The sequence below is a fragment of the Exiguobacterium sp. ERU653 genome, from assembly GCF_018617775.1.
Classification (GTDB): domain Bacteria; phylum Bacillota; class Bacilli; order Exiguobacteriales; family Exiguobacteriaceae; genus Exiguobacterium; species Exiguobacterium marinum.
In genome coordinates, this window is sequence record NZ_JACSKV010000001.1 from 1,495,596 (window position 1) to 1,726,281 (window position 230,686).

Consider the following 230,686-nt stretch of genomic DNA (forward strand, 5'->3'; position numbering starts at 1 on the left):
CCGTCTTCCAGTTGTCTGGTGTGAACGTGATGAGCTGACATTCTGGCTTATATGATGCCATCGTGAACTCATCGAAGATGGCCGCGACCTTCAGTTCGTGAAGTTCACGCGGGACCGGTGCGAAGAAGCGTGCCTCGCGCACGTCCATCCACGTCGGGTTTTCCGTACCGTCGCTGACGAGTTCCTCGGCCACACGGATGCGGTCGACACGCGCCTCTCCGACACCGTCGACACGGAGGGCGAAACGAAGGAAACGGATGCCCCGGTCGAAATAGAAGACTTTCTCGCTTCCGATTTGAACTTGTTGCATAATCTGACGCTCTGTCGCCGAGTAGGCGATGATGTAGAGGACGACGTTCGCATCTTCATCGGCGACACCGTCGAGCGTGACACGATAGCGACTGTTTGCCTTCACTTCATACGGGAACTCTGTCGGGAGCAACTTGAAGCTGTTGTTCATCTCGGCGTACGAGATGTAGCGGCGCTGATCGTCCTCACCTTTCAAGTTGACGACGAGCTGGTCATCACGGCTCTTCAATTTGATGAGGTCCGGTGCCGGGATCGTCCACATGTCCGGCTTGAGCGACAAGATGTCCTCACGACGGACACTCTTCTCGCGAATCATCCCGATGTTCAAGTTCTCGAGCGTCCCCGCCCCGTTCACGCGAACGAAATAACGGATGGAACGGTGTGACGGTGCGATGCGGACGATACCGCTCAGTCCGAGTGGCACTTCGATCAAACGGTCCTGCCCGGACACTGTATACGTCGCAATGAATAGCGACGCGTCCGCTGTCCCCGTGCGGTCCCCTTTTAAGTAGAACCGATACAAGTCGTCATCCATGTCACCTGTCTCAAAATCGATGCCACGTTCCGTATCGACGTGTGGCAATGCGACCTCGTCGACACCGTAATGTGTGTATTGGTTCCCTTCGGCGCGTACGACGAGCGTGTCAGCGTCGAAGTGAGCAATCTCACTTTGTGGTTTGAGGGAGCGGAGTGACGTCGACGTAAGCGGATAACGGAAATCAAAGGCGTCGACCGAAATGTTCGCGGCCGTCCCTTCCACCGTCCAGAGCGATAGGGTCCCGAGCGTGAGCTCGACGAGGCTGAACGCCCCTTTCCCTTCCACATTCAAGTGCGCCCGGACGATCTGTTCACCCATTCCGAGTGTCACATCGACTTGGTCGCCGTCCTGTACGGTCACAAAACGCTTTCTGCCACCTTTTCGAACGATTTCCAACTGTAGCGTCGGCATCAATCCTTCACGTGATTTGACGCGCATTAGGGCCGTGAACGTCTTTTGACCTGATTCGACCAAATCGTTCGCCGAGATGATGTCTGAACTTGCATTCGGTCGGAACGTCAAGATGACCGGTTCGTCACCGGTAAAGACAAGGTCCGTCCCTTCGACATGTACGTAAGGTGAACGTGTATACCAGTTCGGTACGACTTCTCGTAGTTGATGCGATTTGTTCGGTCGCTTCAACACTTTACGACCGAGTCGCTTCGACCGTTGTACCCCAAGGTAAGCGGCGCGACGTGCTTTTTTCTGCCAATCCATCCTCATATCCTCCAAATCATCGATTCTCTCGAATTCGATTCTTTATTTGCGAATGCGTCGTGCGACAGCCTGCGCTTTCAAAATCGCTTTACCAGCTTTTGATTGCACAAGGCGACGATACTTCTTGTTCAACACATCATATTTACGTTTCACGTCTGTTAGCGCTTGTTCTTTCTTCTCAAACGTCTTCACAGTCCATTCAAACGTATAGAGAAGGTCGCCATACTTTTGAACGAGGCGACGATGTTTTTGTCGTAACAACCGTTCATCATGTTTCAAATGACGAATCTCTTCTTCTTGAAGTTTGATTCGCTGCTTCAACAATCCGATTTCTTTTTCAAGTTCATTGCTCATGGTCTCACCTCACAAGTATGCGTCAAAATAGAGACGCTTCAATTCTTCTTTTTGTCCTGATTCATATAAGTCGACGAACTGTTTCACGATCGGCGTCTCTAGTTCCATCGGACGATACTGTTCGATGATTTCATAAAGCATCCCGGCGTTGTCGAAAAACTCTTCCGGCTTGCTGCGACGTAAGAAGACCAGATACCACATCGAGAAGAAACGCTCGAATCGAGTCGAACGGTATTGGTCGAGTACGCCTTCGCGAGCGAACGCTTTCGCCCGTGCCGTCTCCCGGATGACACACTTCATAAAGTATTTCTTCGTGATCGTATTGACCGTCGAACCGGCGACGGCCGCGTAATAGTCATGAATCGTCAAGTCGAGCAGGGCGACCCGTCCCGCGCTTAAGAACATCTCTTGGAAGAAGAGCGAGTCTTGGCCGACGGCGCCGATGACCTGTTTCAAATCGTGCTTCTCGATGAAGTCTTTTTTGATGACCATCGTCTGGATACTCTGCACCTTGAAGTTGTGCTCGAGCAAGTACGCTCTCGGGTCTTCGATGACACGAACGCCATCTTTTTCGAGGTCCTCTAGTTCGATCATCGCTTCCCGGTTCGCAAGCTTCAACATGCTGCCGACAGAGAGGTCGAGCGCATCATCCTCTTTCATGACACGGAACAGTGCCGCATAGCCGTCGTTGACCGCTTCATTGTCCGGGTCAAGGAAGGCGATGTATGGCGTCGTCGCGAGCTCCACCCCTTTGTTTCGTGGACGTGAGGCGCTGCCGCTGCCGCCATCGTTGAACGAGTACGTGTAAACGTTCGGATATTTCCGGACGAGGCGCTCGATATAGCCGATCGTCTCTCGGTCCGTCGACCCGTCGTCGACGAGCCAGATCTCCATGTCTTCAAACATCGAGCTGCGACGAAGGCTTGAGAAACATTTGTTGTATAGATAGCGACCGTTATTGTAAATCGGTACGATCATTGACAGTTGATAGTCGCCCGCTTCGTTCGGGACGAGCACATCGTCTGCCGCGAGCAATTCGAAACGATCGATGGCATAACCTTGTCCTTCGATACGGCGGCCTTCTTGAATCGTCTCAAGCGACACATCACCTGCTACGAACATCGTCAAGCCCACGTCAGCATAGTCTTCCACGAACTCATGGATTGTGTCCTGCCCTTTCGTCACGAACGAGACGTCCGTGTATTTGAAGGCGTTGACCATGTCTTCTACATAGTAGTCGAGATAGTGATGACGGTCGTCAAACACTGTCACAAAGTCGGCTGTACGCAAATCGACTTCTTGTAGATCCGCCTCGGCGACGAAGCGCTTGTGCGGATACGATTGACGTTCGAACTGTTCGCGCGTCGCCGTCACATCACCGCGACCGATGACGAGGACGTCGCGACGGATTTCGTGGTGGATGCCGAGAATGAACATCATCTCGCTGAAGCGGTCATACATCGTATGGTTCGAGAAAATCGTACGGACACCGGACAGCTGATGCTCTAGACGCTCTTCGTCCGTCTTGAACATTTCTAAGATTCCTTGCGCGTCCAAGGCACTCGTCGCGATGAACACGTTCGGGAAGTCGTTGTTGACGGCGACGTTGTAATTCGTCACGACGAGTTGTCCGCGAGCCTGCGCGTTATAGATGGCTTGTGCACTCATCGTCGGACTATGCTTCACTTCGTTGACGTGAAGAACCCAGTTCGACGCCTCTTTCAGCTTCTCCATATCCTCAGGGTCCCCATGGACGAGGACATCTTGAAGCGATTTCGGTGCGAGTGACGCTTTCGATTCATTCGCCTCACGTATCACATAGAGCTCTTTATTCGCATCGCGGACGCCTTGCGCGAGCGTCTCCAAATCTTTGGCGAAACGATATACAGGGAAATGATTCGTCACGACGACGCGGTCCGTCTTGCCACGCGTCATCCCGATCGGGTTGAAATGCAGCGGATCGACGCCAGGACGAATGACAAAGACCCGTTCATGTCCGACTTCTTCTATATAATCTGTCACCCGCTCCTCGTTCGCCGTGAAGATATAGTCACATTGTGCGGCAAGTGAAGAGAAGCGGTCGAAATGATTCGTATCGAGCGTCGTCTCGAAGACGACACGGATGTCCTTTTGCTTCGCCTTGCGAATGAGGTTGCCGAGCCAGTGACGGGAGTGCGAGCGTGGTGTCCCCATGTGATGGAATGCGGTCGTCTCGTCTTCAGCGAGCGCCGCCGAGATGAGCAGGAAGTCAATGTCTTCTGCTTCAAGCAACTCTAAAAAGCCTGTCACGTTCTCAAAGTAATGGGTGTGACAAAGACGTTCGAGCTCACGGGCCCGCTTGACCGGTCCGACGAACGCGACATGCACGTTCGCCTTCTCATAAAAACTGCTCCCGTTCGACTGGATGCGTGTCACATCCAGTTCAGGGAGGCGCTTCCGGGCGGCTTCTAATTCTTCCTGCAATGCGGATTGTTGTTCCTCGAACAGTTTGTCATCTAGACGCGGGCGTTGCGCCTGTCTCGACAAAGAAGGAAGTTCATCTAAGGTAATCAAGTCATCCCCGTCTAACGCCTCTTTTCGGTTGACTCGTTCTTTTTCTTCTTTTAACCACGCGATATGCGCTTGCACGTCGCGTAGCGTCGCTTTTACATCCATACGTCCGCTCCACCTTTTTTAAGTAATCAGTATTTCTTCATCTTATCGTATCTTAACAGAGTTACATGTCGGTCGCAATTTGATGACAACTGTACAAATCGGCGTCCTACATCAAAAAAGACGGACCCACAAGTGGATCCGTCCCCAAAACAGTTATTCACTTACTCTGCTGCGTTGACGTCAACGATTCGTCCTTCAACAGCCGGTGTGACTTCTTCACCGAGGCTGATCAAGTGATCGCGGAAGTTCTCCCAGTCGATGAGACCGAGGTCGTTGACACGGCCGTCTTTGAATGCCGTTTCAAACTCAACATAGTTGTCTCCACCTTGCGCTGTGAAGAAGTTTGTCGCCACTTTGTAGCTCGTCGCATCTTCGACATCGACGAAATCTGTGCCGTTGTTGTACTGCAAGCTAACGATGCGCTCGCCAGCCGGTTTTGAGCTGTCGAACAATACTTTGAATCCAGACACGTGAAGGAATCCACCGTTCTCGATTGGATAAATGCCAACACTGCGCTCAAACGCCGCTTTCAACTCGCTACCTTTCAAGTCCATGATGGCAAGCGTGTTTCCGAATGGAAGTGTCGTCAACACTTCACCTGTCGTGACAGGACCCGCATCGATTGCCGCACGAATTCCACCACCGTTTTGAACGGCACCAATCACGTCTGCATCATACTCTTTCGCTTTTGTGAACATGCCGTCTGTGATCAAGTTACCAAGTGCCGTTTCGTTTTTGCGTACACTTGGAGCAGTCACAGTACCTTCATCACGCGGGTTTTCGAGTGGTGCTGTGAGTGACACACCGATCGGGTCTTCACTGATTGCATCCACGACTTCTTTGAATGGTGCGAGAAGTGAGACCGCATATGGATCTGGTTGAAGGTCACGAACGTCAATCAAGCTTCCTGCATGCTTGATGACTTTTCCGTCTTTATCGAACTCGATGTCCACTGTACCAAGGAACTGGCTATATTGATCCGCTTGGACGATGACTGTCGGCTCAGCCTTACCTTCTGTGATGAGGACCGGCTCTTTCAAACGAGTATGCGTGTGACCACCGACGATGACGTCGATGCCGTCCACGTTTTCAGCAAGCAACAAGTCGTTGTCAAACGCTGGGTTATCATTATACCCAAGGTGTGATACGGCGATGATTTGGTCGACACCCATCTCTTCGAATGCGTCGACCGCTTTTTGCGCTTCAGCGATGTAACTTTGGAACTCGATCGGTCCCGGACTTGCGATTGACGCCGTTTCTTCCGTCGTCAAACCGAAGAATCCGACCTTCTCCCCGTCGACGACTTTGATGACACCTTCATATAAGCGACCATTGTACGCTTTGTGTGTCGTTTCGTCGCGGTAGAGGTTCTTCATGTACTGGTCTTTTGAATAGTCCACGTTCGAGCTGACGAACGGGAAGTTCGCATAGCGGACGAAGTCAGCAAGTTCTTTATGTCCGTCTTCCGTACCGAGGTCGAATTCATGGTTACCTGGTACCATCAAGTCGTATTTCATGTAGTTCATGAGCTTGAGGTCGGCTTGACCTTTGAACTCGTTGAAGTAGAGCGATCCTGAGAAGACGTCCCCTGCGTCGATCAAGAGGCTATCCGGCTTCTCGGCACGAACTTGCTTGATCGCCGTCGCACGGTTCGGTGCGTATTTGAGCGCCGCGTGCGTATCGTTCGTGTGCATGATCGAGAGCTTGTATCCTTCTACTGTATACGGGACTTCGAGTGTGATTGTTTTTCCACGGTTTTTGTATGTAGCCGTCGCGACGAATTCGCCGACTTCATCTGTGCTGATGCCGCTCCAACGAACCGGTTTTTCGTAAGTACCGCTCGCGAATCGTACGTCTTGTTTCAAGATACCGAGCGCTGGTTTCCCTTGTTTGAACACGAGCGGCTCAGACGGTGGGAGAATTTCAATCGGATGGTCGAGGACGCGAACACGCTTCTCGATATACATCCCTTTACCGAGGACAATCCCACGTGCGGTTTGGAACGTTCCAAGTTTTTCAAGGTCGACACTTGATTTGTACCAGTGAACTCGTGCCCCTTTGTATGTAGCGTCGAGTGCCGCATCTAAATCCCCTTTGTATACGTACGCCGATTTCGCTTTCGCGACCGGTACTTTCGGTGCAGCTTCTGTGACAGCAGCCGGTGTGAGTGACGCCGTCGATACAGCTGCTACGGCAAGCGCTGTATACAATTTACGTGATGATTTCTTTGCCATGTTCAGTTCCCCTTTCGGATTTGCGAACAGGACACAGGAAGGAAAGCGCTTACATCGTTCGACTTATGTGTAATCCCATTGCCCCAAAGTCGTCCGTTTTTCCCCCATATGTACAATTCGCTCTAGTTCTAACGTAACGGAAAAGCGTCCAATAAACAATCACAAATTGAAGATTTTAAAGGTTTTTACAATTTCCACAAAAAACGATTCCCTCTTTATGACAAAGTAGCTCGAGATGCCGAAATCATTTGGTATATAATGACTTTTAGATTAAAGGAGGTACACATATGTATAAAAAAATTCTAGGTTTTACTATTTTATTGGTCGTCCTATTCGGAATGCAATCCGTCGAGGCAGCATCACCGACGTATAAGACGGTCCAATCCACTCAACTAAAGGCATCGACGCAAAAAGGTGCCAAGACCTTGATGACGGTGAAGGCGAATACGAAAGTCGATCTCCTCAGCAAGACGAACTCGTGGGCCCACGTCCAAATCGGTAAAACGAAGGGGTATCTCTCCATGCGGTCCGTCATGCCGCTCGAGACACCGATTGCTTCATACGATATGAACGAAGTCATGAGTTATAAGGGCACGGACATTGTCAGCATCTCCGGAGTCAGCTACAAGATTGACCCAGCGCTCAAGCCATTCTTTCAGAAAAACGGTACTGCGCTAAGAAGTATGATCGTTGTTCCAAAAACGTCAGGACGCACCCTCACCGGATGGAAACAGCTCAGTTTCTTCCCGTTCGGTCAACGTGCCAGCTCGCTCGTTATCGACAAAGCGGCAGCGAGTCGAATCGACAGTTTTCATATCCCATCTACGAACTTCACGTTGACGACGGCAGGACCGCTCCGTCAAGTCGTCGCGAACGCATATGCGCATTATCCACCGCTTGATGATGATAAACAAACGCTCACCTTGAACGGTCAGATCGAGCAACTCCATACGGCAGGTGAAGTCCAAATCGCCGGAAAAGGAACGATTGAACGGTGGGACATCTCAAAAGATACGGAATATTCATATGAGATCCCCGTTCGATATTCAGGAGAGGTCGGCTTCTTGAACATCCGTAACACAGATGTCGTCGTACGCGGGACGAGCACGCTCAACGTCCGTACCGTCGCGGCACCGACGAAGACGCATGTCCTCGGAGGAAAGAACGGCGTCATCGGTTCAATCAAGCCATCGAAGACGATTCGCGGGAAGAAGATGGGGAAAGCCGAACTCGCCATCGACAAGATGTTCTCGAACGTGAACGAAGCATCGGTCACGACTACACTCGACACGCTAAACATCTCCTACACGAAAGCGCGTGTCGGCGACTATGTGACGGCACTTCGCCAAAATGAGGCGGCTGGACCGAACAAACGCCTCGTCAACTCGGCGACCGACCTGAAAGACATCGTCCGTCTCGTCGATGCGGTCATGATGACGAAACAGACGACACCGGCCTACGTTCATACGTCAGATCGTCAACTGACGGTCCAAACGTTCCATGACCATGTCGACAACGCATCGTATTCCAGTCAATATGCACGTGCCGTCACCGCCATGGTCACGGATGGCACATTACAGACAATCCGTTTCAAACGTCCACTCATCGAGAAGAAAGAGTGGTATGTCAGCCAAGAGAAAGGCCAGGCATTTATTTACGATTTCCCTGTCGGATTGACTCGGATCGTCACCATCGACGGCAACACGACGCGTAGCCTCGTGATGGAGACGAAAGCAGTCGCGCGCCCGAACGACTCGCAATCTCGGATCGAACTCGTCTCCATCAATGACAAGCCACTCGCTGCCTATCAACAAGAGCCGCCTGCCTATGAGGCGAAAGTGGTCGAATCTGGGTCTCGGACATATGTCGCCGTCCGTTCGGGTGACAAGGAGTGGTTACGTAACATCCACTTCTTCAACGTCGACGTGAATGCGAACCATCGTACGGGCGGACCGGTCTCGACGGACAAGATCAACCTCGGTGGCTGGAAGTCGTCTGAAACCGTCATCTTCCCACTATACGATACGAAGCGATTGAACAACCTCACGATCCAATCATTCGGCTACAAAGACGCCGTTTACAAATAAAGCCTACAAAAAATGACATCCTCGTCTCGAGGATGTCATTGTCCGTTCGGCTGACTGATAATCGTCAACCAGACGTTCGAGTATACGCCCGCTACGAGCGCGTAATCGTTCGGGTCTGCCAAGTTGAGCAGACGCCCGTTCTGATAGAAGTATAGGTTCGTGATGACGCCACCGCCAGACGAGCCGATCGTGATCCCACGGGCCGTGAGCGTCTCATCCGGGTCAGTGATAATCGAGACGACCGAGTCAAAGCGGTCGCGTTTGACCGTCAAATAACCGCGGTTTTGATCGATGTACACCTCTTTAAATCCACGTGGGTAATGGGAAGCATTCCCATGGATGTAAGGCCCTTTTTTCGGGTCAAGGCGTAGCGCCATCCCGCTGAACGTCAACTGTTCGCCGGTCGTCGACGGGAGAATGAAGTCATTCGCTTCCGCATCGTCCGCCGCGCGCGTCCAAAACATCCCCGCCAAAAGCAACATCGCGACAAGCGTTACCTGAAGCCCACTCATCATTCTTTTTTTGATCCGTCTTTCCTTGCGACTCATTTGGTCCTCCTCCATGCGCCCTGCTTAGAATTAGTTCAAAAGGTGATGTGACTTTATCCCTAAATGCATCCAAACATTATCGCATATGTAAATGATATACATGTCTCTTATACAATTATTGTAATATCATTGGTAAAAATCATCAAGGAAAAACTCAAATTCGTCTTATTTTTTTATAATCGAGTCAATACGGGATCCGGATGACGTGCTTTGTCCCGCTCTCAAGCCAATATGAGACGATGTACCTATCCCCTGTTTCTTCCACTTGCGTCTGGACGATGCGTGAATTCGTCCGGTCGAGGCGGATGAGCGTCAAGAAGCGGACGTCCGTCCCACATTCGATGGATACGACCTGTGGACGGCTCACCCATTCGAAATCGCGAGCCGACACGTGACTTTCTTCGATGGTCATGTACGATTCGTCCCCCGTCATGAGTTGGACGATCTGCATCGCACGATTCGACGTGTCCATGAACCGGACGTTCTGGGACTCCGTTGATCCTTCGACGAGGTCGAGACCCGGTGCCACATGGAAGCGCTGAACGAACAGGTCCGGTTCTGGTGACGTGATGCGGTCGAAGACGATGAGCGTCCGCGCCTGATCGTAGACGACCTTCCGAGTGTGGAGGGCACCTTTTCCGATGAGACGGCTCACCCCTGTCGCCACCACTTGCTTCCCGATCGGTTCGACGGATACGATACCGCTCTCCCCGATCCGCTCGACCGACAAGTCGAGCTCGTCCCCGAGACGATGCACCGTGTTGTGTGACGTGACGCGCATCGCCTCCGACCGTTCCTCGCAGTCCGCGTACCCATATCGCCCCATCTCGACGATGAAGTCGCGACCGAGCCCATACAGCTCGAGACTCAGATCGTCCGCATGCTTGTGGGCTGCGCCGTGATAGCCCGCCGTCATCAAGAGATGTGTCGCATCACTGAAGGGACGCTTTAAATGGGTCCAATATTCACGCATGACGGCATAGTTCGAGCCGAGGTTCACCATCCGTTCAGACGGACAAACCCCTTCCTGTCCCCCGCTCAACGCATAGTCGAGTGACGGATACGAGTCGACACGCGGAATCAGATGCCGTCCCCGAATCTGTCCGCCCGTATCCCCGACCATCGGCAGCGTCCGGTTCGGTTTGATCAGATGGACGAGGCGTTCCGGCATCGCGTCGATGACGTCAAACTGGTCGGACAACGGGAAGCCGTTCACGTTCGCCCAGTCGACGAAGCGGCTCAACATATGATAGACGTATACGTGATAGCCCGGCGAATGTTCGAGGTGGGTCCCGTCTGCGGCGAGACTCGTGTCAATCTGGGCATCGAGACGCGCGCGGGCGACCCGTTCCCATTCCGGGCTCCGGTCGAACTCCGGGAAACAGGAGGCGATGGCAAAGAGCGCCATATCCTGGAACATCCCGTGATTATGACGCGGCCGATAAAACGTCGGCGTCGCCAACAGGACGGCATGGTCGTACAACATCTTCAACAGCTTCTCTGTCATCGATGGGTCGCGCTCGATCCGTGCACAGCGGTACGCCTCAAAGAACCCGAGCAGATGGAACACGCGGATCGCCGTGCCGTGCTCATGGTATGCCTCACGCTTCCGGTTGACCGCAAAAACTGGATGGCGCGCGTGCCAGCTATCGACGATGCGGGCGGCGTGTTCCACATAAGCCGTCTCTCCCGTCACCTCGAAGGCACGAGTCAGCTGATGGACGGTCGTCAAATAATGGAGCTGGAGACGGAAGGAGTTGTTGTCCACCCGCGGTACCATCTGATCCCAATCGAACGCATCGACGTCCGCGACACGTAACGCATCGGGTGCTGCCGGGATGTACCAACGTCCTTGTAAGACACCGTCCGCAAAACGAACGGCCTGATCGTCCGTCAGCCGTTCATATCGATACGAGGCGATCGGACGTTTGTCCTGTATGTACTGATGCACGAGCAGGCGGTCCATCCGGTCGGACAGTCTCGCCTTCGTGAGCGGGCGCCTCATGGCGAGCATCGCATCGGACGACATGACGAGCGACTGTTTCCCGTTCAAACGCACGACATGATACTCCCCATACGGACGGATAAGTCGTCCGGTCCCGGTCGTCTCGAGTCGCATATCCGGGACGACCCGTCTTCCTTTCCATTGATACAGCATCGTCCCCGCCGAGATGACGACGTCCCATACGTGGCTTCCCCGTGCCGCGAGCGAGCCGCCAAATTGGGCGACGAGTCTTGCGATTGAATGTTCCATTCGTTCCCTCACTTGTCATTTGTTATACTTGAAAATTCTACCTTAGCAAATGGTGGGATTCAAGAGTTACCCAGTCGTTCACACAAAAAAGCCCAGCTTTCGCTGGGCCATGCTCATTTCGGTACGTTGATCGTATTCGTCGTGCCGTTCGAGAGCGTATACGTGACGACGTATTGCTCCGGTTGCTCGGCTAACGAGGCGTCGACGATTGACGTGCTCGTCCGGTCAATCCGGATGAGCGTGAGGTAACGGACGTCATCCCCATACTCGATCGAGACGACTTGTTCACGCGGCTTCCATTCGAAGTTGCGGACGGACAAGTGACTCGGCTGAATCGACATGTACGACTCTTCGTCCGTCTCGAGCTGCATCAACTGGATCGTCCGGCGCTTGTCGTCCCGGAACGTCACGTTCTGAGCGTCCGTCGAGCCGGCGTAAGGCTTCAAGCCGTCACCGAGATGGAATCGCTGCACGAACATATCCGGGGCCTGAGAAGTGATCTTGTCGTAGACGACGAGCGTCTTCGCCTTGTCATAGACGAGCGTTCGGCGATGCGTCGCGCCTTTCCCGACGAGGGCACTCTCCCCGATGGCGATACTCGTATCGCCCTTGTCTTCGACCGATACGATCCGGCTCTTGCCGACCATACTCGCACTCAAGTCAAGACCATCCCCGTAGCGGTGCACGGTGTTGTGCGCCTCGACCTTGAGCACTTCCCGTCGTCGTGGGTCCGTCGAGTAGCCAAAGCGTCCCGTCTCGACGATGAAGTCACGGGCGAGCCCGTAAAGGTCGATGCTCAAGTCATCGGCGTGCTTGTGGGCGGTACTATGGTACCCCGCCGTCATCATCACTTGGGTCGCTCCCGAGAACGACTCCGGTGGACGTGACCAATATTCACGCATGAAGCTGTACTGGTCGCCGAGTTGTTTCGTCAACAGTTGCGGCACCGTCCCCTCTGCCCCACCACTGACGGCGTAGGAGAGTTCCGGATAGTTCTCGGTATTCGGAATGATGTTCATCGCTTTTAAATAGCCGGTCGTGTCGCCGAAAATCGGGAGCGTCCGGTTCGGCTTCAACATATAGGTGAGCTGGTCCGGCATCTTCTCGATATAACCAGACCGTGACGGCAAGACGAAGGCGTTGGCGTCAGCCCATTCGATAAACCGTGACAACGTATGATACACGTATACATGATAGTACGGCGAATGTTCGAGATGGACCCCGTCCGGCGAGATGCTGAAGGCGAGTTGAGCCTGTAGACGCGAGCTCGCGACGGACTGCCACGTCTTGCTCTTGTCGAACTCTGGGAACGTCTGCGCGATCGCCGTGAGCGCCATGTCTTGGAAGATTCCGTGGTTATGCTCTTTTTTATAAAAGTCAGCGGATGCCAAAATTTCGCCGTGCTCATACAGCGTCTTCAAGATGAGCTCGGTGAACGCCGGGTCTTTGTTGAGCGACGTCTGTTTGTACACGTCCCAGAAGTTCAATAGATGGAAGACGCGAAGCGCTGTCCCCTGGTCGTTGTATCCCCATTTGAGTCGCTTGTAGTTATAGGCCGGGTGTGCTTTCGTCCAGCTTTTGACGAGACGCTCGCCATATTGGAGATAGGCGAGGTCGCCTGAGTCGTTATACGCCTGCGTCAATTGGTTCAACACCGTCATATAGTGGATTTGGAACGGGAACGAGTTGTTGTCGACAGCCGGCACGTCCTTATGCCAGTTGAACGTGTCGATGTTTGGCACCGACAATTGTTTCGGCTCCGCCGGGATGTACCAGTTGCCGGCGAGCGCTCGGTCCGCATACATTTTCGCTTCTTCGGTCGTCAAACGATCATACTCGTACGGGATGCGGGCATCGGTCTCTTTCATATATGTATGAACGAGCGGACGGTTCGTCATCGTTTGGATACGTGACTTCGTCAACGAGCGGGCCGGGACGACCTCGGCTTGACTCTTCTTCACGTAAATGCGCTTGCCGCCAGACATGGCCAGATAATACCAGCCGGACGGTCGGACGATGCGATATTCTTTCGTCGCGTTCGTCGTCTGGAGCGGGACCAACTTCTTGTCTTTCATTTGATGGAGCGTCGTCGACGGGGCGACACGGGCGTTAAAGTCCGAGTTTGCCGTCGCTTCGGCCGTGACCGGGGCGAACAGGAGCATCCCGCTCAGCACGCCGATCGACAATCGTGTATACAAAGGTTTCATGATATTCCTCACAGTTTCTGTTTGATTTTATCCTGTAAATTATATCCATTAAATAAAGTTTAAACAACTAAAATTTGGACTTTATATCCTTTTGTTCAAATAATTTCATAACTTCTAGTATATGCCGTTCGGAATAGCATGTTAGCAAGAAGAAAAGTCTACTAAAAAAGAATCCAAGCTACGTCGTAAACGGACGTGCGTTGGATTCTGCTGAATGATTATCGTTCATCAAGGTATTGATCGAGCAAATTCATATCACGAGGACGAATCGATTTGAAAAACTTTCGAATCTCACTTCTTCTCACGACTTCATATCGTCTCAAATGAATACAAAAATCCATGAGTGTGTGCTGATGAATCAGCGTTTCCTCTCCATCCTGATTGACGATATATAGTTCGGCGTCTTTGATGACTTCTCGAATGTCCGCGTCATCGCTACAGATCAAGCCAGCGCTGATCAATCGTGCGGCCGCAAGACTATGGATTTCTCCCAAATCGCTCGTATGCTTGAGCGGTCTGCCTTCCCTGACTTTCTTTTCGTCCAGTTGTTGAAACGCATGGCGAACTTCCGTCAGATAAACGAGATAGAGGTCATAGAGTTCATCCGTCGCAATCGATGTTTCCGATTCAGGATCGAACAACATCCACTCACCGTCATGTATAAACGCATCGACCCTTTGTCTGACAGAAGATATTTTCAGTTCATTCAATACCTCTACATGAATCAGAACTTGTCCATACAAACTGTTGATCCAATCAAAGACGTCGGCTTGTTGAAAGCTTGCCGCGTGAATGATGATGTTCGCATCGATGAACACCGGCTCCTTAATCATCGGCAGCGTCCTCTTGTAGACGACTGACTTCATCTTCCTGTAACGCCCGAGCCAAATCAGGACGATAAACAGAGAGTTTATTGGCGGCACTCAAACGTGTCAACCGTTCTTCTTCTACCGCTTTGACGACCACTTGTTCATAGGCTGAAAATGATTCGAAACGTTGGGCTTGATCCAATGGACTCGGGGCAATCCCAAGATGCTTCCGTTCTTCGCGCCAGTCGGATTCCTGTTCACTCAGATCAGAGAATCGGTAATGGAGTTCCCGGAGTCGTCTTACGACTGCGACGTAAGGGACTTGAGCCATATCGGCCAAATAGATGATAGCGGTCTTCGTATCATGATTGTCTTTCAGCTTCTCCCAAATTTCTTTTGTCATACTTTTTGGTAGCATGATTGCAGCGGCAAAACGGTCGGCCGCTCGTTCGTGATCGAATCCATCGATTTGCCACTTGCTCGCTTCAGACAAGTGCCATAACTCGTGGGCTGCGGTAAAGTAACGCATGCGTAATGGTTGGTAAGAGTTCAATGCGATGAACGCTTCTCCAGACATGTGTTTGATGGCGACACCATAATAGGTATCGTCCTCGACATATTGAAAAATGAGGTTCGCGCGTTTGGCTAACACCTGCTCGATGTAAGCGCCAATGAAAACGTGACTGTCAATGACTTGCTCTAAAAAATCTGCCGCGAATGCTTCTGCCGTGTCTTCCGCAATCCGTGCCGATGGCTTCATGGTCGTTCACTCTTGAGACCAACATAATCTTCTATCGCAAATTTCAAACGCTCGAGTTCCATTTTCGACCGTCGATTTGACAGTGTGCCTCGCAATTCGACCGTCATGCGTTCTTCCTTCATCGAAGCATCCGATGTCAATTCATTGACCGTCAAACCCAGTGCATTCGCAAGATCAACGATTCGTTTTGATTGAATGACGCGACTCTCATTCAACATATGACCAATCAACGCCTTGCTGACCCCGATTTCTTGAGCTAACCATTGTTGCGATTTTCCGTTATCCCTTAGCCATGATTGTATGTTGTTCACAATGATTTTATTTGCGTTCACGATGACACCCTCCTTTTATTTTATGGTAACCCATTTCAATCAAGACTACAAATTTGCAAATTAATTTTGTAGCCTTATTTACCATTGATTTCCCCTCTCTTTATTACGTTGTATAGGAATACATCCTTCAAACAATGAGGGACATCCTCCTATAATGGTTGTTATGCGGTTTTCGCACCTCGCCAACCGTGTCGTTTCGTCAAATCAAATCGGATATAGTCTCAAAATGCTGTATCCCATTTGCGCCAAGCCTTATGAATCAAAAGCAGGGATTCTCTATAACAACCATTATGCTGTATCCACCTAGGAAACTTGAGACGCGCGCGGGAAAGCAGCCCATCATGCCAGACGCAAACGAACAAATCAAAGAGTGGGAACCGATGATCTTTTACGTCATCCGCCAACTCCATCTCCATCCGAACGAAGTCGACGATGCCGCCCAGACGGCACGAATCGCCCTATGGCGAGCCATCCAAGACGGCAAGACGCTAGGGAAAACCTACTGTTTCATCCGTATCCGTGGGGCAATCTTAAACGAGCGAGCCAAGCAGGCGAAGACGCTCCAGCACGAGGTGACGAGTGAACGGCTCCCCGAGCAAATCGACAAGAGCGAGGTGCCGCTGTCCCTTTGGCTAGACGACAAGCGTTCCACTTTACCAAATCGTCATTTCACCTTACTCTGCCATATGCTTCACGGAACTGAAGCCTCGCTCGGATACTCCCCGAGCCGCCTCCGTGCCTACAAGGCCGAACTCCAGCGGATGCTCCGTGAGGACAACGAGTAAGAGGAGAATGAAGATGACCCTACACATGAAAGACGCCGTCGATCAACACGTCCACTACTTACGCATGACCGGAAAATCGGACAACACGGTCAGCCAGGCCATGTATAAGTTCGCCCGGTTCGAGAGAATCATGGGACAGAACCGAACTCTCGACGACTTCAAGACGAGGCAGGACGTCATGCCGTATATCGACGCCCTCCGCTCCGAAGGATGTCAACCGGTGACGATCAACAATTACTTGAGCGCACTCCGCGGTTTGTATGACTGGGCCATCACCGAGCAGCTCGTCACGCACAATCCGTTCCATCAACTTCGCGTGAAAGTGACGGAACGGACACCCTCGGACGTCCCTACACCAAGCAACTTACACCGAGTCATCGATGCGATCGACGTCCCACTGTACCGAACCTTTCTGACGCTCCAGCTGCATACGGGGATGCGCATCAACGAAGTGAGACAGTTGACACTCGACGCCATCGATTTGAATGCGCGTCTCCTGTACATCCACGAATCGAAGACGGGGAAACCACGCAAAGTCCCGCTGAACGATGCGGCTCATGCGATGATGACGACGTACCTCGAGGAAGAGCGCCGATGCATCGATTCACCATATGTCTTCCCGAGTACCCGTGGCGATCTCATCTGCAAGACGACGATCAACCGTCACTTGAAACGCGCCGCCGAGGACGTGCTCGGTACATCCGTCACGTCGCATACGCTCCGGCACGCCTTCACGTCACATCTCTATGACAAGGGCGTCAAGGAGACGACCTTGTCCGAGTTGCTCGGCCATAGCGAGCCGAAGACGACCCGGCGCTATATCCGCGTGCGCGAGGACCATCTGCGGGATGCGGTGGAAAGACTGACGTTGGAGTGAATACAGGAACATAAAAAATCCGGTCCACGAGGGACCGGATTTTTGATCATCTTTTCATCACAAATACCTTCAATAGATATCCGATGATTCCAATCAATGCGGCAATCGCAAGATACACGATTGGCACGAGAAGTTGCGGGGCTGTCAAAGATACAACGTAAATAAACATCGCAGTAATAAAGAAAAGTAGTAGGAACAAGCTGACATGTTTCAATGTATTTCCCCCTTCACAATCTGTACGCTTTAGACTGTCCTCACCGAGTCACTTTATCACCTCGATCTAATCGCCGTCTCGGTAGTCTATTTTTTTGACAGGTCAAATACATTCCCTATTTGAATTTTAAGATATAGAAAATTAAGGAAATAAATTCACCTCATGGTATACTTTGAAAAAGAAGTAAATCCAATTTTTGAGGTGTATCTATGAAACGAATCTTACTCGTCCTCGTCTTGATCGGCGCGTGGGGATTTGTCACCCCGATCGACTCCGTTCAGGCTGCGACGAACCCGTTCCACATCCGCTCCGTCCCGAACGCCATCGTCTATGAGATGAAAAGCGGGAAGCTGACGAAAGTGGCGACCTATTCGACGACGAAACGCTATGCGGCGATCAGTACGTCCGGCTGGTACTATGTCGCCCTGAGCGGTGGAAAGAAGGTCTACATAAAGAAGAGTCAGGCGAAGCTCTTACTCGCTGACGCCATCACCCGTTCAAACTTAACGTCGAGCGGGACAGCACGACTGTCGCATGAATACATGCGACAGATGGCACCGCACGCCCCGTACGAATACGAGCGTCTCACCGAAGCGAGGGCGATCGACTATGCGAACCGGGCCCTTCGTGGGGATTGGTACGTCCCGTCCACACCGCATCGTCTGTCGGTCCCAAACATCGACACGTTCGACTGGCATCGGGACATCCCGAGCTCTTCAAGCAACTCGTATCCGTTCCAAATCCACTATTTGACGGTGTTGAACCAATTGACACAAGCCTACAATGCGACAAACGACACCGCGTATTTGAAATACGGGATGCGTGTCGTGAAAAGTTGGACGAAAGCCCACCCGGTCGCCAACTACAAACAGTACCGTTGGCCGTATAATGACCACGGCACATCGGTCCGGACGTTCCATTTGTTGAACTTCTGGGACGTGTACAAGTCGTCGTCCCTTTACAAAGACACGGCATTCACGGGTCTCATGCTGCGGACGCTCCATGAGCACGGCACGTTGCTCGCGACATCGAGTTTTTATAAGTATGAACATAACCACGGCGTGTTCCAGGACATGGCGCTCACGGCGATCGCGCAGACGTTCCCGCAGTTCGACCAAAGCGCGAGATGGAAAACCGTCGCTGACAGCCGGCTCGACAAACAGATCCGCCACAGCATCACGTCGGACGCCGTCCATCTCGAGCATTCACCGGGCTATCAGGCGTACATGTATCACGTGCTCGACCGCTTCGTCATCTGGGCGGACGACAACCGCTTCACGCTCCCGTCCAGCATGAACCGCGTCGAATATATGCCGAAACAGCTGACGTATATGGTCAAGCCAAACGGGACGCTCCCAATCTTCGGGGACACGTCCGGGGCACGACGCACGACGTCGATCATCCCGCATATCGAGGACTTCCCACAGCTCGCCTACGCGGTCTCGGGAGGGAAGGAAGGGTCACGCCCACCGCTCAAAGCGAAGAAAATCAGCACGCAGTATAGCTTCATGCGCGAGTATTGGTCTGCCCCACCGCGTGCCTTCAATCAGGCGACGCAAGTGATGATGACGGCGGGCTATCACAGCAATGCCCATAAACACGCCGACGACTTGAGCATCGACCTGTACGGGCTCGGTCGCGACTTCATCATCGAGACGGGACGCTACGGCTATACGAACCGTCCGGAACGTCAGCGCGTCTTCGGAGTCGATGCCCATAATACGGTCCATCGTGACGCTTCGAACCTCGACTTGAACACTTCGATGCGCGAGAAGAGCAAGATTGTCACCGTCAAAAACCTCGGTCCGTCACTCCTCGCGATGGGTGAAAGCAAACTCATCGGCAAAGGGGCGACGCATCGCCGGACGCTCGTCTATGATAAGGCGCAGACGCTCGTCGTCTATGACCGGATCAGCTCCCCGACACAAGAGAAATTCGTGCAGCGATTCCACCTTGCGGAAGGTCTGAAACTGCTCCAGAGTTCGATGGCGACCCAGAACGTTGTCTATGGCGACTCGAACGGCCGGACGATCCAACTCATGCAGCTCAACCTGAAAAATTCATCGATGCGCAACAGCACGAGTTTCGTCGCCGTCGAGGATTATGAATGGAAGCCGCGTCCGCAAGTCATCTCGTATAACACCGGGAAAGACGTGCGCTACCTCACACTCATCCGACTCGACCAGTCGAAGACGACGATCCGGTCGGCGAGTGTGAAAGTATCCGGTTCGAACTATATCGTGACGTATACCCTCTCGAATAAAGAGACGAGACAGATCAGTGTGCCGATCTAAACAAACAGGTCCTTTACGCCATGTTCGCGTAAAGGACCTGTTTTTTACTTATGCCGTCTTCCGTCTTGTCGTCCACAGGAATCCGATCCCGATGACGAGAAGCACCAAGCCGATCAACCAACCGTTCGACGATTCGCCACCTAAGAATGGGAGTCGCTCCGTCAATGTCGGTTTCTTGCTGTCGCCTGCACCGAGTGTCGATTCAGAGTCGGCGTCATCGTAACCGCCTCCTCCGGCACCGCCAGGGATTTCTGTCTCTTCAAATTCGAAATACTCTGCCGTGTTTTCTACAGTGATCTGTTGTTCGTTCGCACCACCACGCTCGAATCGGATCGTCCGTGGCGTCTCGTCCAACTCATAGCCGAACGGCGCCTCGGTTTCCGTGAGCGTGTACGTGCCGAGTCTCAAGTCGGTCACGCGCGCTTCACCCGACGCATCCGTCGTGAGAGTGATCACCTTACCGGTTGAATCGGTCAACGTGAACGTAGCCCCTTCGAGCGGTTCACCCGTCTCACTGTCGACCTTCTTGACGAGGAGCGTCTTGATGCGGTCGTTTTCTACCTTGACCGTCTTCTCGACATCTCCGCGCTCGAACGTGAACGCATACGGTGACTCATCTAAGAAGTACCCCTTCGGTGCCTTCGTCTCGACGAACTGATAGTCGCCTGGAACGAGCCCCTCGACGACAATCTCTCCGTCTTCATTCGTGACGAGGTCCGCTTTCACGACTTCGCTATCACCGTTCAACAGCTTGAACGTCGCACCGGCCAACACATTACCGGTCTCGCTGTCCGTCTTGACGAGTCGCACCGATTTGTACGGGTCGTTCGTCACATTGACCGCGAGGACTTCATTCGTTCCGCGTGTGAGCGTGAACTCGTGTTTTGTCGTATCTAAGATATAACCTTCTGGAGCCTTCGTCTCGACGAACGCGTAGTCGCCCGGTTCGAGGTCACGGACGAAGATCTCTCCAGACGCATCTGTGACAAGTCCTGCACGGACAACGTCACCCGACGCATCGATCAAGTCAAATGTCGCGCTCGGAAGTACGTTTCCTGTCGTGACATCCGTCTTCGTGAGTCGGACTGACTTTTTCTGTTCGTTCGTGACAGTGAGTGTCGTCGGTGCTGCTTGACGAGATGCCACGCTGAACGTGTGCTCTTTTGGATCGAGCAAGTACCCGTCCGGCGCTTTCGTCTCGACGAACGCATAGCTGCCCGGTGTGAGCCCGCCGACATAAATCTCACCTGTCGCGTCCGTCACGAGTCCGGCGCGGATCGTCGTCCCGAACGAATTGACGAGATTGAACGTCGCCCCCGCCAGACGGTCGCCCGTCTCCGAGTCGACTTTCGTCATCCGGACCGATTTGTATGAATCGTTCGTCGCAATCACTTCTGTGATATCGTTCGTCCCGCGTACGAGCGTGAACGGACGTGCCGTCATGTCGAGCATGTATCCAGGCGGTGCGACCGTCTCTTGGAAGTAGTACTCGCCCGGGTTCAATCGGTCGACCAAAGTCTCCCCGTTCGCATCCGTCTTCAAGCCCGCCTCGACTAGGACACCGTCCTGTCGATAGAGCGAGAACGTCGCATTGGCGAGGCGTGAACCGTTGATCACGTCCGTCTTGATGAGACGGACCGACTTTTGCTGTTCGTTTGTGATGGTGATCTGTTCATCGACGTCTTGCCCGTACTCGACCGTGAACGCATGAGGCGTCTTGTCTAAGATGTAGCCGGTCGGTGCGGTCTTCTCGACGAACGTGTACGTACCGATGTCTAGGCGGTCGACGACGACCGTCCCGTCTGCTCCCGTCGTCACGTTGTCACGGACGACTTCGTTCTTACTGTTGTATAACGTGAAGACTGCGCCTTGAAGAGTGGCGTTCGTGTCTTTGTCGACTTTCGTCAACTTCACACGCTTCATCGTCTCATTTTTGACGTTGTCTTTTTGAACGACGTCACTCTCGAGCGTCACCGTGAACGTATACGCCTTTTCAGGTAACACGTATCCGTCCGGCGCTTCCGTCTCGACGAGCTGGTACGTGCCGAGGTCGAGGTCCTCAATCAAGAGCACACCGAACGCATCGGCCGCGAGTCCCGTGCGGAGCGTGTTTCCGTTCGTGTCTTTCAAGTCAAAGACGGCACCTGGGAGCGCCAAGCCCGTCTTCCAGTCGACTTTCGTCACTTCGATTGACTTGAACGGTTGGTTCTTCACACTGACCGGTGTCGCCGTCAGCTGATCCTTCGTGATCGAGAAGTCATGTTTCGTCGCATCGAACAAGTGACCCGTCGGCGCCTTCGTCTCGACGAAGTAATACATGCCCGGCTCGAGACCTTTCACGGTGATCTTGCCGTCCTTGTTTGTCACGAGCCCTTCGCTGACGAGCGTATCGGCGGCATTATATAAACTGAACTCCGCTCCTTCGAGTACCTTGCCGGAAGTCGACGTCTTCATCAATTCGACGTCTTGGCGGATCGTGTCGTTTTTGACGGTCGTCGCTTCTTTCACTTTCGCGATGGTGATATTTCGGGATGCCGTCGCGATCAAGTAACCGTCCGGCGCTTTCGTCTCGACTAGACGATAGTCCCCATAAAGGAGGCGACCGAACGTCAAGGTCCCATCGGTTCCTGTCGTGCCGCGACGGACGGTACGTCCGCTACCGGTGTCGATTAAGTCGAACGAGGCCCCGCTCAAGTTCTTCTCGCTCAACTCGTCCGTCTTCGTAATCGTCAATTCGCCGAGTTCTCCGCTCGCCGTCCCCATTCCGGACGTACGGGCGACTCGGACCTTCGATTGTTTCGTCGTCGTGTTCTCGGATACCTCGTCTGCCGTCACATAGACGTCGTTCGTGATATCCGTCCCGACCGCAGCCAGGATATACGAGTCATATTCTAAGATGTATGGGCGATCGATCGGATTGTTGAACGTAAGTTCGAACTCCCCCATCTCTTGGATCGCTCGGACCGTGTACGCATCCGTCGACAACTTCCCTGCCTTCGTCACCGTACCGTTCGGGGCGACCGTCGTCTCATAGACGCTTAGCGAATCGAGCAGGACGTCCTGATTATTCGATGGGACGTCACGAATGACGACATTTTGTAACGACGATTGTCCGAAGTTGATATCGATCGTCCAGGCGATGAGCTTTCCTTGCTGGACGCCTCGCTTCTCGTTATATTCGCCACCGTGGCGGACCGTCACCGTCGCCGGCAAGTTGCCGAGCTCGGTCGCTCCGTCTGTGACCACGGCCGTGTTTTTATAGGACGGCGCGATTTTTGTGTCGTCGATGTTCGTGTCATACACGATGACGTACGCGTCGCTCGTCGGGTCGTTGAACGTCAACACGAAGCCCGTTTCACTCCACACGACGTTGTACGTGGACGATGGGATCGGGGTCGCATCGACCGAGTAGGCGTTCGCCCCACTTCCGCGCGTCATCTTGGCGACGGTGAAGGAATCCTTGTCCGGTACTTGCGTCCCTTCCCACGTGTCGGTGACGGTCAGGTTCGTCGTCGCATACTCATGGTAGTTGATTCCAATTTTCCAAGTGATGTCTTTCGTGACGGCGTTATACGTGCCGCCTTTGAATCCGTTGTTGCGCGTGTTCGATGCCGGCTCGACGGAATCCGTCGTCGTCACCGTGCGTCCGTTCGATGATTCATCGACCCAGTCGACGGTCGCCTCGTTGACGAAGCTCGTATTGCTCGCGTCCAGACGCTCGCGGTAATCGAACGTCGTTTCATACGTGATGTCATGTGTATCGGTCAATTGTATGTTGAAACGGATGGTGAAGCCGTTCGCGTCAGGGATGACCGTGTAGTCCGTCCCTTTCGTCAACCCGCTGATTGTCAGCGAGTCCTCGATGAACGTCAAGCCCTCGTTCGGGAACGTGTCGGTGATGACGGCGTTGTTCATCTCCCGCTTGTCCCGGTTCAACTCGAGCGTCCACTCGATCGTTTCTGCCGCATAGTTTGGTGCCTTGTGCGTCTTTCGTAAGACGACTTGCCCGATCGACTGGGTCGCCGACTTCTTCCATCCGTTCACTTCGATCGTGTTCGTCACACTGCCCGGGGAGACGACGCGATTTTTCGCACGGGTCGTATACTCGAGCTGATACGCCGTCCCGTTCTTCGGCAGGTCGAACGTGAATCCTTCAAGCCCCGTATCTGTGATTTTGCTTGTCGTCACGGGAACGGCTACCCGATTCGCAATGTTCCCATTAGCATCAAGCGTCACCTCATATAACGTGAGATTGATCAATTGATGGGTGTCGGTGAATAAGTCTTTTACCGTGAGCGAGCCCATATTCCGTTGCCGGAAGTTGATGTCTGACTCCCACGTGATTGTCTGGGTGACATCGTCATAATTCGGCGTCCGTTTCTCGAGCTCCGTCCCTCGTCCGGCAGCGACCGTCGCCGAGGCCGTCGCCGTCTTGAACGACGTCCCTTCGAGGTTCGTGACGTTGTTGAACGTCGCCACCTCTTCATCGACGATGTCCGTGATGAACGTGAGGCGATAAGCGTTTTGGATCTTCCCGAAGTCGATGGCGAGACCATCCGTCGTATCGACCGTGAGCCCCGTCACCGGTTCTTCACGGATGACATTCCCGTTCATCGCCATGACGAGCCGGGTCACTTCCATGCTGTCGGCGCGATACGCCAAACCTGCAGGGATCACGTCCGTCCAGCGGGCATCCTCGATCTGTTTCAGCCCTTTGTTCAACTCGACCGTCCATTCGATGGAGCTCGGGTTGTACGGTCGGTCGGCGACACCGGCTTTCGTGATGTCTTTCCCTGGACTTTTCAATCCGACCGGTAACGTTTGCGAGAGCTGGTTTTCGATTGGGGTGATCGTGACCGTCCGCTCTTCTGAGATTTCGGTCGTCTCTTTCACTTGCGTCAGAGCTTGAATCGTCCCTTCGATGTTTGAGTATTTGTAGACGTTGTCGTTAAATCTCATCGTCGCTGTCCCGTCAAGGGCGAGCGAGTATGTTCCCATCGACTGACCGTTAAAGTTGAGCGGTGCGTTCGTGACCGCGTCATACACTTTCAACTCACTCGGCATCTGGAACGTGAACGTCGACCCGTCCGTATAACTGTGCCCGTTCGGGATCGACCAGTTGTAGTTGATCTCGACGATCGAATCGGTCGTGACCGTACTCACCTCAACGTTTTCCGTTGTCGTCGTCCGAATCGTATACGTATCTAGAATATTGTCGGTGATCGTCATGACCGGAGTGTCCGGTGGCTGCGGGTCCGTGATGACCGGGTCCCCTTCCGCGTACGCCATTCGTGAGACAGCGAACGGCTGCATGACGAGCAATATGGTCAAGACCATGGATAACCATCGTTTCATGTGCGTTTCCTCCTGCGTCTTTGTTTGCAGACATCACAAACGTGGAACAAGGAGATTCGCCTCAAAGAACATACCAAAAAAAGGCCGCCTTCTCGGAAGGGACCTTGGTCGTCATTCAGTCATAGAGTGTGGCACGATAGTCAGAGGTGATACGATACGTCGTCGTCCGTCGCTCGGTCACGTCACGCGTCACATCGATGACACGCCACTTCCCACTTACGAACACTTCGTTCCACGCATGATAGCCGTCGACGCCTTTCGCCGTCCCCATCACGAGACGGGTCGGGATGCCTTGGGCACGAAGGAGTGCTGCGTTTAGTGACGCGAAGTCATAGCAGATCCCCCGTTTCGTCCGAATGGTCTCGGCGTTATTCGGCAGATAAGTCGATGAGAGCTTCATGAGCTTGTTGTCGTCATAGTCAACGAGTCGGTTGACGTGACGACTCGTCATGAGCGCTTGCGTCGAAGTGGAGTAAGATGAACGTGACAACGACGAGGCGAGACGCGACGTCGCAGAATCAATGGAAACATTTTGGGTGGAATGAAGATACGGTGCCGTCGAATGGACGAGACGGACCGTTTTCTGAAGGCGATAGACGCGTTTATAGCGTTTGCCGTCCGATGACTGGTAAAGCGTGAATGAATAGTCCCCATTCCCATAGTTGACGTTGAAATGATTCTTCCCTCTATAGACATCGTAAGTACGGACCTGCTTGCCTTGTCGCACCTCGAACTTGAACGATCCTTTGTCCTTATTTGAGATGTACACGTCGACTTTCCCCGTTCGTGTATCGACACGCGCGCTCGCCGCATCCGCGACGGCAGGTCGCACCACAATCAGTGCGAACAACAATACCAACATCCCTGCGAAGAATTTCTTCACGAGACGAACCTCCTTTGGAAACTGGCTGCCATTTTACAGGCCCTATAGCTTTGCGTCACTCGCTTTCGCGTAGTTTTGCCATTATCAGTGAAGTCTTACGCCTCAACCTTAGCACATCAGATATGAAAACGATTTCTGTTTTTTCGATTTTATGGTAACGGATGTGCTAGATCGGTCATAAAAATTAATACTTCTAATAGTAATACCCTTTTATCACCAATTAACAGCTTTTAATAGTTATTGAAAATTATTATTGTAATGCTGACGAATTTTTTTAAGAGTTTAAAAAAATCTATCAAGTAATCAGAAGAATATACACAGGACAAAAAAACCATCACCCTTCTAAGAAAGGTGATGGTTAAGAGAACATCAGATTGACTGCATATCTCAGATTAAGGAGTTGTTACAACAAGACCTTTAACTGTGATTGTTTTACCATCAAGGAGGTAAGTTACAACAAATGTATCTGTTGCAGCAGCATTTTGAATATCTACTGTTTTAGATCCATTGAGATTAACCGCTAAGTCAGTCTTCGGATCTGTATTATCGACCAAGTTAGTCACTGTAAGAACAGGTGAGACAGTCTCGATTGCAACACCATACTGGTCAGTCACTTTAAGGATACCTTTCAACGCAGCTGAATCATCCGCCGTAGAGAGAGCAGTTGACTCAAACTTAGCTACACCATCAACGACAGCATCTTTTACGAATTCAACCTTGTCAGCTTTTGGAGCAACTTTTGAAATCGTTACATCTTTCATAAGTGTAACTGGTGATTTCTCTCCATCTACTACTACAGTGATTTTTGAAGTGATTTCATTCTTATCACCGAAAGCAGGATCGTTATCAGCAAGAACTGAGTTTAATTTCCCGTTAGTGATGTCAAGAACTGCATCATCTTCAATCACAGTGTAGTAAGAAGCTGGGAGAAGGACTTTAGATCCATCAGCTTTCACACCATAGACTTTGAAGTCTTGCGTGTGCGATGTAGCAAGACCATCTGCATAGAGTGTGCCAACTTCAGCAATCTCGAACGATGCATAAGCTGACTTATCAACAGTTGTGAATGACACTTTAAGCGGGCTTGTTGAAACTTGTTGTCCATCTTTCATCAAACTGAAAGTAAGGGTTTCAGTTCCTTTAGCAGTCCCCGAAACTGTGAATTTAGAAGTGTTTGTAGTCAAGTTATCATCTGAAACAGCGACTGCACCTTCGTTTTCAGTCTCAGCTACAACAACTTGCAAGTCGTTAGCACCTGCTCCAAGTTTATCCTTCAAGTCATACGTACGACCATATTGATCTTTAACGATGAAGTTAGAATAATCAAGAGTTGCTTCCCCACCAACAGCTACAGTGGTGTTTACATCTTTCAATGACTCGATTGTTGCAGCATATGCCGCAGCTTTTACGTCAAAGTTAAGTTGCGAAACTTTACCTGTTGCTGAAACTGTCGCAACTTGGACATCAAATCCTTTTGCACCAGCAGTGTATTCAAGAACAGCAACACCGTCTTTACCTTTAACGAGTTCAAGTTTCGAAGATGAGAAACTTACTTTGCCGTTAAGGTCATCAAATTTAGTTAATGCGTTTCCAAACTGGTCTACTGCAGTAAATGGAATTTGAACTTTTTCACCTGCTGCAACCATCTCAGCAGGAGCAGACATGTTAAACGATGCAAGAGCAGGAGCTGCTGCAACATTCACTTCATACTGTGCAACTTTACCAGTTGCCTTAGAGATAGATGTAACGATAACCGTTCCACCTTTAGCGTAGTTAGCTCCTGCAGTGAACGTAAGACCCAGCTTATCTTTATCAGCGCCAAGACCAGAAACTACGTTGTTGATTGCAAGTACAGATGGATTAGATGAAGTGAAGATAAATCCATCATTGATTTCTGTTGCAGTAAGTGCTTTACCGTACTGATCCATGCCGTTCACAAGAAGAGCAAATTCTGATGCTGGAGTCACACCAGAGAATGGCTTACCATCTTTGTGATAAACAGATCCGAATGATAATGAGTCAGCAACTGCAACATCAGCAATAGTAATCACTTTTGAAATGACTGTGTTCGTTGAAGCATTAATTCCTGTAACAGCAATCATGTCACCTTTTTTGATTTCAGTTGCCGAAAGCGTCAATACACCTTTGTTATCGTCAGATGCAGTAACACCGTTAGAAGCAGTCCAAGAGATATCTGTAGCAAGTGCTGAAGATGTTACGTCTTCACCGTATTGGTTCATAACTTTGTAAGCTACTTTAGCTTCAGTCTTAGCTCCGTTTGTTGGTGCTGTAGTTGACCCAAGTTCGATAGATGCAACTTTTTCGTTCATTACTGAAGCAGTTTTCGTAAGAGCTTCGTCTGTAAGACCAGAAACTTTTACAGTGTAGTCGCCTTCAAAGAGTTTGCTAGCTAATTCAAGCTTCGCAGACTTTTTATCTTCAGAAGGAACAACTGTCGCGTTTACAACAACTGATCCACGCTTGATTTCAAACTTAGCTTTAGAGAAGTCGATTTCTTTGTTGAAGTCAACTGTAAGAGCGTTAGCTGCAGTAGCTTTGAACTCTTTAATCTCAGCAGCAGTATTAACTACTTTGTATTTAACTGTTTTCGTAACAACGCCGTAAGCGCGGTTAGCATAAGTGAGTGTTCCTTCGAACTCCCCAACTTTATCTGTGTTGAATCCAGCTACTGAGACTGGTTTCGCATATTCGTTACCGTCTGCAAAGAGAACTGGTTGAACGCGGATCCCTGAAACAGGTACGCCTTGCTCGAATACGAATTCAGATTCTGGTTTGATTTCTTGTGCGTGGTTCAAGACGCGGACGCGCTTCTCAACACGGATGCCTTGGCCTTTTACAAAACCTTTAGCAGTTTGGAATACACCGAGTTTGTTCAAGTCTACTGAAGATTTGTACCAGTAGATTTCGCTGCCCTTGTATTCTTTGTCGAGTGTCGCGTCGAGGTCCCCTACGCGTACATAATCTGATGAAAGACGCACTGTCTTTGTTGCTGCGTCTGCTGTAATTGCAGGCGCTACTGCTGATGCTGCTACTGCGAACGCTGCCGCTGCAGTAACGAATTGTTTCTTCTTAGCCATCTGATGTAAATCCTCCCTTAGGTAGATAGGTTTTTCTACCGTCCTTGCCCAACCGATCTCGTTCGGAGTCATGTATCCATAACAATGAATAAAGTGCTAATGTTTATGTAACTGACTCTTCTGTAGACCAGGCGTTCTCCCCCGGTAGAAGTCTTTGCAAGAATCATCTTGAACAATTTACCAAGACTGTTCTTGGAAAACCTTACATCCATAATATACATAACACTTCCAAGCGACACAAGCGTTTTTTTTCGCAAAATTGGTAACGTTTTTGAATTTTGGAGATTTTAGTTTAATTCATTTTCGTATTTACCTTTTTTGGAAATGTCGAAACGAGTCGTTTTTTGTTGATTTCATGCGATTTAAGTTGAAATACACGTTGAAAACCATTTTTATACCATTAATTACCTTAAGTATTTAATTTACATTATTGATTTTTAAAGTCCCTTCTAATCCATACATATTTCCAAATTAAAAATCATTGACCTCTTTCACAAAACCAAAGTTATCCAAAATAGCACCTTTCATTCCAATTCCTCTTTTATAGGCATCTTGCTCAAAATTCGTCTGCTCGTGAGGACTTTGTGCCTAGCATCGATTTTTGTTCTAGTACGATTCGTTTATCAGTAATCAGGCAATGGGAGACTCAATAGTTTGTTTCTTCATGAACGACAAAAGACGGGTATCCCGATCACTCGGCATACCCGTCTCTCTTCTATCGTATAGTCTTATCGTACAGTCACCTTCGTCATCTTGCCCGGGCGATCTTTCAAGTCCTCGATATGGACGTTGATCGTCTCACTCTTTTTGAGCGCACGTGTCTTCACAGAGAACGTGCCGTTCGAAAGGATCGTTCCGCGTCCCAACAGCTGATACTTGCTGTTGCGGACGACGACACGCATCCCGGCTTCGCCGCGACCTGTGACCGACTTCGCGAAAGAACGGAGCGTGTTCACTTTCGGTTGCCCCGGACGTACGCCGGCTTTGACGACGACACGTTCGCTCGTCTCATACTTCCCGTTCGTATAGACGACGCGAAGGAGCGTCCCTGCTTTTTGCGATTGAATCGAGAAGGCGGCAACGGTCTGTTTCGACGTGCCTCGTCCGATCAACTTCTCTCCTTTATACACACGGACCGTTGTCCCCGACGCGACTTTCGCCTTGAACGTCGACGAGTTGTCCTGTGCCATTGCACCCGATGCATTCAATTTGAGCATCGACTCGGCGCGATAGACGTTCGCCTTCCCGAATCCGCTCACCGGATTGTAATACGCCGGGAGCGTCATGCCCAATTCTTCTAACACATACTCGAACCCGTCACTCATGCGTGGGTCGTACGGTGCGTCCCCACCCGAGAAGGCGATCGGGTCCGCCGTCCGCTGCAAGAGCGTTCGTACCTCTTCGACCGAAAGATCTGGGTGATACGACTTGAGGAGCGCGACGGCTGCAGCGACGTGTGGCGTCGCCATGCTCGTCCCGTCCATATAGACGACGTTCCCGTCCGGTACGAGACTCGCCACTTTCGAGCCCGGTGCGACGACGTCGACGTTGACGCCGTAGTTCGAGTAATCCGAGACGATCCCGAAGGCGTTCGTCGCGCCGACCGAGATCGTATATTTCGATGATGCCGGATACGATACGCGTGACTGCGCATCGTTCCCTGTCGCCGCCACGATGACGACGCCACGGTCATACGCATACTTCAACATGTAACCGAGCGTACGGCTCTCGTTGCCGCCGAGGCTCATGTTGATGACTTTCGCCCCTGCGTCGACCGCATACTTGATTCCGAGTGCGATTTGGTCCGTGTCCCCAGAACCGCCCGCATCGAGCACTTTCACCGGCAGAATCGAGACGTTCGGGACGATTCCGCGCATCGAGACGCCGTTGTCACGTGTCGCGCCGATGACGCCGGCGACGTGTGTCCCGTGACCGTGGTCATCGATCGCGTCGCCTTCCCCGTTCGGGTCGACGAAGTTCTTCGCGTTTGCGACATCGACCTTGCCTTTTAGGTCAAGGAGACGATGGTCGACCCCAGTGTCGAGGACGGCCACTTTGATCGACCGTTTCGGCAAGTTCAACGCCTCATACTTATCGAGGCCGATCCCTGCATTCGCGAACGGCTCGAGGATCGACTTCTGGTTGATCGCCCACTGGTAGTCGAGGCTGACGTCGGTCGCGAACGACTCATACGTCTGGACCGGCTCGATATACTCGACGTTACGGTCCGACTCGAGCGTCGACTTCGCCTGTGCCTGCATCTTCATCGACGCTTCTTCCACATCGACGAGCGCGAAGTAGTCAGACGGTTTCCCGATGGCGATACGCTCGGCCGAGACGTCGCTCATCGCGTTCATCTTGCCAATTGATGTGTTTGGTGACGATTTGTATTTGACAATGTAACGCGGTGCGTCACTGCCGTCCGTTTGAATCGTCATTCCGATCTTACCAAAGAGGTCCGTCACCGGGGTCCCGGCGAGCGAGTCCATCTCGAGCGCTGTCGCGATCTCGCCGATTTCGCCTTGCAACGCGGTCGGTACGCTTGCGTCGACCAAGGCGTGGAGACGGTTGATCGCCGAGGCGTCCTGGGTTTTGAGCGTATACGCCTTCTTGTCAACGAGTGCCGTCAACAACGGACGGAGCGTCTTCAAGTCGGTGAGGGCAGCTTTGCGCTTCTCGCCGTCAAACGTGATCGCCTTGACGATATACGGTGAGGCACGGTAGTAAAGGGCCGACAAGTCGCGACCTTCCTGTGACGTGCCGAGTACTTCACTTTGGACGCGACGGATGAGCTTGAGCATCGAGTCACGTTCCGGTGCCGGTTGGACGATCGATTCGACGGCACACATGTCGCCGCCGACCTGCTCGTATTTGACCGGGAGCTTGACCGGGTTGACGACGAGCTTGATGTCTGACGCGAACATCGAGAGGTCTGGTGCCGGTGGCTCTTCCCCTTCCGGTACCTCTTCTGTCGGCATGTCCATCATCTCTTCGCCGAGTTCCATCGGCATATACTCGACCTTGATGTAGTATGGACCTTCCCATGCGAACGGGAAATCGATCTTGGCCGTCTGTTCTTTCTCTTCCTTCGTCGCGCTCGCGCGGTAACGGTCGAACGTCTCATCCTTCGCCGCCATGTCGGCGCTCGGGTAGACGCTGATGTTCGCGAGCTTCGAAGATTCGAACGTGACTTCCATATGTGTCATCGCGGACGTCTCTCGTTCCATCTTGAACCAATACGTGTTTACCGGCTCCGTATCGGTCGTGAACTCGACCGCTTCCCCCGGAGTGAGTAATGTGGCATTGGTCATCCCGTTTCCACTGTCAGCGAGTGCTGGCGGCAAGAACGAAAGGACGAGGACGAGAACCGTCACCATCGCCACGAACTGCTTGAATCGTGCTTTCATGTTTTCCCCTCTTTCATATGTGTTGAGGCATGTACCCCACATCGTTCTACGATAATTATCGGTTCATGTTTCAAAAGCGTAACAAAAATGTTTCGACAATGTTTCAATCTATTCGTCGAATCGTCTTTCTTCCTATAAGGAGAGAGATCTTCGCATACAAAAGACCGGTGTCTCCACCGGTCCCTCAATTAGTATCCTGCGTATTGAAGCGATTGGATGAAGGCGCGTTTTTCAGCACCTGCTAACTTAAACTCTACATCGTATTCGCTACCTTCGATTGTGACGACGATCCGGTTTTCCGGACGGACGTACTTGTCGACGAAGTTGATGAGTTTCGTGCTCGGGTCGAAGAGGAACGACTCTTCAATCGAACCGTCATCATACATTTCGTACGTCACATCATCTTCTGAGATGTTTTGTGAGTATGTCGCGCGCCCAACGCGGAGTGTCATCTTCTCAAACCCTGCGACTTCCCCATCTTCCGCAAAGTAGTTGAGCAGGAAGTTCAGGTTTGATTTAGATGGATGACCGAGAAAGGCCGGTGCGAACGTCTCGGCGTAGCGCGTGTCACCACTTGAACGAAATGCTTCTTTATGAAGCGTCAACTTCATACCTTCAATATAGACACGGTGGAAGTTGTGATAGAGTGCATGTTGCACCGTGATCGCTTTTGGTTTACTGACGTTGCCTGCACCGTCGCGGATGACGAGTGACATCTTCTGTCCCATCTTTTGAGCAGGGATCGGGACGATGAACCCACCGTGTGACATGACCGGTGCCGTGTACGTTTTGCTGCCGATTGTGACGATGGCAGTCGAATATGGTTCAGCTTTCCCGTAAACGCCACGCATCGATGCCGTCACCGATTTCGTCAACGTTGCCGGTTTCGGTGCGTACCGGTCTTTGTAGACGCTACGTTTTGACATGTCGCTCGTCGCACCTTTCGTCGTGACCGTCTTCGCCGAGAGCCACGAGTAAGCAGGTTGAGCTACAATCCCACGACGATAGAGACCGTTCGCATCGAACTTCCCTTTATACGTCTTGTCGCCGATCGTGAGCTCGACGTATTGTCCCGGCTCCCCGAGGACACGCACTTCGCGCGATGTCTCCGTCAACGGTTTGATGACCGGTGCGTCAGGACGTGCTTCCGGGTCTTCTGCGACGATCGCACGCGTCGTCTCACTGATGTTGCCGCTCGCGTCGACGAGACGGACATCGATCACTTTTCCGATCGACTGTGGAGACATCTTGAAGACGGCCTCGCCACCTTCTAAGATCGTACGGACGTACGTCTTACTGTTGATCATGATCTCCGCTTTCGCTGCGACCTCACCCGTGATTGTGAGTGAGTTCGACGTGTGGAGTGGTGCTGATAACACAGGGGCGTCAGGTGCTGTGACGTCTTCAGTCGTCTCCGCGTTGACGGCTGTTGAAGGAACGATTCCTCCGAATGCGAGCGTGGTCGCTAAGAAAAGAGCTGCATATTTTGGTTGTTTCATAATGAATTTGGGTCCTCCTCAGGAATAATGACAATCGTTTACAAAAATATTATAATCTGTCCTTTTTCAAAAGGGTACATAATTTTTCTAAAATAGGCATATATTTTTCAAATTCACATTTCCTTCATTTTATAAAAAAGACACCCATTAATGTGGAGTGTCTAAACGCTTATTATCCTTCGTTGATCATCGTCGCTTGTCCGCCTTGCCATAACCAGACGCCATCTTCTTTCGTATAAAGATGAAGCATCCAGAAGCGACCTTCGTAGGCGTTCGTGCCGAGGATGAACTTCTCCTCGAGCAAGAGTTGGACGACGGCGAGGTCGCCGCGTACCGTCTCGTCGAACGTCACCGTCTCCTGTGCGATCCATTGAATCGCCGTCGGGTCGACGTACTGGTCCAAGAACGTCTCTTTATCGAACTGACGCCCGCTCGAATCGACATATCGGAACGAGTCGTGCATGAGCGCCCGCATCGCGTCGAGATCGCCGGCCACTTGATGGGCCGACCGGTCGTCAGAAAGTTGTTTCATGTTGAGTGTCTCCATAGTTGTCCCTTCCTTTCCCCGTCCATCATAGCACAGATAACGAACAGCGAACGAGTGGAATGCAGAACATCGAATGACTCAATCATTTCCCTCTTATCGAAATATGCAACCTATTTCACATCGACTACATATATACTAAAAACTGTAAATTTCATGAATCGAGGTGGAAATGTTGAAACGAATCTTCAGTTTGCTCTTACTCTTTACATTCTCTTGGACACTCCCCGCTCAAGCGGTCGGGTCAGATGCCATGCTTCGTGCCGGCACGACCCTCTATGCCGACCCGGAGGAATCGATCGTCCTGCTCGTGACGGATGAGCCGCAACGAGTCGAGATCCATAACGTGACCGAGACGCATACGTCAGTCACGGTCGACGCGCAAAACGGATTCGTCCGAAATGACGCCTTGGTGCACGCCGTCACACGTTACATCCAAACAGAAACTGATGCGCTCGATGCTGCCGGCAATCCGGTCGCGACACTCGCCATCGGGACAGCGGTCGACGTCTTCGACATCGAAGGTGATCGTCTTCTCACGACGGACGGGACGTATGTCGCCCGTGACGCACTCGGCGAGACGCCACCAGAGACGGTGACCCGTTACGCCAAAGTGGGTGCGGTCGTCTTGTCTGCGCCAGACGGGGACAAAATCGCCGAGCTCGAACCCGGGCAGACGCTCGACGGTTTTGTCGTCGGTTCGATGATTCGCATCGAGACGGCGGACGGCTACGGCTATGTCGCCTTTGATACGACGAGCACACGTCCGATCAAGACGGGCACCCAGTTCGTCTTGACGACATCTCCTTACACCGATGCGACCGGAAAGACGATTGACTCCCTCGTCCGCGGTGACAAGACGAGCGTATACGGCACCGTCGGAGACATGGCCCGCCTCTTCAAGGACGGGGCTTACGTCTATATGAAGCGCGACATGCTCGCGGACAAGATGCCACGCTACACGAAGACGGGTAGCCGCTATGCGCTCAGCGCGATCAACATCTATCAAGATACGGACAAGAAACAAGTCGTCGGGTCGCTGAAACGAAGTCAGCTCGTCAGCGTCTACGGGACGGACGATGACTTCACACGCATCTTTACGCGCGGTCAGTTCCTGTTCGTCGAGACGAAATCGCTCGGCACGACGAAACCGGCACCGCTGAAGACGGGACAACGGTATATCACGAAAGATACGTCGATTTATGCCCGAACGGTCCTGTCGTCGAAGACGTCCCTCAGCCTGAAGCGCGGACAACTCGTCAGCATTTACGGGACGAAGGGCAACTATACCCGCATCTTCACGAAAGGCAACTACTACTTCATCCCGACGAGCGTGACGAGTACAAAAAAACCGCCTCGCTTCGAGTCGACGGGGAAGCGATACAGTCGCTATGATGAGGTCGAAGTATACGCCTCGACGTCTGTCGTGAAACAAGTCGGTTCCTTGAAACGTGGGCAAGTCGTCGAAACGTTCGGGACGAGTGGGTATTACACACGCATCCGTCTGAACGGGACGTATCGTTACGTCGCGACCGGCTACCTTGCCGTCTCGAAACCGACCGCGAAACCAAAGGCGGGCACGGTCTTCTATACGCAATTCAACGGGACGCCGTACTTCTCGGCTGACGTCGCGTATGGTCGTCCGGCCGGCACATTGCCGCGTGGGACGAAACTCGTCGGACTTCGCTCGATCGATGCCGATTTCTGGCACGTCCGTCTTCCGTCCGGGAAACGCGTCTACGTGTTGAACCCGTATATCGCCGAGACGAAACCGAAGGCGATCCAGCCGGCGAGCGTCTATACGGCCGCCCACTACGGGACGACGAAAAAGACACCGTTCTATGCCAACCCGAACGACACGCGTCCGATCGGGTATCTCGATGCCGGACGTCGCATCTACCCACGTGGGAAGAGTGGCGACTCGTATCTCATCCAGTACGACTGGCGCCCCGTCTACGTCAAGACAAAAGACGTCCGCATCAAACAGGATGCCTTGTTGAAGAAACGCGACACCTCGCAAAAAGAGCGTCTGATCAACGCAGCCGTGAAACATCTCGGGACACCATACACATGGGGCTCGCAGTCACCGCTGAACGGTGGGTTCGACTGTTCCGGTCTCATCCATTATGCGACGAACCAGGCCGGTAAAGTCGGCGGTCGCACGAACGTGTCGGGCTATTGGTATAGCGGACACTTCAAGAACAAACGGACGGGCGTCACGAATGGTCGTCGCGGGGATATCATCTTCTTCGCCGGCACGTACAAATCCGGTCCGTCCCATATCGGCATCATGCTCGATGACGAGTTCTTCATCCATGCCGGGGGCGAGATGCTTCAAATCAACTCGGTGCACGACCCGATGTGGCGTCCGTACTTCCTCGGGTACAAATCGTTATAAGGAGGAATCTCCATGTTTGAGTTTATTGATCCGCTTGTTTGGCAGCTCGTCATTGTCCCGATTTCGACGATCGGGATCGGTGTCCTAACTGCTTGGAGAACGAAACGGTTCTGGATTGGTCCGGTTGTGACCTTCCTATTGAATGGAATCATCGAAAAAATGATGGCGATGGTGTATTACAACGAGAGCTTCTTGAGTATAGAGTCGTTCAGTTCATTCACAATCATCAACGCATTCTTCTCGCTCTTCGTCTCGTTCGTGCTCGTCGGCCCACGCAAAACATCGAAATCTGCCTGATGTGTCGTGATTCATCATTAAAGGAGGACACTCCATGTTTCACTATATCGACCCGTTCCTATGGCAACTCGTGATCGTCCCAACGTTGACAATCGGACTAGGGGTCGCCATCGCACTGCGCCTGAAGCGCTTGTCTATCGCTCCCTTGATCACGCTGATTGCCTACTGGGGCATGGAGTGGTTCATGTATCGGGGCACCCTCTTCTTCTTTACAAAGTGGTGGTTCCTTCCCCTCCTGGCGTTGGGGATCACGTTCACGTTCATCGGCAAACGTCAGGTGGAGCACCCTTCGGTCAAATGATGCTTGACAATGCATCTTTATCCCGTTAAAGTAACGATAACATTCATACGAACTCGCGATGAGAAAGAAGAGTAGCGCGAAGGGACGTCTTCAGAAAGCCGGTGGTCGATGCGAACCGGTGTCGTACCTTGCGCGAATGGGCTTTTGAGCGTTCAGACCGACATGTAGGCTCTGACGGGTCCTCCCGTTATCGGGGACAGCGAATGATGGTTCGCGATGAGTGGGAAGACAAGGCGTCTTTCAACGAAGGTGGCAACACGGGGAATCTCCTCGTCCTTCATGTCCGATCGGGCATGCGGGGCGGGGAGATTTTTTGTTTGAGCGATTGGAGGTGGGCTGGTGAGGTACCACGGATATACGCACCGCGGTCATCGTATACGAACAAGACGTGCCCCTCTCGTTCGTGGATGAACTGAACGAACGGATACGTCGTATATTGACCGTTCAAACGAGGTTTCGATTTTCTATAAAAATCTCGATAACAAATCGCCTCGAGGAGTGGTCGCACACGGATTGCGGACTTGTCCGCTATCGGCACGGTGAACATCCATAACGGTTCGTCATCGAACATGCACGATGTGGCGGTCGTCTTGAAGCGCACCGATTTGTCTCGGATATAACAGAACAGACGGGTCGGTTTGACGGGTTGTCCATATACATGCCAAACGATCCGGATGGGGTCGCCCTCTTCGAACAACGCATCAAACAATTGCTGGGCATGACGAACGACAGCCTCAAAATACTCAAAATTCAGTTCATCAGATTTGATATCAACGTAAGGTGACAGCGTGTCCTCGAGTTCGATATGCTCGGTCAACGCTTCACCTGAAAATTGGTCCGGTCGTAAGACTGACATATATGCATCCCCTTTCTACTCACAATTATAAGGAGGTTCTTTCAATGCAACAACTTATGATCAATGGCGACGAACTCACACCGGTGGCAATCTTCCACCGACTGCAAGGTGAACGAAAGGTATTACTCGAAAGTCGCGCGGAAGGCAAGCACGGTCGCTACTCCATCATCGCGGCGAACCCGGTCGAGACGATCCGGGTCGATGGGAACGACGTGACGGATGCAACGGGGACGGTCTATGCGGACGACCCGCTCCATGCCCTGTCAAAACGCATTACTCGTGACGACTTCACTGCCCCATACCCGTTCATCGGCGGTGCCGTCGGCTATATCGGCTACGACTTGCTTCGCGTATATGAACCAATCCCGAACACGCCGATCGTGACGCGTGATTTGCCAGACGCCCTCTTCCAGCGCTATGAGACGGTCGTCTTATACGACCACCTCGAAGAACAGGTCATCTTGCTTGATACGAGTGAGACGGATGCTACGATGCGACTTGAGTCCATCCGTGTACAGCTCGAGACACCGGAGACGCACGCCCTCGAACCGGTCGTCCGGACGAGCGAGCAGATTTTGACACCGAAGGATGAATTCATCGACCGTGTGCTCCAGGCGAAAGAGGCAATCCTCGCAGGCGAGGTGTTCCAACTCGTCTTGTCGCAACGAATCGACGCGACGTTCACCGGGGACCCGTTCCACTTTTATCGGACGCTACGGAAACAAAATCCGAGTCCGTACTTGTTCTATATCGACCTCGGGGAAGCAATCGTCCTCGGGGCCTCCCCGGAGAGTCTCGTCCGCGTCGAGAACGGCAAAGTGACGACGAATCCGATTGCCGGGACACGCCCTCGTGGGAAGACCGTCGAGGAAGACATGCGTCACGCGGAGTCACTCCTTCAAGATGAGAAGGAACTCGCCGAGCACCGGATGCTCCTCGACCTCGGACGGAACGATATCGGGCGGGTCGCCAAAGTCGGCACGGTCACTATCCCGAAACACATCGAGCTCGAACGATTCAAAAACGTGATGCATCTCGTCTCGGAAGTCGAAGGGGATTTACGTGACGATGTGACCCCGATCGATGCGCTCCGTGCCTGTCTTCCGGCCGGTACTGTCTCCGGGGCTCCAAAGATTCGGGCGATGCAGTTGATTGACGAGCTCGAGACGGTGAAACGAGAAGTTTACGCCGGGGCGGTCGGCTATCTCGACGTCCGCGGCGGATTCGACTTCGCCCTCGCCATCCGGACGATGGTCGTCCAAGGTGACACGGCCCATGTTCAAGCCGGTGCCGGCATCGTCTATGACTCAGACCCGGTATCGGAATATGAAGAAACGTTGCACAAAGCCAAATCCCTATTGGAGGTGTTCGCATGATTCTCCTCATCGACAATTACGATTCGTTCACGTATAACGTCTATCAGGACGTCGCCCGCTTCAGTGACGTCTGTGTCATTCGGAACGACGAACATACTATAGAAGAAATCCGTCGCATGAACCCGAGTGGCATCATCCTTTCTCCCGGTCCCGGCGGTCCACAAGATGCCGGTGTCTCACTCGCGGTCGTTCGACAATTGTCCGGCTACATCCCGATTCTCGGGGTCTGTCTCGGCCATCAGGTCATCGCCAAGGCGTTCGGGGGGAATGTCGGACGGGCGAACGAGGTGATGCATGGTAAAGTCTCACGGATCAATACGGTTCCTGGTGTCCTCTTCGAAGGATTGTCGATGGACGTCATGCGCTATCACTCGCTCGTCGTACAAGAGACCGAACTGACAGTCACGGCCGAGACGACAGACGGTGTCATCATGGCACTCGAACACCCGAACCATCCGACGTACGGTGTCCAGTTCCACCCCGAGTCGATCGGTACACCGGACGGACGTAGCATCTTCGAGCGCTTCGTCCAACTGTGCACGAAAAAACCGGGGCACGTGTCCCCGGTTTGAGTGTCAGCCTAAAAAGTCTTCCCGCTGAAAATCATGCTTGTCGATCTTGATATTGTCACATGCCACCCCGTTCGTCCGGAGTACGTGGATCGTCTCGCGCAACAGTTCGTCACTGCCGACGATGTAGAACAAGGCGTCCTTGTCGGATGCCATCATCTCCACGCGTTCGTAGTAGTCTTTCCGACTCGGAACGAACTCTGATGTGAAGCATTCGTTCGATTCGAAGATGTCACCGAATAGATACGCCTTCGACGAATCGACGTTCAACGAATGAAGATGCGGGACGCCTTCCCCGTTCGCCAAATAGTCGAGGACGACCGGACGGAATGTCGCGAGTCCGACCCCAGCCGATAACAAGTAGACATTCTTCCCGCTCCGTTCGAGCGGGACGTTCGAATGTGTCTTGAACAAGGCGACCTTGTCTCCCGGTACCATGTCGCGAAGGATCGATTTAAACGTCGAGCATTCGGATTTGATGCGGGTCGTAATCCCGATTGCCCCTTCGTTTGGCAACGTCGAGATCGACATATGGCGTACGAGGCTCCGGTCCGGCTTGTCCCCGGCGTTGAACCCTTCGAGCGCGAGATGCGTGTGCGCCCCTTCCTGCCACGTAAATTCAGGTGGCAAGGCGAGATGGAACGTGTATGTATCCGGTGCCTCCGCCACTACTTTGGTGATCGGTGTCCAGTCAATTTTCATGTGAATCCTCCCTTTCGTTAATACACCGCAATTGGCCCATACGGACCTTCGATGATTTCCAGTTTCGTCTCAAAAATATCGGATAGAATCTTCGCGTCCATGATTTCATCGACCGTTCCAAACGCAGCAATCTGTCCGTCTTTCATCGCACAGATGCGATCCGAATATTTCGCCGCAAAGTTGATATCGTGGAGCACCGTGACGATTGTCCGTCCGAACTCATCGGCGACGTGGCGTAAATACTCCATCATCTTTACCGAACGGGCGATGTCCAAGTTGTTGAGCGGCTCATCGAGGAGGACGTATTCCGTCTCCTGACAGAGCACCATCGCCACATACGCACGCTGCCTTTGTCCCCCTGAGAGCTCGTCGAGATAGCGGTTCTCGAGCGCGGTCAAGTCGAGGAAGTCGATATATTTCGAGATGATCGCCTCGTCCTCTTTTGTGAGGCGTCCTTTCGAGTACGGGAAACGCCCGAACCCGGCGAGTTGCCGGACCGTGAGCCTTGTCACGAAGTGGTTCTCTTGACGCAGGATGGTGATGATTTTCGCCAAGTCTTTCGACTTCGTGCTCGACACGTCCATGCCGGCGACTTGGATCTGTCCCTCGTCTAAGTTGAGCAACCGTCCGATCATCATGAGCGTCGTCGACTTGCCCGCCCCGTTCGGTCCAATCAATGAGGTGAACCCGGCTTTCGGGATGTCGAGCGTGAGCGGTCCGATGTGGACGTCGTCTGTATACGATTTTTTGACTTGTTCGATTTGAATCATAGCGACCTCTTCCTTAGAATGACGGCCAAGAAGATGAGTCCGCCGAACAGTTCGATGATGACGGAGACGACACTTGGCGTCTGGAATATGTGATACATAAAGAAATACGCGCTCGTCAGGACGAAGAACCCTAGGGCGAACGCCATCGGAAAGACGTATTTATGATCATACGTCGAGGCGACCTGATAGCTGAGCGTCGCGACTAAAAATCCGAAGAACGTGAGCGGTCCGATGAGCGCTGTCGAGACCGACATGAGGAGTGAGATGAGGACGAGCGTGTAGATGACGCTCCTCCGATGGTTCACCCCGAACGTCGTCGCGACGTCCTTGCCGAGTGCGACGATATTCAATCGATTCGAGAACAGGAACAAGAGTGTCCCGGCGATGACGACAATTGGAATGACGATGGGGAAGTACGCCACGTCGGCATTCGTCACCGAACCGAACAGCCGCGCTTGCAGGATATCGAACTCGGACGGAGCGAGCATGCGGCGCATGAACGACGACACCGAGTTCAGTCCCGTCCCGATGATGATCCCGACGAGCAGCATGAGCTGCAAGTTGGCGTATTTGCCTGACAAGAGCCATCCGTAGAGGAGAAGACTCATCGTCACCATGAGACCGACTTGGATCAAGAAGGCGCCCGTTCCCGAAAATCCAATCAATGCCCCTGCCCCGAAGAAGAACACCATGCTCGTCTGGATTGTCGAGTAGAGCGCGTCGAACCCGAGCAGCGACGGGGTGATGATACGGTTGTTCGTCACGGAGTGGAACGCGACCGTCGCGAGACTTTGACAGAGGGCCGCAATCAGCATCGTGACGATGGCGACGATCCGCCGTTCCACGACCGGCACGAATGACGGGGAGTCCATCGGGACCGGATTGTTATAAAGGAGAAGTCCGAGCGCACACAACAGTCCGCCGAGAATGAAGGCACTTAAGAAGAGCCAATAGCGCCTGCTCGCCCGTTTCGATTGAAACGCCAAGGCGTGACGTTCTTCTGTCAATTCCCCAATTGATACGTCGACACCGTCTCGTTCCATGACCGTACTCATCGAACCCCTCCCTTCTTCCGTTGTCGCATTAAGATCATGATGAAGACGACTGCCCCGACCGTCCCGAGAATGAGGGAGACCGGGAGCTCGAACGGCATGATGATCGTCCGTGAGATCAAGTCACTGACGAGAATCGCACCCATCCCGACAAGACAGACCCATGGCAGGTTGCTTCGCAAATCATCCCCGCGGAACATCGAGACGAGGTTCGGAACGATGAGTCCAAGGAACGGCAAATTCCCGATGACCGTCGCCACGACACCGACCGATAAGGCGATCAGCCCCGTCGCCATCATCATGAGCTGGTTATAGTTCACGCCGAGACTCGTCGCGATGTCTTCCCCGAGGCCCGCGAGCGTCAAGCGATTCGCCAGTAAAAAGATGAGCACCGTCACGACGATGATGACCCATAGATACTCGTAGCGCCCGATTTGCACCGAGGCGAACGAACCGACGAACCAACCCTCGATTGCCTGGCTTGCCCGGAAGAAAAGACCGAGGAACGTCGAGATGGCGGAGATGACCGCCCCTAACATGAGCCCGATGATTGGCACGATGAGCGATGATCGGAGTTTGACCGAACGTAAGAACCAGAAGAAGACCATCGTCCCGATGAATGCGAAGACGATTGCCCCGGTCATCCGCATCATGAGGCTCGGTGCCGGTACGAGTAAGTAAACAGTGAGCAGTCCGAGACCCGCCCATTCGAGCGTCCCCGTCGTCGTCGGCTCGACGAGACGGTTTTGCGTGATGAGCTGCATGACGAGCCCCGCCATCGCCATCGCCGCACCCGTCAGCATGAGGGCGACCGTCCGTGGGACTCGGGTGATCCAAAACATATCGAAGCCGTCTGTCCGTGACAGATCGTACACCCCGGTAAAGAGCGACAGCACCGCCAAACCGAGGACGATGATCACGGTGAATACGAACGACTTCGTCCACAATCTAGAAAAGGAGGGCTGAGACATCGTCTCAACCCTGGCTGTCAATGGTTTTTGCATGACGGAACCTTACTTCGCGAGCGCTTCCGTGACACTGTTGAAGAATTCCGCGTACGTTTGAATCGATTCGTTCAAGTACGTGTCTTTCGGGGCATAGACGATTTGCTCTTTCGTCACAGCCGTCGTCTTTTGAAGCGCCGGTGCGTTGTCGATCACGTCTTCGGCTGGTACTGCGCCTTCCGCGTCACCGAGTGGTGCGTCACGGTCGAGGACGAACAACCAGTCCGGATTGCTTTCCGCGATGGCTTCGACGGATACTTCGTCACCTTCGTGGTCACCTGTCGTCTTCTCGACTTCAAGGGCTGGGACCCATCCGAAGATGTCGTACATCGGTCCGAACACGCGTCCCGTTACCGGTGCTGAGAACCCGATGTCTCCGCCCGATACGATGACTGACATGATTGTATCTTTTCCGTTGTATGCCGCTTTCGCGTCTTCAATCGACTTGTCGAGGTCAGCGACGATCGTTTCGGCTTCTGTGTTTTTGTCAAAGATTTTTCCGAGTGTGAGCGTCGTGTCTGTCAATCCTTTGACTAAAATCTCACCCGGTGTGCCTGAATCTTCTGGGATTTCGATGTTCAAATCGATGACCGCCGCTTCCGGTACCAACTTTTTGATGTCCTCGTAGTAATCCGCGAAGCGTTGACCGACGATGACGACGTCTGGGTCAACTCCCGCAATCGCCTCTAAGTTCGGCTCGAAGTGCATGCCGACATCACTGATGTCTTTGTCTGATGCATATGGTGACTCCGCTGGAAGGAGTCCGATTGGTGCCGCCACCAAGTCGATGTCCCATGCTGCCAATGTTTCGAACGTCCGGTTATCGAGGGCGACGACCTTCTCCGGATTGACCGGTACCTCGATCGTGCCATGTGCATCCGTAATCTCGACCGTCTCTGTCTTTGTTGCGCTGCCGACGTTCTCTTCTTTCTTCGTCTCACTCGTTCCGCCACATGCGGCGAGTACGAAGACGAGCAACGTCAACATGAGTGAAATCTTGAATTTCCCCACTTCATCCATCTCCTCTGTATGTAAAGTTCAATGATTCTCATATCTAGAACGAGTCGCGTTGGTTATGTATGTCTAGTATCGCGCTCTCGTTGTCAGTGATAATGATTATCATTGTCGTTTTCATCAAGTAGCATAACAAACAAAATTAGGATACGCAATGCCAATTTGACAAGATTCGGATAGGAAAATTTTTCTTTCCATAGATGCACGCACAAAAAAAGAAAGCGGAGAGGTCCACTTTCAAAGTTACTCATTGTCATTACGATTTCGTTTTCGATCGAGAATGATGTATGTGACGAATAAGACGAACGTATACGTCGCTGAGAAAATCACGATCCTCAATAATCCGTCCGGTATGATTTTCGTGATGAAGAACAGCGAGAACACGACCGAGAAAAATAAATACGGTCCTCGATCGTTAGTCGGTGTGTCTCGCCAGTAAATAATCAAGATGAGAAGCGCAAGCGGACCGCAAAGGGCATACAAGATGAAAAACGGCACGCGGCGCATCAAAAATGGAGTTGGTTTAGGCAGTTCCATTCCACTCATACCTCCGAGATCCCGTTCGCCAACAGCAACAGGAAAATCCAAATCGACAATGGAATCATCAATCCGATTGTCGCAAGCAGCGTGTAGATTTTAATGATTCGATCCTTCGTGAAGAATCCCCAAATCAACGTGGCGAACAAGGCGATGTCAATCGCGAGATATACCCAGATGACCGTCATCAAATCGAGGTTCGGAAACACTCGGCCGTTCAGCGTGAAGAAAGTGATGATTGTCAAAATAAATAGTTCGAGCGTCGCATATAACGGTGCGTATCGCTTGTTCATACGCGCATCTCCCGCTTCCGTCTGACCATCTCATTTGCAATGAAGAGATGTATCAAATGTGAACCCATGTCACGCCCCCCTTTTCCCTGATTATTCCATCAACGTTCTATCTCGACAACCCCTTTCAAATTTTGATAAACTAACTTTACTGAACGGTCAGTAAAGTAAAGAGAGGTGTGATCGGATGAGTAAAAAACAATTGTTGCTACAGACTGCCGCCCAGATGATTCGAGAAGACGGAATCAGTCAGTTGTCGCTCGAACGATTGGCGACGAAAGCAGGAATCACGAAAGCCGGGGTCCTCTATCATTTCGACAATAAGGCCAACTTATTGCGTCAGATGAACGAATTCGCCATCGAGACGTTCGAGAAACGAATCACCGCCCATCTATCGGACGGTCCATATTCATTTACCCGTGCCTATGCCCTCGCGACGTTGGAGGATGTTGATCACGGGGACACGGACCTCGTCGCCGTCTTTATCTCCTCACAAGAAGATGCGACGAGCGAGTCGATCTGGAGTGACGTGTCGACCGGTTGGAACGAGCGATTCGCTGCAGATGGACCGGACCAGGATGCGATTTTAAAACTTCGTCTCCTCTGTGACGGCTTTTGGTTCGCTGTCTTGTATGGGTATAGCGAATCGTTCAAGGACCGTGCGGCGACACTCATTCGGGAGGCATGTGACGAGTTGGTTCAAGGAGGTTCGTAATATGGGATTCATCTATTTGATCGGGGCCATCGCCTCAGAACTGTTCGGGTCGAGCATGTTGAAAGTGAACGCCACCTCGACGAGCCGACTTCCGATTCTCGGGGTCGCCTTCGGTTATGGGACGGCATTTTATTTGTTGTCACTTGCCCTCTTCACCATTCCGCTCAGCTTCGCATATGCATTTTGGAGCGGGGTCGGGACGGCACTCACGGCGGTGATCGGATTCGTCGTCTTCCGGGAACAAATCAGTCGTCAAAAAATTGCGGGGATCGGGCTCGTCATCATCGGGCTCGTCTTCATGAAAGTGTGAGGTGAATCGAAATGAAAGCCTATCTTTTACTGTTCTTTTCTATCGGATTTGAGGTACTCGGGACGTCGATGTTGAAGCTGTCGGATGGATTCACGAACCTCGTACCGAGTGCCATCCTCTTGGTCAGTTTCGCCGCCTCGTTCACCCTCATGGGCAACGTGTTGAAGACGATTCCCCTCAGTATCGCTTATAGCATCTGGGCCGGGCTCGGCACGGTGGCGACGGGGCTCATCGGGGTGTTCGTGTACGGGGAAGTTCTCTCCACACTAAACGCCATCGGTCTCTTGTTGATCGTCCTCGGCGTCATCGTGATGAATCAACAAAGAGAGGAAGTCGTGACATGAACGAGTTGGTAGATTATCTTCAAACACTAGAAGAAGCGTTACTCACGACGGAAGTCAGGCAGTCGACGGAGCGATTGCGTGAACTGTTGACCGAAGACTTCTTTGAAATCGGTAGCTCGGGACGGATCCTGTATCAAGATTGGAATCAGACGACACTCCAGCTCGACCCGATTGAGGCGGTGTTATCCGAATTCACGCTGCATCCGTTGACGGAAGGTCACGTTTTGGTGACGTACCATCTCGTTCAACCGATATTGAAGCGCGAAACACGCCGCAGCTCGATTTGGGTATTCGTGGACGGGCGTTGGAAGATGCGATTTCATCAAGGTACGGTCGTCCCGAAAGAGGCAACTTGATTGCCGAACGTCCTCATCTTCCGCTACTCTGAAGTGGAATCCAAGCGTGACGAAAGGGGCAGTTTCTTTATGAAAATTTTACTCGTTGGGGCAAGCGGCACGGTCGGTCAGACCGTCGCAAAAGAGTTGGAGAAAACACATACGATCATCCGGGCTGGGCGTAACGGGGCAGACGTGCAAGTCGACCTCACTTCTGAAGACAGCATCCGCCAGATGTATGAGACGGTCGGACGGGTCGACGCGGTCATCAGTACGGCGGGCAGCACGCATTTCGGTCCGCTTTCCGAGATGACGCCGGCAGATAATCAGAAGAGTATCGACAGCAAGATCAAAGGACAGGTCAACCTCGTCCTTCTCGGGCTCGATTATGTGAACGATGGCGGCAGCTTTACATTGACGAGCGGAATCTTGATGGACGACCCGATCAAGGAGGGCGCATCAGCGGCACTCGCGAACGGCGCCATCAAAGGATTCGTGACCGGTGCGGCGATTGAGATGCCACGGGGCATCCGTATCAACAACGTCAGCCCGAACGTCCTCGTCGAAGCGCTCGATGCGTACGGCCCGTATTTCCGAGGCTACGCGGCGGTACCGGGTGAACGGGTCGCCCTCGCCTATGTGAAAAGCGTCGAAGGCGCGCAGACCGGACAGACGTACGAAGTCTACTAACAACGAAGCATCTCTTCAAGAGGTGCTTTTTTCGTACCTTACACTTTATTTTATCTCCCTCGTCCGGAAGATTCCGCTATACTCGGGGCATCTTATACCCGGGAAAGGTTGAAGTTTCATGAAAGACAAAACGTTTCGCGCCCTTTATCACATTCCCTCTTCTTTCGTCGAACATCCGCTCCAAAAGCGCGCCTTACAGGCGATCGGTCGTCCTCAGGAATCGATGATCGAGGTCATCTTCCGCGTCGGTGGGTTCGGCACGTATGATGTGAGTACAATCACCTTTTTTGAGAGGGGCACCGTCCTTCGACACATTGATCGGTCCGATACGTCAATCACCGAGCCCTTTGAATTCGAATACTACGAGGGCGAGGAAGCGAAACAGATGCGTGTCGCGTTTCATCTGCTTGGAACGAATTGGTGGCCAACCGTTTTCGAAGAACTCGAAGGGATTCGCACGCTAGACGGTACACAGTGGAATCTCAGCGTATACACGAACGGGACACTCATTCACGAGCATCATGGCAGCAACGCCTATCCGTCCGAATGGGAGCAAGTGACTCGCCTGTTCGGTATTTCTTGAAGAACGACAAAGGGAGCATCCGCAATGGATGCTCCCTTTCGTCAGAGCGGTTGAATCATCTCGACCCGATTGCCGAACGGGTCTCTGAACTCGAATCGGTCGTATCCTGGAATCGGGATGCCTTCGGAGTAAGAAATCTCGTTCTCTCGAAGCGCTTCCTTCCAATGACCTAAATCCGTCATCGCGTATGCGATATGCGCTTTCGTCTTCTGTCGTTCCACGTCGTCCTCTGCCCCGACATGGACGGAACGGTCGCCGACCTGAAGCCAAAATCCGCCACGTCCTTTCAGTGACTCCGGCTTCTCGATTTCACGTAGACCGAGAAACTCACAATAGAACGCCTTCGCCTCTCGCTCCGCTCCAATTGGAATCGTGAGCTGGACATGATGAATCCCTGTGATCATGCTCATTTCCCCTTCCGATAGGTCAGTCCGATATACTGCATCTTCTCGTTGAACAAACGCGGGTACGCCAGATAGCCGACGAGCGTCGCCGAGATCGAGGCGGTCGTCAAAATCAAGAAGAGGATCAAGAGTTGATACAAAACCGCTTCCATCGGGTCGGCTCCCCCAATGATGAGACCGCTCATCATCCCCGGTAGCTGGACGAGCCCCATCGTCTTTTGAGCCTCGACGGTCGGGATCATGCTCGTGCGAATCGCATTCTTCAAGCTATTGTCGATGGCCACTTTTGGTGTGCCGCCGAGTGAAAGAATGAGTTCAATGACGTCGTCACTCCGCTCGACCTCGTCTTTGAACTTGTTCAAGAACAGGAGTGATAACACCATGCTGTTCCCGATGACCATCCCGCTGATCGGAATGACCTTTTCCGGCTCGAATGGGATGATACCGAGCCCGAGCAGGAGTCCCATCGTCAGCGCTTCGATCGTCACGAGCGTCAAGACGATGATCCACATGATGCCCGGAATCCCGTCCCCTTTCCGTCGGATGTTTTGTGTCGCGGCGACAATCATGAGTAAAATCATCAACAGCATGAAGATGGGACTGTCACTCTCAAAGACAAACGTCAAGATATAGCCGATAATCAACAGTTGAATAATGGAGCGGACGGTCGCAATGATAATATCTCGCTCAAGTCCAAGTCGTAGGACGAGCGTCAAGGCAAGCGGGATGACGACGAAAATGAGCGCCGTCGCGAGTTCAATGTATGACATCAATCTTCCCCCCTGACGAATTGTTGGATGACGGGATCGTCCGACTCATCGATGAACGATGCGTCCCCGTAAGCAAGTAGTTCCCCGTCCTTCAAGAACCACATATCGTCACTTACCCGACGCGCTTGATCGAGGTCATGGGTGATCCAGATGACGGTAACGCCATACGATTGTTGCAGTTTTCGGATGAGTCGCTCAATCTCTTTCACCGTCCGGTAATCAAGGCTCGCCGTGATCTCATCGAGCAAGAGCACGTCCGGTTTATTGACGAGCGTCCGGGCGATGGCGACCCGACTTCGTTCCCCACCCGACAGTGATTTGACGGGTTGGTCGAGGAACGCCTCACTCAAGTCGACGCGATGGAGCAACTCGGCAGCCCGATCACGGTCGAGTGTCTCGTCGAAGATGGCTTTCGGGAGATTCAAGTTGTCGTACACCGTCCCTTGAATCATCGGCGCACTTTGGAACGCCATCCCGATTTTCTTTCGAAGTTCGAGGATGTCCATCTCCGCGATGTCTTCCCCTTTAAATAAAATCGTGCCCGTGTCTGGTGACAGCAATCCGTTGATATGCTTCAGACACGTCGTCTTGCCGGCGCCGCTCGGTCCGACGAAGGTCGTGATTCGTCCTTCCCGGAACGTCCCGGACACATGGTGCAGGATGTCTTGATGACTCACATCTTTGAATTCAATGATTGACATGCTTCTCTCGCCTCCTGGTTCTAGTGTACAGAAAAGAGCGGATGAGGTGGTCAAGAATGCAGTTTGTAATCGGTTATAATCAGATTAAGGGGGTGTCTGTGATGGAAACAATAAATATCCATCTCAATGAAGAAGATGCGAGCGTCATTAAGGAATATGTAGAAGCGAAACAGCTGCACCTGTCTACCTTCATTCGCGATGTGATGATTGAACATATTCAAAAAGAAAGAGACTTAAATCGATATCACGAAACGATGTATCATCATCAAAAGGAATCGAAAGCAATCTCATTTGAAGAGATGATGAAAGAATTGGACGGGGAATAAATGTTATACAAATAAAATCTACGCTATACCACCTTTGTTATTGTCGGAGGATCAACGAATAGCACTTCAATCACATCATTTGATGTAAGAAAAACATAGTGCTCCACTTCACCCATGCCCTCATATTGTTCCAAAGACTCTTGGGCAAACCATTCCAGATAACTAGAATTTTTCATTTTGAATAACGTCCAATTCCCGTACTCAAGATGTGCATAATCCCTATCTAAATGCTCTAAAATCCCCATTCGTGAGCCTTCATCCGTATTTCTATAAGAGAGTAAAAGACCAAAAAATAAACACACCAACAAATGTAGTTACGGTCATATTTCTTCACCTTTCGAATTGTGTCATCTGATTCAACATTCGAGTTACATTTTGAAATCCCTTGTCCGTATAACGTGTTAAATTCGTACTCATTTCCTTGATAAACATAGTCATCTCAGAACAAAATGAACATGTTTATCGTGTTTAAACATGTTCATTTATGCTTAAACATAGTCATTTTCACTCAAAATGACCATGATTCTTTTTATTACAGGTTAAACTAAAAAAAACGCTCGACCGTTTCCATACGAAACAGTCGGGCGCTTTTGTTACTTATAATCCCGTTCGATGACGAAGCTCGTCTTGTCTCCGCGGAAGTAGGAGCGTGAATATTCAATTGCTCGTCCCGACTCATCTTCTGTCACCGTCTCGATATGGAAGCAAGGGGACCCGAGTGGACAGTCGAGGAGCGTACTCACCTTCTCGTCAGCTAAGGCAATCTCCAGTGCTTCCGTCGTCTTCGCGACATGCACGTCGTGGACCTCGGCGAGTGTGCGGAAGAGCGAATGCTCGGCCTGTTCCTTCGTGATCCCCGGTGCGATCTGCCACGGGATGAACGAGACCTCATACTGGGTCGGTTCGCCGTCCGCATGACGGATTCGCTCAATCTTTTGAATCGGGGCGTTGTCTTCCGCTTCAAACACAGAAGCGATTTGACCTGATGCCGAGATGACCGAGATGTCGATCAAGGCGACTTGCCCACGTTTCCCTTGAACGGCGAGCTGTGCCGCATAGTTGTTCGGCGTATACGACAACGTCTGTTGTACTTTCTTCCCGGCGACGAACGTCCCGCGACCTTGTTGACGGACCAGATACCCTTCCGTCGTCAACTGGTTGAGGGCACCCCGTACCGTCGTTCGGCTCACATCGAACTCCTCGCAAAGCGCGTACTCGGTCGGAAATTTTTCCCCTTCTTTATAGTGCCCACTCTTGATGCGGGACAACAGTTCATCCTTGATTGCGGTTTGGAGCGTCGATTGCGACATATCTCCATCTCCTTTACGTTAGGTTGGTTCCTTTATTGTGATACAGCAATCATACAAATGCAAATACAAAAACTAATTTGTATCATTTGTACTTTTTATATTGCAGTAAGTTGTATCATTTGTTATATTTGTTACGACAAAAAGAAATCGCTTTCAAAAGGAGGAGTTGGCACCATGGCAGTCAAGGTCGTCATCATCGGCGGTGGATCCAGTTACACCCCGGAAATCATCGAAGGATTGATCGATCGACAAGCAACGTTCCCCGTTCGGGAAATCGTGCTCGTCGATATCGAAGAAGGGAGGGAGAAACTAGAGATCGTCGGTCGTCTCGCAGAGCGGATGATCGAGAAGTCAAACGCTGAAATCACACTCAGTTGGACGCTCGACCGAAGAGCCGCACTCGTCGGCGCAGATTTTGTATCCACACAGATTCGGGTCGGTGGACTGAAGGCACGCGCGCTCGATGAACGCATCCCGCTAAAGCATGGCTTCATCGGGCAAGAGACGAACGGCGCAGGTGGATTATTCAAAGCATTCCGTACCATCCCTGTCTTGATCGACTTGGCAAACGAAGTCGCCGAGATTTGTCCGGATGCCTGGCTCGTCAACTTCACCAATCCGGCGGGCATCGTCACCGAGGCCGTACTCAAGCACTCATCTCATAAGAAGGTCATCGGTGTCTGCAACATCCCGTTCAACATGCGAAACTCGGTCGCCGAGATTCTCGAGACACCTGTCGAACGAGTCGCGATTGAATTTATCGGATTGAACCACTTCGTCTTCGGCCGTCACGTATGGGTCGACGGGGTGGACCGGACGAATGACGTCCTCGCCTCGCTCAACGCAGGCAACGACTACTCGCCGGCGAACATCGTCGGGCTCGGTTGGAGCGAATCGTTCCTATCGTCACTCGGCATGTTACCGAACCCGTATCATCAGTACTACTTCCAGACGAAAGATGTGTTGAAAAAAGACCTCGAAGCGTACGAACAAAACGGCACCCGTGCCGAAGTCGTGCAACAAGTCGAGGCGCAGTTGTTCGAGAAATACAAAGACGTCGATCTCGCCGTCAAACCGGAAGAGCTTGAAAAACGTGGAGGCGCCTACTATTCAGACGCTGCCTGCAACTTGATGGACTCGATTCACAACGACCGCGGTGACATCCAGACGGTCAACACGCTCAATAACGGCACAATTCGGGATTTACCAGACGATGCGGTCATCGAAGTGAACGCCGTCATCACGAAGTCCGGTCCTCGCCCAATCTCCATCGGCGCGTTGCCGCTCCCGATCCGTGGACTCATCACGAACTTAAAAACGTTTGAACAGCTCGCCATCCAAGCGGCTGTATCCGGCACGTACGAGGACGCCTATCTTGCCTGCCTCATGAACCCGCTCATCCAGGACGAGAAACGGATCGACCCGCTTCTTAAGGAGCTGTTCACAGCGCACGAGGCGTACCTACCCCAATTCAAGAAGGAGGTCTATTCATGAACAAGTTTATTGAAATCGCGGGACGTATCGGGTCCCAAAGGCACTTAGTCGCCATCCGTGACGGATTCGTTTCCGTCATGCCACTCATCATCGTCGGGTCGCTCGCGGTCCTCATCAACAACTTCCCAGCCGTCAACATCGGTGGTTTCTCACTCGACTTCGTCGGGTCGATGAACAGTATGTTCGGCGAAGGCAATTGGCAAGGTCTCGGCGGTAGCATTTGGAATGCATCCTTCGCGATACTCGGGCTCCTGATCGCCTTCTCGATCGGGTATAACTTGGCCCGTTCATACGGGATTGACGGGCTCGCAGCGGGTATTTTGTCGCTCGCCTCATACATCATGCTCGTACCGGTCACGGCTGACTGGGGTCTCAACTTCGCATGGCTCGGCGCCCAAGGGCTCTTCGTTGCCATCATCGTATCGATTGTCGTTACAGAAATGTTCCGCTACCTCATCAATACAAAACTGACGATCAAGATGCCAGAAGGTGTACCAGGTGGGGTCACTCGTTCATTCCAAGCGCTCATCCCATCGATGATCATCTTGACCGTCGTCGCAGGATTCCAGCTCTTCATGACGCTCGTCGTCGAACTCAGTGTATTTGAAGTCATCTTTAAAGCAATCCAACAACCGCTCCAAGGATTCGGCGACTCACTCCCGGCTGCCTTGCTCATCGCCTTCTTGAACCACATCCTTTGGTTCTTCGGGCTTCACGGGACGAACATCATCGGCTCGGTCATCGAACCGGTCTATCTCCCGCTCATCGAGCAAAACTTGGCTGCCTTCCAAGCCGGAACATCGGCATTTGATGTACCGTACACGGTCACAAAACCGTTCTTGGATGCGTTCGTCTTCATGGGTGGATCGGGTACGACGTTCGCACTCTTACTCGCCATCTTCATCGTCGTCCGCAAACAACGGAATCACCCGTATCACCAAGTCGCCAAACTGTCGACACCAGCCAGTCTCTTTAACATCAACGAACCGGTCATCTTCGGTCTTCCGATCGTATTGAACCCGATCATGCTCGTACCGTTCATCCTAGTACCGGTCACGCTCACGATTATCTCGTACGTCGCGCTCTCAACAGGTATGGTTCCGAAGACGGTCGCCATCGTCCCTTGGACAACGCCACCAATCATCAGTGGATATTTGGTCACGGGTGGTAGCGTCCGCGGTATCTTGCTTCAAATCGTCAACTTGTCGATTGCGACAGCAATGTATATTCCATTCGTCATGGCAGGAGCGAAAGCAATGACCGCCGAAATCAATAAAAATAAAGCTACAACTGAGGAAGGAGAAAAGATTTCGTGAAAACCGAAACCATCCAAGAACTCTCGTTTATGATTATCTTGCATGCTGGGAATGCCCGTTCATCTGCTTTCGAGGCCATCGCCGCTGCGAAACGCGGTGAGGCGGACGAGGCGACGGCAAAGTTGAAAGAAGCCGATGCGGCCTTCTTAGACGCTCATAAACTTCAAACTGAACTGTTACAAGAAGAGGCACGGGGGACGACGAGCGACATGAGCGTCCTCCTCGTCCACGCGCAAGACCATCTTATGACGGCGATGACTGTGAAAGAGCTCGCCGTCGAAATGATTGATATGATCACCCGTTTGAATCGATTGGAGGAAACGACATGAACATCTTACTCGTCTGCTCGGCAGGAATGTCGACATCAATCTTAGTGGAAAAAATGCGGAAAGAAGCTGCTACACGCGGACTCGATGCATCGATTGACGCGATTCCAGAGTCTCGTTTGAAAGAACAGACGAACGTCGACGTCATCTTGATCGGACCACAAGTCCGCTACCTCGAAGGGAAAATCAAATCGTCCGTCGACGTCCCGGTGGCGGTCATCGACAACATGGCGTATGGAATGATGAAAGGGGACCTGGTCCTCGACCAGGCACTCGGTCTCGTCAATGCCTAAAACGTTCGTTCTCGTCAACGCCGATGATTTTGGATTGACGACGGGTGTGAACGCCGGCACGCTCGACAGTCATGTGAATGGAATCGTCAATTCGGCGACGATGATCATGAACGGGTATGCCGTCGAAGAAGCGGTCAGACTCGCGAACCAACATCCGTCGCTCCGCGTCGGGGTCCATCTCGTCTTGTCCTGGGGCAAGCCGCTCGCCGAGACGAGTACCCCTCTCACGAAAGAAGACGGCACGTTCCGCTACACGAGCCGCTTCTTGACTGAAGACTCGCCTGACCCGGAACTCGTCTATTTGGAGTGGAAAGCCCAAATCGAGGCGTTCCTTGCGACCGGACTCCCGCTCGACCATCTCGACAGCCACCATCACATTCACGGCTGGCCGGTCCTCCATGACGTCATCATTCGCCTCGCCGAAGAATACGACACGACGTTTCGGGCCTTAACGAATCTCGGGACGCGCCGGGACTTGTGGGTGACCGAACGGTTCAGTGATCAGTTCTACGCGGACGGCGTCTCCCATGCGACGCTCGACGCCATCGAACCAGGTGAATCCATCGAAGTGATGGTCCATCCGGCCGACCTCGATGATCGTCTTTCAAGCGTCACGTCTTACCTCGAGCCACGCCTCTTCGAAAAACAGGTGTTGGTCGACTATGAACGCCCCGACTGGTGGGCATGACAAAAGCGAGTTCCCATGTGGGGGACTCGCTTTTTCATAGGTAAAATGCCTGTTGAATCTGTGTCGCCGTCTCTTCTGGACTTAAGTTCGTGTTATCGATACGGAGATAATGCTCGACGTCTAATTCCCCTGGACGTGAGTTCAACCGATACATCGTCGCCGTCTGTTTCAGTTCCGCTTCGGACCAGGCAATATCGCGCTTCGACGGTTTATGCGTGAGGCGGTTCTCCGTCGTATTGCGCGCGAGGCGTTCCTCTATCTCGGCCTCGAGCTCGACGTAGTAAATGTCCGCCCCGTGTGACTCGAACAAGTCCGTCACCTTCTTCACGTAATCCCAGTCCTCCTGCATATCGAACGCCCAGACGAACGTGAAAATCATGCCGGGTAAATCACTCTTGGCGACCGCCTCGAACAGTTCTTGGCGAAAGTGTTGGACGAGTCGCTTCCCTTCCGGCGTCCCGTAATTGAAGAACGGCCCGACGAGGTCGATCGTCATATGGTTATGGAATAATTTCAGTCCGGTTTTATCAGCGAGCGCCTGCCCGACCGTCATCTTGCCGACGGCTTGCGGACCGAATAAGATGATAAATTTCATTGGATTTCCCCCTATACCTTTTGATGATTCTATCATGAACGTTCGATCGTGGAACCCTCCAAAATTTTTGTTTACCTCTTTCCAAATGAAGGAATAAGCATAGCATCGAACTTTTTAGAAAGAAGGTGCCCCTGTGACTTGTCCCCACTGCGGAAAGAAGACACGATCGAAAACGGTCTGTCCGACGTGTGGCCGTCGCTCACGTCGCACGATTTGGTTATTTGCCACCCCATTCGCTATCGCACTCATTGCTTTTGTCACCTACATCGGACACGCCTATTTCACAGATATGTTACGTTCGACTGACTCGCTCGCAGACCAAGTCGACTTACGAATCGGCGAAGATACCGTTTCCGCTGATGAAGCGACACCCGTCGACTTCGATACGTTGCGAGAGAGCCTTTTCACCGTCAGTTACGGGACGGGATTTTTGGTGAGCTCACGCGATGTCGTCACGGCCGCCTCGAACGTGGCCGGTTTGACGAACATCATCATGTATCATGACGGAGTGGCCGTCTCCGGCACCGTCGTCGGTCGCACGAATCTGATTGCCGTCGTTCGCATCGAAGAGACAGAACATACACCATTCTTATTCACGCAAGCCATCGCCGCGGAGGACGAGACGCTGACGACGCTGACGATGAAAGAACGAATCAACGGCACAGTCACTTTTGCTGAGAACGGCTATATTCGGAACTTTGATTTGCCACGTCATGGGTATGGTAGTCCGCTCCTTTCGGCATCCGGGCGAATCGTTGCCATCCATTTACGTGGAATCGCATTGCCGACCGCATTATTTGAACGGGACGTTCGAACATTCATTGAAAAAGATGCGCCGGCTCCACCACCGGTCGAACTTGCACCGGTTGAGCCCGTCACGCCTGACTTGACCGACGAACCTGTCTATATTCCACAAACGCCAAGCGTTCCAGAGACTTCACCCGAATCACCGCCTATCACTGAACCGGAAGTCCCGGTTGAGGAAGAAGTCGAAGAAGAGGTCGTGGAAGAAATGGAACCGACGACATCTGAAGTGACGCCGGAAGAACCTGCGGAACCACCGAGTGAACCAGAGGAACCGACGGATCCACCAGAAACGGAAGATCCGATCGAAGACGATCCTCCTGTAACGGAACCAGAGGAACCGACCGAGCCGGAAGAGCCAGCGGAGCCGGAAGAACCGACGACGCTCGAACCAAGTGGTGAGGAAGATTCGATTATCGAAGACACTCCGGAAGATCCGATTGAAGAAGAAAACGACACAAGCACCCCATCTGAATGATGGAGTGCTTGTTATTCGTCGCGTGTGAAACGTCGTTGGAGATTGCCGAGCACCGCACCGAGTCCGAGAAGCAGAATCGACAGTGCCCAAAACGGGAGCGCATCTTGCAACAACCAGACGACGAGAGCACTGAAGCCGATGACGGCTCCGAGCCACAAAAAATTCCGTTGTCCCATGTCGTTCACCTCGTCCCCATCATAACACATCGACCCGACGCGCCGTCGCTTGCGGTGGCAAGGAACGCGTCATTTGCTCATCATGCTCGACTCTTACAGATTGACCGACGAGAAACGGCTTCTCTTCAGAAAAGTGTTCCTCCAGATGAAACACGATCCCATCAAACGGATCTGCCTCTCGAGTCGGAGTGACCCTGATTTTCCCATCCATCACCTCTGCGATATACCCTGTGAACGTCGCCATGTCATCCCCTCCTTCCCGGCTATACTTTTCATTTCCCGTTTTTGCAAAAGATGCTACTCCCTCGTTTCGAGAACAAGTATAATAGAGCGACACCAGTACTTGTGAGGAGGACACCGTATGACACAAACCATCGATATACACACCCCAGAGTTCCAACGCACATTCCTTGAGATGATGCTCCTCGCAGAATTGACTGACGAGTATAACGTTGCAGCAATCGATGCATTAGCGACACGTGGCGAGACCGCCTTTCCGAATGATCCATTCTTTCCTGCTATGCGCGCGTATCCACATATCCGTGATGGTAACATCGCAAAAGCCAAACAATGGCTCGATACAGCAAGCGAACTTGGTGATCATTATATCCTTCACATGCTGAACGGCATCGTCAGTGAAGATACGGGATTCACGTTCGAGGCAGAACAACATTTCATTCGTGGTGTCGAGCTCTATCCGGACGTACCGATCATGCACCGTGCTATCGCGATTCATTACTTTGACCGAAAATTCTACGGAGAAGCCGGGCTGCACGTCATGCATTATGTCCGACTTGCCGGATTAGGTCCTGATACGGTACCCATGCTTCTCGAATTTTTCCAAGTATACGATGATATCCCCCTCGACATGGTCGATGAACTCATGAAAACGGCGAGTGGCTATTTGAACGCCAACCCACATAATCCACACGCCCATTCTTTATATGCCGCCATCTGCAGCCAGCGCTTTGCTGCCCTCTCAGCCGAGCTCGCAGACGAAGACCCGCTCACTGAAGAGATGATTTGGATGCTACTCGAAGTCGAGAACCACGGGATGTGGAGTGCGACCTATGACAAAAGTGAGGGACATATGTTCCGTCATATGTTCGCAGAATACGTCAACAACGTCGTCCTTCCGAATACGTCACAACTCTATGTATGGCGCCTTCGGATTCGGTACTGGACACGTCGTTTGACCCACCGCTTCACAGGTGGTTACTCTGTACCGACGTCATAAAAAACATCACGCCAGCACGGCGTGATGTTTTTGTTTATCCGGCATACGGTTTAATCGGTCCGCGTAGGCTGAACGAATAATCCTCGGGGTCGACAATCCCGACGACTTCGTCCCCTTCAAGCAAGTCATATAAGAACTCTGCCATCTCGCGCGCCGTGTGATACTTCGCGACGTTCTCGCTGTAGTCGAATCCTTCCGTATCGCGTGCCCGGTCGGCGAAACTCGTCTCCGTTGCAGCCGGTGCGAGCACTTTTGCTCGAAGTTTGGCACCATTCTGCTTCAATTCCTGTGCGAGCCCTTCCGTATATGCACTCACATAAAACTTCGTCGCACAATATGTGACCGAGTTCGGGACGATGCGATATCCCCCGACAGACGACACGTTCAACAGTTGCGCCCCTTCGACGTCGTGATAGTCCCGGACATATAGGCTAGACAAGACGGTGAGCGCCTCGATGTTCAAACGAATCATGTTTTCAATCTTACCTAAATCCACATCTTTGATTTGTCCGGCATCCCCAAACCCAGCGTTGTTGACCCACGTCTCGATATCGAGGTCCGCGAGCGATTCATAGAGACCGTAGACGTTCTCGCTGTAAGACAGATCGGTCGATTTGATGATGACGTCGCAATCAGGCGAGATGGATTTGATCTCATCACGCAGCGACTCGAGCTCTTCTTTTCGTCTTGCGACGAGCACGAGCGACTTTCCTTTTTCGGCGAGCAGTTTCGCTGCTTCATACCCGATTCCTGAACTGGCTCCTGTAATGACCGTATACTTCATATGATCCACTCCTTTTTGTCGTTTACCTTGTTGTTCATTCCCTACTTTCTGGATGGCGAATCGTTTCGATGTGAATATAAAAGTCCTGACTCCGAAGAGACAGGACTTTGGTGAAACACCTTATTTTTTAATACAGCACCTTTCGATTTCAGATGCGAGCTGAGAAATTTCGATTGGTGTTTTCGCCGGACGAACACAAAACAGAATGGCTTCTGTCTCATCTAATCTCAGTTTATATCCGTTTCGGGTCAAAAATAACTGTAACGCAGCGTATGCCGTCCGTTTATTCACTATCAAAAAACGGTGGTTTTTTGATTATGATAAGTATGTTAGAACATTTGAGTCATTACCTCCATGTTGCAACCATTTAAGTCGTGAACCGTCCAATCAACGTCTGCAGGTCACTCGTCATATTGCCGAGCGACTCGGCGACCCCGTTCAACTCTTGGATCATGGCGAGTTGGGAATCAGCCGTCTCGCCGACCGTACGCATCGTGTCAGCCATCCCTTCACTGTCTTGTGACATTTGAAGAGAAGATGTTGCGACTTGTCTCGTTGTCTCCGCAATTTCATGCGAAGCGATACGAATGTGTGACGTATTGTCGACCGATGTCTCGAGCTGCCTTACGATCTGTTCGAACGCACGTGTCGCCCGTTCGAGCAACAACGTGTTCGTCTCGACGCGTTTCGCACTGACGACGTGTTGGTCGAGGACGGCATTCGATTGTGCTTGAATCGACTCGATTAACCCGGCGATTTGTGTCGCCGACTGCTTCGACTGCTCGGCAAGTTTACGTACTTCTTCTGCGACGACGGCGAAGCCTTTCCCTTGTTCGCCGGCACGTGCCGCTTCGATGGCCGCATTCAATGCCAATAAGTTCGTCTGGTCCGTGATCGATTGGATGACCTCGGTAATAAGGGCGATCTCATCGGACTGTTGCTTCAGTTCCGAAATCGATTCTCCTGTCAGACGTGTCTCCCGTTCCAGTGCGAGCACTTCGTCTTTCGCCTGGGTCATCGTCGCGCCCCCTTCTTCGGCTAGCTTCAAACTCTGTGATACGTCATCGTCAATCGAGCCGATTGAACCGGCAATCCGACCAATCCCTTCATCTGCAGCAGCTACAGCTTGAGACGTTCCTGTCGCTTCTTTAGCTTGCGCGACCGTGTCTTCCACGACACGATCGATGAGACGTGTCGTCTCCTCTGTCTGCGAGGCCATCTCTTCCGTGCTCGCGTACAGTTCTTCCGACTGCGCTGTGATTTCTTGTGCGTTTTGTGTGACTCGTTCAATGAGTTCGCGCAAGTTGCCTTTCATGCGATTGAAGCCGGTCATCAATTGCCCGACTTCGTCTTGCGTGTAAACCATTAAATCATTTCCTGTCAAATCTCCCTGGGCCACAATGTCCACTTGTTTCGCTAACTGACGAAGCGGTCGCGTCACCATGACGTACAATCCATATCCGGCTAGTGTCGTCATGACAAATATAACGATTGCTATGATTGCCGCATAATACAGCGCTTTGTCACTATACTGTTCAAGTTCGTCCTTTTTCGTCAGCATGTCAGCTGCTGTACTTTCTTGAATCATTTCACCTTGCTCAGTGATGAAAACAGTAACATCCGGCATTTCTTCAAGTCCGAGACGATCCACCTCTCTTTCGTTCCCGGCATCGATCGCCGCTACGAGTTCTTCTGATAGTTCGTCGTAGTTAAGAGCAAACTCAAGAAGTTTTTCAAAGGATTCTTTCTCTTTTTTCGAGTTTGCCAATGTAATCAACTCACGTAATGCCGCTTCTTTTCCGGTCGAGCCCAATCGTTCTTTGTCTAAATGAGACGAATCCTGATTTAACATGTACCCTCTCAACCCGTAAGCTTGACGTGTCATTCCGAGTGATAGTGCGTCAGCCGCTTTCATTCGCATAACATCTTTTGCAATCATTTCTTCGTACCGGCTTGTTGCATTGTGAAGTGACGACAAATTGTATAACATTCCGAAAGCCACTAAAACTAAAACCATTCCAACAGCGCCCAACAACTTTTGGGTTAACGTCAATTTTTTTGCGATTTTTTTCACTACTTTCGAGGAACAAGTCCTCTTTCACCTCTTTTTCTCTCTATGATGATGTGTTGCTCTTTTTTTATCGGACGAGACCGCCTAATTTGTACCAACAATTTGAAATCATCTAACACATTGACCCCTTATTAAAAAATCTGAACTGTAAATGTTTCAAAAAATTCATAAAAAAAGAACCAGACATCTGCCTGGTTCTGAGACTTGCTTATAGCTTGAATTGTGCCACACGATTCGATAGTTCTGTCGCGCGTTTCTCAGTTTCATTCATCTTCGTTTGCACATCATTGAAGCGCTCAACCGATAGTTGAACTTTCTCCGAAATGGACTGCGTCCCGTCCGCACCTTCTGTCACGGTCGTTGCCACTTCCTGTATCACACCGAGAATGTTGTCCGTCATGTGACGAAGTTGAAGGGCATTGCCTTCAAACGTCTTCGCCGTCTCACCGAATACCGTCGCGTCCTGTTCATATTGCGTCGCAGCATCTTCGAGACGATCGTAGTCTGCCATGACTTTCGTGTTCAAGAAGGTCAACATGTCCTCCGAACTCGTATTGAGTCGTTCGACCGAATCGATGACGGTGTTCGATACGTCACGAATCTCGTTGACCGTCTGACGTGAGTTCTCCGCAAGTTTACGAATTTCCGATGCGACGACCGCAAATCCGCGTCCGGCATCTCCTGCCCGTGCCGCTTCAATCGACGCGTTCAGTGCGAGTAAGTTCGTCTGGTCGGCGATTGTAAGAATGGCCGTCGTCAAGACGCGAATCTCTTCGACCGATTGGGCCCCTTTAATAGCTTCCGCGAGCTCGACTTGTTTCTTCTCAATGATGGTCACAGCCTCTGTCTTCGAGACGACGGCTTGTTCCCGCATCTCGTGCGCCCGTGTCTCGACACGGTTCGCCGTATCGGCACTCTCATTCGATAAGTCGACGATGGAGTCAATCGAACTGCCCATCTCTGTCGTCGAAGCACTCATTTCTTGAGAAGAGGCCGCCGTCTCTTCCATGCCTGCCGTCAATTCTTCGACCGTTCCAGACGTCTCTTCCATATAGTGACTGAGTTGTGTCACTTCGGCGGATACGTCTTTAGAAGACGAGAGAACGACTTTCGCCGTCTCATCGACATCGATCATGATTTCACGAAGTGTACCGAGGAACGTGTTGAACGAACGACTGACTTGTGCGATTTCGTCGTTTGACGTGACGGGAATCGTCATCGTCAAATCCCCACCTTGTGTCGCGAGTTCATCAAAGCGTGTCTGCAACGTTTGCATCGGTCGAATGATTGAACGTAACAAACTGAACCCTAAGAATAAGAGAATCGCCACGGCCCCGACCGTCACGGCAATCAACGCCATAAGGGACTGCATGAATTCTCGTTCCATGTTTTGACCGACACGTTGTGACCCTTCTGAGTTGTAGTCGACGAGATTGGCTAATTTTTGTGTGAAGTTATCATATGTCGATTGTGATTGAGCATCATAATATGAACGTGCCATCCCCGTGTTGCCTGTCGAACTGAATGTCAACATGTTGTCGGAGACGCGCTGATACATCTCCCATTGACGCGAGAAGTTATTAAACAGCTCTTTGTCCTCTGCGTTTACAGCACGTCCTTCATACTTCGGTGCAATCGTATTGATTTCATCACGAATCTCTTTCATCTGCGTCATGAGTTCTTCTTTCATCGTCGCATCATCTGAGACGATATGGTCGAGCTCGAGCGTTCTGTAGTTTGCGGCGAGCGTATTAAGTTCGTGAGCGTAATCGAGCCCTTTATTCCAGTTGTTGACGATGTCGTCCGCTTGACGGTTCGCGTCACTCATTGAAAATAGCGCGTAACCGCCGACGCCAATGACCATGACGAGTGAGATGAGGACGAGTCCCCATAACTTTTGACGAATCGTCAAATTCTTTCCAATATTCGGTCCGAAAGATGTCGTGCGTTCACGCTTCTCTCTACGCTTCCATTTGAGTGTCGGTTTCCACGTCCATGTCGGTTTTCGTTTGATCCGGCTGAGTGCCTTAGACCATGTTGATTTCCATGCCATCTATGTATTCCCCTCTCAATCATGCAGTATTTTCTATACTATCGACAATTTTCAGAAAATAATGAAGGGAATTGACCAAACTTAAAAAAGGTGACTCAAAACTGCAAGAGTCACCTTCCACTTGATTATTTCACGCTCAACACTGTTTGCGTGCCTTCAATCATCTTGATTTCGGTCCATTCCATCACATTTTTCGCGAGCGGATCGTTAGCGACCATGAAGTCGGCGAGTGCCTCTACTTTTTGAGCGTCGATCGGTTGCTCTACGTTGTTCAAGCGGAAACGTACGACTTTATGGAATGCATCTAAAAATGAGATTTCAAGTTTTGTGTCAGTCATGGGTTATTCTCCTCCTTGGGGTATGGGTTAAACTAAATCGTATTCACGGACGATGCCGAGGTCCGCGTCCTCTTGAATGACAAGGTCGATTAAAAGACGACCAAACGCGTCAATCGTATCTGCCGTAAGGTCGGCACGAATCGGGCCGAACCGTTGTGCTTTTTTCGTCGGTTTTGCTGTTTCTAAGTCATGATGCGTCGTCAAGACGAACGTTGCTTTCTTCTCTGTTAAGACAGCCATGGGGGGATGGCTCCTTTCAATAGGGGATTAGGTTTCTGATACGTTCGAGGTACCCATTCGCTCGAGCAGCTGGATCATGCGATCGAGCTTCGTCTCAATCCGATGAAGCAAATAGAGCGAGACGACGATAGGGAACCCGAGATTTGAGATGAGTTCAGGCCAACTCATGTGACCACCTGCTCATCATGCCGAGGATCATCGACGGGATGTGTGAGGTTGTTCATAAGTCCTCCGTGTTAATACACTAAAAATTCCTGGGCCACGACATAGTTGACGGATTCGACATCAATTAGTGCCGTAATCAGGTCACCAAACTGTTTTATCCGTGCTTCATCCATTCGACTGCCTAGCGGTCCGTAGCGAACGAGTTGCTTTTTCTCTTTGCCGTCGACTTGTCGCCGGGTGTCCAAATACAACATTTTCGCCGCTTCTCGATATATTGCCATTTGTCTCACCTCCTTCGCCCTTATTAACCGCTTTCATCATGAAAGTGCTCATTCTATTTTTATATAGCATTGAATGACCATAGTCCTAAATCGTCTGAATTTTTATTCATTTTTCAAATTTTGACTGCTTTGCTTGAGTTTTCATACCAATTAGGGTATCTTAATGTTCGGCAGATAACGTTCAAAAATACGTCAAAAGTCCCACGAATCATTTCCCCACTTTGAAAAAACTGTAAGTTAAAATCTTGTAAATGGGGTACGATACGTAGGAGGACATTTTTGAAATGACCAGTCAGTCTTGAAGAAGGAGACGCATACTATGAACAGCTTAGACCTCGCAAGCACCACCACTAGTCCTTCCGCTCAACACGACTTCGACCAATCCGACCTGACGTTTTCAGCGACCGAATGGGATACATACCGACCGGAACAAGGAAAACCAATTTCGTATAAAGAACAACATCTGATCGTTTATCCGCTCAAAGAATTGAGTCGGGCCTTCAGTGTGGCCGGCATCCCGCGTAGCCAACAGCAGTTGATCAAATGGGAGACAGATGGCGTCTTGCCACCTACCCCGTTCACGTTCGGCCGAAAACGATTCTATACGGAAAATCAGATTCGTACCATTGTCGACGTCGCATTGGAGTGCGGATTGCGCCCACGGACACATGTAAAGAAAACAAATTTTTCTGAATTGGCGCATCATGAATTAACGTACATATTAAAGCTCGAACTAAATGCTTATGAGGCGCCTGTCGTATGAGCAGGCAAAAGCCATCCGCCATGATGCTCATGACGAATGGCTTTTTACTTACTTTTCGGTAATCGATTGCGGTACGTCCGCACGGGACACTTCCTCATACGACGTGACCGTGTCCCCGTCCTTGACGTATAAACGTAAGTAGGCCCCTTCCCGAAGCTCTTTCATAGCCGTAAAGGTGACTTCCTTCGACTTCCCCTCTGACGAAAAGGCAGGCTGAGTGTACACGTATCGCTTCATCACCTCACCATTTTCGAGCGTCGTCTCTTCAATGTCTGTCGCCCCTTTAATTTCAACGAAAAGGGTGTCCTTCCCAATTCGATTCCAATCCACCTTCGTCAATCCGACCATCAATACAATCGAAACAATTGCAATTCCAATCCATTTTTTCATAATTTTCTCTCCTTATCGAATCGCCGTCATGAAGCGGCGAACCGTGATGCCATAGTAGATTGCATAAATCGCAGTATAGACGCCCATCCACACGAGGACCGGTATCGTGAAATTCATGCTCAACAAGTTAGAAAACGCGATGAGCGCCACGGTCGCATGCAGAATCCCGAGAGCGAACGGGGCGAGGAAGACAACGATGATCTGTTGGCGCACCGTCCGGCGCACATCCCGATCGGATATCCCGATTTTCTGTAAAATCGCATACTTCGACCGATCATCCTCTGCCTCCGTCATCGTCTTGAAGTAGATGACGCTGCCTGTCGCGACAAGGAAGACGAGTCCAAGGAATGTCCCGACAAAGAGAAGCGCCCCGTTCATCGCCATCGTCTCGGCGTACACGTCCGGTGCACTCGAGAACGATTCGAGACCGAGTTTCGTTAGACGTTCGGACTGGTCACGCTGATCCTTGAACGACTCCGTGAGGGCGACGTGATACGTCTCGCTCGGTTCCGTCATCGTCTTGAACATGTCGTTTGCGACGACGAGGAACGACCCGCCGAACGTCATCACGTTGAGCGGCGAATCTTCAAGGCGCGTTGTCACGTCAACCGTTTGTCCTGACAGTTCTGCCGATTCGAGATCTTCCGAATAACGTTCGTCATAGAACGGGTCGACCCATACGACCTCACCCTGTTTGAACGGGGCCGGCTCTGCTTCTCCGAGACCTTGAAGGAGATGCCGGTATGTCGACTCATCGATGACCCCGAGCTCACGCTCTCCGTACTGCGCTTCCGTCCGAATCGTCTTCTGTTCGACGCTTGATTCGAACGTCGCTCCATCCACCTCGACCGCATCCCCTTTCCAGGCGTACGTGTATGGTGTATACGACGACACATTTTCTTCCGCATAATAGTAGACACTGAAGATGGCCCCGCCTGCCGTGATCGCTGTCGCACTGATGATGCTGATCAACGTGAGCGTTTTTGCGTTCCCGCGGATGCGATATAGAAGCTGTGACGTCGTCAACAAGTTGAGCCGTTTCCATGACCAGCGCTCCTTCCCTTTCAACCACGTCAATCCGAAGATCAAGACACTATGGAAGAGAAGCGCCGATCCGATGACACTCAATCCGATGATGAGAAGCGGCATCGCGAGTCCGAGCATTTTCCAAAGGGATGACGTCATCAAATCCTGAAGCGCGAGCCAATACGCCACTCCAATCGCGAGCACACCTGTGAGAGCGACCCACCCTTTCGCCGTCGGGACGCCTTCCCCACTCTTGTCCGCATGGAACAAGTCAATCAACTTGAAACGATAGATGACCCGATAACCTTGGAACGAAGTGAAGAGGAAGATGGCAAGAAAGACGAGGAACGTCTCGATAAATGCCGACGCCGAGAAGGCGAAGCCGATATTCAAGTCACTGTCCATCAATCGCATCAATAGTTGTAAGAGCACATTCGACCCGAACAGCCCGAGAATGATGCCGACGACCAAGGACACCGCTCCGATGACGATGTTCTCAAACAAGAGCAACAGCCCGATTTGTTTCTTTCGGACACCGAGAAGTGAGTAGAGTCCCACTTCCCGTTTCCGTCCCCTTAGGAAAAATGCGTTCGAATAGGCGATAAAGAGGGCGACGAACAGCATCAGGATGAACGTCGATGTGCTCATCAATCCGCTGATCTTTTGTGATGTCTCCGCAAGCGCACTGATCTCATGACTGTGCTTCAGTGTCGCGAACGTGAAGTAGATGACGATGGAAAAGATGGTCGTCCCAACGTAGAGTGCGTATCGCGACAGATTACGCGCGACGTTTTTCTTCGCGAGCTCAAATAGCGTCATCGACCGCACCGCCTTTCGCGAGCTCCTCGAGGATTGATTGGTAGAATGCGTCCCGCGAGGCGTTGCCGCGAATGAGTTCTTTTTTCAACCGACCGTCTTGAATATAGAGGACACGGCGACAGAAACTTGCCGCGAAGGCGTCATGCGTCACCATCATGATTGTCGTCTCCGCCTCGTTCAAACGGGCGAGGGTGTCTAATAAATCGGTCGCCGACTTCGAGTCGAGCGCGCCGGTCGGTTCATCGGCAAAAATCAGTTTCGGGTCTGAAATGAGCGCCCGACAGACGGCCGTACGCTGTTTCTGTCCGCCTGAGATTTGGTACGGGTACTGCTCGAGGATCGCTTCGAGTCCGAACCGTTTCGCCAACCGTTCAACTTTTTCACGTGTCTCCTGGACCGGCGTCTTTGAAACGGCGAGCGGGAGCAACATGTTTTCCCGTACCGTCAACGAGTCAAGCAGGTTGTAGTCCTGAAAAATGAAGCCGAGATGATCACGCCGAAAATCGGCGAGTGCCTCCTCGTTCATCGATGCGATGTCGTCTCCTTCAACTAAAATCTCGCCTGACGTCGGCGTATCGATTGTCGCGAGGACGTTGAGTAACGTTGACTTCCCCGCTCCGGACGGTCCCATGATTCCGACGAATTCACCGTGTTCGATTGTGAACGAAACGTCATCGAGCGCCCGAAACGTCGCATCCCCTTTCCCATATGTTTTTTGAATCGCTTTTACCTGTAATAATGTTTCCATGTTCAACACCTCTTTCTGATTTTTACATTACGCTCCCTGTCTTAACTTGAACTCACGCGTACCTTACAAAATCCTTAAGTGCTATTCTTATAGAGAGGTGATGAAGATGAAGCAACCAAGAATTCTGATCGTAGATGATGAACAAGACTTATGTATGTTGATTCAACGCGCGCTCGAGAAGGAAGGATTTCACGAAATCCGGACCGCCCATACGTTGAAGGACGGGTTTGACGCCTTCGAGACGTTCCGTCCACACTTGGCGATTTTAGACGTCATGCTGCCGGACGGGGAAGGCTATCAGCTCTGCCAACAGATGCGGGCGCACTCTACTATCCCGATCCTCTTCCTATCTGCCAAATCGGAAGAAGTCGATAAACTGCTCGGACTCGCCATCGGTGGGGATGATTACATCACGAAGCCGTTCAGTCCAAAAGAAGTGGCCTTCCGCGTGAAAGCACAGCTGCGACGGGTGTCGATGATGGAAGCACCGATGGAAGAGACGACCGTCGGACCCTTTCAAATGAATGAAGACGAGACGGAAGTGTATGTGAACGGGGTGAGATTAGAGTTGACGGCCAAAGAAGTCGGTCTCCTCGCCTGCTTTTTACGCAACCCGAACCGAATCCTGAGCAAGGAGACGCTTTTTACCCAAGTATGGGGCGAGTCGTTCTTCGGGTCGGACAATACCGTCATGGTCCACATCCGGCGTCTCCGTGAAAAAGTCGAACCGAATCCATCCGAGCCGACATATATCAAGACGGTCAAGGGACTTGGCTATCGGTTGACGGTGTAAGGAGCAGTCATGATGAAATGGAAACTGACCGGTCGTTATTTACTGTCGATTCTATTGATTGTCACACTCGTCGTCTTTTTGAACATTGCCATCTTGTTCGGTCTCCTCATCAATGATCGGACAGGACTTGACGATGTCGAAAGCAACTCAGGGGAAACATTCACTCGAAACTTCAGTACGTATCTTTCAATTGAGGACGGCGAACCTGTCGTGTCAGAATCAGGGCGGGATGCGCTCGAACAGTACGGCGCGTTTGTTCGTTTTTTAGATGAAGCCGGACGTGTCGTCAGTGACGTCGATACTCCGAGCGGACTGCCTGACGCCTATTCTCCGATTGAGTTGATTCAAATCTATAAATATATGGACGATGAGCTTCGGCTTTACTTTATCGGAGAATATGAATCGTATAGCTATCTCATCGGTGTGCCCGAAGCGAGTGAGCGTCGAGCGTTATTCATGATTGATGAACAAGCGATTCTCTCGTATGTATCAAAGGCATTCCTTTGGATTCTTATCGTCGACCTGCTCGTCGCCGCCTTGATTGGCTTGTTATTCAGCTCACGTTTGACACGTCCCGTCTACCGCTTGACCGAGCGGATTCAACAGCTGAAGCAACGCGACTTTTCGACCGCCGAACCGAAGCAATCTGGGATTTATCGTCCTGTCTTCTATGACTTGAATGCCGTCTCACAGACGCTCAAAACGTACGAACGTCAGCGCGAAGAACTCGATGAACGTCGAAAAGAATGGATGAGCAACGTGTCTCACGATTTGTTGACCCCACTCGCATCCATTCAAGGGTACGCCGAACTGCTCGACGATGATTCGCTAGACGACACCGAGCGCAGACAATACGCGCACGTGATCGAGCGTCAGGCCAAATATATGAAGGAACTGCTCGACGATTTCAATTTGACGATGCGTCTGCAGCACGGCGACTTTCCGCTTACCCTCGAAGAGACAAGACTCGAGCCGTTCGTCCGTGAACTCGTGATCGATGTGTTGAATGATCCTCGCTTCAGTGAACGTCACATCGAATTTGAGTCGACCGAGTCAGGGTCCGTGTCACTCGACCGGCACTTTATGAAACGTGCCCTACTCAACTTCTTGTATAACGCCCTGCTCCACAACGACGATTTGGTCATCGTGACCGTTCGAGTCGAAGGCGATATCATGACGATTACAGACAATGGTAATGGAATCGCCGAATCTGATTTACCTTATATTTTTGAACGCTATTACCGGGGCACGAATACGGACGATGCGCGCGGAAGCGGTCTCGGCATGGCCATCTCGCGGGACATCATCGAAGCCCACGGTGGGAAGGTCGAGGTCGATAGTGAACAAGGACGAGGCACAACGATTCGAATCACATTTACGCCATAACAAAAAGGGACGCTCAGGCGTCCCTTGTCTGTGTCGTATAGCTAGCAATCCATGTTTCAAGTTCTTGAAGCGGCAACGGTCTAGAGAAATAGTACCCTTGCATCTCGTCACAGCCGAGTCCACGTAATGCGTTCCACTGCTCAAGCGTTTCGACGCCTTCACAAACCGTCTTCAAGTTCAATCCGCGTGCTAAGTCGACGATGGATTCAACGATGACGTTCCCGGTCGGGTCGTTCTCTGTCACTTGAATGAACTGTCGATCGATTTTGATCTCATGAATCGGATAGTGCTTTAAGTAGACGAATGCTGAGAACCCGGTCCCGAAGTCATCGATGGAAATGGAAAATCCTTCTTCCCGGAAGGCGATGAAACGGTCGATGACGTGTTGCTGGTTTTCCATCCCAACGCTCTCTGTAATCTCCAGAGTCATATAACTCGTACAGATTCCTTCTTCACGTGCGATTTGGGCAAATTTTTCGACGACCCCTTCAGATAAGAAATGACGCGCCGATAAGTTGAGCGCAAGCTCGTAGCGGTCTCCACGATTATGCCACTGTTTGAGCTGGCGACAGGCCGTTACGAACGCCCATTCTTCTAGGTCGATGATGATCCCCGTCGATTCGGCGAGCGGAATGAAATCGAGTGGCGGTACGAGACCACGCTCCGGATGATTCCAGCGCATCAATCCTTCGAACCCTTTCAATTTTCCAGAATCAGCAATAACTTTTGGTTGATAATATAACTCAAACTGTTCTGATAAGACTCCCAATCGTAGGTTCATCTCTAGCCTTAGGCGATCTGATGCTTTCTGTGCCATCTCCTCTTCAAAAAACGCAATGACTCCCCGCTTCCCATTCGATTGACCCGCAACAACCCGAGTTGTATGAATCATGTCTAATGTGGAGCGACCTTCAATTTCAATCGAGATGAACGCGCTCGTCGTCAACACAACATCTAATTCATTAATTCGATACGGGAGACGTGTCACTTGCTCACATAAGTGTTCCGCAAGCGTATGCACTTTCCTCCGTTCCCCGTAAGGAATCCAAATGACAAATCCAGATTGAGACGTTCGAGCCATTCGAGACTCATCGACCACCTTGCGCAATCGACTCGCCATTTCTTTGACAATCAAATCAGACGCTTCAGAACCGATAGCATCTTCAATCGATCGAAAATCATCGGCTCGAATATAAAGAACAGCACCGAGAAAACCTTTCGTATGAAGACGAAGTGAATCGATTTCATCGACAAACGCGTACTTATTCATCAATCCCGTTAATTCATCCGTATAGGCCAGTTGATGAAGATGTTCATCAATCAACTGACGGTCGAGTCGAAAGTAAAGGATTGCGATAAAGTCCGCAAGCGTGCTCACAATTAATTCTTCAAGATAGTTCCACTTCCGCGGTAAAAATGTTTCGCAACAAATCACACCTTTAGCGCGATTGTTCGCGTAAATCGGAGCATCGAGCATCGAGTGGATACGCTGACCTTCCACAAAATACTCTGTGTATAGTTCCTTCACCCACGGGTGACTTCGAACGTCCTCGAACTTGAGGACCCGTTCTGTCTGAAGCGCCTCAAAATAGTCCGCTGCGAGTTCACGATGAACCGTCAACTTCGGATAATGTGTACCTGATTCGTGAGAATAGGCGACTTGGCACGAAATGGATTGATATGATGTGTCAAAATGCCAAATTGACACTGTATCGACCGCCAGCATATCAGCGACGATCTCACACATATATCGAATCGCCTCCTGTACGGTTTTCTCGGTCACAATCGGCATTCTCACGAGCTCGAACAGTTTCTCTTGATGTTTACGATATGTTCGGTTTGAAAAGTTCTTCTCGATCATCAGTCTGCTACCTCACCAAATTTATTTTGACCTAATGATAGCATGAAACATCACACGTCACGTTTTCCAAAATTCAACAGAAAGTCAATACTTCCTCCTTTTTCGATTCTGTTAAATATCCATTTATACCCATTTATAAATTATTGACCTCCTTTTCAAGAAAGGGACGTGAATTGACCTTTTGCCCCATTGCTTGCTCATTTCGTCTCACCGTACAATAAACTTGTATTGTTTCACTTGTTGAATGGTTTCATTCTCACTCTTTGAAAGGATGTGACGCTATGAATTCAAAGTCTGGTCTCACTTACTCATTCGCGGCTCTCGCAGCGGTAAGTATACTTGCCCACGCGGACGAAGCTGCGGCTGCGACCACGCATACGGTACGTTCTGGTGATACATTATGGTCCATCAGCCGTTCCTACGATGTATCTGTCGCGACGGTTAAATCTTTGAACGGACTATCCTCTAACCATATTCGCGTCGGTCAGACACTACGTCTCACAGGAAATGCGTCTGCATCGACAGGTGGTTCATCGTTGACAGCTGCGAGTACGAATCGTGTCACGACGACGCATGCGTTGAACATGCGACTCGCCGGAGGAACGTGGCACCGCGTCCTCTTGACGATTCCAAAAGGCAAAACGCTCACCCCGATTCAATCAAAAGGATCGTGGACGAAAGTCAGTTACGGCGGACAGACCGGGTGGGTGCATAACGACTATTTACAAAAAGCTTCCACGTCAAGCGGAGCAGACACGCCTTCGACTGTCACACCGAACGCGGCGACGGCCCAAACGAAAGTAAACTTGAATCTTCGCTCGTCGAAGTCAACAAAGACGACCGTGGTACTCACGATTCCTAAGGGCAAGACGGTCACCGTCTTAGCTGTCGAAGGCTCATGGTCGAAAGTAAAGTACGGGACAAAAACTGGATATGTCGCCAATACATATTTAACGACATCTGAATCAGCGACATCTACGTCACCGAGTACAGAACAATCCATCAACCAACAGTTCACCACGACCGCAAACTTGAATGTTCGGCAAGGTGCCGGCATCGGCTACGCCCTCGTCACGTCCATCCCGAACGGCACGGTCGTCCAGGCGACGAAACAGTCAGGTAGCTGGTACTATGTCACGTATAATGGTAAATCCGGATACGTGAGCGCCGGTTATTTAAAGCAAACGACCACGACACCGAGTGACCCTGCCCCCAATGAAGGAGATGCCGGTGCTGGCAATGCCACTGTTGATTACATCGTCAACACTCCCTCTTTGAACGTCCGTTCGAGCTCTTCAACGAGTGCGACGATTATCGGTAGTGTCAAAGCGGGACAGACGTTGCGCGTCGTCGAGTCTTCAAAAGGTTGGCTACAAATCTATTACGGGAATACGGTCGGCTTTGTTGCCTCGGCCTATGTGAAAACGGTCCCGAAAGGCTCGGCAGAAGGTCCGGCTTGGGTCGAAGGTTCCTATGACGCAAACTCGTACTATACGTACTATCCGACTTCGATTCGGTCACAGGCGAGCGAGGCGAGCAGTACGGTCGGTTCGACACTCCGCGGAGAACTGTTGAACATCATTGGAGAGACGGCTACGCACTATCGGCTCTCTTCAGGATTTGTCGCAAAATCAGCCGTCACAGAAATCAAAGGACAAAGCGCTCAGTCTACACGACTTTCGACCATCCAGGTGGCTAAACAGTATGTGGGTACACCATACGTGTGGGCATCTTCTAGCCCGGCCAACGGCGGATTCGATTGTTCAGGTCTCATCTATTATGTATTCAATCAATCCGGTGTCAGCATCCCACGTACGAACGTGGCCAATTACTGGGGCGGTGCTTACTTCGGAGCACAATTACCGAAGTCGTTCGTCCCGCAGCCCGGTGATCTCGTCTTTTTCGAAAACACGTATACCGCAGGACCATCGCATATGGGCATCATGATTAACGCTGATATATTCATCCATGCCGGTTCATACGGATTAGGTTATAACCAAATCAGTAAAGAACCGTATTGGCAATCACGCTTAATCGGTTATAAGCGCCCGTGACTTTAGTCACGTTAATAAACCCGACAAAAGTCGGGTTTTTCTTTCGTTTTGCAGGAATTTCATCCCGTGACCCGAAATCGGAGTATGATGAAGAAAAAAAGGAGGTGCCGGATGGGCCAATCCCGTTTCGCGAAAATTCCATACCGTATCTACACGATGGCGCTTGCGGTCGCTTGTCTCATCGGTGTCCTGTTGTTTGGGCTTGGAACGAGTTTTTATTGGCATGAAAAACAAGAAGCCATCGACCAGACGATCGCGAATTTGAATCAGGCGGCAGACCTGGCTGGTGTCGAAGCGTATGTGACGCTCTTCGAGGCGGCGACCCGTTACGAGGAACAGTCGAATCAGACGTCATCGTTCTTATCCACACCGTACAAAGAACGGGCACTCCAATACAATGAGCGCTTATTGAACGACTTCGAAGCTGGTATAAACGAACGGGAACGAGAGACGCTTCAGACGTTCTCGAACGATTTGAACCGTATTCTCGAAGAAGAGCGATTCGAGGCGGTCCCGAACGATGTCATCAGTTCAATCAATCGCCGTTGGTTCTATCGAGCGCTCGAACAAACGAATCAACCGAATGCAGCTTATGAACTGATTGACGCTATTATGCGGATGCAATCGATGCTCATGCGAAACGGCGCTTCCTTACTCGGTGATTCAATTGACGAGAACCAACTGGCCAGTACCGTTGATTTGATTGTAGGCGAAGCGGCAATCATCCAAACAATCATCGCATCGAACACAACGTTACAAACGAAAGCGGTCATCGACGTGGCAGAAAGTGGTCAATCGTTCGCCAATATGGCAAACCGTGAGGCATCTCTAGAAGCTCGTTATGTCAATTCAACGAACGTCTACGAAGATGCGTATGGGGCTCTTCGCTCGATTCGCTCTACTTCAGAGATCGCGCTACGAGAAGAAAGTAAACATTACCAACTTCTCGCCACTATCTCATTCGTCATGATATTCCTCTTATCACTCGGACTGATTTTCCTGCTTTACTATACGCGCAAGCGTTACAATCACGATTTGGCGCACCTCAAGGCACGAGCGCTTGCTATCGATCCAAGTCTCACGCCGGTTGAAGAGATGTTCCCGAAGACGCATGACTTCCGTGGCATTGAGGACGAGTTACGCGAGATTGCCGCAAGCGTTCATTCGACCTTCCATGAGCTCGAAAATCGCTCACAGGATCTCGTGCGCTATCACGAACGTTGGTCGTCCCTCTTTTCAGAGACCGGGCTCGCCATCGCGCTGATGGATGATTCTTATAATCTGATTGAACGAAATGAGATGTTCCGTCAGTTTTTTGGCGACCGAAATTTATATGAGATCAACCAACTGTTCACCGAGACGGGTCGCCGTTTGTTTGAACAAGCACTTGAAGGCGTGACCAACCAAGGAACGAGCGCCCAATTCATCATTCATTTGAAAGGCGAACATACTCGTTATTTGAACGTGAAATTGACACCGCTAAAACGAGAAGAACAATTGACATATTATTTGATTGTTGAAGATGAGACCGATCGTGTCGAGCGGGAACGAAAAGTCGACCGTCTCGTGCGCTTTGATTTGGCGACCAACCTCTACAACGAGTATGGCTTCATCCGCAGATGGGAGAATCAAGAGATTGACGGTGCATTCGTCTTGATTAGACTGCATGACTACCATCACCTCGTCGATTGGTACGATCCGGCATACGCCGATCTTCTCATGAACGAGTTCGCGCGCACCGTCGAGGCTCGCCTCTCCAAATATGCACAACATCTATTCGGGCGGTATCGGGACGATACGTTCATGCTGTATGTCAGAGGCTTCTCTTTTGAGGATGAACATGAATTATTGGAACTGTTCCCGACGGAATTGACAGTCAATCATAAACGACAAAATGTACACATCCAAATCGGTGCAACCGAGACGAAACCTGCGTATAACGATTGTTTGTTTGAGGCGATGAAGGCGTTACAACACGCCAAAGAAACCCGCATCCCATCGGTTTGGTATGACTCAGACATCCTAGCCCAGATGCAACTCGCCGCACTGATTGAGCAGGCGCTTCCAGAGGCGATCCGAAAAGGTGAATTGACGGTCGCCTATCAGCCACAAGTCGAGCTGAAAACAGACCGTGTCGTCGGGGCGGAAGTACTCGCCCGCTGGACACATCCTGACGTCGGAGTCGTTCCACCGAACGAATTCATTCGTGTCGCAGAGCGATCCGATCAAATCTTATGGCTATCGCATAACATTCTCGACCAGACGATCGCACAGCTCGTCGCGTGGCAAGACACACCTTTCGAAGACATCTCACTGTCGTTCAACTTGTCGGCTCATTCGGTCGACCCGTCGATTGTAGCGAAACTTCGGGACTCCATCGAGCTACATCCTTGGCTACCGGACCGATTGAAGATTGAATTGACGGAGTCGTCAGATATTATGTCGTATGAGAGTGAACTCGAACGGTTAGAAGATATCGCCGACCTCGGATATTGCCTCTCGATTGACGACTTCGGGACCGGATATGCCTCATTCGAAGCGATTTGGCATTTGCCGATTCAAGAAGTCAAAATCGACCGGATGTATGTGAGTGGGAAGGCGAAAGAAAGTACATCCTTCTTACGTGCCGTGTCGCGTTTTGCGAACGAGCAACAGCTGACCGCCCTCGCTGAAGGCATCGAGACCGATGACGACCTGTCACGAATGATTCATGAAGGAGTCGAGCTCGGGCAGGGCTACTACTTCTCACCAGCTCTTGATGCGGCTTCATTTGAAACTTGGGTCAACACGAAGGGACACTCGCATTGAGTGTCCCTTTTTTCAGCGTGATTGAATCTCTTCATATAATGCTCGCGTCGCTTCTGCCGACGACTGATTGAGATAGATTGGTTCTGCCGACCAATCGAGTCGAATGACCGGTTCGACATCGCGATCGATAAACAGGAGGACATCTTCTCCTGCTTCCGTGCGAAAATGTCCAGTCAGACGTGTTCCCGTGTCTGCTCCGTTCGTCCGACGCGCGATGTCCGGTAAGATTGTCCATGTCACGTCTTCCACTTCATCGAGCGGGATTTCACGACCATAACTGCCTTCAATGACAATCACCGAGTCTGTTACAGTCACCTCAGTCGGTTGACTGAACCAAAATAGGAGCGCGGGCACACCGACGAGTAATACGACAGAGACGATGATGATTGGGATGAGGCGCTTTTTCCCACCCGGTCTCAAACGACCAGATTCATCAAAGATGTTCCCGTCATACCGCTGCATCCGCCAAAGCATGGCGACGATGAAGACGAATAGGACGAGAAAGAACGGTTCGAGTGGTGCGCTCCATCCAGACAAGTCGATGAGTGCAATCAACAGAAACATCGCGCCAATGCCGTAACACATCCAAGCAATCAGTCGCGCCACCCGCTTGATGTCGACACGTTCTTGCCTCTCTTTAGACATCGTATTATACCCTGAGATCAAATGATACCAGCCGAACCTGTCTACCGCGAAGCCTAATACGACGACGATTCCTGCTGCTAGAATGAGAATCCACATATACCTCGCCTCCTCTCCTTTCTTTACGATACAAGACTTCTGAAGGATTCAAATTACACGAAAACAGGACCGCCTATATGAGCAGTCCTAAACAATGTTAGTTTGAAGTTGGTGTGTTCGATGGACGTTGCATCCGTCCGATTCCTTCGTACGAAACAGCACTCGGGTCGCGCGCAAACTTCCACGCGTTTCGCGCATCAATCAAGCGACGCTGGCGCATACTCGAAAAGGACTCCGGTCTCAAATTCACGAGTTCATCCCATTCCGTGACGAGAACAGCACAGTCCGCACCATGCAACGCCTCTTCAATCGATGCCGCCTGCGGATACTCCCACGTCGCAATCGGATCATACCCGATGACTTCAACGTCTCGGGCGACCATATGGTGCGCGAGTAAAATCGACGGGGCATCCCGCATATCGTCCGTTCCCGGCTTGAATGCCAAACCAAGAATCGCAATCCGCATGTTCGGTTGAAGATTTAGTTTAGACAGCACATATTCGATTTGCGTCTCATTCACTTTTGCCGCCGCTCGGATGACACGTAAGTCAATCTCATTCTCTTTCGCGACATGAAGCAGTGCGTTCATATCTTTCGGGAAGCACGATCCGCCATATCCAATTCCTGCGTTTAAGAACGAGCGTCCGATACGCGGATCGAGTCCCATTCCATCCGCAATTGTTATAATATCAGCACCTGCTTTATCGGCTAAGCGCGACAAATCATTCATGAAGCTGATTTTCGTGGCCAAAAATGCATTCGATGCGTATTTGATGAGTTCTGCGTTGATGGGTATCGTACAGATGAGCGGAACGCCGAGACGACCGTATATGCCGGCCAGCTCCTCTGACACTTCAATGTCCTCACAGCCGATAACGACCCGATGTGGCTTCATGACATCCGCAAGTGCACGTCCCTCTTGTAAAAATTCAGGTACGATTGCAAACGTATGAGAGGGATACATGATGTTCAATAAATCTGTCGTACCGGGGGGGACTGAACTACGAATGATAATTTTATGCTTCGTTCTCAGTTCCGAAAGGACTGCTTCGATATAGGATAAGTCACAGCTACCATCTGACTTGCTCGGTGTCCCGACCGCAAGAATCAAATAGTCGACCTGCTCCGTATCCGCAACACGATCTGTTAACGTGATTTGATCGGCGTGCTCTTGTAGCACCTCTGCCATGCCTGGTTCATGGAATGGTGGGTGTCCACTCATGAGGAGACGTAACTTCTCTTCGTCAGCCTCGACACCGATGACGTGATGACCGGCTTTTGCCAATCCGCAAAGTGTGGCCAATCCAACGTATCCTAAACCAATAATTCCAAATTTCACATCTGTTCCTCCTTCAATCATCTTTTCTAAGCGTACCGAAACACACCTAAGAAGTGAAGCTTCTAACACTCTCTCGATGTTCTTTGCTATAATGAGTCAAAATGATGGGTGAAAGGACAAATTGCATGGGCTTAATCGCTTTCTTCTTAGTGACCTTGTTCGTTTATTTCTGGTTTCCGGTCCGGGGGGGACTGAAAACTTTTTTACTTGTATTAATCATGGTGAGCGGATGGCTCTCGATTTTTGAACTTGTTGCCATTCTAGAAGCTCGACCGTGGATCTTTGCACCAATCCTAATCGTCATTGCTTCAGTGATTTGGAAAGTACAACGCGACCGGAAGCAACAAATGAAGAAAAGTGTTTGACACTCAGTCAGGCGCTTTTTCTTTTTGTATTATTCGAGAAATTCTGTAAAACTCCTGTATCCATGCAAAAACAAAAACGCTCTCAGCGGGTGAGGGCGTCTTCTTTGTGATTTTGTTCGCTACCCATAAATGCTTCCATCGTCGCCGATGTTTCCGAAGAGATTCCATCTCTTTTGAGTACTTTATAGACGGTTTGAAAGATAATCTTCCAGTCACCTATAAACGTGATGTTGTCGACATACTGCACATCCATCTCGAATCGTTCTTCCCACGATAAACGATTGCGTCCGTTCACTTGTGCAAGACCAGTCAATCCCGGTCTCACCTCATGGCGACGCATTTGTCTATCGTTATAACGTGGTAAATACTCAACGAGCAGAGGCCGCGGTCCAACGATGGATAAATCACCTTTCACAATGTTCATCAAACTAGGCAATTCATCGATGCTGAGCGAACGCAACTTTTGCCCGAATGATGTCAAACGCTTGTCATCAGAAAGAAGTTCTCCCGCCTCGTCCCTTTCGTCTGTCATTGTCCGGAATTTAATCATCTCAAAAATCACACCGTCTTTTCCGGGACGCTTTTGCTTGAATAAAATCGGTCCACCTAGTTTGAGGCGAATCAGAAGAGCAGTCCCCCCTATGAGAGGACTAAGTAACACTAAAGCAACTATTGCTAACAAAAGATCTTGAGGGCGCTTAAAAAAACGACGATACATGTTCATTTGAGTTCTCCCTTCTTTATACGCTTAAACGGAAGAATCGATTGAATCAAATCTTTTTCAAACTGATTCACCGTAAAGAACCAAGTAAACACCGCATATAGAGCAACAAGTCCCACTGCTTTATATAAAAATTCAATCATATTTGAGGATGGATGTAGGTGTTGAATCACCATCCCGATAACTAATGTCAACAAAAGTCCAGGCAGTAGCTGTAAATGACATTCTTTAAAAAATCGCAAAACATCTATCTTTAATATTTTTACGTAGATGATATTCATAAATACAGCATTTCCACTTAAGTAACCAATCATGAGAGCGAGTGCTGCTCCACTCGCGCCGTAGGTCCCACTCAAAAATATTGCGAGCACTAAACCGATGACTGCCGAGATTACCATCCCGTAAGCTCGATACCGAATTTGATTTGTCGTTACAAGGTGGATGTTTGCAATTTCTTGAGGAAGCGTAATCACACCCATCGCAATGAGTAACGACGCAACAATATATGATTCGCGAAATGCATCACCTACCCAAAAGTGAATAAATTCCGATCCAATCGCAATGAATGTTACTGTAATGAATCCCACAACATAGAGTTGAATCCTACCAACCCGAATCATCAGGTTTTCGATATCTTTAACATCACCTGAATGGGTGAGCCTTGATACTTTTGGCAAAAAAAGTGAATTGACTGCTGTCGCTATAAGCAATACATAACCTTGAACAACCATCCCGATCGAAAAGATTGCAACGGCAACCCCACTTGCTACAATCACAAGTACTGTCGGCATGATATTCATTAGAAAGTTATGTGTTGCAGCAACAGTCGTTTGCCAAGAGGAAAAAACAAAAATTTCACGGTACATCCCTTTCCCGCTGGCCATGAAGTCTATTTTAGTATCTGTATATTTAAAGATGTATAGTACTTTGAAAATATTATTTAATAATATAACAATCGCATTGATTACAACGAGCGCATATACGCCATACCCCATTACAAGAGCTACGATTGTACAGGTTACAATCACTACTTTCTCAAAAAATAGCAATGAATTGAATTGAATGAAACGCTCATTTACGATAAACACTGCATCGAGTGGCTTAGATATTAGAGTAATCAAAATGTAAAAAGCAACAATTGGGTACATAAATTGTAGTTTCTCTAAATCACCAGCACTCAAATTACCGTAAAGATTATCTAGAAACACATATAAAATGGCTAACACGACCGCTAATATAAAGGTCAGCAAAAAAAATAATTTGTAGGCGATGCCTAGAAAGCGGATTTCACCTTGCCGATCCCCATCATTTCGATATTTACTTAAAAATCTGGCAACTACTACTTCAAGACCTAGATTAAATGCGAAAATGGCAATGATGGAAAACGATAAAATGTATAATCCATAATTAGCTTGACCAATCTTTCCGATCATCCATGGCGTATAGAGAAATCCTGAAATGATATTGAAACCAATTGAAACGTAGGATACCAAGGCACCATATTTAATTTGATTCGAACTGACTTCTTCCGGTTCGAGAGCATATTTGGTCGCCATAGGTATCCCTCCTTTTTAATGATATGCATAATAGTAGTTATTTCGATCCTTTCGATACTCACGGCGATTTAACACAAGACCTAGAATTTTGGTGCCTGTCATTGTCAATTGATCACGCGCTTTTACTACTTCATCCCGATCTGAAGCTTCGCAACTCACAACGAGAACTGTCCCGTCAACCTCAGTCGCAATCACTCGACTATCCGCAACTTGCATCACTGGTGGTGCATCTAAAATAATGATGTCAAACTGGGTCTGCACTTGATCTAACATCTCTTTAAAGGAAGGTGCAGAGAGTAGTTCTGATGGATTCGGTGGAATGACGCCTGCCGTCATCACGTATAAGTTTTCAAGTTGAGTTTGTTGAATGGCAAGATCAATTGTGACACGTTTTGCAAGAACATTTGAAAGGCCATTCTTCGTATCTAGTCGGAAGATTTGGTGCATTGTTGGACGACGCATGTCACAATCAACGACTAGTACACGTTTACCTAATTGAGCATATACAACGGCTAAGTTTCCAGCGGTTGTCGATTTCCCTTCTCCAGTAAAAGTCGAGGTTACAAGTATTGTTTGTAGTCCTGTACCGAGCGACGTATATTCAAGATTTGTACGTAGTGTACGATATTGTTCGGAGATTGGCGATTTCGGATCTGAGATTGTAATTAAATTTCGGTTCATATTTCTATGAAAGCTTTCTTTGTGTTTTCGGAACATATTTCTCTCCCTCCTTTACTTGATTCGATGAGTGCGGATTATGTTTATCTGATTTGAACGATTGACGTTCAAATAGAGGAATCGAAGCAATCACTGGTATTCCAAGTATGGCTTCTGCTTCCGCCTCAGTTCGAATTTGTTTGTTGAAAAGATGTCTAATTAATACGAATGCGCTACTGAAAATGAACCCGAGGAGTATACCAATTGCAGTGTTCCGTGGAATATTTGGCTCTACCGGTTCAATCGGAACAGATGAAGGTGACAAAATTTGTGTATTATCGACTTTCATTAAGCTTGGAATCTCACTTGAAAATACCAAACCTAATTCATTCGCAATACTTGCAGCCATTTCCCCTGATCCTGCGGTAGCACGAACTGTAATGACTTGCGAATTTTCTTCGCTTTCAATAACAATTTGTTCTTCTAACTTTTCAGGGGCATTCGGGATATTTTCACGCACCTCATTTAGAATGATTGGACTTTTCATAATAATTCGATACGTATTAATCAGCCCCTGCGATGATTGGATCTGATTACTGTCTAACGCTTCAGTCCCATTTTGTTTTGGTACCACCAAAATTTGCGTCGAAGCTTCATACGTCGGTGGGATTACATACCGACTTAACGAGTAGGCAATCGCTCCTATTAAAATCATCGTCATTAAAATAAGCCACTTTTTAGATTTCAAAATAAACCAAGTATCCTGGATTGACGAGTTGATATCTCTCACGGTGACTATACCTCCCTTACTTTTTCGACTGTCGACACCATTTATGAATTAGATAGTGAACCTTTCCCTCTCCGAAAATCATTCAATTCAAAATAGGAAGGAGATACTTATCATTCTTTTGAAATCTTCATTGGCGAGAGAATGACGATGACTTTTTCCCTGTTTCAGCACGATACTGACTATAGGTGACAACGAATACAAGTAAAATCAGTAAATATGCAATAGCTCGTAATCGCAATGATGTACCAATGTTGTCGTTGGTGATGGCAATCAGTCCGTTCCATACAAAAGCTTGTGTCAAAATGAAACCTTGAACTTTCGTCACCCACCCTCTTCTCAACCATAGAAACCCTAAAATCAAAATCATCGGAACCGCTTCAATTACAAAGGCGATTAATGTAGACACGCTCCGAATGTGCCATGGCAAAGGTCCAACTAAGTTACCCAAATAACTGTGTGCATAATTTGCCAAGAAACCTAGATAATTCGTTGCATCAAGTTGAATCCCCATTTGACTACTCCCACCTAACTGACCTAGCCCGCTGGATCGATACTGTAAGGCAGAGCGAAGTGTACGTTCAACAATAGGAACTTGGATATCCATAAAGAATGAATAAATGACGCCGAATACAATAAGAAACATAATTAGGAATACAACAGGACGCTTAACGAGTGTAAATACAAACCAAATACTCATCGCCAACACAAAAGAAAGAAGAGCGTAAGTTCGGAATTGACCGAGTAGCCAAATTGTCGGAACAAGGAGCATGAAATAGGTCCAATTCTTTTCAAATAACCAACGTGTAGCTAAGTATGTGGCAGTCACGAACAACATATAAATCCATACATCCCGAAAAATTGACGTAGTGATATTGAAAAACAAACTAATATAGGCGATATAACTGACAAGTGAGAGGAGATAAGCTCTTTTTCGAATTTCTGTGGCATTTTTCTTTAGAGAAATAGATTCCAATTGGACAGTTACTAATTTCAGTGAAAAGTGGATAAGCAATACGACACCAGCAAAGTTAAACATACGAATCGCAAATACACTTTCCGTCCCAATCAGTTGGAGGTATTTCCCAATAATCCAAGGGTATATAGAAGTTCGAATCCACGATAAGTCATAAAAGACATTCATGGCTTGTTCCCAATAAAATAGGCCGTCATCTCCCCCACCAAAAATTTGAAAAGATATACCCTTCCCACTTACATAAATGGCAAGCATATAAAAGACTGTCGTCGCAAGTAAGTAATAAATCAGTACCAAATATCGTACGATACTCACTTCTGATCCAAGTTTCATGACGGCACCCCCTCACTTTAATGTCCAGAAGCCTGAACGGACTCGTAAATTCGTCTCATTTCGATCTTTGACTGCTCAATATCATAGGACTTAGCAGTTTTTATATTATTCGACCCCATCTGTTGTGCCACTTTTAAATCAATACGCATCATTTGAATCGCTCGGGCAAAACCTGCGATGTCATCAGGTGCACATTTATAACCTGTCACACCTTCAACTGAATAATCATTGATTCCATGAACATTTGATGTGATTAGAGGCAGGCCCGCTGCCATCGCTTCTAGGGCCGCCATGCCAAGCCCTTCCCTCCGAGAAGGAAAAACGAAGCAATCGGCAGCTTTCATCACTTCAAATACATCTTCTCGAAATCCTAGTAAATGTACTTGTTCTTTTAGTTCAAGTTCGATAATCATTCGTTCGAGGCGCTGTTTCGAATCGCCGGTTCCGGCAATCCAATATTGAACGTTTCGATCTTTCAACGTCGCGATCGCTCGGATGATCGTTTCATGATTTTTATTTTCATTCAGTTCTCCGACCGACAACAGTACAAAGTCTGAATCTTGATAAACACCTAGATTATTGCGTTTCTCAGATCGATTGATGGAGATTTGCTCAATTCGATTCGTATCGACTCCAATCCCAGGTATCCGGAACGTACGGGACGTTTTGAACGTCAATGCCCGTTCATAATCCTCTTGGTTCACCGTGACCAGTGTATCTGTTAAATGAGCAAGTGTACGCTCCACAGGATAATAAAGTAACCAGTTAAGCGAAGGACTACCTCTGAAAAAGTGAAACCCGTGCGCTGTATACATACAGGGAGTCTCGGTTTGGCGAGCAACCAGTCTGCCAATCACCCCACCGATTGGAGAATGGCAATGGATAAATTCATACGTTTGTTGTGAAAGTACATCTTTCAATTGTTGAAAAGCTTTAACATGCCGGTTTATTTTTTTTATGTCACGCTCAAAATCGATTTGGAACATGGAGACCCCTTCTCTTTGAAGACTCTCCCGAATACGTGTGATTTTTTCTTTAGAGTACATACTCCCCCACTCAAAATTCGTTGCAACATGAACCTCATAACCCATTTCCTGTAGTATTCTGATATTGTCACGATTAAAACTTTCAATCATGGATACAACCGACGCGACCATGAGGACACGTTTCATCATCAACACCCCTTTATACACGTTTCCGTAAATAGTCGACACTCCGTAACATTAGAACGAGTGAAATGGTCTGTTCACGTTTACAAAGTTGGAAGAACGTCCTCCATTTCAAATCGAAGTACTTCATATCAATTTGAGAATATGCTTGGCGAAATTCTTTTTGACGCAACACTTGCTTCAACGTTTCCGCTTGATTCAAAAGTGATTTTTGAGACCAAATCTCATTCAACCCAATCCCAATCATGCTTAGTGCGATTCGATTATAAAGCGCACGATTGTAATCTTCACCGAGATTTCGCTCTTCGATATAACGCATGAGGATGTGAAAGAACTCAATCCGAGAAGCAATCAAATTTGTTTGATACGTACTCGTCATCGATGTTACATTTGTCTTCCGATAATGATAAACAGGATAATCGATATAAATAAATCGTTTACAATTCTCCAACGCACGAATTTGATAGTATAAATCTGCGAATGATCCATATGTGCTATCAAAAGATAAATGTTTAATCAAATCACGATGATATAAGGTAATACAATTTGAATTCAGGGCGTCCACTGTTTCCGGACGAGCTAGTTCCTCACCCATAAGTCCGAATAAACGCCGATGAACGTATCTCTTGGTTTCTTCTTCATCGTAAGACAGGAAGTTTGCGTTAAAAATATGTTTAGGTAAAGAACGTCCCTCGTATTCTCGGACATACGTTCCCATAACTGCATCTGCTCGTTCTCTCTCGGCATGTTCTACCATTAGGCGAATGGCGTCCAGATCGAGCCAATCATCACTATCAACGAACATGATGTATTCTCCATCTGCCAAATTGAGTCCTCGATTCCGAGAAAACGAACACCCTCTATTTGTCTGATCATATAGTTGCACGCGTAAATCCGAGTCATACTGCATTAAAACATCAAAACTGTTATCCGTACTTCCATCATTGATACAGATAATTTCAAGGTTTGGGTAGGTTTGATTGACAAGACTTTCAAGGCATTGTTCGATGTAAGGTGCAGTGTTATAAATAGGAACAACTAGACTGACTAACGGCATGCTCTTTAGCATCCTTCTCACTCCTTCTATGCTGTTTGTCTCAAGGTGTACGGGGCAATCAGAAATGACGTTATATGTCATTGTTCCCATTCAAAAAAATGGATAAATCCGAATTGAAGAGAGTTCGATATAATTTTTTAGTGAATTATCAAAACAAAAACCCGAGATCCAAAGGCTCTCGAGTCAACGTTCATGATTTGTATGAACTTGTTTTAGATTACTCAAAATGTTGCTGAACAATCGATCATTCACTTGATCGGATACATAGGAGTTATGGGGGCTGATAGACACCCAATCAAAATCATACAATGGATGGTCTGATGGTAGTGGTTCTGATGCAAACACATCAAGAGATACACCAAAAAATTTCCCTTCTTTTAGCACTGAAACAAGAGCGGTCTCATCAATAATCGATCCCCGTGCGACATTCATCAGAATAGCATCCTCTTTCATCACCTGGAGTGTTTCCTCATTTATTAAATGATAAGTATCTTCCGTCAGTGGAAGCGCAAGAATAATAACGTCACTTTCACGTAATACATCGCGTAGCTCATTCATCAAAACATATTGATCAACAAATGAAACTACTTTTTCTCGGTGTCCAACTCCAATTAGGCGAACACCAAATGGTCGAAGTCTTGTCGCTATGGCTTCACTCACATGACCTACACCAAGCAAGGTAACCGTCTTCCCTGTCAATTCGAGTAAGCGCCGCTCTTTTTCCCACTTCCGGTTGGATTGTTTTTCACGAAGTGATGCACCATGTTTCATAAAATCAAGAAGTTGCCATATGATCCACTCCGCCATTGGCGCGGCGTATGTATCGCCGGCATTATAAACCTCAATACCACGTTCTTTTAACTCTTCAAGAGGCAATCGATCTAAGCCGGCACTCACTGCTTGAACGATTTTCAGCTGAGGAAACTCCTCGACTTGTCTATAAGCGAAAATATTTTGACAAACGAGCACTTCTACTTTTGTCACATCTTGTAGTGAGATATCGGACTCTTGCTCTAGCATAGTGACTTTGCATCCGATTTGTTCTAGTTGTTCTTTTTGATTTAACGATAGACGCATTCCTGTTACCAATACATTCATAACAAAATTCCTTTCTGTGTTTGAATTTCTGTAGTAATACCTTCAACATCAAAAACGAGACTGCGTCTATTTTTTTCCAACCAGTCTGAGGATACATATTTCAGGTGTTGCTCATATGCCCTTACTTTCCAAACCCCCTCTTTAAAAAGTTGAGTTTGGTATGCGGACATCATTTTAACATTCCCTAAATTACAAAAACTCCGTGATAAAATAATGAGCGAAGAATCAAGACGTTTGTGCTCAGCCAAAATTTTTTCTGCAGGTAATTTGCCCTCCCCTATACGAGCAATTCCACCAAATCCGTAAACAATATCCTGCTCACGTATTTGATTAATGATTTTTTCCACTAATCCGTTCGCAAGTGGTTCGAAAAGAAAAGATTGTCCATAACTTAAATGTAAGTCATTCAACCCAATATGAATAAAATCGATTCCATCTAACTTTAAAACATCAGGCATGCATTCTACAGCTTCTTTCGTCTCACAAAGAAGACAAACTTTGGCACGACCACGAACAAATTCAATCAGTCTCTTTACCTCGTCCGTCGTTTTATAGTAAGGCAACATAACGATATCCGCACCGCGATTAATCACCTCGTCAATTTCTTGACGGGACCCTCGGAAAATCGGGTTCACTCTTACAAGTAGTTTTGAATGTTTCAACACTGCACGTACCTGACTGATGTCTTGAAAGTTATGTCGGGAAATCACTGTATCCAAATGACCTTGCCTTTCCGTTTTCCCCATTATTTCAAGGTCAATAAAAATCCAATCAACTCCATTTTGCTCCGCAACACGTGCTACTTCAGGTTGATTTGTAATGTACATTAACGTCAAAGACATAGTCTCTTCTCCTTCCTGAGCGCGATAAAGGACTTTAACAAAATATCCGTTTCCAAGAACAACGAAACAGAAATAAATAACATCATTTAAAATACCTTCATCTCATCGTTTATCAATCACGATACCATTTCATGTTCGTTTATTCATTGTCATTCTGTTTGAAATCAAAAGAATCGGAAATAATGTCATTACAGACAAATCTATTCGACATTTTTCAACAAAAAAGGAGTGACTTCCGATGGAGTGGATTGTGATTTTTGGTGCAGGCGGTCACGCACAAGTCATTATTGATATCTTAGAATTAATGGGGCTCTATCGAATTGCGGGCATTTACGATGACAGTCCAGAACTCGTAGGGAAATTCATCTATGGTTATCCCGTTCTTGGTCTAATTGGTGCTAATTCTATCATTCGAAAAGGAATCATCGGTGTCGGGGATAACGATCGTCGTGCGTCCATCGCAATCAAGGTAGGAGAACGTATGCCAGATTTTGAGTTTATTTCAGCGATTCATCCGAGCGCGATTGTCGGACGTAACGTGTCCATCGGTCCTGGGGTCGCCGTGATGGCGGGTAGTGTCATTAATCCGAATTCTGTCCTTCAAGAACATTGTGTCGTCAATACGATGGCTTCGGTTGATCACAATTGTCGTCTTGAACCCTTTAGCTCGATTGCACCTGGTGCACATCTTGGCGGTGGTGTAACAATCGGGACTAGATCTTTCATCGGCATGGGGGCCACGGTCATTCATAACATTCACGTCGGACCCGACACAGTCGTCGGCGCCGGAGCGACTGTTGTCTCCAACCTACCAAGTCAAGTAATTGCTTATGGAACACCAGCTAAGGTCACGCGTGGCCGTGAAGTCCGAGAGACATATTTATAAAAACGAAGAAATTCGTACTAAACCCTATGAACTGAACCTTGAATATCGACACTTTTTCTAAGTATCGAGCATTCAGGGTTTTTTTTATGTGTAGTGAATCGATATAATAAACTTATTCATTCAGACCGCACTGTAAAACAATCGAAAAAGACATTCATCATCGATGTCACCACTTTAGTTCTTCTAAGTGACTAGAAAAGAAGTTATTTTTTTCAAGATTAAACAACATAAGGAAGTAGGCAGGAGTTTATTAGGGTATAAATTATTATAAACATTTAAAAACTACACTTTATCAAGGGGGAGTCTATGCGACACCTTATTTCTATCTCACTCTCATGTTTATTTTTATTGTACGGATGTTCAGATAACAAAGAAGAAACTGAGCTTCCTCAAGACTACGAGAGTGAATTTCCAACAGAATCATTCATTCGAAGTCATCTGTTAACAGAAAAAGGTCTCATCCAAACGAATGTGACCAATCGCGAAAATGAATTTTTATCTGAGTCTCTCGGACTCTATTTGCTATTTTTAGTCGAACGGGATCGCGCAGACGAATTTGCCTCACAAGTCGATGTACTCACCGAGCATTTCTTGCATGCATCTAATTTGGTTAGTTGGCGACTTGAAAGGACGAACGATGGGCTTACACGAAGCCCTGCGAATGCCTGGATTGATGATGCTCGAATCGTTCACGCCCTGTATGAAGCGGGAGATGCGTTTGATGAACCTTCTTACATTAAATTGGCTGAACAGATTGGCACTTCACTCACATCAATTGGGGTCAAAGATGGGATCCCCGTTGACTTCGTCGATTTGGCAACAAAGGAACGTGGAGACGTTTTGACTTTAAGCTACTTAGATGAGGACGCCCTACGCCACATGGCCGTGAACGACTTGTACGACAACAGCAAACAAGTATTGAGTAATGCGCCGCTGAGCGATCCGTTCTTCGCAAAATCTTACGTCATCTCAACTCAGACGTATCAGTTCGATGAGGAAATCAATATGATTGATCAATTATATGTCGCCTTGCGCTATGAACAGTTCGGATTATCGACCGCATCGTTTTATTCTTTCTTTAAAGAGACATTCAATGACGGGATTGTCTACGGACGGTACGACCTCAACTCAAAAAAACCAACTGTCAACTATGAGTCTCAAGCAGTCTATGCGTTGGCAATCTTTTATTTACTCGAGCGTGATGAACGGGACTTTGCAGAGCGAGTGATGAATCGACTCACCTCATCGATGGTTTCCGACTCATCATCTGATTACTATGGAGGGTATCTTGATGTAGATACGAAAGAGACTCACGCTTTTGACAATTTACTGCCTTTATTAGCAGAAGGGGGACTAATCGATGGATACCTCATTCCGTAAAACAAGTTTAGTCAGTTTACAAATTGGACTTTTGTTGATCGCTGCCGTTCTATTTCTACTGTACATGCCGGACCTAGGAAATGTAACGATTGAAGGGTCTTTACTAATTGCTTTAGCTTTGTTTATTAGCTTGTTTGCAGGGATGCGTGCAGGATTATTCACGGCCCTGGTAATTTTATTTTTATTCGGAAGCCTGTACTTTTGGAACCTATTTTTCCGACCTACCGACCAAATGTTTTTGTTCTCAGAAGCCACCCTCTTACAGTTTGGTGTCTGGTTGATTGTTTTTGTCATTTTAAGCGGAAGTATTTATGCACGAATCAATCAATTAAACCGATTAAACCTTTCATTACAGGAGAAGGTCAGACGACTCGTATCAATCGATGAGGAGACGGGACTTGACAATAAAGAACGTTTTGAACTTGAACTTCAGTTGGAAATCAATCGTACAAACCGTCACGGAGAATCATTCACCGTCCTGCTCTATCAAATCGACTACTTCACAGAATTTATACGACTCTATGGAAATGAGGAAGCAACACGTTTTTTAACATTTTTTAGTGAACGTCTTCACCAATCGACACGAACGACCGATAAAAAATTTCGATTGTCCACGGAAGAGTTCGCGCTCATTCTACCTTATGCTTCTGAATCGGATATGATTATCATTTTGAATCGCTTCCGACAATTGATTGGGGACTACGAGCTGTCAAACGGCAAAAAGGTATCCTTCACGAACCATATCGCCCACTACACCGTCACAAAAGAAGCAAAGATCGAATCACCTGATGACGTCCTCGGATTATTGAGAAATGAGTTGAAGAGTTATGCGTTATAAAATGATTATTCTCATTCTTGTCTTAGTTGGTATCCCACAAATTTCTTTTGCAAAAGAACCGAGCGTTACAATCGTTTTTAGTTCAGAAACAAATGATATTCCACCAGAAGTCTACAAATTGGATGCTCTGATTTCCCACTTTTCGGAGAAAATCGACATCCTTCGCGACACTGAAGTATCAAAAGAATCGTTTAGTGGGACAACTCACTTATTTTACTTCGGTGCAAATCCTGCGACAATTCCTGAATCAACTCGTGAGCGAATTAACCAGTTAGACTCTCCATTGTATGGAATCGGCTATAACGTGAATCAACTTGATATCTTTAACAAACTAGAAACAACAACGAAACAAGGAGTCTCCAAATTCCATCAAGCGCGTACCGACCATTTTTTAACTTTCGAATCAGCTGACTCAATCCTGACTGTAGATGACCCAGCTTCAATTGTGCACGCAAGTTCGATGCACAATGATAAAAAACAAGCGGTCATCGTTCAAACAGATGACCATTTTTATTCAGGAATTCACAATTTATTGAACCGTTCTTCTTTACTCGTAGCGGATAGCCTATTTGACTTTTTTAAAGTCGAATCATCAAATGAGCATCTTGGGTATCTTCGACTAGAAGATATTAATCCGAGCACAGATCCAAAACTCCTTGAAAAGGTAGGGAACTATCTGTTAGACCGAGACGTACCAATTCTGTTAGCGGTAATTACAGTGTATGCCGAACCAGGGAGTGAGCAACTTGTTCACTATACCGACCGTCCAGAACTGCTTGATGTTATTCAAAGTCTTGAAAAACGTGGTGCTTCCGTCATCTCACATGGCTATACTCATCAATATCGTTCTTCAGAAACAGGAGAAGGATTTGAGTTTTGGGATGTCGAGAACAATCAGCCGGTACTCGTTCCTTCGAATGAAACGCCTCCCCTTCTAAAAAAACGTGAAGCGTTCAGTAACAATCGTGATTATACTGAATACGTAACGACGTTATTAGAGGGAGAAACGGCTTATATGCAGTCAAAATTAACGAACTCGATTCATAAGCTTGTGTCACTCGACCTTAAGCCTTTAGGATTTGAAGCACCACACTACACGATGTCACATTCAGGATATGCCTTAACATCGAATTATTTTTCTAATATATTTGGACAAGTACAATTTAGTAACACAAATTGGGAAGTTATGGGCTCGACTCCTTATATTGCTAAACCGTCGCTTCTACATGGAATGACCTTATACCCAGAAACAATTGGATACGTTCGAACCGACCTTCCAAGACCGGTCGACGAAATGCGTCGCGCGCGTGACGAACTGATGATTGTACGTGATTCGATGATTGGCGGTTTTTATCACCCTTATCTCGGAACAGAACATTTATCGGACCTCGTCAACATGATGGAGTCCACACCCGACTTTCGCTGGCTTGACTTACGTGAGCAAAATGAATGGGTTCGTACAGAAAATGTCTCCATCACAGCTACAAACGGCGATCTTACACTGCAAGACGACCGTTCTCGCGTAATGAGTCAGTTGAGCCTGTATGCCCCGACCTCATTTCTTGAACGAGCGCTCTTAGTCCTTGCCCTCATCACGTTCGTCGCTGTCCTGACATTTTTGTTATATACACTCTACCTGCGTGGACAGCGCAAAAAACGATTATTTAAGGAGCGTGGATAATCATGGCAAATCTCTTATTCCTATTTTCGCTCGTCATGATTTGGACGATGCTTCTATACCATATGTTTTTAATGCAGGGTGGATTTTGGCATTACATGACATTTCGTAATCCAATCCCTGAATGGTCGAAGAACATGAAGAACTTGCCAAAAGTTTCGGTCCTAATTCCCGCCCATAATGAAGCGGTTGTCGTCGCCGCTACGCTTCGGGCAATGTCTCGAATCAACTACCCACACGATAAACTTGAGGTTATTTTGATCAATGACAACTCATCTGACCGCACTGGTGAAATCGCCCAAACGTTCGCAGAAAAATTCTCATTTATCCATGTCGTCCAAACAACACCGGATTACGCAGGAAAAGGAAAGTCCTCTGCTTTAAACTATGGATTGACCCAATCGACCGGTGATGTTCTCGTCATATATGATGCGGATAACACACCCGAAAAGGATGGTGTGTATCACCTCGTGATGGGACTTGTCAACGACCCGGATGCGGGGGCCGTCGTCGGAAAATTCCGAGTGACGAATGCATATGAGACTTTATTGACCCGTTTTATTAACATTGAAACGATTTGCTTCCAATGGATGGCACAGGCAGGTAGGTGGAAATGGTTCAACATCTCCACTATTCCTGGGACAAACTTCGCCATACGCCGTACTATTATCGAAGAACTTGGGGGATGGGACGAAGCGGCACTCGCGGAGGACACTGAATTGACGGTTCGTGTGTACGAACTCGGGTGGCATATCCGCTTTTTCCCGGCCGCAATCACATGGGAACAAGAGCCACAGACGCTAAAAGTATGGTGGAAACAACGAACGCGTTGGGCACGTGGGAATCAATACGTCGTCCTCAAATTTATGCGTCAACTGTTCTCGTTGAAACGAAAGAAAATCGTCTTCGACATCATTTACTTTTTCTTCACCTATTTTTTGTTTTTCTTTGGGGTCATTTTATCAAATGGTTTATTTATCATCAATTTGTTTTTCGACATCGGTCTCGAGGTAGGAAACATCACTTTGGTTTTATGGGTTCTTGCATTCCTTCTCTTTGTGACGGAAGTATTTGTGACACTGAGTATCGAGCGTTCTGAATTTAACATTCCAAACTTCTTCACTGTCATTCTGATGTACTTCACGTACAGCCAGTTATGGATTTTACTCGTCATCTACTCGCTTTACCTCGAGATCAAACGTGTCTTGTTTAATCAAGAAGTGAGATGGTACAAAACAGACCGATTCGAATGAAGGGGAGGATATTATGAAAAAAATTACACTCTACTTATTGACCGTATTCTTGATTTTCTCAACTTTTTCAGTACAAGCTGCAACAGAGCTTCGCTCCTCACTACCCATCGATTCCGCAAGCGATGTGGGAGAACGCTTATTGACGACCGGAGATGATGTATTGCCTGGTGAAACGTCTTCTCGAACGTACACATATACCATGCTCGGAGATGAGAAAGCGGCTTCCTCAAAATACGTATCCGTCGACTGGGCGCACTCTGAACTGTTGATTCCCCCGTCGGCACTCACCATCGATATCGATGGTGAACCGCTTAAGTCAGTCGCATTATCCAAGGAGTCCTCGCAAGGTAACGTACGTGTACCACTTCAAGACGAGCACTTGACGAAAGGGACACATGAAGTCACCGTGCGCTTCACGGGCGTGATTGAAGGGCGCATGTGTGATACCGGAAACACATCGGGAAGTTGGCTGACGGTCCTTCCATCAAGCTTTCTTTCAATCGGAAGCAAAGTCGAACTCACTTTAAATGATTATCCGAACCCCTTTATTCAAACGACCAACCAGAAGTTGACAATCGTACTCCCGGACTCACCGGACACGATGTCTTTAGAAGCGGGACTTCTTCTGTTCCGACAGCTACAAGGGGACGCAGCCAACCCGAATAACGTATCGCTTCAATATGAAGGACAATTGAAAACATTGGATGGACGGTACGTGTTCGTCGGTCAGACGGATTCGTTCACCGGTCCCGTCCAAACGTTAATCGAGGAACTAGAGACCCTCCCTGAAGGTGAGGATGTCTTGTTTGAGCAAGCTCGAATCGTCAGCGACGATACGGCCGTCGATGCGATGTTCGTCCTCGCAGAAGATGCGGCTTCCTTCGAAGGGACGGTGGACCATCTTCTCATCACGACGCAGCGACAACAGCTGAACGGGAGTCAACTCGCCCTATCAAGTGCACCTTCCGTTCAAAAAAGTGGTGACACGATTGATTTACGTACACTCGGAGCCTCTGACTTTATGTTGAGCGGGACCCAAGCCGTCAGTCAAAACTACTTTTATCCGTTGCCAGTCATCGATCGGCAATCCACCGTGGAGATGGAGGTCCGTTTCAAGACATCGGCGTACGTAACGTCTGAGCAGAACAATGACGTGTCTCCGGAGTTGATTGCATGGGTGAACGGCACCCCACACTCCATCCCGCTCTCGCCTTTAGAGGATGATCAAGAATGGCAGCAATATACGATTCAAATCGATGCATCGACACTTCAAAAAGATACGTTTTTAGATGTATCGTTTGAAGCGAACGGTCTTCGTTCTGAAGCGCCATGTAACGAGAGTGATTTAGATCGCTGGATTTTCATCTCGAGTGACAGTCAGCTGACATTGCCAAAAGGAAGTGGAGAAGCAAATAACAAGGTTTTCTCGAATATGGCCAGTCTGTTTTCGACTGATCCTGGTGTTGTGTTCGTGATCCCGGACGAATCGAATGCACAAACTTTGCAAAACATGGTTGGCGTGATGAGTGGTTTACCGGTCACACCTTTAACGCAACAAGTCGAGTTTATTCGGGCCAAAGACGTGACCGAGGAGACGGTCTCTAACCGCTCGATCATCTATATCGGAGATCCGGAGCAAAGTCCCCTCTTCAACGAGCAGAAAGAGAGCTGGCTCGTCACAAAAGACAATCAAGTGGATTTATCGCAGTATGGATTCGTTCCAGAGACGTCTTCTGAATATGCATGGATTCAACCTTCTCCTTGGAACGAGGATAAGGCAATGATTGTTGTGTCAACGAACGATACGATCGATTCAGCCCTCATTCAAACACTTGCTTTTCCGAGTGAGACGTTTAGTGTAGCGGTAAAAAATCAGAATGGCGCAGTTTTTACGAATAGTGCGAGTATCCAAAGTGAGCAAGCAGAAGGAGATGTCACGTCTAACGAGTCTACTTCGATGAACCCGACTTGGTATTTCGTCGGATTCATCGCATTGATTGCCCTTATTGTCGCAATCCTTTTCTATCTACGTCGCAACAAAAAGAAATAACCGATGCGTCTACATGCTCAAAAAGCCAAAAAGTTCACATTAAAAACACATCCGATTGTCGAATCGGATGTGTTTTTTAATGTGAACTCGCTGAAAACCGATACACCGTTCGCGAATGATACAATTCACCCGGTTTCAGTTCGATCGAGGTCGCGATGTGTGGATGGTTCGGAGCGTCCGGGAACGCCTGTGCCTCGAGACAAATCGCGCTATGTTTTTGTCGACCATCAAGCGTCACCGGCGTCGCTTCACTGAGAAAGTTGCCCGTATAGACGACCATGACGGGTTGATTCGTCTCGATTGTCATTGTCCGTCCGCTCACCGGGTCATGCAATCGGATCGGTTCATCCTTCAAGATGAAAGGATGATCGAGTCCATCAGCACGCTCAATCGCCTCATCTCCAGACTCGAGCGCTTCTCGGACCGCTTTCTTATCTCGGAAGTCAAACGGCGTCCCGCTCACGTCTCGCAACTCTCCTGTCGGCAACGATTCTGCATCGAGCACCCCGACCGAATCCGCTGGTAGCGTCAGCATATGGTCATGGATGGTCGATCGTCCGCCGAGATTGAAGTAGTTGTGATGATTCAGGTTGACCCATGTCAGTTCGTCCGTCTCTGCCGTCATTGTGACAATCAGCTCATTATCGTCCGTCAGTTCATAAATCACTTTGAAGAAGACATTCCCGGGATATCCTTCCTCCCCATTCGGGCTCACGTAGGTAAACTGGATACAACGCTCTTCAGCATCCATCTCCCAGTAACGGGCCGTGATGCCTTTGTCTCCTCCATGGATATGATGAGGCGCCTCGCTTGGGGACAAGGCGACACCATCAATCTCTGCGTTTCGGATGCGTCCGGCGATTCGCCCGACGACCGATCCAAGATAAATCGGGTTTTCTAAGTATTGAGAGACGTCCCCGTATTTCAAAATGACCGATTCTAGGTTACCTTCTCGGTCCTGGGCCGTCAGCTCCGTCATCGCACAGCCATAGTCGATGGCGGATAGTGTCATGCCGTTACTATTTTGAATCGTTGCTTGTTTCATCCAATCACCCATCCTATAAAGTCGTTCCCTATCGATTCCCTCATATCGAACGACTTACACTTCCATTACCTCGGTGACAGGCTGTGAATCCCTTCCACAAAACGCTTTGCAATCTGCTGTGGTCGTGTGATGGCGCCACCGACGACGACCGCATATGCCCCAATTTCAAGAACTCTACGTGCATGCTCCGGTGTAATCACATTCCCTTCCGCAATGACAGGAATCGAGACAATCTGCACCATTTCCCTTAAAAATTGAAAGTCACCTTCATACACTTTCTTACCAACCATCAACGCCCGGCATGGACGACATCCCCTTTCTTGATGGCGAGGGCGAGTGCTCCTTTTAATCCGGCGAAATCACCGAGTGTCGGTGGCACGATATATGTCTCCAACTCATTCACATACGGATTTTGGATATAGCCGTTCATCTTCTGTCGAAACGCTTCACGTACTTTCGGGAACAGGTGTGACTGCTTCATGACACCACCGCCGAGAATCATCCGCTCCGGTGCGAGAATGAGGGCGATGTTGACGAGCGCCTGCGCCAAATAATCCGCCTCAATGTCCCACGCCGGGTCGGTCGGATCGAGCAAGTGTGCCTTCTTGCCATGTCTCGCCTCGATGGCGGGACCTGATGCCAAACCTTCGAGGCAGTCTCCGTGATACGGACAGACGCCTTTCGACATGTCTTCGGGATGACGACGGACAATCATATGTCCCATCTCCGGATGCCCCATCCCGTGGACGAGCTCCCCATCAATGACGGCGCCCGCTCCGATTCCGGTCCCGACCGTCATATAGAGACAACTCGAGACGTCCGTCGCCCCGCCAAACGTCATCTCCCCGAACGCTGCCCCGTTCACATCGGTATCGAGTACGATTGGAACTTGAAAGTGTGCCTTCAATACTTCATAGAGCGGATAGTTTGCCCACTTTACTTTTGGTGTCGTCGTAATGTGCCCATACGTTTCACTATCTCGGTTCAAGTCGACCGGACCGAACGTGCCGACGCCGAGTGCCTCGATTGTCTCTCCTTCAAAAAATTCGAACACGCTCGCCATCGTCTCTTTCGGATCTGTCGTCGGGATGGACACGTGGCGTATAATGTCTCCTGTTTCCGTGCCGACGCCGCAGACGATTTTCGTTCCTCCTAATTCAATCGCTCCAAACATATGAAAATCCCCTTCCCATCAAAATAGTCTCGGTTCGTCATCATTTCGGGTTGCAATCGCTTACAATGAACTCCATGCTACCTGTAACGATGCGCGGTTGATTGCTCACCGTTACGACGATGTGGTCGCCCTTCTCGAGCGGAACCCCATCTAACGTACCTGTCCCGTCGAGTACACTGATGAGACGGAAGCGGTCTAGCGGCTTGAGTGTGAACCCATCTGTGACATCCATCCGATAGACGTTGAACTCGTCCGTCTCGATCAATGTCTGAATCGTTCCACCCGTCACTTCTGTCGTCGTCGGATGGACGATTGACGGCGTATCCGGTACCGTCGTTACTTCAATCGCTTGAGCCAAGTGGAGCTCACGGGTATTTCCCGCATCGTCTGTCCGGTCAAAGTCATATACCCGATACGTCGTGTCTGAAGACTGTTGCGTCTCGAGGATGACGATCCCTTCCCCGATCGCATGGATTGTCCCGCTCGGCACGAAAATAAAATCGCCTGTCTTCACCGGTTGACGACGTAACAACGTGTCCCACTCACTGTCCGCAATCGCCTTTGCCAACTCTTCTTTCGTCTCCGCTGTATGACCGAGAATCAACTCTGCTCCAGGTTCGGCCTCTACGACATACCAACATTCCGTCTTTCCGTACGACTCCCCTTCTAAGCGGATCGCTTCCTCATCGTTCGGATGAACCTGGACGGAAAGGTCATCCGCCGCATCAAGCAATTTAACGAGAAGCGGGAAGCTGTCGAGTGTATAATCCCCGAAGAGATGACGTTTCTTCTCCCATAGTTCAGCAAGCGTACGCCCCACGTACTCTCCAGAAGTGATGACACTCATCCCGTTCGGATGGGCCGAGATGCCCCAACACTCGCCGATGTTCCCTTTTGGAATGTCATATTCGAACATCGTTTCGAGCTTCCGTCCACCCCAAAGTCGTTCTTGAAAGACTGGTTTACATGTTAAAATCGTCATCATGAATCCTCCTATTTTGATTTTTTATTTAATTGCATACCAATAGGACGCTCGTCATGAGCGTCCTATACATTATGCGTATACCGTTTCAAGTTGCATGACGACTTCTTCAACAGTTGTCGCTTCCTTTAATTTGTTACGGAACTCATCGTCAATGAGACGTCGGCTCAAGAGAGCAAGAATCCGTAGATGCTCATCCCCTTCTGACGCTTCAGGTACACCAATCATAAATATCAATTTAGCCGGTTCGCCGTCAAGACTATCCCACTCAATCCCTTTCGGTGCTTTTGCGAAGGCAATGACTGGACGATTCACCGCATTCGTCTTTCCATGCGGAATCGCGACTTCAAAACCGATTCCCGTCGAACTGAGTGCTTCCCGCGCTTCAAGTGCCGTGACAAATGCAACACGATCATTCAAGTACCCGGCTTCGTCTAATTTTCGCGTCAATACTTCAAACGCTTCTTCACGTGACGTTGCCGCTAAGTCCAATTCAATCAATGTCTCTTCCATGTAGTTCATGAGTTTCATCTCTATCTCTCCTTACCCGACTTGTTTGAGTGATTCCGACTGTTTGACTTTACGCTGTGCCCGTTCTTTTAAGAAGATCGTCGTGAACGCTGTGATGAGCGATCCGATGATAACGGAGATAAAGAACATGATGACATTGTCAACAGCACCGAGTACCGCGACGACTGGTCCACCATGAGGGACATTGTTCGTCACTCCGACTGTGATAGCGATGGCCGCTCCCACCATCGCACCAATCATATTCGCGGGAATGACACGAAGCGGGTCGCCGGCTGCAAATGGGATGGCCCCTTCCGTGATTCCGACTAGCCCCATCATGAAGGCCGCCTTACCAGCTTCTTGCTCTTCTTTTACGAACAATTTTTTACGGATGAATGTAGCGATTCCCATACCGAGCGGCGGGATACAAATCGCGACCGCAATGGCACCCATGATGCCAGTCTGTCCTTCGGCAATCATTGAGGCTCCGAACAAGAAGGCGACTTTGTTGACCGGACCACCCATATCAAAGGCGATCATCGCTCCAAGCAAGAGACCGAGAACGATTTTACTTGACCCTTCCATACCTTGAAGCATCGTCGTAAGGCCTTCCATCAATCCAGCAATCGGTGCCCCGACGACGAAAATAAAGAGTGCCGCGATAGCGACCATGCTGATGATTGGGATGACAAGAATCGGCATAATTGGCTGCATCATCTGTGGAACTTTCCACGTCTTAATCCACCGAACGAGATAACCGGCTGCAAAACCTGCTAAGATACCGCCTAAGAAACCAGCTCCTGCCTCAGATCCATAAAAACTACCGTTCGCAGCGATGTATCCTCCGACGATACCCGGTGCGAGGGCTGGACGATCTGCAATCGCATAAGCGATATAACCGGCTAGAATTGGAACCATGAACATGAAGGATGCCGCCCCCACGTCTAACACCTTCTGCCAAATCGAACCTTCTGGAATCGCAAGTCCGTTAGCTGTCGGTTCGCCTCCGATAGCGAGAGCAAGAGCAATCAACAGCCCCCCGACGACGACAAATGGAATCATGTGACTGACACCGTTCATGAGAGCTCGATAGACAATGTTTCCATCTTTCTCTTTCTTGACGTCCTTCACTGCTCCCTTTTGAATCGGAGCAGTTTTGATGCGTTCGATCAGTTCTGCCGGTTGTTTGATTGCCTCGGCGACCGGTACCACCACAACACGTTTCCCAGCGAAGCGTTCGAGGTCCACCGTCTTATCGGCGGCGATGATGACCCCGTCTGCCTCCTTGATTTCTTGTTCAGTCAATCCGTTCTCAATCCCGATTGATCCATGTGTTTCGACTTTGACGTCATGACCAAGTTCCGCGCCAGTCTTTGAGAGCTTCTCAGCCGCCATGTACGTATGCGCAATCCCGACTGGACAGGCTGTAATAGCAACAATTTTCATTATCGTATTCCCCTTTCGTGTAAGTATTTGATTTTCACTTGCTACATCTATACTTTACTCGTATATGAAAGGGGTTTCAGATAACGTTTTGCCGTTGTCTACGGCAACAGCAAATTGCGGAATGCCGTATTGTCGTTCGTCTCAATGAGTTTTCGGACGAGACCCGGGTCTTCTGTAAGAGCTGCAATCTCTTCAAACAAATGACTCGAGAACGTTGCGTCTGAGTCTCGAAATTGAAGAAGAAACACGAGCTGAACCTTCTCTTGTCCCCACTCAATCGGTTCTTTTGAAACGAGTACATCGATTCGGTTCATCGTTGCATGCTCAGAATCTCCATGTGGAATGGCAACGCTTTGTCCAATGGAAGTCGGACCAGTTTGTTCCCTAGCATATACAGTTCCTGCATAGGTCGAATCGATTTTGACTTGATCCATCAATAAACTAAGCGCATGTCCACGTGAAAGTACACTATCAATGAAAACAATATGTTCGATGAGCGAGGCGATCGTGGCATATGAGACACCGCCGATTCCAAACGTCTGCCTTAAATGTGCCACGTCTTGTTCCGTCAATACGGCCGAAACGACGTGTACCGGAACAAGGTCTTGCTTTAAGCTAACGGTCGACAAAATCAAATCAGGAGTGTGAATGGAAACTTGATGCTCAACATCGCGTAATGACGAGAAACCGACAATCTCAACCGTATCGTGGAAATGATTCTTGAGTCGTGCCGCAATCAGCTTGCTCGTACCCACACCGTACGTACAGACGAGTAAGATTCGCTTCTTGTCGACGGGGCGTCGTTCTTCAAGCATCGTTTGGAAATGGAGCGTCAAAAAACCGACTTCAGCCTCGGTCACGTATAAGTCTAGCTCTTCCTCTAAAATCGATGCGTGACGTAAAACCGCTGCATACGTCGCTGTAAACCGACGTTTAATTTGGTCCAAAAGCGGGTTGTCGACATGCGCTTTAATCAGTTGTCGATACACCATCGGTCGAATGTGAGCGAGTAGTGATTGGAATAACTCACGTTGCAAGACACCCCCATAAATCGTGCCAATTACAGCGAGGGCGAATCGATTCGTTGTCCGTGCGAGTTCTGTCGTCACCCGATCTTCTGACGGGAGGAATTCTTGGGCACCAGCGAGTGCCAGCATCATGTAAGCACGTTCGGCAAACGGGATGGATAGTCCAAGTGCTCGCTCGAGGTCTTCCACAAGTTCGCATAACAATGGATAATCGTTCATCGCTTCTACCATCTCGTAACCAATTGGTGACAGTTCAACGTAGCTACGTCGTCGCATACGTTTTAGTGTGACGAGAAATCGGGTCTGAAGCAATTCCGCCGCCGAATCGGCGTATCGCTTCCCGACGCGATGTTCCCATTGAAGCAGGAAGGTCTCAATGAGTTGTACATCTTGACTATGAGCCCAATTAAATCGAGCGTGAACAAGTAGTTGTGTCAAAAGCTCACGCTTTACAAGTTCTTCTCCTTCTACATGAAAGGTACGTCGATTGAATGTCAGTCCGTGTTCAGTGAGCAATCGTTCCACTTCATCCATGTCCTGCTTCACAGTGGCTTCACTCACGTAAAACATTTGTTCAGCAGCTTGCATCGAGTTCAATTCATCAAGTAATAGTTGAACGAGTTCATGCTTGATACGAGAGTCACGATCTTCTGCCTCTGGCGTATCGACATGGCGGTTCTCGATTAATCGAACGCCTTTTCCGCGGCTCGTCTCAATCATGACATCCGGCAGTTGTTCGAGGAGCCGTAACTCGGTTCGTACCGTGCGTTCCGAACACTTTAGTGACCAGGCGATATCTTTTGTCGACATCCAGTCCTTATGCTTTAGCAAATCTAACAGTTTACGTTGTCGTTCCGTCATGGTCCATTCCACCTTTGGCAGTTTTCCACCAAAAGCATAGCATAATTTTTTCATAGGTTTTTACGTTTCTTGTACAACAAGGAAAAACTTCGATATCGCTATCGAGGTTCAAGCCCGTCTCAAACGAACAATTTGTTCTGCGCTTCGTTCGATTTCAGCCCGTGCGATATGAGGCAACATCGCTTCTTCGAGTGGACGGCATGTGCTTTGAATCGAAAAGACGCCAGCGAATTGATCCGCAAAGTCGCCGAGCTCCATTCCAACGCTGCCAGCCAATGCGACAACGGGGACATCGAGCTCTTGACCAAGTCTCGCTACACCGACCGGTACTTTGCCTTTGGCGGACTGGTGGTCGATTCGCCCTTCTCCTGTGATGATCAAATCCGCTCCAAGACACGCCTCTCTCAGACCAATCGTCTCTGCTACCCAATCGAACCCTGAAATGATACGTCCGCCAAGCGCGAGCAAGCCTGCCCCAAGACCTCCTGCCGCTCCACTTCCCTGGATGTCAGCGATATCCCCGAGCTTATGTCCAAGTAAGTCAAGTTGACGGTCCAACCGTTGAATCTGTTCGACCATGGCTCCTTTTTGGGCGGCGAAGACGTGTGCCGCTCCTGTCTCTCCGTCGAGTGGGTTCGTGACGTCGGTCGCGATGACCAGTTCTGTCGACTGCAACCTGGAATCGAGTCCCGACAAATCGACGTCATCAAACGTCCATAGAGGGTTCGTATCGTGCGGAATAACGCGCCCATTACTAGTAAAGACAGCTCCGAGCGCTTGGAGCATCCCCGTCCCCCCGTCCGTCGTCCCACTCCCACCGAGGGTGACGACGATTCGCGCGGCCGGCAAAGCGTCTTTGATCTGTTGCCCGAGACCGTAACTGCTCACATATGGGACGAACTCAGGGCCAGGGGTGAATTTAGTGATACCGAGCGTCTCCGCACATTCGATGAGTGCGAAGTCGCCGAACCGAGCGTAGCTCGACTCGAACGGTCGATGCATCAAATCTTCTGCGGTGACATGAACTAGCTCATGGGGCAAAAAACTCATTAGTGCCTCGAGCGTCCCTTCGCCCCCATCAGCGATAGGGAAGACGACCGCTTCCGCGCCGGCCCGAATCGCTCCGTTTGCGGCCGCTTCCCCGACCTCCCGTGAAGAAAGCGAGCCTTTGAATGAATCAATCGCACAGATGACCCGCATGTCACACCTCAATCCAGGCAAAACCATATGGTTGGAGCGTGATCGGGTCTGTCGTGTCCTTGAAGACGTTATTTCCGGACAGGTCCAACTCGACCGTCTCCGGACTGACGTTGGCGACCGCGACAATCGTCGACGTCGCACCGGTCCGCTTCACCGCGAAGACACGCGTGTCCAAATCGAGAACGTCTTGATCAGCATAAGGACTGAACGCATCGTATTGACCACGAAGAGAGATCATATGCTTCAGACCACTGAACACGTTGCGACGGCGTGCATCGCTCTCGAGCTCCTCATGGAGCGTGTCCGCGTCGAGTTTCTCACGGTTGATGCGACGATTGATACCGCTCGATTCGACTGCTGCCTCATCGTTTCGCGAGCCGAACAGCGAATGATAATAAATCGCGGGCACACCGACGACGGAGAGAAGGATGCTATGAGCGGACAACATTTTTTGAGTATGGAGCGGTGTGTCTTCCTCGCCAGCATTCGCAAGCGCATCCATGTAGTTGATGTTCAACTCATATACCGTCTGGCTGCCGTCCGGGTTCGATTTATAGGACACACGTCCATGGTTGTGGACGACCTTGTCGACGAGGAGTTGGCGGTCTGTCTCGTCTAAAATTCCTTCGGTCGGGCGCATACCGATGCCATCGTGTGACGCGAGGAAGTTGAAGTATGTCGCCGTCTCCGATACCGGTTTGATTTGTCGCGCCCAGTCAGAGAGCTTCGTCGCATCGTTTGTCGTATAGCTGTAGAGCACGAGTGGCGGAAGTGAGAATTGGTACACTTGGTTCGCTTCGTCGTTCCCGCTCCCAAAGTAACTGATATTCTCTTGGTGTGGCACGTTCGTCTCCGTGATAATCTGTGCGCCCGGTTTGAAGTGGTCGATGAGTTCACGCCACACTTGAATCAAGACATGCGTCTCCGGCAAATGGATACACGTCGTCCCTGATTCTTTCCACAGGAAACCGATGGCATCGAGGCGGATTGAGGACGCCCCTTTCGCCAAGTAATCGAGGAGCACGTCCGTCAACTCAAGAAACGCCGGGATGTGTGCCACGTTCACATCGACTTGATCTTCACTGAACGTCGTCCACGCTGTTTTCTCGCCGTACGTATGAATCAACGGTGACGTACGGGGTCGCACGACACGGCTCGCATCGAACGACGGGTCTTCCGGGATAAAGAATTCTGCGTAGCGTTCGTCACCGGCGACATAGCCTTTGAACCAGTCACTCGATTTCGACAAGTGGTTGGCGACGAAGTCATACATGAGCCGGAAGTCATGAGAGAATGAGACAATGTCTTGCCACGTCCCGTAGTCCGGGTTGATGGCACGGTAATCCGTGACCGAGAAACCATCATCGGACGTGTAAGGGAACATCGGCAACAGATGCACGTCCGTAATGACACCTTTTGCTTCTCGGTTCAAGAAGCGATGGAGCGTCTGCAGCGGAACCTCACCTTTCCGTTGAATCGCGTCCCCATACGTGATCAAGTAGACGTTCTTCTCCGTGAGCGGCGACGTCTTGTCAAACGAGACCTGTTCAAAGCGGTCGACGAGCGCGCACATCCCTTCCACCGCCTCATCGGCCCGTTCTTTATACACAAAGCGTAAATGTTGTTCGATCACAGTCCAGTTCATGAGGTTTCCTCCTTGATGTGTAGCGTGGTATATCCGTGTGCCTTGATGACGTCTTGCGCGTCCACTTCAATCTCCGCGAGCGAGACATGTTGGATTATCCCTGCCGTCTCGATGTGGAGCGGGACGTCCTCGCTTGACGGGTTGAACAGTCGAACGATCCGTCCGCCGTCCGCACCTTGTTTGATGGCCGATACGAAGTGACTTGTCGTCAAGAGCGAGTAAGTCGTCGGGACATGATCGACCGGCTGCGGAATCTCGAAGCGCTCCAACCGTTCCTCGAACGTGTTGAGCGATTGTTTATGGTAGCTGGCACGATTCGCTTTATACGTTTCGGTCCGTTCTGTCCAGTCAACCGTGTCGAAGCAGTCCGCGACGCCGACTGCGTAGTCGAAACTCATATGTCCAAGCATTTGCGCGTCAGGCGTCTCGACGACTTTATTGTTGATTCCCGAAGCGCGACCAGGGCGCCAAGCGAGATTGTCTTTCCCAAGCAAGCCGACAGAGCGGAACAACGTGAGCGCGAGACCGTCATCGAGATGTTCATACTCTTTTAGCCCTTGGGTGATGACGCCGAGTGCGGCGACGCCTTCCGCGACCACGTAATTCTCGAGTGGATAAATCGAGACGGGCTTCTCGGCATACTTCTCTTCTTTCCAGACGGTGGCACGCGGGTTTTGCTTTCGCTCAAACGCCGTGTATGCTTGGTCGGCGAATGTGCGTTCAAGCGCCCATGGAAACAAGACACGGACACGATGGTCTTTGACGTCGTTATCAATCTCGTGGTTCACACGAACGAACGCTTCGCCTTGACGCACCTCAAGTTTCGTCACGATCGTCTGTTGCTTCAACTTGTCCGTTCCCCTTGCCTCTAAATCGATTGGGAGCGACCATGTGTGCTTAACGGTCATCGTTGATACGAGATCGCTCTCGGAGACGTCGATTAGTTCAGCCTGTGCTGTCGTGATCGGTGTCTCACCGACGAGCGGTGAGTAATCATACGAGTCGCCCGTGTCCGCCGTATCTTCGAACGTGAACAGTTCGACATCATGTGTTCCGGCCTTCATCGTGACACGTCCTTCTGCGAACGTGACGGCCAGTTGGTCATTTTCGATCCGTGCCACGTCCGTCGCTCCAAGTGTCGCCTTCGTCTCGTTCACGATTCGGTATGCCGCGTACCCTAGGCTCGGCAATGTGACTTCAGCCGCGAGCACCGTCCGGTAATAGCCTGGCACTTCAACTTCTTTCTCGCCATCTGCCGTGACGACGATTTTCTTGCCACCGCTCACATAACTTTGCTCGCGGATGACGGTGTTGACCGTGTCGCCGTCAAACGTCACGAGCCCGACATCCGATTCGTTCGTAAAGACGACGACGTCTTCAATCAGCGTGCGCTGTTTTGGGACATAGTTGAAGAACAAGACGAGCTCTCCTGTTGGCACGTCGACGGCACGGGCGATCTGTTTCTTCAGCAAATTGATCAGCCCATCGACGATTCGCTCACATTTTTCAATCCTTTTCTTGATGTCATCATTCGTCGCGTCCGAATTGCAACCCCCAATCGAATCATGGGAATGGACGTCGAACAGTTCTTTCCACACTTGATCAATCCACGCCTTCGGATATCGGAATCCGAGAGATTCAGCGATGACACCGAGCGGCTCAAGCTGGTCAATCAGTTTCGTCTCGACCGCATAGTTCCCTTGCTTCAAGTCGACGCGCTGCGAACGGATTGTGTGGTGCATCCGTGACTTTTGTGAGGCAATCAGCTCGCCTTCAATCGTGTTTGGAATCTCTCTCGCAAACGCCGCTTCCATGAACGTCTCGTAGTCAGACAGTTGATACGTCCGCTCTCGGTCCATTTCGTTCAAACGACGAACGGCCTCAGGGAAATGCTCACGCACGAGCACCTGGTCTCCACCCGACGGGAGCAACAGTTCATCCGTCGATCTATTCATTGACTCAAGTGTCTTGAGAATTGGATCGAGTCGTTCTGTCTTATATGCGTCCGTCGCCTCTAAGAACTTACCAGGCCCATAGCCGAAAAAGATGTAGTTCGTCTTGACCCGGGCACCGTCAGGAGATTGCCAATGGAAGTTTAAATCACCCTTGATCTCATCGTGATAAATCCCGCGCTGTAAGACACTATAATCAATTCCGAAGTCTTTAAAAAATGAAGGCAGATACGCATTTTGTCCAAAAATGTCAGGGAGGTACCCGACGTTCATTGAGTGACCCATCGCTTTGGCAATCCGTGTCCCATACAACAAATTTCGGATGATTGACTCGCGATTGACGAGAAGCGTATCGGTCTGTGTATACCACGGGCCGACGAAGAGACGACGCTCGGTGATGAAACGTTTCATGCGGTCTCGCTCTTCCGGACGAATCTTCAAGTACTCCTCGACGATTGAAACTTGTCCATCAAATACGTAGGAAACGTAGGTCGGATCTCCTTCGAGGACGTCCAACAGACGGTCCAAATTTTCGACTAGTAAAACATTCGAATCTTCGATTGTGAAATACCACTCCCGATCCCAATGCGAATGTGGGACGACGTGGACGTTCGGTTTGCCTGTTTTCATAGTATACCCTCCTAGAAATAAGAAAGAGACCAGGTTTCCCCAGTCTCTATTCACTGTTTAAAAGATCTCTTCTCCACGGCGCTCGCGACGTTTAATGAATGCATAGCGAATGAAGATATTGGCGAAAGCGATAAACAATACGCCTGATGCTAGGCCAATGAAGTAAGCCCAGAAGTTCTCAACGAGCGGCCAACCCCAAACTGCTGGGAGTGGGTACCACTGAATCGCACCGAGATAGACGGCCGTACATGCCCCGATGATTGCTCCGATGATGTTGATTGGAATCGTGATGAGCGGGTTACGCAGCATGAACGGGATCGCCCCTTCCGAGATGGCAAGGAAACCGAGCAAGAATGCAGTGTTTCCTGCGACGCGTAAGTTGGCGTCAAATACGCGACGTCCGACAACGAAACGGTCAATGATGGTGGCAAGACCGAGTCCCATCGGTGGGATGACGATGGCTAGGACGCGCGGCGTGAGTGGGAAAATCTCATCCGCTGCCATACCAATCGCAATCGCACCAGCTGCTTTGTTTACTGGACCACCTAGATCAAAAGCAGTCGCTGCCGCGATGATAGCCGAAAGTGTAAGTTCACCAGCACCGGTCATGCTCGTGATAAAGGCCGCCATCGAAGCATTCAACTGACCAAAGATTGGATCGACGACGTATTGGTTCAAAATGAAGACCGCGAGCACGGTAATCCCCGGGATGAGGAACATCGGTTTCATCGCTTGGAAGTTTGGCGATAGTTTAATCTTTTGGTTCAAGAAACGGGCCAAGTAACCGGCAGAGAGACCGAGAACAAGTGCGCCAAGGAATCCACTTGGAATTCCACCTTCAATTCCCCAGAACGTGTAATGAAGCCCGTTGGCAAATAATCCACCAAGAAAACCAGGTACGAGACCAACACGATCAGCAATCGCATAAGCGACAAACATAGCAAAAATCGCGTATAAGAATTTAAAAATCATACCGCCGAATAAATCTAAGAAGTAGAAGAACTGAATCGCACCGCCAGCTGTCCCGTTGTCAGGATTTGCAAGATCCGCGATATCAAGCCCAAGTCCGTACATCCATGTCAGCTTGGCAATCCCAAGCATGAGACCTGCGGCGACGAGGAGTGGAATCATATACGAAATCCCCGTCATAACGGCTTGCGCCATCTCTCCAAAGAACCCTTTGACACCTTTTTTCTTTGGAGCCTCATCGGTGACGTCACTCGCGTCACCGGCTACTTTTTGTGTCGTTGATGTTGCTTCAAGGAGAAGTTCTTTCGCCCGACGGAGCGGATCTGCTACACGAGTCTGTACGTATGGAAGTCCGGCGTATCGCTCTTGGTCTTTCACTTTCGTATCGACTGCGAAGACGACGGCGTCTGCCTCTTGGATGATCTCTTTCATATGACGATCTTCAATGCCGTTCGCCCCTTGCTTCTCGACGAGGACACGAATGCCGAGCTCACGTCCGGCCTGTTCGAGTGCCTCAGCAGCCATGTAAGTATGCGCGATACCAGCCGCGCAAGCCGTGACAGCGAGGACGGTTTTCTTTGCCGCTTCTGGTGAAGACTGGATCGTCTGTTCGAGGTGATCTAAGTTTTGGAGGAACTCCTCGTTTGTCTTCGCCGCATACAACCCTTCGCGATAGGTAGGTTTCATGAGTCGAGTCGATAGTTCGGCGAGCAACGTCAAGTGCGTCGATCCCGCTTCTGCTTCAGGAATAGCAAGCAAAAAAATCAAGTCCACTCTATTCTCAGGGTCAATGGATTCCCAATCCGTGAGTGGTGTCTGAAGTCGAGCAATCGCCACTTTCGCTTCCTTAACGAGTGTGGACTTACCATGCGGGATAGCAAGTCCAGCTTCAAGTCCCGTTGCCGAATGAGCCTCGCGCTCGAGGACGACTTGTTTGAATCCTTCTTTGGAAGAGACGATATTTTGTTCATATAGGGCACCGACGAGTTGGTCGATTGCCTCTTCTTTTGACGCAAACGTTGCGTCGAGAAACAACAGACGGTCATTGGTCATCTGCCGTAGTTCCATGTTAATACCCCCAATACCCATTGTTAGTTGAAGCGCTTTCATCTACACTCTATTTTTATCATGGTAGTGCTTTTCGTTTTGTACGGATTGTGTATAATTGTACAAGGAATAAGGAGGGGTTAGATGGGGAAAATCATTGCTACGTTTCATAATGAAATGGAACAGTTAAGTGAATCAGAGAAGCTTGTCTTATATTATTTGGATAACCACATCGATGATATAGATGCCTTGACACTGGTCAAACTGGCTGAGGCAACGCGTGTTTCTACAACGACAGTCATTCGAATGACACATAAACTCGGACTAGAAGGTTTCTCTGATTTAAAATATAAATTGAAACAAATGAACCAATCAAAAACGATTGCTTATTCATCATTTATACAGGAGTATATCCCATTTTTAACCGAAACATTCGATCAAATCGATCCCATTCGTTTAAAACGAATGGGTAACATTATTAAACAAGCCCCTTCTATTTTTATCGTATCTGTAGGTTTAACAAAAACGGTCGGGGAGTATGCTTCTCAACGACTCATTCAAGCAAACAAGCCTGCCATGCATGCTTACGAATCACATTTAATCGACTTGTTGCCAAATTTACTGAAACCGAACGATGTTGTCATCTTCATTTCGATGAGCGGCGAGACACAAACCCTCATCCAATCCGTAAAAAAGCTCCGTTTCACCGGAGCTCAACTATTCGCCTTCACTAACGCGGCTGATAGTACGGTATCTCAACTTGTCCACTTTAACTTGAGTACGGCTTTCCCAACAGAATCACGATCAGGATATGATATCACGCCTCGTTCTCCATTATTTGTCTTAATTGATGTATTAATCGAAGAATATTTGCGAACTTAACGAAAATGGACCTGACAACGCGACTGCGTCATCAGGTCTTTTAGTACATTCCATCCCAAACCATTACACTGTCCGCGAGTGATATAGCTCACCCGATTTAAGTTGAATCGAAGTCGTGCTATCCGGGGACACCTGCAACTCGAGACAAATCGTACTGTGTTTCTAGCGCCCATCAAGGGTCAGTATCTCTAGTTACCTGTGGCCGACCATGACCGGTTGATTCGTAATCGGGTAGTTTTTTACCACTTCCAACGCCCCCGCCAGTTTTTCTCTGGCAATCGTGGTGGGTTCATCGCAATCTGTTTATTTGCTAAGATTTGCTCCGTGAAATGGAGGTGTTGCTCCCACATCTCTTCTCCTAGTTCATTGACGACTTCTTGTTTCGCTGCTCGCCAATTGAAATCGCGATGTTCTACGTTATGAGCGTCTGACGCGATGATTTGACTCAAGCCGTTACTGATGAACGTAAGCGCCAGTTCCCGCACCTGTCTTCCGAATTGCCCCGTCAAACTGCTTGTCGTTACCTGCGACAATGCGCCAGACGATACGAGATGATGCAATTTTTCAGGATGAAGCGCGAGTTCGCGATTCCGTTCAGGATGCGCGATGACCGGAATGTAACCCGCCGTTTGGAGTTGAAAAAACAACGCTTCCGTGTACGCCGGTATGCTTTGACTCGGTAATTCCACGAGTACATAGCGAGATCCGGCGAGTGAATGTGCTTCCCCAGACTCAAGTGCTTCAACCAACTCCCCAAAAATTCGAATTTCTTGTCCGACGTATAAAGTTAATGAAATGCCTTCTTCGTCTAGTCGTTGCTGCAATTGTGCGACTTCTAGCGCCACATCGTGATGTCGTGTTTCAAAGTACGGATGATACGCATGAGGCGTCACGACAATCGATGTCACACCTTCTTCCACCGCGCGTCTCGCCAGTTGAAGTGACGCTTCGATTGTACGTGGGCCATCATCCACCTCAGGCAACAAATGACAATGTACATCGATCATGAGGGTTCACTCTCCAATGTGAGATTGTTTTAGCCAAACGTATTCATACGGGCGAAGCGTTACATTTGTCATCCGCTCTTCTGTGAAAAGACTCATCCCCTCACAGTCGGTTTGCACCGTCTCTTCACTCATATTCGTCAATAAGAGAAGCGTCTCATCTTTGTGCTGTCGTTTGACCACAAAGATACGACGATCGAGACTCACCACTTCTTGACCTATATAAGGTGAAAATGCCGGGTGGAGTCGTTTGACGTTCAATTGACTCAATATACCCTCATAGACACGAAGGCGGTTCGGATCACGCTTTAGCGCTTGAAGCAACTCGTCTTGCTCGATTGGTTGTGCCGCTCCAAACAGTGTTCGGTAGTCAATCAACGGAATGCCCTGAAGCGAGAACAGCACACTGTGTGCAGCAAGAATCGCATCAGGTGTAGCATCCATTAAATTCTTCTCAAACGGGTCGCGTTCCGCTGAAGATAGGAAATTAAAATACGTTTTATCCGATGATAGCGGATGAACCTGTCTCACCCAGTCTGCCAACCTTGTCACATCCGACTGCGCAAACGCTAAGATTACATGACTAGATAAATCAAAATGACAGACGACATCCGCCTCTTGCTCGTACACGAGAGAAGAATCGACTCGCTCATTGGCGACGACGAGTTGTGCATTCGGCTTATACGCATGCATGACCATTCTCCACAGCTTGAGGACTAGTTTAATTCGTTCTGGTTCGATTCCACGAAACGATTCCACGTGAACCCTGATTTTCGTCGCTCCGTACGCTAAACGTTCAATGAGTGCATCCGTTTCGGTGATCAGGTCAAATTGATGTTCGCTATACGCTTCAGGTACCATCTCGTACATGAGATCAAACTCATCCGTGAAACGCCCCAAATCTTCAAACAGTTGCACGCGCGAGTCGATGGCTGTATCATTTTGTCTCGTTTTGTATGGAAACAGTGAGACGAGATAGAGGTCACTCACTGTCGTTTGGACGTGATCCGCCAACAATTGATGGAGCGCCTCTAAATTGGCTCTTCCGTCCGTGAGGATAAAGCCTGCATCCACTAACAAGATATTTGTTTTTTCAGAAGGGTGCTCATGATCGTGCCAGTGATGATTCGACCACTTCTCAAACAATCGGTTCCAGTCTTGTCGTGCGGTGTCCCCGAGTTCATGGAGCACTTCTTCAATCGCTTCCCATTTCATGATTCATCCCTCCTTGGCATCTCTTTATTTCTCCCACTTTCTGTTCGGTTTGAAACAAAAAAACTGCCTGACCTTAGTCAGACAGCTCACTCCATCAATCGCTTCAATTCTTCCTGTAGGCCACTCAACGAGGTCTCGTCCGGATTCCAATAATAGATTCCATCCCCTTCTAAACCTCCTGTACCTTCTAGTCGTAAGACGCTCGCATTACGAAATGCGTTCATATAGTCTGTCGACAAAGAGACGAATTCATTGAGTTCGATATTCGTCTTCGCTTGATTTCCGACGACATCGAGTAACGCAGTGACCTTGTCGAGAGAGAAGTCCGTCCGCCCCTGTTCGACGATGGCGGCGACGACGTCTCGCTGACGTTCTTGTCGTCCAAAGTCACCATTCGGATCATCATAGCGCATTCGGGTGTAAGCGAGCGCTGCTTCTCCATCTAACTTCACTTCACCGACAGGAAACGTAAATCCGTCTGTCGCAAAGGCGAATTTGTTCATGACCGTGATCCCGCCGAGCGCATCGACCACATCACTGAACGCTTCCATATCTGTTTCGATGACATAATCAATCGGGATATCGAGGAAGTTCTCGACCGTGTTCATGGCCATTTCGGCCCCACCAAATGCATAAGCATGATTGATTTTGTCACGTGTCCCCTTTCCGACAATCTCCGTCTTTGTGTCCCGCGGAATCGACAGCATCGCTCCTTCATCGAGTTCAGGGTTGAGCGTCAGGACGATGATTGAGTCACTCCGTCCTTGTTCGCTCCCCCGACGGTCAATTCCTAACAATAAAATCGAAACCGCTTCTTTTCGTTCGATTGTCTCCACTTGTTTACGTTCTTTGCTAATCTTTAAATTGTCATTCACTTGCGCAACCGTGTCATCGACTTCCTGTACCATCGACCAGACAAATGCTCCACCTGTAATGAGCAACAAGGCCATGACGCCTGCTACAACCCCTAGTACGATTTTCCACTTTGATGGTTTACGTTGTTTCGCCACGTGGCCACACCTTCTTCCGTGAAATAGTACTATTTTATTCCCGGCGGTCGGGTTGTTTTAAAGTATGTTCACAAAAAATGATAGTCATATCCCCTCATTTGTCACGGAAAGTGCGTCCTCTCCGGTTGACGTGTCATATGGTTCGACCAAGCCGCATTGATTTCCGCACCAATCAGCATCGTCGCAGCCGTCAAATAGAGCCAAATTTGCAGCAAGATGACCGCACCAATCGTGCCGTATGTGTCACCGAGGATTGAGAAACGTTCGACATAGATACTGTATCCGGTTGATAACAATTGCCACGAGATGACCGCAAACACGGCTCCCGGAATCGTTTCCATGAACCGCACACGCTGTTGTGGTGCGATTTTATAGAAAAGTGAGAATGCAATAATCAGGATGAGCGTTGAGACCGTATAGCGTGTCATCGTCGACAACCGGTCAAACTCTTCGACTTCAGGATAAAGAGCATAAATAAGTTGAACAAACTCCTGACCAAATAGATGAAAGACAATCAAGATGACGGCACCTATACTGCCTGCTAAAATCACGAGTAACCCAATCAACCGACGGAAAATGTAACCACGCGCCTCCGTTTCTCCATAAGCGAATACGGTCAGTTTGACGAGTCGCGCCGTCCCGTTCGAAGCAGACCAAAACGCGATAATCGCACTGACTGACAACAAGCCTCCGTTTAAATTCCCACTGACATCATAGACGACCGACAACAGCTCACGGACACTCGAACCTGGAATGAGCGTCTCAATCTGTTCGATGAGAAGTGCATCATCAATTTGAAACCATGCCATCACGGCAAAGAGGACAAAGAACGTCGGGAAGATGGCTAAAAACCAGAAGAAGGCCAGTGTCGCGCTATAGTCATTTATGTGATGATCTTTGAAGCGGTGCCTGACGTCCACCGCCAAACGAAACAAATTCTCTCCCATAGCTGCCCGCCTTTCAATAAAGTATTCATCTATATCATTCTACACCTCAATCAACCTGTCCTTTTGAGCAAGCTGTATTTCGGGTATGCCCTATAGAAGAGTAAATTTTAAAAATGGGGTGGAACGAATGGAAATCGGCATGATTGGACTTGGTAAAATGGGACTGAACCTGGCTCTGAATTTAACGGACAATGGACATCACGTCCATGGCTATGACCCGGGAAATGTGTCAACGAGTCAATTTGAAACAAAATCATCGCTAGAAGAAGTCGTTTCGGCGCTTCAGGCACCACGTGTCATCTGGGTGATGGTACCAGCTGGCGAAGTGACCGAGCATGTACTCAACGACTTGTATGACGCCCTCTCACCTGGTGATATCGTCATCGACGGAGGGAACTCGAACTATAAAGAGTCGATGCGGCGCGCCGACCATTTCAAAGAAAAACTCATATATTTCTTTGACGTCGGGACGAGTGGTGGCATGGAAGGAGCCCGTCACGGAGCGTGTACGATGATTGGGGGCGATATGGAGGCGTTCGGAAAAATCGAGCAACTCTTTCAAGACGTCTCGACCGACCAGGGATATCTTTACGCGGGGCCAAGCGGAAGTGGTCACTTCTTGAAGATGGTGCATAACGGGATTGAGTACGGGATGATGCAGGCGATTGCCGAAGGGTTCGAAGTGCTCGAAAAAAGCCCGTTCGACTATGAGTATGAGGATGTCGCACGCGTATGGAATCATGGATCGGTCATCCGTTCTTGGTTGATGGAGCTGACCGAAAGCGCATTTTCGAAAGATGCAAAGCTCGATGATATTCGAGGAGTCATGCATGCGTCAGGAGAAGGGAAATGGACAGTCGAAACGGCACTCGAATATGACGTGCCGACACCGGTCATCGCCCTCTCGCTCATGATGCGACAACGTTCGCTACAAGACGACACGTTCTCAGGTAAAGTCGTCGCCGCGCTCAGGAATGAGTTCGGTGGGCATGCAGTGGAGAAAAAAGAGTAAAAATTAGGCCTCGGCGTGTGCCGAGGCCATACTTCATTCCATCGTATTTCCCTCTGGCGGAATCGGATTCGCTTTCAACATTCTCGCGAAGTGCACGAGATTATACGCCATCGTCTCCCCATGTGACTTCGTGAACTCGTTGTCGCGCCCGGCATCAATATATGAGTCACCTGGTCCTGCTTCCCCGACCCAATACGTGTCGACGTTCGGTGGCACGGTGAAGCCGATATGCGACAAAGCATAAAGAATGCCGGCACACGCATGTTTCGCCCCGTCTTCATTCCCCGTGACGACGACCCCACCGACTTTGTTGTAGTAGATCGCCTGTCCTAACTCGTTCGTCAGCCCGCTACCACCGTATAACCGTTCAATCACTTGTGTCGCAACGCTGCTCTTCTCACCGAGCCAAAGTGGTGTGCCGATGACGACGATGTCTGACTCTTTCACCTTCTCAAAAATCCGTGGCCATTCATCCCTGTTTCCTTCGTCCTCCGTCACCCCAAAAGAAACATTATAGTCGACGATGCGAACGATTTCCGATTCGACCCCGAGTAAATCGAAGTGTGGCAAGATATCACGAATCAACCCTTCCGTATGCGACGTCGTGTCGCCACCTTTTAATGTACAGTTCAAGAATAGAGCTTTCATCTAATCCCTCCCAACATGAAATGGTTTCAATTACGTTTTCCCACTCTTCATACTTCCTAAAGCCAAATTACATAATTTATAACATAGTCTCAATCATATCTAATACTGATTTTAACCGACCGTCCGACTCTTCATAAATCATATGTTCCTGAGCCAATTCCGTCGGAGAACGGACCCCTGCCGCAGCCGTCATATTGTATAGTCCTTCCCGAAGTGAAATGATATAGTTCGTCACCCGAAAGCTCTTCTCTTCGACAACGAGTGCGCGCTGTAGTTTCGAATCGGTCGTCGCGACCCCGACCGGACAACGATTCGTATGACACACCTGCGCCTGGATACAACCGACGTTGAACATAAGCCCTCGGGCGATATTGACGAAGTCTGCTCCGAGCGCGAGGGCAATCGCCACTTTGTCCGCTGTGATCAATTTCCCCGAGGCGAACAGCTTGATTCGGTCACGAAGACCTTGCTCAATGAGGAGATGGTGTACGTAGGGGAGACCTGCCTTCAGCGGCAGACCAACCGTGTCCGCAAGCTCTTGATACGTCGCCCCCGTCCCCCCTTCACTCCCGTCAATCGTGATGAAGTCTGGTGTGATGTTAGATGTCGCCATCTCACGAACGAGTGACTCGATGTCTTTCAAATTCCCGACCACGAGCTTGATGCCGATCGGTTTCCCACCAATGCCACGTAACTTTTCAATAAACGTCAACAAGTCCGCATGAGTGTGAAATTCAGAGAAACGATTTGGGCTGTCAATCGTCTCCCCGACTCGCACATGACGGATGCGGGCGATCTCTTCAGTCACTTTCGACCCATCGATATGTCCCCCGCGTGTCTTTGCTCCTTGTGCAAGTTTTAGTTCGAATGCCTTCACTTGTGGAATTTCACTCTTTTGTTTGAACGCTTCGACCGAGAAGGAACCATCGTCATTCCGAACGCCAAAGAGCGCCGGACCAATCTGACAGATGATGTCGACGTCTCCTTTTAGATGATAGTCCGATAGGCCCCCTTCCCCTGTATTCATCCACGTGCCGCCTGCACGACCGAGTCCAATCGAGAGCGCCGCGATGGCTCGGTCACCGAGCGACCCAAAACTCATGGCTGACTGGCCGACGAGCCCACGGACGTGGAACGGTTCCCGACACGTCTCTTCGCCGATGATCATGGTATCCTCTTCCGTTAACAAATATGGTGAGATGTCCCGTTCGACGAGATGCTCTTTACGGGTGAAGAGATTGTCTTCATCTAGTTCATACACCCACGTCGATACCTTCGTTGAATTGTCAACGCGCAACTCGTTCCGGTTCGTCGGGTAGAGGGCGTTCTGAAGATAAAATCCGCCTGCCTCAAAGTCTCGCTCCGATCCAAACCCGATGATGCGAGATTTATACTTTCCTGCGACGACTGCAGCCTCATACTCGTTCCGAGAGAACGGCTTCGCCTCATTGTCGTTCAAAAACAAATATTGCCGAAGTTCTGGTCCCATCTTCTCAAATATATAACGCAACTTTCCGAGGATCGGGAAATTCCGGAGGACAGAGTGCTCTCGTTGGTGCCGGTCACGACGCCATAAATAGAAGATCAACAATGGAGGCAACATTATGATCAATAACAATATCGCGAGTAGAATGGCCAACATCGATGTAGTGAGTGACATCGTCTCTCCTCCTTTTTTTCAAGACGAAAAACACCCCGTCAAAGGAACAGGGTGTCCTCAGTCGTTCGGGATCGTGACCCCGTCAAATTGTTCATTTCGGCATAGCGTGATCGCCTGCATCGCCAATTTATAATCCTCTTCCGGTAAAGCAATCAATTCGGTCGGAAGGACCCATTCTTTCGAGTTATACAAATGAATAACGAGTTTGGCGAGGACAAACTCCCGTTTATCGAACGTATTGTCATCGATGATCGTCGACGTTCGAATTTTTCCTGCCTCGAGATCCATGTAAGGAAGCAATCGTTCACGAACATGGGCATTTCCCGCGATTACGTACAGCGCGGCGAAATATTCTCGACTCGTACTGCCGGGATCTGTGAGCCGCTGTGCCAACCATTTGAACTCACTGTAGTGGTCGGAAGATAAAAAATCAATATGGTTCATCGATTCACCTTCTCTCTCTAAGCCTCGCTTTGCCCTCAGAGTTTATAATTTCCACCTTTTTGTAGAAGTTAACCCTGTTTCACTCAAATTCGACGTAGCGAAATCGCTTCTCTCATCTGCTGAAGAGAGGTGCGAGCCGCTTCACCGCGCCGCATCATGACGGTTGTGAACAGTGCGTCGACAAGACTGAGTTCAGCGATTCGAGAGGCAAGCGCCTCCGAACGAAACGCCGTCTCTTGAGACACCGTGTAGAGTGATACGTCCGCAAATTTAGAAAGCGGTGACTTCGCATAGTTCGTAATCGCAATCATCGGTACACCCTTCTCTTTTAGGAGCTTTGCGATGTCGAGCGTCTCTTTTGAGGCACCGGAGTGCGAGATGACGACGGCTACGTCTTCTGTCGTCAATTGCGAGGCCGACATGAGTTGCATATGCGATTCAAGTATTGCGCTCACCTGAAGCCCACTCCGGACAAACTTATGATAGGCGTCCAGTGCGACGACGGCCGACCCGCCGCTCCCAAAAAATTCGATGCGACGTGCTGTGAGAAACAGCTCAATCGCTTTTTCGAGTGAAGACGCCTCTAAAATCTGACGAGTCGACTCAATCGTCTTCCCGTTCGTCGAAAAAATTTTTTCGGCAACTTCAAGCGCCGTGTCCATCTCCGTGATATCTTCATGAATATCTTGCAACGGTGCGACGACATCCGAGGCGAGGGCAATCTTTAACGCCTGGTAGCCCTTGAATCCGACCCGCTGACAAAAACGGAACACGGTCGATTCCGCCACGTCGAGGTCTTCTGCCACTTGATTGATTGTATGGTGGATAATTTTTTCGGGTTGTTTCAAGATATAGTCGGCAATGCGTTGTTCTTTCTTACTCAGTGTCGAATAGGCGCCACGGATGTGAGCCGTCCCGTTCATCGTTTCCATCAAGCATCACCCTTTCTCTTCTTCACTTAACGATACCGTTTCGAAAAAAATTCCGCAATGTATGATTCGGCTGAAAGATTGACCCTCCTTATAAAAGGAAGCAGGAAGTAGGTTTCTTGAATATGCTACTCTAATAAAGCACTTATTAGTCGTTCATTCTTTGTACAATTTGAAATTGAAAGGACTGTTTCTGATCGAACATCACCTGAGTAGCTCATATAACTTCCCACTCGTCATTCTTTCCATCGCTGTCGCCATCTTCGCTGCCGGTGTCGCTCTCGATATTAGCAGTCGTTTGAAATATGCGAAGCACGCCTCGCGACTCAGGTGGGTCGTCGCTGGTGCCTTCAGCCTCGGTCTCGGCATTTGGGCCATGCACTTCATCGGTATGCTGGCGTTTCACTTGCACGATGATGTGACGTACCATCTCGGCATCGTCCTATTATCCATCGTGCCGGCCGTCGTCGCTTCCGGACTTGCCTTTTGGATAATCAGCCATCCGGAGACACGACCCATCCAGCTCGTCTTCGGTGCCTTCTTGATTAGCGTCGGCATCGTCTCCATGCATTACATCGGGATGGAAGCGATGCAAATGAACGCCATCCTCACATACGACCCCATCATGTGGATTGCATCTGCCATCGCCGCCTTCATTGCGTCGCTCGTCGGACTATATATTCTCTTTTATATCCCAAACGTCTCGCGATTCCATTGGCGCCGTCTAGCCAGTTCGGTCTTGATTGGGGTTGCCGTTTCTAGCATGCATTATGTCGGGATGGGCGCAGCCCGTTTCACCCCGATGGAAGGTGCGGCCAAACCGGTCAGCGACTATGCCGTCGACAGCACCCTACTCGCCTATGTCATCGCGGCGAGCGTCATGACACTATTCATCTTGATGTACATCTCGCTCCGGACGGCATCACAACTCGAGGCACAGTCGGAAGAACTAGAATTAAAATTCGAATCCATCATCGAATCTGCCTCGGATGCCATCATCGTCGCCGATCACAATCGCACCATCCTTCAGTGGAACCAAGGGGCGACCGACTTGTTCGGTTATACGACAGACGAGATGGTCGGACAATCGATTGTCGCCATCATTCCAGAACGTTTCCGCGAGGCTCATGAACGTGGGATGCGTCGCTATGAAGCGACAGGTGAAAAACGTGTGATCGGTCAAACAGTGGAACTCATCGGATTACGAAAAGATGGTGCCGAAGTACCGATTGAGATGTCTCTCGGGACATGGCAGACGGGAAAGGGCATCTTTTTCAGTAGCATCATCCGTGACATCAGTGAACGGAAACGAATCGAGGCACAAATCAACGACCTCGTCTATTTGGACCCGCTCACCGGTCTCCCGAACCGCCGCCTATTCAGTGATCGGCTCAATGCATTACTCGGTCAAGGCCAATCTGAACAATTCGCCTTGTTCTATATCGACTTGGACAATTTCAAAGTCATCAACGACCGCTTCGGTCATTCGATCGGCGACCATTTCTTGAAACAAGTCACGACCCGCCTCCAATCGACGATCCAAACATCGGACACGCTCGCCCGTCTCGGTGGAGATGAGTTCATCATCTTGTCGCCGCATACGAAAAGTAACTTGGCGGCCCATCGCGCCCAGGAGTTGATTAACGTCCTCCATCCTCCGTTCGAGCTTGAGCACGAGGAAGTGTTCACCGGTGCCTCGATTGGCATCAGCCTCCATCCGTCAGATGGGGACACGGCCGATGAATTGATCAAAAACGCCGACATCGCCATGTATCGGGCAAAAGCAGACGGGAAAAATGGCTATCAGTTCTTCACCAATGAATTGAATGAGTCGGTGTCCCGTCGTTCGAACTTATCGATGGCACTCCGTAAAGGGCTCGGGCGTGGCGAATTCACTGTTCACTATCAACCTCAAATCCAGTTAGAATCGGAGACTGTTATTGGCATGGAAGCACTCGTTCGTTGGCAGCACCCGAAACTTGGGATGATTTCCCCGGGCGAGTTCATTCCAATCGCCGAAGAGACGGGAAGTATCCATCGTCTCGGTGAGTTCGTCTTGAACGAGGCGTGTCGCCAAAACAAGGCGTGGCAAGATGGCGGCATTCCCCCATTCCGGGTCGCCGTCAACATCTCGGCCATCCAGTTTGCCCAGAAAGACTTGCCGGAAGTCGTCAGCCGTGCGCTCGACGCTTCGGGTCTCGAGGCAGAGTATTTAGAACTGGAGTTGACAGAAAGCGTTATCCAAAGTGCAGACCGGGCCATCGATACGATGCATGAGCTCGTCGCTCTCGGCGTCCATCTCTCAATCGACGACTTCGGGACCGGGTATTCGTCCCTCAGCTACTTGAAGCTGTTCCCAATAGATACGCTGAAAATCGACCAACACTTCACGAAGAATATCGAGAGCGATGAGAAAGACGCCGCCCTCGTCAAAACGATCATCCGCATGGCGCACGAGCTTGATTTGAACGTCATCGCAGAAGGTGTCGAAACGGAGAATCAAGTCGCTTTCTTAAAAGCCGAATCATGCAACCAGGCGCAAGGGTATTTCTACAATCGTCCTTTACCTGCGGAAGAAATCGAAGTCTTCTTCCAACAATTCAAAAAAGCATCATCAAGTTGATTCGTTCGACCTCCATAACGGGGGTCGGTTTTTTGTTATAAAAAGAAAAAAATTCCGTAAACCTACTTGTAAATCGAATTTATTTTGATACGATGAATGCAGAGACGGAAAAAAATTCTTTTTTAGGGGTGACATTATGGAAATTGGTTTGATTGGATTAGGAAAGATGGGATATAATTTGGCCCTCAACTTGAGTGACCACGGTCACACGGTCGTTGGGACGGACGTTGGAGACGTCACATCGGATGCGTTCACGATTGTGCCGACACTCGAGGACGTCGTGAGCAAGCTGTCGACGCCACGCATCATCTGGGCGATGGTTCCTGCCGGAGACGTCACAGAAGCAGTGCTCGCCGAACTATATGAGCGACTCGAACCAGGTGACATCGTCATCGATGGCGGCAACTCGAACTACAAACTGTCGGTCGAACGCGCCGAGCAGTTCGCCGAGAAGGAAATCAAGTTCTTCGACTGCGGGACGAGCGGCGGGACGGACGGGGCACGGAACGGTGCCTGTACGATGGTCGGTGGTGACGCGAGCGCATGGCCAACGATTGAGCCGATCTTCAAAGACTTGTCTGTCGAGAACGGTTACCTGTATACAGGTCCAGCCGGAAGCGGTCACTTTTTGAAGATGATCCACAACGGAATCGAGTACGGGATGATGCAGGCGATCGCGGAAGGATTTGACATCCTAGAGAAGAGCCCGTTCGATTACGACTACGAACAAGTCGCACGTGTCTGGAACCACGGCTCGGTCGTCCGTTCTTGGCTCATGGAGCTCACAGAGAATGCTTTCAAGAAAGATGCGAAGCTTGATGAGATTCGTGGGGTCATGCATTCGTCCGGTGAAGGAAAATGGACGGTCGAGACAGCACTCGAACTTCAGGCAGCGGCACCGGTTATCGCCCTTTCGCTCATGATGCGCTACCGTTCACTCGAAGATGACACGTTCTCTGGAAAAGTCGTCGCCGCGCTTCGCAATGAGTTCGGTGGCCACGCGGTCGTCAAGAAGTAAGGAATGTTTGAAAAGGTCACGGGGAGTTGGCCTTTTCCTTTGTCAGAAACTGTAAACGGTTACATATTTGATTCTAGGGGGAATACTCAATGTCTGGCTCAACACTTATTTTGATCGCTTTAGCCGGGATCTTCTTGCTTTTATTTTTAGTCATTCGCACAAAGCTTCACGCATTCGTTTCGTTGTTACTTGTCAGTCTCATCGTCGGGGTCGCGGCCGGCATGCCACTCGGGGACGTCATCGCTTCCATCCAGAGCGGGATGGGCGGAACGCTCGGCTTCGTCGCCGTCGTCGTCGGTCTCGGTGCGATGTTCGGGAAGATGCTCGAGGTGTCAGGTGGAGCGGAACGCCTCGCCCAGACGCTCGTCAGTAAGTTCGGAGAAGATAAAGCGCAATGGGCACTCGGGATTACAGGCTTCATCGTCGCCGTCCCGGTCTTCTTTGATGTCGGATTCATCATTCTCGTCCCAATCGTATACGGTCTCGCCAAAAAGACGGGACGTTCGCTTCTCTACTACGGGATTCCGCTCCTCGCAGGTCTCGCAGTCACGCATAGCTTCATCCCACCGACACCTGGTCCAATCGCCGTCGCCAACTTGATTGGTGCTGACCTCGGATGGGTCATCTTGTTCGGTGTCCTCGCCGGGATTCCATCCATGATTTTAGCAGGTCCTGTTTTTGGGAAGTATATTGCTAAGAAGATTCATGTGACGATTCCGGACTACATGGAGTTTGAAGAAATCGATACATCGAAAGAATTGCCAAGTTTCAAAATGATCTTATCGCTCATCTTGATTCCGCTCGTGTTGATTTTAGCGAACACGCTCTCAGCGGTTCTCTTGGACGAAGGCAACGCCGTCCGTGATTTCTTGACGTTCCTCGGACATCCATTCGTCGCCTTGACGATTGCGACGCTCCTCACGTTCGTCTTCCTCGGGACACGCCGTGGCTATTCACGTGACGAGGTCCAAGAGATCGCAACGAAAGCACTCGAGCCAGCCGGGATCATCATCCTCGTCACAGGGGCCGGTGGTGTGTTCAAACAAGTGCTCATCGACTCAGGTGTCGGTGACGTGCTCGGTGAAATGATGGCCGGTTCACCACTGCCGGCGATCGTCCTCGCCTTCTTGATCGCAACGGTCGTCCGTGTCGCCCAAGGGTCGGCAACGGTCTCGATGGTTACAGCGGCAGGACTCATCACACCGCTACTTGAAATTCAAAACATTACAGGGGCGGCACTCGGTTTGATTGTCATCGCTATCGCCTCAGGAGCGACTGTCCTCTCGCACGTCAACGATTCAGGTTTCTGGCTCGTCAACCGTTACTTCGGTCTCGACGTGAAAGATACGCTCAAGTCATGGACGATTATGGAAACGATTATCGGACTCACCGGCTTTGCCGTTGTGTTCTTGATTAGCCTATTTATCATCTAAGTTAGGAAGTGATTGTGTGTTTACGATTGGGGTCGATATCGGGACGACAAGTACGAAAGCCGTCCTGTTCAACGGTCATCAACAACTGGCGGTACATAACGTGTTGTATCCGCTTCTCACGCCCGATACGGAGACGGCCGAGCAAGACCCGGTCATCATCTATGGGGCCGTGCTCGAAGCCGTCTCGGCGGTTCGCGCCAAAGCGGATGGTCCGATTCGCTTCGCATCATTCAGTTCGGCGATGCACAGCTTGATCGCACTCGACGCATTAGGACGTCCGCTCACAAACAGCATCACATGGGCCGACAGTCGTGCGAACCCGTATACGCAAGAAATCAAACGCGACTTTGACGCGAGCGCTCTCCATATGCGTACCGGCACACCCGTTCATCCGATGGCTCCGCTGTCGAAGTTACGTTGGCTGAAGGCGGAACATCCGGATGTGTTTGAACAGACGGACAAGTTCGTCTCCATCAAAGAGTATGTCTTCTATCGGTTGACGGGACGCTTCGTCGTCGACCACTCCATCGCTTCAGCGACGGGACTATTCAATTTGAAACAACGGGATTGGGATGCGGAAGCACTCGAAGTCGCCGGTGTGACGCCAGATCGTCTGTCAGAACTCGTTCCGACGACAGAAATTTTACACGTGACGCCTGAAGTGACCGAGACACTCGGTTTTGACTTCCCGCTCGTCATCGGGGCAAGCGACGGCGTACTCTCAAATCTCGGTGTCGGTGCCTTCGAACAAGGTGTTGTCGCCGTGACGATCGGGACGAGTGGCGCCATTCGAACGGTCGTCTCGGAGCCTGTCGAAGACCCGAAAGGTCGCATCTTCTGTTATGCACTGACGGACAAGCATTGGGTAATCGGTGGACCCGTCAATAACGGTGGCATCATCCTCCGTTGGCTCCGTGACGAGTTCGCGGCAAGTGAGGTCGAGACGGCGAAACGACTCGGGATTGATGCGTACGACGTGTTGACCCGAATCGCAGAAACGGTCAAACCGGGTGCGGACGGTCTCTTGTTCCATCCGTATTTGATGGGTGAACGGGCACCACTTTGGGATTCGAACGCCCGTGGTTCCTTCTTCGGACTCAGCATTCACCATAAACGCGAACACTTCATCCGTGCTGTGTTAGAAGGTGTCATCTTTAATCTCTATACGGTCATGCTCGCACTCGACGAGTTGACGGGCGCACCGAACCGGATCCATGCGACGGGTGGATTCGCCCAGTCGAGCCTATGGCGCCAGATGATGGCAGACATCTTCGATACGCCGGTCGTCGTGCCGGAAAGTCACGAAAGTTCATGCCTCGGGGCCGTCATGCTCGGGGAGTATGCCTTTGGGGACATTCAGGAGTTTCAAGAGGTTCCGCAAGTGACCCATGAGCATGCACCGAACATGGAAGCGACGAACGTATATCGCGAACTCTTGCCAATCTACATTCGTCTGTCGCGTCATCTATCGGAAGAATATGAAGCCATTTCAGCCTTTCAGCGGAAGCATGTATAAGTTCGAATGAAGACCTGTCAGTCACTCGATTGACGGGTTTTTGTATGCATCAACACTCTATCCCATCTGCATCATCAACGGTACACTGAGAGGAAAGGATGAAACGTTACAGGAGGAACAAACTATGCAACTCACGACAACCCGCTGTCTCATCCGTCCGTTTGAACGACAAGACATCGAATCGTTCATGACGTATCGGAACGACTTGGACTGGATGAAGCATCAGTCATTCAAAGGACTTAGCTACGTAGAATACGAAAACGCCCTACTCGGCGAACAATCACTTCTTCAAGGCGCGCAACTCGCCATCATCGACCAAGTGACCGGTGAACTGATTGGGGATGTGTATATCCAGCAGGAAGGTACAACATATTGGATCGGTTACACGATTTCGCCCACTAACGCTCGAAAAGGCTATGCGTTCGAGGTGATGTCGGAGTTGATTCGTTACTTGGCCGACCGAGGAGCGGAAGCGTTCAAAGCCGGTGTCTTAGAGGAGAACATGGCGTCCATCGCGCTATTGAGAAAATTGAACTTCACTTATCTCACGACAGAGATGGATGAACAGATTTATCAGCTCGGTGTCTCGGATGTGTGATTAGGTCGGTTACATAGGTCACTTATTTTGACTCAAGGAGGTCTTTGTTCGAATAAATGAAAAGACGACTGTGATTCACCTTGTGTCTCCAAATTCTCGTAAAAAACACATCTCATGAAGATACTTCCTCTTCCCATTGGCAATACCAATTGAGACGGAGATATGAATTCCCTGTTTATTCAAAGTAAGTCGATTATTATCATTCTACATATCACCAAAAAATCGAGCCTTGATTGGACTCGACTCAAATTTAGTTTTGATATGTCACCATCACAAATTGACCGGATGCACGCTGATTCGTCAGTTGAAGTTTCGTCTCTTCCGTACCTTCTGGGAAGAGCGGTATCCCCTCTCCTAACACGATCGGCGCAATCGCAATCTCATACCGGTCAATCAAATCATGTTCCATCGCCGCTTTGATGACTTCACCCCCACCGATAAGCCAAATATCTTGATCGACTTCTTGCTTCAACCGATTGATGAGTTCTTCGATTGGCTCGTCCGTGAATATGACATGCTCGGCTTCACGGTCAAGCTGACGTGTCAAAATATAGTTCGGGATATTTGAATACGGATATTTTTCTGAGAGTTGCAGTACTTCCTCATACGTCTTCCGTCCCATGATGACGGCACCAATCGTTTTGAAAAATTCGGCATAGCCGTTGTCCCCGTCCCCATCTACCGCGAACAACCAATCAAGCTGGTCGTTCGACCGAGCAATCTTTCCGTCTAAACTCATCGCAATATATAACACTACATTTGGCATCATGTCTTCCTCCTTGATTCTTGATATAGTCAGCTTAACGAATAAACACGACAAAATATGACGGGAATGGTCACGATGAAAAAAAGACATTTACAACTGATTCGGCTGCTCAATCGTGGACGACGTGTTACCACCGAAGAACTGTCTCAAGAGACAGGCGCCTCCATCCGGACGATTCAACGGGATATGCTGTCACTTGAAGAGCTCGGTTATCCGATTTGGAGCGTGCCCGGGATTCGTGGTGGCTATGAGATGCTACCGAATCGCTTGTTGCCGCCCCTTCACCTCCGTGAACAAGAAGCCGTCGCCCTTTACCTTACGCTCAAATGGATGGAACAAATCCCCGACGTGCCATTCGGTGATATAAGAAATACGCTGTCCGACTGGTACGCGAACGAATTACCACAAGACTTGGAGACAAAGATTCATCGCTTGGAACGAAACATCCTGTGGCTCGGGAACAAACAGATCCCTAAGGCTCCGTTCACAAAAGACATCTATCAGGCGATCGAACAAAGAAACCAGATTGAAGTGACGTATCGAACGACGAAAGGTCAACGCACGTTCACCATCGCACCGATCGGCATGGCACTCCTCGATTTGAAATGGTACGTCTTCGGGCTCTCCGAACGAGGACTCCGTCAATATCGGGTTGATCGCATCGAAGCGGTACAATTGCTGGAAGAAACGTTTGAATCCGAAGACTTGGTGACATTACTACAGGCAAGTGATGAACGGGGCGGTGTGACCGTTGCACTCGAACTGACGCCACTCGGTCGTCGTTTACTTGAAGATGTATTACCCGATATCGAGGAGAAAAATGAGTGGGACATACCCGAGGAAGAACTTCCGTTTTTATCGAGACAGCTATTGAAGGCTGGAGCGGAAGTTGAGGTGAAAGCGCCGAGTGCGTTACGAGAGATGATGAAGGAGCATACAAAACGCCTTGCCGCATTATACGTATAAAGACTGAAATGGCCCAACCTTTGAGGTTGAGCCATTTGTCAATTTGCTTCATCCATTTCTTTGTGGATCCGTAACAATTCATTTTTATATAGGTCAGAACGACCTCCAAAAATCGCTTGAATGTTGTTTTTCACTTTGACGACTCCCGCCGCCCCAAGTGCTTTTAATTCGTCTTCATCGATTTGAGAGACATCTCTCACTTCAACACGTAGTCGTGTGAAGCAAGCGTCGATATCGAGAATGTTCTCTCGGCCCCCAAGTGCCTCCTCAATCGCGAGTGCTGTCGTTTGAATCGCTGACTGACCTGACTTTTTATCATTGTAATCTTTCCGTGTATACAGTTTCGCTTCTTGTCCACCTCGACCAGGTGTCGCCAAGTTCCACTTCTTGATGGCGAATGTAAAGATACTATAGTAAACGATGAAGAACCCAATGCCGACGACGATATTCATCCACCAACGCGGTGTTCCTGGTAAGACGTTCACTAAAATATAGTCAATCAACCCCGATCCTCCAGCCCAACCGATATGTGTATCGAGCGCATACATGAGCGCGAAGGAAATCCCCGTCAACACGCTATGGATAACATACAGGATTGGTGCCACGAATAAGAAAGTGAATTCAATCGGTTCTGTGATCCCTGTTAAAAAGGCTGTACCGGCTGCGGCAATCAACAACCCTCTTACAACGGGACGTTTGTCCGGATCAGCCTGACGATACATCGCGAGCGCCGCCCCGAGTAAACCAAACATAATGATCGGGAACTTACCAGACATGAAGCGACCTGCCGTCACTTCAACACCCTCAGCAATCTGGGCGAGGAAAATATACTGATCACCGTTCACTACCGCATCACCGACCGTCGCCGTTCCACCGAGAGACGTCCACAGGAACGGGGCATACCAAATATGATGTAATCCTGTCGGAATCAATAACCGCTCCAACATTCCATATAACCCTACGTATGCAGGATTAGTCGCATCACTTGCGATGACGTTTGCCATTGAAGTCAATGCCGATTGGATCGGTGGCCAAATCAGCATCATGACAAATCCAAGTAATATGGAGAAGAAGACCATCACAATCCCGACAGAACGATCACCTGCAAAAAAACCTAACACTTCTGGCGGATTGAACGTATGGAACTTTTTATATACCCAAACTGCGAGCAACCCGACCGCAATCCCTCCGAGCACACCGGTTTCAAGCGAAGGAATACCAAGTAACATCCCGTATTCCCCACTCTCAGCAGCCATTTCTGCCGTGATGCCGAGTGAGATCGAGATTGTCGTATTCATAATGACATATCCGACGAGTGCTGCGAGTGCGGCAATCCCTGATCCCCCTGACAAACCAACTGCGACCCCGATGGCAAAAATGATTGGTAAGTTCGCAAAGATGCTTAGACCGATTTGTAACATCCCAGCACTGATTGCTTCTACCGTTCCGTTCTGTAAAAAAGTCCAACTATCTGCTAAAGGGCCTGTGAGTGCTGCACCTAGTCCTAGCAAAATTCCGGCAGCCGGCAACAAAGCGACCGGTACCATGAGCGCTTTCCCGAACTTTTGAAAAACTCCAAACCATTGACTCATTCGATTCACTCCTCATCTTGTAAGCGTTATCAATCTAGACAATGAGAAAGGGGATTTTCTCCCCTCTCTAGTTACCGCATCGCTACTGTCTCACCCGATTTTAATTCCGGCCAGTACGTTCTGTTTTCTTCAATCAAATCATCTAAGATTCGACGAGCCACCGGTGCATCGACGACTGTACGATTGAGTGTCAGCGCCTGAAGTGCCTTCTCATAACTGTTTTCGAAGTATGCGTCGACGACGAGTTGCTCATACGCTAGTTGCCCTTCAATCATGCCTTTATAGAAACGTGGGATTTTCCCGACTGCGAATGGTTTTGGACCACGATTTGTGAGCATCGCCGGTACTTCAACCATCGCATCGTCTGGTAAGTTCGAAATGATCCCGTCATTTTTCACCATGACGATGAAAATATCACCGTTATTGTAAGCTAACGATGCCGCAACTCGAATCATGTAACAACCGTGAATATCGACTTCTAGGTGGACGTTCTCGAGCGAGTCGTCCGCAATGATTTGGTCACACATCGAGAAGACACGTTCTTGACGGCCGTTGATCACTTGTCGTGCCCGTGTGTTCGTGACGTCCTCTTTTTCTGCCATATCAGATGGATACAAGTAATATTGAAGATACGTGTTCGGCAAGTACTCTGGGAAGTCTGTAAGCATCTTCTCGACTTGCTTGAACGTCTTGATCCATGACGGATCATTCGCAATCTCTGAATCTTCTGGAATGAAGCCGTCTTCTAAAATGGCACGTTTGATATCTTCCGTTAATTCATTTCCTTCTTTATCAAAGATGCCTGTAAACCAGCCAAAGTGATTCAGTCCGAAATATTCCGGGACGAGATCCCAAATCTCTTTACCTAGAATTTTCGCATAGCTCACCATAATTGCTGCCGGCATATCACAAATATTTAATATTTTTTGATCGTTCGGGTACGCACGTTTGAGCGCCTCGGCGACAATCGCAGCAGGGTTCGTATAGTTTAAGATCCAGCCATCCGGTGAGCCGGCGCGAATGTCAGAGATGAGTTCAATCATATCTCCGATTGAGCGCATCCCGTATGACATTCCGCCCGGTCCACACGTTTCTTGTCCCACCACGCCATGACGAAGCGGAATCTGTTCATCTTTTTCGCGCATCTCCAAGCCACCTGTCCGAATCTGAACGAAGAAGAAATCCTTATCTTTGAAGGCATATTCTTTGTCCGTCGTGTATTCGAACGACTCGAGTTCTGGATAATGCTCACGCAAGATGACTTCACTCGCTTTCGCGACACGTTCTTGACGTAATTCATCTGTATCGTAAAACGTGATGGAACGAAGTGGGAAGTGTGCTTTTTCCTCAATCAAACTCATGATCATGCCGATTGTGTACGTACTACCTCCACCGACGACGACGAGACGCTGTGGTGTTTTCATGTGTGCGTTCCCCTTTCAATACATATCTAATTGATTACAATACAAATTTAATACATATTATTTAAGTCGTCAACACCTTTTTGAAAACGTTTTATTTTTGTATACTATGAGTAATGAATGTATGAGATCAGGAGGTTATCCACATGAAAGCCAAATCTCCGCTATACCAGCGGATTGCTCAGGAGATGCGCACGTTTATCGAGGCAGGCGATTGGGCGCCCGGTGAAGCGATTCCGACAGAAGCACAACTCGTCGAGGAATTCAAAGCAAGTCGAGTCACCGTTCGACAAGCCGTCAAACTACTTCAAGAAGAAGGTCTACTTTGGAAGCGACAAGGGAGCGGCACGTATGTGCAATCCGAAAAGATTGAACATAATATGTACGAATTAAAAAGCTTCACTGAAGATATGAAACGGGAAGGAAAGGAAGTCACGAGTAAAGTACTCACTTTCACCGTCCAACCTCCGACTGAAAAAATAAGGGAAATACTCGAACTCGATGAAGATGCTCTTGTCTACTACATTCGCCGTCTACGCTTTGCGAACGGAGAGCCGCTCATTGTCGAAGATACGTATCTTCCGCTCCAATTGTTCCCGGATTTAACGTACGAGGTAATGACACGGTCGAAGTACGATTACATTGAAAACGTCAAGAACTTGAAGATTGCCGACAGTGTTCAAGAATTTATCCCGGTCTTACCGGCGAAAGAAATTGCTGAAATGCTTGAGGTGAGCGATCGAACGCCAATACTAAAAGTCGAACTTTATTCATTTCTCATGGACGGTAGTCGATTTGAGTTCACCGAAACCTATTTCAAGAGTGAAGAATATCGCTTTATCATTCGAGCAGGGAGAAGACATGAAACCACAAACACCCAGTGAATCTAACGATTCACTGGGTGTTTTGAAATGCAAACTTATATTCTTCAACATTTAACTTACAGACTTATGCTATTCCAGCTACTTTACGGATTCGAATAGACGCTCAGCATTTTTAGGACTACTCGTCAGGTAAATGGTTTCTAACAAGCTATTTTATGAACCGATTCGATGGAAAGGTCGATTGCGACCAGTTCGTGGAAAAGTGGTCACTTCCCGCAAGGAAGAGGGATCGTCGTATGGGATTGCAGCCCTCGATTTCTCAGAATTTCTTCTTTACGTCATACAGGCCATTCCACGATTGTTTTTTCGCTTTTTTGGATAAGAAAACCCCTCAGATATCTGAGGGGCCCAACATCACATATCCAAATCGGTGAACGCGAGCGGGACAAGCTCCCCAAGCGTCACTTCTTTCACATCGGCTTTTCCGTTTGTGAGGAGTACTTTGAAGTCAGGACCACCAAACTCGACCATGACTTGGCGGCAGATGCTGCATGGTGGCAAGAAGTCTTCCGTGTCCCCAGACACGGCAACCGCTTCGAAGTCACCTTTTTTATATCCTTGAGCGACTGCTGTGAAGATGGCTGTGCGCTCCGCACAGTTTGTTGCTCCGAACGAGACGTTCTCGACGTTGACGCCGTCGATGACCGTACCGTCCTTCATGAGAAGTGCCGCGCCGACGCGGAACTTCGAATATGGTGAATACGCATTGTCCTTCAATTGGCGTGCGCGTTCGACTAATTGTTGTTGGTTCATCTAAGTCATTCCTCTCGAATATCGAATGAACTGATGCCAGTCCCCATGCCTCTCATTTTTAGGCAGGATTTTTAGCATACACCCACCCCGAAGAGAAGTCAACGACTTTTTACAAACGCTTTCATGAATGAACAAAAAAAGAAGGAGCGCTCACCCCTTCTTGACTCTCTATACGTAGTTATACCAATTCAAGTTGCGCGACGGGCGCTTCTTCTGTTTCTGTCTGCACGTGATGACGACCAATCGGAATGACGGACGGTGAACCGGATACCGGGTCACACATGACCGAGCAGCGAAGGTTGAAGACCCGATGAATCAAATCACACGTGATGACGTTCGATGGCTTCCCTTCGGCAATCAACTTCCCTTTATCGAGTGCGAAGATATAGTCCGCATAACGCGCCGACAAGTTGATATCGTGAAGCACCATGACGATCGTCGTCCCGTACTTTCGGTTCAAGTCCGTCAACAAGTCGAGAATTTCGACTTGATATGTGATATCTAGATATGTCGTCGGTTCATCTAAAAAGAGGACGTCCGTCTGTTGGGCAAGTGCCATCGCAATCCAGACGCGTTGACGCTGTCCGCCTGACAACTCATCAATCGGACGGTCCGCGAACTCGGTGATGTTCATCATCTCCATCGCTTCAGCGACAGCCTCGTAATCGGCTTTCGTCCACCCCTTCAAGAATGATTGATGCGGATAACGGCCGCGACCGACGAGATCGGCGACCGTGATGCCTTCCGGTACGACCGGGGACTGTGGCAACATCCCGAGGATACGCGCTAGCTTTTTCGGTGCCATCTTCGAGATCGGTTTGTCATAAAGCGTCACTTGACCGGCACTCGGTTTGATGAGGCGTGCCATCGTCTTCAGTAGCGTCGACTTCCCGCAACCGTTCGCACCGATGATGATGCTGATCTGATTGCTCGGAATTTCAAGGCTGATATCGTTCAAAATCATCTTGTCCTCGTATCCTGAGGTGAGATGTTCCACTTTCATAATGGTTGCCATTTAGAAGTCCCCTTTCTGGTTCATCCGAATCAACAAGTATAAGAGATAAGGCGCGCCGATGATGCCGGTGATGACACCGACCGGATAACGTGCCGTGAAGGCGAATTGTCCGACGAGGTCAGCCGCGAGCACTAAGATAATCCCGACAAGCGCCGCTGGGAGGATTCCCGCATGGTTCATTCCGACGAGACGTTTCGCGATGGGCCCTGCCAAGAAGGCAATAAACGCAATCGGTCCCGTTGTCGATGTTGCAAGGGCGAGCATGAATACTGCCGCCACAATGAGTAGAAGTCTGGTCTGGTTCGTGTTGATTCCAAGCCCTGTCGCCGCCATTTCTCCCAGCTCGAGCATTTCAAGCTGACGGGTAAGTAACAGTACAATCGGTAAACAGATGAGTACCGTGATGATTAAAGGTGGCAACTCCTCAAGTTTCGCCCCATTTAAACTTCCTGTCAACCATCGCATCGCCATCGCGACATCGTTTTGTCGGCTGATGAGCAGTAAATAGTTGATAACGGCTGTGAGCATCGCTTGAATCCCAATCCCTACTAATACGAGACGACCAATGGAGAACGCGGCACCTTTGGATAGGAAATAGATGACGAGCACGGTGACGAGCCCTCCGATAATCGAGGCAATCGAGATGATGGCCTCACTCGACTGAAGGACGACGATACAGAAGACAGCCGCCGCACTCGAACCGGTCGTGATTCCGATGACGTTCGGGTTGGCGAGCGGGTTACGGAGCATCGTTTGGAAAATCGTTCCCGCGGCCCCGAATGCCGCTCCGGCGAAGACGCCGGCGAGCATACGCGGGAGACGAAGTACCTCTACGGCGAACGTCGCTCCTTTTACGTCTTCCCCGAGCAAGACGCGGATGACATCTTGAACGGGATAAATCGTATTGCCCAACATGAGCATCAACCCGCTCAATGCTACCGCTATGATGGTCAAAAGAAGCGTCATGCCAACATAACGACGGCGTCGCTTCATGCGACCTTGTCTGATTTGTTCAATCGCTGGTTGCATCATAGTCCTCGTACTTTCACTTTCATTGTCAATAGAATCAAGATCGGAGCCCCGATGAACGCCGTCACAATACCAACCTCAAGTTCACCCGGGCTTCCGAGCAAACGTCCGATGACGTCTGAGGAGGTCAGAATAATTGCACCGGCTAGAGCAGACATCGGCATGAGATAACGCTGATCCGGACCGAGCACGAGTCGAATCAAGTGCGGGGCGAGAAGTCCGATAAACCCAATCGGTCCAGCGAGTGCCGTCGCAGCCCCACACAGAATCACGCCTGCGAACGAGGCGGTCAACTTCAATGTCCCCGTCCGAACACCAAGACTCTTCGCCATCTCCTCCCCGAGCGCAAGTGCGTTCAAGGAAGGTGCGGTCACTACCGCAATCACGAGACCGATTAGAAGAAACGGTAAAAATGTATAAATCGAATCCAGATTTCCCGCACCGACACTCCCCACTTGCCAAAAGCGGAACTGATCCATGACGTTTGAGCGTGGAATCATAAGAGCCATGACGAGCGACGATAATGCTGCACTTGTCGCCGCTCCCGCCAAGACGAGTTTGAGCGGGGTCGCCCCTCCCCTTCCGAGTGAACCGATGCCGAAAACGAAAATGGCCGTCAATAGCGCCCCGATGAGCGCGAACCAGATGAACGCACTCGCCGTCGCGATGTTGAAGAACGCGATCCCGATGACGACGGCGAGCGCTGCTCCCGTGTTGACCCCGAGAATGCTCGGGTCGGCAATCGGGTTACGCGTCACCGACTGCATGAGTGCGCCCGCCACACCGAGTGCTGCGCCACACATGAAACTAAAGATTGTCCGGACGACCCGCTCCCGGACAATGTCTGCCTCATACGACTGAACAGCCGGACGGAATAAACCGTCCAGCAGTTCATTCCACCCGACTGTTCGTGAGCCGAAGGCAAGGGATGCCACGATGCACAGCACCGTCAGTACAAGCGTTCCGATCAAGAGAAGCGGAAAGTGCTTTGGCGTGTGCATCTGCTTGATTTGTGTTTGCATCATTTTACTTTCGCAAGGGCATCCGATACGCGTGAGACGTACTCATCAATCGTATATTCGATTGAGAGTGGCGTCGGTGTTCCAGCCGCTGCGAGTGGTGTGTTGTCTTCAATCAAGACGACCGAACCACGCTCGATGGCTGGTACTTTACTGTAGAGCGGGTCTGCTTGAAGCGCCTTCAACGTGTCTTCATTTCCGTAAGTGACGAAGATGTCGACGTCATTCAAGATGTCGGCGTTCTCTTTACTGAGTTCAAGATAGAAGCTATCTGCTTTTTCAGCTTCGTCGACAATGTTTTGTGGGTACTCCATCCCGAGCTCTTCAATGAAAGCACCGCGAGGGTCACCCGTCGTATAGATATAGAATTTTGAAAGGTCTTCCGCGCTCATCGAAACGAAAGCGGCTTTTTTACCGGCAATCTCAGAAACGGCTGTCGCCTTGTCTGTAATCAACTGCTCCGTGTCTTTAATCAATTGTTCGCCTTCTTCACCAAGTCCCATCGCGAGTGAGTCATAACGAACCATGTCTTGCCACGATGTGACCCAAGGTGTTTCTTTGTAAGCCACGACCGGTGCGATTTGGCTAAGCGTGTCATAGTCTTCTTGCGTGATGCCTGAGTAGGCCGCCAAAATCACGTCCGGGTTTGAATCCGCAATCGCTTCAAAGTCTAATCCGTCTGTATCTTGATAGATGTTCGGGTTCTCTTCTCCGAGCGCTTTCAACTTCTCAGCCGTCCATGGAAGCATACCGCTGTCGTCCTGGACACCATAGTTCGCAGCTGAGAATCCGACTGGTACGACGTCGAGGGCAAGTGCGACGTCATGGTTTCCCCATGAAATCGTTGCGACCCGTTCCGGTTTCTCTTCGATGACCGTTTCACCGAATGCGTGCTCGATTGTGATGGGGTAACCTTCTGCCGATTCTTCCGTCCCTTCGTTCGTGGAAGCGTTCTCAGCTTCTTCCGAACCACAACCGGCTAAGATGAGTGTAAATGCCGATACAAAGATGAACATATGTAACCATTTCTTGAATGTGTTGTTCACGTGATTTTCTCCTTTTCGAACTTCTCTGTATTTTGTCGATACTGATAATCATTATCAGTTATGAGTATAGACCTGCTCTTAAGTCATGTCAACCGCTATTCGGTAAAGAAATATGAAAAAACCTGCCGTTTTAGGACAGGTTGATTACAACTCCCGATGGCGTCGCATGACATCAGCAATCGGTTCATCTTGTTTTTCAAGCTCTGATACAATCCGTTCATGATCCATATCGTTTCGATTTTGACTTAGTTTGAACGTCGCCTGCATGTCCGTGATCTCAATCCGAAATCCGACGACACCGTGCATTTGTCGCTTTACTGGTTCTGATAATGTATCCCAACGCACTGCATGCTCACGTTCCCCTTCATGCTCGTGTAGTAATCCTGCTAGTTCCTCAACCAACTCGTTTTCATTGAGAATCGTCGCACGCCCATACACGTGTACGGCTTGATAGTTCCATGTCGATACGTCTTCGTGCCCGTACCAGGATGCTGACACATATGCGTCCGAACCTTGGAAGATGACGAGGACCGTCTGTTCTTCAATCGTTCGCCACTGTGGATTCGCTTTTGACACGTGAGTCGTCAGTTGACCGTTCACCTCGTCAAATCGTAAAGGAACGTGCGTCGCAATCGGTTTGTCCCCATCATGCGTGACGATGGTACCGAATGGATGGGCATCGAGAAACGCGTAAATCTCAGCTCGCTCTTTGACCGAATATTGTTTTGGAATATACATAATGTCCCCCTTTCTCCTATTATATTCTGAACAAGACGGGTATATCGACACAGAAGGAGGAATGTTTTTATGAAACCAACGATCAAAGCCATCGTCTTTGACGTATACGGCACATTATTCGACGTCCATTCTGTAAAAGATGCCTGTGAACAAGAGTTCCCTGAAAAAGGAGCAGCTATCAGTCAAGTGTGGCGAACGAAACAACTTGAGTATTTCTTTTGGCGGCACATGATGGGACGATATGAAGATTTCGATACAGTGACCCGGGACGCACTCCGTTACGCGCTCGACGTGCATGACGCAAAAGCGACGGATGAAATCGAACAACATCTGATTGCATCGTATGCGCACCTCACCCCGTATGAGGAGGTCGAGTCGGTCCTAAAAGAGCTGCATGACGTGGAGACCGTCATCCTTTCGAACGGGACGGACGAGATGCTCGAGGTATTGCTTCAAAACGCCGGACTGACCGACTATTTCGATGAAGTCGTCAGCGTCGACGGCATCAAACAACCAAAACCAACGCCAGCCGCCTATATGCATTGGTTCAAGACGTCCGGTCTTCGTCGTGACGAGGTGCTCTTCTTATCGTCGAACGGATGGGACATCGCCGGGGCGAAAAACTTCGGCTTCCACGCGGCCTGGATCAATCGGAATGACTTGCCGTTCGAGGAGCTCGATGTTAACCCGGATGCGATTTATAAAGATTTGAACGGGATTATGGAATGGGTGTAACCCACGTCGATCTAAATATGAGAAAATAAAGAAAATAGGACCGAAATGAGGGAGACACATGGCACACCGTATTTACACGACGAGCTTTGCGAGCGTTTATCCACTCTACGTCGCCAAAGCCGAACGCAAAGGACGGACGAAGGAAGAAGTCGATACCATCATCGAATGGTTGACCGGTTACGATGAGACCGGACTCGAACGTCAGATAGCCAATCAAGTCGATTTTGATACGTTTTTCGCTTCAGCACCTCGTCTGAATGAAGACCGCGCCCTCATCAAAGGTGTCGTCTGTGGGGTCCGTGTCGAGAACGTGGAAGAACCACTCATGCGTGAGATCCGTTATTTGGACAAACTCATCGATGAGTTGGCAAAAGGAAAGAAAATGGAGAAGATTTTACGAGGAGGCGAATCATGATGGACGTGACGACACTCGTCGACGAGGCACGGCTCGATTCATTTATTCATCTGCTCGAGGTCATCGATGATCATTTACCTGGCGGATTTGAAAAAACGACGGACGGACATGGTGTCCATTACGTCGTTCCACTCGATCGATATCCGTCCGGGTATCATGTCACACCGGGGACGCCACTCCCGTTTATCAGTGTAATCGCGCAAAAGCGCCATGTCGGACTGTATCACATGGGCATTTACGCTGACCCTGAATTAATCGCTTGGTTCGAACGGGAGTATGCGAATCGCGTCCCGACAAAGCTCGATATGGGCAAAAGCTGTATTCGCTTCAATAACGTGAAACGGATCCCGTTTGACTTAGTTGGGGAACTCGTCGAGAAGATGACTGTCGAGGAATGGATTCAGCGCTATGAAAGAAACCGAGGCTAACGCTTCGGTTTTTTCGCACATTCGTATTCTTTCATGAGCTGAGTTTACGGTATGCTTAGAAAAAAGGAGGGACGCCTCATGCCACGTTGGCTAAAAATCACTCTGTTTTTACTCGTGTTCGGCACGTTGTTTTATATCACTCATTTCCATTATGAGTTGCGTCCGTCTGACATCCGGGACATCGTCTTGTCATTTGGATTTTGGGGTCCACTCTTCTTTATTTTCCTTTATGCCATCGGGCCGGTCGCCTTTTTACCGACATCTGTGCTGTCACTTGGAGCCGGTCTCGCGTTCGGCGTATGGCCAGGAGTCCTCTATATCATCATCGGTGCGACCGCTGCTGCGACGACCGGTTACGTTATGGGGCGCTTTTTCGGTCGCTCGGTTATCAATGTTGACCGTTATCCGTGGTCAGAGAAACTGTTCACCCAGATGGAGCGCCGGGGGTTTTTATATGTATTTGTCCTACGACTGATCCCGCTCGTCAGTTTTGACTTACTCAGCTACGCCGGCGGAATCTCACGCGTCCGTTTCCGTGCCTTCGTCCCGGCGACCGTGCTCGGCATGATTCCAGGTACGTTCGCTTATAGTTTTCTTGGAGCAAGCCTCGCTTCAGGTAGTGTCACCACGATTTTCATCGCCGCGCTCGTCTTCACCGGGTTGATTGTTGTCACATATATCTTCCGTGAGCCTGTTAAAAAGTGGCTTGGGTTGAATTGAAAACTCATGAAAAGGAGCATCATGCTCTTTTTTTGTGCCGTGAATGTGTAAATAGAATAAACTTCTGTGAACTTCTTCCGATATGTATAGAGCTACAACAAATGAAAACGAGAATGTGAGGAAAGAAACATGAGTTTTACGAAACGAAATCAGTTGATGTTGTTGACGACGTTATTGATTGTAATGACGTCGGTTGTCGTCCATTTGCTTCACCGTTTCACGGAATTTGCTTATACGTATACGATTTTACGAAACGGCGCAGATGACTATGTGTATTCAAGTGTGACGTGGGTGCTCTTCGCACTCCCACTCGTCTTCTTCGGAATGATGCTCGTCAGCCTAAAAAGAGAAGATAAAACGTTCCCGTATTGGATGATGCTCACGCTCACCTTCGCGAGCATCTCGACGGTCGCCGGTGGACAAGGACTCGTTGAATATCACTTCTCGATTTTTGTCGTCTTGGCGATTTTGTCGTTCATGCGTCGAATCGACTTGATTTTATATAGTGCAGGCATCTTCGCAGTTCAACATTTGGCGGGATATTTTTTATTCCCGGCACTCATCTGTGGGACGAGCGATTATCCTTTTAGCCTACTGCTCGTCCACGCCGTGTACTTGATTCTGCTCAGTGCCGTACTCGTCGCCCAGATTCATTTCCGCAACAAAGAGACGGAACGTGTCAAGGCGCACGAGCAGGAGACGCGACAGTTATTGCGACAAGCGATTCAAGACGTCAGTTCCCTCGTTCAGTCCTTAAATAGTCACGCGGAAGAACTCGAATCGGCTGCGAACCAGTCACTCGAATCTGGTGAACAGATTGCCATCACGGTCGACCCGATTGTCGCGCACGCCTCGTCCCAACAAGCTTCCATGGTGCAAGGGGCTGATGAAATTCAATCGATTCGTTCCCTGACAGCACTCATCCAGGAACGGATGGCGCAAACGGCAGCAGCCTCTTCCCGCATCGCCAAAGACGCCCTCTCTGGGAATACGGATATGCGTCTCATGGAAGAAAAAGTACATGAAATCATCACGGAATCCGAGCAACTCGAGCAGATCGTCGCAACGATGACGAATCGTTCCTCTGAAATCCAAGGCATCTTGCAGCAAGTCGGCTCAATCAGTGAACAGACGAATATGCTCGCCTTGAACGCATCCATTGAAGCGGCTCGTGCCGGAGAAGCTGGTCGTGGCTTTGCCGTCGTCGCTTCTGAAGTCGGGAAGCTCGCCGCCCAGTCACGCGAATATGCATCCGAGATGACCCGTGTCCTCGGTGGATTGATGGATGATACGACGGTCGTGTCGAAATCGGCTCACCTTTTCAAACAAGCAACAGAGAACTGTCAAACCGTCACAAATGACGTGACGGCCGTCTTCGGTCGCCTCACTGAAGACGTGTCCGAAATCGATGCACAAATCGCGTCGATTCAAGAAACGAGACAACTCGTGACCACGCAGATGGAGACGCTCGAAACACGCCTCGAATCAACGAAACACGCTTCAAGCGAACTGCAACAACAGATTCATCACGTGGCCGCCGCAACGGAAGAACAGGTCGCCGTCCAAAAAGAGCTCAGTTCGATGTCAGACCGTCTTGCCATCACGGCGAACGTACTTGAAGATGTGACGACACAACTCGAAGATCACGCATCACGCACGTAATACAAATGCCCTCGACCAAGCGGTCGGGGGCATTTGTATTATCGATCGAGTAATTGACGAATTCCTTCTTGAAGCGGTGTGACCGGACGTCCGAGAACCGGTTCAAAGTCGCTCTCGTGAATCTCGAGCGTTCCTTGACGGATGCTTCGTTGAATGCCAGCAAGAAGTGCGACCAGGTCATCGGGCATCCCTGCCCCACGCATCGTCTCTTCGTATGCCTCGAGGCTCAGCTCTTGCATCATCACTTCACGGCCTAACACTTCACTGAGTGCGTCTACAAGATCTTGCTGGGTATGAAGTGGTCCAGACAATTCATAGACAGCACTCTCCTGCTGTTCTTTCAACAGGACATTCGCCGCAGCTTCTGCATAATCTTGTTGCAGTGCCCAACCGACTTTCCCGTCCCGAGCCGCCGTGATCCACGGTGCCCCGTCAACAACTGCTTGCATACTCGACAACTCGTTCTCTAAGTACCAGTTGTTCCGTAAGAACGCGTAAGGTATCCCTGATTCCACGATTGCTTCCTCGGTGACGACGTGTGGAGGTGCCATCAAGTTCTCACTGTCTGTCGCATCGGCGAGACTCGTGTAGGCGATGAATGAAACATCAGCCCGTTTTGCCGCCTCGACCGCGTTCGTATGTTGACGAATTCGCGTGTCGTTATCACCATCTGCCGAGATAATCAACAGACGCTCGACACCTTTGAACGCTTCATCGAGTGTGTCCGGCTGATCGAAGTCACCATGTCGCACATCGACCCCGCGCTCTTTGAGTGAAGCGGCTTTCTCTGGATTCCGTACACTGACAGCTAAATCACTCGTATCAATTGATTTGAGTAGCTCCTCCACAATTTTTGAGCCTAGTTTACCCGTTGCTCCGGTGACTAAATATTTCATGCGGCCATCCCCTTTCTCATGCTTCAGAATATATTCCCGTTCTCTACATGCAATTAACTCGATAACAAAATAACACTTGACTTTAAGTTCATTCGAACTTAAATTAACGATATAAAGGTTCATATGAACTTAAAAGGATGAATTGTTGTTGACCCTACTCATCGGGTTTTTACTCATCGTCATCTTCATGCTCGCGCTTGACCTCGGGGTGTTCCACCGCAAGGCACACGAAGTCTCGCTCCACGAGGCATGGACATGGACGTTTGTCTGGATTGGGATTGCCCTCGTAATCGGGGGATGGTTGTTCTACACGCAAGGCAGTACGGCCGCGACGGAATATGCGAGCGTATACTTCATCGAGAAGGCACTCGCGATTGATAACGTGTTCGTCTTCTCGCTCGTCTTTGCCTACTTCGCCATCCCGCTCAAGTATCAGCACAAAGTGTTGTTCTGGGGGATTCTCGGAGCGATTCTTTTCCGCGCCGTCTTCATCGTCGCTGGGGTATCGTTGTTAGAAAACTTCGGTTGGGTGTACTACGTGTTCGGAGCGTTCCTCGTCTATACGGGTTGGGTGATGTATAAAAATATCGGGAAAGACGAGTCACTTGAAGAAAATAAGACGATTCGTTGGCTCGAACGACGCCTTCCGATCACACAAGACATTTCATCTGGGAAGTTCACGAAACGGATCAACGGGAAGTTGTTCTTCACACCGCTCTTCATCGCGCTCATCTTCATCGAGTTGTCAGATATCGTCTTCGCCGTCGATTCGGTCGCCGCGAGCTTCGTGTATTCGCGTGACCCGTATATCATCTTCTATGCGAATATCATGGCGATTCTTGGACTTCGTAGTCTCTACTTCGTTCTCGCCAACTTGATCGACCGCTTCTATTACTTGAAGCACGGCCTCAGTTTCATGCTCGTCTTTATCGGGGCGAAGATGATTTTAGGTGATGTGTACAAGATGCCGATCTGGATGTCGCTCGGGACAATCGTTCTCGTCATCTTGATTAGCGTTCTCTATAGTTTCTACAAAACGAAACCTAGTTCGGACAAACACGTATAATGAATCAATCGATCCATTTCGTCGGTGTTCTTTCTTTGAAATTCTCGGGTAATCATTGAGGTGCACAACTACAGAAAAGGGGATTCACTATGTTTGATCGGATTGGCCTCATGAGTATCGGTCTCGTCTTCGGGATCATCCTCATGTTACTCTTCAACAACTTATTCGGATTAGTGTTCGGTGTCGTTCTTGGCGCGAGCCTCATCGTTGCCAACCAACTCGGACGAAACAAACGAACAACGATCCACTAACCAAAAAGCACGCGCCCCCATCGATTGAGGAGCGCGTGCTTTTGCGTTAAAACATCGTATATGGATTGATACTGTTGGCAGGAGCTGAACTGCTATATACATAGCTGTTCCGGTGTACTTCGAAATGGAGATGGTTTCCGAACGAGTTGCCGGTATTTCCGATGGCTCCGATCGTCGCGCCTTTCGCGACCGTCTGTCCTTTGACGACATGGAGGCGGTCGAGGTGTGCGTATACCGTAATGTAGGTTTGGCCATTTAACTGATGGGTCATCATGATGTGATTCCCGTACGCCCCGTAGTTTCGGGAGACAATGACTTGTCCAGACGCGGCTGCCATGACCGGTGTTCCTCTTGGAGCAGCCAAGTCGACGCCGTTATGGAACGTATAACCGTACTGCCCGCTCGCAGGACCATACTTTTGTGTCAACGTCCCTTTTGTCGGGATGATCATTTTCGCAGTCGATGTCGTTGAAAGCGTGGAGATACTATACTTCTTCACATATGTACTCGATACGTAACGAGATGTGCCGTTGAAGTTAATTTTCGTCCATCCCCCGCTCACGCCGAGGTATTTGAATGACTGTCCTAACTTCGCGCTGCCGACGATCGCATACGTCGTGCCTGGGCCTGAACGGACGTTTAAGCTGTTGGTCGTGATTTTGACATAATACGTGGTCGCCGCTTCAGCAGGCGTACCGGCTGGAGTGAAGATTACCATGGTGAGTAAGACTGCACAGAAGAGGGAGAGCATCTTTCGTTTCATGTTATGGTAAATCCTTTCAATTATGTATTTAAATTTTTATTTTTTATATTATCTAACTGAAAAAATTTTACCACCAAAACGAACCGACAAATATGTCATTTATATTTCAAATAAAGGAAAACAAATTATAACTTACTTTCTTTATTTTTCCTTTTCAACATACAAAAAATGCACAGCCGTTTTCGACTGTGCATGTCTGTTACTCACGATTTTCCTCGGCGTTCTCCTCTTCATCCTCTAAATCTTCAATCAATCGCTTCATCTCTTCAATTTCACGGCGCTGTGCCTTGATGATTTCTTCAGACAATTCTTTCACGCGTGGGTCTTCAATTTCAGCGCGTTCACTTGTCAAAATGGCAATCGAGTGGTGAGGGATCATCGCTTTCATCCAACTGACATCATCGACGGTCGTCTGGCTCCTAACGAGCCAGAGTGAGGCACTGAAGACGAGAGCACTGACCCCTAGGATGATAAAGTTAACTGTTTTGTTCTTATACATCCCCCACATGAAGAGAAGCATGACGAACGCCATGACCGATCCCATGATGAGTGCCATGTACAACCTCGTCTGACTAAAGAAGATATGATTGAACTGAAACACGTTCAAATACATGAGCCAATACATCAGGAATGTCGAGACCGCAATCATGATTCCAAATTTACCGTACTGTTTCATCTTATTCATCCTTTCTTATTGTGCGTATAAAAACTCTTTTTCCTACTTGTTCTATACTCAAACCCGCCTATTTCTCCGTCTAATCGTACTCTTAACGCTTTTCACTTCTTTTTCACAAACATCGGGTACACTAGTGAAATTGAGTTCATGCAAGGAAGGAGAACGATGATGCAAGAGCGGACATTGCGTGACGTACTAGCAACACTTGATTCTGTTTTATCTTGGTCCTATCTCGATCACCCGGAAGAAATGACAATTCGCGGAATCGGAACGACACCAGAAAAAATAAATAAAATGTTTTTATATATATGCAAGCGCCCAATCAATGAACGTGGCGTCGATTTAGTGAGGGCCGCCATCCGAAATGGTGCAGTAGCCATCGTCACGGATCGACCGATTGACGCGAGAGTACCCGTCATTTACTGTCGAGACGTCGAACGCGCATGTGAACAACTACAGACTCTTTTTGCCACGGAAGGAAATCACGCGAAGCACGCGGAACGATAATAATAGGAGTAAAGAAAGGAGGAGTACAAGATGAAGATTCTCATTGTAGACGATGAAGAAAAGATGAGACATTTGATTCGTCTGTTTCTTGAGGGTGACGGGTACTCTTGCATCGAGGCGAGCGATGCTCGTTCCGCACTCGACAAAATCGAAGAGCGTCCGGATCTCGTCCTTTTAGATATTATGATGCCAAAAGTAGATGGGATCTCACTTTGTCGTCAGTTAAAGACGATGGACCCGGCATTACCTGTCGTCTTATTGACGGCACGTTCAGACAATGAAACGACCATCCAGGGATTAGATGCCGGAGCGGATGATTACGTCACCAAACCGTTCGATGGGAACGTGCTCCTCGCCCGTATTCGCGCCGTCTTACGCCGGACCCGTGTCGTCAACATCCAATACGGACCACTTCGTTACGATGAGGAGAGCGGACGCGTTTTGTATGAAGAACAAGAGATTGTCCTCACACCGAAAGCGACGGCCATCTTGAAACTGTTCCTTCAGCACCCGAATCGACTCTTCAATCGCCTAGATTTATTTGATCTCGTCTGGCCCTACTTTGCAGAATCCGACCCTCGCACAGTTGATGCGCATATTCGTATGATTCGAGAAAAGTTAGGAGATGCAGGATTTCCGATTGATGATTATTTAAAGACGGTATGGGGACGTGGATATCGATGGACCGAGGAGCGTTCCGGATGAAGCGAAGTCGTAACAGTCTACCGTTTCGCATCAGCCTCGTCTTTCTCCTATCAACCCTATTGATTGAAGGTGTGTTGTTTCTTCTCCTCTATCACACGCTTCTCGGCGAACGCGTTGTAGAAGAAATCAATCGCCTCGAATCTCGGGCCGAGAGCCATGCGAGCGTATTAGCAATGAATTTTTCCGAAGAGACGATTGATCATGTAGCGACCATGGAAAGTGAGACCGATACGAAAGTCGCCATCACTGATCCCACGCATCATCTTCTTCAGACTTCACGCTTCTTTCCCCAAGTCCTTGCCGATACAGTCGATTCTAAAAAACAAACTGGCCCCTTCGACGACACGACTGTCCTAGAGGACGACTGGGAAAACGAACCGTATTTGAGCGTTCGTACGCCAATCACAGATGATACCGACAGACGGTATGGATACGTCTATATGTTTTTACCGACCGAAATCATTCATGGAATTAGCCATCGGCTCCAGTGGCGATTCCTATATATCACGGCGATCGCGCTCGTAACGACCGTCTTGACGTTCATCCTCTTGAGTCGATTGATTTCAAAACCAATTCAATCATTGAAACAAGCAACGGAGAACGTATTGACAAACCCAGACGATTTACGGTTACCGACGAATCGTGTCGACGAAATCGGTGAATTAGCGCGTGCCATCGAATCGATGTCAGTGGAACTATCAAGACTACGGCGGGAACGTCGTCAGTTTTTATCCGACCTATCGCATGAAATCAAGACCCCTCTCACTTACTTGAGGGGTTACGCCGAAATCGCTTCGAAAGAAGGCACGCCCGAATCATTACGCAAACAGTCGATTCAAACGATTTTAGATGAGAGCCGGTCGCTCACAGAGCTCGTCGAAAATGCGTTTCAATTGGCACAGCTCGATGAAAACACATTCTTGTTGCACCGAGAAGAAGTGACCGTCACGACGTTTTGTGCGGACTTACGTCGAATGCTCGATACGATGTTCCGGATGACGACGATTCACTTCGATGCTGCACCGAACACGGGACAACAAGACATCGCTCTTACATTGGATCGGCACCGGATGCTCCAAGTCTTCCGCTCCATCGCCCATAATGCGATTGAACATAGTGAGGCCTCTCATGTCTCCCTACGCTCAAACGTCACGGACACTCACCTGATCCTGACCATTACAGACAATGGGAAAGGCATTCCTGAAAAAGATTTACCTCACATTTTTGACCGCCTGTATCGTGTGGAAAAATCACGGTCCCGACAGACCGGTGGCAGTGGACTCGGACTCGCCATCGCTGACCAAATCGTCAACCGTCACGGCGGAGAATTGACAGTCACGTCTGACGCATCGGGCACTTCTTTCACCATCATGCTTCCACTCGACAAAAAGACGCCTATCCTTTAATGGAAAGGCGTCTTTTGATCAGTTGAGCTCACCTTTGTCGAGGCGCATCTCCCATTCCCCGTCTGTAAACTCATATACGCTGTTATCCGATGTGACGAGCAACATGCGCTCCTCTTTGACTGCCAATTTGATTGGCACAGCATCCGCTTGAAGCTCTGGAAGGTTGAACGTCTCTGTCGACTCATCGTCTAAGTTGAAACGAACCCCTTCGAAAGAACCATCTGTCTGTCGTACGTAGGCCAACTGCCCCTCATCCGCTCCGACCGTGACAACTTGTTCTGCTTCAACAAGTGGCTCGAACGAATCTCCAGAGTCATTCGAAACGAGGATGCCGGACGGCCCGTACAAGAAGACGCGCTCCGCATCCGTCGCATCGGCGACGATACCTGCCACTTGCGCTTCCTCTATTCCTTGCACCTGCATCGGTTCAAATGAGCTCCCACCATCGATGGAACGATAAAATCCCGGTTCTAGCTCCGAGGTCGCTTCTTCCAGATAAACGTAGAGTGTACCTGTGGCATAACCGGCGCTCATATAGTGAAAATCTGCCTCACCTTCAAGCGACCGACTCTCGAGTACCACCCCATGATTTTTTCCATGCATGACCCCAAGTGGATTTTTGAAATCTGTCCGACGATCGGGGTGACCGCTCGCATAAAATCCATCCTCGACGACTTCAAACCCCATATAGTCATGGCGATTTGTCGGAAGCGTATACCAACCGTCTTCTCGATATTCCATTAACCCGGCATGAGTTGCGATGACAGGACGTTCGTCGTCTTGCCAAAATCCTGCCCCGTGGATGTGGGAGACCATTTCATCCGCTCCCACGCGTTGCCACATGTCCTGTGTCGCTGTCGTTTCGTTTTCTGATTGGTTTGTATCCGATGGCGCCTCTTCTGCTCCACACGCCGACAAGAGCAGGGGAGTCAGTAATAGTGATAGCATAAACGTTCGTTTCATCTCAATCCCTCCATCATTAGCATCCCATCTAGCATACGTGCTAAAGATGAAAAACTTGTTAAATCTTCAAAAGTCGGGCGTTGATGGCGACAATGATTGTACTTAGACTCATCAAAACGGCACCGATGGCTGGTGATAGGATAATGCCAATTGGTGCCAACACGCCCGCAGCGAGTGGGATGGCGACGATGTTGTAACCAGCGGCCCACCATAGATTTTGAATCATCTTACGATACGTGTTTTGTGAAAGTTCCAAAATCGATAGGACATCTTTCGGATTACTGCGGACGAGGACGATGTCTGCCGTCTCGACGGCAACGTCTGTCCCGCTCCCGATTGCGATTCCGACATCAGCTTGCGCTAAGGCCGGGGCATCATTGATCCCATCTCCGACCATCGCTACTTTGCTGCCATCTTTCTGGACGTCTTTTACCTGGTTCGCCTTGTCGTCTGGCAATACTTCGGCATACACGTCATCGATACCGAGCTGACCCGCGACCCAATGCGCGACCTTCTCGTTGTCCCCCGTCAACATGATGGAGCGGATGCCTTTTTCACGAAGGGCCTCGACGGTCTCCCTCGCCTCTTCCCGTACTAGATCGGCCATCGCAATCATACCGACCCATTCACCGTCCTTCAGGACAAAGACGACGGTTTTGCCTTCTTCCGATAATCGCGTGAACGTTTCTTCATCGATTTGAATGTGTTGATCACGGATATGACGTGGACTGACGACTTGTATGTGCGCACCGTCAACCGTTCCTTCTAAACCGACACCTGTGATGGAGCCAAAATGATCGACAGCGGAGAGCTTCAACTCCCGTTTTTCTATTTCTCTCAATACTCCTTGTGCGAGTGGATGTTGCGACTCACGCTCAACCGATCCTGCAAGTTGTAACACGTCTTCTTCCGTATAAGATGAGCTCGCCTGTACGTCCGTGACGCCGAAATTCCCTTCCGTCAACGTACCGGTCTTATCAAAGATGACGGCATCGAGTCGACGTGCTTCTTCAAATTGGGTCCGATTACGGATGAGAAGACCTTGTTTCGCCGATAGCGCTGTCGAAACTGCGACGACGAGCGGTGTCGCCAGTCCGAGTGCATGCGGACACGAGATGACCATGACCGTCACCATCCGTTCGACCGCCGTCCCTACCGAGTAGCCGAGCATGAACCAGATGGTGAACGTGATGACTCCAGCAGCAATCGCGATGTAGAACAAATATTTCGCCGCACGGTTTGCCAAGTTTTGAGCCCGTGACTTCGATTTTTGGGCTTCGCTCACCAACTCGATGACTTTTGACAAATACGTAGTTTCTCCCGTACCGATCGTTTCAATCGTCAAACTCCCTTCTTGGTTGATGGAACCTGCGATGACGTCCTCACCTTCGGACTTTTCGACCGGGACCGATTCACCTGTCAACATCGACTCATCGATTGTCGTCTGCCCTTTGATAATCTTCCCGTCTACCGGAACCTGTTCCCCTGGCTTGACGAGAATCCGATCTCCTTCTTTAAGCTCAGAGATCGGGACGTCCTCCGTCTCTTCCCCGTTGATGCGATGCGCCTCGTTCGGTAACAGTTGGACGAGTTGCTCCAACGCATTTGACGCCCCCATGACCGAACGCATTTCAATCCAGTGACCGAGTAGCATGATCACAATCAGTGAAGCGAGTTCCCAAAAGAAGTCATGGCCACTTCCGTATCCAAAGACGACAGCGGCACTATAGAAGTAAGCGACACTGATTGCCAAGCCAATCAGCATCATCATACCCGGGCTACGATCCCACAGCTCATCCACACTCCCTTTTAAGAATGGCCATCCACCGTATACATACACAATCGTCGCTAAGACAAACAAGATTGTTTTTTCAAATGGAAAATCAAGTTCAAATCGAAGCCATTCTTGAATCATATCCGACAACAGGAGGATCGGAATCATCAGACCGAGCGAAACAAAAAAGCGCCGTTTAAAGTCTTCAATCATATGTTCATGTCCATGTCCTCCGTGATGAGAATCATGACTATCTTCATGGTGTTCATGATGTTCGTGATGTTCATGCTCCATTATTCATCCTCTCCTTTATACGGATGATATACCCCTGTGCGGTATATTGATAAACGAATTTAGGCTTTCATGTTTCTTTCACAATTAAGTGGTAAAACAAAGTAAGGACTGATAGATAAAGGAGTGTTAAATGATGAAATCAAAAGGAATATGGTTCCTATTAACGGGGATATTGATCGGGATCATTCTAGTTCTACTGTTCGTCTTATTCAATGGAAGATGGAACATGAACAATATGAATCATATGTGGGACAACAATTCAACGTTTGAACAGATGGATGATTATATGATGGGCAACGATGGAATGACAGGAAATGGCGGACCGATGGGACACGGAACGACGCAAGCAATCGAGGCATCTGATGAACCGGAACAATCGCTTCCGATTCCCTCCCCCTTGAAACCAAACCGCGTCACGGACAGTACCGTCTATTATACGGTAGTAGCAGATGAAGGAACGTCACAGTTCTTTCAAAATGGAAAATCGACAGAAACGCTTGGATATAACGGAAACTTACTCGGACCGATGCTCGAGCTCCCAAAAGGAAAGACAGTCGTGATTGATACAATCAACCGATTGGATGAACCGACAACGTTCCACTGGCACGGTCTTGTCATCCCTGCCGAAATGGACGGAGGGCCGCATCAAGCTATAGCAGCGGGCGACCGTGCACAAGTTCGACTCGATATCGACCAAGAGCCGAGTACGCTTTGGTTTCACCCCCATCCGATGGGCGCAACAGCTGAACAAGTTTACAAAGGGCTCGCCGGTCTTCTTTATGTGACCGACGATGCACAGAGTGGTCTCCCGAATGACTATGGTGTCGACGACATCCCGCTTATCGTACAGGATCGGCTCTTCACAAAAGATGGTGAACTTGACTACGATGCTCATATGAACGTCGACGGGACGACGGGCGATACGATTCTTGCGAACGGAGCCATTAATACAACGTTTGATGTCCAAACCGAAACGCTCCGAGTCCGCCTTGTCAATGGTTCGAACGCGCGCGATTTTGACTTTACACTATCGAATGGGGAAAACATGACGCAAATCGCGGCAGACGGCGGGCTGTTGGAACAACCGGTTTCTTTGAAGACCATCTCGTTGACACCAGGTGAACGGGCCGAAGTGTTAATTGATTTTTCAGAAATAGAAGATGATGTCGCCTTAGAGGCTGATGGAGTATCTTTCACTACGTTTCGTGTTGGTGAACTCGACAAAGCGTCCATCGATATACCAACGAGCAAGAAAACACCGACTCCAGTGAATACGAAAACAGACCGTCAGCTCACCTTGTTCGGGATGGGGAACATGGTGTCCATCAACGGCGATACGTATGATCCAGACCGAATCGATATAAAAGTGAAACAAGGGGACACAGAGATATGGGAAATCGAGAACAAACCAGACATGATGGGCGGGATGACGCATCCCTTCCACATTCACGGTGTCCAGTTCCGAATCATCAGTCGAGATGGCAACCCACCAGCCGATTATGAGAAAGGTTGGAAAGACACGGTAGCCGTCGCTCCTGATGAACGGGTAAAAATTGAACTTACCTTCACCGAAACCGGCACGTTCATGTATCATTGCCACATCCTCGAGCATGAAGAGAACGGGATGATGGGACAATTAAATGTGACCGAATGACCCAACACCTCTCCGTTCACTCAACGGAGAGGTGTTTTGCATGTCCGTCCCAATTTCGGTACGTTTCTGTTAGGACTATCGCCTGTATAGGGATTCCCGCTCGAATGTCGTATACTAGTTGTGAACGACTGTACAAATGATTGCGAGGAGGTAGGTTGATGCGCCGATTTCGTAGGGTAGTACAAAAGCGATCCGCTCGTCAAAAACAGGAACGTCACACGTTCTCCATCGCTTCCGTTGTGGAAGAAGTGCAGGATGCGATATGTTATATCGATTTTTCGAAACACCGTCTTTATACGAATCACCTGCTTCGTCACTGGTGCCCTTCGATGATGACACAATCGTTCACTTCCATGGAAACGTTAACTCGTTTCCTCTATACAATTTTTGAAGAGCATGGAGCAGATATGGCGCAAGTTGCGCACATGATTCAAGAATTGCTCGAGTGCGAGACCGAGACATGGCCAAGCATGACGTCACGACGCGTTCGGTTTGATGACCGGACGCTACACCTGATCTTCAACTTCACCCGAACACCAAGAGGCGTCTTCATCATGTGGCGTGACCAAACCGAGACCGTTCGCTTTGAAGAACGAAGAAACGCGTTTATCGCTGAACTGTCCCATGACTTCCGTACTCCTCTGACTGCCATTCATGGCTATACTGAATTGTTGATGAACAATCATGATGGTAATGAAAAAACGTCCAAAATGTTGCGGCATGTCAAAGAAGAGGCAGAGCGGTTAGATCGACTCGTCGATAACTTCCTCGATTATCAAAAAATTGATTATTCGGCAGAACAACTGGCCGTCACAACCTTTCCTCTTCTTCCTTTGCTTAAAGACATCACGGAGAGTTATCAGGCCATGTCACCAAATCATGAAGTGACTTACGCTGCTCCTCCCATCCATATTCAAGCAGACGAAGAAAAACTGAAACAAATGCTCCATAATCTGATTGGAAATGCGATTAAATACTCCCCTGAAGGAGGAACTGTGCACACACAGGTCGAGGATCAGGCAGGTACCGTCACCTTATCCGTCTCTGACACAGGAATCGGAATTCCAGCGGATGCACTCCCATATATCTTTGATGAATACTATCGTGTCGATTCGAAAGCCCATCACACCATTAAAGGAACAGGGCTCGGTCTACGTATTTGTAAGCGAATTGCCGAGGCCCATGGTTGGGGAATCCATGCGGACTCCGTTTATGAAGAAGGTACGACATTCACGATTGAACTGCATGCACGTCACGCATCTTCTTATGTTCGTACGCCACCATACGTGAAAAGGTTCGACTGATACTTTTGATCAGCCGAACCTTTTTCATGCGACTTCTTTCACTGGAATGTCACACTCCATCTGTGCCGCCCGCATCGCGCGTGCCCGCTTATGGAACAAGAAGAGCAGCACGAGCGTCCCGAGTGTCGAGATGACGTACGGCAGGACCCCATCGAGCTTGAAGCCGATCGGCGCCGTCAAGATGTAGAACCAGACCGCATACAACATGAACGTCCCCGGAAGGAGCGCGATGTAATGGTTCTTCCCTTTAATGTACAGGTACATCGCCCCGACGAAGAGCGCGATGACCGCCGTCGTCTGGTTCGCCCAGTTGAAGTACTGCCAGAGCATCTGGAAGTCCATGTTCGTGAGCACGTACGAGATTCCGAAGAGTGGGAGCGCGATCCAGAGGCGTGACGAGAACTTCTTCTGTGCGACCGACAAGTAGTCCGCGATGATCATCCGGGCGCTACGGAACGCCGTGTCGCCTGACGTGATCGGCAAGACGATGACCCCAAGGATCGCGAGCGTCCCGCCGATGCTACCGAGCATGAGTGTCGCCACTTCTTGGACGACGAGTGCCGGCGTCCCCGCGCTGATAAGTCCAAGCAATTCGCCCGGCTCGAAGATGGCCATCGCCGCCCCGGCCCAGACCATCGCGATGACCGCCTCGGCGATCATCATGCCGTAGAAAATGGAGCGGCCGTTGCTTTCTTTCATCGTCGTCCGCGAGATGATCGGCGACTGTGTCGCATGGAAACCGGAGAGCGCCCCGCACGAGATCGTGAAGAACAGGAGCGGCCAGACCGGCAGGCCGTCCGGATGCATGTTCGTCAATGTCATCTCTGGAATCTTGTATCCTTGGGCGAACAAGCTGACCGCGATCCCGATGGCACTGATGACAAGTAATGCCCCGAAGAACGGGTAGATGCGTCCGATGATCTTATCGACCGGGAGAAGCGTCGCCAAGATATAGTAGGCGAACACGCCGAAGATGACGAACATGAGCGTCGTTGCATTCCCGTCGAACAAGTTGTTGATCATGTTACTCGGAGACGTGACGAACACCGTCCCGACGAGTAAGAGAAGTAAAAGTGCGAACCCGTTGACGACATGGCGGAGCGAGCGCCCGAGGAACTTCTCCGCGAGCTGTGGCAAGTGTGCCCCATTATTCCGAAGGGAAATCATCCCGGTCAAATAGTCATGAACCGCCCCGGCAAAGATGGACCCGAACACGATCCAAAGAAAGGCGACCGGTCCATAGAGCGCCCCCATGATCGGTCCGAAGATCGGTCCGACGCCGGCGATGTTCAGTAATTGAATCATCGAATTCCGTTTCTTGCCCATTGGCACGTAGTCGATGCCATCCCGGGAAGCGTAGGCGGGCGTCGTCCGCTCCTCCTTGATGCCGAACGTCTTCTCGACGTAACGACCGTATACGAGATAACCAAGTAATAATATTCCTAAAGCGATGAAAAATGTAATCATGTAGGATGCCTCCATTAAAGAATGAATTGATTTATTGTGAAAAATATCACATAAACAATATAGCAAGAGTTTTTCCCTTTGAATAGACAGATTGTTCATTTTTTCACATGTTTATTTATCTGTTCATTATTTGGACAAACCTCATGGTTGAGCCATTTTCATGAAAGCGTTCTCGGAATTGCATGAAGGATTGCATTTGCGGGAATAAGGATGGCAGGACAAAGAAAGGGTGACAAATCATGAACAACGTGGATACTTATCGATTCCGGTCGCTGTTGTGTTCGCTGTCGTCTTCGGTCTTACACTCGACAACTGGTGGCTCGGGATTGGGATTGGCATCGCCATGTTCTTCGCGTTTCGAGGTACGAAGAAAAAAGCGTGAAGACCATCTCATCCGATGGTCTTCTGATATATACGTGCTTCATGCGGCTGTAAGTGATCGGTTTCATTGACAAGGTTTTGTAGTACGAGAGAGTAGGATTCTGTTGAGACCGGGATAAGATGGTCTTCATCCGAATGATTGAGAATCACTAAAAATCGATCTCGTCCTAAAAAGCGTTCATATGCATGTAGCGACTTATTTTTTGGAATTAAATCGTTAAACTCTCCATAAACAAGCGCTTCATTTGATTTCCTTAATTGAATCAATTTTTGATAATATCGAAACACTGAATCTTCTCGAAGCAAATCAGCTTCTACATTTACATCGACATAGTTCGGATTCACCGTCATCCAAGGGACCGCTTCCGTAAATCCCGCTTCCCGAAAACTGTTCCACTGCATGGGTGTTCGTGAATTATCGCGACTGAGCAAGCGCAAGCTTTCCAACACCACTTTTGGATCTTGTCCTTTGCCAACCTCTTCTACATATCGATTTTTCATCGCAATGTCTTGATAGTCGTCAATCGAATCAAACGTGACACCCGTCATACCGATTTCTTCACCTTGATAGATATAAGGAATGCCAGGTAATGTGTGCGTCAAAGTGGCCAATAGCTTTGCCGAAGCAATACGATGTTCCGCGTCGTTACCATATCGCGTCACTTGACGCGTGTGGTCGTGATTATTTAAGAATTGCGAGTTCCAGCCCTTTCCTTTCAATCCCTCATACCAGTCACGCTGAATTTCTTTGAAACGGAGCATATCCCACGACGGCATCTCATCCGCGATTTGGAAATGAAACAGTGTATTTAGCTCATGACGCGTCTCATCTACATAAAGGACCCCTTCTTCCGGAGTAACGAACGGGATCTCACCGACTGTCATACAATCATAATGTTTTAACACTTCCTCATGCATTTCTTGAAGATACTCATGGATTCCAGGATTATTTGCTAAGTAACTTAAATCATATGGATTCTCGATATCAGACAAATCTTGTCGTTTCGCGAGTAAGTTGATCACATCCATGCGAAAACCGTCGATCCCTTTATCAAGCCAAAAGCGCATCATTTTATAGATTTCATGTCGTAATTCTTCATTTTCCCAGTTGAGATCGGGTTGTTCGACAGCAAACGAATGATAGTAATACTGATTGGTCCTTGCATCATGTTCCCAACATGATGGAGCGAAATAAGAGCGCCAGTTATTCGGTTCTTTACAATCAACAGGATCATGCCAAATATAATAATCTCGTTTCGGTGAATCGATTGATGTCCTTGCTTCAAGGAACCAAGGATGTTGGTCAGATGTATGATTGACGACTAAATCTAAAATGACTTTCAATCCAAGCGTGTGCGCTTCTTCGAGCAAACGCTCAAAGTCTCTCATCGTCCCCGCTTTTTCCATGACACAATAATAGTCCGCAATATCATAACCGTTGTCTTTATCGGGTGAGACATAAAATGGGTTAAGCCAGACAACATCCGCACCGAGTTCTTTAATATACGTTAATTTTTGACGGACACCTTCTAAATCACCGTAACCGTCACCATTTGTATCAAAGAAACTTCGCCAATATACTTGATACACAATCGCCTCTTTCCACCATATCCGTTCCAATTCATCTCCTCCTCATTCAAAAACCCCGAGCGTGACCACTCGAGGCTTTGTTTTAAATCCGCGCTAAGACGTGATCGAGCGTAAGGATACTCGTGTCCGTAAAGACGAGTTCAGCTTCGGTCAACACTTCCGGGTCTCCGATGCCGACAGCGAACATACCAGCTGCATGAATCGCTTCGATGCCAGCGACAGCATCCTCAATCCCTACACAATCTTTCGGTTCGACTTGGAGTGCTGCGGCAGCTTTCAAAAATACTTCAGGGTGCGGCTTCGAATCGGTTACCGTCGCCGCGTCGACGATGTGGTCAAACGCATCGAGTAATCCGAGTTGATGTGTCACCATCTGTGCGTTCTTAGATGCAGACGCCATCCCGACTTTATAGCCAGCTTCTTTCAAATCGCTTAAGAACACCTCAATACCTGGTAAGATGTCCGCACTCGTGATGTTTGAAATAAGAGATACATAGTGTTCATTCTTTTTTGTCGCAAGTCGTCCCTTCTCCTCGACCGAAAAATCATTCTCACGTCCTCCAAGACGTAAAATCCGTTCAAGTGATTCAGTTCGACTCACGCCTTTCAATGTCTCATTGAATTCTCGGTCAAATGGAATCCCCAAATCTTCGCCGAGCGCTTTCCATGCTAAGTAATGATATTCGGCACTATCGGTGATGACACCATCTAAATCAAAGATAAACGCTTTCATCATAACTCTCCTTATTTATCCCCACCAATTCGTAAACCTTGCATGAAGTACTTATTCAGCATGATATACAAAATGATGATCGGAATGATACTGACGACAGAAGCCGCCATAATATAGTTCCATTGAGTCGCGTTCTGGCTTTGGAATGACTGCAAGCCAAGCGTGAGCGTATATTTCTCGGGTGATGTGATATAAAGGAGCGGTTTTAAGAACTCGTTCCAAAATCCTAGGAAGACGAAGACAGCCTGCGTTGCTACCGAGGCGCGGGCCATCGGGAAAACGATACGCCAAAACGTTTGAAATCGATTGAGCCCGTCTACTTGTGCAGCTTCTTCTACTTCACGTGGGAAGTTGATAAAGAACTGTCTCATCAAGAAGATATAGGAGAAATTGATGGCTCCGGGAATGATTAATGCGGAATATGTGTCGAGTATACCAAGCGATCTCATAATCAAGTAGTTCGGGATGAGCAAGATTTGTCCCGGTACCATCATGACCGCCAATATTAATAAAAATAGGTAGTTACGACCAGGAAACCGGAGACGTGCAAGTGAATAACCTGCCATCGTGTTGAAGATGACGTTTACAATCGTACCGAGCGTCGCAATCAAAAAAGAGTTCATGATCCAACGTGGAAAAAGTGGATCTTTCGTAAAGATGTGTTCAAAGTTTGCTAGCGTTGGATTCTCCGGCCAAAGCGTAAGTCCTCCCGCTACAATCTCACTATACGGTTTAAACGAGGCGAGCACTGCCCATAAGAATGGATACAGTGTGACGAGCGCGTACGAAACGAGAATGATGTACATCACGATACGCGGCCATTTTTTATTTTTCATATCCATTCCCCCTTAATAGTTAGACTCTTCTTTGTTCAATTTACGGGCAATCATCGACACGGTGAAGATGATTGCTGTCAAAATGATCGCAAGGGCAGAAGCGTATCCCATCGTCCCAATCGTCTTGAACGCATATTGATAAATGATGAGCGAGAAGGTGAGCGTCGCGTTGTTCGGTCCGCCAGTCCCTCCTGAGATGATATATGCTTGGTCGAACAACTGGAAGCATCCAATGATTCCCATCAATAAAACGTAGTTTGTCACAGGTGTCAGATTCGGAACCGTGATTTTCATCAGCTTTTGCCACGCGTTCGCACCATCAAGCGATGCCGCCTCATAAAGTGAAGACGGAATATCTTGAAGCCCTGCCAAGTAGATGGTCATGAAAAATGGAACAGTCGACCAAATGTTCATGACCATGATGGTCGTCAATGCGAAATCTGTTTCATTGATAAAGTTAATTGGCGTATCTAATAATCCAAAACTGACGAGGACGTTGTTAATCGGACCATTTAAACTGAATAAAAACATGAAAATCATCGTGAGTGCCGAACTTGAAGTAAGTGTCGGCAAAAAGTAAATCGTCCGAAACGTGTTTTGAAAACGAATTCCCGAATTTAAGACGGCAGCCATAAGAAGTGCGATTGCCGTTTGAATCGGCACAACGAACAGGGCGTAACGGAATGTATTTTTTAACGCTGTCCATACCCGGTCATCGTTCCACGCGTTGACGTAGTTGTCCAAGCCGACCCACTGAAAGTCGATCCCACCAAATAAATTCACGCGTGTAAACGACAAGAACAGAGAATACGCAATTGGAAGCAATGTGAATGTCACCAAGATAATTAGCGTCGGCAACATAAATGTCATCCCCTGTACCGCCTCACGACGATCACGTTCACTACCTTTCTTTTTCTTTGGTGGTGGTGCTTGTGATGCCGTATCAGTACGTCGGTTGATTTCGAGCTGTGTGTCCATAGAACCCTTCCTTTCCGAACACAGTAAGGCTCGCGCAGTTACGCGAGCCCAATTGTTTCTTTATTTCAATTGCGTCTCGATATCTTTATTCGCTGTTTCTTCCGCCTTTTTCATCGCTTCTTCGAGTGTCATGTCACCTTTTAAAGCTGCCGGTAACAAGTTGTTATACTCACGAGCAACGATTGACAATGAATCTCCTTTTTGCCAAGGTGTCGCATAAGCCCCAGCCGCAACGAATGGCGCTTTCAATTCATCGTCTTGAAGGTTGAGTTCCTCTGCAATCGATTTGAGTGACGGGAGGACACCTGCCCCTTCAGACCAAATCTTCATACCGTCTTTTGACGTAGCATAGTTGATAAACTCCCATCCGGCTGCTTTTTCTTCCGAATCGCTATTGAGCGAATACGATACTGTGAACATCATCGACCCACTGTTTCCACCAATCGTAGGCACTTCTTTCGTTCCCATTTCGACGTCCGGGAAGTTTTGCTCAATATGGGAGATTGCCCAGTTCCCTTCAATCATGATTGCCGCTTTTTCAGCTCCGAACGAGTCACCGGCCCACCCTTGACCGAGATCGGCCGGACGTTGGACGAGCTTATCTTGGTAAGCATCTACAAGGGGTTGCATGGCAGCGATTTGATCAGATTGCGCCAACACCGCCATCCCGTCCCCATCGACGACTTCCGTGCCGCCTGATTGAAGTACAAACATATGACGCGCGAGTTCGGATGTTGTAATTGCCGGCGTCACACCAGACGGGAGTTTTCCTTTCAACTCTTTCAAGAATCCTGGAAGCTCTCCCATGTCAGATGGGATGTCATCCGCTGTGAACCCTGCGCCTTCAATCATTTTTTTGTTATAGTAAAGACCAAGTGTCGAATAGTCTTTCGGCAGACCGAACAATTGATCGTCTGATTTGAAAGCATTGATGGCCGGTTCATAGAAGTCGACTAAATCTTTCTCTGCTTGCTCGATATACTGATCAAGCGGCTCGAGTACACCCTGTTTAGACAGTTCAGGTGCTAAAAAAGCATCGACATAAAATACGTCTGGCGCCGTTCCACCGACAAGGTCCGTTTGAAGTTGTGTTTGATAATCATTATAGACCTTCTTCTTTGCTTTAATACCTGTCTCTTCGGTGAAGGCCGCTAATAACTCATCAAACGCCTTGACTTCGGCATCTGTCCCTTTCCACGTCCCGACCGTAATTTCTTTCCCTTCGAGATCAGATGGGTTTGATGCGACTTGCGCTTCCTCTTCACCACCGCAAGCTGCAGTAAAAACAAGCCCTGATAGCATGACAATTGATAATGGCTTTGAAACTTTCTTGTTCATCGTGATTTTCCTCCTAGAATAATTGTAATCGAATCAAAGTAACCGCTTTCAACTCACAACTAGATTTTAAACCCGAAACGTTTCGGAAATCAAGAACTTTTTTATATACCTGTTAAAAATCCTTTAAATAAGCGGTTTACAAGTCTTTCGTATACAGGCTAAACTAGATATATAATCAAATTAATCCCAAATTAATCACAACGTTTTCATATAAAGGAGTCTTTCACCATGGCTACATTAAAAGATGTCTCCAAAGCATCTGGTTTTTCGATTACGACCGTATCTCGTGCCTTGAACGGCTATGACGATGTGAACAAGGAGACTCGAGACAAAATTTTAGATGTCGCAAAGGAGCTCGGCTACAGCCCGAACATCCTAGCGCGCAGTCTAGTCAAAAAGCAATCAAACACGATCGGGTTCCTCGTCACCGACTTAAAACGTGAGAGTATTAAAGATAATTTCATGTTCGAGACGTTATGCGGTGTGTCAGACGAGTTATCAAACCTTAACTACGAGTTCGTCCTTTTATCCACTTCTACTTCGAAGCAAAAGAACAAGACATATAGTCAGATGTGTGCGGAACGTCAATTAGATGGTGTTGTCATCCAAGGATTGAAGCGAGACGACCCTTATTTACTCGAGGCGATCGAAAGCACAGTGCCTTGCGTACTGGTCGACATACCAGTCGAAGGGGTGAACACCGGCTACGTAACATCGAACCAGCTCGAAAGCGCCAAACAAGCCGTACGTTATCTAATCCGACTGGGACATCAACACATTGCGTTTATGAACGGCTCCCCCAACGCCTATGTCTCGACCGTTCGATATGACGCCTATCGTCAAGTGTTGCATGAGCATGAAATCGACTTTCGCGACGAGTATGTGCTGAACGGGGACTTCGAGGAACTCGCCTCAAAGAATGTGGCTCTCCCATTTTTACTGAACCACCCCGAAGTCACGGCAATCTTCTGTGCATCTGACGTGATGGCACTCGGTGTTCTTCAAGCGACGCGTGAACTCGGCTTGAACGTGCCTGACGACTTGTCCATCATCGGATTCGATAACATTCTCTTGTCCCAATACGTATCTCCCCCCCTTACGACAGTCGGGCAACAGCCTTACGAAATGGGGCGCAAAGCTGCGTCCATGATTGTAAACATTGTCGAAGAGCAAGATACCCCCCACGAGGTGTTCGTCAACAATCAACTGATTCTTCGAGAATCGGTCACAAAAAATCGGCGCTGATTAGTCATCGCCGATTTTTCGTATTGTCATGAAAGCGAAGATTCCGACAGTTGCCCAATACAATACGGACAGCATCGGCACGTTGATCGGCAACAGTGCGATTACTGTTCGCACGAAAAGCGGTGCTGTAATGCCGTATGCTGTAATCGTCCATGCTTCTTTATAACGAATCGGAACGAAGCGCCGAAACCCGAGCCCCGCAAGCGCCAATAGTGAAAGAAGAAGAAGGTGAAGGACCAAGTCAAACAAGATGGCCCCATAAATATAAATCGGATAGAACCAGTTCAACTCCTCTAACAGAGCATATACATCTCGCTCCGTCACATCCGGCCTTCCCACAAAATCCAGCAAAGATTGATAACTATTCAAATCCGTCTCAACCCCACTTCGTTTGAACGCCCAACCTGTTTCGTTTAGCACCAACGCCTGCCGCGCGTTCGTTTCTCCTTCACCCCCTATCATTACCGTCAAATCCAGCACCGAGACGTCGAACGAAAACGCTTGATTGTAACGAAGACCGTCTTCAGTAATACGAAAAGGCGGTAGCTCTTCTTGACCTACCGCAGATTGGTTTGCCCACTTCACACCGTATACGACTATGTTCGCTAAAAGAACCGCGATTACTACATAAAAAAATGATTTCCAAATAGATTGTGTTCTCCACATTTTCACTTTATCTAATTGAAACCCAAGACTAGCGATCAGTTGCTCCATGTCGACCCTCTTTCCTAAAACGTTTCTGACCCCATTTAATCACGTTTCGGTTACAAATAAAAGAAAATATAATAAAAACACTATTGATTATCCGAAACGTTTCGGATAGAATGGTGTCGAATCAAGAAAGCGCTTTATTATACAGGAGGTTACATCGTGACGAACACTTTGATGAACTACACGACTGGTACTGGAGATTTACAACATTGGCTCGTTTCGGAAGACGGATTTCGTACGGAATGGCTCGGAAAAGGAGAGGCGGTCTTCTCCCTCGGAAATGGATATATGGGGTTACGCTCAGTAACCGAAGAACACTATGCGAATGAAAAGCGCAATTCATTCGTGGCAGGGACTTTTAATAAGTTCGCTGAGAATGAAGTGACCGAACTTCCGAATGCAGCGGACATTCTATGGATGGAGTTCAAGTTAAACGGGATTCGTTTTGATTTGACGCAAGGAACGATCCTCACATATCGTCGTACACTCAATCTAAAGAAAGCTGAACTCGTACGCGAAGTGACTTGGCAAAGCCCTGACGGAAATGTCTATGACCTAACTTTCCGCCGTTTTGTATCGATGGCTCATTTGCATGTGATTGCTCAACGCGTGACGATTACACCGAAACAAGACAGTACGCTCTCACTCACTTCAGGCATTAATGGACAAATGACAAACAGTGGGGTCCAACACTTTTTAGAAGGTACGAAACGCCTGTACGATGGACGTTTCATGCAACAAATCCAGACAACGACAGAATCCGGCATCGATTTTGTGTTTCACAGTGTCCACCGATTCCATCAACGCGAATCGATTGAGCCGATGTCCATCATCAAGATGGATCGTCGCCAAATTTTCTTTGACTACTCGGATGTGAGAATCCCTGCGAATGAAACGTTGACGATTGAGAAGTATTCGACAATCTTTACTTCCCGTGATCACGACATGACAGCAGATACGACAGAGGAACTTGCAAGCTTTGCATTGAATGCGACACGTGAAGTCGAGGCAAAAGGATATGATCGTTTATTCGCTGACCATGTCCAGGCCTTTGACGAACTGGTCTGGTCGCGTACGCCCATCACCATCCGCTCGAAAGACATGTTCGATCAATTAGCCATCCGATTTGCTCAATATCACCTTGCGGTCATGACACCGAAACACGACAATCGGATGAATATCGGAGCGAAAGGTTTGTCCGGCGAAGGATATAAAGGTCATACATTCTGGGATTCGGAAATCTTTATTTTGCCGTATTATACGTACACGAATCCAACGATCGCTCGTAGCTTGCTTGAGTATCGTTATCTTTCGCTACCTGGAGCGCATCGCAAGGCGAATGAAAATGGATACGATGGCGCGATGTTCCCATGGGAATCAGCATGGCTAGACGATGGAGAAGTGACACCCATCTGGGGTGCGGCAGACATCGTGACTGGCGAGGCCACAAAAATTTGGTCCGGCTTTATCGAGCAACACATCACATCAGATATCGCTTTCGCCGCTTGGCAGTATTATCACGTCACAGGAGACCAAGATTTCATGGATCGATACGGATATGAACTTTTGATCGACACGGCCAAGTTTTGGGCGAGCCGACTTGAATGGAATGAGTCTGAAAATCGTTATGAAATTAATCAGGTCGTCGGTCCAGACGAATATAAAGAACATGTCAACAACAATGCGTTCACGAACTATACCGCGCACTGGAATATTCAAAAAGCAATCGAGTACGTCGAGTTATTGCGTCGTGAAAAACCTGAACTGTATGAGCGATTGAATGAAAAACTCGATTTGCAAGCAACCGAAACACGATTCCACCATGTCCTTGACTTGATTTACTTACCACAAGTACGGGAAGACGGTGTTTTACCACAAGATGACACATATCTACAAAAAGAAATCATCGATTTGACCAAATATAAAAATCAAGAGAATGTCGGCTCACTATTTTATGACTATAACCTCGAACAAGTAAATGAGATTCAAGTTTCAAAACAAGCGGATGTGATGATCCTAATGTATTTACTCGAGGATTTGTTCTCAGCGGAAATTAAACGGTCCAACTGGGAGTACTATGAGCCCAAAACGCTTCACGACTCGTCTCTTTCCCTTTCAACTCATAGCGTTCTCGCCTCAGACCTTGGGGATCAAGAACTTGCGTATGACTTGTTCAGACGAGCGTCAGAGATTGACCTTGGACCGAACATGAAAACATCGGATGCTGGTATTCATGCGGCTTCACTCGGTGGAATTTGGCAAGCTGTCATCAACGGTTTCGGTGGCGTCCGAATGACCTCTGGCAACTTACTCATCTCCCCAATGTTACCAAAAGCTTGGGATGAACTACGCTTTCCAATCGCCTGGAAAGGAGAAACACTCGATATTTGGGCAACACATGACCAAGTTACCGTCACACGTCGCTCTCCTTCAACGAAACCACTCGTAATCGAGGTTTATGGGGAGAAACAAACCATTCTCGATACGTTCACAAGTGAAGTGTTATCCGTATGACATATCGTCCGCTCTACCACTTCGCTCCGTCGTTCGGCTGGATGAATGACCCGAACGGACTCTGTCAGTTCAACGGTGTGTATCATTTGTTTTATCAATACCATCCGTTCGGTGTCGAATGGGACGATATGCACTGGGGTCACGCCACATCGACCAATCTCGTTCATTGGGAACATAAACCGATTGCGTTGCGCCCTGGAGATGACTATGACAAGGATGGCGTGTTCTCAGGAAGCGCTTTAGTAAAAGATGGGGTACTACATCTGTATTACACAGGAAACACGTGGTTAGACGAAAAACGCGAAACGTTGCGTCAAGTCCAATGTCTCGCTACTTCCACCGATGGAATTACATTTCAGAAAAGCGCTAGAAATCCTCTCATTTCAGGGATTCCTGCACGTGGAAACGCCCATGTCCGAGATCCAAAAGTGTGGGGTGACGATCGCCAATATTATATGGTTCTCGGGACGCGTGATGAAACGGATGGAAAAGTTATCCTTTATGAATCTGACGACGCATTGCATTGGAGAGAACGAGGAATCATTGCGGGTGAGACCGGTCAACATGGGTGGATGTGGGAATGTCCTGACCTGTTTCATCTCGACGGGCATGAGATTTTGTTACTATCTCCTCAAGGAATGGAAAGAGAAGGAGATCGCTATCAAAACTTACATCAATGTGGTTATTTTATAGGTGATCTTGACGTGACGACACCACGTTTCACCCATGGTTCGTTCACAGAGTTGGATTATGGTCACGATTTTTATGCTGCCCAAACTTTTTTAGACGACAACGGTAGGCGAATCCTTATCGCTTGGAATGCGATGTGGGAACGAGACTGGCCAGAACAACAAGAAGGTTGGACGAACCAAATGACGATCCCTCGTGAGTTGACCGTAAAAAATGGGCGTCTATGGATGAAGCCAGTCGAAGAAATGAAATCGCTTCGGCAATCTTCAATCTCGCTTGAATCTGATTCCTTTACAGGAAAAGCTTTCGAACTAGAATTCGATGTGAAAGGGACATTCCAGTTCAGTGGCTTCGAAGGTACTGTTACACTGTCTGCAACCGACGAGCACATCCAACTCACCCGAGACAACGAACGGCGACGAATTAACGAAAGATGTGAGCGCATGCGTATATTTGTAGATTCATCTTCCATCGAAGTTTTTGTAAATGAAGGTGAATACGTGTTTTCAAGTCGTATTTATCCAGTCGATCACTCATTACGGCATCACCTCAATGGCGAAGTATCCAATATTATTCTTCATTCCTTCGAATGAGAAACACGCAGCAGGTCCACAATCATTTCGGACCTGCTTTTTGATATATGGTGAACACTTTACGATTGACATTATTTTGCAGACTGCTACGGTTAACGTATAGTCTATGAAAAAGGTCGTGAAAGAATGACGCTCACTGTTCTATTGCTCAATGCCTGTGTCGCATTCACCGGGTTTTATGTGATTTCAAAAATTTATCACTCTTCTCTATTTAATTCACAGCGTCTCCGTGGCTTCATCATCGGTTTGATGGCAGGTGCGCTAGGTCTTTTTTTTATGTATAACGCCGTTGAAGCCAATGACACAGTTCGTGTAGATTTACGTCACCTACCACTCGTCTTACTCGCTTTTTACGGAGCCCGGTCTCCATTGTTGATTGCCACACTTGTTATCGCGAGTACGCGTTTCTTGTTTGGAGTGACCGAGCAGGCTGTGATTGCCTTTATCGCGACGTTCATCGTCAGCATCGGCATGCTTTGGATTCACCGACTTTTGTTAGAACGCCTCTTCCTGCAAAGTATCTTCTTAAATATATGGGCGCTCTTTATCATCTCCATCACCATATTCATCAATATGGGATGGGGTCCTGCTTTTGTCTCCCTCGTTTTGACCATTTGGATGGTCGGCATGCTCGTCGGGCTGCTCTCGAGTACGCTCACGATTGATTTAGAGAAGACGACTCGACGCGCGCTCGAGTATAAGCAATCTTCCGAAAGAGACCACTTGACCGGATTGTTCAATCGTCGAGTCTGGGATCGTTATACCGCCACACTTGGAGAAGAAGATCGTACCTACAACGTCCTCGCTCTCGACATCGATCATTTCAAACAAGTGAACGATACATATGGTCACGGTAATGGTGATCTCGTCTTGCAACAGTTTGCTGACATCCTTAAGGTGGAGACACGTGCCCACGATACGGTCGCTCGCATCGGCGGAGAAGAATTCGTCATCTTGATATACGACTTGACCCCAAAAAAAGTGGAAAAAGTGGCTAATCGCATTCGGGAACGAATTGCCACTGAAGTATTTTATTTAAATAACTTTCCTCCGATTCAAATCACTACATCTGTAGGTGTCGCCCATGGTACCGCCCTTTCCATCAAGCGTATGGTCGACCTTGCGGATTCAGCGCTCTATCAAGCGAAGAACGAAGGACGCAATCAAGTCGTCGTCTCGACTTATGAAACATCAGAACCAATCATGACATGAATGAACCCAGCTCCCTCTATTGAAGGAGCTGGGTTTTCGTTTGCTTATTTCACGAACCGTTCGACTTCATCCGTCATGATGGCTGAAACCGGAAACGGAGGTAGGTCCTTCACGTTGTTGATTGTGTAGAGACGTGCCTCAAGTGACGTGCGCCTCATGTCTTCCCATGCAGTTGAACCGATAAATTCAACCTGAGCATGAATCGCCTCGGCCCGAATCGTCTCAGCAAAAGAGACGATGTCCGACTCGCCCGTGAGCGTCAAGACCGCAAGACGTGCGTGGGGCGCCACATCCCGCATTCGGACGAGCGTCTCCCGATTGAATGAGGAGAAGACAACTCGATTAGTCAGCTGAAACTCGTTGACGGCGAGCCAAGCGAGGCGTTCGATGCCCGGATAGTCTAGTCGATCCGTCTTCAGTTCAATGTTCAGCGTGACATCACTCTGTTCAATCAACCCGAGCACTTCTTCGAGCGTCGGAATACGCTCAAACCCGTCAATCTTCAAATAACGTAGTTCCTGTAGTGTCATGTCTTTCACCCATCCGGTCCCGTCTGTCGTCCGGTCGACGGTCTCGTCATGAATGACGACGAGGCGACCGTCCTTTGATAACTGTAAGTCCAGCTCGATTCCGTCCACGTACGGGAGAGCCGCCTCGAACGCCGACAGCGTATTTTCCGGGTAATTGGCGCTATAGCCACGATGTGCGTAAATCAACATGTCACTGCCCCAAGGTGGAAGTCGTCTCGTCAGCCGCACGCTTCAATGCCTCTTCGACCGACACGCCTTGATACAAACTTTCCATCGCGTTGACGACGCTTTGACGTGATTGCGGGAATGTCGAGATGAGCGCACCTTGTGTCGCCGGTGACGCCTTCGTCTCACTGAGTTGGTCGACCGTCACTTTGAGCTGTGGATATTTCGCCCACATCTCTTTCACGACTGGTTCGTTGTACGCTTCAGGATTGATGGCGAAGTATCCTGTATCGACATGCCACTGCGCTTGTGCTTCCGTTGATGACACATGCTTCATGAACTCCCATGCACCTTCTTTCGTGTCGTCAGCAATCCCGTCACCCATCCAGAGTGAAGCCCCTCCAATGACGACACCTTGACGATCTGCTTCATTCGGTACTGGTAAATACGATGCGCCGATTTCAAAGTCTGCGTTGTCCGCAACGGTCCGGATTCCTGCTGACGAATCAAGATACATGGCGACTTTTCCAGATTGGAATGCCGCACGCATATCGTCCCAGTTCTGACCGACGTTTAGGAACGTCTCCTCATCGTACATCTCTTTGATGAGGTTGAACGCATTCTGACCTTCTTCCCCATCGAACACCGCCTTCGTCGGCTCATCGCTTCGTCCGTTATCGTTGTCGACGTACAGCCCACCTTGTGCAGCCACGAGCTGTTCAAAGAACCAACCATAGTTGAGCATCGTGAAGCCGGTCTGACCGTCCGTCGTCAACTTCTTCGCCGCCTCTTTCAACTCGTCATACGTCCGTGGCGCCTTCTCCGGGTCGAACCCTGCTTTTTCAAACGCCTCCTTGTTATAGATGAGGACCGGTGTCGATGAGTTGAACGGCATCGAGTATTGTTTGCCATCGACCTGATAGTAACTCAAGATATTCTCTTCCCACACACTCGTGTCAAAGTCCTCTTTGTCGATGAACTCCTGAACTGGTGTAATCTTGTTCGAGTCGATCATGTATTTCGTCCCGACCTCAAACGTCTGCATGATGGCAGGCGCGTCTTCCGAGCCGGCGACCGCATTGAACTTCGTCAGCGCTTCCTCGTACGTTCCTTGAAAGATTGGCTTCACTTCATAGTCGTCTTGCGAAGCATTGAACGCATCGACCTGACTGTTTAATGCTGTCTCCAAGTCACCGCTCATCGCGTGCCAAAAGACGACCTCTGTCTTTCCTTCTTCCGTCGTCGCCGCGACCGGCGCCGCTTCTTCACTTCCACATGCCCCGAGTAGTAACACCGAACTTGCCAACCCTGCGAATAATCCAAGCTTTTTCATTTGTCATGTCCCCCTATTATTTGATTGCGCCTTGCGTCAACCCTTCTTGCAAGTGCTTTTGTCCTGCGAATAACAATAAAAGTGTCGGAATGATAATCAAGATGACCGCCGCCATGACGACGCCCCAGTCCGAGGCGACCTCGTTCGACTGCATCTGCTTGATTCCGATTTGGACCGTCCTCGCCTGTTCCGTGTTCGTGACGAGAAGCGGCCATAAGTACATATTCCAAGTCGTTAAAAAGCTATACACTGACAATGTGACGAGCGGTGTCTTCGAGACCGGCAAGACGACGTTCCAAAAGAAACGGAAGCGACTGATTCCAGCAATTTGGGACGCCTCGTACATCTCATACGGAATCGTTTTAAACTGTTGCCGAAGTAAGAACGTCCCGAATGCGAGTGCGAAGAACGGCACAGACAGTCCCCAGACGCTATTCAGCCAGCCGAGCGACTGGATTGTCAAAAAGTTTGGCACCATCGTCGCTTCCCACGGCACCATCATCGTCGCCAGGAAGAGCATGAAGATGAGCCCTTTTCCTTTAAAGTCGATGAAAACAAAGGCGAACGCCGCTAGACTCGACAAGACGACCTGTCCGACCATCACGAGGAGCGCGACGATCAAACTGTTGAGCAGGTATGTCATCATCGGGATGCGCTCGAACGCGGCCACATAGTTTTCAAATGAAGGCTCACGTGGAAGCAGATGCCCTTGGAGCACTTCCTTTCCGTCCATCAGACTGATCGAGAATGCGTACCCGATTGGAAACAGCATGACGGCGGCACTCAAGATGAGTAAGATATATACGCCTACATTCCGTAATCTCATTGGTAATGCACCTTCCTTTCGACCAGTTTGAACTGGAGCCATGTCAACAGAAGGACGGCAATAAACAAGAGCACGGCCTGGGAACTGGCACTCCCGACGTTGTAGTTGATGAACGCATCTTTATAGATAGCATAGACGATGACGTTCGTCGCATTCGTCGGTCCGCCTTTCGTCAACAAATCAATCTGCCCGAACGTCTGGAAGGCGTTGATGAGTGAGATGATGCCGACGAAGAAGAGTGTCGGCGACAACATTGGGATCGTGATGGCGCGAAGTTGTGTCCAGTAACTTGTCCCGGCGATGTCCGCACTCTCGTATAGCGTTCGGTCAATGTTTTGCAGACCTCCGAGCAGAATCAAGAACGTGAAGCCGATGTTCATCCAGACGGTCGCGAGCGACACGGAAAGAAGCGCATATTGTGGATCAAGGAGCCACTGGACGCCACTTGCCCCCACCGCCTCGAGGAACCGATTGAAAATGCCAATCGACGGATTGTACATGAACATCCAAATGACCGATGACGCCGCGACGCTCATCCCCATCGTCGCCGAAAAAGCCGTTCGGAAGATGCCGATTCCTTTCAACTTCTCATTGGCGAGGAGTGAGAGACCGAGCGCAACGAGAATCGTGAGCGGGACCGTCAAGAGAACGAATCCAACCGTCGCCTGAATGCTTTGCCAAAATGCCGCACTCGTGAACAGGTTGCTGTAGTGCCCCACTCCGACAAATTCGAGTGGTGTCCCTTGTGTGTCGGTTCGGAAAAAACTTAAATAAATCGTTCGCAGAAGCGGGTAGACAAGGAAGACACCAAACAAGACGATAGACGGAGACAAGTACAACAATCCGCTCGCTGCGTCCGACAGTCGCGTGTGGACTTTCTCTCTCGGTAAGGCGACCGTCATTGGAACACCTCCAACGCCTCAAACAGTTTCGGTTGTCGTGGCTCAATGCGCTGCCCGTTCGTATCAAATAGCGACATCTGTTTCGGGTCCACATAACACGCCACTTTTTCTCCGACGGTGAGCGGCCATTGTCCTGGCCATTTCGCCAACCATTCATTACCACCGACATCGAAGGCGAGAATCGTCTCGGTCCCGAGTACTTCGATGTTTTTCAACTCTGCATAAAACGTCACGTCTTCGTCTGCCGGTTTAATTTGTTCCGGACGTACGCCGAGCGTCGCCTCTGACATTTCTGTCAATGCGTTCGGATGGAACAGACGTCCGTCCGCTGCCATCCACCCTCTCTCTTGTCGGGTGACCTCTACTAAGTTCATCGGGGGCGATCCGATAAACGAGGCGACGAACGTATTCGCCGGTTTGTTATATAAGTCGAGCGGCTTTCCGACTTGTTGCACTTCTCCCTCATTGAGGAGCATGATGCGGTCCGCCATTGTCATCGCCTCGACTTGGTCGTGGGTGACATAAATCATCGTCAGTCCGAGTTTTCGCTGTAACTGGCGAATCTCTGAACGCATCTTCGCCCGTAGTTTCGCGTCCAAGTTCGAAAGCGGCTCATCCATCAGACAAATGGGTGCCTCGGTCACGATGGCACGTGCCAACGCGACCCGTTGCCTCTGACCACCTGAGAGCTCGCGCGGCTTCCGTTTCATATAATCGGTGAGCCCAAGTGTCTCGGCCGCCTGTAGGCACCGCTCTCGCTGCTCGAGTTTCGTCAGTCCTTTCGTGTGTAGACCGAACGTAATATTTTTCTCAACCGTCATATGTGGGTAGAGAGCGTAATTTTGAAACACCATCGACAAGTGACGCTCACTCGGCTTCATCCCGTTTGCCGCCACGCCGTCGATACGAAGTGTGCCGCTCGTGATCGATTCGAGCCCGGCGATCATCCGAAGCATCGTACTCTTCCCGCAGCCGGAAGGACCTACGAGTGCGAAGAACTCCCCCGCTTCAATCGTCACATCAATCCCTCGAATGACTTCCGTCTCTCCGAATGATTTTGCCAATTGTTGTAGTTGTATTGATTTCATGCTAATTCCTCCTTTCGACTTTGTGCGTGCCAAAGTCGTTCATCCCCAGTCGATACGGCGAATGCCCCGTGATCGAGGGCGCGGTGCACGTCAATCGGTTGACGAATCATGCCACCCGTCACAATCGGAAAGGAGACTTCCCGGGAAATCTTCTCGACGACGCTCGGAATCAAACCGGGCATCAGTTCGATCGCATCCGGTTGTTGCGCCTCGGCGAGCTTGAGCCCGCTCGTGACCGCATCCGAGTCGACGAGAAACAGTCGTTGTACCGTCAACAGTCCCGCCCGCTTCGCATGCTGAAGGACCGACGCTTTCGTGGTGACAATCCCGTCGGCGCCGACACGTTTGGCGAGGTAATCGATGCCGTCCCGGTCGAGGCTGATGCCATTGATTCGCTCAGCGTGGAGGAATACTGTTCGATTCTCTCGCTTTAAGTGCGCCACATAGCGGTCGAGTGTACTGAGCGTTCCCATCATGAGAAACGTCGTCGTCACATCCGTCCGTAAAAACGCTTCGATTTGTTTCGGACTCTTGATGGAGGCAATCATCCGTTCTTGTCCGATTCGTGCAATCGCTTCATTCACTTGAATCATCCTTTCTTGAAAAAAAAGGACCAACAGAAACGACACGTCATCGACGTACGGGCTTCTGTTGGTCTCTCAAAGGTTCTACCGGTAACTATTCACTTGGAGTGAGGGGGTCTCACAGCTCCTATCGTAACGAACGATTGTAAAGACACGATAAAGGAATCGCAAAGTTTCATGAAGAGAACGTAAAAAAACCGATTCACGGGGAATCGGTCAATGTCTGTTCGGCTTTCGCTAAGATGTCGGCTTTCACGTCATCATCCCGTCCCTGCCAATTACGGACCATCATCTTCATCCGCTGGTTTTTCGAGAATCGTTCTTCGTGACGATCGATGAACTGCCAATAGAGGGCGTTGAACGGACAGGCGTCGTCTTCTGTCGTATGTTTTGGGTTGTATGGGCAATCCCGACAGTAGTCACTCATCCGGTCGATATATTTTCCGGAAGCGACATACGGTTTTGTGGCGAGCTTTCCACCGTCCGCATGAAGGGCCATCCCGAGTACGTTCGGTAAGACGACCCAGTCATAGGCATCGATATACATCTCGTTGAACCAGTCGCTCGTCTGCTTCGGATTGATTTCAAACAATGTCGCATAGTTTCCGAGCACCATCAGTCGTTGGATATGATGATTGTGGGCATGTGCGACGACCGGTTTCAAACTTTGATGCAGACAGTTCAACTCCGTCTTCGCATCCCAGAAGAAGGACGGTAAGTCGCGTTCATGCTTGAACGTGTTCACGTCTTCATAACCGGGCATGACAGAAAGATAGACGGCGCGCATGTACTCTCGCCAACCGAGGATTTGCCGGACGAATCCTTCAATCGACGATAGCGGTGCATCCGCCTGACATGCCGCATCAACGACTTCTCGCGGTGTCAGTAGACCGATATTGATGGCAGCCGACAATAGACTGTGCGACATCTCCGGTTCATCCGTCATCATCGCATCTTGATACGGACCGAACGTTTCAAGTCGTTCTTCTACGAACCGTTTTAGCGCACGTCTCGCCTCGGTATGTGTGACCGGCCAATGGAACGGGGTCACCTCCCCCGGATGTTCCGAGAACGTCGACTCGACTTTTTCGATAACGTCTTTCGTGATTGAATCTGGACGAAAATGAACGGCCGATGGGAACGATAGTCCTTCTTTCGGCGGTTTTCGGTTATCCGCATCAAACGACCATTTCCCACCACGTGGCTTCCCCTCTTCGAGCAAGACATCGAATCGCTTCCGCATGTGGCGATAAAAACGATCCATTCGCCACGGCTCATTCCCGAGCGTCTCGGTCGCTTCCTCTTTTGATAAGTAGAAGAGCGGAACATCCGTATGTTCGACCAGTTTATGCTTCTTCGCGAATTGTTTCAGTTTTTTCGCCATCGGTTCGTCCGTGACGGCGGTGACATGAATTTCGTCCGGACTGTACTGTTTCACATGATTGTCCCATGCCTCTTGGAACGAATCCGCCTCGTGATAATCCACGGTGTATCCTTTATCGCGCAATTCTTCCGCAAAGTGTCGCATCGCAGAGAAGATGAGGACGAGCTTTTGTTTATGGTACGGACGCCACGTCGCGCGCGACGTCGCCTCGATCATGACGATAACGTCATCTTTTTTTACATCCTTCAGCATCGCAAGCTCGTGCGAGAGTTGGTTGCCGAGTATCCAAAATGAACGCATGTTGTTGACTCCTTTGTCTCATCAATATGCTACAATCGAGCTACTTTCAAAGTGAGGTGACAGTATGCTCCCACAAGTGTTCAAAAACTGGGTGGACAGTCAGTATGAAAATCCACGCGGCCCTGTCGGAAAATATATCGGGGAAAAGATGGTGCGCCAACACCGAATTGAAGTCAAATGGACGATTGAACAGTTACATATTCAATCCGGTACATCGATTTTAGAGCTCGGGTGCGGGGCTGGTGATGCGATGGCAACCATCCTTCAACGACATCCTGACGTACATGTCATGGGTCTCGACCGATCTAAAACAATCATCGATTCAGCAAGACAGCGCAATCAGGCTTCGATTCATACAAAACGGGCCAACTTGATCCAAGGAGATTTGCATCAACTTGAGGTGACGGACGCATCCATCAATCACGTGTTCAGCATTCACACACTATATTTCTGGAGAGATGTCACGACCGTTCTGTCTGAAATCGAACGCGTCTTGAAACCGAATGGCACATTTGTCATCACCTACTGTGACGGGAAAGGTGAGATCGAATGGAACGACATCTCCGAGATGGTTCGGAATCAATTCATCCCCGCGGCGGTGAACCTCGGATTCAAGGATGTATCGGTACAACGTGGACCGGACTCCCGTGACTATCATACGGTCGCCGTAATCGGGCAAAAACCGATGCTCTAATCAGTACCCGTTTTTCATTCGATTCCTTCACGACAATCGGTTTCTTGTTGCTGAATGCAAAAAAAGGCTAAACCAATGACAATCCATCGGTTTAGACTATTGGTGTTATTGATCAAAATGATATGTGTTCTTCCCGCTCGATTTAGATTGGTATAGTGCAACGTCCGCCACTTTCAACAATCGGCTGAGATCCGCCTGTTCGTCGGAATCATATTGAGCGATGCCGATGCTCGCTGACAACGGGAGATGGTCGTCCCATTCTTTCAATACAGACAAGATCTGTTCAGCATACCCGATGACAGTCTCTTTTGATAACGCGTGTGCGATTTTAACTAGAAATTCATCCCCGCCTAAGCGATACACTTTTGAATCAGGAATCGGCTCTATCAAACGTCTCAGGCGAAGCGCCACTTCTTTCAAGACAAGGTCCCCCTCATCATGACCGAATGTATCATTCACACACTTGAACCCATCTCAATCAATCAAGCACAGTGCCCCACCTAGATTCGGATTCGTCTCAAAATAGTTATACAAGTAATGTCTGTTATAAAGATCCGTCAATTCGTCCCGTGAGGCACGACGTTCGAGTTCTAAATAGTAACTGAACATCCGAACCACTGCTAACTCAATCAAGTCAATCGCTAGTTTATCGAAATTCCGATACATTTGAAACTCATATGAGTGCATATGGCACCTCCACGCTAAAAATCATCCACACTCATTATATCGAACAGTTTGGTCTTTCCCTGTACCGATATATAAAAAATACCTCACGACGTCCATCGCGTCGTGAGGTATTGAATAGCGTCCTGATTGATTCATTCTTACAGCGGACTCTTCAAACTGGAAGCGAGTGCCTCATCAAACCGTGCGGTAATTTGATGCGGGCGAGTAATCGCTCCACCTACGACGACAGCATATGTTCCTAAATTCATACAACGCTTCGCCATCTCAGGTGTCAAAATATTCCCTTCTGCGATAACCGGTCGAGACACGTGGTCTAACACATCTTTTAGAAACTTGAAATCATCATGGTAGAGGAGAGATCCGTTTGTCTCTTTTGTATATCCATGTAGCGTTGTCGAAATATAGTCAAAACCAAGACGATCCGCTTCGATACAATCGTTGAGTGTTGCACAATCCGCCATGATTGCCTGTTTCGGATAAATCGAACGAATGGCATGCACCAACTCTTGAAGCGTCACCCCGTTCGGTCGGAGGCGTTGTGTCGCATCGAGGGCGATTACGTCCACGCCGACTTCAATCAACTCTTCGACCTCTTTCATCGTTGCCGTGATAAAAACGTCACTGTCTTCATAGTCACGTTTGACGATGCCGATAATCGGAACAGCGACCTGTTTTTTAATTTCTTGAATATCTTTCGCTGAATTGGCCCGAATTCCTTTGGCGCCACCTTGAACGGCCGCGATGGCCATCCGTCCCATAATGAACTCACTATGGAGCGGTTCATTTTCTAAAGCCTGGCACGAAACAATCAATCCAGTCGGTAATGTTGTCATACTGATTATTCACTTCTTTCTTTTAAACGATCAAGCGCTTTAAGCGTTCGCATGTAGTGCGCTTTTAATGCTTCATTCGTCTCCATCAATGTTTTCGTCACCGCATCTGCCGTAAAGAGAAGCGGGAGTTGGGTATTAATCAAGAATGCCTCTCCTGATGCACCGGCGGTCAACAAACGATAGTCGGCAAGCTCGGCAAGTGGCGAATGCTGATATCCGACGAACGCGACTGTCGTACAGCCCGATTCTTTTGCGAGTTGAACGGCTTGGACGACTTCTCGACTTTCTCCACTGTTTGAGAAAGCAATGACCAAATCTTCTGCAGTGACAATCGACGCGTCCATGACCATGCTATGACTATCAAAAGCCGTAGTTGCCAACAGTCCCATCCGTCTCAACCTGTATTCCATCTCTTGAGCAACCAGTCCAGCGTTGCCCAATCCATACAAATGGATGGAACGGCTCGAAGTAATTTCCTTACAAATAGCGAGCAACTCGTCTTGATCAATCAAATGAGCGGTTTTCTGAATCAATTCAATATATGATCGCTGCATCGGTTCGAGCGAAGTTGTTTGGGGCAAATTCGTTTCCGTCAACGTCTTTTGCATCATGAGCTTCAGTGAACTATAACTTCCCACTCCGATTTTTTTGCAAAACCGCGTGATGGTTCCTGGAGAAGTCGTAATCGCATTTGCTAAATCGGTAATGTTCATTTCGATTGCCTCATTCATGTTTGCCATCAGATAATCCGCAATCTTTTTCTCACTGTCTGTCATTTCTGAATACACGTGCTTCATTTGCTCCCACACGGTTCTTCCCTCCAACACATTTGTTATTCGCCCCGGCCTAACGCCTCTTGGACTTCATTCTTAATAATTGTAACAGAAGGACCGTAGATTACCTGAATCCCATTCCCTTTTTGAACTACCCCATGCGCGCCTGTATCTTTCAACAAGTCTTCACGGACATGTTGATTGTCGTTAACGGTAACGCGGAGGCGTGTCGCGCAGCAATCGACCGTCTCAATATTATCATCGCCACCTAGTGCCGCAATGATGGCTGTTGTACGACCTGATGCTGCGATGTCTGCCGTCTTCGCTACCTCATCCGAGCGTCCTGGTGTCATGAAGTTGAACTTCGTGATTAGGAAGCGGAACGTAACGTAGTAGAGCAAGAACCAGAAGGCACCGATGACCGGTACGAGCATCCAGTTCGTCTTGTCATTCCCTTGTAAAACCCCGAATAAAATAAAGTCGATGAATCCTCCGGAAAACGTTTGACCAATTGTAATCTCAAAGATGTGGGCCATCATAAAGGCAAGTCCATCAAAGATGGCATGGACCAAATAGAGGACTGGTGCCACGAATAAGAACGCGAATTCGAGGGGTTCCGTGATTCCCGTCAAGAACGATGTGAGTGCGGCAGAAAACAAGAGACCGAATACGACTTTCTTTTGCTCTGGTTTGGCACAGTGATACATCGCAAGCGCTGCACCGAGAAGACCAAACATCATCGTGATGAATCGTCCAGACATGAAACGCGCTGTCCCCTCATAGAACTGTGTCGTATTTGGATCAGCCAATTGTGCGAAGAAAATCTTTTGTGTTCCTTCAATCAATGTACCGTCGATGACCATTGAGCCCCCGAGTCCAGTAGTCCAAAACGGAATGTAGAAAATATGGTGCAACCCGAATGGCCCAAGCATCCTTAGGACGAACCCATAGATGAACGTTCCAATATAACCTGTTTTCTCAACGATACCACCTAGTGAGAAAATCCCATTCTGTACCGTCGGCCAAATGAAATAGAGTCCAATCCCAACACCAATCGCCACGAATGATGTAATAATCGGAACAAAGCGTGATCCGCTGAAAAAGCCAAGAAACTGTGGAAGTACTTGCTTGTTATAGCGGTTATGCAAGAGTGCCGTGACAATCCCAATCAATATCCCGCCAAACACACCGGTTTCGAGTGTTTGGATTCCAAGTGCCATTCCTTGACCGGCACTTGCTAAGTTCGTTTCCATCAACTCTCCTGTAATCTGAAGCATAGCGTTGATGGTCGCATTCATAATCAAATAACCAAGCATTGCCGCCAAACCGGCCGTTCCTTTATCAGACTTCGCAAGTCCAACAGCGACACCGATAGCAAATAATACAGCCAAGTTCGCAAATACAATCGAACCTGCGGCTGCCATAATCGTGAACAGATGTTGCAACCAGTCGATGTCAAGAAACGGATATGCTTGTACCGTATTTGGGTTAGACAATGCGCCCCCAATCCCTAACAATAGTCCTGCTGCCGGTAAGACAGCAATCGGCAACATGAACGATTTCCCGAATTGTTGCGCTCGTTCAAAGAGACGTGACATGAATAATTCCTCCTTAAAATCATTTTCACCTGAATCATAATATGAAAAATATTTTAATGCAAGCGTTTACGGTAAAAAAGATTTTTAAAAAGAGTGACCACTTTGGGCCACTCAAGATTATCCCCGACTCTTCCGCGTCAACGTCAATCCACCAAATCCACTAATCACGGCGATGTAAAATCCTAAATCGTAAAACCAGCCCGTGTTATTCACTTCATAAACACGGTACGTATCATTGAATAGCCCTAAGATAAGTGAGATCGGTGCAATCCATCCATGCCAAATGCCCCAGAAAAAACCTGCCGGGTCTGTCGTGTACGTTCCATCACCCGGTACACAGCCTCCAAGCAATGTGACGAGCGTCAACATAATGAGTATGATACCAAATCGTTTCATCGTTTATCCCTCCTGTTATGTGTATTCCCGTTTCTCGAAAAAAAGCACTGACAAACATCAGCGCCAAAGTTGAACCGTGTTCGCAAACTCAATATCGGTCGAGAGTTCACCGTCCAGCGCATGAATATCGAAGTCTTCCCCGTCGAGCCACTTTTGGAAGTCGAAGATGACCGGGTCGCGGTCCCCGCCGAGCGCAAACCATGTTTCGAGTGTTTCCGGGAAATAGGCAGCCGTGTGAATCGTCCCGGCCCAACTTTTATAAAGTTCAGAGAAGACTCCTTTATCGGAGTCGTTCATGAGACGAAATGCGCTTTCCGCATCTTGAATCAAGTGCTGCACCACTTTAATTTCCATCATGCGACGCGTGGAATCGTCCAGGTGGTAGCGATTCTCGTGTTGCAGTAACTCGAAATGATTCGTACATATATTGGATTCCCGCACTTGAATATCCCGCGGTGTCGCCTCGATTACGCGTGTCTTCGACGACTTGTCATGGACGACGTACGTGAAGGAACCACGATGCGGAATCTCTTTTAATAAGTCGACCGCTTCCTCCACGGTCGCGCACGTCTCAAGAATGATGCGACCGATCATCTGGCAGACAAATCCGTCACCCGGTCGACGACGATTGATAAAGTTGTACCCCATGGCGAGTCCTTTTTCATTCATCCCGTCCATGCGGCCCGTGACACGAGAGACCGGTCCGATGACTGCATATCCATCATCCGGTTGAAAGACATTGTAACGCCCGTCGTACGTCATCGGATGATAGTCGTAATTTCTCACAAGGAAATTGTCCCCTGTCAGAATCGAACATCCGCTGATTGGATTATTGACGCGGAAATGCCCGAAATGAAGCAGTGTATCATTGAGTGATAATTTTAGCTCATCTTGGAGGCCAATCAACTCTTCCCAAATCTTTGGAGCGAACTCCTCAAAAGCAGCCTTCGCCTCAGTCGCATCAATCTCAAATCGTGGGACGCGTAGTTTCCATTGGTCCGTTCGATTCTCGAGCAGTTGACTGCGCTTAATATATTTTCCTTGAAATCGTCCGAAGTCATAATGACTCCCCCGAAATTGTGTCAGTTCACTAGAGAATTGTTGCATAAAAAAACCTCCCTTACGCCCATTATAGCGGACACGCGAGAGGTCTGTCTGAAGTGAGACTGTTTTACAACTTGAACTGCTGACTCATCTGTTGCATCGACTCTGCCGTACTTGACAAGTCTTTGACGAGACGGTTCATTGTCTCACTCGTCGCTGACATCTGTTCAGTTGATGCAGCCACTTCTTCATTCCCAGCCGTGCTCTCTTCCGAAATTGAAGCGATTTCGGACAACCCGTGTTGAATCTGGTCTTGATTTGTCTTCACTCGGTCTAGTTGACCACGCATCGATCCAGTCAACTGTTGCATATGACGGACACTCTGTTCGATTTCAGTGAACGCACGTTTCGTCGATTCAAGTGTCGCTTTCCCTTCCTCTGCCGCCGTCATACTTTCTGTAAAGGTTTGACCGAGCGCAATCGAGTTTTGTTTGACGCTTCCGACGATTTCCGAAATTTCACTGACGGACTCCGCGACACTATCTGAGAGTTTCCGAATCTCCGAGGCGACGACGGCAAACCCTTTCCCGTGCTCACCGGCCCGAGCCGCTTCGATTGCCGCATTGAGTGCGAGCAAGTTCGTCTGTTGAGAGATTTGACGGATCATCGTGACCAGTTCCGTCACCTCGTCTGCTTGTTGTTCAAAGTCGCGGACTTGTCCTTGCGATGTTTTCACTTGCGCATGAATGTGAGTCATTTGGTCGACGGCATTCTCCATGTAACGTAGACCATCCATCGTCACCCGACTGACGACTTCCGCCTGTTCGCTCACTTGTTCTCCGTCCGATGTCGTTTGCTCGACAAGCGTTGAAAATTCATTCATATGTCCGTATAAACGCATCGTCAAGACACTTTGATTCTCGACACCGCTCGCAATCTCTTCCATCGTGTAGGCAATTTGACGAGAGGCCTCGTTCACTTCTTCAGAGATACTCGAGACGTTCCCGCTCTCGTCACGTACCGTCTGTGCCGACGTTTGAATACCGGAAATCAAATCTTTCAACATATGGGTCATTTTGTCCATCGATGCCGTGAGACACTTAATTTCATCGTCCGATTTCAGATGAATTTTCTCGACCTCATTCGTTGCTGTCGCCAAATCGCCTTCCGCAATTGAGGTCGCCACGCGCTCTAGCGATTGGAGCGGTCGCAACTTCCATCCAAGATAACGCCAAATAACGACGGCTGACACCACAAGTAAGATGATGAGGCCGATGAGGATTGGGAGTAAACTCTCTTTCAATACTTCTCCCGTAATCGCTGCGACTTCGGTTGCAGCTTTATCGATGCCGAGTACACCAACGACCTCGCTACCGCGTTTGATTGGGACGAGTACCGTGACATACTCCCCGTACTCCGGATCATCGATGATATCGGTCGTGACGGTCTTTCCTTGAAATGCTGCCTCTACTCTTTCATACGTCAGCGCTGTGGTCGACGTCCCGATGTCCGCTGCATCTGCCGAATTCAAGCCATCCACGATGATTTGAACGTCTTCATCCTCAGTGGCAATCGTATACACATACATAGCTCCGATTTGTTGGCGATATGTATCTAGATATTCACGAAACTGTTCATATTGTTCATTTTTTGACGGATTCCCCAAAAAGGATGTATATGCATCTGCATCGAACTCCTCATTAATTCGTTCTCCGTCCTCAATCATCGTCGCATGAAGCGTGCTGAGTACGGAATGTTTCGTACTAAAATACTGAACGACCCCGAACGTGACGATGAGCAACGTGACGAAGACTAACATCGCTGCTAAAATGCGTGTCTGTAAGGATTGTGATTTCTGTTTCATCTCGATCTCCTCCATTCTGTCCTTACTCTTTGTATCGGATAGAACGCATCAATCTCCACAAAAAAACAGACGATTTTCGACAAAATCGTCTGTTTCTATTCAATATTTGTCGAATTGACAATTTCGAGCGGAATCGTGACTTCTGATTCGCCTTCCTCTACGAGATGGAAGAGCGGAAGTGTTTCCGATACGAAAAGTTCAGGGTCTACGTCTGTCTGATATTCATACGTTCGAATGTCTTCTTCCCGTTCTGCAATCAATTCACCAAACGGAATCGCAATCCGTTCTCCATCGACCTCATAACTCATGACAGTCGTCGGGTCGAGGCGACGATTTTCAAGCATCCGAATCGTAAAGAGCATCGTTGTACTATTCGTACGTTCGAGCGAAACGGCAATCGCATCGGATTGTCCGGCACGCTTCTCAATCATCGTCTCATCCACATTTTGTTCATAGACGACATTTTCTTCTTTCGACTCTTCCGTCTGTAGTTGCTGACAGCCCACAATCGTCATTAAGCCAACTAGTAACACAATTACTAAAGCACGCATCCCATTTCTCCTTACTTCAAGGCGAAAGTGAGTTCTGCTTCACAAGCAACTTCTCCATCTACCGTAGCCACGGCACGTCCTTTACCGATTGGGCCACGTATTTTCATGATTTCCACCTCAAGACGCAGCTGATCGCCCGGAACGACTTGACGTTTGAAACGACAGTTGTCAATCCCTGCAAAAAAGGCGAGCTTGCCTCGATTTGATTCGTCTTTCAACATCGCGAAAGCACCGACCTGTGCGAGTGCCTCAACAATCAAGACGCCTGGCATGACGTTATAGTCTGGGAAATGCCCGTTAAAGAACTCTTCGTTCGCCGTGACATTTTTTAATCCGACAGCACGCTTCTTTTCCTCGACTTCTAAAATTCGATCAATTAACAGAAACGGGTATCTGTGTGGAATTACTTCTTTGATTTGCTCAACTGTATACATCCATCCACCGCCTTTAAGAGGTTAGCCAAAAGTCGGTGATATGGCGCCATGTTTCGATGTCAAATACATCTTTCCAATCGCCTCCGCCAATGACGCTATATCCAATGATCGCTCCGAGTGCGAGCATCGCGATTGCCAGCACTAAAACAACGAGTACACGCAGTAAAATCGGGAATCGACGATGATTCGACAATCGTGATCGCTTTTTCTGCTCTGTCTCTTGTTCCGGTGAACCTTTTTGTTCTTCCGAACTCGTTTGTTCATCGTTCGCCACGTCCAACCATCCTTTCAGCTAAAATGATTATATCATATTAGTACCTGGTATTAAAATGCATAAATTGCTACCTTTTTAGTGTACCCTATGCACAAATGTCGAACAAGCATCCTTCCCTGACAGAAGGTGAACGATTATTTCCTTTTCTTAAAAATATGCTACGCTTATGCTATTCAATATTAGGAGGACTGTCTATGTGGAAAGAATTTAAAAAATTTGCGATGCGAGGAAATGTCATCGATTTGGCGATCGCTGTCGTATTAGGTGCAGCATTCACAGCCATCGTGAACTCGCTCGTCAACGATATTTTTATGCCGCTTCTCGGAATCATTATTGGAGGAATTGATTTTTCTAGTTTAAAAGTAAGCGTACTTGGCGTCGACGTCCTATACGGGAACTTCATTCAACAAATTGTATCTTTCGTCTTGATTGCCATCGCACTCTTCTTGATCGTAAAAGTCATCAACCGTCTGCAACGTGAGAAGGAAGTCGAAGAGGCCGCTGCCCCGATTCCTACGAAAGAAGAACAATTGTTGACAGAAATTCGTGATCTTTTGAAAGAACGTTCCCAGTGAACACGAAAGCGCCTTGACTATTGTCGAGGCGCTTTTTCAATGACGTGACGTACACGTCGAACTGCATTTGTTAGCAGCGGGGCCGCTTCCCATATCGCTTCTTCTAACGTCATAACCCGTGACACGATCGGAAAAATCGCAACGATGCCGGATTCCACATGAGAGGTATAATCGGATTGTCCTGTGAAGACGAGTGTCGGTACCCCATACGTATGTGCGAGACGGGCCAATCCGTAAGGTGCCTTTCCTTCAAGACTTTGCGCATCAAACTTTCCTTCTCCTGTGATGAGCCAATCTGCCTCTTTCAACAGTTCTTCCATCTTAGACCACTTGACTATTTCTTCGATGCCATTCATGTATGTTGCACCGAGCTGTAAGAACGCAAACCCGATGCCTCCAGCTGCCCCTCCTCCCTGCCATATTCTCATATCCTGTTCAAAACAATTCGCATAGCTTTCAAGGATTTCGTCATATCGGATTACTTCATCTGCTGCCAATCCTTTCTGAGGACCGAACACATGCGCTGCCCCGTTCTCTCCAATCAGCGGATTACGCACATCGGAGGCGATTCGCCACTCGACGTTGCGTACTCTCGGATCGACCCCTGACCAATCTATCGATGCTACCTCATGAATCTGATGCGGGATAGTAGATAACACTGACCCGAACGTATCAAAAAAGCGAACACCCAGCGCCTCAAGCAATCCTTTCCCACCATCAATCGTTCCGCTCCCGCCAAGCCCAACGGTGATCACGCTTGCTCCACAGTCTAGTGCTTGAACAATCTGATGTCCAACTCCAATTGAACTGTAGCGCCACGGGTCGACATGCGAGAGGAGTGTCAAACCTGTCGTTTCTGCCACTTCGATGACCGCATGTTTCGTCGACGGTTCGAAACCAAATCGAGCGGTACGTTCTACTCCATCCAGACATGTGACGACCTCTTCCACGACCGTCGCATCTTCGTGCGTCTTGAACCAGGCATCAAGAAACCCCTCACCTCCGTCCGAAATCGGAATAGCGATCACTTCATGCCCATCGAGTGCATGCATGACGGCTTGATTGGCTTCCATACTTGAAAGTGAGCCTTTGAATGAGTCCATCGCAACCACGATTCGCATCTGTTGATCCTCCTGTTCTTTCAGTTATATAAAAACCGCTCCTCGGTATGAGAAGCGGTATGCGTTATGGACGCAATGCTGTGACAAGTCCCATCATTTGATCACTCATCGACATGGCCCGTGAGTTCATTTGGTACGCACGTTGTGTAATGGTCATGTCGGTCATCTCTTTCGTCAAATCAACGTTCGATGACTCGAGTGTCCCTTCAATCAATAGATTTCCGAGCGGACGATCGACTTCGGTCTCCAAATCCGCTGCGAACACGTTATCCCCAAGCGGTCTTAATTCCGATGTATTGCGGACTTCCACGATGTCGAGACGTCCAAATTCTTGTTCCACTCCGTTCATGCTTGCGACGACTACGCCATCTTGGCGAATACGCTGATTCGTCGCATCGTTCGGCATCGTAATCGGATTGCCGTCATCTCCAAGAAGCGGGTTTCCGTTCACATCGACAAGTGTCGTCTCGTCACCAACTGACAGTTGCATATTCCCACTGCGTGTCACACCGACGCCATTCGGTGTGTCCACAACGAAAAATTGACGGCTCGCCTTCAAGAAGACGTCCAAACCGCGATCTGTCGTACGTACTTGTCCGATATTGAATTGTTGTGTGATGTCGGCGACATGTCCACCAACGCCAATTCGAATCCCATTCGGCGTATCACGGCCAATTTCAAATTCCGGACGCGGTTGGTTATTGTATGCCTGTGACAACAAGGAAGCAAACTGTCCCTGCTGCCGCTTGAAGCCGACCGTATCGACGTTCGCAATGTTATGACCTGTCACATCCAATTGACGTTGTAGTTGGGACAGGGAGTTAACCGAATTATAAATAGACTGCATGGTGCTCCTCCTTAACGAATACGAGCGATTTCGATTGCCCGCTCGGCACTTTTATCATACGCTTGGACGACTTTTTGATTGGCTTCAAACTGACGATACGTCATCATAAGATCTGCCATCGTCTGATCGAGATTGACGTTCGCTTCTTCAATAAATCCTTGCAATACCTCTACTTGTGCAGGAGCAGGCGCATCACCCGTCACACGCCAGTCATTTCCGACTTGCTCCAGTGTTGTCAAATCATCGATTTGATAAGCACCAAGTGTCCCCACATTTTGTCCAAGAGAGGTGATGACCCCATCTTTTCCTACTTGAAACTCACTCGATGGCAGTTGGATCCGTTCTCCTTCATCAGAAAGGATATATCCGCCGTCCGCAGAACGAAGGAAGAGCGCCTCATCAATCGAGAAACGTCCATTTGTCGTATATAACGTCTCGCCGCCCTGTTCGACTGCAAACATCGGGGCTCCCGTAAAATCAGTAGGTGCTTTTAAATAAAGGTCTGTCGGGCTACCGGATTCTGTGATACTCCCAGCTGAGAAACGGGGCATCGTTTCTTGAAGATAGACACCCATCGAAAGAGTCCCTACCTCTCCTTTCACACGCGACTTCCCGTTATCTGGGTTACTGACTTGCGCGAGTAACATCTCCGGAAACGATCGGACCACGCCGTCAGATGCTTTGAAGCCTGGTGTTCTCACATTACCAAGGTTGTTGCTCAAAATCTCTTGTTGGCGTTGCAGGGCATTCATCGCACCCGCTGCTGTATATAATCCGCGTAGCATAATCGTCTTCCTTTCTTCCTATAACATGATTCACTCTTTATATCGTACCAAACGAGCGTGACATTCACCGTTTTTTCAAAAAAAGTTCATCCCCAAAATTAGGATGAACTTTCTTCGTTGACATGCTCGACCATCGGTAACTCGACAATCATCGTCGTTCCTTCGCCAAGTTGAGATTGAACAGAGATGGTACCACCGTGCAGTTGAACGATTTCTTTACAAATGGATAGACCTAATCCGGTTCCACCAATCCGTTTACTTTCTTCCGAGGCCGAACGATAAAATTTATCAAAGATTCGCGCTGCATCTTTTTCCGAAAGACCTAATCCTTCGTCCTTGATTCCGACTCGAATCACATCACCTTCACACATGACATCAATCGTCACATTCCCACCGTTCGGTGAATATTTGATGGCATTGTTCAGAATGTTCGAGAAGACTTGACGCAGTTGGGCCGGATCTCCTGCGACGAATAACGATTCGTCACAATCAAAATGGAAGAAATGATGTTCCGTCGACCCTGCGTGAATTTCGAGTAAATCTGATAATAAATCATAGAGACTCTCTACTTTAAAGTCTGGTACGCTCATACCCGCCTCCATTTTTTGAACATCTAACAAGTCACTCACGAGCCGCTCGAGTCGCTTCGTCTCACTCGCAATCATGTCTAAATAGCGTTCTCGTTTCGCGTTTTCCAATTGACGACTTTTGAGTAGTTCTGAAAACCCGAGAATCGAGGTAAGAGGCGTCCGCAGTTCATGAGATACTGTCGCCACAAGCTCAGTCTTCAAGCGATTGATTTCTGTTTCCTGGGTAATATCTCGTGACACGAAGATGACACCCACGCGTTCATTTTGCAGATCAATCGGTTCGGCGTACATGCGAATCGTTTTCTGACCTTCCTGCATCGTATACGTGAACGCTTCATCGAACATGCCCTCTTCTTTAGCCCGCTTCGTGAAACGATTCAGTCCCTCTTGATCATCAATTTGATTCATGAACATCGGGTAATACATCGCAATCGGGTATAGACTGCCCCGTTCTGTTGTCGGAATCGGATGGTCATATAAATCAAAGAGCGCACTGTTCCCAAAGCGTTCATTCGTTTTGAGTTCCGTGTAGACGATGGAATCGCGCATCGTGTGCAAAATTCGAGCGGTCTTCTCTCGTTCGAGATCCACTTGATCTTGTTGGCTCCGAAGGGAGGTCGCCATTTCATTAAATGCCTTCGATAACTGTCCGACTTCGTTTTTCAACGGTTTGATTGGAATAAGGGTCGCATTCGGATTATTCGAGAGTCGTTCACTGTTGACCATCAGCGTTTGCAATTGATTTGTCAGTCTTAAAATATACGGTTGTAAGCCGACGAATAACAAGAAGAGTGCCCCGAGTAAAATCAAGAGCCACATCCATTGTGCTTTCACTAACTGTTTCGACAGCGAGTCTCGTAATTCACTTTCTTGAAAATCAAGATTTTGTCGATAATCGGTAAAGACCGATTCCATATCGACGATGCTCGCACTCATATCGGCCGCACTACTTGAGTTCAGCTTAAATCTTGTTTGCGTGGACGTTTCATTTTTCGGCATGAATTGTCCTACGGTGCGCATCTGCAGGAACGATTCATCAATTTCTCCTGCCTGCTTCGCAACCACATATTGCTCTAGTGCCGGCATGACGCGCGTCGTATAGATAGAAAAGAGGAGGCGCGCATCTTCAGCAAACTGTACTTCTTCTTCATTTTTTGCTTGTGTCTCGAACCAGATTGTTTGCTCATTGATATTCCTCTGAGCTGTTCGTACTTCTTCTAATAGAGCACTTTCTCCAAGAAGCACGTGACCTCTTAACTCGTATTGCATCGATTGCCACGTTTCAAATAGGTCTGTCGCCTGTGCACGTTGCTCACTGATTCTTTCTAATTTTACGGTCGTCTCTTGAATCGATTGCTGTGTATAAAAATAGGTTCCAATCGACGTGAGCGTCACTAAGGCAATCAATATATAGAAATTTGTCATAACTTGTCGACTAATGCGTTGTTCAATCCAACGTTTCATGGAATGCCTTCTTCCTTCACTCTTAGAATGCCTCACCTCGTGCGGTGAATGACTTTTTCTGTTCAATTAAAAAAAGTTCGGGTACGATGATGAGACGGAGAGTCACTTCAAAAATCCATTCACCTAACAGGAAGAATAACGGAAGGACCTCACAAGAAACTCACAAAGATTGAAGGGAATGTGCACATGACGCGTAATCGAATGACGTTTATCTTCATCCTTGTGATGTTGATTGGCGTCAGTCTCACTTTATTGACTCGACATCAGTCGATTAATCCAACCGTCACCGTTAATAAGGGCGAAGCTTCTCTTCTCTCTTCTACTGTTGACGAAGAAATCTTGAGACTAGACGGCTCATGGCGTTATGAGTCAGGAATTGTCAGCCAAGTTGATCGTCGATCCTATCGAACCATTCCTTTTACAACCCCTTATCGTGAATCTACCTATGAACTCGATATCGCGTTGCCAACCGGTACGTATGCCTTGCTCATTCCAAAGTCCCTATCATCCTCTAAGCTTTTGATTGATGGGAAAATGGTTGAAACGATACAAATTGGAAACAATCGTCTCGTCGAGCAGCCGTCTCTCCTCCTGATCGATGATGAGACAAAACAATTCCGACTGACGATTCAACATGAACGACAGGCAGGTAATTCCGCACCCATCGAAGAAAGTATATTGGTCGGACCGTTACATTCCATCATGACTACTCAAAATGCTTATGCCGGCTACGAATTTTTCATGTTGCTCATTTCACTTTTGATTGCCATGTTCTATGCCATCGTCTATCTCTTTCACCGAAATGAACGGTTGTATGGTTTCGGGACAGCCTTCTTTTTGTTGACGAGTTTTTCAATCATGTCCCGAAACGGCATGTGGATCTCGGGCAGTGATAAGTTGACGTTAAGTTTAGCCTTACTGAGCATCATCATGCTAATTGAGTTTTCGCGATGTTTGGAACGGGTGTCATTTGACCGGTTTTTGGCCATTTCGAGATATCCACTGTATGGATTGACTGTACTAGCCATCTTCCTGCCCTCTTCCGTTTACGAGGTGTATGAATACTTTGTATGGATGATCGTTTTATTTATCACGTTCTTCTGGGTCGGATTGAATATTGGATGGCTTCTTGAAAAATACAAGTCAGGTAACCCGCTCGAATTATTAACCTTCACGCTCGCCCAACTCGTCGGGTATATCGGAATCACGACATCGACGTTCATCGTTTCGCCCGATCAGCAGTTGTATGCCAATACATTTACTATCATTTATTTCCTGTTGATGTTTTTATTGCTACCGATTCATATGTCCACGGATAAGAATAAGAAACAACAAGTTGAAGCGTTGGCCTCGCAACACGAAATGTCATTCTTCAACGCTCAAATCAAACCACACTTCCTCTACAATACGTTTGGAAACGTGATCGCTCTCTGTTATACGTCTCCACCCGATGCAGCTCGTCTACTCAGTCATTTGAGCACTTACGTCCGCTTTATTTTTGAAAATGGTCGTACCGAAAATGAGATTTCTATTCGCCAAGAAGTCGATATGATCGACTCTTATCTCGCCATTGAACAGACACGGTTTCGTGATTCGTTCGAGATCGAGAAAGAAATTGATGAATCTCTTTTGGACTGTTCGATCCCGCCCTTGTTGATTCAACCACTTGTTGAAAACGCCGTTCGACATGGACTCTATCGACACCCTGGACAAAAACGACTCACACTTTCCATCCAAGAACGAAACGGAATGATTGAGATTTATGTTCAAGATACAGGGAGTGGTTTTGATCCAGATTTATCAAAAGAAACATCTGGTATCGGAATATGTAATATTAAAAATCGGATTGAACATCTCCAGGGTGCGACATTCGACTTAAATTCCGTTTTAAGAAAAGGAACTACTATCCATTTGCGATTACTAAAACAGGAAAGGACGAATCACTTAGATGCGTACGATTTTAATTGAAGATGAACATCATATTTTAGGGATGATGGAGCGGATTATAAAAGAGGAGCCGTCTCTTGAGTGGATTGGTTCGTTCCAAAGTCCGGTTCAAGCTCTCACTTTTATTCAAAAGCACCCGGTAGACCTTGTCTTTTTAGATATCGAGATGCCTGAAATGACCGGGCTTGAGCTTGCCACCTATTTGCCTGAACGGACGCAGATCGTCTTTACAACGGCCCATCAACAATATGCAGTCGAAGCATTCAATCTTCATGCGACACATTACTTGTTGAAGCCAATCACTGAGCAGATGATTCATAATGTCATTCCACGTATCATCCAGCGCTATGAGACAATTCAACAAAAGAACCTCCATCAATCTTGTCGCATACAATTCTTGGATCGTTTTTCGGTACGAACACAAGATGGAAACCTTGTGAAGTGGCCAACGCAAAAAACGGAGGAGTTATTCGCTTATTTGGTCTATCATCGTAAACAGGTCGTTAATAAATGGGTGCTTGCTGAAACACTTTATCCGGACATCGATGAACCACAACGCGCCTTACACAACGTATACAACACCATTTATCGATTGAAGAAGACGTTAGCTGAACATGAACTCGATATTATTGTCAATACGATAAATAATGGCTATTCCATCGAACTTGGTGATACCTGTGCATGTGATTATTATGATTGGCTTGATGCGACTGAATCTACGATTTCAAAAACGGACTTGAAAAATCGCTTGTTTGTCGACAAAGACTATACGTGGCACTAAGAAAAGGCATCTCGCAAAAAGCAAGATGCCTTTTTGTATTAGCGTCCCGTGAAACCACCATCCACATGAAGATGTTGTCCGTTCACCCATGCCCCGTCTCTCCCCATCAAGAAAGAAACAAAAAGAGCTGTATCTTCAGGCGTTCCCACTCGCTTGTACGGAAACAATGGCAGCAGATGTTCGCGAAGTTCGTCGTTAATCCACCCCGTATCTGTCGGACCCGGATCGAGCGCATTCACCGAAATGCCGTACTCTCCTAATCCGTTCGCCAACGCAGGTGTGATGGCAATCAAAGCGCCTTTCGTTGCAATGTAGGCTAGGTTGTTTGCATCCGCCCCTCCCGATACAAAAAACAGGATTCGACCATCTTGATGTCCCGCTTGTTTATAGCGTTCAATAAACGCAAATGTGAGCCCAAGTGCCCCTTCGTTATTCACTATGTAATGCTTTCTCAAGACCGCAGTCTCAAAGTTCTTGACATTGACGTGACGCTCATATGTGGCGTTATGAATCAATCTGCTCGGTACACCAAGTTTAGCCTCGATTCGATCGAGTAGACCGAGTTCGTCTCCTGAAGCCAAATCGTAAGCCTCGTGCTCGACACGGGCACCTCTCTCGGTCAATTCTTGAACCAATCGTTCGATAAAACCTCTTTCTTCTCCGATACCTTCTGAAGCGTCAAACAAACTCCAGTGTGTCAAGTACAAGTCATGTCCTTCAGAGGCAAGTTTTCGCGCAATCGCAGCTCCGATCCCTTGATTACGGCTGACTCCCGTGATAAGCGTAAGTGGTTTGTTCATGATGTCCTCCGTTTCTATTGGTTTATTCCGTTCAGTTCTTTAGTAAATCGGTGCCATCATGATTCCCCTCTCTTGAATTGTTGATTTCATTATATACAATTTTATCCAGGTATAGGCAGTGAAGAAACATTTCATGAACGAAAAACTCGTCTACCTATACAAAACAAGCGACCGCTAGCGCGGTCGCTTGTTTGTTTACTTCAATCGATCTAAGTTCTCGAGCATAATGCCTGTCCCGTGCGCGACACTGAGTGTCGGCTCCTCGGCCATCATGACTGGAAGCATCACTCGCTCTGCTACGAGTTGGTCAAGGCCGTGAAGGAGTGATCCTCCACCTGTCATGATGATGCCACGGTCAATAATATCTGCTGCGAGTTCTGGTGGTGTCTGTTCTAACACCCGCTTCGTCGCTTCGACGATTTCATTGGCTGATTCAGCCATTGCTTCGCGAAGTTCCTCCGACGTGATGGTCACCGTACGTGGCAATCCACGTACCATGTCACGTCCACGAATATCCATCGTTTCATTGCGCCCACCTGGGAATACGGTTGCAATTTCTTTCTTTATTTGCTCGGCTGTACGCTCCCCGATGATGAGCTTATGCTTTTCTTTGATGGCGCGAAGGATGTCCGTATCGAAACGGTCCCCGGCAATCTTGATTGTTTCACCGCAGACGATGTCTCCCATCGAGAGAATGGCGACGTCTGTCGTCCCACCACCGATATCGATGATCATGTGACCGACTGGTTTCCAAATATCCATGCCTGAACCGACGGCTGCCGCTTTCGGTTCGACTTCGAGGAAGACCTCTTTCGCTCCTGCTTTCTCAGCTGCCTCGCGAATCGCTTTTGCTTCGACCGGTGTGACGTTCGCAGGTGTACAAATCAACATACGAATGCCTCCGAAGAAGCCTCGGACTTGAATTTTTTCGATGAAGTGACGGAGCATTTCTTCTGTAGTGGCGAAATCGGCGATGACTCCATCACGGAGAGGACGAATCGCTACGATATCACCAGGTGTACGACCAACCATCTCATACGCTTCTGAACCGACTGCTAGTACTTTCCCTGTAGAGCGTTTCATCGCAACGACTGAAGGCTCGTCTAAGACGATTCCTTTCCCTTTGACGTGAATGACAACATTTGCTGTCCCTAAATCAATCCCGATATCTTTTGAAAACATGATGTGTAGGTTCCTCCGTTCGTTTCTTCATTGAAAAGAGCGAGAAGAGTCTCTCCTCGCCCTCTATTTCGTGTTCGTCTCTTAGTTCTGAACCATTTCTTCAGCAGCTTCGACAGTCCCTTCAATACGCTCGATGTCTGCACCGAGTGCTTGAAGTTTCTTGTGGAAGTCGACGTATCCACGATCGATATGATATAAATCACCAACGCGAGTCTCTTTTTCTGCGATAAGACCTGCGAGAATAAGTGATGCTCCAGCACGAAGGTCAGTTGCAACGACCTCTGCTCCTTGAAGGCCTACGCCTCCTTTGACGATTGCTGAACGTCCTTCAATCTTAATATCCGCATTCATGCGACGGAACTCTTCCACGTGCATGAAACGATTCTCGAACACCGTTTCCGTAATGACAGATGTGCCACCTGCTTTCAAGACGAGTGCCATCATTTGCGATTGCATGTCTGTCGGGAATCCAGGGTGTGGCATTGTCTTCACATCAACCGGCTTCAACTCATCCGGTGCTGAGACACGCATGCCTTCAGCAGTATCCTCGAAACGAACACCCATCTCTTCCATTTTTGAAATGAGTGGACGAAGATGTTCACGTTCTGCGCCGATGACTTCGATGTCACTTCCTGTAATCGCGCCGGCGACGAGGAATGTACCTGCTTCGATGCGATCAGGAATGATTGAGTGCTCTGCCCCGCGGAGTGCTTCCACACCTTCGATGCGAATCGTTTCTGTACCTGCACCGCGTACGTGTGCGCCCATTCCGTTCAAAAAGTTCGCAAGGTCTACGATTTCAGGTTCTTTTGCAACGTTTTCGATGATGGTCGTACCCTCTGCGAGCACAGCAGCCATCATGATGTTCTCAGTCGCACCAACAGATGGGAAGTCCAAGTAAATCTTAGCACCCTGAAGGCGACCTTCTACAGAGGCTTCTACGAATCCGTTCCCGATGACCGTCTTCGCACCCATCGCTTCGAATCCTTTTAAATGGAGGTCAATTGGACGTGAGCCGATCGAGCATCCGCCTGGCATCGCTACACGAGCATGACCAAGACGAGCGAGAAGAGGTCCCATGACGAGGATTGAAGCACGCATCTTACGGACGTACTCAAGCGGTGCTTCATCTTTGATGTTGCCCGACGCATCGACAGTTACTTCATTCTTTTCTTCATTGAACGATACCTCTGCACCGAGGTGACGAAGTACTTTATTAATCGTGTACACGTCAGCAAGACGTGGTACATTTTGTAAGATTGACTTTCCTTCGCTAGCTAATAGAGTGGCAACCAATGTTTTAAGTACGGCGTTTTTTGCTCCCTCAACGCGTACAGTACCTGACAGTTTACGTCCTCCACGGACTACAATCAAATCCTTCATATCTCTCTTTGTCCTCCAACTTCGTTGTTTTTTTATATAATGCGTCGTGATCCGTTTCCGGATGTGATGATGTCGATTATTAGAATGGTTTGTAAAACGTGATGGTTTTTCATTTCACAAAAAATGAAATAAATAAATGCAAACGAAATGAAAACGCATCATGTCAGACGAATTTATCCTACATGATAATCATATAGGAGTCGTTACAGCAGGATTACAGTTTGTTAAATATTCTGCGACTACTGTATAGGTGCGAGCGCCTGCGCCAATCGGATATACTCCAAAAAGAACTGGGCAATCAGTGAACCGAAGACGACAGCTACGAGAACACGCAAAACTGCTGCTTGCGGACTCTTCACTTGATTGAGCAACTTATCCCATTTGACGGGTAAGAGCGCCCACCAAGCGACGTAAATCGCTATAACGTAAATCGCTAGCGAAAATACGGTATTGATCATCGACGATTCCCCTCTTTTCTAAAATTCGTACCATTTTTAATCATATCATGTCATGTTAGAGAAAAAAAGACTCAGTGTCTCAAGCTTCGAGCGGTTTGAACCATTCGACCAACTCACTTTCTCTACAAGCACACCAAAAAGGACGTCATCAGCAGTAAGGTCTTACTACATTAATTGACGCCCCTCACATATTTCAAACATCATTCATCGGATTCGTCAAGGCTACGTGACCAACGAATTGCTTCGACATAATATTGAGACCAATCTGAATTTGTGTTATGAATAGGAATTGTCAACTTTTCATAAGCGATGACTTCTTCGAGTAACACTCGTAACCCATTCTGTTCCCCAAGGAGCGCTGCCTTCACAAAAGGCGCTACCGGCAACTCCACAATCAGCGCTTGCATCGACTCATCCAAAATGACATCGAGTGATGAGAAAATCCCGGTAATAAACGCATCAAACGGTGATACATCATCTAACGTATCCTCTGCAATCAATTCCATCATCTTGCCACGAATAACGCTCTGTTTAATTAATTCTTTTGACTCAGACGTTTGCATCTCCCGAAGTAACATCAAATACGACCACCGCTTCAACTCATCCAATCCGATTCGCGCGACGGCTTGTTCGATCGATTGAATCGTGCGACGACCTTTTTGATACACCGTATTGACCGTACGGAGCATCTTATAGGATAAGTCGACACTTCGCTCGATTTGCGCTGAAATGCGCTGGAAACTCGGTTCCGGACGATCGAGCTCTTTTAACATTTCAATGAGCGTATGACGTAACGGATGAACTTCAGCCCCGTGAACAACAATCGGACGACTGAAGAAGTAGCCTTGAAACATTTTATAACCTAATCGTTTCGCAATCTCGTACTCTGCCGGTGTCTCGATTTTTTCCGCTAAAAATTCAACCCGATGTCCAAGTGCATCAATCAATTTTTGTTGTTGATCCACTGGTGTCGCTTGATAATCGATTTTGATGATGTCGGCTAATCCGATCAATGGCCGATACTTCTCCTCAAACACGAAATCATCAAGTGCAATCGTATACCCTTGACGTCTCAATGAACGAAGAGCATGTAAAACTTTTTCAGTCGGTTCAACATGTTCGAGCACTTCAATGACGAGCGATTGACGAGGTAGCAGTGACGGCACTTCTCCTTCAATCAGCGTTTGAGGAAAGTTGATAAATGCACGTGTCCCCTCCGTCAACTCCCGAAAATTAAAGACGAGATATGCGTTATGGATGACATCGGCCGTCGCTAACGAATCATCGACATTTTCAAAGATATTATTTTCGCTGCGGCGATATAACAATTCATAGCCGCAAACACGTAATTGTTGATCAAAAATCGGTTGTCGCGCAACGTAAACTTTCATCCTTTAATCTCCTTTGCAATCATTCCCACTCTTATTATCGGTCTTCTCCCATATATTTTATACTAGTCATGTCATTTAGAAGCACGACAAAAGGCCCATCTTTTACACAAACCAAAAAAACTCCCACACTTTCGTGTGAGAGTCATGATTATTCATTGATATCGCGAATGCTCAAGCGGTTGATCGCTTTTTTAAGCGCAAGCTCCGCACGACGGAATTCGAGTTCTGAGAGCTTTGAGTCTTGAAGACGACGCTCGGCCCGAACTTTCGCCGCAGAAGCGCGGTCATAATCAATCTTATCCGCCATTTCGGCTGTTTCAGCTAAGATCGTCACCGTATCGGGACGAACTTCCATGAAACCACCGCTGATTGCGATCAGCGTGCGTCCACCATCTTCGTGGCGCAGTTTGAGGACTGAGACGTCGAGTGGTGTCACCATCGGGATGTGCTTCGGTAAAATACCAAGCTCACCAGTGACCGATTTGGCGATGACCATTCGTGCGTCCCCTTCAAAGGCTGCACCATCTGGGGTGACGACGTTGACGTGAACAGTATTCATCGTCTAGTTTCCCCCTTCCGCGTAGGTCTTAGACCAACGTCTTCGCTTTTTCGATGACGTCTTCGATTGGACCGACGAGACGGAATGCATCTTCAGGGAGATCATCGTGTTTACCTTCGAGGATCTCTTTGAAGCCACGAACTGTCTCTTTGACTGGTACGTACGAACCTTTTTGGCCTGTAAACTGCTCAGCCACGTGGAAGTTTTGTGATAAGAAGAACTGAATACGACGTGCACGGTGAACCGTGAGTTTGTCGTCTTCAGACAACTCGTCCATCCCAAGGATTGCGATGATGTCTTGAAGTTCTTTATAGCGTTGAAGCGTCTGCTGCACGTCACGTGCTACCGCATAATGCTCTTTTCCGACGATGTCAGGTGAAAGGGCACGTGATGTTGAAGCGAGTGGGTCAACGGCTGGGTAAATCCCCATCTCTGAAAGACGACGCTCAAGGTTCGTTGTTGCATCAAGGTGAGCGAACGTTGTCGCTGGAGCCGGGTCCGTATAGTCATCGGCCGGTACATATACCGCTTGAATCGATGTAACTGATCCTTTGGCAGTCGATGTAATCCGCTCTTGAAGCATACCCATTTCAGTAGCAAGTGTCGGCTGGTAACCTACCGCTGATGGCATACGTCCGAGAAGGGCCGAAACTTCCGAACCTGCTTGTGTGAAACGGAAAATGTTATCGACGAAGAGAAGAACGTCTTGTCCCTGCTCGTCACGGAAGTATTCCGCCATTGTCAAACCAGTCAAGGCAACACGAAGACGTGCGCCTGGTGGTTCGTTCATCTGTCCGAATACCATCGCTGTTTGCTTGATAACTCCTGAGTCCGTCATCTCGTGGAACAAGTCATTTCCTTCACGTGTACGCTCACCGACTCCTGCGAATACAGAAATCCCGCTGTGCTCTTGCGCGATGTTGTTGATGAGTTCCTGGATGAGAACGGTCTTCCCTACACCGGCACCACCGAAGAGTCCGATTTTACCACCTTTGATATAAGGTGCGAGAAGGTCGACGACTTTGATCCCTGTTTCAAGGATTTCAACTTTCGTTGACAATTCGTCGAATGTTGGCGCTTGACGGTGAATCGGTGCACGAAGCACGTCAGCTGCCACTTCTTTATCATCGATTGGGTTACCAAGAACGTTGAAGACACGTCCAAGTGTCATTTCTCCAACCGGTACCGAAATCGGTGAGCCTAAGTCAAGTACTTCCATACCGCGGCGAACGCCGTCAGTTGAGTCCATCGCAATCGTACGGACCGTGTCGTCACCAAGGTGAACAGCTACTTCGAGCGTCAAGTCGACACTAACATCTTCTGCCGTCGCTGCCACGTGAGTGACTTTGAGAGCATTGTAGATGTTCGGTAAGTGGTTGTCGAACTTCACGTCGATAACTGGGCCCATGACTGCGACTACGCGGCCTTTCATGCCGTATTCGTTCATCGTGTTAGCCTCCTACAATCTAGAGGGCGCGCGCTTATTCCAGCGCCGCCGCACCTCCGACAATCTCTGTGATTTCTTGTGTGATCGCTGCTTGACGCGCGCGGTTGAATTTGAGTTTGAGTCCGCGAATGAGCTCATCCGCATTGTCCGTCGCATTCGACATCGCCGTCATCCGGGCTGCGTGCTCTGATACTTTCGCATCGAGCAATGCGCCGTAGATGAGTCCTTCCGCATAACGTGGGAGGAGCGCCGCTAAGATCGTTTCTTCTTCTGGTTCGTATTCATACATCACATTGGATGCGGACTGTTCGATATCCCCGAGCGGGAGCAATTGTTGAATCTTCACTTCTTGGCTGATGACCGAGATGAATGAGTTGAAGCAGAGCTTCAATTCATCAATCTCGCTCTCGCTGAAGGCACCAACCGTCTGTTTGACGATTTCTGTGACTTCAACAAAAGTTGGTTGGTCGTTTAGCCCTGTCATCGCGCTATACACCGGAATGTTGCGTGACTTGAAGAACTGGACACCGACTTTTCCGATTACATAAAGACGATACTCATCTGTTGATGCGTGCTTGTCTTTCAGTTCACGGTACACGTCACGCAAGACACTGGCGTTATATCCGCCTGCGAGTCCACGGTCTGACGTGATGACGATATAACCAGTCCGTTTGACGGGACGTACTTGAAGCATCGGGTGTGTCGCGCCTGATGTACCACCGGCGATCGACGAGATGACTTCTTCCAACTTTTCCATGTACGGTTTGAAGTTGGCGTTGTTCCCTTGGGCCCGGTTCAACTTCGACGCCGACACCATGTTCATCGCTTTCGTGATTTGCTTCGTGCTTTGGGTCGAGGTGATCCGCATCTGGATCTCACGTAATGATGCCATTTCGATTCACCACCTTAATAGACGCTCGTCACCGGATTAAACCGATGGCGAGAACGTCTTTTTGAATTCCGTAATTGCATCGACCATTGCCTCGTCTGAAGGAAGGTTTCCTGTCTGACGGATTTCACGGCAGAGGTCTTTACGGTTTTGGTCGAGCCATGCGTTCATTTCTGTTTCAAAACGACGAATGTCTTCAACTGGGATGTCATCGAGATGACCTTTCGTGAGTGCGTAGATGATGATAACTTGCTTGTCTACAGAAAGCGGTTCGTTCAAGTCTTGTTTCAAGACTTCAACCGTACGTTGACCACGGTTCAACTTCGCTTGCGTCGCTTTATCGAGATCTGACCCGAACTGTGCGAACGCTTCAAGCTCACGGTATGATGCGAGGTCAAGACGAAGTGTACCAGCAACTTTCTTCATCGCCTTCACCTGAGCCGAACCACCAACACGTGATACTGAAAGACCGGCGTTAATCGCTGGACGTACCCCAGAGAAGAAGAGGTCCGACTGAAGGAAAATCTGACCATCCGTGATCGAAATAACGTTTGTCGGAATATATGCTGAGATATCCGATGCTTGTGTCTCGATGAACGGAAGTGCTGTCAATGAACCACCGCCGAGTTCGTCGTTCAACTTCGCCGCACGCTCAAGAAGGCGTGAGTGGAGGTAGAAGACATCCCCTGGGTAGGCTTCGCGGCCTGGAGGACGGCGGAGAAGAAGCGAGAGCTCACGGTAAGCTGCCGCTTGTTTCGAGAGATCATCATATACGACGAGGACGTGTTGTCCACGGTCCATGAAGTACTCACCCATCGATACCCCTGCGAATGGTGCGAGGTAAAGAAGTGGTGCCGGCTGTGATGCCGATGCCGAAACAACGATTGTATAGTCGAGCGCGCCGTTTTGACGAAGCGTCTCTACTACGCCACGTACAGTCGATTCTTTCTGACCGATAGCAACGTAAATACAAATCATATTTTCTTCTTTTTGGTTGATGATTGTATCGATCGCAACCGATGTTTTACCTGTTTGACGGTCACCGATGATGAGCTCACGCTGACCACGACCGATTGGAACGAGGGCGTCAATCGCCTTAATTCCTGTTTGAAGTGGTTCGTGAACTGATTTACGTGCCATAACGCCATAAGCTTTACGCTCAATCGGGTTATAGTTGTCGGTCACGATTGGTCCTTGACCATCGATTGGTTGTCCGAGCGGGTTCACGACACGTCCGAGGAGTGCTTCACCAACTGGAACTTCCATGATGCGACCTGTACGTTTGACAGAGTCGCCTTCTTTGATGCCTTTGTAATCGCCAAGGATGATAATCCCGACGTTACCTTCTTCTAAATTTTGCGCCAAGCCCATTACGCCGTTAGAGAACTCTACGAGTTCCCCCGCCATAACGTTATCGAGTCCGTGTGCACGAGCGATACCGTCACCTACTTGAATGACTGTACCTGTCTCACTGACTTCGATTTCAGAACCGTACGAAGCGATTCGTTCTTTTAGCAGGGCGCTGATTTCTTCAGCTTTGATTGTCATTGAATTCACCCCTATTTCTTACGCATTCAACAATTCACGCTCAAGGCGTGTAAGTTTCGTTTCGATCGTATCATCGTACGTCGTGTATCCGACCTGGACACGGAGTCCACCGATGACTTCTTCATCGACGACGTTCTTCAATTGGAGCGTCTTCCCAAGCTTCTCTCCAAAGACGAGTTCAACGTCTTTCAAGTCTGTTGCCGACAACGGGAAGGCGCTTGTGACAATACCCTCTGCAATCCCACGGTAGTCGTTGATGAAATCGCGGACGTAACGTGGCAATGCGCGAACCTCTGCCGCACGGTCGTTCTCGACCATGACGAGAAGTGTGTTCACGACAATCGCCGTCATATCACCAAAGCTGTCTTTTAAAAGTTGTGCAAGCTCGCTGTCACTGACTGCCGGATTTGTTAAGAGATCCATGAGTTCAGGAGTCGCGTGGAGCACTTCATCGAGCAGACGCACTTCCGCTTCGACTTGGTCGAGCGTGCCTTGTTCCCGCGCTAAGTCGAAGAGCGCTTTGGCATAGCGTTTTGCTAATGATGCGTTCATCAGTTCGCACCTTTCGCTTTAGACAGGAAGTCTGTGACGAGGGCACGTTGTTTCGCTTCATCGCCTTTAAGGTCTGATTGAAGGACGTGGCGTGCTGCCGAGAGCGCCTGTGTGACGACTTCGGTTTGAAGGGATTGTTTCGCAAGCTCACGCTCGCGCTCAATCGCTTTCTCTGCCTCGATTTTAATTTGTTCGGATTCCAAACGCGCCTGCTCCACCAAGCGTGCTTGTTCCGCTTCTGCTTGTCGACGGCTTGCATCGAGCATTTCTTTCGACTCTGTACGTGCCGCACTAAGTGCATCACGTTGTTCGACGACATAGTTTTCCGCATCTTTGCGGCTCTTTTCAGCGAGTTCAATTTCGTTCGCTACATACTCTTCACGCTGTCTCATCATTCCAAGGAGTGGTCCCCAAGCAAATTTCTTCAACAGGGCCAAGAGTACGAGGAATGTGAAAATTGTAAAGATCATATCCAGAATGCGGAGGCCTTCGCCGCCAGCACCAGCTGCAATCATCATCGTATCCATGCATACCCTCCTCTTGACTAAATAAGTGAGGGAGACGTGCTCCCTCTTATGCTATTCTCGTTAACTCGAAATCAAGAGTTGAGGAGAAGGAAACCGACAGCCACACCGATGATCGGGAGGGCCTCAACCAAACCGATACCGATGAACATCGTTTGACGAAGTTCGTTTTTGAGTTCTGGTTGACGTGCTTGTCCTTGTACTGTTCCGTATACGATCAAACCGTTACCGATACCAGCTGCGAGTGCTCCAAGTCCGATAACAAGTGCTGTTGCGAGAAGATTGAGTTGTTCCATTGTGTATATTCCTCCTAAAAGTTAAGTAAATAATTTGATTGTAACGCTTTGGCGAGATGTCCGAATTAATGTTCGGCCGAAGCTTTGTGCCCGATGTACACCATTGCAAGCGTCAGGAAAATGTAGGATTGGATAACCCCGATAAAGATTGAAAAACCTTGCCATAGAATCATTGGGAAGACCGCAAAGATTGCGCCGAGTGGGTTAAGTGCTCCTTCGGCTGTAATCGCGAGTCCCAAGATGATGGTAATCATGATTTCACCGGCAAAGATGTTACCGTATAGACGCAAACCGAGCGTCAACGTGTTTGCAAACTCCTCAATCAATTTGATCGGAAGCAAGAACCAGACTGGTTTCACGAACTCCGCCGAATAGTGTTTCAACCCGTGTAGCTTCACCCCATAATAGTGCGACATTGCAACGACGAGTGTCGACAACGCCAAGGTTACGTAAGGATCGGCCGTCGGTGAGTTGAACCACAGATAGTGTCCGGAAATGACGTTAAACGGTAGACCCATCAAGTTTGAGAAGAGAATGAACAAAATCAACGTCATCCCAAATCCGATAAAGCGGCCACCTGTCTTCCAGTCCATCGCACTTGCGATGATTCCACGTACGAACTCTGCGAAGAATTCCATGAAGTTTTGTTTGCCAGTCGGCTTCATAGCCAAACGTCTTGTCCCCCAGATGGCGAATGCGAAGACGAGTAAAGCTGCTATTAGCACTGTAATGACGTTCGTCCAGCTCCCGTATAACGTATAGTCCCCAAAGTGCAGAGAATATGTGGGAAACTCATGACCCATTAATATTCACCTCTTTTCCTGCTGAGCTGGGCAAGTGTAAACTCGCCAAATTGTATGATGTGGCCGGCGATTAGACCAGTTACCACCGCTATGACGGACACCCGATCCTCGTAGAGAAGACCGACTATCACTGCTAACGCACCGACCGCCATTCTTGAAACGGTCCCATGCGACTTTGGTCGTCGTCCATGCTCGATGACGTCATACATGCGAATGACGCTTCGATTCTGCATATGTAGAATAATGAGACTTCCGACCCCGCCGATGAACAACCCGAGAAATACGGCTTTATACATCGGGATGATGAGGGCGCCAATCAACAAAATCGCAAACCAGACGGTAAACCATTTCGTATAACGCTTCATCAATTCTTTCTGCGCTTTTCTGTCTGCTTGAATCGTATTCATTCGTCCTCTCCTGTCAATAAACTCCGAAGGGTGAGAACTAGCGCCGTAATCCCGAACACGAGTCCGAGGATAATCGACACATTCCAACCAAACGTGCCCCAAAATTCACGTCTTTCGCCGTACTGTCCGACGAGATAACCAATGACGATCGGTCCGGCAAGTGCTGTCGAGATTTGTGAAGCGAGCGAGGCGTAGGATAGATAACGATTGTCTTTTTTCGCCATCAGAATCCTCCTTTCGAGCATTACGTGATCCTCTGTTCTTCACTAATTCACACTCGCGTGACCATCAAAAGTCACACAAGTTCAGAGTAATAGAAATGGCATAAGAAGTCAATGGATTTCACAATTATAAAAGCGCTTTAAATCAAGTCATATCAATAGTTTTACGCACTTCATAAACTTAATGACTACTGCTCTTTTTTAAGAAAGTGTGAAGAAACGTTGAAATAAAAATGTTGACTTTATAACATTTCACAAAAGGAATCAGATGAAGAATAGTTCAGTTATACCCCCACGTTTTGGAAAATTCAATCCGTAAGCGTTTACGTTCACAAAGAGTTACGAAACGACTGGCATTTTTATTTTGAAATCGTTTTCAACGTCCTGTATCAGTATACCGAGGAAGTTTTTCCCGTGTCGAGCGATTTTACCCATTTTTTTGTGAGGAATCTCATTGTTCTCAGCATGTACATGTTTCCCGCGTTTCCAGAACCAAACTAGTGGTATACTTTTAAATATGAAGGAACAGCATGTTACTATCTCATATGATGATTCTCACCATCTTATTTTGTGTCTATTTCGTGACAACGACAGATGATAAGTAACCCTTTATAGCACTCATGAAAAAAGCGAAAATCGCACAGGCGACTCTCGCTTCATTTTTATTTTGTACCAAACAAACGGTCACCCGCATCTCCAAGTCCAGGAACGATATAACCGTGATCATTTAACTTTTCATCGAGTGCCGCGAGATAAATCTCCACATCCGGATGTTCTGCTTGCACACGTTCTACGCCTTCTGGTGCAGCACAAAGACAAGCCAACTTGATGGACTTTGCTCCGTGCTTTTTAAGTGAAGCGATAGCATCGGCAGCCGAACCGCCTGTTGCGAGCATCGGATCGACGACGATGAAGTCGCGTTCCGTCACGTCTGTCGGAAGTTTCAAGTAGTATTCATGTGGCTCAAGTGTTTCTGGATCGCGATAGAGACCGATGTGACCGACTTTTACGTTCGGCATCATTTTGAGGAACCCATCCACCATACCAAGCCCTGCACGTAAAATTGGGACAATTCCCAATTTCTTGCCGGCAATCATTTTTTGAGTCGAAACAGAGACCGGTGTCTCGATTTCTACGTCTGTCAGGGGTAGGCTACGCGTGATTTCGTATGCCATAAGTGAAGAAACTTCGTCAACGAGTTCACGGAACTGCTTCGTCCCCGTCTCGACTTTACGCATAATCGTCATTTTGTGCTGAATCAAAGGATGGTCATAAACATGTACTTTTCCCATCTTGCTTCACTCCTCTCTCATTCTCTCTCGAGCATTGTACCCTAACTCTCTAGAGATGGGTAGAGTCAACTTCTATTTTGTCAAAGGTCAGACACCCTCACGGTTGATTGACTTTGAAATAGTCATTCGAAGGTAATTCATATGACCTGGACGTTTTTTCGTCGACCAAGTAAAGTTCCGTCTCCGTTTTCCACACGTCAAATGACTGTTCCGTCAATTCTTCATACAGGTGTAACTGTCCGGTCTGAACGGCTGTAGTCGGCATCTCTCGCATTTTTACGTGAAACAGCTCGTCAAACAATTCTTGGGTCTTCGGTCCGTCTAACCAAATGGCATTTTCGTCCGATTCGAAAACGGCCAACCTTGTCTCTCCGTCGGCCGGGCGTGACGACATTTTATTTGTCACCGGGCGACGGACATGACCCCAGATCTCAAGGACAGTGCCGTATGTTTTCGACAGTGCCAATGAAGTCTGTTTCGCCAGATTTCCCTCAATTGGTTGATCTGATAAAATAATTCGCTTCATCAGTTCACGATGATCCCCTTCGAGAGAAAGCCCCTCTTCTTTTGTATCAATTTTCATATAAGGAGCCTCATACATACTCGGAAGAACGAGTTGTCTTGGCGATGACTCTTCTCCAAATCGAAGTGCGACACGATTATCGGCTCGCCTCGTCAAAAAGACATACCCTTCATTTTCTCCACTTTTAAATGGGAAGAGTTTCGGCTCGATAATCGGGTCGAGTGTGCGTCCATTCCTGACGGTCTCGAACGTCACATAAATCGCTCCCGTATCTGGTGTCGTGTAGTGAAAAGCCGAATTCGAAATAACCTCTTCATGACTGTCATTCAGGTTGAATAAATTAACGATTTGTTTGATGTCGTCGACGCGTTCGAATTCAATCGTCGAAACCACGTCTGACTCTCGAAAGTAGTCTTCGTCGAGCGCTTCAAATTCCTGAATCGGTTTTACGGAAAAAGCTCGCTCCATCAGTTGATCGCTGTTCGAACAAGTGATATATCGCTTATTCCCTATCGCAAAGTACTTTACGGTTTTAGATCCGAGTACTTCATATAAAGGGTGATGGAATGTTACTTCTGCCACCTTAGCTCTTCGCTTCGGTAAGACATCGGTCGGTTGACGCTCGCAATATGTAAGAATTTGTTTTTTTGTTTGTTCTGATAATGACATCTCAGGTTCTTGCTCAACTCGATAGGAAGACAGAGGACGTAGTTCAATCGCATTCAACGTCTCGGCACCACATCCACTCAACAAGATACAACTGAGAAAGATTCCCCAACACACTCGCATTGATGTCCCATCCCATTCCCAATTAGGTGAAAAAAACCTAAATTTTTCTTGTACATCATAACATATAACCTATTTTTGTGATGATTTCAGAATTATTACGTTCCTGATGATGCCCCTAAAGCAATTCCATCCTTTTTCTGACTTAACGTCTAGCAACCAAAAAAGAACTAATCAATCAAAAGAGATTAGTTCTTTTCAGTCATTCCATCAGTCGTTTTCTCGCTCATCTTTAGATGAATCATCTTGCTCATACTGGTCGTCCTCTGATTCACAATCTACTTCAATGACTGCTTCATCTCGATTCAATTCAAGTTTGACGAAGTCTCCGACTCGCGGTGTGTCGTCATCAATTTCAGCACGTGCAGCTAGTGGATACGCTTTATCGGTTCCATCGATATTAATCGTAACTTCTTGACTCGTGAGTTTGACGAGTGTGCCGTAAACGTACCCATCATCGTCGCCACTCTCACGGTCCACTTCTTTCACTTCATCATTTCGATTCAATTCGAGCTTGACCCGGTCCCCAACTCGCGGCGTGTCATCGTCGATTTCATGTGTGGTTGCTAAACGGTATGTGGATTCTTTTCCATTGAAGCTAATGGTGACATCCTCTTTCGACAACTTCACGAGTGTACCGTACAGTGCATAGTCGTCCCCATCCTCCACTTGTGATGATGAATCATCTGATGCGTTACTCGAGTCATCCGGTGTAGCGGAATCACTTGAGTTGTCCGCTGATGGATTGCCGCTCGTTTGGTTGATTGCTTGTGGCTCGATAACCGTGTCCGTCTGATTACCACTAACATAAAATCCAATCCCTACAATTGCCATGACGCCAAGTAAAGCTCCGATGATCCAGCCGATGCGTTTCATGTTATTTCCTCCTCGTTGTGTTCCGTTCTTCTTATTTTCATCATAAGCTTTGTGCGTGAGAGAGCATTTAAGGCTTCATTAAAATTTGATGAGAAAATAAGGAACATTCATCATCGAGTCAGGAAAAATACACTACCATCGGGATCATTCGATATACTTCCAATCGTCCATTCATTCAAGTCCGCCACTTCTTTCGCAATCGCAAGACCGAGACCGCTTCCACTTCGATCTCGTGCTTCATCCAATCGATAAAATCGGTCGAACAGACGATTTCTTATTTCATCTGAAAGGATTGGTCCTCGATCACGTACTTCAATCCGATCACTCTTCAAATGAAGAGTCGTCTCCTCTGCATACTTCAAACTATTATCAATCAAAATGACAAGAATCCGTTGTAACGACTCACGATGACCAAACCAACTGCCCGTCGCTTCGATGGGGAGGTGGACGCCGTGCGACCGTAAAAAACGTTCCGTTAACGATTCCCCGAGTTCAGCTAAATCGATTTCTTCTCGGTCGACCTGATCGAGTGCCGTGAATCGATTCAATTCGAGCATGGGTTCAATCAAGTCATTTCGCATTTGTCGCGACTCCGTCAAAATATGATCAATCGCTTCGTTGCGCACACCCTCATCTTCTTGTCCCCATCGTTGTAATAACTTCGCATAGCCTTCGATGACGGTCAACGGTGTCTTAAGTTCATGTGAAACATCGGCGACGAAACGGCGTTGTTGCTCCATCGTTCCTTCGACCCGCTCGATCATATGATTGAATCCGTGCGAGAGTGTCGTCACTTCATCCTTTCTGTCATCCACTTCGATCGTCTCTAACTTCCCGGATTTGGTGATGCGTTCCATCGTGTCTGTCAATCGTCGTAACGGTGACAAGCCTTGACGTAAAATCCACCACGTTCCAAAGAATGTCGATATAACTGCAAGGAAAAACATGACAAGAAATATGGTTGCGAGTGCTTGAATCGTGTTGCTCACGGCCCGATCTTGAAAGCCGAACGCTAAGCCGTCGGTCGTTGCGACCACAAACCAGTCATCAATAAGTGCCGGCTCGCCATAATTGATGGGGAATGTCGTCCCATTCGGTACCTCTCCACCGATGATTCCCCACTCTCCGCTTTCTTGGCGTTCCAATACGACACTATCCTTATGGAGCGATAATACGGCATCACTATTCCGGACATCTTCTTCTAAAATATTCAGTGCTTGCAGTAACACGTCAAAGCGCGAATCCACAATCTCTTGACGGGCAACGAACCATGTCACACCAAACGAGATGAAAAGGAGAATCAACATGAATCCTGTCATCGCCCATGCGATTTTTGTTCGTAACATCGGTCACTCACCACGCTTCAACATATAGCCGACACCGCGGACCGTTTGAATCCAGGAACCTGTCAATTTTTTTCGAACATAGCGGACATATACATCCACGACGTTCGTATCACCGAAATAATCAAATCCCCATACTTGTTCGACGAGTTGATCACGTGTCAGCACACGCTCAGGATGTTCTAAAAAGAAAACCAATAGATCAAATTCGCGACGTGTCAAATCGACTTTATTTCCTTCACAATATACTTCATGCCGATTCACATCGATCGTTAATGTCTCATATGTTAACACTAATTCAGAATGGTCTTGATGAACGAGCTGACGCATGCGCAAAAAAGCTCGAATCCGGGCAAGCACTTCTTCTATTTCAAACGGTTTCGTGATGTAGTCGTCTGCACCGAGGTCGAGACCGCTCACTTTATCGTAGCGATCTCCTCGAGCTGTCACCATCAGAACCGGCAGCAGAGGTCGCTCTTCTTTCAGACGACGAACCACCTCAAGTCCACTCATCTGAGGCAACATAATATCGAGTAAGACGAGGTCGATGTCATCGGCAAGTGCCCTCTCCAAACCACCACGACCGTCCGTGGCCACGACGACGGCATATCCCGCATGCTTCAACTCCAACTCTAACAATCGTGCAATCTTCAAATCATCTTCTACGACGAGAATCGTCTGCATCCCGCTCACTCCTTTGAAAAAAACGCCGAGCAACTCGCTCGACGTATTATTATTCATTTCCCGAAATCAATCAGCAAAAAACAGACGAACTCCTTCTGGAATCGCTTGCTCGACCCGTCTTTCAAACTCATCTTCCCATTCATCCCACGTCGTATCGACTTGATCGATCTGCTGTTCGACTTCCATCGCCGCCAGGGATAGTTGAGTCAAGCTAGATTGGCCGGGGGGAGTGAAGAATAAGAATCCGGCAAGTCCGATTCCTATAAGTCCGATTGCGAAAAGCGTTGTTCCAATAGTTTTCATTACACGTTTCATACACGCATCCCTCCTACTCAAATCATACGACAAGAAAACGAGAAATCGTGGTGGCCTTCATTAGAATTCTATGAGAAAAGGCGCCGCTCACGCAGCACCTTACTCTTCGAGCACAGACTTCGCAATCGGTGCCCAATATGTCCCTTCCATTTCTGAAACGGTCGTCAACGTATCGCGATAAGCGGGATCATTTGCCTTTTTCTCGGCAATCCCTTTCATCCATAAAACATCCGCTTTATAACCGGATTCCGGATAAGAATCGACATAATTTGCATAATCATTAATTTCTGCTTGTCCTAACTTATTGTCGACGAGAAGTCGATAAAATCCGACTGCTTGTTCTTGACCAGCTTTCGCTTTACCACCCAATAGTCGATCAGCTTTTTCGTACTGCTTGTCTTGAACGAGCGCTTCAACTTCGGTCAGCGGGACAATATTCGTTGAAACGGCCGGTGCTTCTTCTGTTGACTCAGTCGGTTTCTGATCGTCCGAATCTTGAAGTTTCTCATTCTCTTCTTCGAGTCGCGCGACTTCCGCTTCTAACTCCTCAAGGCGTTCCGCGAGCGCCTCCTCCTCGGTCACCGTCTCCATGACGACTTGGTCCGATTCGTCCGGTGTAACGACTGGTGGTTCAGCATCTGGCCAAAATGCGAGCACGCCCGCCGCGAGACCGACGACGAGTGGAAGCCCCAGCCATTTCTTATCAAACTTGAACACTTGTCGCCATTCGGCTAAATCCGAATGTTGGATGACAGCCGACGAGAACGAACGAAAGCGGCGCTTGGCCGCTTTTTTCCCGTTCGCCTTCACTTCTAGCGCAAGACCTAGTCGATGGAAAGCAGCAGGCACTTTCATCCCGAGGAGCGGCACGATTCGTTCGCTCGCTTCTTCATAATAGCCATGGTCGAGGAGCGTCGTGATGACCTCAAACTCACTGGCGACAAGACGGAAAGAAGGATCGTATTCCCCTTTACGAGCCAACCATTCCGTCATATCGAACAATGGAAGTTCGGATAGCTCTCGTTCTGCTAGTGTCCGGATATCCATTGACTCAGCCTCGTTCAGGATAGAGTGGGAACTTCGCAGTTAACGTTCGCACGTCTTGAAGTGCTTCTGCGAGTACCGACTCGTCTTCATGATGTTTGAGCACACGACCAATTAAGCGTGCCACTTCTTTCATATCCTCTTGTTTGAAACCGCGTGTCGTCATCGCCGCCGTTCCAAGACGAACACCGCTTGTGACGAATGGTGATGCCGGGTCGAACGGAATCGTGTTTTTATTAACCGTGATCCCCGCTGCATCAAGTGCATGCTCCGCTGCCTTTCCCGTGATGTCGATGCCGCGAAGGTCGACGAGTAAGAGATGGTTGTCCGTTCCACCCGATACGATTCGGAGTCCCTCTTCTTCAAGACCTGCCGCAAGGGCTTGCGCATTGGCAATGACTTGACGCTGGTAATCCTTGAATTCCGGTTGGAGTGCTTCACCGAATGCGACCGCTTTCGCTGCGATGACGTGCATGAGGGGTCCGCCTTGGATACCTGGGAAGATTGACTTGTCGATTGCTTTGGCGAACTCTTCTTTACAAAGAATCATCCCGCCCCGTGGTCCACGAAGCGTCTTGTGTGTCGTCGTCGTGACGAAATGCGCATGCTCGACTGGGTTCGGGTGCAGACCCGCCGCCACGAGCCCGGCGATGTGGGCCATATCGACCATGAGGTACGCATCCACACTATTCGCGATCTCGCGGAACTTCGCAAAATCGATTGTGCGTGGATAAGCCGAAGCCCCTGCCACAATCAATTTTGGCTTGTGTTCTTTCGCGAGCGCCGCGACAACGTCATAGTCAATGTGTTCTGTCTCTTTGTCTACACCGTATTCGACGAAGTTGTATTGGATACCCGAGAAGTTGACCGGGCTACCGTGCGTCAAATGACCGCCATGAGAAAGGTTCATCCCGAGCACCGTGTCTCCTGCTTCAAGCACCGTAAAATAAACCGCCATATTCGCTTGCGCACCAGAGTGTGGTTGTACGTTCGCATGTTCTGCACCGAACAATGCTTTCCCACGGTCGCGCGCCAAGTTTTCCGCAACGTCGACAAATTCACAGCCGCCATAGTAACGGCGTCCCGGATATCCTTCGGCATATTTGTTCGTCAATACGCCTCCTTGCGCTTCCATGACCGCTTCTGAAACAAAGTTTTCTGAGGCGATGAGTTCGATGTTGTCGCGTTGACGACCGAGCTCGTGTTGCATTGCCTCAAACAATTCCGCATCCTGCACTTTTAACTTCGTCGTGTTTACCATGTGAAGACCCCCTCTAAATGTCTAAAAATCAACATCCCCATCGTACCATATGCTTGTTTTTTTGGGTATCGCTATAATCTGACGGAAAGTTGGGTATCATTAGAAAGAATGCAACTGTGAGGAGGTCACTTATGATTGAGACAAAAGAAATGACGATTACACCGTTCGAACGTAAACGAACAGTCCGAATTTACACGCCTGCTGACTATGAGACATCGGAAAAACAGTATCCGGTCCTCTACATGCATGACGGACAGAACTGCTTTAATGACGAGGACGCGAGCTACAAGATGAGCTGGCGCGTAAGTGAATATCTGAACGACTCGAAGCGCGACTTAATTGTCGTTGCGATTGATAGTGCGCCAGGCGAACAACGACTTGATGAGTATGGACCATGGGAAAATCCCTTCATCGGGGAAAGTTTGCTCGGACGAGACATCGTACTCGGAGGGCAAGGTTCAGCCTATATCGAATACATCGCTCAGGAATTGAAACCTCAAATCGATGCCGACTATCGGACCATCCCGGAAGAAACGGCGATGATGGGCAGTTCGATGGGTGGGCTTATCTCCGTGTACGCAGCGTGTGTATATCCAGACATCTTCAAGCGGGTCGCTTCCCTGTCGTCCGCGTTTTGGTTCAACCAAACGGAGCTGGAACAATTGATTGAAGCGAGCGACGTGAAGGGCGTCGAGCGTCTTTACTTAGACGTCGGCGCCAAAGAAGTTGAGGAACCGATGGAGAACGGTCCGACGAACGAGATGTATCGCGAATCGAGCGAACGCGTGTATAACTTGTTAAAGGACAAGGTCGAACACATCCGTTTCGAAGTGATTGAAGAAGGCGTCCATAACGAACTTGCCTGGCGCGAGCGCTTCCCGATGGTCGTGTCGTATTTATTCGGTGAAGAATTATAATCACAAAAAAGCATCGCATCCGGTCGAAAAAACCGAATGCGATGCTTTTCATTTGTTTGGATATTGAGCCCGTGGCCCACCAATCAGTTTCGGTCTCGTAATCGCGAACGTGACGTACGCCTCCCCGAGATGCTTCGATGATAGTCGGACCGGAATGGCGACCGGCTTCAAATGCATCCCAATCAATGTCGAGCCGATATCAATTCCAGCATCTGCTTGAATCGATTCGACGACACACGGCTCATCGAAGATTGCATAAGCTTTCTCTGACATCGCTCCGCCGGCCGCGCGGACCGGGACGACTGTCACTTCAGTGAGGCCGAACTGTTTAAGTGTCCGGCGCTCAACGGTGAGGGCACGATTGATGTGCTCGCACCCTTGAAACGCCAGATGGACACCCGTCTTTTCTCTAAATTCAAGGAAGGCTTCCATCAACTCACTTGCGACGTCGATGGACCCCGCCTTGCCGATCTTTTTGCCAAGGACTTCACTTGTGGAGCATCCGATGACGAGAATACGCTCATCATGTAACGGAAACCGTCCGTTTAGCTCCGTTAATAATCCGAGAAGTTCCGTCTTCATCAGGCTCACTTCGATTCGTAAGCGCTCATCTTGCCGACACGATTTGAATGGCGACCACCTTCAAAGTTCGTATCGAGCCACGTCGTCACCAAGTCGAGTGCAAGACCAGGTCCGATGACACGCTCGCCCATCGTCATGATGTTCGAGTCGTTATGCTGACGTGTCGCTTTCGCGCTGAATGAATCATGGACGAGTGCCGCACGAATCCCTTTGACTTTGTTCGCCGCAATCCCGATTCCGATTCCCGTACCACAAATCAAAATTCCACGATCGAACTCACCAGCCGCGACAGCTTCAGCGACCGGGATGGCTACGTCTGGGTAGTCAATCGATTCAGCTGAGTGGGTCCCGAAATCTTTATACTCATGTCCAAGCTCTTCAAGCAAGGCTACAATTTCTTTTTTTAAGTTGAATCCGCCGTGATCGGCGCCAATTGCAATTTTCATTCGTTCATTCCCCCGTCTTCTTTGGTAGGCGTCTCGGTGGTTTCGTCACCTTTGACCCATCATTCGTTAATTTTAACACAAGTCGATTCACGAGTGGCTCAAGTTCATTTCGCACTTGGCGATAGACATTCATCGAGCCGCCGAACGGGTCGTTGATGTCTCGTTCAAGTCCTGTTACGAATTCATAGAGAGTGTACGTCCGCTCCCCTAAATCCGGGTATGTATCCCGGATTTGTTCACGGTGTGCACGCGTCATCGTCAAGATGATGTCCGCCCAGTTTCCTAACACCTCATCAAACGTTTGCGTGACATGATCGAGTTCAATCCCACGTTCTCTGAGAACTTGCAGTGCATTTTCAGAAGCATCGAATCCTTGCATCGTCCGTAGACCGGCAGAACGAATATCAAATTCATCTCCTGTCATTTTCGAACGGAGCAAGGCCATCGCCATCGGGCTTCGGCACGTGTTGCCACTACATATGAATAATACGCGTTTCATTGACATCGCGTGTCCTCCTCTATGTCTTTAGGCATCTTTCGTCGGTTGCACGACCTTCCCTCCGGACGCTTTGTATAAGCGGTTATAGACGGCTAACGCGACCCCGACCGGTTCAATCTTGTTCACATAAATCTCTTCGACATCTGTCTCATCAAATCGACGAAGGGCATCGTATAAACGTTGCGCCGCCACTTCCATCGAGGTACCGAGAGAAAAGGTAACTTCTGCCAATGTCGGCTCTTCATCAAATACGAGTGCACCGATACGCCGCCCCACTCGCTGACGCTCTTCGATGACACGCTCTAAATCTTCACGTGTGCCATCGACCAAAAAGACGGGCGCTGTCGGGGCATAATGCGTATATTTCATTCCCGGTGACTTTGGTGCGGCTTCTTCGTCACTTAAGTTGGCATCTAAAGCGACCGATCCAATGACGGCTTCGATTTCTTCTCGCGTCACACCACCAGGTCGTAAAATCGTCACCATGTCACCCGTACAATCGATGACGGTTGACTCGACACCGATTCCAGTTGGACCCCCATCAACAATCCCTGCGATTCGCCCGGCCAAATCATCAGCCACATGTTGAGCGGTGGTCGGCGAGGGGCGCCCAGAACGATTCGCACTTGGAGCCGCAAGTCCTAAACCCGACTCACGAATCAATTCAAGTGCTGCCGAATGGTTCGGCATCCGTAATCCGATGGAATCGAGGCCCGCGGTCACGAGCGATGAGGCTCGGCCGTTTGAAGGCAAGATGATTGTCAAAGCGCCTGGCCAAAACACATCCATTAAGCGTTTGGCAACGGGAGGGATCGAATCGGCGAACATTTTCGCTTGTTCGATTGAAGCAATATGGACGATGAGTGGGTTATCCGACGGACGACCTTTCGCCTCAAAAATCTTGCGAATCGCCATATCATTCATGGCGTCCCCCGCGAGACCATAAACGGTTTCTGTCGGCATGGCGAGGATTTCACCCGCTTGAAGAAGACGTACCCCCTCTTCAACCTCATTCGATTTAATCCATTTCGTTTCCATACGCAATCCCTTCCCTTACGGCATAGACGATACGGTCCTTACCGTTTATATCTTTTAAAATACCCGTTTCTGCTTCAGGATAACGTTCAGACAGCAATGATTTCACATCTTGTCCTTGGTTATACCCGATTTCAAACGCAATCAATTGCCAATCGGCACGTAAGACGCGCACTGATTCCGAAATGAGTTGACGATACATATCAAGTCCGTCCGCGCCTCCAAAGAGGGCTAGATGCGGCTCGTAGGCGACAACGGTCTCATCTAACAGCACTTCCGTTTCGATATAAGGCGGATTCGAGACGAGAATACGAATCGACCGATCGGCGATTGGAGCGAGCCCGTCTCCTTCATAAAAACGAACATTCGCACCGAGCGCTTCCGCATTTCGTTTCGCGACCACTATCGCTTCCGGAGAAATATCGACCGTGTGTACCCGGATACCGAGTTCTAAACTAAGCGTGATCGCAATCGCTCCACTCCCCGTCCCGACATCCACGATTTCATCGTCCGTTATGTGACGAATTTGACCGAGCACCCAGTCAATCAATTCTTCTGTTTCTGGCCTCGGAATCAAGACGTCGCGATTCACTTCGAAAGAACGCCCGTAAAACGGCGCTCGTCCAATCACATGTTGTACCGGTTCCCCGGTCAACATACGCTCAACGCCTTCCTCAAATCGTGTCGCCTCATCTTCCGACAGTTCATCCGACAGGCGGACGAGGAGACCAGTCCGATCAACGCGAAGCACATGCATGAGCCACCACTCGGCAGCCGCGTGGTCGCGCCCGGCTTCTGAAAGCCGTTTTTCTGTCTGTTTGAGTAGCGCGGCGACACGCATCATTCTGCATCCTCCATGAGACGTGCCTGTTCATCCATGATGAGTGCGTCGATGATGTCTTCTAGTTCACCCGCTAACACACGGTCTAACTTTTGGAGCGTTAAACCGATGCGATGGTCTGTGACACGACTTTGCGGGAAGTTATATGTGCGAATCCGCTCTGAGCGGTCACCTGTCCCGACAGCGGATTTCCGCTGTGCCGACAGTTCTTCCATATGCTCGCTCTGCATCTTGTCATACAGGCGTGCCCGAAGGACCTTCATCGCCTTGTCTTTATTTTTATGTTGCGACTTCTCATCCTGACAAGACACGACGAGGCCTGATGGGATGTGTGTCAAACGAACGGCAGACTGTGTCGTGTTGACTGACTGTCCACCTGGACCGGACGAGGTGAACGTATCGACACGCACATCTTTCATATCGATATGGACCTCGACATCTTCCGCTTCAGGTAAGACAGCGACCGTTGCCGTAGACGTATGGATTCGTCCACCCGATTCCGTAGACGGGACCCGTTGCACACGATGTGCCCCATTCTCAAACTTAAGTTTTGAGTAGGCACCAGCCCCATTGATCATGAACGTGACTTCTTTAAATCCGCCGAGTTCGGTATAGTTTGCATCGATCAATTCAACTTTCCAATTTTGACGTTCAGCGAATCGTGTGTACATCTTATAAAGATCTCCTGCGAAAAGGGCCGCTTCGTCTCCACCTGCCGCACCTCGGACTTCGACGATAACGTTTTTGTCATCGTTCGGGTCTTTTGGAAGTAACAAAATCCGTAACTTCGCTTCTAACTCTTTTACTTCCGGTTCTAAAAGCTGCATCTCTTCTTTTGCAAGTTCACGCATCTCGGCATCGAGCGTCCGGTCTTCGAGCATCGACTTCGCTTCCTTGAAGGCCTCACTCTTACCCTTATACTGCCGATACATCTGTACCGTCTCTTCTAACTGTGCTTGCTCTTTCGAATATTGTCTCAACTTCGTCGAGTCACTGAGCACCTCAGGGTCGGCGAGCATCTCATTCAATTGCATATAACGATCTTCTAATACACTTAAACGGTCAAACATGATGATCCGTCCTTTCTCCGTCAAATCAAACTCTATCTATTATAGCAAAAAAACGGACCGCCGAGGGCGGTCCGTCGATTCATCAGTCTACCACCGTATGGCGGACCGGACGTGGTTTATTCGGCACATCATGACAATGACGGCACCTCGGCTCATACGATTCTGAAGCTCCGACTAAGATGACCGGATCTTCATAACGAGCCGGTTTCCCGTCAATCAAACGCTGTGTCCGCGAAGCAGGTGCCCCGCAAGACAGGCAGATCGCCTGCAGTTTCGTCACAAACTCGGCACGGGACAACAGTTCAGGCATCATCGTGAACGGTTCACCACGAAAGTCCATATCGAGCCCTGCACAAATAACGCGTTTGTCCTCGTTCGCGAGCTGTTCGATGACATCAACGATGCCTTCATCAAAGAATTGCACCTCATCAATCGCGATGACTTGTGTTTCTTCACGTACGGCATCGTATAAGTCCTGGCTCGATGCGACAGGTACTGCCACGACCGAGTTGCCCATGTGTGAGACGACGTTCTCTTCATGATACCGGTCGTCGATTGCTGGTTTGAACACTTGGACCGGAATCTTTCCATAGTGAGCGCGGCGGACACGGCGAATCAATTCCTCCGACTTCCCTGAAAACATACTCCCACAAATCACTTCAATCCAACCATATCGGTTCGTCACATGCATCATTATTCTTCGCCCTCTCCATCGATAATCGCTTTCCGATTATACCTATCTTTCGAGTTGAGGAAAAGGGTTGACTTCTCTCAATTCCCATTAGCCGTGGACAAGTCCTTTATTCGTCGGCATTCGCTTCTTTTTGCTCATCAATTAATTTCAATTTGCGTGCGAGCGGTCGAATCGTGAGACCGTGCAACGTTACGGAAATGAAGACGAGTCCGAGGGTGAGCGGTAACATTTGCTTCGCATCTTCAATCCCAAGATGCGCGACCTCTTCGGCAAAGAATCCAGCAACCGTCATCGCCACGATACCACGTGGTGCAATCCAACCGATAAACCCTCGTTCCGCAAGCGGTAAGCCCCCACCGATCGTGGAAAAATAAATTGCTACCGGACGTACTAAGAAAAGGATGCCGGCAATCGTCAATAGAAGTGGCCATTGGAAAATATTCAATAGTTCCTCTCGGGACAGCGATGCCGTCAATAAAATGAATACAGATGAGATGAGCAAGATCGAAATATCTTCTTTAAATGATTGCAGTTCTTCAATAATTTCTTCATCCCGATGCTTCGTGTTGGCCATCGTCATCCCCATTGCCGTCACGGCAAGAAGCCCGACTTCGTGCATCATAAGCTCACTCAGTGAGAATAAGACGAGGACGGCCGTCAATGTGACCGAGGCACGAAGGTAACGCGGCACTTTTTCAGCGACAAACCACCCCATCAAGAGATGACCAAACAAGTAACCGAGTCCAATCCCTACGATACAAGCACCTGCAAAGAGGAGTTGCATCCATAAATCCATTCCTTCATATACGATGTAGCCAAGTCGTACGACGAAGAGACCAAGTAGCGCACCGACAGGATCCACGATAATTCCTTCCCACTTCAGAATCGCACCGACCCGATCTTTCAAATGCGCTTGGCGCAATAACGGAATAACGACGGTCGGTCCCGTCACGACGAAGAGCGCACCCATCGTCCACGCGACCACCCAATGCAACCCACCGACATATTGGATGAGTAGCGACGACCCGACAAACGACAAGGCAACCCCGACTGTAACGATTCGCACAATCGACCGACGGAACTGATTGATTTCGCTGAAATGAAGCCCGAGACTTCCTTCAAATAAGATAATGGCAACCGCAAACGATATGATAGGACTATATAGATCCCCTAATAATTCACGTGGGTCGAACAGGCCAAGAATCGGACCTGCCAATACTCCGGCGAGTGTCATAATGATGATTGCTGGGATTTGATAGCGCCATGCCAACCATTGTGACATGATACCGACTCCGATTAACAAGCTGATACTGATGAGTATAAATTCCATAAAGGCCCCCTCATGACATTCTTTCGTCTCTTTACCCGCGTTATTGTAACAAAAAACCGCCAAGGGCAATCCCTAGGCGGTGAGCATACAACTTTACGATTAACGTTGGTATTTCTTGTTGAAGCGCTCGATACGACCATCTGCAGATGCGAATTTCTGGCGACCTGTGTAGAACGGGTGCGAATCAGAAGATACATCGACACGGATGAGTGGGTACTCGTTTCCATCTTCCATCGTGATTGTCTCGTTAGAGTAACGAGTTGAACCAGTGATGAATTTGAATTCTGTCGTCGAGTCCATGAATACGACTTTACGGTATTCTGGGTGGATTCCTTGTTTCATTGCTTTTCAACTCCTTCGGCCCTAAGTATTCTTTCAACCTAGAGAAAGTTCACTAGAATATAATATCACCCAACTATAGGATTTACAAGTCTGATTTCGTTTTTTTCACTGGTCGTCTTTTTTTCTTATCTGCCTCAAGCGCAGCGAAAAAATCGAGGTTCGTTTTTGTCTCACGAACGCGACGTAAGAACTGTTCAACGAAGTCTGGAGACTCGTTCATCGTGCGACGAATCGTCCATAGTGAATCAAGTTCGTCCTTCCCAAGCAACAACTCTTCTTTCCGTGTACCCGATCGACGAATATCAATCGCCGGGAAGATGCGACGTTCAGCTAGTTTCCGGTCTAGATGAAGTTCCATGTTCCCAGTCCCTTTGAATTCTTCATAGATGACGTCATCCATTCGTGAACCGGTCTCAACGAGTGCCGTGGCAAGAATCGTCAAACTTCCTCCATCTTCGATATTTCGAGCTGCGCCGAAGAATTTTTTCGGTTTATGGAAAGCCGCCGGATCAATCCCCCCAGATAGTGTCCGCCCACTCGGCGGGACAGAAAGGTTATACGCACGAGTGAGACGAGTGATGGAGTCGAGTAAAATGACCACGTTTTTCTTATGTTCAACGAGACGCATCGCCCGTTCAAGTACGAGTTCCGAGATTCGTGCATGGTTTTCCGGTGTCTCATCAAATGTCGAGAACGCTACGTCCGCACCCGGTACCGACCGTTGGATGTCAGTCACTTCCTCTGGTCGTTCATCAATCAAGAGAATAATCAGTTCGACGTTCGGATGGTTCGTCGTGATTGAATTCGCAATTTCCTTTAAGAGTGAGGTTTTACCGGCTTTTGGTGGCGCCACAATCAAACCACGTTGTCCGAACCCAACTGGTGCAATCATATCCATGACGCGAACGGAAAGATGCTTCGGTTCCGTCTCGAGCGCCATTTGCTGTTCAGGATAAATCGGTGTCAGCGCCGGGAAATAATCACGCGAACGTGTCGAGTCCGTCGACTCACCATTGACCGCTTCTACACTCAACAACCCTTGAAAGCGTTCATTCTCTTTCGGCTTACGGACTTTCCCCGTGACAAGATCTCCGTTTCGAAGATTAAAGCGACGGATTTGTGAGGCGGCGATGTAAATGTCTTCGGAAGATTGGGAGTAATTGATTGGTCGGAGGAATCCGAAACCGCCGTCATTTTGGGACTGTGGGTTCGGTGGTATGATTTCTAAAATACCTTCGAGGAAATACAAATCTTTTGATTCTGCCTGTGACTTCAAGATACGAAACGTGAGTTCACGTTTCCGTGCTTCTCGAAAATTTGGTACTTTCACTTCTTTGGCGATCTCATATAGTTCTTTTAACGTCTTCGTTTCTAGTTCACGAAGCGTATAATTCTTTGCCGGTTCTGTCTGTTGACTCATTCAAGTCACCTATCTTTCTACATTTCATTACAAGAAGTATTCGAGTTTATGCAAACTTTTCATTTATGTTCTGCCATCATCTAACCATATTTTGTCCGTGCCGTCACTGTGCAAAAATCACCTTTTGTTCAACCGTTTCCCTCTTGTACAAATCCTTACACAGTAAATGATAGTTTTGTAACAAAATAAGTGCTATATCCACATATTGTTTCATTTCCATTACAAGAAAACGCTTTTTTGACTTGTGATTGAAAAATGCTATCGGTCTTGCGCATGATATAGTTTATTTGCACAGGAAACCGGGTATATCTCGCAACTTGTGCTCTACCTAATAATATTACTCGATTCTGTCATATAGCCACATATTGATTTTAAAAAACGGAGGGATTTATACAATGTTAAAGCGTATTGCATCTATCGTCGTCGCTGCCACTGTTGCTTTCTCGGGTCTCATGTTCTCAACAGGAGAACAAGCAGAAGCCGCTACAGGAACTTTTGCCTACTCGAAAGTTAACGGTTTGAACATCCGTACTGCCCCGTCACTTACGTCATCGAAAGTTGTTGCGAAAATGGATAAAGGTCAACGCTATACATACCTTGGTAAATCCGGTTCGTTCTATAAAATCAATTATAAAGGCAAACATCGTTATATCTCAGCCTCTTCAAAATATTCTTACTTGAAACCTAGAACATCGACATCAACTTCAAAAACGGTTTCAACATCATCATCTAGCAAACGTTCAAAACTCGTCGCTGAGTCAAAAAAATATTTAGGTAAACCTTACCGTTACGGTGGAACATCAACTTCTGGATTTGACTGCTCTGGTTACACAGGATATGTTTACAAAAAAGCAATCGGGAAAACACTTCCACGTTCTTCACGTCAGCAATACTCAAGCGCGAAGAAAATTTCGAAGTCATCGATTCAAGCAGGAGATCTCGTCTTCTTCTCTCATTCAGGCGGTACGATCCATCACGTTGGAATGGCTCTTAGCAAAACAAAAATGATCAACTCAGAAACAGGTGGCGTCAAGTACGCGAGCTTCACTTCTGGATATTGGGCACCGCGTTACGTTGGCGCTGGATCATATCTCTAATACAACAGTAACACGACTCGGTTCATCGGAACCGAGTCGTTTTTTATATTTTCACATGTTCCATCAAATATTGCGAATCTTTCAGCACTGAGAACGTCCCATCCGTCTCTAATACGACCGCTTCGACTTGATCAACAGGAGTCCCACTTGCACGAATCGCCTGAACGACTTCCATTTCTAATATTCGCTCCCTTTTTAAATACTCGTGTAGATAGTCCCCTCTATAGAACAGTAAAGTCGGCTCTGATTTAATCATTTTGTTCACTGTTGAATAACGCTTCGACAATTTCGCCAATATATATTGTAAGGCGACCAGTGTGCCAAACGCGGTCAACCCAGCGATTAAAGAAGTTTGTTGACTCGTCAAGGTCGTCGCTAAGATTGATCCTAATGCAACCGTCACGATAAAATCGAACGCATTCATTTTTGCCAACGTTCTTTTTCCGGAAACACGCAACATCAGAATGATTGAGATATACGCCCCAACCCCAGTCAAAACAATACGGATGATTGTCGATAGCTGTTCCATCTAACTCCTCCCTTATTTTTGTTTCAGCGCCCCTCTCGCATTTGTTGCTGCAAAGACAATCATGAGTACACTCATCGTGCCAGCGACCGCAAGTCCTGCTGACAAGGCACCCCAATCAATCTCAGGTTGAGTCAGAACCGCCCGCATCCCTTCGAAAATATACGTCGTTGGATTGAATGTGGCGGCCACTTTCAGCCATTCCGCTTCAATCAACTCTTTCGGAACGAACGTGGTCGATAAGAAGATGAGTGGGAAAAACAAAAGTGTACCGGCCTGTGCTGCTTGCGCATTCCTCGTCTTCAGTGCAACACCGACAGAATACCCGGCGAACCCAAGTCCAAACCCAATGGCGAGTAGTACCGTGAAAAAGAATCCAACTGCCCCGACAGGAATCGTGAGACCAAGTAGAAAAGCGACAGCAAAGATAAGTAATGTTTGGACGAACAGTTGCAACATGCCAGCAATCATTGGTCCGAGCACGATGGCCGTCCGAGTCGCAGGCGTTAACAGTAGCCTTGCGAAATAACCGCTTTCGATATCACGAACGAGCGCTTGCCCCGTCCCGCCTGCCCCACCGACTGCACCCGAAACAATCGATACCGGCAAGATGAAGTTCAAATAATCACTTCCCTCGAATTGTGGAAGAGAGGCCACACTCGATAAACCACTCGTATAGACGAGTAAAAAAATACAGAAATAATCAAGTTCGGAATAAATGAAAACGGATTTCGAATCGTCGTCAATAAACTCCGCTTTGTGAATAACCATGTCTCAGTCCACATGAATCTCGCCCCCTTCATACGACTCTCCCGTTACCTTTAAAAAGACGTCATCGAGCGACGGTTGTTTCACGGTCAGACGTTCAGGTTGAAGTCGCTGTTCATCTAACGCACGAACAATCTCAGTCAACGTGACGTCGCGCAACTCGAAAGACACATGTGCCCCATCCGCAGTTGTATCAAATAACGTCGCAGCAGCAGCTGCATTCGATTCGCTTGAAAAGTCCATTGCGATTGTCTCATCACCGACAAGTTGCTTCAACTCATCAGCCGTCCCTTCACTGACGATTTGACCGTGATTGATGATGGCGATTCGGTCAGCCAATTCATCGGCTTCCTCTAAGTACTGAGTCGTTAAAAATATTGTCGTTCCAAACTCTTGGTTCAATCGTCTTACTTCGTTCCATATCTCGATTCGACTTGCCGGGTCGAGACCTGTCGTCGGTTCATCTAAAAACAACACCGTCGGTCGATGAACGAGCGTGAGTGCCAAATCGAGACGTCGCCGCATCCCTCCGGAATACGTACCACTTCGTCGATCTGCGGCATCCGTCAAAGACACGACTTTTAACAACTCATCTGCACGACGTCGTGCCTCCTCATTCGACATTTTGAATAAACGACCTTGTAAGACGAGCAGTTCACGCCCGGTCAACACTTTGTCAATGCCTGTCTCCTGTAAAGCGACTCCTATGGAAAGTCGAACATCTTTTTCTTGTTTGACGATATCAAATCCATTGACCCGAGCAGATCCTGACGTTGGACGAACAAGCGTCGTCAACATCTGCACCATCGTCGACTTTCCGGCACCGTTCGGCCCTAAGAACGCAAAGATTTCTCCTTCGTTTACAGAAAATGAAACATGATCTACAGCGGGAACATCTTTATATGTTTTCACGAGCCCTTCTACTTCAATCACCACACCCACCTCCTCACTATCCATTCCCGTTTTTAGATGTTTCATCACAAAAAAAGCCGCGGACGTTTGCACGTCCACGACTTCGCGTTATTCTGGCTTCATGACCATTTTTGGTTTTTTCTTGAGAGAGTGGTTCCCTTCAACAAAACGCACCGTACCAGACTTCGCACGCATAACAACTGAATGTGTCTGTCCACCTTGTGATGTGAATTGTACCCCACGCAACAATTCACCGTCCGTGACACCAGTCGCCGCAAAGATACAATCTTCACCTTTCACTAAATCATTTAGGAGTAGGATTCGATCCGTGTCTTCGATGCCCATGTCATGACAACGCTGTTTTTGAGCTTCGTCTTCTGGAAGCAAACGTCCTTGGAAGTCTCCTCCTAAACATTTCATCGCGACCGCTGCAATGACGCCTTCCGGTGCCCCACCTGAACCAAGTAACAAGTCGACACCTGTTTTCGCGAAAGCCGTATTGATGGCTGCGGCGACATCCCCGTCTGGAATCAGTTTAATTCGCGCCCCAGTCGTCCGAACGCGTTGGATGATTTCTTCGTGTCGATCCCGATGCAAAATCGTCACGACGACATCTTCCACGTTTTTCTTCTTCGCTTTTGCCACAATCTCAATATTTTCTTCAATCGAGTTGTCGAGGCTGACGAGACCTGCAGCTTCCGGTCCCACCGCGATTTTATCCATATACATGTCCGGTGCATGAAGTAGATCCCCCGCATCCGCAACCGCGAGGACTGCGAGCGCCCCCCACGTCCCTGTGGAGACGATGTTCGTGCCTTCTAAAGGATCGACTGCGACATCAAGACGCGAACCATAACCATTCCCGACCTTTTCTCCGATATAGAGCATCGGCGCTTCGTCCATTTCACCTTCCCCGATGACGACAATCCCCTTCATCGGAATCGTATCAAAGACATCTCGCATGGCTGTTGTCGCTGCATCATCTGCCTCGACCTTCAAACCTCGTCCCATCCAACGGGCTGAAGCAAGTGCCGCTGCTTCTGTCACCCGAACCAGTTCCATCGATAAACTTCTTTCCACCCGAAATCTCCCCTTTATGCCTCAGTGTGTTCTTCTAGCCAAACGAGCGCACCGAGTTGTTTTAATTTGCCGACGAAGTCGACATATGAATCATTTAATCGTTCTGCATGCAGTAATGTGGATTCTCCTGATGCTTGAAGTGCCGATAAGACAAGTGCCGCAGCACTCCTTGCGTCTGTACACTCCATCTCTGCGTTCGCAAGTTGGTTTCCCCCACGAATCACAGCCGACGCGTCTTCAAGTGTGATTTGTGCATTCATTCGACGCATCTCCGCAATATGTCGGAAGCGCTGGGCATACAATTTATCTGTGACAATGCTCGTGCCGTCCGCTTTCAACAAAGCGGCTGACATGATTGGCTGCAAATCACTCGGATACCCCGCATAATGAAACACACGAATATCCGTCGGCACAAATTCATTGGCGGTAACGGTGATTGACTCCTCACCGACTTCCACATTTGCACCAAAATCCAATAGTTTTTGTATGACACCCTCAAGATGTGTTGGAATGATTGATTGTACGGTCACACTACCAGATACGGCACCGAACATCATGAATGTTCCTGCCTCGAGGCGATCTGGAATCAATGTATGTGTACATCCGTGTAGCCGTTCAACCCCTTTGATGCGAATCTCATCTGTCCCTGCTCCGCTCACATGTGCCCCCATCGATGTCAACATCGTCGCTAAATCAACGACTTCAGGGTCACAGGCTGCATTTTCAATGACCGTTGTCCCTTTCGCTAAGACCGCAGCAAGCATCGCGCTTACAGTTGCCCCAAATGACCGTAAATCCAAATAAATTCGATTCCCGACGAGTTCCTCGACTCGGACATGATACAAACCAGATTCATTCTCAACGTGTATTCCGAGCCGTTCT

Annotated in this window: 221 protein-coding genes, 2 pseudogenes, 1 riboswitch and 1 other annotated feature (2 of these 225 only partly in view); of the genes and pseudogenes, 67 read left to right on the forward strand and 156 right to left on the reverse strand. The window is 49.0% G+C overall.

Translation table 11 applies throughout. The annotated features are described in order from the left end of the window. From KNO95_RS07635 to KNO95_RS07650, 4 genes are all read right to left on the reverse strand, one after another. Nucleotides 1-1,564, reverse strand: the 5' portion of a protein-coding gene (locus tag KNO95_RS07635) for a CgeB family protein (RefSeq protein WP_026825282.1). The gene continues 1,499 nt to the left of window position 1, outside the view; only the first 1,564 of its 3,063 coding nucleotides appear in the window; it begins with the start codon at nucleotides 1,562-1,564; its stop codon lies beyond the left edge, outside the window. A 42-nt stretch (nucleotides 1,565-1,606) separates the two neighbouring features. Then, on the reverse strand, nucleotides 1,607-1,918 hold the full coding sequence (locus KNO95_RS07640; protein ID WP_026825281.1) for a hypothetical protein: 312 nt from the start codon (nucleotides 1,916-1,918) through the stop codon (nucleotides 1,607-1,609). A gap of 9 nt (nucleotides 1,919-1,927) precedes the next feature. Beyond that, the gene (locus KNO95_RS07645) at nucleotides 1,928-4,573 is read right to left on the reverse strand and encodes a glycosyltransferase (RefSeq protein WP_026825280.1); all 2,646 of its coding nucleotides are present in this window, start codon (nucleotides 4,571-4,573) and stop codon (nucleotides 1,928-1,930) included. A 161-nt stretch (nucleotides 4,574-4,734) separates the two neighbouring features. After that, on the reverse strand, nucleotides 4,735-6,807 hold the full coding sequence (locus KNO95_RS07650; RefSeq protein WP_026825279.1) for a bifunctional metallophosphatase/5'-nucleotidase: 2,073 nt from the start codon (nucleotides 6,805-6,807) through the stop codon (nucleotides 4,735-4,737). A gap of 287 nt (nucleotides 6,808-7,094) precedes the next feature. Between KNO95_RS07650 and KNO95_RS07655 the strand changes: the two genes are divergently transcribed. Next, entirely contained in the window at nucleotides 7,095-8,894 is a 1,800-nt protein-coding gene (locus KNO95_RS07655; RefSeq protein ID WP_214878611.1) for a hypothetical protein, read from the forward strand. Between the two features lie 35 nt (nucleotides 8,895-8,929). On the opposite strand, the gene KNO95_RS07660 is transcribed toward KNO95_RS07655, so the two are convergent. The 6 genes from KNO95_RS07660 to KNO95_RS07685 form a co-directional block, all read right to left on the reverse strand. Beyond that, nucleotides 8,930-9,442, reverse strand: coding sequence for a hypothetical protein (locus KNO95_RS07660; RefSeq protein ID WP_026825277.1), 513 nt, complete (start codon nucleotides 9,440-9,442; stop codon nucleotides 8,930-8,932). A 184-nt stretch (nucleotides 9,443-9,626) separates the two neighbouring features. After that, nucleotides 9,627-11,696, reverse strand: a complete 2,070-nt coding sequence (locus KNO95_RS07665; protein ID WP_026825276.1) for a heparinase II/III family protein — start codon at nucleotides 11,694-11,696, stop codon at nucleotides 9,627-9,629. Nucleotides 11,697-11,809: 113 nt separating this feature from the next. Beyond that, entirely contained in the window at nucleotides 11,810-13,903 is a 2,094-nt protein-coding gene (locus tag KNO95_RS07670; RefSeq protein ID WP_026825275.1) for a heparinase II/III family protein, read from the reverse strand. A 218-nt stretch (nucleotides 13,904-14,121) separates the two neighbouring features. Next, a complete protein-coding gene (locus KNO95_RS07675; protein WP_026825274.1) occupies nucleotides 14,122-14,736 on the reverse strand; it encodes a hypothetical protein in 615 nt (204 codons plus the stop codon). Beyond that, nucleotides 14,729-15,472, reverse strand: coding sequence for an ImmA/IrrE family metallo-endopeptidase (locus KNO95_RS07680; protein WP_026825273.1), 744 nt, complete (start codon nucleotides 15,470-15,472; stop codon nucleotides 14,729-14,731). The genes KNO95_RS07675 and KNO95_RS07680 overlap by 8 nt, the downstream gene beginning before the upstream one ends. Continuing rightward, entirely contained in the window at nucleotides 15,469-15,804 is a 336-nt protein-coding gene (locus KNO95_RS07685) for a helix-turn-helix domain-containing protein (protein ID WP_051545949.1), read from the reverse strand. The genes KNO95_RS07680 and KNO95_RS07685 overlap by 4 nt, the downstream gene beginning before the upstream one ends. A gap of 341 nt (nucleotides 15,805-16,145) precedes the next feature. Between KNO95_RS07685 and KNO95_RS07690 the strand changes: the two genes are divergently transcribed. Both KNO95_RS07690 and KNO95_RS07695 read left to right on the forward strand, forming a co-directional pair. Further along, nucleotides 16,146-16,589, forward strand: a complete 444-nt coding sequence (locus tag KNO95_RS07690) for a sigma factor (protein WP_026825271.1) — start codon at nucleotides 16,146-16,148, stop codon at nucleotides 16,587-16,589. A 13-nt stretch (nucleotides 16,590-16,602) separates the two neighbouring features. Continuing rightward, nucleotides 16,603-17,466 carry a tyrosine-type recombinase/integrase gene (locus KNO95_RS07695; protein WP_026825270.1) on the forward strand — a complete coding sequence of 288 codons (864 nt, stop codon included), beginning with the start codon at nucleotides 16,603-16,605 and terminating at the stop codon, nucleotides 17,464-17,466. Nucleotides 17,467-17,512: 46 nt separating this feature from the next. On the opposite strand, the gene KNO95_RS07700 is transcribed toward KNO95_RS07695, so the two are convergent. Next, entirely contained in the window at nucleotides 17,513-17,680 is a 168-nt protein-coding gene (locus KNO95_RS07700; protein ID WP_161634146.1) for a hypothetical protein, read from the reverse strand. A gap of 209 nt (nucleotides 17,681-17,889) precedes the next feature. Here KNO95_RS07700 and KNO95_RS07705 point away from each other — a divergent pair, with 209 nt between their 5' ends. Then, nucleotides 17,890-19,974: a heparinase II/III domain-containing protein gene (locus KNO95_RS07705; RefSeq protein WP_026825269.1), complete on the forward strand. Its 2,085-nt coding sequence runs from the start codon at nucleotides 17,890-17,892 to the stop codon at nucleotides 19,972-19,974. A gap of 48 nt (nucleotides 19,975-20,022) precedes the next feature. On the opposite strand, the gene KNO95_RS07710 is transcribed toward KNO95_RS07705, so the two are convergent. From KNO95_RS07710 to KNO95_RS07735, 6 genes are all read right to left on the reverse strand, one after another. Continuing rightward, the gene (locus KNO95_RS07710) at nucleotides 20,023-25,329 is read right to left on the reverse strand and encodes a SpaA isopeptide-forming pilin-related protein (RefSeq protein WP_026825268.1); all 5,307 of its coding nucleotides are present in this window, start codon (nucleotides 25,327-25,329) and stop codon (nucleotides 20,023-20,025) included. Nucleotides 25,330-25,444: 115 nt separating this feature from the next. Then, nucleotides 25,445-26,212 carry a transglutaminase-like domain-containing protein gene (locus KNO95_RS07715; RefSeq protein WP_026825267.1) on the reverse strand — a complete coding sequence of 256 codons (768 nt, stop codon included), beginning with the start codon at nucleotides 26,210-26,212 and terminating at the stop codon, nucleotides 25,445-25,447. A gap of 13 nt (nucleotides 26,213-26,225) precedes the next feature. Next, a riboswitch (cyclic di-GMP riboswitch) is annotated at nucleotides 26,226-26,302 on the reverse strand. A gap of 302 nt (nucleotides 26,303-26,604) precedes the next feature. Then, on the reverse strand, nucleotides 26,605-29,310 hold the full coding sequence (locus KNO95_RS07720) for a hypothetical protein (RefSeq protein ID WP_026825266.1): 2,706 nt from the start codon (nucleotides 29,308-29,310) through the stop codon (nucleotides 26,605-26,607). Nucleotides 29,311-30,038: 728 nt separating this feature from the next. Beyond that, on the reverse strand, nucleotides 30,039-32,717 hold the full coding sequence (locus KNO95_RS07725) for a S8 family peptidase (protein WP_026825265.1): 2,679 nt from the start codon (nucleotides 32,715-32,717) through the stop codon (nucleotides 30,039-30,041). Nucleotides 32,718-32,905: 188 nt separating this feature from the next. Then, the gene (locus KNO95_RS07730) at nucleotides 32,906-34,216 is read right to left on the reverse strand and encodes an Ig-like domain-containing protein (protein ID WP_026825264.1); all 1,311 of its coding nucleotides are present in this window, start codon (nucleotides 34,214-34,216) and stop codon (nucleotides 32,906-32,908) included. A gap of 172 nt (nucleotides 34,217-34,388) precedes the next feature. Then, a complete protein-coding gene (locus KNO95_RS07735) occupies nucleotides 34,389-34,763 on the reverse strand; it encodes a nuclear transport factor 2 family protein (protein WP_026825263.1) in 375 nt (124 codons plus the stop codon). 169 nt (nucleotides 34,764-34,932) lie between these two features. On the opposite strand from KNO95_RS07735, the gene KNO95_RS07740 reads away from it, so the two are divergent. Genes KNO95_RS07740 through KNO95_RS07750 form a run of 3 tightly spaced genes read left to right on the forward strand, consistent with a single transcriptional unit; the run spans nucleotide 34,933 to nucleotide 37,756 of the window. Next, complete coding sequence (locus KNO95_RS07740; protein WP_235181825.1) at nucleotides 34,933-37,158, forward strand: C40 family peptidase; 2,226 nt, start codon at nucleotides 34,933-34,935, stop codon at nucleotides 37,156-37,158. 12 nt (nucleotides 37,159-37,170) lie between these two features. Beyond that, nucleotides 37,171-37,455, forward strand: a complete 285-nt coding sequence (locus KNO95_RS07745; RefSeq protein ID WP_051545948.1) for a hypothetical protein — start codon at nucleotides 37,171-37,173, stop codon at nucleotides 37,453-37,455. 34 nt (nucleotides 37,456-37,489) lie between these two features. Further along, on the forward strand, nucleotides 37,490-37,756 hold the full coding sequence (locus KNO95_RS07750) for a hypothetical protein (RefSeq protein WP_026825260.1): 267 nt from the start codon (nucleotides 37,490-37,492) through the stop codon (nucleotides 37,754-37,756). Nucleotides 37,757-37,805: 49 nt separating this feature from the next. Beyond that, nucleotides 37,806-38,037 (forward strand) — a binding site (T-box leader). On the opposite strand, the gene KNO95_RS07755 is transcribed toward KNO95_RS07750, so the two are convergent. Further along, on the reverse strand, nucleotides 38,034-38,612 hold the full coding sequence (locus KNO95_RS07755; RefSeq protein ID WP_026825259.1) for a DUF3885 domain-containing protein: 579 nt from the start codon (nucleotides 38,610-38,612) through the stop codon (nucleotides 38,034-38,036). (Overlaps the previous feature by 4 nt.) A 44-nt stretch (nucleotides 38,613-38,656) precedes the next feature. Here KNO95_RS07755 and trpE point away from each other — a divergent pair, with 44 nt between their 5' ends. Both trpE and KNO95_RS07765 read left to right on the forward strand, forming a co-directional pair. Then, nucleotides 38,657-39,988, forward strand: a complete 1,332-nt coding sequence (gene trpE, locus KNO95_RS07760; RefSeq protein WP_026825258.1) for an anthranilate synthase component I — start codon at nucleotides 38,657-38,659, stop codon at nucleotides 39,986-39,988. Beyond that, a complete protein-coding gene (locus KNO95_RS07765; protein WP_026825257.1) occupies nucleotides 39,985-40,560 on the forward strand; it encodes an anthranilate synthase component II in 576 nt (191 codons plus the stop codon). Before trpE ends, KNO95_RS07765 begins: the two co-directional genes overlap by 4 nt. Before the next feature lie 3 nt (nucleotides 40,561-40,563). On the opposite strand, the gene KNO95_RS07770 is transcribed toward KNO95_RS07765, so the two are convergent. The 7 genes from KNO95_RS07770 to KNO95_RS07800 form a co-directional block, all read right to left on the reverse strand. Beyond that, a complete protein-coding gene (locus KNO95_RS07770; protein ID WP_026825256.1) occupies nucleotides 40,564-41,259 on the reverse strand; it encodes a ferredoxin reductase domain-containing protein in 696 nt (231 codons plus the stop codon). A gap of 17 nt (nucleotides 41,260-41,276) precedes the next feature. Beyond that, nucleotides 41,277-42,029: an iron ABC transporter ATP-binding protein gene (locus tag KNO95_RS07775; RefSeq protein WP_214878613.1), complete on the reverse strand. Its 753-nt coding sequence runs from the start codon at nucleotides 42,027-42,029 to the stop codon at nucleotides 41,277-41,279. Further along, on the reverse strand, nucleotides 42,026-43,084 hold the full coding sequence (locus KNO95_RS07780) for an iron chelate uptake ABC transporter family permease subunit (protein ID WP_026825255.1): 1,059 nt from the start codon (nucleotides 43,082-43,084) through the stop codon (nucleotides 42,026-42,028). Before KNO95_RS07780 ends, KNO95_RS07775 begins: the two co-directional genes overlap by 4 nt. Beyond that, nucleotides 43,081-44,085 carry an ABC transporter permease gene (locus tag KNO95_RS07785; protein WP_026825254.1) on the reverse strand — a complete coding sequence of 335 codons (1,005 nt, stop codon included), beginning with the start codon at nucleotides 44,083-44,085 and terminating at the stop codon, nucleotides 43,081-43,083. The genes KNO95_RS07780 and KNO95_RS07785 overlap by 4 nt, the downstream gene beginning before the upstream one ends. Nucleotides 44,086-44,094: 9 nt before the next feature. Continuing rightward, nucleotides 44,095-45,105: a siderophore ABC transporter substrate-binding protein gene (locus tag KNO95_RS07790; protein ID WP_026825253.1), complete on the reverse strand. Its 1,011-nt coding sequence runs from the start codon at nucleotides 45,103-45,105 to the stop codon at nucleotides 44,095-44,097. Nucleotides 45,106-45,342: 237 nt separating this feature from the next. Then, nucleotides 45,343-45,636, reverse strand: coding sequence for a hypothetical protein (locus KNO95_RS07795; protein ID WP_026825252.1), 294 nt, complete (start codon nucleotides 45,634-45,636; stop codon nucleotides 45,343-45,345). Nucleotides 45,637-45,641: 5 nt separating this feature from the next. Further along, nucleotides 45,642-45,929, reverse strand: coding sequence for a hypothetical protein (locus tag KNO95_RS07800; protein WP_026825251.1), 288 nt, complete (start codon nucleotides 45,927-45,929; stop codon nucleotides 45,642-45,644). Between the two features lie 184 nt (nucleotides 45,930-46,113). On the opposite strand from KNO95_RS07800, the gene KNO95_RS07805 reads away from it, so the two are divergent. The 6 genes from KNO95_RS07805 (at nucleotide 46,114) to KNO95_RS07830 (ending at nucleotide 48,903) form a co-directional block, all read left to right on the forward strand. Continuing rightward, on the forward strand, nucleotides 46,114-46,641 hold the full coding sequence (locus tag KNO95_RS07805; RefSeq protein ID WP_051545947.1) for a TetR/AcrR family transcriptional regulator: 528 nt from the start codon (nucleotides 46,114-46,116) through the stop codon (nucleotides 46,639-46,641). 1 nt (nucleotide 46,642) lies between these two features. After that, the gene (locus tag KNO95_RS07810) at nucleotides 46,643-46,951 is read left to right on the forward strand and encodes a DMT family transporter (RefSeq protein ID WP_026825250.1); all 309 of its coding nucleotides are present in this window, start codon (nucleotides 46,643-46,645) and stop codon (nucleotides 46,949-46,951) included. Nucleotides 46,952-46,962: 11 nt separating this feature from the next. Beyond that, entirely contained in the window at nucleotides 46,963-47,295 is a 333-nt protein-coding gene (locus KNO95_RS07815) for a DMT family transporter (RefSeq protein WP_026825249.1), read from the forward strand. Beyond that, on the forward strand, nucleotides 47,292-47,651 hold the full coding sequence (locus tag KNO95_RS07820) for a nuclear transport factor 2 family protein (protein ID WP_026825248.1): 360 nt from the start codon (nucleotides 47,292-47,294) through the stop codon (nucleotides 47,649-47,651). Before KNO95_RS07815 ends, KNO95_RS07820 begins: the two co-directional genes overlap by 4 nt. Nucleotides 47,652-47,720: 69 nt before the next feature. Further along, complete coding sequence (locus tag KNO95_RS07825; protein WP_026825247.1) at nucleotides 47,721-48,320, forward strand: short chain dehydrogenase; 600 nt, start codon at nucleotides 47,721-47,723, stop codon at nucleotides 48,318-48,320. Between the two features lie 118 nt (nucleotides 48,321-48,438). Next, nucleotides 48,439-48,903 (forward strand): hypothetical protein, encoded by a 465-nt coding sequence (locus KNO95_RS07830; RefSeq protein ID WP_026825246.1) that lies wholly within the window; start codon nucleotides 48,439-48,441, stop codon nucleotides 48,901-48,903. Nucleotides 48,904-48,944: 41 nt separating this feature from the next. Here the strand turns inward: KNO95_RS07830 and KNO95_RS07835 are convergent, their stop codons facing one another. From KNO95_RS07835 to KNO95_RS07845, 3 genes are read right to left on the reverse strand one after another with little or no spacing between them, the layout of a single operon-like run. After that, entirely contained in the window at nucleotides 48,945-49,307 is a 363-nt protein-coding gene (locus tag KNO95_RS07835) for a VOC family protein (RefSeq protein ID WP_026825245.1), read from the reverse strand. A 2-nt stretch (nucleotides 49,308-49,309) separates the two neighbouring features. Beyond that, nucleotides 49,310-50,077, reverse strand: coding sequence for an ABC transporter permease (locus tag KNO95_RS07840; protein WP_214878615.1), 768 nt, complete (start codon nucleotides 50,075-50,077; stop codon nucleotides 49,310-49,312). Then, complete coding sequence (locus KNO95_RS07845; protein ID WP_214703272.1) at nucleotides 50,077-50,778, reverse strand: ABC transporter ATP-binding protein; 702 nt, start codon at nucleotides 50,776-50,778, stop codon at nucleotides 50,077-50,079. The genes KNO95_RS07840 and KNO95_RS07845 overlap by 1 nt, the downstream gene beginning before the upstream one ends. 101 nt (nucleotides 50,779-50,879) lie before the next feature. On the opposite strand from KNO95_RS07845, the gene relB reads away from it, so the two are divergent. Continuing rightward, on the forward strand, nucleotides 50,880-51,104 hold the full coding sequence (gene relB, locus KNO95_RS07850) for a type II toxin-antitoxin system RelB family antitoxin (protein WP_214878617.1): 225 nt from the start codon (nucleotides 50,880-50,882) through the stop codon (nucleotides 51,102-51,104). Nucleotides 51,105-51,127: 23 nt separating this feature from the next. On the opposite strand, the gene KNO95_RS07855 is transcribed toward relB, so the two are convergent. Then, nucleotides 51,128-51,349: a hypothetical protein gene (locus KNO95_RS07855; RefSeq protein WP_051545946.1), complete on the reverse strand. Its 222-nt coding sequence runs from the start codon at nucleotides 51,347-51,349 to the stop codon at nucleotides 51,128-51,130. A 348-nt stretch (nucleotides 51,350-51,697) separates the two neighbouring features. Next, complete coding sequence (locus tag KNO95_RS07860) at nucleotides 51,698-52,414, reverse strand: GntR family transcriptional regulator (RefSeq protein ID WP_026825241.1); 717 nt, start codon at nucleotides 52,412-52,414, stop codon at nucleotides 51,698-51,700. A 174-nt stretch (nucleotides 52,415-52,588) separates the two neighbouring features. Here KNO95_RS07860 and KNO95_RS07865 point away from each other — a divergent pair, with 174 nt between their 5' ends. The 5 genes from KNO95_RS07865 to KNO95_RS07885 are packed head-to-tail and all read left to right on the forward strand — an operon-like array spanning nucleotide 52,589 to nucleotide 56,531. Next, nucleotides 52,589-53,908 carry a 6-phospho-beta-glucosidase gene (locus KNO95_RS07865; protein ID WP_026825240.1) on the forward strand — a complete coding sequence of 440 codons (1,320 nt, stop codon included), beginning with the start codon at nucleotides 52,589-52,591 and terminating at the stop codon, nucleotides 53,906-53,908. Next, nucleotides 53,905-55,224, forward strand: coding sequence for a PTS sugar transporter subunit IIC (locus tag KNO95_RS07870; RefSeq protein WP_026825239.1), 1,320 nt, complete (start codon nucleotides 53,905-53,907; stop codon nucleotides 55,222-55,224). The genes KNO95_RS07865 and KNO95_RS07870 overlap by 4 nt, the downstream gene beginning before the upstream one ends. Then, a complete protein-coding gene (locus KNO95_RS07875; protein WP_026825238.1) occupies nucleotides 55,221-55,553 on the forward strand; it encodes a PTS sugar transporter subunit IIA in 333 nt (110 codons plus the stop codon). Before KNO95_RS07870 ends, KNO95_RS07875 begins: the two co-directional genes overlap by 4 nt. Then, complete coding sequence (locus KNO95_RS07880) at nucleotides 55,550-55,843, forward strand: PTS sugar transporter subunit IIB (protein ID WP_026825237.1); 294 nt, start codon at nucleotides 55,550-55,552, stop codon at nucleotides 55,841-55,843. Before KNO95_RS07875 ends, KNO95_RS07880 begins: the two co-directional genes overlap by 4 nt. After that, nucleotides 55,836-56,531 (forward strand): carbohydrate deacetylase, encoded by a 696-nt coding sequence (locus KNO95_RS07885; protein ID WP_214878619.1) that lies wholly within the window; start codon nucleotides 55,836-55,838, stop codon nucleotides 56,529-56,531. The genes KNO95_RS07880 and KNO95_RS07885 overlap by 8 nt, the downstream gene beginning before the upstream one ends. 34 nt (nucleotides 56,532-56,565) lie before the next feature. On the opposite strand, the gene KNO95_RS07890 is transcribed toward KNO95_RS07885, so the two are convergent. Then, nucleotides 56,566-57,126 (reverse strand): AAA family ATPase, encoded by a 561-nt coding sequence (locus KNO95_RS07890; RefSeq protein WP_026825235.1) that lies wholly within the window; start codon nucleotides 57,124-57,126, stop codon nucleotides 56,566-56,568. 133 nt (nucleotides 57,127-57,259) lie between these two features. On the opposite strand from KNO95_RS07890, the gene KNO95_RS07895 reads away from it, so the two are divergent. After that, the gene (locus KNO95_RS07895) at nucleotides 57,260-58,408 is read left to right on the forward strand and encodes a S1 family serine peptidase (RefSeq protein WP_051545945.1); all 1,149 of its coding nucleotides are present in this window, start codon (nucleotides 57,260-57,262) and stop codon (nucleotides 58,406-58,408) included. Nucleotides 58,409-58,419: 11 nt separating this feature from the next. Here KNO95_RS07895 and KNO95_RS07900 read toward each other — a convergent pair whose 3' ends face one another. Beyond that, nucleotides 58,420-58,584 (reverse strand): hypothetical protein, encoded by a 165-nt coding sequence (locus tag KNO95_RS07900; RefSeq protein ID WP_026825234.1) that lies wholly within the window; start codon nucleotides 58,582-58,584, stop codon nucleotides 58,420-58,422. Nucleotides 58,585-58,603: 19 nt separating this feature from the next. Continuing rightward, entirely contained in the window at nucleotides 58,604-58,828 is a 225-nt protein-coding gene (locus KNO95_RS07905) for a hypothetical protein (RefSeq protein WP_026825233.1), read from the reverse strand. 117 nt (nucleotides 58,829-58,945) lie between these two features. Here KNO95_RS07905 and KNO95_RS07910 point away from each other — a divergent pair, with 117 nt between their 5' ends. After that, nucleotides 58,946-59,821 (forward strand): hypothetical protein, encoded by an 876-nt coding sequence (locus KNO95_RS07910; protein ID WP_026825232.1) that lies wholly within the window; start codon nucleotides 58,946-58,948, stop codon nucleotides 59,819-59,821. Between the two features lie 34 nt (nucleotides 59,822-59,855). Here KNO95_RS07910 and KNO95_RS07915 read toward each other — a convergent pair whose 3' ends face one another. From KNO95_RS07915 to KNO95_RS07945, 8 genes and pseudogenes are all read right to left on the reverse strand, one after another. Continuing rightward, entirely contained in the window at nucleotides 59,856-60,605 is a 750-nt protein-coding gene (locus tag KNO95_RS07915) for an SDR family NAD(P)-dependent oxidoreductase (RefSeq protein ID WP_026825231.1), read from the reverse strand. A 120-nt stretch (nucleotides 60,606-60,725) separates the two neighbouring features. Then, nucleotides 60,726-60,905: pseudogene (locus KNO95_RS14530) on the reverse strand (type II toxin-antitoxin system death-on-curing family toxin); the annotation flags it as partial. A 67-nt stretch (nucleotides 60,906-60,972) separates the two neighbouring features. After that, nucleotides 60,973-62,595 (reverse strand): methyl-accepting chemotaxis protein, encoded by a 1,623-nt coding sequence (locus KNO95_RS07920; RefSeq protein ID WP_235181824.1) that lies wholly within the window; start codon nucleotides 62,593-62,595, stop codon nucleotides 60,973-60,975. 289 nt (nucleotides 62,596-62,884) lie between these two features. Continuing rightward, entirely contained in the window at nucleotides 62,885-64,729 is a 1,845-nt protein-coding gene (locus KNO95_RS07925; protein ID WP_026825229.1) for a methyl-accepting chemotaxis protein, read from the reverse strand. Between the two features lie 125 nt (nucleotides 64,730-64,854). Beyond that, nucleotides 64,855-65,067, reverse strand: coding sequence for a DUF2922 family protein (locus tag KNO95_RS07930; protein WP_026825228.1), 213 nt, complete (start codon nucleotides 65,065-65,067; stop codon nucleotides 64,855-64,857). A 27-nt stretch (nucleotides 65,068-65,094) separates the two neighbouring features. After that, nucleotides 65,095-65,307: a hypothetical protein gene (locus KNO95_RS07935; protein ID WP_026825227.1), complete on the reverse strand. Its 213-nt coding sequence runs from the start codon at nucleotides 65,305-65,307 to the stop codon at nucleotides 65,095-65,097. Between the two features lie 27 nt (nucleotides 65,308-65,334). Continuing rightward, entirely contained in the window at nucleotides 65,335-65,475 is a 141-nt protein-coding gene (locus KNO95_RS07940) for a YvrJ family protein (RefSeq protein WP_084483574.1), read from the reverse strand. Nucleotides 65,476-65,543: 68 nt separating this feature from the next. Beyond that, the gene (locus KNO95_RS07945; RefSeq protein ID WP_026825226.1) at nucleotides 65,544-65,753 is read right to left on the reverse strand and encodes a hypothetical protein; all 210 of its coding nucleotides are present in this window, start codon (nucleotides 65,751-65,753) and stop codon (nucleotides 65,544-65,546) included. A 319-nt stretch (nucleotides 65,754-66,072) separates the two neighbouring features. Here KNO95_RS07945 and KNO95_RS07950 point away from each other — a divergent pair, with 319 nt between their 5' ends. Then, the gene (locus KNO95_RS07950; protein WP_026825225.1) at nucleotides 66,073-66,516 is read left to right on the forward strand and encodes a hypothetical protein; all 444 of its coding nucleotides are present in this window, start codon (nucleotides 66,073-66,075) and stop codon (nucleotides 66,514-66,516) included. Between the two features lie 48 nt (nucleotides 66,517-66,564). Here KNO95_RS07950 and KNO95_RS07955 read toward each other — a convergent pair whose 3' ends face one another. The 3 genes from KNO95_RS07955 to KNO95_RS07965 are packed head-to-tail and all read right to left on the reverse strand — an operon-like array spanning nucleotide 66,565 to nucleotide 69,499. Next, nucleotides 66,565-66,906, reverse strand: coding sequence for a YxeA family protein (locus KNO95_RS07955; RefSeq protein WP_026825224.1), 342 nt, complete (start codon nucleotides 66,904-66,906; stop codon nucleotides 66,565-66,567). Between the two features lie 12 nt (nucleotides 66,907-66,918). Beyond that, nucleotides 66,919-68,751, reverse strand: coding sequence for an FtsX-like permease family protein (locus tag KNO95_RS07960; protein WP_026825223.1), 1,833 nt, complete (start codon nucleotides 68,749-68,751; stop codon nucleotides 66,919-66,921). Beyond that, nucleotides 68,738-69,499, reverse strand: coding sequence for an ABC transporter ATP-binding protein (locus KNO95_RS07965; protein WP_026825222.1), 762 nt, complete (start codon nucleotides 69,497-69,499; stop codon nucleotides 68,738-68,740). The genes KNO95_RS07960 and KNO95_RS07965 overlap by 14 nt, the downstream gene beginning before the upstream one ends. Before the next feature lie 106 nt (nucleotides 69,500-69,605). On the opposite strand from KNO95_RS07965, the gene KNO95_RS07970 reads away from it, so the two are divergent. Together KNO95_RS07970 and KNO95_RS07975 are read left to right on the forward strand one after the other, a co-directional pair. After that, nucleotides 69,606-70,292, forward strand: a complete 687-nt coding sequence (locus KNO95_RS07970) for a response regulator transcription factor (RefSeq protein ID WP_026825221.1) — start codon at nucleotides 69,606-69,608, stop codon at nucleotides 70,290-70,292. A 12-nt stretch (nucleotides 70,293-70,304) separates the two neighbouring features. Then, nucleotides 70,305-71,678, forward strand: coding sequence for a sensor histidine kinase (locus KNO95_RS07975; protein WP_353048122.1), 1,374 nt, complete (start codon nucleotides 70,305-70,307; stop codon nucleotides 71,676-71,678). Between the two features lie 13 nt (nucleotides 71,679-71,691). Here KNO95_RS07975 and KNO95_RS07980 read toward each other — a convergent pair whose 3' ends face one another. Beyond that, a complete protein-coding gene (locus tag KNO95_RS07980; RefSeq protein ID WP_214703255.1) occupies nucleotides 71,692-73,539 on the reverse strand; it encodes a sensor domain-containing phosphodiesterase in 1,848 nt (615 codons plus the stop codon). Nucleotides 73,540-73,820: 281 nt separating this feature from the next. Here KNO95_RS07980 and KNO95_RS07985 point away from each other — a divergent pair, with 281 nt between their 5' ends. Beyond that, nucleotides 73,821-75,593, forward strand: coding sequence for a C40 family peptidase (locus KNO95_RS07985; RefSeq protein WP_214878623.1), 1,773 nt, complete (start codon nucleotides 73,821-73,823; stop codon nucleotides 75,591-75,593). Between the two features lie 111 nt (nucleotides 75,594-75,704). After that, nucleotides 75,705-78,401 carry an EAL domain-containing protein gene (locus KNO95_RS07990; protein WP_214878625.1) on the forward strand — a complete coding sequence of 899 codons (2,697 nt, stop codon included), beginning with the start codon at nucleotides 75,705-75,707 and terminating at the stop codon, nucleotides 78,399-78,401. 12 nt (nucleotides 78,402-78,413) lie between these two features. Here the strand turns inward: KNO95_RS07990 and KNO95_RS07995 are convergent, their stop codons facing one another. Continuing rightward, entirely contained in the window at nucleotides 78,414-79,142 is a 729-nt protein-coding gene (locus KNO95_RS07995; protein WP_214703252.1) for a DUF3784 domain-containing protein, read from the reverse strand. Nucleotides 79,143-79,239: 97 nt separating this feature from the next. Beyond that, nucleotides 79,240-80,481 carry a UDP-glucose dehydrogenase family protein gene (locus tag KNO95_RS08000; RefSeq protein WP_214703251.1) on the reverse strand — a complete coding sequence of 414 codons (1,242 nt, stop codon included), beginning with the start codon at nucleotides 80,479-80,481 and terminating at the stop codon, nucleotides 79,240-79,242. A 125-nt stretch (nucleotides 80,482-80,606) separates the two neighbouring features. Here KNO95_RS08000 and KNO95_RS08005 point away from each other — a divergent pair, with 125 nt between their 5' ends. Then, nucleotides 80,607-80,846: a hypothetical protein gene (locus KNO95_RS08005; protein WP_026825214.1), complete on the forward strand. Its 240-nt coding sequence runs from the start codon at nucleotides 80,607-80,609 to the stop codon at nucleotides 80,844-80,846. 82 nt (nucleotides 80,847-80,928) lie between these two features. On the opposite strand, the gene KNO95_RS08010 is transcribed toward KNO95_RS08005, so the two are convergent. The 9 genes from KNO95_RS08010 to KNO95_RS08050 all read right to left on the reverse strand — a co-directional run bounded on the left by KNO95_RS08010 (nucleotide 80,929) and on the right by KNO95_RS08050 (nucleotide 90,042). After that, nucleotides 80,929-81,570, reverse strand: a complete 642-nt coding sequence (locus tag KNO95_RS08010) for a sugar transferase (protein ID WP_285801757.1) — start codon at nucleotides 81,568-81,570, stop codon at nucleotides 80,929-80,931. Beyond that, complete coding sequence (locus KNO95_RS08015; RefSeq protein WP_214703250.1) at nucleotides 81,567-83,123, reverse strand: lipopolysaccharide biosynthesis protein; 1,557 nt, start codon at nucleotides 83,121-83,123, stop codon at nucleotides 81,567-81,569. Before KNO95_RS08015 ends, KNO95_RS08010 begins: the two co-directional genes overlap by 4 nt. 15 nt (nucleotides 83,124-83,138) lie before the next feature. Then, nucleotides 83,139-83,840, reverse strand: a complete 702-nt coding sequence (locus tag KNO95_RS08020; protein WP_214703249.1) for a CpsD/CapB family tyrosine-protein kinase — start codon at nucleotides 83,838-83,840, stop codon at nucleotides 83,139-83,141. Continuing rightward, nucleotides 83,809-84,570, reverse strand: a complete 762-nt coding sequence (locus tag KNO95_RS08025; RefSeq protein WP_152538872.1) for a YveK family protein — start codon at nucleotides 84,568-84,570, stop codon at nucleotides 83,809-83,811. Before KNO95_RS08025 ends, KNO95_RS08020 begins: the two co-directional genes overlap by 32 nt. 127 nt (nucleotides 84,571-84,697) lie before the next feature. Next, a complete protein-coding gene (locus KNO95_RS08030; protein ID WP_026825210.1) occupies nucleotides 84,698-85,876 on the reverse strand; it encodes a hypothetical protein in 1,179 nt (392 codons plus the stop codon). Nucleotides 85,877-85,893: 17 nt separating this feature from the next. Next, on the reverse strand, nucleotides 85,894-87,051 hold the full coding sequence (locus KNO95_RS08035; RefSeq protein WP_084483573.1) for a glycosyltransferase family 4 protein: 1,158 nt from the start codon (nucleotides 87,049-87,051) through the stop codon (nucleotides 85,894-85,896). Between the two features lie 10 nt (nucleotides 87,052-87,061). Continuing rightward, the gene (locus tag KNO95_RS08040) at nucleotides 87,062-88,192 is read right to left on the reverse strand and encodes a glycosyltransferase family 2 protein (RefSeq protein WP_084483572.1); all 1,131 of its coding nucleotides are present in this window, start codon (nucleotides 88,190-88,192) and stop codon (nucleotides 87,062-87,064) included. Nucleotides 88,193-88,285: 93 nt separating this feature from the next. Continuing rightward, nucleotides 88,286-89,200, reverse strand: a complete 915-nt coding sequence (locus tag KNO95_RS08045; protein ID WP_026825207.1) for an NAD(P)-dependent oxidoreductase — start codon at nucleotides 89,198-89,200, stop codon at nucleotides 88,286-88,288. Further along, nucleotides 89,197-90,042, reverse strand: coding sequence for an aldolase/citrate lyase family protein (locus KNO95_RS08050; RefSeq protein WP_026825206.1), 846 nt, complete (start codon nucleotides 90,040-90,042; stop codon nucleotides 89,197-89,199). Before KNO95_RS08050 ends, KNO95_RS08045 begins: the two co-directional genes overlap by 4 nt. A gap of 238 nt (nucleotides 90,043-90,280) precedes the next feature. Here KNO95_RS08050 and KNO95_RS08055 point away from each other — a divergent pair, with 238 nt between their 5' ends. The 6 genes from KNO95_RS08055 (at nucleotide 90,281) to KNO95_RS08080 (ending at nucleotide 98,127) form a co-directional block, all read left to right on the forward strand. After that, nucleotides 90,281-90,928 carry an acetyltransferase gene (locus tag KNO95_RS08055; protein WP_026825205.1) on the forward strand — a complete coding sequence of 216 codons (648 nt, stop codon included), beginning with the start codon at nucleotides 90,281-90,283 and terminating at the stop codon, nucleotides 90,926-90,928. A gap of 306 nt (nucleotides 90,929-91,234) precedes the next feature. Further along, complete coding sequence (locus tag KNO95_RS08060; protein WP_214878627.1) at nucleotides 91,235-92,308, forward strand: hypothetical protein; 1,074 nt, start codon at nucleotides 91,235-91,237, stop codon at nucleotides 92,306-92,308. After that, the gene (locus KNO95_RS08065; protein ID WP_026825203.1) at nucleotides 92,289-93,146 is read left to right on the forward strand and encodes a GGDEF domain-containing protein; all 858 of its coding nucleotides are present in this window, start codon (nucleotides 92,289-92,291) and stop codon (nucleotides 93,144-93,146) included. Before KNO95_RS08060 ends, KNO95_RS08065 begins: the two co-directional genes overlap by 20 nt. After that, the gene (locus KNO95_RS08070) at nucleotides 93,136-94,827 is read left to right on the forward strand and encodes a DUF2334 domain-containing protein (protein WP_214878629.1); all 1,692 of its coding nucleotides are present in this window, start codon (nucleotides 93,136-93,138) and stop codon (nucleotides 94,825-94,827) included. Before KNO95_RS08065 ends, KNO95_RS08070 begins: the two co-directional genes overlap by 11 nt. Nucleotides 94,828-94,829: 2 nt before the next feature. After that, nucleotides 94,830-96,077 carry a glycosyltransferase family 2 protein gene (locus tag KNO95_RS08075; protein WP_026825201.1) on the forward strand — a complete coding sequence of 416 codons (1,248 nt, stop codon included), beginning with the start codon at nucleotides 94,830-94,832 and terminating at the stop codon, nucleotides 96,075-96,077. A 13-nt stretch (nucleotides 96,078-96,090) separates the two neighbouring features. Further along, nucleotides 96,091-98,127 (forward strand): cellulose biosynthesis cyclic di-GMP-binding regulatory protein BcsB, encoded by a 2,037-nt coding sequence (locus KNO95_RS08080; RefSeq protein ID WP_214703241.1) that lies wholly within the window; start codon nucleotides 96,091-96,093, stop codon nucleotides 98,125-98,127. 76 nt (nucleotides 98,128-98,203) lie between these two features. Here the strand turns inward: KNO95_RS08080 and KNO95_RS08085 are convergent, their stop codons facing one another. The 11 genes from KNO95_RS08085 to KNO95_RS08130 all read right to left on the reverse strand — a co-directional run bounded on the left by KNO95_RS08085 (nucleotide 98,204) and on the right by KNO95_RS08130 (nucleotide 112,637). Continuing rightward, nucleotides 98,204-99,172, reverse strand: coding sequence for an aldose epimerase family protein (locus KNO95_RS08085; protein WP_214703240.1), 969 nt, complete (start codon nucleotides 99,170-99,172; stop codon nucleotides 98,204-98,206). Nucleotides 99,173-99,237: 65 nt separating this feature from the next. Then, entirely contained in the window at nucleotides 99,238-99,462 is a 225-nt protein-coding gene (locus tag KNO95_RS08090; RefSeq protein WP_214703239.1) for a tRNA-dihydrouridine synthase, read from the reverse strand. Next, the gene (locus tag KNO95_RS08095; RefSeq protein ID WP_214703238.1) at nucleotides 99,462-100,346 is read right to left on the reverse strand and encodes an ROK family protein; all 885 of its coding nucleotides are present in this window, start codon (nucleotides 100,344-100,346) and stop codon (nucleotides 99,462-99,464) included. Before KNO95_RS08095 ends, KNO95_RS08090 begins: the two co-directional genes overlap by 1 nt. A gap of 40 nt (nucleotides 100,347-100,386) precedes the next feature. Continuing rightward, nucleotides 100,387-101,331 carry a mannose-6-phosphate isomerase, class I gene (gene manA / locus KNO95_RS08100; protein WP_214703237.1) on the reverse strand — a complete coding sequence of 315 codons (945 nt, stop codon included), beginning with the start codon at nucleotides 101,329-101,331 and terminating at the stop codon, nucleotides 100,387-100,389. A 69-nt stretch (nucleotides 101,332-101,400) separates the two neighbouring features. Beyond that, a complete protein-coding gene (locus KNO95_RS14410; protein ID WP_034770860.1) occupies nucleotides 101,401-101,859 on the reverse strand; it encodes a PTS sugar transporter subunit IIA in 459 nt (152 codons plus the stop codon). A gap of 12 nt (nucleotides 101,860-101,871) precedes the next feature. Further along, the gene (locus KNO95_RS08105) at nucleotides 101,872-103,284 is read right to left on the reverse strand and encodes a PTS fructose transporter subunit IIC (protein ID WP_251125106.1); all 1,413 of its coding nucleotides are present in this window, start codon (nucleotides 103,282-103,284) and stop codon (nucleotides 101,872-101,874) included. 98 nt (nucleotides 103,285-103,382) lie between these two features. Beyond that, on the reverse strand, nucleotides 103,383-105,173 hold the full coding sequence (locus KNO95_RS08110) for a BglG family transcription antiterminator (RefSeq protein ID WP_214878632.1): 1,791 nt from the start codon (nucleotides 105,171-105,173) through the stop codon (nucleotides 103,383-103,385). A 108-nt stretch (nucleotides 105,174-105,281) separates the two neighbouring features. Further along, nucleotides 105,282-106,373, reverse strand: coding sequence for a glycerate kinase (locus KNO95_RS08115; RefSeq protein ID WP_214703234.1), 1,092 nt, complete (start codon nucleotides 106,371-106,373; stop codon nucleotides 105,282-105,284). Nucleotide 106,374: 1 nt separating this feature from the next. Continuing rightward, entirely contained in the window at nucleotides 106,375-108,018 is a 1,644-nt protein-coding gene (locus KNO95_RS08120) for an alpha-amylase family glycosyl hydrolase (RefSeq protein ID WP_214878634.1), read from the reverse strand. Beyond that, the gene (locus KNO95_RS08125; RefSeq protein WP_214703231.1) at nucleotides 108,015-110,600 is read right to left on the reverse strand and encodes a glycoside hydrolase family 38 N-terminal domain-containing protein; all 2,586 of its coding nucleotides are present in this window, start codon (nucleotides 110,598-110,600) and stop codon (nucleotides 108,015-108,017) included. The genes KNO95_RS08120 and KNO95_RS08125 overlap by 4 nt, the downstream gene beginning before the upstream one ends. Nucleotides 110,601-110,657: 57 nt before the next feature. Beyond that, nucleotides 110,658-112,637, reverse strand: a complete 1,980-nt coding sequence (locus KNO95_RS08130) for a fructose-specific PTS transporter subunit EIIC (RefSeq protein ID WP_214878636.1) — start codon at nucleotides 112,635-112,637, stop codon at nucleotides 110,658-110,660. Between the two features lie 123 nt (nucleotides 112,638-112,760). Between KNO95_RS08130 and KNO95_RS08135 the strand changes: the two genes are divergently transcribed. Further along, nucleotides 112,761-113,498 carry a MurR/RpiR family transcriptional regulator gene (locus tag KNO95_RS08135; RefSeq protein WP_214700031.1) on the forward strand — a complete coding sequence of 246 codons (738 nt, stop codon included), beginning with the start codon at nucleotides 112,761-112,763 and terminating at the stop codon, nucleotides 113,496-113,498. 239 nt (nucleotides 113,499-113,737) lie between these two features. Here KNO95_RS08135 and KNO95_RS08140 read toward each other — a convergent pair whose 3' ends face one another. The 4 genes from KNO95_RS08140 to KNO95_RS08155 all read right to left on the reverse strand — a co-directional run bounded on the left by KNO95_RS08140 (nucleotide 113,738) and on the right by KNO95_RS08155 (nucleotide 117,674). Next, a complete protein-coding gene (locus tag KNO95_RS08140; RefSeq protein ID WP_214703228.1) occupies nucleotides 113,738-114,505 on the reverse strand; it encodes a tyrosine-protein phosphatase in 768 nt (255 codons plus the stop codon). A 6-nt stretch (nucleotides 114,506-114,511) separates the two neighbouring features. Then, nucleotides 114,512-115,717, reverse strand: coding sequence for an alpha-amylase family glycosyl hydrolase (locus KNO95_RS08145; protein WP_214703227.1), 1,206 nt, complete (start codon nucleotides 115,715-115,717; stop codon nucleotides 114,512-114,514). Nucleotides 115,718-115,803: 86 nt separating this feature from the next. Beyond that, nucleotides 115,804-116,727 (reverse strand): LCP family glycopolymer transferase, encoded by a 924-nt coding sequence (locus KNO95_RS08150; RefSeq protein WP_214700037.1) that lies wholly within the window; start codon nucleotides 116,725-116,727, stop codon nucleotides 115,804-115,806. A gap of 101 nt (nucleotides 116,728-116,828) precedes the next feature. Further along, nucleotides 116,829-117,674, reverse strand: a complete 846-nt coding sequence (locus tag KNO95_RS08155; protein WP_214703226.1) for a YihY/virulence factor BrkB family protein — start codon at nucleotides 117,672-117,674, stop codon at nucleotides 116,829-116,831. 85 nt (nucleotides 117,675-117,759) lie between these two features. Between KNO95_RS08155 and gnd (KNO95_RS08160) the strand changes: the two genes are divergently transcribed. After that, nucleotides 117,760-118,686: a phosphogluconate dehydrogenase (NAD(+)-dependent, decarboxylating) gene (gene gnd, locus KNO95_RS08160; RefSeq protein ID WP_274356607.1), complete on the forward strand. Its 927-nt coding sequence runs from the start codon at nucleotides 117,760-117,762 to the stop codon at nucleotides 118,684-118,686. Between the two features lie 33 nt (nucleotides 118,687-118,719). Here the strand turns inward: gnd (KNO95_RS08160) and KNO95_RS08165 are convergent, their stop codons facing one another. From KNO95_RS08165 to KNO95_RS08180, 4 genes are all read right to left on the reverse strand, one after another. Then, the gene (locus KNO95_RS08165; protein ID WP_214878638.1) at nucleotides 118,720-119,334 is read right to left on the reverse strand and encodes a flavodoxin family protein; all 615 of its coding nucleotides are present in this window, start codon (nucleotides 119,332-119,334) and stop codon (nucleotides 118,720-118,722) included. Nucleotides 119,335-119,410: 76 nt separating this feature from the next. After that, on the reverse strand, nucleotides 119,411-120,994 hold the full coding sequence (locus KNO95_RS08170; RefSeq protein ID WP_214878640.1) for an FMN-binding glutamate synthase family protein: 1,584 nt from the start codon (nucleotides 120,992-120,994) through the stop codon (nucleotides 119,411-119,413). 57 nt (nucleotides 120,995-121,051) lie between these two features. Further along, nucleotides 121,052-121,438, reverse strand: a complete 387-nt coding sequence (locus tag KNO95_RS08175) for a hypothetical protein (RefSeq protein ID WP_214700043.1) — start codon at nucleotides 121,436-121,438, stop codon at nucleotides 121,052-121,054. 83 nt (nucleotides 121,439-121,521) lie between these two features. Continuing rightward, nucleotides 121,522-122,370, reverse strand: a complete 849-nt coding sequence (locus KNO95_RS08180) for a MurR/RpiR family transcriptional regulator (RefSeq protein ID WP_214700045.1) — start codon at nucleotides 122,368-122,370, stop codon at nucleotides 121,522-121,524. A gap of 160 nt (nucleotides 122,371-122,530) precedes the next feature. Between KNO95_RS08180 and KNO95_RS08185 the strand changes: the two genes are divergently transcribed. From KNO95_RS08185 to KNO95_RS08205, 5 genes are all read left to right on the forward strand, one after another. Further along, nucleotides 122,531-124,990, forward strand: coding sequence for an EAL domain-containing protein (locus KNO95_RS08185; protein WP_214878642.1), 2,460 nt, complete (start codon nucleotides 122,531-122,533; stop codon nucleotides 124,988-124,990). A gap of 136 nt (nucleotides 124,991-125,126) precedes the next feature. Next, entirely contained in the window at nucleotides 125,127-126,008 is an 882-nt protein-coding gene (gene gnd / locus KNO95_RS08190) for a phosphogluconate dehydrogenase (NAD(+)-dependent, decarboxylating) (protein ID WP_214703222.1), read from the forward strand. A gap of 89 nt (nucleotides 126,009-126,097) precedes the next feature. Further along, entirely contained in the window at nucleotides 126,098-127,441 is a 1,344-nt protein-coding gene (locus KNO95_RS08195; protein WP_026825170.1) for a GntT/GntP/DsdX family permease, read from the forward strand. Nucleotides 127,442-127,457: 16 nt separating this feature from the next. Beyond that, nucleotides 127,458-128,957, forward strand: coding sequence for a gluconokinase (gene gntK, locus KNO95_RS08200; protein WP_214878644.1), 1,500 nt, complete (start codon nucleotides 127,458-127,460; stop codon nucleotides 128,955-128,957). Between the two features lie 124 nt (nucleotides 128,958-129,081). Beyond that, nucleotides 129,082-129,555, forward strand: coding sequence for a GNAT family N-acetyltransferase (locus KNO95_RS08205; protein ID WP_214878646.1), 474 nt, complete (start codon nucleotides 129,082-129,084; stop codon nucleotides 129,553-129,555). A gap of 250 nt (nucleotides 129,556-129,805) precedes the next feature. Here KNO95_RS08205 and KNO95_RS08210 read toward each other — a convergent pair whose 3' ends face one another. Next, nucleotides 129,806-130,321 (reverse strand): dihydrofolate reductase family protein, encoded by a 516-nt coding sequence (locus tag KNO95_RS08210; RefSeq protein WP_214878648.1) that lies wholly within the window; start codon nucleotides 130,319-130,321, stop codon nucleotides 129,806-129,808. Between the two features lie 75 nt (nucleotides 130,322-130,396). Between KNO95_RS08210 and KNO95_RS08215 the strand changes: the two genes are divergently transcribed. Further along, nucleotides 130,397-131,287 carry a helix-turn-helix transcriptional regulator gene (locus tag KNO95_RS08215; RefSeq protein WP_214878650.1) on the forward strand — a complete coding sequence of 297 codons (891 nt, stop codon included), beginning with the start codon at nucleotides 130,397-130,399 and terminating at the stop codon, nucleotides 131,285-131,287. Between the two features lie 38 nt (nucleotides 131,288-131,325). On the opposite strand, the gene KNO95_RS08220 is transcribed toward KNO95_RS08215, so the two are convergent. Both KNO95_RS08220 and KNO95_RS08225 read right to left on the reverse strand, forming a co-directional pair. After that, nucleotides 131,326-132,879 (reverse strand): PTS transporter subunit EIIC, encoded by a 1,554-nt coding sequence (locus tag KNO95_RS08220; protein WP_214703217.1) that lies wholly within the window; start codon nucleotides 132,877-132,879, stop codon nucleotides 131,326-131,328. A 71-nt stretch (nucleotides 132,880-132,950) separates the two neighbouring features. Next, the gene (locus KNO95_RS08225) at nucleotides 132,951-134,303 is read right to left on the reverse strand and encodes a 6-phospho-alpha-glucosidase (RefSeq protein ID WP_214878652.1); all 1,353 of its coding nucleotides are present in this window, start codon (nucleotides 134,301-134,303) and stop codon (nucleotides 132,951-132,953) included. Between the two features lie 143 nt (nucleotides 134,304-134,446). On the opposite strand from KNO95_RS08225, the gene KNO95_RS08230 reads away from it, so the two are divergent. Beyond that, nucleotides 134,447-135,184, forward strand: a complete 738-nt coding sequence (locus KNO95_RS08230; RefSeq protein WP_214878654.1) for a GntR family transcriptional regulator — start codon at nucleotides 134,447-134,449, stop codon at nucleotides 135,182-135,184. Nucleotides 135,185-135,538: 354 nt separating this feature from the next. Here KNO95_RS08230 and KNO95_RS08235 read toward each other — a convergent pair whose 3' ends face one another. The 6 genes from KNO95_RS08235 to KNO95_RS08260 all read right to left on the reverse strand — a co-directional run bounded on the left by KNO95_RS08235 (nucleotide 135,539) and on the right by KNO95_RS08260 (nucleotide 140,784). Continuing rightward, nucleotides 135,539-135,937 (reverse strand): cytidine deaminase, encoded by a 399-nt coding sequence (locus KNO95_RS08235; protein WP_214878656.1) that lies wholly within the window; start codon nucleotides 135,935-135,937, stop codon nucleotides 135,539-135,541. 178 nt (nucleotides 135,938-136,115) lie between these two features. Next, nucleotides 136,116-136,952: an ABC transporter ATP-binding protein gene (locus KNO95_RS08240; protein ID WP_214703214.1), complete on the reverse strand. Its 837-nt coding sequence runs from the start codon at nucleotides 136,950-136,952 to the stop codon at nucleotides 136,116-136,118. Beyond that, nucleotides 136,953-137,984: a FecCD family ABC transporter permease gene (locus KNO95_RS08245; RefSeq protein ID WP_214703213.1), complete on the reverse strand. Its 1,032-nt coding sequence runs from the start codon at nucleotides 137,982-137,984 to the stop codon at nucleotides 136,953-136,955. It abuts the gene before it with no gap. Beyond that, nucleotides 137,981-139,006, reverse strand: a complete 1,026-nt coding sequence (locus KNO95_RS08250; RefSeq protein ID WP_214878658.1) for a FecCD family ABC transporter permease — start codon at nucleotides 139,004-139,006, stop codon at nucleotides 137,981-137,983. The genes KNO95_RS08245 and KNO95_RS08250 overlap by 4 nt, the downstream gene beginning before the upstream one ends. Then, the gene (locus tag KNO95_RS08255; protein ID WP_353048123.1) at nucleotides 139,003-140,046 is read right to left on the reverse strand and encodes an iron-siderophore ABC transporter substrate-binding protein; all 1,044 of its coding nucleotides are present in this window, start codon (nucleotides 140,044-140,046) and stop codon (nucleotides 139,003-139,005) included. Before KNO95_RS08255 ends, KNO95_RS08250 begins: the two co-directional genes overlap by 4 nt. Nucleotides 140,047-140,190: 144 nt before the next feature. Beyond that, nucleotides 140,191-140,784, reverse strand: a complete 594-nt coding sequence (locus KNO95_RS08260; RefSeq protein WP_026825158.1) for an FMN-binding negative transcriptional regulator — start codon at nucleotides 140,782-140,784, stop codon at nucleotides 140,191-140,193. Between the two features lie 69 nt (nucleotides 140,785-140,853). Here KNO95_RS08260 and KNO95_RS08265 point away from each other — a divergent pair, with 69 nt between their 5' ends. The 5 genes from KNO95_RS08265 to KNO95_RS08285 all read left to right on the forward strand — a co-directional run bounded on the left by KNO95_RS08265 (nucleotide 140,854) and on the right by KNO95_RS08285 (nucleotide 144,744). Next, entirely contained in the window at nucleotides 140,854-141,519 is a 666-nt protein-coding gene (locus KNO95_RS08265) for a haloacid dehalogenase type II (RefSeq protein ID WP_214703210.1), read from the forward strand. Between the two features lie 58 nt (nucleotides 141,520-141,577). Further along, nucleotides 141,578-141,934 carry a DUF2200 domain-containing protein gene (locus KNO95_RS08270; protein ID WP_214878660.1) on the forward strand — a complete coding sequence of 119 codons (357 nt, stop codon included), beginning with the start codon at nucleotides 141,578-141,580 and terminating at the stop codon, nucleotides 141,932-141,934. Further along, nucleotides 141,931-142,362 (forward strand): DUF1801 domain-containing protein, encoded by a 432-nt coding sequence (locus tag KNO95_RS08275; protein ID WP_214878662.1) that lies wholly within the window; start codon nucleotides 141,931-141,933, stop codon nucleotides 142,360-142,362. The genes KNO95_RS08270 and KNO95_RS08275 overlap by 4 nt, the downstream gene beginning before the upstream one ends. 78 nt (nucleotides 142,363-142,440) lie before the next feature. Further along, entirely contained in the window at nucleotides 142,441-143,082 is a 642-nt protein-coding gene (locus KNO95_RS08280) for a TVP38/TMEM64 family protein (RefSeq protein ID WP_214878664.1), read from the forward strand. A 129-nt stretch (nucleotides 143,083-143,211) separates the two neighbouring features. Continuing rightward, nucleotides 143,212-144,744, forward strand: coding sequence for a methyl-accepting chemotaxis protein (locus tag KNO95_RS08285; protein ID WP_214878666.1), 1,533 nt, complete (start codon nucleotides 143,212-143,214; stop codon nucleotides 144,742-144,744). A gap of 38 nt (nucleotides 144,745-144,782) precedes the next feature. On the opposite strand, the gene KNO95_RS08290 is transcribed toward KNO95_RS08285, so the two are convergent. Then, entirely contained in the window at nucleotides 144,783-145,640 is an 858-nt protein-coding gene (locus KNO95_RS08290) for an SDR family oxidoreductase (RefSeq protein WP_214703204.1), read from the reverse strand. A gap of 148 nt (nucleotides 145,641-145,788) precedes the next feature. Here KNO95_RS08290 and KNO95_RS08295 point away from each other — a divergent pair, with 148 nt between their 5' ends. Continuing rightward, nucleotides 145,789-146,706, forward strand: a complete 918-nt coding sequence (locus tag KNO95_RS08295) for a TerC family protein (protein ID WP_214703203.1) — start codon at nucleotides 145,789-145,791, stop codon at nucleotides 146,704-146,706. 89 nt (nucleotides 146,707-146,795) lie between these two features. Continuing rightward, complete coding sequence (locus KNO95_RS08300) at nucleotides 146,796-146,957, forward strand: hypothetical protein (protein WP_161634144.1); 162 nt, start codon at nucleotides 146,796-146,798, stop codon at nucleotides 146,955-146,957. A 46-nt stretch (nucleotides 146,958-147,003) separates the two neighbouring features. On the opposite strand, the gene KNO95_RS08305 is transcribed toward KNO95_RS08300, so the two are convergent. Together KNO95_RS08305 and KNO95_RS08310 are read right to left on the reverse strand one after the other, a co-directional pair. Next, complete coding sequence (locus tag KNO95_RS08305; protein WP_214878668.1) at nucleotides 147,004-147,720, reverse strand: peptidoglycan DD-metalloendopeptidase family protein; 717 nt, start codon at nucleotides 147,718-147,720, stop codon at nucleotides 147,004-147,006. Nucleotides 147,721-147,919: 199 nt separating this feature from the next. After that, the gene (locus KNO95_RS08310) at nucleotides 147,920-148,396 is read right to left on the reverse strand and encodes a DUF305 domain-containing protein (RefSeq protein ID WP_214703201.1); all 477 of its coding nucleotides are present in this window, start codon (nucleotides 148,394-148,396) and stop codon (nucleotides 147,920-147,922) included. 168 nt (nucleotides 148,397-148,564) lie between these two features. Here KNO95_RS08310 and KNO95_RS08315 point away from each other — a divergent pair, with 168 nt between their 5' ends. Genes KNO95_RS08315 through KNO95_RS08325 form a run of 3 tightly spaced genes read left to right on the forward strand, consistent with a single transcriptional unit; the run spans nucleotide 148,565 to nucleotide 151,014 of the window. Continuing rightward, nucleotides 148,565-148,903 carry a hypothetical protein gene (locus KNO95_RS08315; RefSeq protein ID WP_214878670.1) on the forward strand — a complete coding sequence of 113 codons (339 nt, stop codon included), beginning with the start codon at nucleotides 148,565-148,567 and terminating at the stop codon, nucleotides 148,901-148,903. Nucleotides 148,904-148,933: 30 nt separating this feature from the next. Then, on the forward strand, nucleotides 148,934-149,608 hold the full coding sequence (locus KNO95_RS08320) for a response regulator transcription factor (RefSeq protein WP_214878671.1): 675 nt from the start codon (nucleotides 148,934-148,936) through the stop codon (nucleotides 149,606-149,608). Continuing rightward, the gene (locus KNO95_RS08325; RefSeq protein ID WP_214878673.1) at nucleotides 149,605-151,014 is read left to right on the forward strand and encodes a sensor histidine kinase; all 1,410 of its coding nucleotides are present in this window, start codon (nucleotides 149,605-149,607) and stop codon (nucleotides 151,012-151,014) included. Before KNO95_RS08320 ends, KNO95_RS08325 begins: the two co-directional genes overlap by 4 nt. An 18-nt stretch (nucleotides 151,015-151,032) precedes the next feature. Here the strand turns inward: KNO95_RS08325 and KNO95_RS08330 are convergent, their stop codons facing one another. Beyond that, on the reverse strand, nucleotides 151,033-151,977 hold the full coding sequence (locus tag KNO95_RS08330) for a F510_1955 family glycosylhydrolase (protein WP_214878675.1): 945 nt from the start codon (nucleotides 151,975-151,977) through the stop codon (nucleotides 151,033-151,035). 58 nt (nucleotides 151,978-152,035) lie between these two features. Next, nucleotides 152,036-154,045: a heavy metal translocating P-type ATPase gene (locus tag KNO95_RS08335; protein ID WP_251129296.1), complete on the reverse strand. Its 2,010-nt coding sequence runs from the start codon at nucleotides 154,043-154,045 to the stop codon at nucleotides 152,036-152,038. A 133-nt stretch (nucleotides 154,046-154,178) separates the two neighbouring features. On the opposite strand from KNO95_RS08335, the gene KNO95_RS08340 reads away from it, so the two are divergent. Both KNO95_RS08340 and KNO95_RS08345 read left to right on the forward strand, forming a co-directional pair. Continuing rightward, the gene (locus tag KNO95_RS08340) at nucleotides 154,179-155,699 is read left to right on the forward strand and encodes a multicopper oxidase family protein (RefSeq protein ID WP_214703197.1); all 1,521 of its coding nucleotides are present in this window, start codon (nucleotides 154,179-154,181) and stop codon (nucleotides 155,697-155,699) included. Nucleotides 155,700-155,857: 158 nt separating this feature from the next. After that, on the forward strand, nucleotides 155,858-157,003 hold the full coding sequence (locus KNO95_RS08345; RefSeq protein ID WP_214878677.1) for a sensor histidine kinase: 1,146 nt from the start codon (nucleotides 155,858-155,860) through the stop codon (nucleotides 157,001-157,003). A 24-nt stretch (nucleotides 157,004-157,027) separates the two neighbouring features. On the opposite strand, the gene KNO95_RS08350 is transcribed toward KNO95_RS08345, so the two are convergent. After that, nucleotides 157,028-158,470: a carbon starvation CstA family protein gene (locus KNO95_RS08350; protein WP_214878679.1), complete on the reverse strand. Its 1,443-nt coding sequence runs from the start codon at nucleotides 158,468-158,470 to the stop codon at nucleotides 157,028-157,030. 229 nt (nucleotides 158,471-158,699) lie between these two features. On the opposite strand from KNO95_RS08350, the gene KNO95_RS08355 reads away from it, so the two are divergent. Then, nucleotides 158,700-158,852 (forward strand): hypothetical protein, encoded by a 153-nt coding sequence (locus KNO95_RS08355; protein ID WP_214878681.1) that lies wholly within the window; start codon nucleotides 158,700-158,702, stop codon nucleotides 158,850-158,852. An 8-nt stretch (nucleotides 158,853-158,860) separates the two neighbouring features. Here the strand turns inward: KNO95_RS08355 and KNO95_RS08360 are convergent, their stop codons facing one another. The 5 genes from KNO95_RS08360 to KNO95_RS08380 are packed head-to-tail and all read right to left on the reverse strand — an operon-like array spanning nucleotide 158,861 to nucleotide 164,326. Next, entirely contained in the window at nucleotides 158,861-160,471 is a 1,611-nt protein-coding gene (locus KNO95_RS08360; RefSeq protein ID WP_214878683.1) for a glycoside hydrolase family 13 protein, read from the reverse strand. Nucleotides 160,472-160,523: 52 nt separating this feature from the next. Then, a complete protein-coding gene (gene pgmB / locus KNO95_RS08365; RefSeq protein WP_026825138.1) occupies nucleotides 160,524-161,174 on the reverse strand; it encodes a beta-phosphoglucomutase in 651 nt (216 codons plus the stop codon). An 11-nt stretch (nucleotides 161,175-161,185) separates the two neighbouring features. Further along, a complete protein-coding gene (locus KNO95_RS08370; RefSeq protein WP_214878685.1) occupies nucleotides 161,186-162,010 on the reverse strand; it encodes a carbohydrate ABC transporter permease in 825 nt (274 codons plus the stop codon). A 12-nt stretch (nucleotides 162,011-162,022) separates the two neighbouring features. Next, nucleotides 162,023-162,988: a carbohydrate ABC transporter permease gene (locus KNO95_RS08375; protein WP_214878687.1), complete on the reverse strand. Its 966-nt coding sequence runs from the start codon at nucleotides 162,986-162,988 to the stop codon at nucleotides 162,023-162,025. Between the two features lie 60 nt (nucleotides 162,989-163,048). Then, nucleotides 163,049-164,326, reverse strand: a complete 1,278-nt coding sequence (locus KNO95_RS08380; RefSeq protein ID WP_214878689.1) for an ABC transporter substrate-binding protein — start codon at nucleotides 164,324-164,326, stop codon at nucleotides 163,049-163,051. Nucleotides 164,327-164,554: 228 nt separating this feature from the next. Between KNO95_RS08380 and KNO95_RS08385 the strand changes: the two genes are divergently transcribed. After that, entirely contained in the window at nucleotides 164,555-165,571 is a 1,017-nt protein-coding gene (locus KNO95_RS08385) for a LacI family DNA-binding transcriptional regulator (RefSeq protein WP_214878691.1), read from the forward strand. On the opposite strand, the gene KNO95_RS08390 is transcribed toward KNO95_RS08385, so the two are convergent. Next, nucleotides 165,572-166,285, reverse strand: a complete 714-nt coding sequence (locus KNO95_RS08390; RefSeq protein ID WP_214878693.1) for a DUF1189 family protein — start codon at nucleotides 166,283-166,285, stop codon at nucleotides 165,572-165,574. Between the two features lie 171 nt (nucleotides 166,286-166,456). Between KNO95_RS08390 and KNO95_RS08395 the strand changes: the two genes are divergently transcribed. The 3 genes from KNO95_RS08395 (at nucleotide 166,457) to KNO95_RS08405 (ending at nucleotide 171,291) form a co-directional block, all read left to right on the forward strand. Beyond that, nucleotides 166,457-168,796, forward strand: coding sequence for a glycoside hydrolase family 65 protein (locus tag KNO95_RS08395; RefSeq protein WP_214878909.1), 2,340 nt, complete (start codon nucleotides 166,457-166,459; stop codon nucleotides 168,794-168,796). Next, nucleotides 168,793-170,079 (forward strand): glycoside hydrolase family 32 protein, encoded by a 1,287-nt coding sequence (locus KNO95_RS08400; RefSeq protein ID WP_214878695.1) that lies wholly within the window; start codon nucleotides 168,793-168,795, stop codon nucleotides 170,077-170,079. Before KNO95_RS08395 ends, KNO95_RS08400 begins: the two co-directional genes overlap by 4 nt. 126 nt (nucleotides 170,080-170,205) lie before the next feature. Then, complete coding sequence (locus KNO95_RS08405; protein ID WP_214878697.1) at nucleotides 170,206-171,291, forward strand: GGDEF domain-containing protein; 1,086 nt, start codon at nucleotides 170,206-170,208, stop codon at nucleotides 171,289-171,291. 44 nt (nucleotides 171,292-171,335) lie between these two features. On the opposite strand, the gene KNO95_RS08410 is transcribed toward KNO95_RS08405, so the two are convergent. The 7 genes from KNO95_RS08410 to KNO95_RS08440 all read right to left on the reverse strand — a co-directional run bounded on the left by KNO95_RS08410 (nucleotide 171,336) and on the right by KNO95_RS08440 (nucleotide 178,403). Further along, the gene (locus KNO95_RS08410; RefSeq protein WP_214878699.1) at nucleotides 171,336-172,049 is read right to left on the reverse strand and encodes a glycerophosphodiester phosphodiesterase; all 714 of its coding nucleotides are present in this window, start codon (nucleotides 172,047-172,049) and stop codon (nucleotides 171,336-171,338) included. Then, nucleotides 172,012-173,319 carry an ABC transporter substrate-binding protein gene (locus KNO95_RS08415; RefSeq protein ID WP_214878701.1) on the reverse strand — a complete coding sequence of 436 codons (1,308 nt, stop codon included), beginning with the start codon at nucleotides 173,317-173,319 and terminating at the stop codon, nucleotides 172,012-172,014. Before KNO95_RS08415 ends, KNO95_RS08410 begins: the two co-directional genes overlap by 38 nt. A 16-nt stretch (nucleotides 173,320-173,335) precedes the next feature. Beyond that, a complete protein-coding gene (locus KNO95_RS08420; protein WP_214703191.1) occupies nucleotides 173,336-174,145 on the reverse strand; it encodes a carbohydrate ABC transporter permease in 810 nt (269 codons plus the stop codon). Next, nucleotides 174,142-175,047: a carbohydrate ABC transporter permease gene (locus KNO95_RS08425; RefSeq protein WP_214703190.1), complete on the reverse strand. Its 906-nt coding sequence runs from the start codon at nucleotides 175,045-175,047 to the stop codon at nucleotides 174,142-174,144. Before KNO95_RS08425 ends, KNO95_RS08420 begins: the two co-directional genes overlap by 4 nt. Beyond that, complete coding sequence (locus tag KNO95_RS08430; RefSeq protein ID WP_214878703.1) at nucleotides 175,044-176,135, reverse strand: ABC transporter ATP-binding protein; 1,092 nt, start codon at nucleotides 176,133-176,135, stop codon at nucleotides 175,044-175,046. Before KNO95_RS08430 ends, KNO95_RS08425 begins: the two co-directional genes overlap by 4 nt. Further along, nucleotides 176,132-176,719 (reverse strand): glycerol-3-phosphate responsive antiterminator, encoded by a 588-nt coding sequence (locus tag KNO95_RS08435; protein ID WP_483297733.1) that lies wholly within the window; start codon nucleotides 176,717-176,719, stop codon nucleotides 176,132-176,134. The genes KNO95_RS08430 and KNO95_RS08435 overlap by 4 nt, the downstream gene beginning before the upstream one ends. 202 nt (nucleotides 176,720-176,921) lie before the next feature. Then, nucleotides 176,922-178,403: a cryptochrome/photolyase family protein gene (locus tag KNO95_RS08440; RefSeq protein ID WP_214878706.1), complete on the reverse strand. Its 1,482-nt coding sequence runs from the start codon at nucleotides 178,401-178,403 to the stop codon at nucleotides 176,922-176,924. A 64-nt stretch (nucleotides 178,404-178,467) separates the two neighbouring features. Here KNO95_RS08440 and KNO95_RS08445 point away from each other — a divergent pair, with 64 nt between their 5' ends. Beyond that, nucleotides 178,468-179,097 carry a class I SAM-dependent methyltransferase gene (locus KNO95_RS08445; RefSeq protein WP_214703186.1) on the forward strand — a complete coding sequence of 210 codons (630 nt, stop codon included), beginning with the start codon at nucleotides 178,468-178,470 and terminating at the stop codon, nucleotides 179,095-179,097. Between the two features lie 105 nt (nucleotides 179,098-179,202). Here the strand turns inward: KNO95_RS08445 and KNO95_RS08450 are convergent. The 11 genes and pseudogenes from KNO95_RS08450 to KNO95_RS08500 all read right to left on the reverse strand — a co-directional run. Beyond that, nucleotides 179,203-179,559 (reverse strand): annotated as a pseudogene (locus KNO95_RS08450) (GGDEF domain-containing protein); the annotation flags it as partial. Nucleotides 179,560-179,571: 12 nt separating this feature from the next. Further along, the gene (locus tag KNO95_RS08455; RefSeq protein WP_214878711.1) at nucleotides 179,572-179,784 is read right to left on the reverse strand and encodes a hypothetical protein; all 213 of its coding nucleotides are present in this window, start codon (nucleotides 179,782-179,784) and stop codon (nucleotides 179,572-179,574) included. 137 nt (nucleotides 179,785-179,921) lie between these two features. Beyond that, nucleotides 179,922-180,617 carry an N-acetylmannosamine-6-phosphate 2-epimerase gene (locus KNO95_RS08460; RefSeq protein ID WP_214703184.1) on the reverse strand — a complete coding sequence of 232 codons (696 nt, stop codon included), beginning with the start codon at nucleotides 180,615-180,617 and terminating at the stop codon, nucleotides 179,922-179,924. A gap of 5 nt (nucleotides 180,618-180,622) precedes the next feature. Beyond that, nucleotides 180,623-181,426: a MurR/RpiR family transcriptional regulator gene (locus KNO95_RS08465; protein ID WP_214703183.1), complete on the reverse strand. Its 804-nt coding sequence runs from the start codon at nucleotides 181,424-181,426 to the stop codon at nucleotides 180,623-180,625. 23 nt (nucleotides 181,427-181,449) lie between these two features. After that, on the reverse strand, nucleotides 181,450-182,988 hold the full coding sequence (locus tag KNO95_RS08470; protein WP_214878713.1) for a maltose/glucose-specific PTS transporter subunit IIC: 1,539 nt from the start codon (nucleotides 182,986-182,988) through the stop codon (nucleotides 181,450-181,452). A gap of 117 nt (nucleotides 182,989-183,105) precedes the next feature. Then, entirely contained in the window at nucleotides 183,106-183,384 is a 279-nt protein-coding gene (locus KNO95_RS08475; protein WP_012727334.1) for a hypothetical protein, read from the reverse strand. A 57-nt stretch (nucleotides 183,385-183,441) separates the two neighbouring features. Further along, entirely contained in the window at nucleotides 183,442-184,491 is a 1,050-nt protein-coding gene (locus tag KNO95_RS08480) for a C45 family autoproteolytic acyltransferase/hydrolase (RefSeq protein ID WP_214703181.1), read from the reverse strand. 64 nt (nucleotides 184,492-184,555) lie between these two features. Beyond that, nucleotides 184,556-186,292 (reverse strand): methyl-accepting chemotaxis protein, encoded by a 1,737-nt coding sequence (locus KNO95_RS08485; protein ID WP_214878716.1) that lies wholly within the window; start codon nucleotides 186,290-186,292, stop codon nucleotides 184,556-184,558. Nucleotides 186,293-186,387: 95 nt separating this feature from the next. Beyond that, complete coding sequence (locus KNO95_RS08490; protein ID WP_026825109.1) at nucleotides 186,388-186,843, reverse strand: hypothetical protein; 456 nt, start codon at nucleotides 186,841-186,843, stop codon at nucleotides 186,388-186,390. An 11-nt stretch (nucleotides 186,844-186,854) separates the two neighbouring features. Continuing rightward, nucleotides 186,855-187,277 carry a 3-hydroxyacyl-ACP dehydratase FabZ gene (gene fabZ / locus KNO95_RS08495; protein WP_026825108.1) on the reverse strand — a complete coding sequence of 141 codons (423 nt, stop codon included), beginning with the start codon at nucleotides 187,275-187,277 and terminating at the stop codon, nucleotides 186,855-186,857. Between the two features lie 13 nt (nucleotides 187,278-187,290). Beyond that, complete coding sequence (locus KNO95_RS08500) at nucleotides 187,291-187,551, reverse strand: DNA-directed RNA polymerase subunit beta (protein ID WP_026825107.1); 261 nt, start codon at nucleotides 187,549-187,551, stop codon at nucleotides 187,291-187,293. Between the two features lie 194 nt (nucleotides 187,552-187,745). Here KNO95_RS08500 and mscL point away from each other — a divergent pair, with 194 nt between their 5' ends. Then, nucleotides 187,746-188,126: a large conductance mechanosensitive channel protein MscL gene (gene mscL, locus KNO95_RS08505; RefSeq protein ID WP_026825106.1), complete on the forward strand. Its 381-nt coding sequence runs from the start codon at nucleotides 187,746-187,748 to the stop codon at nucleotides 188,124-188,126. Between the two features lie 17 nt (nucleotides 188,127-188,143). On the opposite strand, the gene KNO95_RS08510 is transcribed toward mscL, so the two are convergent. The 4 genes from KNO95_RS08510 to KNO95_RS08525 form a co-directional block, all read right to left on the reverse strand. Further along, on the reverse strand, nucleotides 188,144-189,247 hold the full coding sequence (locus tag KNO95_RS08510; protein ID WP_214878718.1) for a glycerate kinase family protein: 1,104 nt from the start codon (nucleotides 189,245-189,247) through the stop codon (nucleotides 188,144-188,146). A 64-nt stretch (nucleotides 189,248-189,311) separates the two neighbouring features. Further along, nucleotides 189,312-190,094: a flagellar hook-basal body protein gene (locus KNO95_RS08515; protein WP_026825104.1), complete on the reverse strand. Its 783-nt coding sequence runs from the start codon at nucleotides 190,092-190,094 to the stop codon at nucleotides 189,312-189,314. 11 nt (nucleotides 190,095-190,105) lie between these two features. Next, complete coding sequence (locus tag KNO95_RS08520; RefSeq protein ID WP_214703178.1) at nucleotides 190,106-190,879, reverse strand: flagellar hook-basal body protein; 774 nt, start codon at nucleotides 190,877-190,879, stop codon at nucleotides 190,106-190,108. A gap of 98 nt (nucleotides 190,880-190,977) precedes the next feature. Continuing rightward, complete coding sequence (locus KNO95_RS08525) at nucleotides 190,978-192,933, reverse strand: HAMP domain-containing sensor histidine kinase (RefSeq protein ID WP_214878720.1); 1,956 nt, start codon at nucleotides 192,931-192,933, stop codon at nucleotides 190,978-190,980. A 186-nt stretch (nucleotides 192,934-193,119) separates the two neighbouring features. Between KNO95_RS08525 and KNO95_RS08530 the strand changes: the two genes are divergently transcribed. Next, entirely contained in the window at nucleotides 193,120-194,901 is a 1,782-nt protein-coding gene (locus tag KNO95_RS08530; protein WP_214703176.1) for a sensor histidine kinase, read from the forward strand. After that, nucleotides 194,882-195,661 carry a response regulator gene (locus tag KNO95_RS08535; protein WP_214878722.1) on the forward strand — a complete coding sequence of 260 codons (780 nt, stop codon included), beginning with the start codon at nucleotides 194,882-194,884 and terminating at the stop codon, nucleotides 195,659-195,661. The genes KNO95_RS08530 and KNO95_RS08535 overlap by 20 nt, the downstream gene beginning before the upstream one ends. Nucleotides 195,662-195,699: 38 nt before the next feature. Here the strand turns inward: KNO95_RS08535 and KNO95_RS08540 are convergent, their stop codons facing one another. The 23 genes from KNO95_RS08540 to glyA form a co-directional block, all read right to left on the reverse strand. Then, nucleotides 195,700-196,461: an SDR family oxidoreductase gene (locus KNO95_RS08540; RefSeq protein ID WP_214878724.1), complete on the reverse strand. Its 762-nt coding sequence runs from the start codon at nucleotides 196,459-196,461 to the stop codon at nucleotides 195,700-195,702. A gap of 195 nt (nucleotides 196,462-196,656) precedes the next feature. Then, the gene (gene mreB, locus KNO95_RS08545; protein WP_214703173.1) at nucleotides 196,657-197,643 is read right to left on the reverse strand and encodes a rod shape-determining protein; all 987 of its coding nucleotides are present in this window, start codon (nucleotides 197,641-197,643) and stop codon (nucleotides 196,657-196,659) included. Between the two features lie 81 nt (nucleotides 197,644-197,724). Beyond that, nucleotides 197,725-199,026, reverse strand: a complete 1,302-nt coding sequence (murA, locus tag KNO95_RS08550; RefSeq protein WP_214798364.1) for a UDP-N-acetylglucosamine 1-carboxyvinyltransferase — start codon at nucleotides 199,024-199,026, stop codon at nucleotides 197,725-197,727. 239 nt (nucleotides 199,027-199,265) lie between these two features. Continuing rightward, entirely contained in the window at nucleotides 199,266-199,484 is a 219-nt protein-coding gene (locus KNO95_RS08555) for a DUF1146 family protein (RefSeq protein WP_084483563.1), read from the reverse strand. Between the two features lie 200 nt (nucleotides 199,485-199,684). Beyond that, nucleotides 199,685-200,875 (reverse strand): EAL and HDOD domain-containing protein, encoded by a 1,191-nt coding sequence (locus KNO95_RS08560; RefSeq protein WP_214703171.1) that lies wholly within the window; start codon nucleotides 200,873-200,875, stop codon nucleotides 199,685-199,687. A gap of 148 nt (nucleotides 200,876-201,023) precedes the next feature. After that, nucleotides 201,024-201,434, reverse strand: a complete 411-nt coding sequence (locus KNO95_RS08565; protein WP_026825095.1) for a F0F1 ATP synthase subunit epsilon — start codon at nucleotides 201,432-201,434, stop codon at nucleotides 201,024-201,026. 28 nt (nucleotides 201,435-201,462) lie between these two features. Further along, nucleotides 201,463-202,866, reverse strand: coding sequence for a F0F1 ATP synthase subunit beta (gene atpD, locus KNO95_RS08570; protein ID WP_371742778.1), 1,404 nt, complete (start codon nucleotides 202,864-202,866; stop codon nucleotides 201,463-201,465). Nucleotides 202,867-202,915: 49 nt separating this feature from the next. Next, complete coding sequence (atpG, locus tag KNO95_RS08575) at nucleotides 202,916-203,773, reverse strand: ATP synthase F1 subunit gamma (RefSeq protein ID WP_026825093.1); 858 nt, start codon at nucleotides 203,771-203,773, stop codon at nucleotides 202,916-202,918. A 36-nt stretch (nucleotides 203,774-203,809) separates the two neighbouring features. Continuing rightward, on the reverse strand, nucleotides 203,810-205,318 hold the full coding sequence (gene atpA / locus KNO95_RS08580) for a F0F1 ATP synthase subunit alpha (RefSeq protein WP_026825092.1): 1,509 nt from the start codon (nucleotides 205,316-205,318) through the stop codon (nucleotides 203,810-203,812). 18 nt (nucleotides 205,319-205,336) lie between these two features. Next, entirely contained in the window at nucleotides 205,337-205,870 is a 534-nt protein-coding gene (locus KNO95_RS08585; protein WP_026825091.1) for a F0F1 ATP synthase subunit delta, read from the reverse strand. Then, on the reverse strand, nucleotides 205,870-206,397 hold the full coding sequence (atpF, locus tag KNO95_RS08590; protein WP_026825090.1) for a F0F1 ATP synthase subunit B: 528 nt from the start codon (nucleotides 206,395-206,397) through the stop codon (nucleotides 205,870-205,872). The genes KNO95_RS08585 and atpF overlap by 1 nt, the downstream gene beginning before the upstream one ends. A 71-nt stretch (nucleotides 206,398-206,468) precedes the next feature. Further along, nucleotides 206,469-206,690, reverse strand: a complete 222-nt coding sequence (atpE, locus tag KNO95_RS08595; RefSeq protein WP_012727360.1) for a F0F1 ATP synthase subunit C — start codon at nucleotides 206,688-206,690, stop codon at nucleotides 206,469-206,471. A gap of 65 nt (nucleotides 206,691-206,755) precedes the next feature. Beyond that, nucleotides 206,756-207,493 (reverse strand): F0F1 ATP synthase subunit A, encoded by a 738-nt coding sequence (gene atpB, locus KNO95_RS08600; RefSeq protein WP_026825089.1) that lies wholly within the window; start codon nucleotides 207,491-207,493, stop codon nucleotides 206,756-206,758. Then, complete coding sequence (locus tag KNO95_RS08605; RefSeq protein WP_026825088.1) at nucleotides 207,493-207,900, reverse strand: ATP synthase subunit I; 408 nt, start codon at nucleotides 207,898-207,900, stop codon at nucleotides 207,493-207,495. Before KNO95_RS08605 ends, atpB begins: the two co-directional genes overlap by 1 nt. Then, entirely contained in the window at nucleotides 207,897-208,124 is a 228-nt protein-coding gene (locus KNO95_RS08610) for a hypothetical protein (RefSeq protein WP_026825087.1), read from the reverse strand. The genes KNO95_RS08605 and KNO95_RS08610 overlap by 4 nt, the downstream gene beginning before the upstream one ends. A gap of 659 nt (nucleotides 208,125-208,783) precedes the next feature. After that, entirely contained in the window at nucleotides 208,784-209,413 is a 630-nt protein-coding gene (gene upp / locus KNO95_RS08615) for a uracil phosphoribosyltransferase (RefSeq protein ID WP_026825086.1), read from the reverse strand. A 97-nt stretch (nucleotides 209,414-209,510) separates the two neighbouring features. Next, complete coding sequence (locus KNO95_RS08620; protein WP_214878726.1) at nucleotides 209,511-210,725, reverse strand: hypothetical protein; 1,215 nt, start codon at nucleotides 210,723-210,725, stop codon at nucleotides 209,511-209,513. Nucleotides 210,726-210,932: 207 nt separating this feature from the next. Further along, nucleotides 210,933-211,598 (reverse strand): hypothetical protein, encoded by a 666-nt coding sequence (locus tag KNO95_RS08625; protein WP_214703168.1) that lies wholly within the window; start codon nucleotides 211,596-211,598, stop codon nucleotides 210,933-210,935. 110 nt (nucleotides 211,599-211,708) lie between these two features. After that, on the reverse strand, nucleotides 211,709-212,944 hold the full coding sequence (locus tag KNO95_RS08630; RefSeq protein WP_214703167.1) for a sensor histidine kinase: 1,236 nt from the start codon (nucleotides 212,942-212,944) through the stop codon (nucleotides 211,709-211,711). 3 nt (nucleotides 212,945-212,947) lie between these two features. Next, on the reverse strand, nucleotides 212,948-213,625 hold the full coding sequence (locus tag KNO95_RS08635; RefSeq protein WP_026825082.1) for a response regulator transcription factor: 678 nt from the start codon (nucleotides 213,623-213,625) through the stop codon (nucleotides 212,948-212,950). A 66-nt stretch (nucleotides 213,626-213,691) separates the two neighbouring features. Then, nucleotides 213,692-213,940, reverse strand: coding sequence for a hypothetical protein (locus KNO95_RS08640; RefSeq protein ID WP_214878728.1), 249 nt, complete (start codon nucleotides 213,938-213,940; stop codon nucleotides 213,692-213,694). A 99-nt stretch (nucleotides 213,941-214,039) separates the two neighbouring features. Continuing rightward, nucleotides 214,040-214,987, reverse strand: a complete 948-nt coding sequence (locus KNO95_RS08645) for a hypothetical protein (protein WP_214878730.1) — start codon at nucleotides 214,985-214,987, stop codon at nucleotides 214,040-214,042. 4 nt (nucleotides 214,988-214,991) lie between these two features. Next, on the reverse strand, nucleotides 214,992-216,245 hold the full coding sequence (gene glyA / locus KNO95_RS08650) for a serine hydroxymethyltransferase (RefSeq protein WP_214878732.1): 1,254 nt from the start codon (nucleotides 216,243-216,245) through the stop codon (nucleotides 214,992-214,994). Between the two features lie 131 nt (nucleotides 216,246-216,376). On the opposite strand from glyA, the gene KNO95_RS08655 reads away from it, so the two are divergent. Then, nucleotides 216,377-217,162, forward strand: coding sequence for an alpha/beta hydrolase (locus KNO95_RS08655; protein ID WP_026825078.1), 786 nt, complete (start codon nucleotides 216,377-216,379; stop codon nucleotides 217,160-217,162). A 48-nt stretch (nucleotides 217,163-217,210) separates the two neighbouring features. Here the strand turns inward: KNO95_RS08655 and KNO95_RS08660 are convergent, their stop codons facing one another. The 10 genes from KNO95_RS08660 to rho all read right to left on the reverse strand — a co-directional run bounded on the left by KNO95_RS08660 (nucleotide 217,211) and on the right by rho (nucleotide 225,421). Continuing rightward, nucleotides 217,211-217,744 (reverse strand): TIGR01440 family protein, encoded by a 534-nt coding sequence (locus tag KNO95_RS08660; protein WP_214703163.1) that lies wholly within the window; start codon nucleotides 217,742-217,744, stop codon nucleotides 217,211-217,213. 5 nt (nucleotides 217,745-217,749) lie between these two features. After that, on the reverse strand, nucleotides 217,750-218,190 hold the full coding sequence (gene rpiB / locus KNO95_RS08665; RefSeq protein WP_026825076.1) for a ribose 5-phosphate isomerase B: 441 nt from the start codon (nucleotides 218,188-218,190) through the stop codon (nucleotides 217,750-217,752). Nucleotides 218,191-218,194: 4 nt separating this feature from the next. Beyond that, nucleotides 218,195-218,695, reverse strand: coding sequence for a low molecular weight protein arginine phosphatase (locus KNO95_RS08670; RefSeq protein ID WP_034770840.1), 501 nt, complete (start codon nucleotides 218,693-218,695; stop codon nucleotides 218,195-218,197). A gap of 21 nt (nucleotides 218,696-218,716) precedes the next feature. Further along, the gene (locus KNO95_RS08675; RefSeq protein ID WP_214878734.1) at nucleotides 218,717-219,727 is read right to left on the reverse strand and encodes an L-threonylcarbamoyladenylate synthase; all 1,011 of its coding nucleotides are present in this window, start codon (nucleotides 219,725-219,727) and stop codon (nucleotides 218,717-218,719) included. After that, nucleotides 219,708-220,565, reverse strand: coding sequence for a peptide chain release factor N(5)-glutamine methyltransferase (prmC, locus tag KNO95_RS08680; protein WP_214878911.1), 858 nt, complete (start codon nucleotides 220,563-220,565; stop codon nucleotides 219,708-219,710). Before prmC ends, KNO95_RS08675 begins: the two co-directional genes overlap by 20 nt. Further along, on the reverse strand, nucleotides 220,565-221,635 hold the full coding sequence (prfA, locus tag KNO95_RS08685; RefSeq protein WP_026825074.1) for a peptide chain release factor 1: 1,071 nt from the start codon (nucleotides 221,633-221,635) through the stop codon (nucleotides 220,565-220,567). The genes prmC and prfA overlap by 1 nt, the downstream gene beginning before the upstream one ends. Before the next feature lie 82 nt (nucleotides 221,636-221,717). After that, nucleotides 221,718-222,329 carry a thymidine kinase gene (locus KNO95_RS08690; protein ID WP_026825073.1) on the reverse strand — a complete coding sequence of 204 codons (612 nt, stop codon included), beginning with the start codon at nucleotides 222,327-222,329 and terminating at the stop codon, nucleotides 221,718-221,720. Nucleotides 222,330-222,435: 106 nt separating this feature from the next. Further along, entirely contained in the window at nucleotides 222,436-223,659 is a 1,224-nt protein-coding gene (locus KNO95_RS08695) for a cation:proton antiporter (RefSeq protein WP_034770839.1), read from the reverse strand. A gap of 99 nt (nucleotides 223,660-223,758) precedes the next feature. Continuing rightward, on the reverse strand, nucleotides 223,759-224,001 hold the full coding sequence (locus KNO95_RS08700; protein ID WP_012727387.1) for a type B 50S ribosomal protein L31: 243 nt from the start codon (nucleotides 223,999-224,001) through the stop codon (nucleotides 223,759-223,761). Between the two features lie 82 nt (nucleotides 224,002-224,083). After that, a complete protein-coding gene (gene rho / locus KNO95_RS08705) occupies nucleotides 224,084-225,421 on the reverse strand; it encodes a transcription termination factor Rho (protein ID WP_026825072.1) in 1,338 nt (445 codons plus the stop codon). 395 nt (nucleotides 225,422-225,816) lie between these two features. Here rho and KNO95_RS08710 point away from each other — a divergent pair, with 395 nt between their 5' ends. Next, nucleotides 225,817-226,518, forward strand: coding sequence for a C40 family peptidase (locus KNO95_RS08710; RefSeq protein ID WP_026825071.1), 702 nt, complete (start codon nucleotides 225,817-225,819; stop codon nucleotides 226,516-226,518). A gap of 43 nt (nucleotides 226,519-226,561) precedes the next feature. On the opposite strand, the gene KNO95_RS08715 is transcribed toward KNO95_RS08710, so the two are convergent. From KNO95_RS08715 to murA (KNO95_RS08735), 5 genes are all read right to left on the reverse strand, one after another. Beyond that, entirely contained in the window at nucleotides 226,562-227,047 is a 486-nt protein-coding gene (locus tag KNO95_RS08715; protein WP_214703160.1) for a DUF421 domain-containing protein, read from the reverse strand. A 12-nt stretch (nucleotides 227,048-227,059) separates the two neighbouring features. Beyond that, complete coding sequence (locus tag KNO95_RS08720; RefSeq protein WP_251129298.1) at nucleotides 227,060-227,815, reverse strand: ABC transporter permease; 756 nt, start codon at nucleotides 227,813-227,815, stop codon at nucleotides 227,060-227,062. Between the two features lie 3 nt (nucleotides 227,816-227,818). After that, complete coding sequence (locus tag KNO95_RS08725; RefSeq protein ID WP_214878737.1) at nucleotides 227,819-228,745, reverse strand: ATP-binding cassette domain-containing protein; 927 nt, start codon at nucleotides 228,743-228,745, stop codon at nucleotides 227,819-227,821. 87 nt (nucleotides 228,746-228,832) lie between these two features. Then, the gene (gene glpX / locus KNO95_RS08730; RefSeq protein ID WP_026825067.1) at nucleotides 228,833-229,804 is read right to left on the reverse strand and encodes a class II fructose-bisphosphatase; all 972 of its coding nucleotides are present in this window, start codon (nucleotides 229,802-229,804) and stop codon (nucleotides 228,833-228,835) included. Between the two features lie 14 nt (nucleotides 229,805-229,818). Then, on the reverse strand, nucleotides 229,819-230,686 hold the 3' portion of the coding sequence (gene murA, locus KNO95_RS08735) for a UDP-N-acetylglucosamine 1-carboxyvinyltransferase (RefSeq protein ID WP_026825066.1). It continues 389 nt past the right edge of the window; 868 of the gene's 1,257 nt are visible here — the last part of the coding sequence; the start codon falls outside the window, past its right edge; the stop codon is at nucleotides 229,819-229,821.

Coding starts and splice junctions, on each gene's coding strand:
- KNO95_RS08250 (WP_214878658.1), bottom strand. CDS start 139,006: ATGATGCAAACACAAATCAAGCAGATGCACACGCCAAAGCACTTTCCG.
- KNO95_RS08335 (WP_251129296.1), bottom strand. CDS start 154,045: ATGGAGCATGAACATCACGAACATCATGAACACCATGAAGATAGTCAT.
- relB (WP_214878617.1), top strand. CDS start 50,880: ATGGAAACAATAAATATCCATCTCAATGAAGAAGATGCGAGCGTCATT.
- KNO95_RS08230 (WP_214878654.1), top strand. CDS start 134,447: ATGAAAGCCAAATCTCCGCTATACCAGCGGATTGCTCAGGAGATGCGC.
- KNO95_RS08695 (WP_034770839.1), bottom strand. CDS start 223,659: ATGGAATTTATACTCATCAGTATCAGCTTGTTAATCGGAGTCGGTATC.
- KNO95_RS08310 (WP_214703201.1), bottom strand. CDS start 148,396: ATGAAACAGTACGGTAAATTTGGAATCATGATTGCGGTCTCGACATTC.
- KNO95_RS07695 (WP_026825270.1), top strand. CDS start 16,603: ATGACCCTACACATGAAAGACGCCGTCGATCAACACGTCCACTACTTA.
- KNO95_RS08375 (WP_214878687.1), bottom strand. CDS start 162,988: ATGGACACACAGCTCGAAATCAACCGACGTACTGATACGGCATCACAA.
- KNO95_RS08065 (WP_026825203.1), top strand. CDS start 92,289: ATGGATACCTCATTCCGTAAAACAAGTTTAGTCAGTTTACAAATTGGA.
- KNO95_RS07885 (WP_214878619.1), top strand. CDS start 55,836: ATGCCTAAAACGTTCGTTCTCGTCAACGCCGATGATTTTGGATTGACG.
- KNO95_RS08640 (WP_214878728.1), bottom strand. CDS start 213,940: ATGAAACGTGTAATGAAAACTATTGGAACAACGCTTTTCGCAATCGGA.
- KNO95_RS08535 (WP_214878722.1), top strand. CDS start 194,882: ATGCGTACGATTTTAATTGAAGATGAACATCATATTTTAGGGATGATG.
- KNO95_RS07655 (WP_214878611.1), top strand. CDS start 7,095: ATGTATAAAAAAATTCTAGGTTTTACTATTTTATTGGTCGTCCTATTC.
- KNO95_RS08350 (WP_214878679.1), bottom strand. CDS start 158,470: ATGATTACATTTTTCATCGCTTTAGGAATATTATTACTTGGTTATCTC.
- KNO95_RS08165 (WP_214878638.1), bottom strand. CDS start 119,334: ATGAAAGCTCTATTCTTGAACTGTACATTAAAAGGTGGCGACACGACG.
- KNO95_RS08125 (WP_214703231.1), bottom strand. CDS start 110,600: ATGAAAACAGGCAAACCGAACGTCCACGTCGTCCCACATTCGCATTGG.
- KNO95_RS07730 (WP_026825264.1), bottom strand. CDS start 34,216: ATGAAACAACCAAAATATGCAGCTCTTTTCTTAGCGACCACGCTCGCA.
- KNO95_RS07750 (WP_026825260.1), top strand. CDS start 37,490: ATGTTTCACTATATCGACCCGTTCCTATGGCAACTCGTGATCGTCCCA.
- KNO95_RS08080 (WP_214703241.1), top strand. CDS start 96,091: ATGAAAAAAATTACACTCTACTTATTGACCGTATTCTTGATTTTCTCA.
- KNO95_RS08115 (WP_214703234.1), bottom strand. CDS start 106,373: ATGCGGGTCATCTGTGCGATTGATTCATTCAAAGGCTCGCTTTCTTCA.
- KNO95_RS08090 (WP_214703239.1), bottom strand. CDS start 99,462: ATGGTTGGTAAGAAAGTGTATGAAGGTGACTTTCAATTTTTAAGGGAA.
- KNO95_RS08445 (WP_214703186.1), top strand. CDS start 178,468: ATGCTCCCACAAGTGTTCAAAAACTGGGTGGACAGTCAGTATGAAAAT.
- KNO95_RS08660 (WP_214703163.1), bottom strand. CDS start 217,744: ATGAAGACGGAACTTCTCGGATTATTAACGGAGCTAAACGGACGGTTT.
- KNO95_RS07710 (WP_026825268.1), bottom strand. CDS start 25,329: ATGAAACGATGGTTATCCATGGTCTTGACCATATTGCTCGTCATGCAG.
- KNO95_RS08215 (WP_214878650.1), top strand. CDS start 130,397: ATGAAAAAAAGACATTTACAACTGATTCGGCTGCTCAATCGTGGACGA.
- KNO95_RS08585 (WP_026825091.1), bottom strand. CDS start 205,870: ATGAACGCATCATTAGCAAAACGCTATGCCAAAGCGCTCTTCGACTTA.
- KNO95_RS08285 (WP_214878666.1), top strand. CDS start 143,212: ATGAGTTTTACGAAACGAAATCAGTTGATGTTGTTGACGACGTTATTG.
- KNO95_RS07910 (WP_026825232.1), top strand. CDS start 58,946: ATGACACAAACCATCGATATACACACCCCAGAGTTCCAACGCACATTC.
- KNO95_RS07805 (WP_051545947.1), top strand. CDS start 46,114: ATGAGTAAAAAACAATTGTTGCTACAGACTGCCGCCCAGATGATTCGA.
- KNO95_RS08455 (WP_214878711.1), bottom strand. CDS start 179,784: ATGCACTCATATGAGTTTCAAATGTATCGGAATTTCGATAAACTAGCG.
- KNO95_RS08170 (WP_214878640.1), bottom strand. CDS start 120,994: ATGTCACTCACTACATCGATGTTGGCCATTCTACTCGCGATATTGTTA.
- KNO95_RS07900 (WP_026825234.1), bottom strand. CDS start 58,584: ATGGGACAACGGAATTTTTTGTGGCTCGGAGCCGTCATCGGCTTCAGT.
- KNO95_RS07810 (WP_026825250.1), top strand. CDS start 46,643: ATGGGATTCATCTATTTGATCGGGGCCATCGCCTCAGAACTGTTCGGG.
- KNO95_RS08220 (WP_214703217.1), bottom strand. CDS start 132,879: ATGAGTCAATGGTTTGGAGTTTTTCAAAAGTTCGGGAAAGCGCTCATG.
- KNO95_RS08205 (WP_214878646.1), top strand. CDS start 129,082: ATGCAACTCACGACAACCCGCTGTCTCATCCGTCCGTTTGAACGACAA.
- KNO95_RS07820 (WP_026825248.1), top strand. CDS start 47,292: ATGAACGAGTTGGTAGATTATCTTCAAACACTAGAAGAAGCGTTACTC.
- KNO95_RS08485 (WP_214878716.1), bottom strand. CDS start 186,292: ATGAAACAGAAATCACAATCCTTACAGACACGCATTTTAGCAGCGATG.
- atpA (WP_026825092.1), bottom strand. CDS start 205,318: ATGACAATCAAAGCTGAAGAAATCAGCGCCCTGCTAAAAGAACGAATC.
- KNO95_RS14410 (WP_034770860.1), bottom strand. CDS start 101,859: ATGAAACTCATGAACTACATGGAAGAGACATTGATTGAATTGGACTTA.
- KNO95_RS08040 (WP_084483572.1), bottom strand. CDS start 88,192: ATGGGAACAATGACATATAACGTCATTTCTGATTGCCCCGTACACCTT.
- KNO95_RS08275 (WP_214878662.1), top strand. CDS start 141,931: ATGATGGACGTGACGACACTCGTCGACGAGGCACGGCTCGATTCATTT.
- KNO95_RS07855 (WP_051545946.1), bottom strand. CDS start 51,349: ATGGGGATTTTAGAGCATTTAGATAGGGATTATGCACATCTTGAGTAC.
- KNO95_RS08555 (WP_084483563.1), bottom strand. CDS start 199,484: ATGATCAATACCGTATTTTCGCTAGCGATTTACGTTATAGCGATTTAC.
- KNO95_RS07940 (WP_084483574.1), bottom strand. CDS start 65,475: ATGAGTTGGCCTGAACTCATCTCAAATCTCGGGTTCCCTATCGTCGTC.
- KNO95_RS07845 (WP_214703272.1), bottom strand. CDS start 50,778: ATGTCAATCATTGAATTCAAAGATGTGAGTCATCAAGACATCCTGCAC.
- KNO95_RS08625 (WP_214703168.1), bottom strand. CDS start 211,598: ATGAAACGCATCGGCTGGATCATCGGAGCTTTACTTGGCGTCATGGCA.
- KNO95_RS08060 (WP_214878627.1), top strand. CDS start 91,235: ATGCGACACCTTATTTCTATCTCACTCTCATGTTTATTTTTATTGTAC.
- atpB (WP_026825089.1), bottom strand. CDS start 207,493: ATGGGTCATGAGTTTCCCACATATTCTCTGCACTTTGGGGACTATACG.
- KNO95_RS08675 (WP_214878734.1), bottom strand. CDS start 219,727: ATGGAAACGAAATGGATTAAATCGAATGAGGTTGAAGAGGGGGTACGT.
- KNO95_RS07835 (WP_026825245.1), bottom strand. CDS start 49,307: ATGATCACAGGGATTCATCATGTCCAGCTCACGATTCCAATTGGAGCG.
- KNO95_RS08605 (WP_026825088.1), bottom strand. CDS start 207,900: ATGAATACGATTCAAGCAGACAGAAAAGCGCAGAAAGAATTGATGAAG.
- KNO95_RS07995 (WP_214703252.1), bottom strand. CDS start 79,142: ATGTGGATTCTCATTCTAGCAGCAGGAATCGTCGTCGTATTAGGCTTC.
- KNO95_RS08015 (WP_214703250.1), bottom strand. CDS start 83,123: ATGGCGACCAAATATGCTCTCGAACCGGAAGAAGTCAGTTCGAATCAA.
- KNO95_RS08305 (WP_214878668.1), bottom strand. CDS start 147,720: ATGAAACGAAAGATGCTCTCCCTCTTCTGTGCAGTCTTACTCACCATG.
- gnd (WP_274356607.1), top strand. CDS start 117,760: ATGCCCTATAGAAGAGTAAATTTTAAAAATGGGGTGGAACGAATGGAA.
- KNO95_RS08370 (WP_214878685.1), bottom strand. CDS start 162,010: ATGAAAAATAAAAAATGGCCGCGTATCGTGATGTACATCATTCTCGTT.
- KNO95_RS07990 (WP_214878625.1), top strand. CDS start 75,705: ATGGGCCAATCCCGTTTCGCGAAAATTCCATACCGTATCTACACGATG.
- KNO95_RS07745 (WP_051545948.1), top strand. CDS start 37,171: ATGTTTGAGTTTATTGATCCGCTTGTTTGGCAGCTCGTCATTGTCCCG.
- KNO95_RS07775 (WP_214878613.1), bottom strand. CDS start 42,029: ATGATTCAAATCGAACAAGTCAAAAAATCGTATACAGACGACGTCCAC.
- KNO95_RS08430 (WP_214878703.1), bottom strand. CDS start 176,135: ATGAAATCAATACAACTACAACAATTGGCAAAATCATTCGGAGAGACG.
- KNO95_RS08340 (WP_214703197.1), top strand. CDS start 154,179: ATGAAATCAAAAGGAATATGGTTCCTATTAACGGGGATATTGATCGGG.
- KNO95_RS07755 (WP_026825259.1), bottom strand. CDS start 38,612: ATGTCAGTCTTACGACCGGACCAATTTTCAGGTGAAGCGTTGACCGAG.
- mreB (WP_214703173.1), bottom strand. CDS start 197,643: ATGTTTTCAAAAGATATCGGGATTGATTTAGGGACAGCAAATGTTGTC.
- KNO95_RS08140 (WP_214703228.1), bottom strand. CDS start 114,505: ATGATCGATGTACATTGTCATTTGTTGCCTGAGGTGGATGATGGCCCA.
- KNO95_RS08400 (WP_214878695.1), top strand. CDS start 168,793: ATGACATATCGTCCGCTCTACCACTTCGCTCCGTCGTTCGGCTGGATG.
- KNO95_RS08095 (WP_214703238.1), bottom strand. CDS start 100,346: ATGTTTGGAGCGATTGAATTAGGAGGAACGAAAATCGTCTGCGGCGTC.
- KNO95_RS08395 (WP_214878909.1), top strand. CDS start 166,457: ATGAACTACACGACTGGTACTGGAGATTTACAACATTGGCTCGTTTCG.
- KNO95_RS07965 (WP_026825222.1), bottom strand. CDS start 69,499: ATGGAAACATTATTACAGGTAAAAGCGATTCAAAAAACATATGGGAAA.
- KNO95_RS08565 (WP_026825095.1), bottom strand. CDS start 201,434: ATGAATACTGTTCACGTCAACGTCGTCACCCCAGATGGTGCAGCCTTT.
- KNO95_RS08175 (WP_214700043.1), bottom strand. CDS start 121,438: ATGAACCATATTGATTTTTTATCTTCCGACCACTACAGTGAGTTCAAA.
- KNO95_RS07800 (WP_026825251.1), bottom strand. CDS start 45,929: ATGAACAAGCGATACGCACCGTTATATGCGACGCTCGAACTATTTATT.
- KNO95_RS08260 (WP_026825158.1), bottom strand. CDS start 140,784: ATGTATATTCCAAAACAATATTCGGTCAAAGAGCGAGCTGAGATTTAC.
- KNO95_RS08030 (WP_026825210.1), bottom strand. CDS start 85,876: ATGAAACTTGGATCAGAAGTGAGTATCGTACGATATTTGGTACTGATT.
- KNO95_RS08425 (WP_214703190.1), bottom strand. CDS start 175,047: ATGACGGTCGCCTTACCGAGAGAGAAAGTCCACACGCGACTGTCGGAC.
- rpiB (WP_026825076.1), bottom strand. CDS start 218,190: ATGAAAATTGCAATTGGCGCCGATCACGGCGGATTCAACTTAAAAAAA.
- rho (WP_026825072.1), bottom strand. CDS start 225,421: ATGAGTCAACAGACAGAACCGGCAAAGAATTATACGCTTCGTGAACTA.
- gnd (WP_214703222.1), top strand. CDS start 125,127: ATGGAAATTGGTTTGATTGGATTAGGAAAGATGGGATATAATTTGGCC.
- KNO95_RS07705 (WP_026825269.1), top strand. CDS start 17,890: ATGAAACGAATCTTACTCGTCCTCGTCTTGATCGGCGCGTGGGGATTT.
- KNO95_RS08530 (WP_214703176.1), top strand. CDS start 193,120: ATGACGCGTAATCGAATGACGTTTATCTTCATCCTTGTGATGTTGATT.
- KNO95_RS07955 (WP_026825224.1), bottom strand. CDS start 66,906: ATGAAAAAATGGATTGGAATTGCAATTGTTTCGATTGTATTGATGGTC.
- KNO95_RS08010 (WP_285801757.1), bottom strand. CDS start 81,570: ATGAACATGTATCGTCGTTTTTTTAAGCGCCCTCAAGATCTTTTGTTA.
- KNO95_RS07920 (WP_235181824.1), bottom strand. CDS start 62,595: ATGTTATACAATTTGTCGTCACTTCACAATGCAACAAGCCGGTACGAA.
- KNO95_RS07880 (WP_026825237.1), top strand. CDS start 55,550: ATGAACATCTTACTCGTCTGCTCGGCAGGAATGTCGACATCAATCTTA.
- KNO95_RS08145 (WP_214703227.1), bottom strand. CDS start 115,717: ATGAAATGGGAAGCGATTGAAGAAGTGCTCCATGAACTCGGGGACACC.
- KNO95_RS07970 (WP_026825221.1), top strand. CDS start 69,606: ATGAAGCAACCAAGAATTCTGATCGTAGATGATGAACAAGACTTATGT.
- KNO95_RS07640 (WP_026825281.1), bottom strand. CDS start 1,918: ATGAGCAATGAACTTGAAAAAGAAATCGGATTGTTGAAGCAGCGAATC.
- KNO95_RS08610 (WP_026825087.1), bottom strand. CDS start 208,124: ATGGCGAAAAAAGACAATCGTTATCTATCCTACGCCTCGCTCGCTTCA.
- KNO95_RS07720 (WP_026825266.1), bottom strand. CDS start 29,310: ATGGCTAAGAAGAAACAATTCGTTACTGCAGCGGCAGCGTTCGCAGTA.
- KNO95_RS07830 (WP_026825246.1), top strand. CDS start 48,439: ATGAAAGACAAAACGTTTCGCGCCCTTTATCACATTCCCTCTTCTTTC.
- KNO95_RS08265 (WP_214703210.1), top strand. CDS start 140,854: ATGAAACCAACGATCAAAGCCATCGTCTTTGACGTATACGGCACATTA.
- KNO95_RS08135 (WP_214700031.1), top strand. CDS start 112,761: ATGGGGAAAATCATTGCTACGTTTCATAATGAAATGGAACAGTTAAGT.
- KNO95_RS07840 (WP_214878615.1), bottom strand. CDS start 50,077: ATGTCATACATTGAACTCGCGACGGCGCTCATTTTCGTCGTCATCCCG.
- atpD (WP_371742778.1), bottom strand. CDS start 202,866: ATGAAAGGCCGCGTAGTCGCAGTCATGGGCCCAGTTATCGACGTGAAG.
- mscL (WP_026825106.1), top strand. CDS start 187,746: ATGTGGAAAGAATTTAAAAAATTTGCGATGCGAGGAAATGTCATCGAT.
- KNO95_RS08155 (WP_214703226.1), bottom strand. CDS start 117,674: ATGGGAGAGAATTTGTTTCGTTTGGCGGTGGACGTCAGGCACCGCTTC.
- KNO95_RS08105 (WP_251125106.1), bottom strand. CDS start 103,284: ATGAAAATTGTTGCTATTACAGCCTGTCCAGTCGGGATTGCGCATACG.
- KNO95_RS08560 (WP_214703171.1), bottom strand. CDS start 200,875: ATGAAAGTTTACGTTGCGCGACAACCGATTTTTGATCAACAATTACGT.
- KNO95_RS08130 (WP_214878636.1), bottom strand. CDS start 112,637: ATGGAACTACGGCAGATGACCAATGACCGTCTGTTGTTTCTCGACGCA.
- KNO95_RS08635 (WP_026825082.1), bottom strand. CDS start 213,625: ATGCAGACGATTCTCGTCGTAGAAGATGATTTGAAGATTGCACGATTG.
- atpE (WP_012727360.1), bottom strand. CDS start 206,690: ATGGAACAACTCAATCTTCTCGCAACAGCACTTGTTATCGGACTTGGA.
- KNO95_RS07675 (WP_026825274.1), bottom strand. CDS start 14,736: ATGATTAAGGAGCCGGTGTTCATCGATGCGAACATCATCATTCACGCG.
- KNO95_RS08120 (WP_214878634.1), bottom strand. CDS start 108,018: ATGAACTGGACTGTGATCGAACAACATTTACGCTTTGTGTATAAAGAA.
- KNO95_RS07650 (WP_026825279.1), bottom strand. CDS start 6,807: ATGGCAAAGAAATCATCACGTAAATTGTATACAGCGCTTGCCGTAGCA.
- KNO95_RS08325 (WP_214878673.1), top strand. CDS start 149,605: ATGAAGCGAAGTCGTAACAGTCTACCGTTTCGCATCAGCCTCGTCTTT.
- KNO95_RS07935 (WP_026825227.1), bottom strand. CDS start 65,307: ATGGCTGTCTTAACAGAGAAGAAAGCAACGTTCGTCTTGACGACGCAT.
- KNO95_RS08195 (WP_026825170.1), top strand. CDS start 126,098: ATGTCTGGCTCAACACTTATTTTGATCGCTTTAGCCGGGATCTTCTTG.
- KNO95_RS08670 (WP_034770840.1), bottom strand. CDS start 218,695: ATGTCAATGAAACGCGTATTATTCATATGTAGTGGCAACACGTGCCGA.
- KNO95_RS08330 (WP_214878675.1), bottom strand. CDS start 151,977: ATGAAACGAACGTTTATGCTATCACTATTACTGACTCCCCTGCTCTTG.
- KNO95_RS08620 (WP_214878726.1), bottom strand. CDS start 210,725: ATGCGAGTGTGTTGGGGAATCTTTCTCAGTTGTATCTTGTTGAGTGGA.
- manA (WP_214703237.1), bottom strand. CDS start 101,331: ATGATGACGATTTTAACATGTAAACCAGTCTTTCAAGAACGACTTTGG.
- KNO95_RS08280 (WP_214878664.1), top strand. CDS start 142,441: ATGCCACGTTGGCTAAAAATCACTCTGTTTTTACTCGTGTTCGGCACG.
- KNO95_RS07905 (WP_026825233.1), bottom strand. CDS start 58,828: ATGGCGACGTTCACAGGGTATATCGCAGAGGTGATGGATGGGAAAATC.
- KNO95_RS08225 (WP_214878652.1), bottom strand. CDS start 134,303: ATGAAAACACCACAGCGTCTCGTCGTCGTCGGTGGAGGTAGTACGTAC.
- KNO95_RS08380 (WP_214878689.1), bottom strand. CDS start 164,326: ATGAACAAGAAAGTTTCAAAGCCATTATCAATTGTCATGCTATCAGGG.
- trpE (WP_026825258.1), top strand. CDS start 38,657: ATGCAACAACTTATGATCAATGGCGACGAACTCACACCGGTGGCAATC.
- KNO95_RS08700 (WP_012727387.1), bottom strand. CDS start 224,001: ATGAAACAAGGAATCCACCCAGAATACCGTAAAGTCGTATTCATGGAC.
- KNO95_RS08690 (WP_026825073.1), bottom strand. CDS start 222,329: ATGATGCATGTGACGAACCGATATGGTTGGATTGAAGTGATTTGTGGG.
- murA (WP_214798364.1), bottom strand. CDS start 199,026: ATGAAGGATTTGATTGTAGTCCGTGGAGGACGTAAACTGTCAGGTACT.
- KNO95_RS07670 (WP_026825275.1), bottom strand. CDS start 13,903: ATGAAACCTTTGTATACACGATTGTCGATCGGCGTGCTGAGCGGGATG.
- KNO95_RS08715 (WP_214703160.1), bottom strand. CDS start 227,047: ATGGAACAGCTATCGACAATCATCCGTATTGTTTTGACTGGGGTTGGG.
- glyA (WP_214878732.1), bottom strand. CDS start 216,245: ATGGTAAACACGACGAAGTTAAAAGTGCAGGATGCGGAATTGTTTGAG.
- KNO95_RS07945 (WP_026825226.1), bottom strand. CDS start 65,753: ATGGCAATATATCGAGAAGCGGCGAAAATGTTGTATTTGGACACCCGG.
- KNO95_RS08385 (WP_214878691.1), top strand. CDS start 164,555: ATGGCTACATTAAAAGATGTCTCCAAAGCATCTGGTTTTTCGATTACG.
- KNO95_RS07960 (WP_026825223.1), bottom strand. CDS start 68,751: ATGACGCTATTTGAGCTCGCGAAGAAAAACGTCGCGCGTAATCTGTCG.
- KNO95_RS08525 (WP_214878720.1), bottom strand. CDS start 192,933: ATGAAACGTTGGATTGAACAACGCATTAGTCGACAAGTTATGACAAAT.
- KNO95_RS08490 (WP_026825109.1), bottom strand. CDS start 186,843: ATGCGTGCTTTAGTAATTGTGTTACTAGTTGGCTTAATGACGATTGTG.
- KNO95_RS08075 (WP_026825201.1), top strand. CDS start 94,830: ATGGCAAATCTCTTATTCCTATTTTCGCTCGTCATGATTTGGACGATG.
- KNO95_RS08390 (WP_214878693.1), bottom strand. CDS start 166,285: ATGGAGCAACTGATCGCTAGTCTTGGGTTTCAATTAGATAAAGTGAAA.
- KNO95_RS07735 (WP_026825263.1), bottom strand. CDS start 34,763: ATGGAGACACTCAACATGAAACAACTTTCTGACGACCGGTCGGCCCAT.
- KNO95_RS08290 (WP_214703204.1), bottom strand. CDS start 145,640: ATGAAATATTTAGTCACCGGAGCAACGGGTAAACTAGGCTCAAAAATT.
- KNO95_RS07680 (WP_026825273.1), bottom strand. CDS start 15,472: ATGAAGCCATCGGCACGGATTGCGGAAGACACGGCAGAAGCATTCGCG.
- KNO95_RS08035 (WP_084483573.1), bottom strand. CDS start 87,051: ATGATGAAACGTGTCCTCATGGTCGCGTCGGTTGTATCCATGATTGAA.
- KNO95_RS08420 (WP_214703191.1), bottom strand. CDS start 174,145: ATGAGATTACGGAATGTAGGCGTATATATCTTACTCATCTTGAGTGCC.
- KNO95_RS07975 (WP_353048122.1), top strand. CDS start 70,305: ATGAAATGGAAACTGACCGGTCGTTATTTACTGTCGATTCTATTGATT.
- KNO95_RS07765 (WP_026825257.1), top strand. CDS start 39,985: ATGATTCTCCTCATCGACAATTACGATTCGTTCACGTATAACGTCTAT.
- KNO95_RS07665 (WP_026825276.1), bottom strand. CDS start 11,696: ATGGAACATTCAATCGCAAGACTCGTCGCCCAATTTGGCGGCTCGCTC.
- atpG (WP_026825093.1), bottom strand. CDS start 203,773: ATGGCATCATTACGTGAGATCCAGATGCGGATCACCTCGACCCAAAGC.
- KNO95_RS08480 (WP_214703181.1), bottom strand. CDS start 184,491: ATGCAACAATTCTCTAGTGAACTGACACAATTTCGGGGGAGTCATTAT.
- KNO95_RS07925 (WP_026825229.1), bottom strand. CDS start 64,729: ATGGCATGGAAATCAACATGGTCTAAGGCACTCAGCCGGATCAAACGA.
- KNO95_RS07690 (WP_026825271.1), top strand. CDS start 16,146: ATGCCAGACGCAAACGAACAAATCAAAGAGTGGGAACCGATGATCTTT.
- KNO95_RS07980 (WP_214703255.1), bottom strand. CDS start 73,539: ATGATCGAGAAGAACTTTTCAAACCGAACATATCGTAAACATCAAGAG.
- KNO95_RS07740 (WP_235181825.1), top strand. CDS start 34,933: ATGTTGAAACGAATCTTCAGTTTGCTCTTACTCTTTACATTCTCTTGG.
- KNO95_RS07645 (WP_026825280.1), bottom strand. CDS start 4,573: ATGGATGTAAAAGCGACGCTACGCGACGTGCAAGCGCATATCGCGTGG.
- KNO95_RS08655 (WP_026825078.1), top strand. CDS start 216,377: ATGATTGAGACAAAAGAAATGACGATTACACCGTTCGAACGTAAACGA.
- KNO95_RS08045 (WP_026825207.1), bottom strand. CDS start 89,200: ATGAATGTATTGGTAACAGGAATGCGTCTATCGTTAAATCAAAAAGAA.
- KNO95_RS08345 (WP_214878677.1), top strand. CDS start 155,858: ATGCGCCGATTTCGTAGGGTAGTACAAAAGCGATCCGCTCGTCAAAAA.
- KNO95_RS07785 (WP_026825254.1), bottom strand. CDS start 44,085: ATGCAAAAACCATTGACAGCCAGGGTTGAGACGATGTCTCAGCCCTCC.
- KNO95_RS07815 (WP_026825249.1), top strand. CDS start 46,963: ATGAAAGCCTATCTTTTACTGTTCTTTTCTATCGGATTTGAGGTACTC.
- KNO95_RS08235 (WP_214878656.1), bottom strand. CDS start 135,937: ATGAACCAACAACAATTAGTCGAACGCGCACGCCAATTGAAGGACAAT.
- KNO95_RS08055 (WP_026825205.1), top strand. CDS start 90,281: ATGGAGTGGATTGTGATTTTTGGTGCAGGCGGTCACGCACAAGTCATT.
- KNO95_RS07660 (WP_026825277.1), bottom strand. CDS start 9,442: ATGAGTCGCAAGGAAAGACGGATCAAAAAAAGAATGATGAGTGGGCTT.
- KNO95_RS08520 (WP_214703178.1), bottom strand. CDS start 190,879: ATGCTACGCGGATTATATACAGCAGCGGGTGCGATGAATGCCCTGCAA.
- atpF (WP_026825090.1), bottom strand. CDS start 206,397: ATGGATACGATGATGATTGCAGCTGGTGCTGGCGGCGAAGGCCTCCGC.
- KNO95_RS08180 (WP_214700045.1), bottom strand. CDS start 122,370: ATGGAAACGATGAACGGGACGGCTCACATCCGTGGCGCCTATTCGACA.
- KNO95_RS08020 (WP_214703249.1), bottom strand. CDS start 83,840: ATGTTCCGAAAACACAAAGAAAGCTTTCATAGAAATATGAACCGAAAT.
- KNO95_RS08070 (WP_214878629.1), top strand. CDS start 93,136: ATGCGTTATAAAATGATTATTCTCATTCTTGTCTTAGTTGGTATCCCA.
- KNO95_RS07825 (WP_026825247.1), top strand. CDS start 47,721: ATGAAAATTTTACTCGTTGGGGCAAGCGGCACGGTCGGTCAGACCGTC.
- KNO95_RS08110 (WP_214878632.1), bottom strand. CDS start 105,173: ATGACGGAACGACAACGTAAACTGTTAGATTTGCTAAAGCATAAGGAC.
- KNO95_RS08710 (WP_026825071.1), top strand. CDS start 225,817: ATGTTAAAGCGTATTGCATCTATCGTCGTCGCTGCCACTGTTGCTTTC.
- upp (WP_026825086.1), bottom strand. CDS start 209,413: ATGGGAAAAGTACATGTTTATGACCATCCTTTGATTCAGCACAAAATG.
- KNO95_RS08630 (WP_214703167.1), bottom strand. CDS start 212,944: ATGTTACGAACAAAAATCGCATGGGCGATGACAGGATTCATGTTGATT.
- KNO95_RS08510 (WP_214878718.1), bottom strand. CDS start 189,247: ATGCGAATCGTGGTTGCGATGGACTCATTCAAAGGCTCACTTTCAAGT.
- KNO95_RS07950 (WP_026825225.1), top strand. CDS start 66,073: ATGAACAGCTTAGACCTCGCAAGCACCACCACTAGTCCTTCCGCTCAA.
- KNO95_RS08050 (WP_026825206.1), bottom strand. CDS start 90,042: ATGTCTTTGACGTTAATGTACATTACAAATCAACCTGAAGTAGCACGT.
- KNO95_RS08300 (WP_161634144.1), top strand. CDS start 146,796: ATGTTTGATCGGATTGGCCTCATGAGTATCGGTCTCGTCTTCGGGATC.
- KNO95_RS08240 (WP_214703214.1), bottom strand. CDS start 136,952: ATGGCAACCATTATGAAAGTGGAACATCTCACCTCAGGATACGAGGAC.
- fabZ (WP_026825108.1), bottom strand. CDS start 187,277: ATGTATACAGTTGAGCAAATCAAAGAAGTAATTCCACACAGATACCCG.
- prmC (WP_214878911.1), bottom strand. CDS start 220,565: ATGCGTGTCGCCGCGCTACTCAAACAGACAGAAAAACGGCTTTCAGAA.
- KNO95_RS07795 (WP_026825252.1), bottom strand. CDS start 45,636: ATGGAACTGCCTAAACCAACTCCATTTTTGATGCGCCGCGTGCCGTTT.
- KNO95_RS08460 (WP_214703184.1), bottom strand. CDS start 180,617: ATGACAACATTACCGACTGGATTGATTGTTTCGTGCCAGGCTTTAGAA.
- KNO95_RS07725 (WP_026825265.1), bottom strand. CDS start 32,717: ATGAAAGCACGATTCAAGCAGTTCGTGGCGATGGTGACGGTTCTCGTC.
- KNO95_RS08440 (WP_214878706.1), bottom strand. CDS start 178,403: ATGCGTTCATTTTGGATACTCGGCAACCAACTCTCGCACGAGCTTGCG.
- KNO95_RS07915 (WP_026825231.1), bottom strand. CDS start 60,605: ATGAAGTATACGGTCATTACAGGAGCCAGTTCAGGAATCGGGTATGAA.
- KNO95_RS07790 (WP_026825253.1), bottom strand. CDS start 45,105: ATGGATGAAGTGGGGAAATTCAAGATTTCACTCATGTTGACGTTGCTC.
- KNO95_RS08320 (WP_214878671.1), top strand. CDS start 148,934: ATGAAGATTCTCATTGTAGACGATGAAGAAAAGATGAGACATTTGATT.
- KNO95_RS08315 (WP_214878670.1), top strand. CDS start 148,565: ATGCAAGAGCGGACATTGCGTGACGTACTAGCAACACTTGATTCTGTT.
- KNO95_RS07865 (WP_026825240.1), top strand. CDS start 52,589: ATGGCAGTCAAGGTCGTCATCATCGGCGGTGGATCCAGTTACACCCCG.
- KNO95_RS08720 (WP_251129298.1), bottom strand. CDS start 227,815: ATGGTTATTCACAAAGCGGAGTTTATTGACGACGATTCGAAATCCGTT.
- KNO95_RS07930 (WP_026825228.1), bottom strand. CDS start 65,067: ATGACTGACACAAAACTTGAAATCTCATTTTTAGATGCATTCCATAAA.
- KNO95_RS07985 (WP_214878623.1), top strand. CDS start 73,821: ATGAATTCAAAGTCTGGTCTCACTTACTCATTCGCGGCTCTCGCAGCG.
- KNO95_RS08085 (WP_214703240.1), bottom strand. CDS start 99,172: ATGAAACAAGCAACGATTCAAAATAGTAACGGCATGACACTATCCGCC.
- KNO95_RS08540 (WP_214878724.1), bottom strand. CDS start 196,461: ATGAACAAACCACTTACGCTTATCACGGGAGTCAGCCGTAATCAAGGG.
- KNO95_RS08270 (WP_214878660.1), top strand. CDS start 141,578: ATGGCACACCGTATTTACACGACGAGCTTTGCGAGCGTTTATCCACTC.
- KNO95_RS08515 (WP_026825104.1), bottom strand. CDS start 190,094: ATGCAGTCTATTTATAATTCGGTTAACTCCCTGTCCCAACTACAACGT.
- KNO95_RS07770 (WP_026825256.1), bottom strand. CDS start 41,259: ATGAAAATTGACTGGACACCGATCACCAAAGTAGTGGCGGAGGCACCG.
- KNO95_RS08005 (WP_026825214.1), top strand. CDS start 80,607: ATGGGCTTAATCGCTTTCTTCTTAGTGACCTTGTTCGTTTATTTCTGG.
- KNO95_RS08245 (WP_214703213.1), bottom strand. CDS start 137,984: ATGATGCAACCAGCGATTGAACAAATCAGACAAGGTCGCATGAAGCGA.
- KNO95_RS07860 (WP_026825241.1), bottom strand. CDS start 52,414: ATGTCGCAATCGACGCTCCAAACCGCAATCAAGGATGAACTGTTGTCC.
- prfA (WP_026825074.1), bottom strand. CDS start 221,635: ATGTTTGACCGTTTAAGTGTATTAGAAGATCGTTATATGCAATTGAAT.
- pgmB (WP_026825138.1), bottom strand. CDS start 161,174: ATGAAAGCGTTTATCTTTGATTTAGATGGTGTCATCACCGATAGTGCC.
- KNO95_RS08645 (WP_214878730.1), bottom strand. CDS start 214,987: ATGGATATCCGGACACTAGCAGAACGAGAGCTATCCGAACTTCCATTG.
- KNO95_RS08475 (WP_012727334.1), bottom strand. CDS start 183,384: ATGAAACGATTTGGTATCATACTCATTATGTTGACGCTCGTCACATTG.
- KNO95_RS08405 (WP_214878697.1), top strand. CDS start 170,206: ATGACGCTCACTGTTCTATTGCTCAATGCCTGTGTCGCATTCACCGGG.
- KNO95_RS07780 (WP_026825255.1), bottom strand. CDS start 43,084: ATGAGTACGGTCATGGAACGAGACGGTGTCGACGTATCAATTGGGGAA.
- KNO95_RS07890 (WP_026825235.1), bottom strand. CDS start 57,126: ATGAAATTTATCATCTTATTCGGTCCGCAAGCCGTCGGCAAGATGACG.
- KNO95_RS08415 (WP_214878701.1), bottom strand. CDS start 173,319: ATGAAAAAGCTTGGATTATTCGCAGGGTTGGCAAGTTCGGTGTTACTA.
- KNO95_RS08210 (WP_214878648.1), bottom strand. CDS start 130,321: ATGCCAAATGTAGTGTTATATATTGCGATGAGTTTAGACGGAAAGATT.
- KNO95_RS08470 (WP_214878713.1), bottom strand. CDS start 182,988: ATGTCACGTCTCTTTGAACGAGCGCAACAATTCGGGAAATCGTTCATG.
- KNO95_RS07870 (WP_026825239.1), top strand. CDS start 53,905: ATGAACAAGTTTATTGAAATCGCGGGACGTATCGGGTCCCAAAGGCAC.